The sequence below is a fragment of the Rhodococcus sp. USK10 genome (assembly GCF_019378875.1).
Lineage (GTDB): Bacteria > Actinomycetota > Actinomycetes > Mycobacteriales > Mycobacteriaceae > Rhodococcus_F > Rhodococcus_F pseudokoreensis.
The window spans coordinates 1,976,839-2,201,812 of record NZ_CP076048.1 but is presented as its reverse complement, the minus strand read 5'-3'; the positions used below and the strand labels follow the sequence as shown (position 1 = coordinate 2,201,812).

229 protein-coding genes, 4 tRNA genes and 1 pseudogene (1 of these 234 cut by a window edge) are annotated in these 224,974 nt (G+C 68.3%); 145 read left to right on the top strand and 89 right to left on the bottom strand.

Annotation, left to right across the window (positions count from 1 at the left end; translation table 11 throughout):
* Nucleotides 1-50 precede the first annotated feature (50 nt).
* The 4 genes from I1A62_RS17250 (at nucleotide 51) to I1A62_RS17235 (ending at nucleotide 4,978) form a co-directional block, all read left to right on the top strand.
* Complete coding sequence (locus tag I1A62_RS17250; RefSeq protein WP_124395571.1) at nucleotides 51-1,010, top strand: PDR/VanB family oxidoreductase; 960 nt, start codon at nucleotides 51-53, stop codon at nucleotides 1,008-1,010.
* A 3-nt stretch (nucleotides 1,011-1,013) separates the two neighbouring features.
* The gene (locus tag I1A62_RS17245; RefSeq protein ID WP_124395572.1) at nucleotides 1,014-2,495 is read left to right on the top strand and encodes an MFS transporter; all 1,482 of its coding nucleotides are present in this window, start codon (nucleotides 1,014-1,016) and stop codon (nucleotides 2,493-2,495) included.
* An 82-nt stretch (nucleotides 2,496-2,577) separates the two neighbouring features.
* Nucleotides 2,578-4,095, top strand: coding sequence for a class I adenylate-forming enzyme family protein (locus tag I1A62_RS17240; protein ID WP_124395573.1), 1,518 nt, complete (start codon nucleotides 2,578-2,580; stop codon nucleotides 4,093-4,095).
* Nucleotides 4,096-4,135: 40 nt separating this feature from the next.
* The gene (locus tag I1A62_RS17235; protein WP_124395574.1) at nucleotides 4,136-4,978 is read left to right on the top strand and encodes an enoyl-CoA hydratase-related protein; all 843 of its coding nucleotides are present in this window, start codon (nucleotides 4,136-4,138) and stop codon (nucleotides 4,976-4,978) included.
* 68 nt (nucleotides 4,979-5,046) lie between these two features.
* Here the strand turns inward: I1A62_RS17235 and I1A62_RS17230 are convergent, their stop codons facing one another.
* The 3 genes from I1A62_RS17230 to I1A62_RS17220 are packed head-to-tail and all read right to left on the bottom strand — an operon-like array spanning nucleotide 5,047 to nucleotide 7,635.
* A complete protein-coding gene (locus I1A62_RS17230) occupies nucleotides 5,047-5,847 on the bottom strand; it encodes a carbon-nitrogen hydrolase family protein (protein WP_219459249.1) in 801 nt (266 codons plus the stop codon).
* A 56-nt stretch (nucleotides 5,848-5,903) separates the two neighbouring features.
* Complete coding sequence (purU, locus tag I1A62_RS17225) at nucleotides 5,904-6,788, bottom strand: formyltetrahydrofolate deformylase (RefSeq protein WP_072939778.1); 885 nt, start codon at nucleotides 6,786-6,788, stop codon at nucleotides 5,904-5,906.
* Nucleotides 6,789-6,801: 13 nt separating this feature from the next.
* Nucleotides 6,802-7,635: a class I SAM-dependent methyltransferase gene (locus tag I1A62_RS17220; RefSeq protein ID WP_124395576.1), complete on the bottom strand. Its 834-nt coding sequence runs from the start codon at nucleotides 7,633-7,635 to the stop codon at nucleotides 6,802-6,804.
* Nucleotides 7,636-7,692: 57 nt separating this feature from the next.
* On the opposite strand from I1A62_RS17220, the gene deoC reads away from it, so the two are divergent.
* Nucleotides 7,693-8,358, top strand: a complete 666-nt coding sequence (deoC, locus tag I1A62_RS17215) for a deoxyribose-phosphate aldolase (protein ID WP_124395577.1) — start codon at nucleotides 7,693-7,695, stop codon at nucleotides 8,356-8,358.
* Nucleotides 8,359-8,367: 9 nt separating this feature from the next.
* Here deoC and I1A62_RS17210 read toward each other — a convergent pair whose 3' ends face one another.
* Nucleotides 8,368-9,135, bottom strand: coding sequence for a DUF2993 domain-containing protein (locus I1A62_RS17210; protein ID WP_124395578.1), 768 nt, complete (start codon nucleotides 9,133-9,135; stop codon nucleotides 8,368-8,370).
* A gap of 113 nt (nucleotides 9,136-9,248) precedes the next feature.
* Here I1A62_RS17210 and I1A62_RS17205 point away from each other — a divergent pair, with 113 nt between their 5' ends.
* Nucleotides 9,249-9,866 carry a hypothetical protein gene (locus I1A62_RS17205; RefSeq protein ID WP_124395579.1) on the top strand — a complete coding sequence of 206 codons (618 nt, stop codon included), beginning with the start codon at nucleotides 9,249-9,251 and terminating at the stop codon, nucleotides 9,864-9,866.
* 16 nt (nucleotides 9,867-9,882) lie between these two features.
* On the opposite strand, the gene I1A62_RS17200 is transcribed toward I1A62_RS17205, so the two are convergent.
* The 4 genes from I1A62_RS17200 to I1A62_RS17185 form a co-directional block, all read right to left on the bottom strand.
* A complete protein-coding gene (locus tag I1A62_RS17200; RefSeq protein ID WP_219459248.1) occupies nucleotides 9,883-11,430 on the bottom strand; it encodes a TROVE domain-containing protein in 1,548 nt (515 codons plus the stop codon).
* A gap of 336 nt (nucleotides 11,431-11,766) precedes the next feature.
* Nucleotides 11,767-12,564, bottom strand: coding sequence for a class I SAM-dependent methyltransferase (locus I1A62_RS17195; RefSeq protein ID WP_124395581.1), 798 nt, complete (start codon nucleotides 12,562-12,564; stop codon nucleotides 11,767-11,769).
* Between the two features lie 21 nt (nucleotides 12,565-12,585).
* Nucleotides 12,586-13,086, bottom strand: a complete 501-nt coding sequence (locus I1A62_RS17190; protein WP_005560412.1) for a DUF2505 domain-containing protein — start codon at nucleotides 13,084-13,086, stop codon at nucleotides 12,586-12,588.
* A gap of 51 nt (nucleotides 13,087-13,137) precedes the next feature.
* The gene (locus I1A62_RS17185) at nucleotides 13,138-13,635 is read right to left on the bottom strand and encodes a DUF2505 domain-containing protein (RefSeq protein ID WP_219459247.1); all 498 of its coding nucleotides are present in this window, start codon (nucleotides 13,633-13,635) and stop codon (nucleotides 13,138-13,140) included.
* A gap of 26 nt (nucleotides 13,636-13,661) precedes the next feature.
* On the opposite strand from I1A62_RS17185, the gene I1A62_RS17180 reads away from it, so the two are divergent.
* Nucleotides 13,662-14,753, top strand: coding sequence for a UDP-N-acetylmuramate dehydrogenase (locus I1A62_RS17180; protein WP_257890825.1), 1,092 nt, complete (start codon nucleotides 13,662-13,664; stop codon nucleotides 14,751-14,753).
* Between the two features lie 32 nt (nucleotides 14,754-14,785).
* Nucleotides 14,786-15,967: an Ig-like domain-containing protein gene (locus I1A62_RS17175; RefSeq protein ID WP_219459246.1), complete on the top strand. Its 1,182-nt coding sequence runs from the start codon at nucleotides 14,786-14,788 to the stop codon at nucleotides 15,965-15,967.
* 336 nt (nucleotides 15,968-16,303) lie between these two features.
* On the opposite strand, the gene I1A62_RS17170 is transcribed toward I1A62_RS17175, so the two are convergent.
* The 4 genes from I1A62_RS17170 to I1A62_RS46375 all read right to left on the bottom strand — a co-directional run bounded on the left by I1A62_RS17170 (nucleotide 16,304) and on the right by I1A62_RS46375 (nucleotide 19,741).
* Nucleotides 16,304-17,050, bottom strand: a complete 747-nt coding sequence (locus I1A62_RS17170; RefSeq protein WP_124395585.1) for an SDR family NAD(P)-dependent oxidoreductase — start codon at nucleotides 17,048-17,050, stop codon at nucleotides 16,304-16,306.
* Between the two features lie 9 nt (nucleotides 17,051-17,059).
* Nucleotides 17,060-18,007, bottom strand: coding sequence for a TauD/TfdA family dioxygenase (locus tag I1A62_RS17165; RefSeq protein WP_219459245.1), 948 nt, complete (start codon nucleotides 18,005-18,007; stop codon nucleotides 17,060-17,062).
* A gap of 170 nt (nucleotides 18,008-18,177) precedes the next feature.
* The gene (locus I1A62_RS17160; protein WP_219459244.1) at nucleotides 18,178-19,476 is read right to left on the bottom strand and encodes an MFS transporter; all 1,299 of its coding nucleotides are present in this window, start codon (nucleotides 19,474-19,476) and stop codon (nucleotides 18,178-18,180) included.
* A 133-nt stretch (nucleotides 19,477-19,609) separates the two neighbouring features.
* Nucleotides 19,610-19,741 carry a hypothetical protein gene (locus I1A62_RS46375; RefSeq protein WP_257890824.1) on the bottom strand — a complete coding sequence of 44 codons (132 nt, stop codon included), beginning with the start codon at nucleotides 19,739-19,741 and terminating at the stop codon, nucleotides 19,610-19,612.
* Between the two features lie 439 nt (nucleotides 19,742-20,180).
* Between I1A62_RS46375 and I1A62_RS17155 the strand changes: the two genes are divergently transcribed.
* The gene (locus I1A62_RS17155; RefSeq protein WP_219459243.1) at nucleotides 20,181-21,455 is read left to right on the top strand and encodes an ROK family transcriptional regulator; all 1,275 of its coding nucleotides are present in this window, start codon (nucleotides 20,181-20,183) and stop codon (nucleotides 21,453-21,455) included.
* Nucleotides 21,456-21,536: 81 nt separating this feature from the next.
* Here the strand turns inward: I1A62_RS17155 and I1A62_RS17150 are convergent, their stop codons facing one another.
* Nucleotides 21,537-22,121, bottom strand: a complete 585-nt coding sequence (locus I1A62_RS17150; RefSeq protein WP_219459242.1) for a DUF742 domain-containing protein — start codon at nucleotides 22,119-22,121, stop codon at nucleotides 21,537-21,539.
* Between the two features lie 120 nt (nucleotides 22,122-22,241).
* Here I1A62_RS17150 and I1A62_RS17145 point away from each other — a divergent pair, with 120 nt between their 5' ends.
* Nucleotides 22,242-22,694, top strand: coding sequence for a cysteine hydrolase (locus tag I1A62_RS17145; RefSeq protein WP_257890823.1), 453 nt, complete (start codon nucleotides 22,242-22,244; stop codon nucleotides 22,692-22,694).
* Nucleotides 22,695-23,061: 367 nt separating this feature from the next.
* Here the strand turns inward: I1A62_RS17145 and I1A62_RS17140 are convergent, their stop codons facing one another.
* Nucleotides 23,062-24,072 carry an IS110 family transposase gene (locus I1A62_RS17140; RefSeq protein WP_257890748.1) on the bottom strand — a complete coding sequence of 337 codons (1,011 nt, stop codon included), beginning with the start codon at nucleotides 24,070-24,072 and terminating at the stop codon, nucleotides 23,062-23,064.
* 115 nt (nucleotides 24,073-24,187) lie between these two features.
* Between I1A62_RS17140 and I1A62_RS17135 the strand changes: the two genes are divergently transcribed.
* Nucleotides 24,188-24,472, top strand: a complete 285-nt coding sequence (locus I1A62_RS17135; protein ID WP_374710838.1) for a cysteine hydrolase family protein — start codon at nucleotides 24,188-24,190, stop codon at nucleotides 24,470-24,472.
* On the opposite strand, the gene I1A62_RS17130 is transcribed toward I1A62_RS17135, so the two are convergent.
* Genes I1A62_RS17130 through I1A62_RS17120 form a run of 3 tightly spaced genes read right to left on the bottom strand, consistent with a single transcriptional unit; the run spans nucleotide 24,465 to nucleotide 26,726 of the window.
* Nucleotides 24,465-25,496, bottom strand: a complete 1,032-nt coding sequence (locus I1A62_RS17130) for a tocopherol cyclase family protein (protein ID WP_219459241.1) — start codon at nucleotides 25,494-25,496, stop codon at nucleotides 24,465-24,467. The two genes, I1A62_RS17135 and I1A62_RS17130, sit on opposite strands and share 8 nt — an antisense overlap.
* 4 nt (nucleotides 25,497-25,500) lie before the next feature.
* The gene (locus tag I1A62_RS17125; RefSeq protein ID WP_219459240.1) at nucleotides 25,501-25,905 is read right to left on the bottom strand and encodes a PaaI family thioesterase; all 405 of its coding nucleotides are present in this window, start codon (nucleotides 25,903-25,905) and stop codon (nucleotides 25,501-25,503) included.
* A gap of 47 nt (nucleotides 25,906-25,952) precedes the next feature.
* Nucleotides 25,953-26,726: a PIG-L family deacetylase gene (locus I1A62_RS17120; RefSeq protein WP_219459239.1), complete on the bottom strand. Its 774-nt coding sequence runs from the start codon at nucleotides 26,724-26,726 to the stop codon at nucleotides 25,953-25,955.
* Between the two features lie 56 nt (nucleotides 26,727-26,782).
* On the opposite strand from I1A62_RS17120, the gene I1A62_RS17115 reads away from it, so the two are divergent.
* The 8 genes from I1A62_RS17115 to I1A62_RS17080 all read left to right on the top strand — a co-directional run bounded on the left by I1A62_RS17115 (nucleotide 26,783) and on the right by I1A62_RS17080 (nucleotide 35,159).
* Nucleotides 26,783-27,985 carry an MFS transporter gene (locus I1A62_RS17115; RefSeq protein ID WP_219459238.1) on the top strand — a complete coding sequence of 401 codons (1,203 nt, stop codon included), beginning with the start codon at nucleotides 26,783-26,785 and terminating at the stop codon, nucleotides 27,983-27,985.
* Nucleotides 27,931-28,758, top strand: coding sequence for an alpha/beta fold hydrolase (locus I1A62_RS17110; protein ID WP_219459237.1), 828 nt, complete (start codon nucleotides 27,931-27,933; stop codon nucleotides 28,756-28,758). The genes I1A62_RS17115 and I1A62_RS17110 overlap by 55 nt, the downstream gene beginning before the upstream one ends.
* Nucleotides 28,759-28,770: 12 nt before the next feature.
* Nucleotides 28,771-30,129 (top strand): D-inositol-3-phosphate glycosyltransferase, encoded by a 1,359-nt coding sequence (gene mshA / locus I1A62_RS17105; protein WP_219459236.1) that lies wholly within the window; start codon nucleotides 28,771-28,773, stop codon nucleotides 30,127-30,129.
* Nucleotides 30,126-30,617 carry a YbjN domain-containing protein gene (locus tag I1A62_RS17100; protein ID WP_206010026.1) on the top strand — a complete coding sequence of 164 codons (492 nt, stop codon included), beginning with the start codon at nucleotides 30,126-30,128 and terminating at the stop codon, nucleotides 30,615-30,617. Before mshA ends, I1A62_RS17100 begins: the two co-directional genes overlap by 4 nt.
* A gap of 106 nt (nucleotides 30,618-30,723) precedes the next feature.
* A complete protein-coding gene (locus I1A62_RS17095) occupies nucleotides 30,724-32,316 on the top strand; it encodes an AMP-binding protein (RefSeq protein ID WP_219459235.1) in 1,593 nt (530 codons plus the stop codon).
* Nucleotides 32,317-32,359: 43 nt separating this feature from the next.
* Nucleotides 32,360-33,115, top strand: a complete 756-nt coding sequence (locus tag I1A62_RS17090; RefSeq protein WP_206010028.1) for a phosphoglyceromutase — start codon at nucleotides 32,360-32,362, stop codon at nucleotides 33,113-33,115.
* Nucleotides 33,116-33,264: 149 nt separating this feature from the next.
* On the top strand, nucleotides 33,265-34,473 hold the full coding sequence (locus I1A62_RS17085; RefSeq protein ID WP_124395135.1) for a cell wall metabolism sensor histidine kinase WalK: 1,209 nt from the start codon (nucleotides 33,265-33,267) through the stop codon (nucleotides 34,471-34,473).
* Nucleotides 34,470-35,159: a response regulator transcription factor gene (locus I1A62_RS17080; RefSeq protein WP_005251956.1), complete on the top strand. Its 690-nt coding sequence runs from the start codon at nucleotides 34,470-34,472 to the stop codon at nucleotides 35,157-35,159. Before I1A62_RS17085 ends, I1A62_RS17080 begins: the two co-directional genes overlap by 4 nt.
* Before the next feature lie 86 nt (nucleotides 35,160-35,245).
* Here I1A62_RS17080 and I1A62_RS17075 read toward each other — a convergent pair whose 3' ends face one another.
* The 3 genes from I1A62_RS17075 to I1A62_RS17065 all read right to left on the bottom strand — a co-directional run bounded on the left by I1A62_RS17075 (nucleotide 35,246) and on the right by I1A62_RS17065 (nucleotide 36,759).
* Entirely contained in the window at nucleotides 35,246-35,569 is a 324-nt protein-coding gene (locus I1A62_RS17075; protein ID WP_124395134.1) for a hypothetical protein, read from the bottom strand.
* Nucleotides 35,569-35,904, bottom strand: a complete 336-nt coding sequence (locus tag I1A62_RS17070; protein ID WP_124395133.1) for a hypothetical protein — start codon at nucleotides 35,902-35,904, stop codon at nucleotides 35,569-35,571. The genes I1A62_RS17075 and I1A62_RS17070 overlap by 1 nt, the downstream gene beginning before the upstream one ends.
* Before the next feature lie 69 nt (nucleotides 35,905-35,973).
* Complete coding sequence (locus I1A62_RS17065) at nucleotides 35,974-36,759, bottom strand: hypothetical protein (RefSeq protein WP_124395132.1); 786 nt, start codon at nucleotides 36,757-36,759, stop codon at nucleotides 35,974-35,976.
* 66 nt (nucleotides 36,760-36,825) lie between these two features.
* Here I1A62_RS17065 and I1A62_RS17060 point away from each other — a divergent pair, with 66 nt between their 5' ends.
* The 10 genes from I1A62_RS17060 (at nucleotide 36,826) to I1A62_RS17015 (ending at nucleotide 45,273) form a co-directional block, all read left to right on the top strand.
* A complete protein-coding gene (locus I1A62_RS17060; protein ID WP_124395131.1) occupies nucleotides 36,826-37,779 on the top strand; it encodes a Ppx/GppA phosphatase family protein in 954 nt (317 codons plus the stop codon).
* Nucleotides 37,776-38,990 carry a hypothetical protein gene (locus tag I1A62_RS17055; protein WP_219459234.1) on the top strand — a complete coding sequence of 405 codons (1,215 nt, stop codon included), beginning with the start codon at nucleotides 37,776-37,778 and terminating at the stop codon, nucleotides 38,988-38,990. Before I1A62_RS17060 ends, I1A62_RS17055 begins: the two co-directional genes overlap by 4 nt.
* Before the next feature lie 7 nt (nucleotides 38,991-38,997).
* The gene (locus tag I1A62_RS17050) at nucleotides 38,998-39,939 is read left to right on the top strand and encodes a sugar phosphate isomerase/epimerase (protein WP_124395129.1); all 942 of its coding nucleotides are present in this window, start codon (nucleotides 38,998-39,000) and stop codon (nucleotides 39,937-39,939) included.
* An 84-nt stretch (nucleotides 39,940-40,023) separates the two neighbouring features.
* Nucleotides 40,024-40,656, top strand: coding sequence for a MerR family transcriptional regulator (locus I1A62_RS17045; RefSeq protein ID WP_219459233.1), 633 nt, complete (start codon nucleotides 40,024-40,026; stop codon nucleotides 40,654-40,656).
* The gene (locus tag I1A62_RS17040) at nucleotides 40,656-41,498 is read left to right on the top strand and encodes a thioesterase family protein (RefSeq protein WP_124395127.1); all 843 of its coding nucleotides are present in this window, start codon (nucleotides 40,656-40,658) and stop codon (nucleotides 41,496-41,498) included. The genes I1A62_RS17045 and I1A62_RS17040 overlap by 1 nt, the downstream gene beginning before the upstream one ends.
* Nucleotides 41,499-41,534: 36 nt before the next feature.
* A complete protein-coding gene (proC, locus tag I1A62_RS17035; RefSeq protein WP_124395126.1) occupies nucleotides 41,535-42,350 on the top strand; it encodes a pyrroline-5-carboxylate reductase in 816 nt (271 codons plus the stop codon).
* 125 nt (nucleotides 42,351-42,475) lie between these two features.
* Complete coding sequence (locus I1A62_RS17030) at nucleotides 42,476-42,712, top strand: helix-turn-helix domain-containing protein (RefSeq protein ID WP_005258384.1); 237 nt, start codon at nucleotides 42,476-42,478, stop codon at nucleotides 42,710-42,712.
* A gap of 199 nt (nucleotides 42,713-42,911) precedes the next feature.
* Nucleotides 42,912-43,013: a 30S ribosomal protein bS22 gene (locus I1A62_RS17025; protein WP_003402602.1), complete on the top strand. Its 102-nt coding sequence runs from the start codon at nucleotides 42,912-42,914 to the stop codon at nucleotides 43,011-43,013.
* Between the two features lie 200 nt (nucleotides 43,014-43,213).
* Entirely contained in the window at nucleotides 43,214-44,257 is a 1,044-nt protein-coding gene (locus tag I1A62_RS17020) for an NAD-dependent epimerase/dehydratase family protein (protein WP_124395140.1), read from the top strand.
* Nucleotides 44,254-45,273: a lysophospholipid acyltransferase family protein gene (locus tag I1A62_RS17015; protein WP_124395125.1), complete on the top strand. Its 1,020-nt coding sequence runs from the start codon at nucleotides 44,254-44,256 to the stop codon at nucleotides 45,271-45,273. The genes I1A62_RS17020 and I1A62_RS17015 overlap by 4 nt, the downstream gene beginning before the upstream one ends.
* A 15-nt stretch (nucleotides 45,274-45,288) precedes the next feature.
* Here I1A62_RS17015 and I1A62_RS17010 read toward each other — a convergent pair whose 3' ends face one another.
* Complete coding sequence (locus I1A62_RS17010) at nucleotides 45,289-46,275, bottom strand: HAD family phosphatase (protein ID WP_124395124.1); 987 nt, start codon at nucleotides 46,273-46,275, stop codon at nucleotides 45,289-45,291.
* A 179-nt stretch (nucleotides 46,276-46,454) separates the two neighbouring features.
* Between I1A62_RS17010 and I1A62_RS17005 the strand changes: the two genes are divergently transcribed.
* The 9 genes from I1A62_RS17005 (at nucleotide 46,455) to I1A62_RS16965 (ending at nucleotide 54,505) form a co-directional block, all read left to right on the top strand.
* Nucleotides 46,455-46,715, top strand: a complete 261-nt coding sequence (locus I1A62_RS17005; protein ID WP_012688935.1) for a glutaredoxin family protein — start codon at nucleotides 46,455-46,457, stop codon at nucleotides 46,713-46,715.
* A gap of 140 nt (nucleotides 46,716-46,855) precedes the next feature.
* Entirely contained in the window at nucleotides 46,856-47,710 is an 855-nt protein-coding gene (locus I1A62_RS17000; RefSeq protein ID WP_219459232.1) for a redox-sensing transcriptional repressor Rex, read from the top strand.
* A complete protein-coding gene (locus I1A62_RS16995; protein WP_124395122.1) occupies nucleotides 47,707-49,143 on the top strand; it encodes a glutamyl-tRNA reductase in 1,437 nt (478 codons plus the stop codon). The genes I1A62_RS17000 and I1A62_RS16995 overlap by 4 nt, the downstream gene beginning before the upstream one ends.
* Nucleotides 49,140-50,105: a hydroxymethylbilane synthase gene (gene hemC, locus I1A62_RS16990; RefSeq protein ID WP_219459231.1), complete on the top strand. Its 966-nt coding sequence runs from the start codon at nucleotides 49,140-49,142 to the stop codon at nucleotides 50,103-50,105. Before I1A62_RS16995 ends, hemC begins: the two co-directional genes overlap by 4 nt.
* A gap of 75 nt (nucleotides 50,106-50,180) precedes the next feature.
* A complete protein-coding gene (locus I1A62_RS16985; protein ID WP_005251986.1) occupies nucleotides 50,181-51,746 on the top strand; it encodes a bifunctional uroporphyrinogen-III C-methyltransferase/uroporphyrinogen-III synthase in 1,566 nt (521 codons plus the stop codon).
* Nucleotides 51,747-51,824: 78 nt separating this feature from the next.
* Nucleotides 51,825-52,799 (top strand): porphobilinogen synthase, encoded by a 975-nt coding sequence (hemB, locus tag I1A62_RS16980; RefSeq protein ID WP_124395139.1) that lies wholly within the window; start codon nucleotides 51,825-51,827, stop codon nucleotides 52,797-52,799.
* Between the two features lie 28 nt (nucleotides 52,800-52,827).
* Complete coding sequence (locus I1A62_RS16975; RefSeq protein WP_218272568.1) at nucleotides 52,828-53,433, top strand: hypothetical protein; 606 nt, start codon at nucleotides 52,828-52,830, stop codon at nucleotides 53,431-53,433.
* Between the two features lie 257 nt (nucleotides 53,434-53,690).
* On the top strand, nucleotides 53,691-54,173 hold the full coding sequence (locus I1A62_RS16970) for a hypothetical protein (protein WP_124395119.1): 483 nt from the start codon (nucleotides 53,691-53,693) through the stop codon (nucleotides 54,171-54,173).
* Nucleotides 54,170-54,505, top strand: a complete 336-nt coding sequence (locus tag I1A62_RS16965; RefSeq protein WP_219459230.1) for a hypothetical protein — start codon at nucleotides 54,170-54,172, stop codon at nucleotides 54,503-54,505. Before I1A62_RS16970 ends, I1A62_RS16965 begins: the two co-directional genes overlap by 4 nt.
* Here I1A62_RS16965 and I1A62_RS16960 read toward each other — a convergent pair.
* Nucleotides 54,437-56,383, bottom strand: a complete 1,947-nt coding sequence (locus tag I1A62_RS16960) for an acyl-CoA dehydrogenase (protein ID WP_219459229.1) — start codon at nucleotides 56,381-56,383, stop codon at nucleotides 54,437-54,439. The two genes, I1A62_RS16965 and I1A62_RS16960, sit on opposite strands and share 69 nt — an antisense overlap.
* A gap of 70 nt (nucleotides 56,384-56,453) precedes the next feature.
* Here I1A62_RS16960 and I1A62_RS16955 point away from each other — a divergent pair, with 70 nt between their 5' ends.
* The gene (locus tag I1A62_RS16955; protein WP_225858405.1) at nucleotides 56,454-56,696 is read left to right on the top strand and encodes a DUF3099 domain-containing protein; all 243 of its coding nucleotides are present in this window, start codon (nucleotides 56,454-56,456) and stop codon (nucleotides 56,694-56,696) included.
* A gap of 4 nt (nucleotides 56,697-56,700) precedes the next feature.
* On the opposite strand, the gene I1A62_RS16950 is transcribed toward I1A62_RS16955, so the two are convergent.
* A complete protein-coding gene (locus I1A62_RS16950; protein WP_124395115.1) occupies nucleotides 56,701-57,204 on the bottom strand; it encodes a DUF427 domain-containing protein in 504 nt (167 codons plus the stop codon).
* Complete coding sequence (locus tag I1A62_RS16945; protein WP_219459228.1) at nucleotides 57,201-58,058, bottom strand: alpha/beta fold hydrolase; 858 nt, start codon at nucleotides 58,056-58,058, stop codon at nucleotides 57,201-57,203. The genes I1A62_RS16950 and I1A62_RS16945 overlap by 4 nt, the downstream gene beginning before the upstream one ends.
* Nucleotides 58,059-58,134: 76 nt before the next feature.
* On the opposite strand from I1A62_RS16945, the gene I1A62_RS16940 reads away from it, so the two are divergent.
* Nucleotides 58,135-58,593: a MarR family winged helix-turn-helix transcriptional regulator gene (locus I1A62_RS16940; RefSeq protein ID WP_219459227.1), complete on the top strand. Its 459-nt coding sequence runs from the start codon at nucleotides 58,135-58,137 to the stop codon at nucleotides 58,591-58,593.
* Here the strand turns inward: I1A62_RS16940 and I1A62_RS16935 are convergent.
* The gene (locus tag I1A62_RS16935) at nucleotides 58,590-59,069 is read right to left on the bottom strand and encodes an Lrp/AsnC family transcriptional regulator (protein ID WP_124395112.1); all 480 of its coding nucleotides are present in this window, start codon (nucleotides 59,067-59,069) and stop codon (nucleotides 58,590-58,592) included. The genes I1A62_RS16940 and I1A62_RS16935 overlap by 4 nt on opposite strands.
* A gap of 115 nt (nucleotides 59,070-59,184) precedes the next feature.
* On the opposite strand from I1A62_RS16935, the gene hppD reads away from it, so the two are divergent.
* The 8 genes from hppD (at nucleotide 59,185) to I1A62_RS16895 (ending at nucleotide 68,051) form a co-directional block, all read left to right on the top strand.
* Nucleotides 59,185-60,393 carry a 4-hydroxyphenylpyruvate dioxygenase gene (hppD, locus tag I1A62_RS16930; RefSeq protein ID WP_219459226.1) on the top strand — a complete coding sequence of 403 codons (1,209 nt, stop codon included), beginning with the start codon at nucleotides 59,185-59,187 and terminating at the stop codon, nucleotides 60,391-60,393.
* 91 nt (nucleotides 60,394-60,484) lie between these two features.
* Nucleotides 60,485-61,810: a glutamate-1-semialdehyde 2,1-aminomutase gene (hemL, locus tag I1A62_RS16925; protein ID WP_124395110.1), complete on the top strand. Its 1,326-nt coding sequence runs from the start codon at nucleotides 60,485-60,487 to the stop codon at nucleotides 61,808-61,810.
* Between the two features lie 79 nt (nucleotides 61,811-61,889).
* Complete coding sequence (locus I1A62_RS16920; RefSeq protein ID WP_043826371.1) at nucleotides 61,890-62,549, top strand: histidine phosphatase family protein; 660 nt, start codon at nucleotides 61,890-61,892, stop codon at nucleotides 62,547-62,549.
* On the top strand, nucleotides 62,546-63,145 hold the full coding sequence (locus I1A62_RS16915) for a TlpA disulfide reductase family protein (RefSeq protein ID WP_206010046.1): 600 nt from the start codon (nucleotides 62,546-62,548) through the stop codon (nucleotides 63,143-63,145). Before I1A62_RS16920 ends, I1A62_RS16915 begins: the two co-directional genes overlap by 4 nt.
* Nucleotides 63,142-63,969, top strand: a complete 828-nt coding sequence (locus I1A62_RS16910; RefSeq protein WP_219459225.1) for a cytochrome c biogenesis CcdA family protein — start codon at nucleotides 63,142-63,144, stop codon at nucleotides 63,967-63,969. The genes I1A62_RS16915 and I1A62_RS16910 overlap by 4 nt, the downstream gene beginning before the upstream one ends.
* Entirely contained in the window at nucleotides 63,966-65,630 is a 1,665-nt protein-coding gene (locus I1A62_RS16905) for a cytochrome c biogenesis protein ResB (protein WP_219459224.1), read from the top strand. Before I1A62_RS16910 ends, I1A62_RS16905 begins: the two co-directional genes overlap by 4 nt.
* The gene (ccsB, locus tag I1A62_RS16900; RefSeq protein WP_206010047.1) at nucleotides 65,627-66,604 is read left to right on the top strand and encodes a c-type cytochrome biogenesis protein CcsB; all 978 of its coding nucleotides are present in this window, start codon (nucleotides 65,627-65,629) and stop codon (nucleotides 66,602-66,604) included. The genes I1A62_RS16905 and ccsB overlap by 4 nt, the downstream gene beginning before the upstream one ends.
* 94 nt (nucleotides 66,605-66,698) lie before the next feature.
* A complete protein-coding gene (locus I1A62_RS16895) occupies nucleotides 66,699-68,051 on the top strand; it encodes a MinD/ParA family protein (protein WP_219459223.1) in 1,353 nt (450 codons plus the stop codon).
* A 47-nt stretch (nucleotides 68,052-68,098) separates the two neighbouring features.
* Here the strand turns inward: I1A62_RS16895 and I1A62_RS16890 are convergent, their stop codons facing one another.
* Together I1A62_RS16890 and I1A62_RS16885 are read right to left on the bottom strand one after the other, a co-directional pair.
* A complete protein-coding gene (locus I1A62_RS16890) occupies nucleotides 68,099-68,302 on the bottom strand; it encodes a hypothetical protein (protein ID WP_124395104.1) in 204 nt (67 codons plus the stop codon).
* 118 nt (nucleotides 68,303-68,420) lie between these two features.
* Complete coding sequence (locus tag I1A62_RS16885) at nucleotides 68,421-68,654, bottom strand: BldC family transcriptional regulator (RefSeq protein ID WP_124395103.1); 234 nt, start codon at nucleotides 68,652-68,654, stop codon at nucleotides 68,421-68,423.
* Nucleotides 68,655-68,841: 187 nt separating this feature from the next.
* On the opposite strand from I1A62_RS16885, the gene I1A62_RS16880 reads away from it, so the two are divergent.
* Nucleotides 68,842-69,210, top strand: a complete 369-nt coding sequence (locus I1A62_RS16880) for a DUF4229 domain-containing protein (RefSeq protein ID WP_219459222.1) — start codon at nucleotides 68,842-68,844, stop codon at nucleotides 69,208-69,210.
* Nucleotides 69,207-70,316: a PLP-dependent cysteine synthase family protein gene (locus I1A62_RS16875; protein WP_219459221.1), complete on the top strand. Its 1,110-nt coding sequence runs from the start codon at nucleotides 69,207-69,209 to the stop codon at nucleotides 70,314-70,316. The genes I1A62_RS16880 and I1A62_RS16875 overlap by 4 nt, the downstream gene beginning before the upstream one ends.
* On the opposite strand, the gene I1A62_RS16870 is transcribed toward I1A62_RS16875, so the two are convergent.
* Entirely contained in the window at nucleotides 70,304-70,849 is a 546-nt protein-coding gene (locus tag I1A62_RS16870; protein ID WP_124395100.1) for a GNAT family N-acetyltransferase, read from the bottom strand. The two genes, I1A62_RS16875 and I1A62_RS16870, sit on opposite strands and share 13 nt — an antisense overlap.
* Before the next feature lie 127 nt (nucleotides 70,850-70,976).
* Here I1A62_RS16870 and I1A62_RS16865 point away from each other — a divergent pair, with 127 nt between their 5' ends.
* The 4 genes from I1A62_RS16865 to I1A62_RS16850 all read left to right on the top strand — a co-directional run bounded on the left by I1A62_RS16865 (nucleotide 70,977) and on the right by I1A62_RS16850 (nucleotide 73,011).
* On the top strand, nucleotides 70,977-71,729 hold the full coding sequence (locus I1A62_RS16865) for a 1-acyl-sn-glycerol-3-phosphate acyltransferase (protein WP_218272551.1): 753 nt from the start codon (nucleotides 70,977-70,979) through the stop codon (nucleotides 71,727-71,729).
* Between the two features lie 64 nt (nucleotides 71,730-71,793).
* Nucleotides 71,794-72,009 (top strand): hypothetical protein, encoded by a 216-nt coding sequence (locus tag I1A62_RS16860; RefSeq protein ID WP_005258323.1) that lies wholly within the window; start codon nucleotides 71,794-71,796, stop codon nucleotides 72,007-72,009.
* A 6-nt stretch (nucleotides 72,010-72,015) separates the two neighbouring features.
* Nucleotides 72,016-72,582 (top strand): Clp protease N-terminal domain-containing protein, encoded by a 567-nt coding sequence (locus I1A62_RS16855; protein ID WP_219459220.1) that lies wholly within the window; start codon nucleotides 72,016-72,018, stop codon nucleotides 72,580-72,582.
* 48 nt (nucleotides 72,583-72,630) lie between these two features.
* The gene (locus I1A62_RS16850) at nucleotides 72,631-73,011 is read left to right on the top strand and encodes a phage holin family protein (protein ID WP_072939943.1); all 381 of its coding nucleotides are present in this window, start codon (nucleotides 72,631-72,633) and stop codon (nucleotides 73,009-73,011) included.
* Between the two features lie 10 nt (nucleotides 73,012-73,021).
* Here the strand turns inward: I1A62_RS16850 and I1A62_RS16845 are convergent, their stop codons facing one another.
* The gene (locus tag I1A62_RS16845) at nucleotides 73,022-73,891 is read right to left on the bottom strand and encodes a 1,4-dihydroxy-2-naphthoate polyprenyltransferase (protein ID WP_124395097.1); all 870 of its coding nucleotides are present in this window, start codon (nucleotides 73,889-73,891) and stop codon (nucleotides 73,022-73,024) included.
* 103 nt (nucleotides 73,892-73,994) lie between these two features.
* Between I1A62_RS16845 and I1A62_RS16840 the strand changes: the two genes are divergently transcribed.
* On the top strand, nucleotides 73,995-77,297 hold the full coding sequence (locus tag I1A62_RS16840) for a BTAD domain-containing putative transcriptional regulator (protein WP_219461230.1): 3,303 nt from the start codon (nucleotides 73,995-73,997) through the stop codon (nucleotides 77,295-77,297).
* Here the strand turns inward: I1A62_RS16840 and I1A62_RS16835 are convergent.
* The gene (locus I1A62_RS16835) at nucleotides 77,253-77,996 is read right to left on the bottom strand and encodes an IclR family transcriptional regulator (protein WP_219459219.1); all 744 of its coding nucleotides are present in this window, start codon (nucleotides 77,994-77,996) and stop codon (nucleotides 77,253-77,255) included. The genes I1A62_RS16840 and I1A62_RS16835 overlap by 45 nt on opposite strands.
* Entirely contained in the window at nucleotides 77,996-79,510 is a 1,515-nt protein-coding gene (locus I1A62_RS16830) for an APC family permease (protein ID WP_219459218.1), read from the bottom strand. Before I1A62_RS16830 ends, I1A62_RS16835 begins: the two co-directional genes overlap by 1 nt.
* Nucleotides 79,511-79,736: 226 nt before the next feature.
* Here I1A62_RS16830 and I1A62_RS16825 point away from each other — a divergent pair, with 226 nt between their 5' ends.
* The 3 genes from I1A62_RS16825 to tatA are packed head-to-tail and all read left to right on the top strand — an operon-like array spanning nucleotide 79,737 to nucleotide 82,188.
* Entirely contained in the window at nucleotides 79,737-81,317 is a 1,581-nt protein-coding gene (locus tag I1A62_RS16825) for an FAD-dependent oxidoreductase (RefSeq protein WP_219459217.1), read from the top strand.
* A 29-nt stretch (nucleotides 81,318-81,346) separates the two neighbouring features.
* Nucleotides 81,347-82,021: a Rid family hydrolase gene (locus I1A62_RS16820; RefSeq protein ID WP_219459216.1), complete on the top strand. Its 675-nt coding sequence runs from the start codon at nucleotides 81,347-81,349 to the stop codon at nucleotides 82,019-82,021.
* The gene (gene tatA, locus I1A62_RS16815; protein ID WP_005252050.1) at nucleotides 82,021-82,188 is read left to right on the top strand and encodes a Sec-independent protein translocase subunit TatA; all 168 of its coding nucleotides are present in this window, start codon (nucleotides 82,021-82,023) and stop codon (nucleotides 82,186-82,188) included. Before I1A62_RS16820 ends, tatA begins: the two co-directional genes overlap by 1 nt.
* A gap of 52 nt (nucleotides 82,189-82,240) precedes the next feature.
* Here the strand turns inward: tatA and I1A62_RS16810 are convergent, their stop codons facing one another.
* Both I1A62_RS16810 and I1A62_RS16805 read right to left on the bottom strand, forming a co-directional pair.
* The gene (locus I1A62_RS16810) at nucleotides 82,241-83,071 is read right to left on the bottom strand and encodes an ABC transporter permease (protein ID WP_124395092.1); all 831 of its coding nucleotides are present in this window, start codon (nucleotides 83,069-83,071) and stop codon (nucleotides 82,241-82,243) included.
* Nucleotides 83,068-84,060 (bottom strand): ATP-binding cassette domain-containing protein, encoded by a 993-nt coding sequence (locus I1A62_RS16805; protein ID WP_219459215.1) that lies wholly within the window; start codon nucleotides 84,058-84,060, stop codon nucleotides 83,068-83,070. Before I1A62_RS16805 ends, I1A62_RS16810 begins: the two co-directional genes overlap by 4 nt.
* Nucleotides 84,061-84,297: 237 nt before the next feature.
* Here I1A62_RS16805 and I1A62_RS16800 point away from each other — a divergent pair, with 237 nt between their 5' ends.
* Nucleotides 84,298-85,212 carry a hypothetical protein gene (locus tag I1A62_RS16800; protein ID WP_219459214.1) on the top strand — a complete coding sequence of 305 codons (915 nt, stop codon included), beginning with the start codon at nucleotides 84,298-84,300 and terminating at the stop codon, nucleotides 85,210-85,212.
* A 93-nt stretch (nucleotides 85,213-85,305) separates the two neighbouring features.
* Here the strand turns inward: I1A62_RS16800 and menE are convergent, their stop codons facing one another.
* The 7 genes from menE to I1A62_RS16765 form a co-directional block, all read right to left on the bottom strand.
* Entirely contained in the window at nucleotides 85,306-86,451 is a 1,146-nt protein-coding gene (gene menE, locus I1A62_RS16795) for an o-succinylbenzoate--CoA ligase (RefSeq protein WP_219459213.1), read from the bottom strand.
* Complete coding sequence (locus I1A62_RS16790) at nucleotides 86,448-86,747, bottom strand: DUF3349 domain-containing protein (protein WP_087561625.1); 300 nt, start codon at nucleotides 86,745-86,747, stop codon at nucleotides 86,448-86,450. Before I1A62_RS16790 ends, menE begins: the two co-directional genes overlap by 4 nt.
* 2 nt (nucleotides 86,748-86,749) lie before the next feature.
* Complete coding sequence (locus tag I1A62_RS16785; RefSeq protein ID WP_087561624.1) at nucleotides 86,750-87,103, bottom strand: DUF3349 domain-containing protein; 354 nt, start codon at nucleotides 87,101-87,103, stop codon at nucleotides 86,750-86,752.
* A 46-nt stretch (nucleotides 87,104-87,149) separates the two neighbouring features.
* A complete protein-coding gene (locus I1A62_RS16780) occupies nucleotides 87,150-87,416 on the bottom strand; it encodes a hypothetical protein (RefSeq protein WP_124395088.1) in 267 nt (88 codons plus the stop codon).
* Nucleotides 87,417-87,427: 11 nt separating this feature from the next.
* Entirely contained in the window at nucleotides 87,428-88,645 is a 1,218-nt protein-coding gene (locus I1A62_RS16775) for an inorganic phosphate transporter (RefSeq protein WP_219459212.1), read from the bottom strand.
* A 79-nt stretch (nucleotides 88,646-88,724) separates the two neighbouring features.
* On the bottom strand, nucleotides 88,725-89,120 hold the full coding sequence (locus I1A62_RS16770; RefSeq protein WP_124395086.1) for a VOC family protein: 396 nt from the start codon (nucleotides 89,118-89,120) through the stop codon (nucleotides 88,725-88,727).
* 3 nt (nucleotides 89,121-89,123) lie between these two features.
* Nucleotides 89,124-89,573 (bottom strand): hypothetical protein, encoded by a 450-nt coding sequence (locus tag I1A62_RS16765; protein WP_124395085.1) that lies wholly within the window; start codon nucleotides 89,571-89,573, stop codon nucleotides 89,124-89,126.
* 153 nt (nucleotides 89,574-89,726) lie between these two features.
* Between I1A62_RS16765 and I1A62_RS16760 the strand changes: the two are divergent.
* Nucleotides 89,727-92,055 (top strand): annotated as a pseudogene (locus I1A62_RS16760) (arylsulfatase).
* Between the two features lie 12 nt (nucleotides 92,056-92,067).
* Here I1A62_RS16760 and I1A62_RS16755 read toward each other — a convergent pair.
* Nucleotides 92,068-92,961 carry a 1,4-dihydroxy-2-naphthoyl-CoA synthase gene (locus I1A62_RS16755; protein WP_072939980.1) on the bottom strand — a complete coding sequence of 298 codons (894 nt, stop codon included), beginning with the start codon at nucleotides 92,959-92,961 and terminating at the stop codon, nucleotides 92,068-92,070.
* A 73-nt stretch (nucleotides 92,962-93,034) separates the two neighbouring features.
* Between I1A62_RS16755 and I1A62_RS16750 the strand changes: the two genes are divergently transcribed.
* Genes I1A62_RS16750 through I1A62_RS16740 form a run of 3 tightly spaced genes read left to right on the top strand, consistent with a single transcriptional unit; the run spans nucleotide 93,035 to nucleotide 95,185 of the window.
* Complete coding sequence (locus tag I1A62_RS16750; protein ID WP_124395083.1) at nucleotides 93,035-93,688, top strand: PaaI family thioesterase; 654 nt, start codon at nucleotides 93,035-93,037, stop codon at nucleotides 93,686-93,688.
* A 3-nt stretch (nucleotides 93,689-93,691) separates the two neighbouring features.
* Nucleotides 93,692-94,693 carry an o-succinylbenzoate synthase gene (locus I1A62_RS16745; RefSeq protein ID WP_219459211.1) on the top strand — a complete coding sequence of 334 codons (1,002 nt, stop codon included), beginning with the start codon at nucleotides 93,692-93,694 and terminating at the stop codon, nucleotides 94,691-94,693.
* A gap of 45 nt (nucleotides 94,694-94,738) precedes the next feature.
* Nucleotides 94,739-95,185, top strand: coding sequence for a hypothetical protein (locus I1A62_RS16740; RefSeq protein ID WP_072939989.1), 447 nt, complete (start codon nucleotides 94,739-94,741; stop codon nucleotides 95,183-95,185).
* Nucleotides 95,186-95,239: 54 nt separating this feature from the next.
* Here I1A62_RS16740 and I1A62_RS16735 read toward each other — a convergent pair whose 3' ends face one another.
* Nucleotides 95,240-96,067 carry a siderophore-interacting protein gene (locus I1A62_RS16735; RefSeq protein ID WP_124395080.1) on the bottom strand — a complete coding sequence of 276 codons (828 nt, stop codon included), beginning with the start codon at nucleotides 96,065-96,067 and terminating at the stop codon, nucleotides 95,240-95,242.
* Between the two features lie 60 nt (nucleotides 96,068-96,127).
* On the bottom strand, nucleotides 96,128-96,724 hold the full coding sequence (locus I1A62_RS16730) for a flavin reductase family protein (protein ID WP_124395079.1): 597 nt from the start codon (nucleotides 96,722-96,724) through the stop codon (nucleotides 96,128-96,130).
* A 93-nt stretch (nucleotides 96,725-96,817) separates the two neighbouring features.
* On the opposite strand from I1A62_RS16730, the gene menD reads away from it, so the two are divergent.
* The 5 genes from menD to I1A62_RS16705 all read left to right on the top strand — a co-directional run bounded on the left by menD (nucleotide 96,818) and on the right by I1A62_RS16705 (nucleotide 102,292).
* A complete protein-coding gene (gene menD / locus I1A62_RS16725; protein WP_124395078.1) occupies nucleotides 96,818-98,443 on the top strand; it encodes a 2-succinyl-5-enolpyruvyl-6-hydroxy-3-cyclohexene-1-carboxylic-acid synthase in 1,626 nt (541 codons plus the stop codon).
* Nucleotides 98,440-98,880, top strand: a complete 441-nt coding sequence (locus I1A62_RS16720; RefSeq protein WP_124395077.1) for a DUF3592 domain-containing protein — start codon at nucleotides 98,440-98,442, stop codon at nucleotides 98,878-98,880. Before menD ends, I1A62_RS16720 begins: the two co-directional genes overlap by 4 nt.
* Nucleotides 98,881-98,952: 72 nt before the next feature.
* Nucleotides 98,953-100,098, top strand: coding sequence for a glycosyltransferase family 1 protein (locus I1A62_RS16715; RefSeq protein ID WP_219459210.1), 1,146 nt, complete (start codon nucleotides 98,953-98,955; stop codon nucleotides 100,096-100,098).
* Nucleotides 100,099-100,154: 56 nt separating this feature from the next.
* Nucleotides 100,155-101,531: an NAD-dependent succinate-semialdehyde dehydrogenase gene (locus I1A62_RS16710; RefSeq protein WP_124395076.1), complete on the top strand. Its 1,377-nt coding sequence runs from the start codon at nucleotides 100,155-100,157 to the stop codon at nucleotides 101,529-101,531.
* 62 nt (nucleotides 101,532-101,593) lie between these two features.
* Nucleotides 101,594-102,292 (top strand): demethylmenaquinone methyltransferase, encoded by a 699-nt coding sequence (locus I1A62_RS16705; protein ID WP_219459209.1) that lies wholly within the window; start codon nucleotides 101,594-101,596, stop codon nucleotides 102,290-102,292.
* 3 nt (nucleotides 102,293-102,295) lie between these two features.
* Here I1A62_RS16705 and I1A62_RS16700 read toward each other — a convergent pair whose 3' ends face one another.
* Complete coding sequence (locus I1A62_RS16700; protein ID WP_219459208.1) at nucleotides 102,296-103,558, bottom strand: geranylgeranyl reductase family protein; 1,263 nt, start codon at nucleotides 103,556-103,558, stop codon at nucleotides 102,296-102,298.
* 129 nt (nucleotides 103,559-103,687) lie between these two features.
* Between I1A62_RS16700 and I1A62_RS16695 the strand changes: the two genes are divergently transcribed.
* Nucleotides 103,688-104,743: a polyprenyl synthetase family protein gene (locus tag I1A62_RS16695; RefSeq protein WP_124395073.1), complete on the top strand. Its 1,056-nt coding sequence runs from the start codon at nucleotides 103,688-103,690 to the stop codon at nucleotides 104,741-104,743.
* Nucleotides 104,744-104,886: 143 nt separating this feature from the next.
* The gene (gene htpX, locus I1A62_RS16690) at nucleotides 104,887-105,747 is read left to right on the top strand and encodes a zinc metalloprotease HtpX (RefSeq protein ID WP_072940014.1); all 861 of its coding nucleotides are present in this window, start codon (nucleotides 104,887-104,889) and stop codon (nucleotides 105,745-105,747) included.
* Between the two features lie 67 nt (nucleotides 105,748-105,814).
* Here htpX and I1A62_RS16685 read toward each other — a convergent pair whose 3' ends face one another.
* Nucleotides 105,815-106,306 (bottom strand): YajQ family cyclic di-GMP-binding protein, encoded by a 492-nt coding sequence (locus tag I1A62_RS16685; RefSeq protein ID WP_007298080.1) that lies wholly within the window; start codon nucleotides 106,304-106,306, stop codon nucleotides 105,815-105,817.
* 199 nt (nucleotides 106,307-106,505) lie between these two features.
* Here I1A62_RS16685 and I1A62_RS16680 point away from each other — a divergent pair.
* From I1A62_RS16680 to rplA, 11 genes are all read left to right on the top strand, one after another.
* Nucleotides 106,506-106,588, top strand: a tRNA-Tyr gene (locus tag I1A62_RS16680).
* A 215-nt stretch (nucleotides 106,589-106,803) separates the two neighbouring features.
* Nucleotides 106,804-106,876, top strand: a tRNA-Thr gene (locus I1A62_RS16675).
* A 45-nt stretch (nucleotides 106,877-106,921) separates the two neighbouring features.
* Nucleotides 106,922-106,994: transfer RNA gene (locus I1A62_RS16670), tRNA-Met, on the top strand.
* Between the two features lie 61 nt (nucleotides 106,995-107,055).
* Entirely contained in the window at nucleotides 107,056-107,223 is a 168-nt protein-coding gene (rpmG, locus tag I1A62_RS16665; RefSeq protein ID WP_005252089.1) for a 50S ribosomal protein L33, read from the top strand.
* Nucleotides 107,224-107,311: 88 nt separating this feature from the next.
* Entirely contained in the window at nucleotides 107,312-107,875 is a 564-nt protein-coding gene (gene hadA, locus I1A62_RS16660; RefSeq protein WP_043824409.1) for a (3R)-hydroxyacyl-ACP dehydratase subunit HadA, read from the top strand.
* Nucleotides 107,862-108,287, top strand: a complete 426-nt coding sequence (gene hadB / locus I1A62_RS16655; protein WP_005252091.1) for a (3R)-hydroxyacyl-ACP dehydratase subunit HadB — start codon at nucleotides 107,862-107,864, stop codon at nucleotides 108,285-108,287. Before hadA ends, hadB begins: the two co-directional genes overlap by 14 nt.
* A gap of 184 nt (nucleotides 108,288-108,471) precedes the next feature.
* Nucleotides 108,472-108,544: transfer RNA gene (locus I1A62_RS16650), tRNA-Trp, on the top strand.
* A 31-nt stretch (nucleotides 108,545-108,575) separates the two neighbouring features.
* Nucleotides 108,576-109,028 carry a preprotein translocase subunit SecE gene (gene secE / locus I1A62_RS16645; protein WP_192582063.1) on the top strand — a complete coding sequence of 151 codons (453 nt, stop codon included), beginning with the start codon at nucleotides 108,576-108,578 and terminating at the stop codon, nucleotides 109,026-109,028.
* Nucleotides 109,029-109,086: 58 nt separating this feature from the next.
* A complete protein-coding gene (gene nusG, locus I1A62_RS16640; RefSeq protein ID WP_124395070.1) occupies nucleotides 109,087-109,971 on the top strand; it encodes a transcription termination/antitermination protein NusG in 885 nt (294 codons plus the stop codon).
* A 59-nt stretch (nucleotides 109,972-110,030) separates the two neighbouring features.
* On the top strand, nucleotides 110,031-110,465 hold the full coding sequence (gene rplK / locus I1A62_RS16635; RefSeq protein ID WP_005252095.1) for a 50S ribosomal protein L11: 435 nt from the start codon (nucleotides 110,031-110,033) through the stop codon (nucleotides 110,463-110,465).
* A 155-nt stretch (nucleotides 110,466-110,620) separates the two neighbouring features.
* The gene (gene rplA, locus I1A62_RS16630) at nucleotides 110,621-111,337 is read left to right on the top strand and encodes a 50S ribosomal protein L1 (protein WP_087561603.1); all 717 of its coding nucleotides are present in this window, start codon (nucleotides 110,621-110,623) and stop codon (nucleotides 111,335-111,337) included.
* 66 nt (nucleotides 111,338-111,403) lie between these two features.
* Here the strand turns inward: rplA and I1A62_RS16625 are convergent, their stop codons facing one another.
* Nucleotides 111,404-113,023, bottom strand: a complete 1,620-nt coding sequence (locus tag I1A62_RS16625) for an MFS transporter (protein WP_219459207.1) — start codon at nucleotides 113,021-113,023, stop codon at nucleotides 111,404-111,406.
* 463 nt (nucleotides 113,024-113,486) lie between these two features.
* On the opposite strand from I1A62_RS16625, the gene rplJ reads away from it, so the two are divergent.
* The 13 genes from rplJ (at nucleotide 113,487) to I1A62_RS16560 (ending at nucleotide 126,486) form a co-directional block, all read left to right on the top strand.
* Nucleotides 113,487-114,047 carry a 50S ribosomal protein L10 gene (gene rplJ, locus I1A62_RS16620; protein WP_005252102.1) on the top strand — a complete coding sequence of 187 codons (561 nt, stop codon included), beginning with the start codon at nucleotides 113,487-113,489 and terminating at the stop codon, nucleotides 114,045-114,047.
* 78 nt (nucleotides 114,048-114,125) lie between these two features.
* Nucleotides 114,126-114,512, top strand: a complete 387-nt coding sequence (gene rplL / locus I1A62_RS16615; protein ID WP_005252104.1) for a 50S ribosomal protein L7/L12 — start codon at nucleotides 114,126-114,128, stop codon at nucleotides 114,510-114,512.
* Nucleotides 114,513-114,815: 303 nt separating this feature from the next.
* A complete protein-coding gene (locus I1A62_RS16610; RefSeq protein ID WP_308340765.1) occupies nucleotides 114,816-115,910 on the top strand; it encodes an ABC transporter ATP-binding protein in 1,095 nt (364 codons plus the stop codon).
* Between the two features lie 9 nt (nucleotides 115,911-115,919).
* Nucleotides 115,920-116,714, top strand: a complete 795-nt coding sequence (locus I1A62_RS16605) for an ABC transporter permease (RefSeq protein WP_005252107.1) — start codon at nucleotides 115,920-115,922, stop codon at nucleotides 116,712-116,714.
* A gap of 4 nt (nucleotides 116,715-116,718) precedes the next feature.
* Complete coding sequence (locus I1A62_RS16600; RefSeq protein WP_025433123.1) at nucleotides 116,719-117,579, top strand: ABC transporter permease; 861 nt, start codon at nucleotides 116,719-116,721, stop codon at nucleotides 117,577-117,579.
* Nucleotides 117,576-118,934 (top strand): MCE family protein, encoded by a 1,359-nt coding sequence (locus tag I1A62_RS16595; RefSeq protein ID WP_124389048.1) that lies wholly within the window; start codon nucleotides 117,576-117,578, stop codon nucleotides 118,932-118,934. Before I1A62_RS16600 ends, I1A62_RS16595 begins: the two co-directional genes overlap by 4 nt.
* Nucleotides 118,931-120,010 carry an MCE family protein gene (locus I1A62_RS16590; RefSeq protein WP_124389049.1) on the top strand — a complete coding sequence of 360 codons (1,080 nt, stop codon included), beginning with the start codon at nucleotides 118,931-118,933 and terminating at the stop codon, nucleotides 120,008-120,010. The genes I1A62_RS16595 and I1A62_RS16590 overlap by 4 nt, the downstream gene beginning before the upstream one ends.
* Nucleotides 120,007-121,002 (top strand): MCE family protein, encoded by a 996-nt coding sequence (locus I1A62_RS16585; RefSeq protein WP_124389050.1) that lies wholly within the window; start codon nucleotides 120,007-120,009, stop codon nucleotides 121,000-121,002. Before I1A62_RS16590 ends, I1A62_RS16585 begins: the two co-directional genes overlap by 4 nt.
* Entirely contained in the window at nucleotides 121,002-122,258 is a 1,257-nt protein-coding gene (locus I1A62_RS16580; protein WP_124389051.1) for an MCE family protein, read from the top strand. The genes I1A62_RS16585 and I1A62_RS16580 overlap by 1 nt, the downstream gene beginning before the upstream one ends.
* Nucleotides 122,255-123,538, top strand: coding sequence for an MCE family protein (locus tag I1A62_RS16575; protein ID WP_219459205.1), 1,284 nt, complete (start codon nucleotides 122,255-122,257; stop codon nucleotides 123,536-123,538). Before I1A62_RS16580 ends, I1A62_RS16575 begins: the two co-directional genes overlap by 4 nt.
* Nucleotides 123,535-124,782 (top strand): MCE family protein, encoded by a 1,248-nt coding sequence (locus tag I1A62_RS16570; protein ID WP_219459204.1) that lies wholly within the window; start codon nucleotides 123,535-123,537, stop codon nucleotides 124,780-124,782. The genes I1A62_RS16575 and I1A62_RS16570 overlap by 4 nt, the downstream gene beginning before the upstream one ends.
* A 134-nt stretch (nucleotides 124,783-124,916) precedes the next feature.
* Nucleotides 124,917-125,504 (top strand): hypothetical protein, encoded by a 588-nt coding sequence (locus I1A62_RS16565; protein ID WP_124389109.1) that lies wholly within the window; start codon nucleotides 124,917-124,919, stop codon nucleotides 125,502-125,504.
* Nucleotides 125,505-125,583: 79 nt separating this feature from the next.
* Complete coding sequence (locus I1A62_RS16560) at nucleotides 125,584-126,486, top strand: hypothetical protein (RefSeq protein ID WP_219459203.1); 903 nt, start codon at nucleotides 125,584-125,586, stop codon at nucleotides 126,484-126,486.
* 109 nt (nucleotides 126,487-126,595) lie between these two features.
* Here I1A62_RS16560 and I1A62_RS16555 read toward each other — a convergent pair whose 3' ends face one another.
* Nucleotides 126,596-128,758, bottom strand: coding sequence for an MMPL family transporter (locus I1A62_RS16555; RefSeq protein ID WP_219459202.1), 2,163 nt, complete (start codon nucleotides 128,756-128,758; stop codon nucleotides 126,596-126,598).
* 410 nt (nucleotides 128,759-129,168) lie between these two features.
* On the opposite strand from I1A62_RS16555, the gene I1A62_RS16550 reads away from it, so the two are divergent.
* From I1A62_RS16550 to I1A62_RS16535, 4 genes are all read left to right on the top strand, one after another.
* Nucleotides 129,169-132,675, top strand: coding sequence for a DNA-directed RNA polymerase subunit beta (locus I1A62_RS16550; protein WP_124389110.1), 3,507 nt, complete (start codon nucleotides 129,169-129,171; stop codon nucleotides 132,673-132,675).
* A 118-nt stretch (nucleotides 132,676-132,793) separates the two neighbouring features.
* Nucleotides 132,794-136,750: a DNA-directed RNA polymerase subunit beta' gene (locus I1A62_RS16545; RefSeq protein WP_087557054.1), complete on the top strand. Its 3,957-nt coding sequence runs from the start codon at nucleotides 132,794-132,796 to the stop codon at nucleotides 136,748-136,750.
* A gap of 183 nt (nucleotides 136,751-136,933) precedes the next feature.
* The gene (locus I1A62_RS16540; RefSeq protein WP_219459201.1) at nucleotides 136,934-138,166 is read left to right on the top strand and encodes a M23 family metallopeptidase; all 1,233 of its coding nucleotides are present in this window, start codon (nucleotides 136,934-136,936) and stop codon (nucleotides 138,164-138,166) included.
* A 99-nt stretch (nucleotides 138,167-138,265) separates the two neighbouring features.
* The gene (locus tag I1A62_RS16535; RefSeq protein WP_043826362.1) at nucleotides 138,266-138,466 is read left to right on the top strand and encodes a hypothetical protein; all 201 of its coding nucleotides are present in this window, start codon (nucleotides 138,266-138,268) and stop codon (nucleotides 138,464-138,466) included.
* Between the two features lie 5 nt (nucleotides 138,467-138,471).
* On the opposite strand, the gene I1A62_RS16530 is transcribed toward I1A62_RS16535, so the two are convergent.
* Both I1A62_RS16530 and I1A62_RS16525 read right to left on the bottom strand, forming a co-directional pair.
* Nucleotides 138,472-138,984, bottom strand: a complete 513-nt coding sequence (locus tag I1A62_RS16530; RefSeq protein ID WP_219459200.1) for a histidine phosphatase family protein — start codon at nucleotides 138,982-138,984, stop codon at nucleotides 138,472-138,474.
* Between the two features lie 10 nt (nucleotides 138,985-138,994).
* Nucleotides 138,995-140,008 carry an aldo/keto reductase gene (locus tag I1A62_RS16525; protein ID WP_219459199.1) on the bottom strand — a complete coding sequence of 338 codons (1,014 nt, stop codon included), beginning with the start codon at nucleotides 140,006-140,008 and terminating at the stop codon, nucleotides 138,995-138,997.
* A 134-nt stretch (nucleotides 140,009-140,142) separates the two neighbouring features.
* Here I1A62_RS16525 and I1A62_RS16520 point away from each other — a divergent pair, with 134 nt between their 5' ends.
* On the top strand, nucleotides 140,143-140,979 hold the full coding sequence (locus I1A62_RS16520; RefSeq protein ID WP_219459198.1) for a helix-turn-helix transcriptional regulator: 837 nt from the start codon (nucleotides 140,143-140,145) through the stop codon (nucleotides 140,977-140,979).
* Here I1A62_RS16520 and I1A62_RS16515 read toward each other — a convergent pair whose 3' ends face one another.
* The gene (locus I1A62_RS16515) at nucleotides 140,980-141,759 is read right to left on the bottom strand and encodes an acyl-[acyl-carrier-protein] thioesterase (RefSeq protein WP_124389061.1); all 780 of its coding nucleotides are present in this window, start codon (nucleotides 141,757-141,759) and stop codon (nucleotides 140,980-140,982) included.
* A 152-nt stretch (nucleotides 141,760-141,911) separates the two neighbouring features.
* Here I1A62_RS16515 and I1A62_RS16510 point away from each other — a divergent pair, with 152 nt between their 5' ends.
* From I1A62_RS16510 to I1A62_RS16485, 6 genes are all read left to right on the top strand, one after another.
* The gene (locus I1A62_RS16510; protein WP_219459197.1) at nucleotides 141,912-143,573 is read left to right on the top strand and encodes an FAD-dependent oxidoreductase; all 1,662 of its coding nucleotides are present in this window, start codon (nucleotides 141,912-141,914) and stop codon (nucleotides 143,571-143,573) included.
* A gap of 317 nt (nucleotides 143,574-143,890) precedes the next feature.
* Entirely contained in the window at nucleotides 143,891-144,361 is a 471-nt protein-coding gene (locus tag I1A62_RS16505; protein WP_124389063.1) for a MarR family winged helix-turn-helix transcriptional regulator, read from the top strand.
* A complete protein-coding gene (locus I1A62_RS16500; RefSeq protein ID WP_219459196.1) occupies nucleotides 144,358-145,887 on the top strand; it encodes a DHA2 family efflux MFS transporter permease subunit in 1,530 nt (509 codons plus the stop codon). The genes I1A62_RS16505 and I1A62_RS16500 overlap by 4 nt, the downstream gene beginning before the upstream one ends.
* Nucleotides 145,888-146,032: 145 nt before the next feature.
* On the top strand, nucleotides 146,033-147,130 hold the full coding sequence (locus I1A62_RS16495) for an LLM class flavin-dependent oxidoreductase (RefSeq protein WP_124389065.1): 1,098 nt from the start codon (nucleotides 146,033-146,035) through the stop codon (nucleotides 147,128-147,130).
* Entirely contained in the window at nucleotides 147,114-147,560 is a 447-nt protein-coding gene (locus tag I1A62_RS16490) for a MarR family winged helix-turn-helix transcriptional regulator (RefSeq protein WP_087557063.1), read from the top strand. The genes I1A62_RS16495 and I1A62_RS16490 overlap by 17 nt, the downstream gene beginning before the upstream one ends.
* A 19-nt stretch (nucleotides 147,561-147,579) precedes the next feature.
* A complete protein-coding gene (locus I1A62_RS16485; RefSeq protein WP_087557064.1) occupies nucleotides 147,580-148,557 on the top strand; it encodes a pirin family protein in 978 nt (325 codons plus the stop codon).
* A gap of 12 nt (nucleotides 148,558-148,569) precedes the next feature.
* On the opposite strand, the gene I1A62_RS16480 is transcribed toward I1A62_RS16485, so the two are convergent.
* Genes I1A62_RS16480 through I1A62_RS16470 form a run of 3 tightly spaced genes read right to left on the bottom strand, consistent with a single transcriptional unit; the run spans nucleotide 148,570 to nucleotide 150,542 of the window.
* Complete coding sequence (locus I1A62_RS16480; protein ID WP_219459195.1) at nucleotides 148,570-149,514, bottom strand: serine/threonine dehydratase; 945 nt, start codon at nucleotides 149,512-149,514, stop codon at nucleotides 148,570-148,572.
* A 31-nt stretch (nucleotides 149,515-149,545) separates the two neighbouring features.
* Entirely contained in the window at nucleotides 149,546-149,974 is a 429-nt protein-coding gene (locus tag I1A62_RS16475) for a PaaI family thioesterase (protein WP_072940095.1), read from the bottom strand.
* 4 nt (nucleotides 149,975-149,978) lie between these two features.
* Nucleotides 149,979-150,542: a TetR/AcrR family transcriptional regulator gene (locus I1A62_RS16470; protein WP_087557067.1), complete on the bottom strand. Its 564-nt coding sequence runs from the start codon at nucleotides 150,540-150,542 to the stop codon at nucleotides 149,979-149,981.
* A gap of 89 nt (nucleotides 150,543-150,631) precedes the next feature.
* On the opposite strand from I1A62_RS16470, the gene I1A62_RS16465 reads away from it, so the two are divergent.
* Nucleotides 150,632-151,834 carry an adenylate/guanylate cyclase domain-containing protein gene (locus I1A62_RS16465; protein WP_219459194.1) on the top strand — a complete coding sequence of 401 codons (1,203 nt, stop codon included), beginning with the start codon at nucleotides 150,632-150,634 and terminating at the stop codon, nucleotides 151,832-151,834.
* Between the two features lie 83 nt (nucleotides 151,835-151,917).
* Complete coding sequence (locus I1A62_RS16460; protein WP_124389069.1) at nucleotides 151,918-152,223, top strand: hypothetical protein; 306 nt, start codon at nucleotides 151,918-151,920, stop codon at nucleotides 152,221-152,223.
* A 3-nt stretch (nucleotides 152,224-152,226) separates the two neighbouring features.
* Here I1A62_RS16460 and I1A62_RS16455 read toward each other — a convergent pair whose 3' ends face one another.
* Entirely contained in the window at nucleotides 152,227-152,787 is a 561-nt protein-coding gene (locus tag I1A62_RS16455; RefSeq protein WP_124389070.1) for a TetR family transcriptional regulator, read from the bottom strand.
* Between the two features lie 105 nt (nucleotides 152,788-152,892).
* Here I1A62_RS16455 and I1A62_RS16450 point away from each other — a divergent pair, with 105 nt between their 5' ends.
* Nucleotides 152,893-154,335, top strand: a complete 1,443-nt coding sequence (locus tag I1A62_RS16450) for an FAD-dependent oxidoreductase (RefSeq protein WP_219459193.1) — start codon at nucleotides 152,893-152,895, stop codon at nucleotides 154,333-154,335.
* Here the strand turns inward: I1A62_RS16450 and pepN are convergent.
* From pepN to I1A62_RS16430, 4 genes are read right to left on the bottom strand one after another with little or no spacing between them, the layout of a single operon-like run.
* Nucleotides 154,325-156,832 carry an aminopeptidase N gene (gene pepN, locus I1A62_RS16445; protein WP_219459192.1) on the bottom strand — a complete coding sequence of 836 codons (2,508 nt, stop codon included), beginning with the start codon at nucleotides 156,830-156,832 and terminating at the stop codon, nucleotides 154,325-154,327. The two genes, I1A62_RS16450 and pepN, sit on opposite strands and share 11 nt — an antisense overlap.
* Before the next feature lie 37 nt (nucleotides 156,833-156,869).
* Entirely contained in the window at nucleotides 156,870-157,724 is an 855-nt protein-coding gene (locus I1A62_RS16440; RefSeq protein ID WP_219459191.1) for a DMT family transporter, read from the bottom strand.
* Between the two features lie 19 nt (nucleotides 157,725-157,743).
* Nucleotides 157,744-158,544, bottom strand: a complete 801-nt coding sequence (locus I1A62_RS16435; protein WP_219459190.1) for a crotonase/enoyl-CoA hydratase family protein — start codon at nucleotides 158,542-158,544, stop codon at nucleotides 157,744-157,746.
* A gap of 57 nt (nucleotides 158,545-158,601) precedes the next feature.
* Complete coding sequence (locus I1A62_RS16430; protein WP_219461229.1) at nucleotides 158,602-159,444, bottom strand: SDR family oxidoreductase; 843 nt, start codon at nucleotides 159,442-159,444, stop codon at nucleotides 158,602-158,604.
* 104 nt (nucleotides 159,445-159,548) lie between these two features.
* Here I1A62_RS16430 and I1A62_RS16425 point away from each other — a divergent pair, with 104 nt between their 5' ends.
* From I1A62_RS16425 to tuf, 14 genes are all read left to right on the top strand, one after another.
* Nucleotides 159,549-160,340, top strand: a complete 792-nt coding sequence (locus tag I1A62_RS16425; protein ID WP_219459189.1) for a TIGR03084 family metal-binding protein — start codon at nucleotides 159,549-159,551, stop codon at nucleotides 160,338-160,340.
* On the top strand, nucleotides 160,337-162,043 hold the full coding sequence (locus I1A62_RS16420) for an acyclic terpene utilization AtuA family protein (RefSeq protein WP_219459188.1): 1,707 nt from the start codon (nucleotides 160,337-160,339) through the stop codon (nucleotides 162,041-162,043). Before I1A62_RS16425 ends, I1A62_RS16420 begins: the two co-directional genes overlap by 4 nt.
* The gene (locus tag I1A62_RS16415; RefSeq protein ID WP_219459187.1) at nucleotides 162,040-163,188 is read left to right on the top strand and encodes an acyl-CoA dehydrogenase family protein; all 1,149 of its coding nucleotides are present in this window, start codon (nucleotides 162,040-162,042) and stop codon (nucleotides 163,186-163,188) included. Before I1A62_RS16420 ends, I1A62_RS16415 begins: the two co-directional genes overlap by 4 nt.
* A complete protein-coding gene (locus I1A62_RS16410) occupies nucleotides 163,185-164,783 on the top strand; it encodes an acyl-CoA carboxylase subunit beta (RefSeq protein ID WP_219459186.1) in 1,599 nt (532 codons plus the stop codon). The genes I1A62_RS16415 and I1A62_RS16410 overlap by 4 nt, the downstream gene beginning before the upstream one ends.
* 40 nt (nucleotides 164,784-164,823) lie before the next feature.
* Nucleotides 164,824-166,818 (top strand): biotin carboxylase N-terminal domain-containing protein, encoded by a 1,995-nt coding sequence (locus tag I1A62_RS16405; RefSeq protein WP_219461226.1) that lies wholly within the window; start codon nucleotides 164,824-164,826, stop codon nucleotides 166,816-166,818.
* Nucleotides 166,815-167,975 carry an acyl-CoA dehydrogenase family protein gene (locus tag I1A62_RS16400; RefSeq protein WP_124389079.1) on the top strand — a complete coding sequence of 387 codons (1,161 nt, stop codon included), beginning with the start codon at nucleotides 166,815-166,817 and terminating at the stop codon, nucleotides 167,973-167,975. The genes I1A62_RS16405 and I1A62_RS16400 overlap by 4 nt, the downstream gene beginning before the upstream one ends.
* Entirely contained in the window at nucleotides 167,975-168,775 is an 801-nt protein-coding gene (locus I1A62_RS16395) for an enoyl-CoA hydratase family protein (RefSeq protein ID WP_124389080.1), read from the top strand. The genes I1A62_RS16400 and I1A62_RS16395 overlap by 1 nt, the downstream gene beginning before the upstream one ends.
* A 59-nt stretch (nucleotides 168,776-168,834) precedes the next feature.
* Nucleotides 168,835-169,452 carry a TetR/AcrR family transcriptional regulator gene (locus I1A62_RS16390; RefSeq protein ID WP_219459185.1) on the top strand — a complete coding sequence of 206 codons (618 nt, stop codon included), beginning with the start codon at nucleotides 168,835-168,837 and terminating at the stop codon, nucleotides 169,450-169,452.
* A gap of 38 nt (nucleotides 169,453-169,490) precedes the next feature.
* Nucleotides 169,491-170,015: a DUF3558 domain-containing protein gene (locus I1A62_RS16385; protein ID WP_095862590.1), complete on the top strand. Its 525-nt coding sequence runs from the start codon at nucleotides 169,491-169,493 to the stop codon at nucleotides 170,013-170,015.
* 11 nt (nucleotides 170,016-170,026) lie between these two features.
* Complete coding sequence (locus I1A62_RS16380) at nucleotides 170,027-170,566, top strand: DUF3558 domain-containing protein (RefSeq protein WP_124389113.1); 540 nt, start codon at nucleotides 170,027-170,029, stop codon at nucleotides 170,564-170,566.
* A gap of 362 nt (nucleotides 170,567-170,928) precedes the next feature.
* The gene (rpsL, locus tag I1A62_RS16375; protein ID WP_005252198.1) at nucleotides 170,929-171,303 is read left to right on the top strand and encodes a 30S ribosomal protein S12; all 375 of its coding nucleotides are present in this window, start codon (nucleotides 170,929-170,931) and stop codon (nucleotides 171,301-171,303) included.
* Nucleotides 171,303-171,773, top strand: a complete 471-nt coding sequence (gene rpsG / locus I1A62_RS16370; protein WP_005252199.1) for a 30S ribosomal protein S7 — start codon at nucleotides 171,303-171,305, stop codon at nucleotides 171,771-171,773. Before rpsL ends, rpsG begins: the two co-directional genes overlap by 1 nt.
* Nucleotides 171,774-171,934: 161 nt before the next feature.
* A complete protein-coding gene (gene fusA, locus I1A62_RS16365; RefSeq protein WP_087557086.1) occupies nucleotides 171,935-174,037 on the top strand; it encodes an elongation factor G in 2,103 nt (700 codons plus the stop codon).
* An 89-nt stretch (nucleotides 174,038-174,126) separates the two neighbouring features.
* Nucleotides 174,127-175,317 (top strand): elongation factor Tu, encoded by a 1,191-nt coding sequence (tuf, locus tag I1A62_RS16360; RefSeq protein ID WP_087557087.1) that lies wholly within the window; start codon nucleotides 174,127-174,129, stop codon nucleotides 175,315-175,317.
* A 70-nt stretch (nucleotides 175,318-175,387) separates the two neighbouring features.
* On the opposite strand, the gene I1A62_RS16355 is transcribed toward tuf, so the two are convergent.
* Genes I1A62_RS16355 through I1A62_RS16330 form a run of 6 tightly spaced genes read right to left on the bottom strand, consistent with a single transcriptional unit; the run spans nucleotide 175,388 to nucleotide 178,188 of the window.
* Nucleotides 175,388-175,660, bottom strand: coding sequence for a YciI family protein (locus I1A62_RS16355; RefSeq protein ID WP_219459184.1), 273 nt, complete (start codon nucleotides 175,658-175,660; stop codon nucleotides 175,388-175,390).
* Nucleotides 175,661-175,694: 34 nt separating this feature from the next.
* Entirely contained in the window at nucleotides 175,695-176,270 is a 576-nt protein-coding gene (locus I1A62_RS16350) for a hypothetical protein (RefSeq protein WP_124389083.1), read from the bottom strand.
* Nucleotides 176,267-177,247 carry a DUF6286 domain-containing Asp23/Gls24 family envelope stress response protein gene (locus I1A62_RS16345; protein ID WP_219459183.1) on the bottom strand — a complete coding sequence of 327 codons (981 nt, stop codon included), beginning with the start codon at nucleotides 177,245-177,247 and terminating at the stop codon, nucleotides 176,267-176,269. The genes I1A62_RS16350 and I1A62_RS16345 overlap by 4 nt, the downstream gene beginning before the upstream one ends.
* On the bottom strand, nucleotides 177,240-177,419 hold the full coding sequence (locus tag I1A62_RS16340; RefSeq protein ID WP_005252219.1) for a hypothetical protein: 180 nt from the start codon (nucleotides 177,417-177,419) through the stop codon (nucleotides 177,240-177,242). The genes I1A62_RS16345 and I1A62_RS16340 overlap by 8 nt, the downstream gene beginning before the upstream one ends.
* Entirely contained in the window at nucleotides 177,416-177,730 is a 315-nt protein-coding gene (locus tag I1A62_RS16335) for an Asp23/Gls24 family envelope stress response protein (RefSeq protein WP_124389085.1), read from the bottom strand. The genes I1A62_RS16340 and I1A62_RS16335 overlap by 4 nt, the downstream gene beginning before the upstream one ends.
* Nucleotides 177,727-178,188 carry an Asp23/Gls24 family envelope stress response protein gene (locus I1A62_RS16330; protein ID WP_005252221.1) on the bottom strand — a complete coding sequence of 154 codons (462 nt, stop codon included), beginning with the start codon at nucleotides 178,186-178,188 and terminating at the stop codon, nucleotides 177,727-177,729. Before I1A62_RS16330 ends, I1A62_RS16335 begins: the two co-directional genes overlap by 4 nt.
* 188 nt (nucleotides 178,189-178,376) lie before the next feature.
* Between I1A62_RS16330 and I1A62_RS16325 the strand changes: the two genes are divergently transcribed.
* Genes I1A62_RS16325 through I1A62_RS16315 form a run of 3 tightly spaced genes read left to right on the top strand, consistent with a single transcriptional unit; the run spans nucleotide 178,377 to nucleotide 179,931 of the window.
* A complete protein-coding gene (locus tag I1A62_RS16325) occupies nucleotides 178,377-178,958 on the top strand; it encodes a hypothetical protein (RefSeq protein WP_219459182.1) in 582 nt (193 codons plus the stop codon).
* Nucleotides 178,955-179,470 (top strand): twin-arginine translocation pathway signal, encoded by a 516-nt coding sequence (locus I1A62_RS16320; RefSeq protein ID WP_124389086.1) that lies wholly within the window; start codon nucleotides 178,955-178,957, stop codon nucleotides 179,468-179,470. Before I1A62_RS16325 ends, I1A62_RS16320 begins: the two co-directional genes overlap by 4 nt.
* A gap of 11 nt (nucleotides 179,471-179,481) precedes the next feature.
* Complete coding sequence (locus I1A62_RS16315) at nucleotides 179,482-179,931, top strand: hypothetical protein (RefSeq protein ID WP_192581677.1); 450 nt, start codon at nucleotides 179,482-179,484, stop codon at nucleotides 179,929-179,931.
* Nucleotides 179,932-179,963: 32 nt separating this feature from the next.
* On the opposite strand, the gene I1A62_RS16310 is transcribed toward I1A62_RS16315, so the two are convergent.
* From I1A62_RS16310 to pnuC, 3 genes are read right to left on the bottom strand one after another with little or no spacing between them, the layout of a single operon-like run.
* Nucleotides 179,964-180,659 (bottom strand): NUDIX domain-containing protein, encoded by a 696-nt coding sequence (locus tag I1A62_RS16310; protein ID WP_219459181.1) that lies wholly within the window; start codon nucleotides 180,657-180,659, stop codon nucleotides 179,964-179,966.
* A 2-nt stretch (nucleotides 180,660-180,661) separates the two neighbouring features.
* Nucleotides 180,662-181,747 carry an AAA family ATPase gene (locus I1A62_RS16305; protein WP_219459180.1) on the bottom strand — a complete coding sequence of 362 codons (1,086 nt, stop codon included), beginning with the start codon at nucleotides 181,745-181,747 and terminating at the stop codon, nucleotides 180,662-180,664.
* 5 nt (nucleotides 181,748-181,752) lie between these two features.
* Nucleotides 181,753-182,394: a nicotinamide riboside transporter PnuC gene (gene pnuC / locus I1A62_RS16300; protein ID WP_219459179.1), complete on the bottom strand. Its 642-nt coding sequence runs from the start codon at nucleotides 182,392-182,394 to the stop codon at nucleotides 181,753-181,755.
* Nucleotides 182,395-182,543: 149 nt separating this feature from the next.
* On the opposite strand from pnuC, the gene I1A62_RS16295 reads away from it, so the two are divergent.
* From I1A62_RS16295 to I1A62_RS16285, 3 genes are all read left to right on the top strand, one after another.
* Nucleotides 182,544-183,719: an acyl-CoA dehydrogenase family protein gene (locus I1A62_RS16295; RefSeq protein ID WP_219459178.1), complete on the top strand. Its 1,176-nt coding sequence runs from the start codon at nucleotides 182,544-182,546 to the stop codon at nucleotides 183,717-183,719.
* Nucleotides 183,720-183,728: 9 nt separating this feature from the next.
* Nucleotides 183,729-184,856, top strand: a complete 1,128-nt coding sequence (locus I1A62_RS16290) for an acyl-CoA dehydrogenase family protein (RefSeq protein WP_219459177.1) — start codon at nucleotides 183,729-183,731, stop codon at nucleotides 184,854-184,856.
* A gap of 185 nt (nucleotides 184,857-185,041) precedes the next feature.
* Complete coding sequence (locus tag I1A62_RS16285) at nucleotides 185,042-185,245, top strand: hypothetical protein (RefSeq protein WP_012688808.1); 204 nt, start codon at nucleotides 185,042-185,044, stop codon at nucleotides 185,243-185,245.
* A 7-nt stretch (nucleotides 185,246-185,252) separates the two neighbouring features.
* On the opposite strand, the gene I1A62_RS16280 is transcribed toward I1A62_RS16285, so the two are convergent.
* From I1A62_RS16280 to I1A62_RS16260, 5 genes are read right to left on the bottom strand one after another with little or no spacing between them, the layout of a single operon-like run.
* Nucleotides 185,253-186,413 (bottom strand): VWA domain-containing protein, encoded by a 1,161-nt coding sequence (locus tag I1A62_RS16280; protein ID WP_219459176.1) that lies wholly within the window; start codon nucleotides 186,411-186,413, stop codon nucleotides 185,253-185,255.
* On the bottom strand, nucleotides 186,410-188,605 hold the full coding sequence (locus tag I1A62_RS16275; RefSeq protein WP_219459175.1) for a DUF5682 family protein: 2,196 nt from the start codon (nucleotides 188,603-188,605) through the stop codon (nucleotides 186,410-186,412). The genes I1A62_RS16280 and I1A62_RS16275 overlap by 4 nt, the downstream gene beginning before the upstream one ends.
* Nucleotides 188,584-189,687: an AAA family ATPase gene (locus I1A62_RS16270; RefSeq protein ID WP_124389093.1), complete on the bottom strand. Its 1,104-nt coding sequence runs from the start codon at nucleotides 189,685-189,687 to the stop codon at nucleotides 188,584-188,586. Before I1A62_RS16270 ends, I1A62_RS16275 begins: the two co-directional genes overlap by 22 nt.
* A complete protein-coding gene (locus tag I1A62_RS16265; protein ID WP_219459174.1) occupies nucleotides 189,684-191,159 on the bottom strand; it encodes a DUF5691 domain-containing protein in 1,476 nt (491 codons plus the stop codon). The genes I1A62_RS16270 and I1A62_RS16265 overlap by 4 nt, the downstream gene beginning before the upstream one ends.
* Nucleotides 191,156-192,487: an SWIM zinc finger family protein gene (locus I1A62_RS16260; RefSeq protein ID WP_219459173.1), complete on the bottom strand. Its 1,332-nt coding sequence runs from the start codon at nucleotides 192,485-192,487 to the stop codon at nucleotides 191,156-191,158. The genes I1A62_RS16265 and I1A62_RS16260 overlap by 4 nt, the downstream gene beginning before the upstream one ends.
* Nucleotides 192,488-192,613: 126 nt before the next feature.
* Here I1A62_RS16260 and I1A62_RS16255 point away from each other — a divergent pair, with 126 nt between their 5' ends.
* On the top strand, nucleotides 192,614-193,129 hold the full coding sequence (locus I1A62_RS16255) for an SRPBCC family protein (protein WP_124389096.1): 516 nt from the start codon (nucleotides 192,614-192,616) through the stop codon (nucleotides 193,127-193,129).
* 10 nt (nucleotides 193,130-193,139) lie between these two features.
* Here the strand turns inward: I1A62_RS16255 and I1A62_RS16250 are convergent, their stop codons facing one another.
* The gene (locus tag I1A62_RS16250; RefSeq protein ID WP_072940196.1) at nucleotides 193,140-193,496 is read right to left on the bottom strand and encodes an antibiotic biosynthesis monooxygenase; all 357 of its coding nucleotides are present in this window, start codon (nucleotides 193,494-193,496) and stop codon (nucleotides 193,140-193,142) included.
* A 69-nt stretch (nucleotides 193,497-193,565) separates the two neighbouring features.
* The gene (locus tag I1A62_RS16245; RefSeq protein WP_219459172.1) at nucleotides 193,566-194,069 is read right to left on the bottom strand and encodes a GNAT family N-acetyltransferase; all 504 of its coding nucleotides are present in this window, start codon (nucleotides 194,067-194,069) and stop codon (nucleotides 193,566-193,568) included.
* 194 nt (nucleotides 194,070-194,263) lie between these two features.
* On the opposite strand from I1A62_RS16245, the gene I1A62_RS16240 reads away from it, so the two are divergent.
* The 3 genes from I1A62_RS16240 to I1A62_RS16230 are packed head-to-tail and all read left to right on the top strand — an operon-like array spanning nucleotide 194,264 to nucleotide 197,446.
* The gene (locus I1A62_RS16240; RefSeq protein ID WP_219459171.1) at nucleotides 194,264-194,785 is read left to right on the top strand and encodes a MarR family winged helix-turn-helix transcriptional regulator; all 522 of its coding nucleotides are present in this window, start codon (nucleotides 194,264-194,266) and stop codon (nucleotides 194,783-194,785) included.
* On the top strand, nucleotides 194,778-196,577 hold the full coding sequence (locus I1A62_RS16235; RefSeq protein ID WP_219459170.1) for a long-chain fatty acid--CoA ligase: 1,800 nt from the start codon (nucleotides 194,778-194,780) through the stop codon (nucleotides 196,575-196,577). The genes I1A62_RS16240 and I1A62_RS16235 overlap by 8 nt, the downstream gene beginning before the upstream one ends.
* Before the next feature lie 17 nt (nucleotides 196,578-196,594).
* Nucleotides 196,595-197,446: a patatin-like phospholipase family protein gene (locus I1A62_RS16230; protein ID WP_124389100.1), complete on the top strand. Its 852-nt coding sequence runs from the start codon at nucleotides 196,595-196,597 to the stop codon at nucleotides 197,444-197,446.
* A 3-nt stretch (nucleotides 197,447-197,449) separates the two neighbouring features.
* Here the strand turns inward: I1A62_RS16230 and I1A62_RS16225 are convergent, their stop codons facing one another.
* Nucleotides 197,450-198,697 (bottom strand): lipase family protein, encoded by a 1,248-nt coding sequence (locus I1A62_RS16225; protein WP_124389101.1) that lies wholly within the window; start codon nucleotides 198,695-198,697, stop codon nucleotides 197,450-197,452.
* A gap of 120 nt (nucleotides 198,698-198,817) precedes the next feature.
* Here I1A62_RS16225 and I1A62_RS16220 point away from each other — a divergent pair, with 120 nt between their 5' ends.
* Entirely contained in the window at nucleotides 198,818-199,312 is a 495-nt protein-coding gene (locus I1A62_RS16220) for a GNAT family N-acetyltransferase (protein ID WP_206010132.1), read from the top strand.
* 4 nt (nucleotides 199,313-199,316) lie between these two features.
* Here I1A62_RS16220 and I1A62_RS16215 read toward each other — a convergent pair whose 3' ends face one another.
* The 3 genes from I1A62_RS16215 to I1A62_RS16205 are packed head-to-tail and all read right to left on the bottom strand — an operon-like array spanning nucleotide 199,317 to nucleotide 201,542.
* Nucleotides 199,317-200,078 (bottom strand): amino acid ABC transporter ATP-binding protein, encoded by a 762-nt coding sequence (locus I1A62_RS16215; protein ID WP_219459169.1) that lies wholly within the window; start codon nucleotides 200,076-200,078, stop codon nucleotides 199,317-199,319.
* Nucleotides 200,075-200,743 carry an amino acid ABC transporter permease gene (locus tag I1A62_RS16210; RefSeq protein ID WP_072940214.1) on the bottom strand — a complete coding sequence of 223 codons (669 nt, stop codon included), beginning with the start codon at nucleotides 200,741-200,743 and terminating at the stop codon, nucleotides 200,075-200,077. The genes I1A62_RS16215 and I1A62_RS16210 overlap by 4 nt, the downstream gene beginning before the upstream one ends.
* A 10-nt stretch (nucleotides 200,744-200,753) precedes the next feature.
* On the bottom strand, nucleotides 200,754-201,542 hold the full coding sequence (locus tag I1A62_RS16205; RefSeq protein WP_124389104.1) for an amino acid ABC transporter substrate-binding protein: 789 nt from the start codon (nucleotides 201,540-201,542) through the stop codon (nucleotides 200,754-200,756).
* A 98-nt stretch (nucleotides 201,543-201,640) separates the two neighbouring features.
* On the opposite strand from I1A62_RS16205, the gene I1A62_RS16200 reads away from it, so the two are divergent.
* Nucleotides 201,641-203,104 (top strand): SulP family inorganic anion transporter, encoded by a 1,464-nt coding sequence (locus I1A62_RS16200; RefSeq protein ID WP_219459168.1) that lies wholly within the window; start codon nucleotides 201,641-201,643, stop codon nucleotides 203,102-203,104.
* On the opposite strand, the gene I1A62_RS16195 is transcribed toward I1A62_RS16200, so the two are convergent.
* The gene (locus I1A62_RS16195) at nucleotides 203,101-203,871 is read right to left on the bottom strand and encodes a deoxyribonuclease IV (protein ID WP_219459167.1); all 771 of its coding nucleotides are present in this window, start codon (nucleotides 203,869-203,871) and stop codon (nucleotides 203,101-203,103) included. The two genes, I1A62_RS16200 and I1A62_RS16195, sit on opposite strands and share 4 nt — an antisense overlap.
* Nucleotides 203,872-204,070: 199 nt before the next feature.
* Here I1A62_RS16195 and I1A62_RS16190 point away from each other — a divergent pair, with 199 nt between their 5' ends.
* Both I1A62_RS16190 and I1A62_RS16185 read left to right on the top strand, forming a co-directional pair.
* Nucleotides 204,071-204,319: a helix-turn-helix transcriptional regulator gene (locus tag I1A62_RS16190; RefSeq protein ID WP_087557111.1), complete on the top strand. Its 249-nt coding sequence runs from the start codon at nucleotides 204,071-204,073 to the stop codon at nucleotides 204,317-204,319.
* Complete coding sequence (locus I1A62_RS16185; RefSeq protein WP_219459166.1) at nucleotides 204,319-205,554, top strand: type II toxin-antitoxin system HipA family toxin; 1,236 nt, start codon at nucleotides 204,319-204,321, stop codon at nucleotides 205,552-205,554. The genes I1A62_RS16190 and I1A62_RS16185 overlap by 1 nt, the downstream gene beginning before the upstream one ends.
* A 6-nt stretch (nucleotides 205,555-205,560) precedes the next feature.
* On the opposite strand, the gene I1A62_RS16180 is transcribed toward I1A62_RS16185, so the two are convergent.
* Nucleotides 205,561-206,169, bottom strand: a complete 609-nt coding sequence (locus tag I1A62_RS16180) for a hypothetical protein (protein WP_219459165.1) — start codon at nucleotides 206,167-206,169, stop codon at nucleotides 205,561-205,563.
* Nucleotides 206,170-206,265: 96 nt separating this feature from the next.
* Between I1A62_RS16180 and I1A62_RS16175 the strand changes: the two genes are divergently transcribed.
* Both I1A62_RS16175 and I1A62_RS16170 read left to right on the top strand, forming a co-directional pair.
* Nucleotides 206,266-207,441: a hypothetical protein gene (locus tag I1A62_RS16175; RefSeq protein ID WP_219459164.1), complete on the top strand. Its 1,176-nt coding sequence runs from the start codon at nucleotides 206,266-206,268 to the stop codon at nucleotides 207,439-207,441.
* On the top strand, nucleotides 207,438-207,854 hold the full coding sequence (locus I1A62_RS16170) for a PPOX class F420-dependent oxidoreductase (protein ID WP_219459163.1): 417 nt from the start codon (nucleotides 207,438-207,440) through the stop codon (nucleotides 207,852-207,854). The genes I1A62_RS16175 and I1A62_RS16170 overlap by 4 nt, the downstream gene beginning before the upstream one ends.
* On the opposite strand, the gene I1A62_RS16165 is transcribed toward I1A62_RS16170, so the two are convergent.
* Complete coding sequence (locus tag I1A62_RS16165; RefSeq protein WP_219459162.1) at nucleotides 207,849-209,177, bottom strand: HNH endonuclease signature motif containing protein; 1,329 nt, start codon at nucleotides 209,175-209,177, stop codon at nucleotides 207,849-207,851. The genes I1A62_RS16170 and I1A62_RS16165 overlap by 6 nt on opposite strands.
* Nucleotides 209,178-209,303: 126 nt before the next feature.
* Between I1A62_RS16165 and I1A62_RS16160 the strand changes: the two genes are divergently transcribed.
* Nucleotides 209,304-209,915 (top strand): maleylpyruvate isomerase family mycothiol-dependent enzyme, encoded by a 612-nt coding sequence (locus tag I1A62_RS16160; protein WP_219459161.1) that lies wholly within the window; start codon nucleotides 209,304-209,306, stop codon nucleotides 209,913-209,915.
* 6 nt (nucleotides 209,916-209,921) lie between these two features.
* Here I1A62_RS16160 and I1A62_RS16155 read toward each other — a convergent pair whose 3' ends face one another.
* The 4 genes from I1A62_RS16155 to I1A62_RS16140 are packed head-to-tail and all read right to left on the bottom strand — an operon-like array spanning nucleotide 209,922 to nucleotide 212,827.
* Nucleotides 209,922-210,341: a hypothetical protein gene (locus I1A62_RS16155; RefSeq protein WP_219461223.1), complete on the bottom strand. Its 420-nt coding sequence runs from the start codon at nucleotides 210,339-210,341 to the stop codon at nucleotides 209,922-209,924.
* 25 nt (nucleotides 210,342-210,366) lie between these two features.
* Nucleotides 210,367-211,179 (bottom strand): SDR family oxidoreductase, encoded by an 813-nt coding sequence (locus I1A62_RS16150; RefSeq protein ID WP_219459160.1) that lies wholly within the window; start codon nucleotides 211,177-211,179, stop codon nucleotides 210,367-210,369.
* 45 nt (nucleotides 211,180-211,224) lie between these two features.
* Nucleotides 211,225-212,016: an SDR family NAD(P)-dependent oxidoreductase gene (locus tag I1A62_RS16145; protein WP_124390733.1), complete on the bottom strand. Its 792-nt coding sequence runs from the start codon at nucleotides 212,014-212,016 to the stop codon at nucleotides 211,225-211,227.
* Nucleotides 212,017-212,050: 34 nt separating this feature from the next.
* Entirely contained in the window at nucleotides 212,051-212,827 is a 777-nt protein-coding gene (locus I1A62_RS16140) for an SDR family oxidoreductase (protein ID WP_219459159.1), read from the bottom strand.
* Nucleotides 212,828-213,048: 221 nt separating this feature from the next.
* Between I1A62_RS16140 and I1A62_RS16135 the strand changes: the two genes are divergently transcribed.
* The gene (locus tag I1A62_RS16135; RefSeq protein WP_219459158.1) at nucleotides 213,049-213,966 is read left to right on the top strand and encodes a tyrosine-protein phosphatase; all 918 of its coding nucleotides are present in this window, start codon (nucleotides 213,049-213,051) and stop codon (nucleotides 213,964-213,966) included.
* A gap of 2 nt (nucleotides 213,967-213,968) precedes the next feature.
* On the opposite strand, the gene I1A62_RS16130 is transcribed toward I1A62_RS16135, so the two are convergent.
* On the bottom strand, nucleotides 213,969-214,916 hold the full coding sequence (locus I1A62_RS16130) for an aldo/keto reductase (protein WP_219459157.1): 948 nt from the start codon (nucleotides 214,914-214,916) through the stop codon (nucleotides 213,969-213,971).
* A 224-nt stretch (nucleotides 214,917-215,140) separates the two neighbouring features.
* Here I1A62_RS16130 and I1A62_RS16125 point away from each other — a divergent pair, with 224 nt between their 5' ends.
* The 4 genes from I1A62_RS16125 to I1A62_RS16110 all read left to right on the top strand — a co-directional run bounded on the left by I1A62_RS16125 (nucleotide 215,141) and on the right by I1A62_RS16110 (nucleotide 221,058).
* On the top strand, nucleotides 215,141-216,643 hold the full coding sequence (locus tag I1A62_RS16125) for an aldehyde dehydrogenase family protein (RefSeq protein ID WP_219459156.1): 1,503 nt from the start codon (nucleotides 215,141-215,143) through the stop codon (nucleotides 216,641-216,643).
* Nucleotides 216,644-216,670: 27 nt separating this feature from the next.
* Nucleotides 216,671-218,230 (top strand): APC family permease, encoded by a 1,560-nt coding sequence (locus I1A62_RS16120; RefSeq protein ID WP_219459155.1) that lies wholly within the window; start codon nucleotides 216,671-216,673, stop codon nucleotides 218,228-218,230.
* Nucleotides 218,227-219,783, top strand: coding sequence for a GMC family oxidoreductase (locus I1A62_RS16115; protein WP_219459154.1), 1,557 nt, complete (start codon nucleotides 218,227-218,229; stop codon nucleotides 219,781-219,783). Before I1A62_RS16120 ends, I1A62_RS16115 begins: the two co-directional genes overlap by 4 nt.
* 93 nt (nucleotides 219,784-219,876) lie before the next feature.
* Nucleotides 219,877-221,058, top strand: a complete 1,182-nt coding sequence (locus I1A62_RS16110) for a thiolase family protein (RefSeq protein WP_219459153.1) — start codon at nucleotides 219,877-219,879, stop codon at nucleotides 221,056-221,058.
* A gap of 110 nt (nucleotides 221,059-221,168) precedes the next feature.
* Here the strand turns inward: I1A62_RS16110 and I1A62_RS16105 are convergent, their stop codons facing one another.
* Nucleotides 221,169-222,650 carry an NAD(P)/FAD-dependent oxidoreductase gene (locus I1A62_RS16105; RefSeq protein ID WP_219459152.1) on the bottom strand — a complete coding sequence of 494 codons (1,482 nt, stop codon included), beginning with the start codon at nucleotides 222,648-222,650 and terminating at the stop codon, nucleotides 221,169-221,171.
* Nucleotides 222,647-223,582 (bottom strand): patatin-like phospholipase family protein, encoded by a 936-nt coding sequence (locus I1A62_RS16100; protein ID WP_124389862.1) that lies wholly within the window; start codon nucleotides 223,580-223,582, stop codon nucleotides 222,647-222,649. Before I1A62_RS16100 ends, I1A62_RS16105 begins: the two co-directional genes overlap by 4 nt.
* A gap of 83 nt (nucleotides 223,583-223,665) precedes the next feature.
* Here I1A62_RS16100 and I1A62_RS16095 point away from each other — a divergent pair, with 83 nt between their 5' ends.
* Nucleotides 223,666-224,271: a TetR/AcrR family transcriptional regulator gene (locus I1A62_RS16095; RefSeq protein WP_124389861.1), complete on the top strand. Its 606-nt coding sequence runs from the start codon at nucleotides 223,666-223,668 to the stop codon at nucleotides 224,269-224,271.
* 5 nt (nucleotides 224,272-224,276) lie between these two features.
* Here the strand turns inward: I1A62_RS16095 and I1A62_RS16090 are convergent, their stop codons facing one another.
* Nucleotides 224,277-224,974: the 3' portion of a magnesium transporter CorA family protein gene (locus I1A62_RS16090; RefSeq protein ID WP_219459151.1), read on the bottom strand. The gene runs 325 nt beyond the window's last position; 698 of the gene's 1,023 nt are visible here — the last part of the coding sequence; its start codon lies off the right edge, out of view; the stop codon is at nucleotides 224,277-224,279.

The window sequence follows — 224,974 nt, the reverse complement described above, 5'->3', positions numbered from 1 at the left end:
ATGACATAAGATTTACGAGCAAGTGCAGTCGAGTGGAACGAGACAGGTACATGACCAGCAATGCGAACCAGGAACGGCTGCAGATGCAGGTCGCCGGTAAGGAAACGCTTGCCGACGGCGTCGTGCGACTCACGCTGGTCGACGAGTCCGGTGCCGCGGCCCCGGCCTGGACGCCGGGTTCGCACATCGATCTGGTCCTCGACGACACGATCACCCGCCAGTACTCGCTGTGCGGGGATCCCGGCGACACGACGTCGCTGACCGTGGCCGTGCTCCGTGAGGCCGACGGTCGAGGCGGCTCGATCCGCGTCCACGACAAGCTCGAATCCGGCGACCTCGTCACCGTGGCCGGTCCCCGGAACCATTTCGCACTCGTCGACGCAGACTCGTACCTGTTCGTGGCGGGCGGGATCGGCATCACGCCCCTCCTCCCCATGGCGCGGGAAGTGGATTCGAAGGGCACGCCGTGGCGCCTGCTCTACGGCGGACGGACCCGCGCGAGTATGGCGTTCGCCGACGAACTCGCGGCGGCACACCCGGATCGGGTGCTCCTCCGCCCGCAGGACGAGCACGGACACCTCGATCTCGCCACGGCCCTCGACGAGGCCGAGCCCGGAACCGTCGTGTACTGCTGCGGGCCGGAACCGTTGCTGCAGGCCATCGAATCGGCGTGCCGGGAACGTCCGCACGTCACCCTGCACGTCGAGCGTTTCGCGCCCAAGGCGCTGCCCGAAGGCGACGACGGCGCGTTCGAGGTCGAACTCGGCCGATCCGGGCGCACGGTGCAGGTCTCCGCGGACGAGACGCTTCTCGACGCCGTCCTCCGGGTAGGCGTCGATGCCGACTTCTCCTGCCGGGAGGGTACCTGCGGAACGTGCGAGGTCGCGGTGCTCGGCGGCACTCCCGACCATCGGGACTCCGTTCTCAGCGAGGACGAGCAGGCGGAGAACGACGCCATGATGATCTGCGTGTCCCGGAGTTGCACACCCAAGCTGATCCTGGACCTCTGACGGATGGTGACGACGGGCGCCGGGTCGGACACGGTCACGGTCCCGGCCCGACGGTCCGGAACGCGCGATCGGCTGCTGGTCCCGGCGCTGTGCTTCGTCGTCATGACCACGGCCGTCATACAGACGGCGGTCGTGCCGCTGCTCCCCGCGATGGCGTCGCAACTCGGGATCGATTCGGCCGCCGTGGGCTGGGTGGTCACCGCGAACCTGCTCGCCGCGGCAGTGTGCACTCCGGTTCTCGGCAGACTGGCCGATCGGCACGGTCCGCGCCCGGTGCTGCTGGGGACGCTCGTCCTGGTGCTCCTCGGTTCGGTGCTGTGCACCGTCACCGAGTACCTCCCGTTCCTCGTGCTCGGCCGAATTCTTCAGGGGGTGTCGTTCGCGCTGTTCCCGATCGGCGTCGCCGTGTTGAGAGGACGCCTCGAACCGCGCCGGCTACTGGGCGCCATCGGGCTGATGTCGGGGATCCTGGCCGTGGGCGGGGGACTCGGCATGGTCGCCGCCGGCGTCCTGCACACCGAGGGTGCGGATTTCCGGCGAGTGTTCGCCCTGCTCGTCGGGCTGAATCTCGCCGCCCTCGTCGTCGCCTGGGTGACCGTTCCTCGCGGCGTCGCGGCGCGGACCCGCGACGGCATGGACCCGGTCGGCGTCGGACTCATGGCCGTGGGCCTGTCCGCGATCCTGATCGCCCTCGCCGAAGGCGGCCGGTGGGGCTGGGCCTCACCGCCGACGATCGGCGTGGCGGCACTGGGGATCGCCGTCACCACGGGGTGGTACCTGCACGAGCGACGGACCCGGGCGCCCCTCGTCCCGCCGATGCTGCTGTCCGGGCGGCGAGTTGCGGGCACGCACCTCGCGGCGTTTCTCGTCGGGATGGCCATGTACATCCAGTTTCTCGGTTCGGCGCAGTTCGTGCAGGCCTCGCGCGCCGCCGTCGGATACGGCTTCGACGCCTCTGTGCTGCGCACCAGCCTCCTCGTGCTGCTGCCCGGTTCGGTGGCGGGGGTGGTGGCGGCGTCGGCGAGCGGCCGATTCGTTCACCGCTTCCGCGCCGACCGCGTGCTCGTCGCGGCCTGCGGGATCGGGGTGGCCGGATTCGCGATGCTGGCACTGGCCCACTCCCGGTTGTGGCAGGTGGTCGTCGCACTCGTCGTGATCAACGTCTTCGTGAGCGGGTCCTACGCGGTGCTGCCCGCGTTGCTCGTCGACGCCGTGCCTGCCGAATTCACCGGGGTCACCAACGGCATCAACGCGATTGCGCGAACCTTCGGTAGTTCGCTTGCCAGCGCGCTGGTCGCGACACTGCTCGCGTCCGTGACGGTCGCCGGCACCGATCTGGCATCGGAGCGGGCGTTCGTGATCGCGTTCTGGGTGGGCGGCGCGGCGGCGGGATCGGCCGGGTTGGCAATCGCTCGAGCGGAACACGTTTCGAGAAAACGTGCCGATCGGGGTGTCCGATTCGGTGCAGTATCAGTTAATCTATAGATCATAGGTTTGTAGCGGTGGCGCGAGGCGCCTGCCGTGACATCGATGTCGCCCGGCGGCGACGGCGGAAGGTTGAGTGGAAATGGCTGCGACAATCGGGTCGGCATTGCACTGGTGGGCGGCGACGAAGGGCGACCAGCGGGCGATCGTCGTCGACGACGACGCGCTCACGTACCGGGAACTGCAGGACTGGTCGAGCCGCGTTGCTCGCCGGGTCGTCGAGGCCGGGATCGAGCCGGGTGACCGAGTCGGCGTCCTCGGCCCGAACTCGCTCGAGTGGCCTGCCGTCGCGCTCGGAGTCCTCAAGGCGGGCGCGGTCCTCGTGCCGCTGAACCCCCGGCTCAAGCCCGCGGAACTCCGCAAGGTCGTCGACGACGCGGGAGCCCGGTTGGTGCTGGCGCCCGCCGAATTCGGCGACGCGGTCGAGAAGACCCGCGCCCTGGGAACGACGTTCGATTCGCTGCCCTTCGACGAATTCGCGGCGCTGCGCAGTGGCGGTGCGGACGACTTCCGGATCGACGTCGGTCCCGAAGACCCGACGGCGCTGCTGTTCACCAGCGGGTCGACCGGACTGTCCAAGGGTGTGATCTGCACCAATCGCACCCTGCTCAACATCGTCTTCGAGGCGTCGCTGACGGAAGAGGGGCTGCGGCCCGGGGCGACGACCCTGCTGGTCCTCCCGCTCGTCTTCACCCCGGGCCTCGTGTGGGGTCTGCTCATGACCACCGTGCTCGGCGGCACCATCATCATCGAACGCGAGTTGAAGCCGGGACGCGCGGCCGCACTGCTGAGTGAACACAAGGTCCAGGCCCTCTTCGGTGTCCCGTTGATCTTCGAGGCCATCTCCCGTGCCCCGGAATTCGACAACGCGGATCTCGGTTCCCTGCGCACGGCGATTGTCGGCGGCGCTGCCGTCGCACCCGCCCTGCTGCAGCGGTGGGCGGACAAGGGGGTGGCGCTCCGGCAGATCTACGGAATGACCGAGGCCGGGGGAGTCGCGACCGCCACGCTGGTGAGCGAGGCATTCGACCACCCCGGGACGTGCGGAAACGGCTCCATCTTCACCGAGATGAAAGTCGTCCGCCCGGACGGGACCGAGGCCGACCCCGGCGAGGAAGGCGAAATCCTCCTCAGCGGGCCCGGCGTCACGCCCGGCTACTGGAACGACGAGGAGTCCACCGCGGCCGCACTGCGGGACGGCTGGCTGCACAGCGGTGACCTGGGAACCCGGGACGCCGAAGGGCGCCTGCAGTTCGTCGACCGGCTCAAGGACCTCATCATCACCGGAGGAATCAACATCTCTCCGGTGGAACTCGAACGCGTGATCGGTGAGATCGAGGGAGTGGAGGAAGTAGCGGTGATCGCCGCGAAGGACCCACGCTTCGGTGAGACCCCCGCCGCGATCGTGACGGTGACCGGCGACGTCGACGAGGTCGCCATCGTCGAGCACTGCGACCGCCTCGTCGCCGACTACAAGGTGCCCCGGTACGTCGTGATCCGCAACGAACCCCTGCCGCGTCTCCCCAGCGGAAAGCTGTCGAAGACCGCCATCAGGTCCGAGTATCGGGACGTATCCGAACGGTTCTCGAAGGTGCGCTGACACACCGCGACACGGAACCACGACGAAAAGAGAACAGTTCATGACGAGTATCGCCACCGAGAGCGTCGTCCAACTCGAGCGGGACGGTGAGATCGCGATCGTGCGGCTGAATCGCCCGGATCGACTCAACGCCTTCACTCTCGAGGTGCGGGACCGCATCATCGAGGTCTTCGACGAATGCGATGCCGACGACACCATCCGCGCGATCGTCCTCACGGGAACCGGCCGCGCCTTCTGCGCCGGGGCCGACCTCGCGAAGGGCGGCGACACGTTCGTCACCGAGGACGACCCGGACAGCGGCGAGGCGCCACCCGATTCGGGCGGTCAGGCGTCGCTGCGGATCTACCGGTCGACGAAGCCGGTGATCGCCGCGATCAACGGTCCCGCAGCGGGAGTCGGGGTGACGATGACACTGCCCGCCGACATCCGGATCGCCTCCGACACAGCAAAGTTCGGATTCGTATTCACCCGTCGCGGGCTCGTGCCGGAGGCCTGTTCCACCTGGTTCCTGCCCCGGATCGTCGGGATCTCGACCGCCGTCGAGTGGGCCGTGGGAGGGAAGATGGTGTCGGCGGCGGAGGCGCTCGAACGCGGCCTCGTCCGCGAGGTCGTCCCCGCCGACGAAGTGCTGCCGCGGGCGATCGCGGTGGCGCGCGAACTGGCGACGGGCACCTCGCCGGTCTCCGTCGCGCTGACCCGGCAGCTGATGTGGAGGATGCTCGGCGCCGACAGCCCAGAGGTCGCGCACCGGGCCGAGTCGATCGCCATCCACGTCCGCGGAACGTCGGCGGACGTCCGCGAAGGGGTCGCGGCGTTCCTCGACAAGCGGCAGCCCGACTTCCCCCAGTCGGTGTCCGACGGCCTGCCCGACGTCTTCGGCTGAACACGGTTACCCGGGAATTGGTCAGGCTCACACGCAATAGCGTGTGAGCCTGACCAATTCGCCGGAATCTACGGCTTGGCGACCACGCCGAAGCGGCGCAGCGACAGCGCCGGGTTCTTGGCGCGGACCTCGGCGATGCGCTCGGCGGAGACGGTGCCGATCGCGGTCCCGGTCCGTTCGCCGAGGGACGCGATCACCACGCCCATCGGATCCACGATCATCGACGCACCCGAACCCACCGGAGCGCACTGATCGGCCGCGAGGACGTAGAGGGTGTTCTCGATGGCCCGGGCGCGGACGAGCGTGGTCCAGTGGTCCTCCTTGAGCGGGCCCGGCATCCACGCGGCCGGCAGGACCAGGACGTCGGCGCCCGCGTCGACGATGCGCCGGGTCACCTCCGGGAACCGCAGGTCGTAACACGTCTGAATGCCGAACGTGATGCCGTCGACCGTGAACGTCTCGGGATCGCCGATGGTCCCCGCCTGCACGAACTCCGACTCCCGGTAGCCGAATGCGTCGAACAGGTGCAGCTTCCGGTACGTGGCGGCGATGCCCCCGTCGGGGGCGACCGCGACGAGGGTGTTGAAGATCCTGCGCTCGCCCGGGATCGCCTCGTTGATCCCGGTCACGAGGGTCAGCCCGTGCCGGACGGCGATCTCGCGCAGGCCGGTCACGAATTCACCGCCGAGGGATTCGGCGGTGTCCACGAACCGCTCGTCGATCGCCGGGAGCGCGAACATCGCGTATTCGGTGGTCGTCAGTACCCGGGCGCCGCCCGCGGCCGCCTCCCCGGCGAACGTCGCGATCTGCCCGAGGTTGTCGTGCTTGTTCGAACCCGATGCGAACTGTGCGATGGCGACGTCGATCATGTCGGTACCTCTCCGCGGTGACGGGTCCGGACGGCGTGCCCGCCTCGGCGACGAAACTAGCTGAACACCACCGTCTTACGGCCGTGCACGAGAACGCGGTCCTCGAGGTGCCAGCGCAGCCCGCGGGACAGCACCAGCTTCTCGATGTCGCGACCCTGCCGGACCATGTCGGCGACCTCGTCGGCGTGGTCGACGCGGATCACGTCCTGCTCGATGATGGGGCCCGCGTCGAGTTCGGCCGTCACGTAGTGGCAGGTCGCGCCGATCAGCTTCACACCGCGGGCGAATGCCTGGTGGTACGGGCGGGCGCCGACGAACGACGGCAGGAAGCTGTGGTGGATGTTGATCGCCCGCCCGGCCCAGTGTTCGCACAGTTCCGACGGCAGCACCTGCATGAACCGCGCCAGCACCACGGCATGGGGGTCGTGTGCGTCGACGAGTTCACGCACCTGCTCGAACGCGGGCCCGCGCTCGGCGGGATCCTTCGGGAACGGCACATGGTGGAAGTCGATGCCGTGCTGGCGCGTGACGGCCTCGAGGTCGCGGTGGTTGCCGATCACCGCGCAGATGTCGGCGGGCAATTCGCCGCCTGCCGCGCGGCCCAGCAGGTCGTGGAGGCAGTGCGCCTCCTTGCTCACCAGCAGCACCACCCGCTTGCGCTCGCCCGTGTCGGACACGGTCCACTCGGTCTCGGGGCCGAGTTCGGCGGCGACGGCGGCGAACCGCTCCCGGAGTTCCCCGATCGACATGTCGACCGACGACGCCCGCACCGCCTGACGGGTGAAGAACCAGCCGGTGTCGGCGTCGGCGTGGTACGCCGCCTCGACGATCCAGCCGCCGACCTCGGCGAGGAACGTCGAGATCCGGGCCACGATGCCGGTGCGGTCGGGGCAGCCGAGAGACAGAACGTACCGGTGGTCCTCGGTCGAAGCAGCGCTCATGGGCAACAGTCTTTCAGGTCGTGCTCCGGCCGTTCACCACGGCGGTGCCGACGAGGGTGCCTGCGTCGACGTCGTGGATCGCGCGTTCGGTGAGCACCTGCAGGAAATCGAGTCGGATCTGCTCGACCGTCCGGTCGTCGAACGGGGACAGCGCGCGGCGCAGGTTCCCGCCCATGACGAGGTCCCACGCGAACTCGGGCGTCGCGGGAATGATGTTGGACAGCTCCCGGACCTCGGTCGAGTGCGCGCCCAGCTCGCCCAGCCACTGATGCAGCCCGTCCGGGGTGTCGATGTGTTCGAGCGCGTCGAACGGCGACCCGCCGGAGTCCGCCTCCGGCTCCCGGTGCCGCGCGACGGCGTCGTGGAGCGCCTCCGCGAAATCCCGTAACGCGCCCCGCCGCCACACCGTGATCCCGACCTTCCCGCCCGGCCGGACGAGGCCCGTGAGCCGGGTGAACGCGGCGTCCATGTGGGGCAGGAAGAACACGCCGTACGAACAGGCGAGCGCGTCGTAGCCTGCCGCAGGGACGGTGCTCGGCGGCTCCCAGGTGGTGGCGTCCGCGCGGACGAACTCGATGTTCTGCAGCCCGCGGTCCGACGCCTTCAGCCGCCCCACCTCCAGGAGTTCGTCGGACAGGTCGACACCGTGGACGAGACCCGACGGACCCACCGCGGTGGCCGCGGGAAGCGCCGAAGACCCTGCGCCGCAGCACACGTCGAGGACGGCGTCCCCGGGGCGCAATCCGAGCTGGAAGGTGAGGGACTGCCCGGCCGGTCCCCACACGGCCGTCGTCAGCCGGTCGAATTCGAGCCGTGCCTCGTCGAAGACCGATCCCGGATCACTCATACGGCGATGCTAGGCCGTGCAGCGGGCCGGGGAAGGCGTTGTGCGAAGCTCACAGGTATGTCCGACGTTGCACTGACCCGCTCCCAGGTGGCCGACCTCGTCGACCACACGCTCCTCAAGCCCGAGGCCACCACCGACGACGTGAAGGCGCTGATAACCGAAGCGCGCTCGCTCGGTGTGCTCGCAGTCTGCGTGTCGCCGTCGATGCTGCCGGTCAAGGCGCCCGGACTGGTGACCGCGGCGGTGGTCGGGTTCCCGTCGGGGAAGCACCACTCGCTGGTCAAGGGGGCCGAGGCCAGGCTCGCCGTGGATCAGGGCGCCCAGGAGATCGACATGGTGATCGACATCGGTGCCGCCGTGGCGGGCGACTTCAACGCGGTGCTCGCCGACGTCCTCACCGTCCGCGAGGCCGTCGGCGACCGCACCGTGCTCAAGGTGATCCTCGAGACCGCCGCGCTGAGCGACGAGGCGATCGTGGAAGCGTGCCGGGCCGCCGAGCGGGCAGGCGCGAACTTCGTGAAGACGTCGACCGGGTTCCACCCGGCCGGGGGAGCCACCGTGGAAGCGGTGCGGTTGATGGCGCAGACCGTCGGCGGGCGGATCGGGGTCAAGGCGAGCGGCGGGATCCGCACCGCAGCGGTCGCGCTCGACATGATCGCGGCCGGTGCGACGCGGCTCGGCCTGTCGGGCACCCGTGCCGTCCTCGACGGGCTGCCCGACTGACCCGGCCGATCAGACGAGAAGACCGCAGCTGCTCTGCTGTTCCTGCTGCTGTTGCTGGGTGGGGGCGGCAGGCATCGTGTAGGCGCCGCCTTCGAGGGTGATCTCGATGGCGTCGTCGGTGACCTTCAGCGTCGTCGGCTGCATGCCCAGCGGGTAGGTCTGCAGGCTCGAGGTCAGGATCTGGACCACGCCGTCGACGAGGTCGGTGGGGAGCCCGAAACCGAGGATCTCGGCACCCACCGTGTTCACTTTCACGGTCCCGTTCACGACCTCCGGTTTGACGGTCAGATCCGCGAGCCCGGCCGGGCCGACGGAGAACCTCAGGGTTCCCGCGCTCGAATCGGCGGTGACACCGCTGATCAGCGAGCCGAACGCCTGCTGCTGCAGCGTCGCGAGGATGCCGGCGGTCGACCAGGTGATGTCCGCGTCGGAACTGCCGATGGTGCCGCTGCTGTCCGCGGTGTTCTCGATCCGGATGTCGTTGACCTGGGCGTGCACCTGCATCCCCTGCGCGGGGCCGAACTTGGTGTCGTCGCTGTCGATGGTGATGTAGGGGACGTTCTTGTCGACGGACTGGAGCAGGACCGGCTTCCAGCTCAGTCCGACGTCGACCTGCGAGCCGAGTTGGCTCTCGAACTGGTCGGCCATGCAGGTCTTCACTCTGTGGCGGACGAAGAGCTCGCCGCCGACGAGTACCGCCACGAGCGCGGCGATGACGACCAGAGAGATGACGAGCACACGGTTACTTCGGGGTGCGGAGTTCGTTCGGGCTGCCATTACACGGATTCTTCCCGACAACTCTGAACAAATTCTGTGAATGCGTCGGCGGCGCGTCGCCGAGATCCGCAGAAATTGTGATACGTGCCACAATTGCCTAGTAATGTAGGGGAATGTCCGGATGGTTGGCTCCACGTCCCGGTGACCCGGAGCGCGAAGGTGTCGGTGAAGAGCTGACACGCGTCGCGACGGCTCAGGCGGGTTTCTTCACCACTGCGCAGGTGCTGCGCCTCGGTTTCGCCGCCGACGAGATCGGCGAGCGACTCGCCGACGGCTCGTGGATCAAGATAGAGCGAGACCTGTTCCGCTTGAAGGATTGTCCGCACTCCGATCTCGAGGAGTTCGCGAAGTGGTGCACCTGGTTCGGTGCCGCCGCCGCGGTCTCCCACCAGAGTGCCGCCGAACTTCACGGTCTCGGACACCTGTACCCGAGGTTCATCCACCTCTCGACGGTGCTGTCGCCGCCCTCGCCGACTCAGCAGTTGGCGCTGCACCGGCGGTCACTCCGCCCGGAGGACTGCGAGCAGGTCGGCCCGCTGCGCATCACAACGCCGTTGTGCACGGCACTCGACCTCGCCGCCAGCGGAATCTCGCAGGAACTGCTGGACGAGGTGGTCGCCGACGGCGTCGCGATCGGGCGACTCGACGCGCGCGCACTGCACAGCGAATGCGGATCCCTGCCGGCGCAGGTGGCGCAGCGCGTCGAACACGCACTGGCCACCTGCACCTGACGGGTCGCCGTTCGAGTCAGAACGGCCACTCGCCCTCCCGGGTGCCCTCCAGGAGCGGGATCATCGAGAACCCCGCGTCCGACAGTCCGCCGAACGTGTGACGGTTCGCGGACCCCGCCGGTCCGTGTCCGTGCCGGTAGCCCGCCACGTTCCACGTGTAGACGGGGACATCGGCCGGGACGTGCCGGGTCGGATCGCCCCGCGCCGCCTGCTCGTCGGTGACGACGACGACGCGATCGTGGCCGCGGTAATGCTTCCGCACCGCCGCCGCCGTGTCGGTGCCGCCCAGGTCGCCGAAGCTGTCGACCACCCGCAGCACCGCCCGATGCACGAACGGCACGGTCCGGCTGTCCGTGCCGAACTCGACGAGGTCCGCCCGCTCGGCACGTGCCGCCAGCACGGTGCCGAACACAGCGGCCGCGTCCGCCCTCGTCAGCTCCGACCGCGCCGAGACGCGGCTGTAGAACATCGATCCGGACCGGTCGACGAGAACCAGGGTGCGGCCGGGCAGCGACGGGACCGCGGACAGTGACGCTCCGAGCGCACGCTCGAGCGCCTGTCCCCACCGCAGGCTCGGCGCGTTCCGGTACGCCGCGAGGAATCGCATCGGCAGCTGCCGCGACTGCGCGACCTCGCCCGGATCGGCGATCCTGGCCGCCACCTGCTCCGCGACGTGGTCGGGGATCCCGGCCTCGTCGAAGTTCCGCAGGTTACGGAGAAGCGCCATGAACCCCATGGACGGGATCACCGCCTGCCAGGCCGCGGCATCCATCGGTCCCTGCAGCCAGCCGGCAAGCGACTCCCACGTCATGCCGGCCGCCGAGAGCCGCTCCGGGGTCCGGAGGACGGCACGCCGGTCCTGCGGCGGGAGTGCCGCCAGCGCCGCCCGCTCCGTGAGCATGCGCAGACCGGCAGGCACGGCGTTCTCACGCCCCTGCCGTCGGTCGATCGCGTGCCGGAACAGCTCGCCCTGCCACGCCGCCGACGGCGACGCGTGGGTGAGTTCGAGAACGTCGCCGAAGCGGACGTCCCTGGCCTCGGAATCCCACTTCAGCAGTGAGCGTTCCGTGTACAGCCGGGCGGCGGCGTCGGCGACACCGCGCTTGACCGGCTTCGGGATCGAACGGCCGTGCCGGGACATCCAGTACGCGAGGATCTCGCCCGGCTCGTCGGCCCGCTCCAGCGCGGAGGAGATGACGGCACGGTTGCCGCCGTGCAGACCGGCACCCAGCCGGGCCCGGACGAACTCGGCTGCGGCCACCACCGACGCCGAACGCAGATGCGCATCGCGGCGCAGCCACCCGATCAGGCGGGCGGTCCACTCCGGGTCCGACAGTGCGACCTCGTGGACCAGCGCGACGAACCGCCCGTCGCGGTCCGAAGCCGACTCGTAGAACGTGTGCTCACCGACCATGTTCGTGACCGCGAGGAGGAACAGCTCGCTCTTCGCGTCACGGGCGTAGCCGCTGCCGCCCTCGAAGGTGCGGCCCGACGGTTGCGTCCCCGACGTGATGGGGCTCCGTGCCTTGTTGCGGCGCAGTATCTTCGGGTTGAACTTGCTCATGGTTGTTCCTCCTTCCGGGAGGTGTCGGTGCTCGTGGGTGCGCGCCACCCGAGGTCGAGGCGACGACGGGGTGCGGAGTCGAACCGCGTGCTCACGCACTTCGCCTGAGAAGTATCCGTCGTCTGCGCACCGGGTGGCGCGCACACATGTCGTGCCGAGTTCGGAGTCGGCGGAGGCACGGACGCGCTCTACCACTGAGCTACAGGGACCTGCGTCCCTGACCGGATTCGAACCGGCGACCACGCGATCCAGAGTCGAAGTAGCCCTCGCCTGCGCACCGGCACAACATGTTTCGTGAACCGACTCTACGGGGCGCGTCGGGGGATGTCGCGTGAATTAATTCGTGCCGGAACCGGGCGCGACCAGATTCCACGGAACGGTGAGGATGTTGTCGCGGATCCGCCGGCGCTGCGGCTGCACAGGAAGTCCCTGCGCGCGCAGCAGTTCGAGGGCGGCGCGCCACCGCACCCGCGGTCCGAACGAGCCGTGCGGCGCCGCGGTGGCCCATGCGCGATCCGCCGCAGCGAGCAGCGCGTGGACCGGCTCACCCGGGACGTTGCGATGGATCAGCGCTTTGGGCAGTCGTTCGGCGATGTCCGACGGCCTCTCCACCGCGAACGGATCCCACGCCAGCGTCAGCGACAGCGGGCGGGTGGCGTCGAGCAGCACCCACGCGCAGCGGCGGCCCAGCTCGTCACACGTGCCGTCGAGGATCAACCCGCCCGGGGCGAGCCCGGACTGCATCCGCGCCCAGGCAGGCCCGACCGCATCCTCGGGGTACTGCCGCAGCACGTTGAACGCACGGACGAGGACGGGGCGCAGTCCGGAGAGCTCGAACCCGCCGCGGGCGAAACTCACACCGTTCCTGCTCTCGACCACACGCTCGGGGTCGATCTCGAGCCCGACCACCCGGCGGTCGCCGCGCACGGCGGTCAACCGGTCGGCGAGCTCGAACGTGGTGTGCGGCCGGGCGCCGTACCCGAGGTCGACGACGAGCGGGTCAGCGGACGCGTGCAGTGTCCGGCGCACCAGCGCGTCGTGGACGAGCCAGCGGTCGCTGCGGCGCAGCCGGTTGATGCCTGTCGTACCCCGGGTGATGACACCGTGGGGCCGCCTCAGCGTCGCTGAAGTCATGGGAAATCCGTGCTGTGAGTGCTAGTGCTGCGACAACCACGTTTCGGTGATCTCGGCCTCGGCGCGGAACAGGTCGATCAGGTTGACCAGCATCAGCTGCTCGAGCTTCCCGCCGATGAACGGCAGGTACACCTTCGCCTCGGACGAGGTGCGGAACGTGCACCCCGTCTCGGTGGCGAACAGCTTCATGGTGCCCGTGAGACTGCCGGGACCCGCCGGGATCGACGCCTCGTACGTGCCCGTGGTCGGCTCACCGAAGGGCGTGTACGACTCTTTGCGCGTGATGACCATGTCCTTCTTCATCACGGTCTGCGCGATCTCGGGGAGTTCCGACCGCGGCAGGATGTGGTGCAGGACGATGTCGATCCCGTCGTCGTTCACGTCGAAGTGCTCGATGTGGTTCTCGGAGTACTTCCGCATCTCCTCGATGCGCGCATCCCAGTAGTCACGGTTGGTGAACGCGTTGTACACCTCTTTGGGGGTGTGCTTGTAACGGGCTGAGTAGTCGATGCGGCGAGCCATGATCGCCTAGGTTACCGGCTGGGACCCGACACAATGGACACCCGCCCCAGGTCAGCTCCCGAGCCACTGCTCGGTGAACTCCTGCTCCTTCGCGATCAGGCGGAGGACCTCGTCCGCGATCGCGTTCTCGATCTTGCCGCCGATCAGCGGGATCCTGACCTCGGCCTTGCCTTCGACCTGCACGTTCGCCCGGGAACCGTCGGCTTTCAGCGTCTGGGTTCCGGAGATCGTCGCGGGCGCACCCACGACCTCGGCCGTGAACGTGCCCTCGGCGTGATCGCCGTCGAGCGTGCCCCACGTCTCCGTGCGCTTGATCACGAGGTCGCCCGGACGGACCTTCGAGACGATGCTGGGCAGGTGCTCGGCGGGAATCGACTGCGACATGGCCACCGAGATGGTGCCCGGGCCGGTCGTGACCTGCTCCAGGGTGGCCCCCGGTCCTCCGACCTTGTCCAGACGGTCGCGCCAGTACTGCTCGGTGATCAGGCCCGCATGGACCTGGGTGACGGGAAACGCATAGGACGACGAATGCTCGATGCGGCGGCTCACGATCGGCCACGCTACCGTTTGCGGTTGTGTGGGATGTGAGCATTGTCAGTCAACTCGTCGATTCGGGCGCCTTCGTGTCGGAAAACCTCGAACTGTCGGGGATGACCACGCTGCGGGTCGGCGGGCCGGCGCGGATCGTGGCGGAGTGCCCGACCACGCAGGTCCTCGTCGACGTGGTGCGTCTTCTCGACGCCGCACACATCCCGACGCTGATCCTCGCGGGCGGTTCCAATCTCGTGGTCGGGGACGACGGATTCGACGGTGTGGTGGTGCGTGTGTGCAACACCACTGTCGGTCTGGAGGAGGGATTCGTCACTGCCGAGGCGGGCGCCGAGTGGGATCAGGTGGTCGCGCAGACCGTCGCCGCCGAACTGGGCGGGCTCGAATGCCTGTCGGGGATCCCCGGGTCGACCGGGGCCACCCCGGTGCAGAACGTCGGTGCGTACGGCGTCGAGATCGGGTCGATGCTGCGGCGGGTGCACCTCCTCGATCGGCGGACCGGTGAGGCGCGCTGGGTCGAACCCGGCGCGCTGGGCCTCGGGTACCGCACGAGCGTCCTCAAGCACTCCGACGCGGCACTCGTACTGGCGGTCGAACTGACCGTGCATCCCGACGGACTGTCCGAGCCGCTGCGCTACCGCGAACTCGTCTCGGCGCTCGACGGTTCCGAGGGCGACCGGTTGCCGTCGGCGCAGGTCCGGGGCGCCGTGCTGGATCTCCGCCGGGGCAAGGGCATGGTGCTGGACCCCGACGACCACGACACCTGGAGCGCGGGCTCGTTCTTCACCAACCCCGTCGTCTCCGACGGCGAGCTGGGGGGCGTCCTCGCCGCGATCGAGAACCGGCTCGGCGACGTCTCCGTTCCGCAGTACTCGGCCGACGGCGGAACCAAGTTGTCTGCCGGTTGGCTGATCGAGCGGTCCGGCTTCTCGAAGGGGTATCCCGGCGAGAACGCCGTCGCGCGCCTGTCGACCAAGCACACCCTCGCGTTGACCAACCGGGGCACCGCGAAGACCGAAGACCTGCTGGCACTGGCCCGCGACGTGCGGGACGGCGTCCAGTCGGCATTCGGTGTCCGGCTCGAACCCGAACCCGTGACGGTCGGCTGCGCGATCTGAGACAGGTCCGTAGCGCAGGTAATCTGTTAGCTGTGCATGAACTGGGTTCTCGGACAAGTCGGTCGCGCGTCGCGCTGATCGCGACGGCGCTGATCGCGTTTCTCATTGTGCTGACCGGATGCACGGTCTCCGAGTCGGGAACCGCCACCGCGCCCCCCGAACCGGCGGTCGAGGTCACCCAGAATCCGGCGTCGGGCACCGAGGACGTCAGCCCGGTGGCGCCGATCTCCGCGACCGCGTCACAGGGCACGTTCACCGACATCTCCCTCGTCAACGCCGAGGGGCGGGCCGTGCAGGGTGTGCTCTCACCCGACCGGACCACGTTCACCGTCGGGGAAGCGCTGGGCTACGGCGCCACCTACACGTGGAAGGGCACGGCGCTCGGCACGGACGGCAAGTCCGTCACCGTCGACGGCAGCTTCACCACACTCGATCCCGACGAGACGATCGGCGCCACCCTCAACATCGGCGACGGCCAGGAGGTCGGGATCGCCGCCCCGATCATCGTGCAGTTCCACGAGTCCGTCGAGGACAAGGCGGCGGTCGAGAAGGCGATGACCGTCACGACCGACCCGCCCACCCCCGGCTCCTGGGCGTGGCTGCCCGACGACAACGGGTCGCGGGCGCACTGGCGTCCCCAGAACTACTGGGCGCCCGGCACCACCGTCGCCCTGGACGCGAAGCTGTACGGCGTGGACTTCGGTGGGGGAGCGTACGGCGAGCAGGACCTGTCGCTGAACTTCACCGTCGGGCGCAGTCAGATCGTGATCGCGAACGCCCCCAGCCATCGCATGCAGGTGGTGCGCGGCGGCGAAACCATCATGGACATCCCCGTCAGCTACGGCGAGGGCAACGAGGCGCGCAACGTCACCCGCAGCGGCATCCACATGGTGACCGAGAAGCACGAGGACTTCCTCATGTCCAACCCGCCGTTCTACGAGAACGTCCGCGAACGGTGGGCGGTCCGCATCTCCAACAACGGCGAGTTCATCCACGCCAACCCCGAGACCATCGGCGTCCAGGGTTCGTCGAACGTCACCAACGGCTGCATCAACCTGTCCCTCGGGGACGCTCAGGAGTACTTCGGCACCGCGCTGTACGGCGACCCCGTCGAGGTGACCGGGACGTCCATCGACCTGTCGGCCGCCGACGGCGACATCTATGACTGGGCCGTCAGCTGGCCCGACTGGCAGTCCCTCTCGGCCCTCGCATAGGTGAGCGGCAAAGCGTGCCCGGGCACACTTTGCCGCTCACCTACGGGTCGGCGAACTTTCTCCACATTCGGTGGAACCGAAAGCGGATCCGGTGCGTCTACCTGAATGAGGACGCGTCGACGGCGCCGCGTTCTCGGGTGACACAACTGTGGGGAGTCGTCCGCTGTCGAGGGGTCGACGGACGACCCCGACAGTCCGTTTCGGTCGAAAGTCGTTGATCGGCAGGGGGCTGTGGGATGGGATGGATGTTGCTGGGTTTGGTGACGATCGTGGCGGGACTGTGGGCGGTGGTCCTGTTCCTCGAACACCAGGACAGGCGGATCGCCGCGAAGTTGCCTACGTCGTACGGTGAAAACGCCCGGACGAAGCCTGATCTCGTGGCTTGACGACGATCTGGTCGATGTTCACGTGGGACGGCCGGGAGGCGACGAACCCGATGACGTCCGCGACGTCTGCGGCCACCAGCGGCGTGATGCCCTCGTAGACCTTGTCGGCCCGATCCTGGTCGCCTTCGAATCGCACGAGCGAGAACTCGGTTTCCACTGCGCCCGGAGCGATCTCGGTGAGACGGACCGGCTTGCCGAGCAGTTCGCCGCGCAGCGTGCGGTGCAGGACGCCCTCCGCGTGCTTGGCCGTCGTGTATCCGGCACCGTTGTCGTACGCCTCGAGCGCGGCCACGGACGTGACGGTGACGACCAGACCGTCGCCCGACTCGATCAACTTCGGCAGCAGCGCCTTGGTGATCCGAAGGGTGCCCAGAACATTGGTCTCCCACATCCAGCGCCAGTCGTCGAGGTCGGCCTCGGCGACGGTGGCCAGACCCTTGGCGCCGCCCGCGTTGTTCACGAGCACGTCGACCCTCGGCAGTACCGCGGCGAACGCGTCCACGGAATCCTGGTCCGTGACGTCGAGTTCGAGCGCGGTACCGCCGATGTCTTCGGCGATCTTCTCCAGACGATCCAGTCGCCGAGCCCCGATCACCACGTGAAATCCCTGCTCGGCCAGGGTGCGGGCGGTGGCTTCGCCGATTCCGGAGCTCGCTCCGGTGACGACGGCGATGCGGGTGTCAGGTGAAAAGGTCATGCCGACATGTTAGGGCTCGTCGATGACGGAGTAGTCACTCGCGTCGCCTGCGACGCTGCGGCTGCGTTCGCCCCGGACGTCGACGGGGACGTCGCCGGCCAGGGTGATGCGGTTGAGTCGCCGGTACTGGTCGTCGTAGTCGGCGACGGCGTAGTGCTGAGTGGCACGGTTGTCCCAGATCGCGACGTCGCCCGACTGCCAGTTCCACCGGGTGGTGAACTCGAGCGAGATCGCGTGGTCCTGCAGCACCTTGAAGAGCGCCTGCGACTGCGTGCTGCTCAGGCCGACCAGCTTCTTGACGAAGTGGCCGAGCAGCAGTGTGCGCTCGCCGGTTTCGGGGTGGACCCGCACCACCGGGTGCTCGGTCTCGAAGTAGGTGGACTGGAACTCGGCGCGGTACTCCTGCGACTTCTCGTCCTGCGCGCGTTCGGCGCTGGTCGCCGCGTAGTCGTAGACGTTTGTGTGCGTCGCCCACAGGTTGTCGGCGAGGACCTTCAGCGGCTCGGGCAGCGCGTTGTAGGCTGCGACACCCGACGCCCAGGTGGTGGTTCCGCCGTACGTGGGGAGTTCCACGGCGCGCAGGATCGACGCCTTCGGGATGCGGTCGACGAACGTGACGTCGGTGTGCCAGCTGTTGGCCTTGCCGTAGTCGGAGTCGATGGGCAGCACCTTGGCGCCGCGCGAGGTGACGGTCGGGTGCGCCGTGGTGGGGGAGCCGAGAAGTTCCGCGAACTCGTATTGCGAGTCGTCGGTGAGATGTTCCTGGCCGCGGAAGAAGATCACCTTGTGCTCGAGCAGGGCCTGACGGATGAGGGAGACGGTGGCGGGGTCGAGCTGGCCGCCGAGCCGGACGCCGTCGATCCGGGCGCCGATGTGGGCGCCCAGCTTGACGACGCTCGCCGCGTTCTGGGAACCCTCGGCGTCGGTCACGTGCTCGGGCGCGAAATCGATGGACATGGTGGGCCTTTCGGATACCGGAGACGGTGTGGAGTCCTGTAACCGAACCATCGGGGCTGTGTCGCCGGAAGGATTTGCGTCACCCTGATCGCAACGGGCGGGCGCACGACGACGTCTCCGCCGCACCGGCGGGCGGTGCGGCGGAGACGGGTGGATCCATCGTGTCGGTTCTACGGGGCGGCGCGGACCTTCCGGGTGATCGCGACGACGCACAGCAGGCTGAGCAGCGTGACCGTGGTGAGGTACACGGAGATCGGTGCCGACGAACCCCAGCTCGCGTACAGCGCGGCGGCCACCGTCGGGGCGAGCCCGCCACCGAGAACCGAACCGATCTGGTAGCCGAGCGATGCACCGCTGTACCGGACCTCGGCGCTGAACAATTCGGTGAACAGTGCGGCGATCGGCCCGTAGACGATGCCCATGAACACGGCCGTGCCGAGAAGGGCGATCATCATCACCGCGGGGTTCCCGAGATCGATCAGCGGGAACAGCGCCGCCGCCCAGACCGTCAGCCCGACCGAGCCGGTGACGAGCAGTCGCCGGCGGCCGTACCGGTCCGACAGCATCGAGGCGACGGGGATGACGATCAGCCACACGAACGAGGCGACCAGCGTGAAGACGAGCACCAGCGTCTTGCTCATGCCCAGGACCTTCGTCGAATAGGACAGCAGGTACGCCATGAAGATGTATCCGACGGTGTTGATGCCGATGAACGCGCCCGCGGACAGCAGCACTTCGCGCAGGTTCTCCCGCAGGACAGTGACGATCGGCAGTCGCTGATCGCGGTGCGTGTCCTTGACCTTCTCGAAGTCGGGGCTCTCGGTGATGGTGAATCGGATGACGAGCCCCATCAGCACCATCACCGCGCTGGCCAGGAACGGGATCCGCCAGCCCCAGGCCAGGAACGCTTCCTCGCTGAGGCTCGTCGACACCCCGAGGAACACGAGATTCGCCAGGATCAGACCGCCGGGCACACCCATCTGCGGGAAGCTCCCGTAGAAGCCCTTCCTGTTGGCGGGTGCGTGTTCCACCGCCATCAGCACGGCGCCGCCCCACTCCCCGCCGACGCCGATTCCCTGAACGAAACGCAGGGTGACCAGCAGGATCGGCGCCCAGACGCCGATGGTGGCGTAGGTGGGCAGCAGTCCGATGCCGACGGTCGCGCCGCCCATCAGCATCAGCGACAAGACGAGCATGGACTTGCGTCCGATGCGGTCACCGAAGTGGCCCATCACGACGCCGCCGATCGGCCGCGCGACGAAGCCGACGGAGAACGTCGCGAACGCGGCCAGCGTGCCCGCGATCGAGGAGAAGGACGGGAAGAACAGCGGGCCGAACACGATCGCGGCGGCCATGCCGTAGATGAAGTAGTCGTACCACTCGATGGCGGTCCCGATGAGGCTGGCACCGGCCACCTTCAGCGGCCGGACGGGCGCCTGCGGTGTCACGGAGATCTGCGTGGAGGTCATGTCGATGTCCTTCGAGGGTGCCGGGGCAGCGGATGTGCCGCCCCGGCAGGGGATGAGGAATGCCTACCGAACTGCCGAGCCCGTCAGTTCGACGTCACCTCGCCGGTCGTGTTCGCATCAACCGACTGTTCGGTCAGCGGGTCGGTCTTGCACTGGAAGTTCCGGCCGTCAGCAGCGCGGTGAGTCCCACTCCGAGGGCGAGCGCCGCCCGCGTCGTCTTCATCGACAACTCCGGGCCCGGTGTGCCGACCTGTGACGATCCCATCGATACATCTCGCTCCTATAACCGTACGTTCGGTTGGTATCCCGGCGTATTGTGTCGTGAAACACGGTCGCCCGTCAAGAGTGGTGTCGGTCTTCCGCTGCTGCCGGTGCCGCCGCCCCGCAGCAGCGGAAACTGGGGAAGCGGGGTGACACGCCGATGCACGCCGTCGCGCCTTCGGATTGGTGAAACCGACCGAAGCTGCTACTTTCGTGGCATGTCCTCAGGCCAGTCGACCGCTCCGCGGGTCACCTACGTGACTTCCGCGCTGGGTTCGCGGCTGCCCTTGGCGCGGGAACTGTGTTGTCGCTGTCTCAGCATCTGCAGCTAATTCGCGCAATCTTCTCCTGATCGATCGTCCTCGGTCGCCCCCATCTCCACCCGGGGCCGATGCAACGTTCGGACGAAGGTGCGCACCGCCTCCGCATGCAAGGACTGCCACGTGTCTACCCCCACCCTTTCCAGCCCCACCCGGACCGGATCCGCGTCTCGATTCCAGCGGCCCGTGTCCCGACCCCGTCTCCACATCGTTCCCCCCGAACTGCGGATCAGCGACGGCCCCGCCGCCGGCGTTCTGCGGGTGGCCCGGTCACGCGGGCCGCTGTCCCGGGACGTCGCCGCGAAGGCGACCGGACTGAGCATCGCCACCGTCAACCGTCAGGTATCGGCACTCCTCGACCTCGGGTTGCTGCGCGAGCGTGGCGATCTCACGCCCTCCGGCGCGATCGGCCGTCCGCGTGTTCCGTTCGAGGTCAACCACGAGCCGTACCTGACCGTGGGTATCCACATCGGCGCCGTCGTGACCAGCATCATCGCCAGCGACCTCCGCGGGAAAGTCCTCGGGGCGGTCGAGGTGCCCACCCCGCAGGGCGCATCCGCCGACGCGCTGACCGGCATCGCCCGCAGCGCAAGGGCTTTCGCGTCCCGCTGGCACCGGCGTCGCCCGCTGTGGGCGGGTGTCGCGCTCGGCGGGCGCGTCGATGCGCAGACCGGTGTCGTCGACCACCCCCGGCTGGGGTGGAAGTCCGCTCAGGTCGGCGCCATCATCGCGACCGGACTCGGGTTGCCCGTCTCCGTCGCGGCGCACGTCGAGGCGATGGCCGCCTCCGAGCTGCTGCTGAGCCCGGACAGCGAAGACGGTGTCGCGCAAGGCGAAACGGGCCTCTACTTCTACGCCCGTGAGACGGCCGGAATCGCGATCACCATCGACGGCCGCGTCCACACGCCATCGAGCGGACCCGGTTCCATCGCGCACCTGCCGACCGGTTCGTCGGCGCAGTGCTCGTGCGGTTCACGCGGATGCCTCGAGGCGACGATCAGCGATCGCGCGGTCATCTCCGCCGCGCTCGACGCAGGCATCCTCCCCGAGTCGAATCAGCGTCCGACGATGAGTGCGCTCTACAAGGCGGCGTCCTCGGGTTCCGCTCCCGCGCACGAGATTCTGGTGGAACGCGCGCAGGTGCTCGGCAAGACCGTCGCGATGCTGCGGGACCTGTTCAACCCGGACCGCGTGATCCTCGGTGGCCAGGCGTTCACCGAGTACCCGGCCGGTATCCCGCACGTCGCGGAGGCCTTCGCGCAGGCATCGTCTTTGGAGCGTAGGGACATTCGCATTTCCGGTTTCGGCAACCGGGTGCAGGAGTACGCATCGACGGTGGTGTCGCTGAGCACCATTTACTCCGACCCGGTCGGGGCGATGCGCCGGACGTCGCCGTAGTTTCACGGCAATTCGTCAGCCGCGCAAGCGATTTCCTGTGCGGCTGACGAATTCGTGTGCATCTGCCCGGCGACCGCGCCTTCAGAGTTTGCGCAGCCCGTCGAGGACGCGTTCCATCAGCTTCCGGTCCGGGCCGGTGGATCCGGCCGTCTCGTTCACGGTGACCGCCCCGGCCGCCGCGAGGTCGCCGACGAGCACCCGTGCGACCCCGAGCGGGATCGACGCGAGCGACGCGATCTCGGCCACCGACCGCGGTTCCGAGCACAGCGCGAACACGCGGCGCGGTTCGTCCGGCGCCGGCATCGCGTCCACGACGGCGTCCCCGTCCGCGCGGGCGACGATGACCGCCTCCAACGGCAGATCGACCCCGGATTCAGTACGCCCGCCCGTGAGAATGAACGGCCGGACGATGGAGACCGTTTCCTCGGATTCCGCCCACTCGGAAGACTCTGCAATCTCGGGCGCTCGACCGGCGGGTTCGGACACGGCCTCTGCCTGCTCGGGAACGGCCTCGGCGCGCTCGGGCTCCACCCACTCGACCGACTGCGACGGGCTCGGCTCGGCCGTCGGCGACTGCTCTTTCCTGCCGCTCCGGCGGCGGCCGGCCGATCCGAAGCGCGCCCCTGTCGCGCCGATCATCGGCCAGTTCTCATCGCTCACAGTCATCGGTCGGGACCCTTCTCGAACTACCCCACCCGTTCCATCGTCCCAAACGCGCGTTTCATGCCCATGGTCCGGTCCCTGTGATTCCCGCTACAGGGTCCGCGTGAGCGTTAGATTTGCTGCGTGACGCACTGGCGGCAGAACTCGGATCCGTTCCTCGCTCCCGATCTCGGCCGGTCCGCGCTGCTCGTCCTCGACATGCAGGTCGACTTCGTGGACGGCGGGACGGCCCCGATCCCGGGCACGTCGGCGGTGCTGCCCGCGATCGCCCGTCTCGTGGACGCCTACCGGGAGTCCATGGCCCCGATCGTGCACGTCGTCCGGTTGTACGAGGGCGACGACGTGGACCTGTGCCGGCGCCGCGTGATCGCCGCCGGGTTCGATCTGGCCAGGCCGGGCACCGCCGGATCCCAGGTGGCCCCCGAGTTGGGTGTGCCGGTCCTCGACCCCGGATCGCTCCTGGCCGGTGACCTCCAGGCCGTCTCGCCCACCGAGCACATCCTGTTCATCCCTGAAAAGGGGCGGGTTAGTCAAGTGCTGCCATCTGGGCGTATTCGGTTTCGGGCCTGTGGGTAGACAGCGTCGACCCTGGCCGCGGGGCGGGACGCAGCGCCCGCAGCGTCAGCGAGGACGAACGGTCTCGGCCGTGAGCGGATCCGGGGTCGACGCAGACTGACCGCAGGCCCTCGAATCCGCGGGGCGTATCAAGTTATGGGGGGTAGCACGTCTCCACTGTGATGCAAGTGGTGGGGGTAGGCCGAGCCACCTCGGCTACCGGTCATCCCTTCGCCCAGCCGGGGGGTTCCTCGGAAGAGGGACCCCCGGTGATGGGGCATGGAGTGGTGCGGTGGCAACACACGGGGTCAATCAAGCCGGCGACCACGCCGAGAGTCCTCGAGGGTCAGACAGAAACGCGGCCACGCATGTGTTGCGTCCGGGGTGCTCACGCCGCCGCCTGCTGGGCAAGGGCGCGGATGTGTCCGTCGCGGAGCCCGTAGTAGACGAGGGTGAGCAGTTTTCTCGCCGCGGCGACCTTGGCGATGTTCTTGCCCCTGCGTGCTTGGATCCGGGTGCGATCGGCGACGATCTTCGCGGTGCTCGGGTGCAGTTGGATCGCCTCGACTGCCGCCCACCGCACCAGTCTCGAGCCCTGCTTCGTGATGTGCCCGCGATGGACGGTGGTGTCGGACTCGTGGTGCCGTGGGGTCAGCCCGGCCCACGAACATAGCTGGTCCGGGCCCGAGAACCGGTGCACGTCACCGATCTCCGCAACGAAGATCGCCGCCAGGACGGGACCGACACCCGGTATCTCCTGGATCGCCCGGTACCCGGGATCATCGCCGAGCCGGCGAGCGATCAGGGCGGTGAACCGCGCCTCCTGGGTGTCGAGGGTGTCGATGAGTTGCAGAAGCGACAGCACCCGTTGGGCGTAGGCCTTGCCGAGGGGCACACGAGCAAGTCTCGCTCGGCCGGTGACACCGAACAGGTCCGAGACCGCGATCTGGACTCCGGCCTTCCCGAGCACCGAGTGGACCTGCGCCTTGAGGTTCGACCGAATCGCGACCAGTTTCGCTCGGTAACGCACCAGTTCCCGCAACTCGCGGACCTCGGGTGGGGCGATCCACGCCTCGGGGAGTCTGTTCATGCGCAGCAGATCCGCCAGATCCGAGGCGTCACGGACGTCGTTCTTGACTCGACGGTAACGAAACCCTGTGACGCCCAGGGGGTGCGCGAGGTGAACGGTCGCGCCGGCGGCCTGCAAGGCGTCGACTGCCCAGTACCACCCGTACGTGGCTTCGAGCACCACCTCGGGGTGCGGTCCGGCGTCGTCGAGTTGCCGCCTCAGCGTGTCCGGGTCGTTGGCGATCCGGGCCACCGACAGCTGCTGGCCCTCGCCGTTGTGGCGGACGATCACCGACCGCCGCCGATGCAGATCGACTCCTACGAACTGCATGCCTGGTTCATACTCGTACATGAGGGGCCACCCTTCTCTTGATTGGGGTCTGGACACCCCCAGCGTCCGCTGGGAACCATGAGGAGCGGGAGGCCCCCCGCCCCCTTTTCATCACATCAAGCCGCGGTGGAGTGCGTTCTACCGCACCTGCCTCGACGACCACCTGCGCCGGTGGCGGGTCGACACCGTGGTGATCGCGGGCTGCAACTACCCCAACTGCCCGCGCGCCACGATCGTCGATGCCGGCGAACGGGACTACAAGGTGCTCGCCGCCGCCGATGCGATCTCCGGCGTCGACGATCGTCACCTGGAGGAGGCCGGACGGATCGGGGTTCTGCACGCGGACACCGACGAGATCGTCGAGGCGTTGCAGCCACCCGAACTCGAGGTGATCAGCTGAGGGGCGGCGCCGACGTCGCGTCCGGCGGCGCACCTCGCCTGCGCAGTTCCGCCCGCGCCCGCTCGATCCCGCCGTGCTCCAACGCGGCGAGCGGCGATTCGTCCGCCCAGACGAGCGCGCCACGGCGGCGGACCGTGACACTCATCGAACCCGCCAGGTGCTCGAGGGCGCCGGGAATGTTGCGACGCTCGGCGGGGAGCGGAACCGGCAGCACGTGGGCCGAGCCCAGCGGGGAGGCGCCCTCGATCTCGACGCTCCACGTGCGGCCGCGGCCGCGCAGCGACCACCGCTCGTCCGTCACGTGCGCCCGGACGGGGGAGGTGACCGGGTTGCCGAGGCGGAACACCGTGCCGTCGGGCAGCGCGACGACGACGGCCGTGACCTCGGTGCGCAGCCCGCCCGCGGTGATCTCGCCGCCGGCGAACGCGACGCACGCCTGCCGGTCGGCGAATCCCTGGGCCTGTCCCCACCACCAGGAGTCGGGGAATCCGCCCTTGCCCCAGTTCTTCTCGGCGTAGACCTGGGCGCCGTCGAGGTCGATGTCGGTGCCGCCCAGCACCGCGGTTCCCTCGGCCCGTCCGCCGAGCAACCACGGATGCCAGTACTGGTTCAGTGCGGGCACGGTCTGGAACACGCTCGACCCGCCGAGCCTGCGCCGCGGCCACGGGACCTGGCCGCCGATCCGGACGTCGAGGCGGGCGTCCGGTCCGAGATCCACCCGCACGCGGTCGACGGACCCGCGGAACGCGTCGCCGGCGAACGCGCCGAGTCCGGCCGGGTTGGCGTAGCCCTCCGGATGCGCGGAGGTCCGCAGGAACCGGGTGGGGTGACCGGCCAGACCGAGTGTCGCCCAGTGGCCGTCCGCGGCCCTGTTGATTCCGGCCAGCGCGATGACGACCTGTCCGGTCGCGGGCTGGGTGAACCGCCAGAAATAGCCCTCCATCGCGACGTCGTGCGCGGCGAGGACGTTGCCGAACGGCAGATCCGCACCCGTGGACCGGTACGCCCGCAGCAGTCTCGACACGGGGTCAGCTTCCCGGCCGGGGGTAGAGCACCGCCTGCGACTGCGTCACCTGCGCCACCAGCCGGTCCTCGTCGTCCCGCAGTTCGGTGACGACGGCGACCGTGGTGCGCCCGGCGTGCAGCGGACGCGCCGTCGCGGTGACGGTGCCCTTGCGGACGCCGCGGGTGAACACCGTGCTCGAACTCGTGGTCGACGTGGATGCCCCCGCCGGAAGATTCAGAAACGCGCAGACGGCGCCGACACTGTCGGCGAGTGTCATCAGCGCCCCGCCGTGCATGCCGTTTCCCGCCGTGGTGCGGTGCTGGTCCCACGCGAGGTGCCCGACGACCTCCTCGGGTGCGGCCCTGGTGAGGCGAACCCCGGTGTGCACGGCGAACGGCATGGTCGCGACGAGATCAGCGGGATCCATACCCGTGGATGCTAGGCGCGGACCCGAACCCGCGCAGGCAGTTCCGGTCAGAGCGGCAGCGACGACTCCGCGAGCCCCGCAGGCGCCCCGCGACGGCGGAACCATTCCTGACCGAACGCCGCCTGCAACTGCTCCTCGGGCATCTGCAGGAACGGGCCGAAGTCCCCGATCTGGGTGGCGTGCGCGTGCATCGCGGCGCGTTTGGCGCCCATCGCCGAGGTGACATCCACGACCGTGGTGATCTCGGAGTCCGGCAGACCGAACGTGTCGAGGTCCGGTGGCTGCGCGTTCTCGGACCATTCCGGATTCGCGGCCATCAGTCGCCGGATGTGGTCGCGGCTGACGGCCGCCTCGTAGACGTGCGGCACACCGGCCAGTTCGGCGGCCCGGAGACCCACGTGATGCACCTGGACGTGATCGGGGTGCCCGTAACCCCCGTTGGGGTCGTAGATCGTGACCACGTCGGCGGATTCCTCGACGAGGATCGCGGCCAGCCGGGCGGCTGCCTCCTCGACGTCGACGTTGCAGAACGCCGCCGGATTCTCGTTCTCCGGCGTTCCCGCCATCCCGGAATCCGCATAGTGCAGCAACACCACACGCTGGGCGCCGAGCAGCGACGTCGACTCCTCGAGTTCGCGGCGCCGACGCTCGGCGAGCGACTCGCCGTCGATCAGGATCCCCTCGGGCGCCTCGCCGAGCGCCCCGTCCGTCGCGGTGACCACGACGACGCGGTGACCGGCGTCGGCGGCCTGACGCATCACGCCGCCGGTGGTGAACACTTCGTCGTCGGGATGGGCGTGGAAACACACCAGGACACTCATGAGCGCAATACTTGCACGTGCTGGCAGTCGCGGCCACGATCTGTGAGGCTCGACGCGTGCTCGGTACCTATCGTCAGATCTTCGCCGCCCCCGGCTCCGCAGCGTTCTCGGCAGCAGGATTCGTCGCGCGCGTACCGATCGCCATGGTCGGCATCGGCATCGTCACGATGCTGTCCGAACTGCGCGGAGACTACGCGCTCGCCGGCGCCCTGGCCGCGGTGTTCGCGCTGACCTACGCGTTCATCACGCCGGTCGTGTCCCGGGCGGTCGACCGCTACGGGCAGTCCCGCGTGCTGCCCGTCGCGTCGGGGATCAGCGCGACGTCGCTCGCCGCGATGCTGCTGTGCGTCCGGTTCGGGACCCCCGACTGGGTGCTGTTCGTGTGGGCCGTCCCGGCCGGCTGCATGCCCACGATCGGTGCGATGGTGCGCGCCCGCTGGACCGAGCTGTACCGCGGGACGCCACTGCTGCGGACGGCGTTCGCATTCGAGGCGGTGGTGGACGAACTGTGCTTCATCGCCGGACCGGTGGTCTCCGTCGGGCTCTCCGTCACGGTGTTCCCCGAGGCGGGACCGCTCGCGGGACTCGTGCTGCTGGTGGTCGGCACCCTCGCGCTCGTCGCTCAGCGTGGCACCGAGCCGCCCGTGCACTCGTCGCCGGACGGCGGCCGCCCGTCCGTCGTCCGGACCCCCGCGCTGTGGATCCTGGTGGCCGTCATGGTGTCGATGGGCACGATCTTCGGCGTCATCGACGTCGGGGCCATCGCCTTCACCCGGAGCCACGACGCACCCGCCTCCGCCACCGTGGTGCTGGCCCTGTTCGCGACCGGGTCCGCGGTGGCGGGCCTCGTGTTCGGCGCGGTCCGGGTGTCGGCGTCGCTCCGGAAACAGCTGATGGTCGCGGTCCTCGCAGTGGCGGTGCTGATGGTGCCGCTGCTGCTGGCGGGGAGCATCCCGGCGCTCGCCGTCGCCTACGCGATGGCGGGGATGACGGTCGCGCCGATCATGATCGTCACCACCGGTCTGGTCGAGCAGATCGTGCCCGCGGCCGCGCTCACCGAGGGCATCACCTGGATCGTCACCGGACTCGGTGTCGGCGTCGCCGTCGGGTCGGCGCTCGCAGGCCGGATGATCGACGAATTCGGCACCACCGCCGGGTACGCGGTGGCGGCGGTCGCCGCACTGCTGGCCTCTATGGTGACCCCATGGCTATTCGTGAAGCAGTCGGCGTCGACGGAACGCCCCTCGTCTACTCGGTGACCGGTGACCCCGACGCGCGGGCCCTGGTTCTCCTGCACGGCTGGGCGCAGTCGTCGAAGTGCTGGGGTCCCACGGTGCTCGACGAACTCGCCGCCCGCTACCGCGTCATCGCCGTCGACCTTCGCGGACACGGCTACTCGGGTGCGCCGGCCGCAGGCTACGACGACTCCGCGATTTGGGCCGGGGACGTCGAAGCCGTGCTCACGGCCGAGGGCGTCACGTCCGGTGCGGTGCTCCTCGGCTGGTCCTACGGCGGCCTCGTGATCTGCGACTACCTGGCGTCCCACGGCACGTCCGCCGTCGACGGCGTCGTCCTCGTCGGGGCCATCACCAGCATCGGCCGCGGGGAGGCCGGCGGCAAGGTCGGTGCGGCGATGCGCGCCGCGATCCCCGGCGCGATGTCCGAGGAGCCGCGCGAGGCGATCCGCGCGCTGGGAGCGTTCGGCATCGCGCTCACCGGACCGCCGGAAGGCAAGGGCGCGCAGTCGCAGGCGCTGTTCGGCGCCAGCCTCGCCACCCCGCCGCACGTGCGGGCCGCACTGTTCAACCGCTCCGCGAGCCACGACGATCTGCTCCGGTCGCTCGACGTGCCGGTGCTCGTCCTGCACGGCACCGAGGACTCCGTCGTCGACGTCTCGGCTGGTAGGCACGCCGCAGACCTGATCCCGCAGGCGCGGGCGTCGTTCTGGGAAGGCTGCGACCACGGGCCGTTCGTCGAGGATCCCGGCCGGTTCGTGAAAGAGGTCGGCGCGTTCGTCGACAACCTCGGTTAAAGGCGCCGATCCGTGGGGGAGCACTATGGAGTGGTGACGCCCTTGCACAACTCGCGCCCCCGCAGGGTGGCCGTCCTCTCGGTCCACACCTCACCGCTGGCGCAGCCCGGTACCGGCGACGCGGGCGGCATGAACGTCTACGTGCTGCAGTCCGCCATCCAGATGGCCCGCCGCGGCGTGGAGGTGGAGATCTTCACCCGGGCCACGTCGTCCTCCGACGCCCCCGTCCAGGAAGCGGCGCCGGGCGTCCTCGTCCGCAACGTCGTCGCCGGTCCGTTCGAGGGGCTCGACAAGCAGGACCTGCCCACGCAGCTCTGCGCGTTCGTGGCCGGGGTGCTCCGCGAGGAGGCCCGGCACGAACCGGGCTACTACAACCTGGTGCACTCGCACTACTGGCTGTCGGGGCAGGTAGGCTGGCTCGCCCGCGACCGGTGGGGTGTGCCGCTGGTGCACACCGCGCACACGCTCGCCGCGGTCAAGAATCTGTCGCTCGCCGAGGGGGACACCCCCGAACCGGCCGCCCGTCAGATCGGCGAACAGCAGGTGGTGGCCGAATCCGACCGGCTCGTGGCCAACACCACCGACGAATCCGATCAGCTGGTCCGCCACTACGGCGCCGACCCGAACCGGATCGATGTGGTGGCGCCGGGCGCCGACCTGACGCGCTACCGCCCGGGCGACCGGGACGCCGCCCGGGCGAAGCTGGGACTCGACCCCCGCGAGACCGTCGTGACGTTCGTCGGACGCATCCAGCCGCTCAAGGCTCCCGACGTCCTGCTCCGCGCCGCCGCCGAACTGATCGCCCGGGACCCCGAGTCGACGCTGCGGGTGCTCGTGGTCGGGGGTCCGTCCGGATCCGGACTGGCCCGGCCGGACGCGCTGATCGAACTCGCGTCCTCGCTCGGCATTGCCGCGCGGGTCACGTTCCTCCCGCCGCAGGCGCCCGATCGGCTCGCCGACGTGTACCGGGCATCGGATCTCGTTGCGGTGCCGAGCTATTCGGAATCGTTCGGTCTGGTCGCCATCGAGGCGCAGGCCTGCGGCACACCGGTGATCGCCGCGAACGTCGGCGGACTCGGCGTCGCGGTCCGCAACGGCGAGACCGGGCTCCTCGTGGACGGGCACCGCACCGAGGATTGGGCGACGGCGTTGCAGTCGCTGGTCTCCGAACCGGCCCGCCTCGCCGCGCTGGCCGCCGAGGCTCCGCGGCACGCCGAGAATTTCTCCTGGGAACACACCGCCGACGGACTCCTCGAGAGTTATCGGATGGCGACCGTCAACTACAACTACGGACACGGCCCGAGCGAGTTCTCCCCGCGTCGCGGACGCGGACTGTGGAAGTTGCGCCGGGTCGGGGGAGTGCGCGCATGACCGACCTGACCGACGTGATCGAGTCCGCCCTGACCGACCGGGAGTTGGACTTCACGAAGAAGGACTCGACGCACTTCGTCGTCGAGTTGCCCGGCGAGCGCAAGCTCAAGACCACCACGCTGCTGACCGTCGGCAAGCACGGCCTGCGCGTCGAGGCGTTCGTCTGCCGCAAGCCCGACGAGAACTTCGAAGGCGTCTACAAGTACCTGCTGCGGCGCAACCGCCGGCTCTATTCGGTGGCGTACACGATCGACAAGATCGGCGACATCTACCTGGTCGGTCAGATCGCCGAGCACGCGGTGACCGCGGACGAACTGGACCGCATTCTCGGACAGGTGCTCGAGGCGGCCGACGGCGACTTCAACACCCTTCTCGAACTCGGATTCGCCGGTTCCATCAAGCGGGAGTGGGAATGGCGTGTCTCGCGCGGTGAGTCGCTGGCGAACCTGAAACCGTTCGAACATCTCATCGAGGACTCGCAGCCCTGAGTGTGGGTTGACCTCCCGCGGAAAGGAATTGCGCGCGGGTAGAGTTGCGGCGAACCTGTGACTGGTGTCACAACTGCTGCTGCAACACTTCGAGGGAGTGACCCACGTGAGCTTCAAGAGCCCGTTTCCGGACGTCGAGATCCCGAACCTCAGTGTCTACGATTTCCTGTTCGGTCACCTCGACCCGGCGGCCGGGGAGCGTCCCGCGCTGATCGACGGCGCCTCCGGTGCGGTCACCACCTACCAAACCCTGGTGGCGCAGATCGGCGGGGTCGCCGGGGCGCTGGCGGCCCGCGGTCTCGCGGTCGGTGAGGTGGTGGCCCTGCACTCCCCGAACGTGCCCGCCTTCGCCGCGGTGTTCCACGGCATCCTGCGCGCCGGCGGCGTCGCCACCACCATCAACGCCCTCTACACCGCCGAGGACATCGCCAAACAGCTCACCGACTCGCACGCGAAATTCCTGTTCACCGTCTCCCCCCTGCTGCCGCAGGCCACGGCGGCCGCCGTCACGGTCGGGATCCCCGACGAGAACGTCATCGTCCTCGACGGCGCCGACGGCCACCCGTCCCTGACCGATCTGCTCACCGAGGCCCACCCCGCCCCGGCGGTGTCGTTCGACCCGGCCACCCACCTCGCGGTGCTCCCGTATTCGTCGGGGACCACCGGCCGCCCCAAGGGCGTGATGCTCACCCACCGCAACCTCGTCGCCAACGTCTGCCAGATCAACCCGCGGATGGGCATCGGCGCCGACGACACACTCCTCGCCGTGCTGCCGTTCTTCCACATCTACGGGATGACGGTGCTGCTCAACGCCGCCCTCTACAACCGGGCCGCGCTGGTGACGATGCCGAAGTTCGACCTCGTCGAATTCCTGCGCATCGTCTCCGGACAGAAATGCACGTACGTGTTCATCGCCCCGCCGGTCGCGGTCGCACTGGCCAAGCACCCGCTGGTCGACGACTACGACCTGTCCTCGGTGCATTCGGTCTTCTCCGGCGCCGCCCCGCTCGATCAGGAACTGGGCAGGGCCGTCGCGACCCGGCTCGGCTGCCGGGTCCGGCAGGGGTACGGGATGTCGGAGATGAGCCCGGTCTCGCACGCGATCCCGTTCGACCGCGACGACATCGCCCTCGACTCGGTCGGCCCGACCATCGCGAACATGGAATGCAAACTCGTCGACCCCGCCACCGGGCAGGAGGTCGACTACCCCACCGAGGGCGTCAGCGCCCCGGGCGAGTTGTGGTGCGCGGGCCCGAACATCATGGCCGGGTACCTCGGCAACGAGGCGGCGACCGCGGAAACCCTGGACGCGGACGGGTTCCTGCACACCGGGGACATCGCGACCGTCGACGCCGACGGGGTCGTCACGATCGTGGACCGGATGAAGGAACTCATCAAGTACAAGGGGTATCAGGTGCCGCCCGCCGAACTGGAGGCGCTGCTGCTCACGCACCCGCAGATCGCCGACGCCGCCGTCATCGGTGTCCTCGACGACGAGGGTGAGGAGGTGCCGAAGGCGTTCGTCGTCGCCCAGCCCGGCGCCGACCTGGATGAGGCCGCGGTGATCGCGTTCGTCGCCGAACGGGTCTCCCCGCACAAGAAGGTCCGCAGGGTCGAGTTCATCGACCTCGTCCCCAAGTCCGCCGCAGGCAAAATCCTCCGCAAGGACCTCCGGGCCGGCGAGGCCCGCCGGGGCTGACGGCGGGGGTTCACGGCGCGAGGGTTCCGGCAGGCATGCCAGGATGAACGGCATGAGTACCGGAACCCTTGTGCTGCTCCGCCACGGCGAGAGCGAATGGAATGCGCTCAACTTGTTCACCGGCTGGGTGGACGTCCACCTGACCGATAAGGGCATCGCCGAGGGCAAGCGCGCCGGCGAATTGCTGCTCGAGCACGATCTGCTCCCCGACGTGCTGTACACGTCGCTGCTGCGCCGCGCCATCAGCACCGCCAACATCGCACTCGACACGGCAGACCGGCACTGGATTCCCGTCATCCGCGACTGGCGCCTCAACGAGCGCCACTACGGCGCCCTGCAGGGACGCAACAAGGCGCAGGTCAAGGACAAGTACGGCGACGAGCAGTTCATGCTGTGGCGCCGCAGCTACGACACCCCGCCGCCCACGATCGAGCCGGGCAGCGAGTACAGCCAGGACACCGATCCCCGCTACGCGAATCTCGATGAGGTCCCGCTCACTGAGTGCCTGAAGGACGTCGTCGTCCGCCTGATCCCGTACTGGGAAGAGACCATCTCGGCCGACCTGTTGGCCGGAAAGACCGTCCTGATCACCGCGCACGGCAACTCGCTGCGCGCCCTCGTCAAGCACCTCGACGGAATCTCCGACGAGGACATCGCCGGGCTGAACATCCCCACGGGCATCCCGCTGCGTTACGACCTGGACGAGAACCTGAAGCCGCTCAACCCCGGCGGCACCTACCTCGACCCCGAGGCCGCCGCCGCAGGCGCTGCCGCGGTCGCGAACCAGGGCGGGAAGTAGCCCGTGCAACCGGCCGGACGTCCCGTTCGCGGGACGTCCGGCCAACAGCAGGTTAACTGCGGACGAAGACTCCGGTTGCCGCGTGTGACGTGCGCGGAAATGCCTGGACCCTGCGTAACCGGCCCGCCGCGCGAACGTACGATTCAGGCGTGAGTGTTGTTCAAGCCGTCTTGCTTGCCATCGTGGGCGGCTTCGTCGGTTACCTCGTCGGTGGCGTGCTGATCCCCATGCTGTCCACCCGGCAGGCGCAGCGAATGGAAGAGACGTCGGGGCTCACGATGTCGCAGGTCCTCGACCTGATCGTGCTGGCGTCCGAGAGCGGCATCGCCGTGGTCGACCAGTTCCACGACGTGGTCCTGTTCAACCCCCGCGCCGAAGAGTTGGGCCTGGTGCGGAACCGTCTCGTCGACGACCGTGCGTGGGTGGCGGCGCTCCGCGTCCTCGAAACCGGGGAACCCGTCGAGGTCGACCTGAGCACCAAGACCCCGCAGCGGGGACGTGACCGGATCGCGGTGCGCGGCACCGCACGCCTGCTCAGCAAGGAAGACCACAACTTCGTGGTCCTGTTCGCCGACGACGACTCCGAGCAGGTGCGGATGGAAGCGACCCGCCGCGACTTCGTCGCCAACGTCAGCCACGAACTCAAGACCCCCGTCGGCGCGATGGGACTGCTGGCGGAGGCGCTCCTCGAATCGGCCGACGACCCCGAGTCGGTCCGGCACTTCGGCGAGCGCGTGCTCGGTGAATCCGTCCGGCTCGGCAAGATGGTCACCGAACTGATCGCGCTGTCCCGGCTGCAGGGCGCCGAGAAGCTGCCCGACCTCGAGGCCGTGTCCGTCGACGAGGTGGTCGACGAGGCCCTGCAGCGGTGCAAGATCTCCGCCGAAGCCGCAGGCATCGCCGTCACCTCGGACCACCACAGCGGCTACGAAGTGCTCGGCGACCGCGCGCTGCTCGTCACCGCGCTGTCCAACCTGGTGCAGAACGCCATCGCCTATTCGCCGAAAGGATCCCCGGTCTCGGTGAGCCGGTCGATCCGCGGCGACAACGTGGCGATCTCGGTGACCGACCGCGGCGAAGGCATCGCCAAGGCCGACCAGGAACGCGTCTTCGAACGTTTCTTCCGCGTCGACAAGGCGCGGGCCCGGGCGACCGGCGGAACGGGTCTCGGCCTCGCGATCGTCAAGCACGTGGCCGCCAACCACAACGGATCGATCGACCTGTGGAGCAAGCCCGGAACAGGTTCGACGTTTACCCTGCAGATTCCTGCACACATCGAGACAGTAGAGACGAACGGCGGGGACGCCGACGGCGGCACTGTCGGGAGGAGAGAAACCGGTATGGAGGCCAAGCGATGACAAGTGTGCTGATCGTGGAAGACGAGGAGTCACTGGCCGACCCGTTGGCCTTCCTGCTCCGCAAGGAAGGATTCGAGACGACGATCGTCGGCGACGGACCGTCCGCGCTCGCCGAATTCGACCGGGCCGGTGCCGACATCGTCCTCCTCGACCTCATGCTGCCCGGCATGAGCGGTACGGACGTCTGCAAGCAACTTCGCAGCCGATCCGGTGTCCCCGTCATCATGGTGACGGCACGGGACAGCGAGATCGACAAGGTGGTGGGCCTCGAACTCGGCGCCGACGACTACGTCACCAAGCCGTACTCCGCGCGGGAACTGATCGCCCGCATCCGCGCGGTGCTGCGCCGAGGCGTCGACAGCGAACTCGACGTCGCGCAGGACTCGGCCGTCCTCGAGGCCGGACCCGTCCGGATGGACGTCGAACGGCACGTGGTCCAGGTGAACGGTGAGGCCGTCACGCTGCCGCTCAAGGAGTTCGACCTCCTCGAGTATCTGCTGCGGAACTCGGGTCGGGTGCTCACCCGCGGACAGCTGATCGACCGGGTGTGGGGAGCGGACTACGTCGGCGACACCAAGACCCTCGACGTGCACGTCAAGCGTCTGCGCTCGAAGATCGAGACCGACCCGGCCAAGCCGGAACACCTCGTCACCGTCCGCGGGCTGGGCTACAAACTGGAGGCGTGAGCGGACGCCGATCCGCCACAGTTGCGCACGAATTCGTCAGCCGCACAGGCAATTGCCGGTGCGGCTGACGAATTCGTGGGCGTCTGTCAGGGAACGAACCAGCGCACCGAAGAGTAGTAGTCGGGTCGGAAATTCGGCAGCTCACGCAGTTCGTGCGCGTTACCGGCGAGGTCGTGCTGCTGAAACGTGACCTGATCGCCCTCCCACACGCAGTCGATCGGCTGCCGGGTCCCGAATGGACTGAACAGGAGGTGCATTCCCGGGTTGCCCCAATACGCCTCCAGGTCCAACGGTGTCCTGAAGTACGCCTCGCACCCGCCGACCGTCGAGGCCGGCTCGGCGGCGGCGGTCGGCGCGAACACTGCCAGGGATGCCGCCGCGACTGCGACCGCAAGGACAGCGCGCTTCATCAGAACGGGTTGTACACGTAGACACCGCGGAACGGCGCGGAGATGATCTGCGTGATCGCGTGCTCGCGGCCCTGGTCGTCGAACTGCCTGCAGTAGACCGCGACGTAGTGTCCGTCGCCTTTGCACTCGATGATCCGGCCGGTTCCGTACGGGCTCAGCACGAGCGCGCGGTCGCCCTTGTCGCCGAACGCGCCGGGATCGAACGGCGCGACGAAGTTCGCCGTCTTGTCGTAGAAGGTGTTCCAGTCCGGGGTCGGGTCGGCGGACGCGGTCGGCGCGAGGGCGAGCGTGGCAGCGGCGGTCAGCAGGGCACCGGTCAGAATGCGAGCGAACATGATCTCTCCCGTCGTGGCTGTGCCCGGAATGGGGCCGTGACGGCTAAATCGACCAGTGGGTCCGATCCGTTACCCGGCGGCCTTCTTCTGCGCGGCCACCGTCGCGGGGTGGACGGCGACGAGTCCGAGGCCTGCCCTGCGCTTGCACAGCTTCGCCAATTCCGCGTACGCGGCCTTGCCGAGCAGCTCCGTCAGCTCCGGCGCGTACGACTGCCAGACGGCCTTGGCGCCCACGTGGGCGTCGGGTGAGCCCGAGCAGTACCAGTCCAGGTCCGAGCCGCCCTCACCCCAGCCACGCCGGTCGTACTCGGTGATGGTGGTCTTGAGGATCTGCTCGCCGTCGGGGCGTTCCACCCACTCCTGGGTGCGGCGGATCGGAAGCTGCCAGCACACGTCGGGCTTGACCTCGAGCGGCTCGATCCCGCGCTTGAGCGCCATCGAATGCAGCGCGCAACCGACGCCGCCCTCGAAGCCGGGGCGGTTCAGGAAGATGCAGGCCCCCTGATACCGGCGGGTGCGCAGCGCGGGCTCGTCCTCGAGGTCGTCCTCCTCGATGTACCCCTTCTTGCCGAGCCCCTTCTCCATGAACTGCCAGTCCTCGGGTGTGAGCAGCTTCACTGACTTGTTCAGCTTCTCCAGATCCTCCTCGTCGGAGAGGAACGCGCCGTGCGAACAGCAGCCGTCGTCCGGCCGGTCGCCGATGATGCCCTGGCAGGCCGGAGTGCCGAACACGCAGGTCCAGTGGGATAGCAGCCACGTCATGTCCGCGGCGATGAGGTGCTCGGCGTTGTCGGGATCCGGAAATTCGACCCATTCGCGAGCGAAGTCGAGGGGTACTTCGGGGCTGGGTGTCATCTTGTGTGAACGCCCTGCTTTACGTGCTGTCACAAAGCCCGACGGTAGACCCAGTACCGTGTCAATGTGCGACTAGGGGTACTCGACGTCGGAAGCAACACCGTCCATCTTCTCGTAGTGGACGCCCACAGGGGCGGCCACCCCACACCGATGAGTTCGACCAAGTCGACTCTGAGGCTGGCGGAGAACACCGACGACAGGGGTGACATCACCACTCAGGGTGCAGATCGCCTGGTCACGACGGTGGCAGACTTCTCCAGCATCGCGAGGACATCCGGGTGCGGTGAACTCATGGCGTTCGCGACGTCCGCCGTCCGCGACGCCAACAACTCGGACGACGTGCTGGCGCGCGTCCACGACGAGACCGGCGTGACGCTCGAGGTCCTGTCGGGTGTCGACGAGGCGCGGCTGACGTTCCTCGCCGTGCGCCGCTGGTTCGGCTGGAGCGCGGGCCGCATCCTGAACCTCGACATCGGCGGCGGATCCCTGGAACTGACGACGGGCGGCGACGAGGACCCGGACGTCGCGCTGTCGCTGCAACTCGGCGCGGGACGGCTCACCCGGGACTGGCTCGAGGAGGACCCGCCGGGCAAGCGCCGCGTGGCCGTGCTGAGGGACTGGCTGGACGCCGAACTGACCGTCCCGTCGAAGGAACTGCGCGCGGCGGGGCAGTGGGACCGGGCCGTCGGCACGTCCAAGACGTTCCGCTCGCTGGCCCGGCTGACGGGCGCCGCACCGTCCGGCGCCGGCCCGCGGGTCAAGCGCACGCTCACCGCCAGCGGTCTCAGGCAACTCATAGCTTTCATTTCGCGGATGACGGCCTCGGACCGTGCAGAATTAGAAGGGGTGAGCTCCGACAGGTCGCAGCAGATCGTGGCCGGAGCACTCGTTGCGGAGGCCAGCATGAGAGCACTGGGCGTGGAGGAACTCGAAATCTGCCCCTGGGCTCTGCGCGAGGGTTTGATCCTCCGCAAGCTCGATACGGAAATGGGCGGTGAATTGATGGTGGGTGCTCGATGACCGAGGACAGTCAGCAGATCTCTGTGTCAGAGCTGCTCAAACGCAACGGGCAGCAGGTGGAGTCCCGGGGCGGGCGGCGTCGGCGCGGCGTCGCGGGAGGAATCTCCGTCGCCGAGCTGACCGGTGAAATTCCGGTGGTCCGGGATCCGTCCGATTCGCGGGCACTCGAACCCGAACCGGAGCAGGAACCCGCCACGCCCGAGCCGTCACGCACGCCCGCGCCGGCAACGCCGTCCGCGCGCGCCGACGACCGCACGGCGGCCTTCAAGGCTCCGGTCGACGACAGCGACGAGGACGACGACGAACCCATCGCCAGTCGTCCCGCCGGCCGTGGCCGCGCCGTGGTGCCGGGCGGCACGTCGCGCGATCACCAGGGAACGTGGGTCAGCCGCGCAGTCCGGAAGGAACCGCCCGCGCCGGAGGCCGCCACGCCGGCTCCGACGGTGGCCGCCCCGGCCGTCAAGAAGCCGGAACCGGCCCCGACCGTCGCCGCTCCGCGGGTGACACCGGCGCCGAAGACCGAACTCCCGGCCAAGGCCGAACCGGCCGCGAAGTCCGACGCACCGGCGAAGCCCACCGCGAAGCCCGAGGCCCCGGCGAAGCCCGGGACGTCGGCGAAGGCGGGTACGGCAGCAGCGTCGAACGGCGCGTCGAAGTTCGTGAAGACGCCGAAGCCGGAGGCTCCCGCCAAGGTGAAGCCGGAACCCGCGCTGCTGTCCGGATCGACGCTGGCCGGCGACCTGATGCGCCAGTCCCGGGACTCGGATGCGGCGAACGCGGCCGAGCAGACGGATCTCATCGAGGCCGCCACCGGCGAGGCGGACACCGAGAAGCGCGACGGCGACACGCAGAAGTCCGACACCCCGCGCCGTTCCCGCAAGGAGGCGAAGGCCGAGAAGGCCGAGGCCGCGAAAGCGGAGAAGGCAGGCAAGGACGAGGCCGGCGAGAACTCCACCCGCGAGTGGGTCGTTCTCATCGGTCAGGGTGTCGTGGCCGTGATCGCCGGGGCCCTGCTCTTCAAGGGCTTCGAGAAGCTGTGGGACGTCTTCCCGTGGGTCGCGCTGATTCTGGCGCTGCTCGTCATCGTGGGCCTGGTCGCCATGGTCCGCATCCTGCGCCGCACCGACGACATCACCAGCTTCGTGATCGCCGTCGTCGTCGGGATGATCGTCACTCTGGGGCCGTTAGCCTTCATGCTTGCGTCGGGCTGAGTTGCTCATGGTCGGGGACAATGGGCACGAGCAGGCTCGACGGTCACCGCCTGGGCGGAAGGTACTGGTGGGCCTGTCGACGGCCTCGGTGTACCCGGAGAACACCGAGGCGGCCTTCCGGTACGCGGCCGATCTGGGATACGACGGCGTCGAACTGATGGTGTGGGCCGAATCGGTCAGCCAGGACGCCGCCGCCGTGGCCGCGCTGGTGCGCAGGTACGCGATCCCGGTCCAGGCGATCCACGCGCCGTGCCTGCTCATCTCGCAGCGGGTGTGGGGCGCCGACCCGGTCGCGAAGCTGGAGCGTTCCGTCCGCACCGCAGAATCGCTCGGGGCGACGAGCGTCGTGGTGCACCCCCCGTTCCGCTGGCAGCGCCGGTACGCCGACGGCTTCGCCGATCAGGTGGCCGACCTGGAACAGCGCAGCGACGTGATCGTCGCGGTCGAGAACATGTTCCCCATGCGGGCGGACGGCTTCTTCGGCAGCAAGGAGAGATCCGCCCAGAGGTTGCGGCGGCGCGGCGGACCCGGGGCGGCGCTGTCGGCGTTCAGCCCGTCCTACGACCCCACCGATTCGGGGCACGCCCACTACACGCTCGACCTGTCGCACACGGCCACGGCCGGGATGGATGCGATGAAACTGGCGGAGCGGATGGGGGAGGGCCTCGCGCACCTCCACCTCGCCGACGGCCGGGGTGCGTCGATGGACGAGCACCTCATTCCCGGTCACGGCGCCCAGCCCTGCGCGCAGCTGTGCCGGCACCTCGTCGACACCGGGTTCGACGGGCAGGCGGTGGTCGAGATCAACACGCAGAACGCCCGCACGCAGCGGGAACGGTCGTCGATGCTCGCGCAGGCACTGGCCTTCGCCCGTGAACACCTCGAACCGGGCCGCGCCGCGTCGGGATCGCCGCGCAGCCACTCCGGTGGCGATCACGACGACACCTGAGGCGTCTGCCCGGCTTCTCCTCCGGTAAGCTGGTGGCCACATTGGATAGTTTGAGTATCCAGTCGAGTTGCCGAAGGAGGGGCCGTGCGCGTTTCCGAGTTGGTCGCCCGCACCGGCGTTCCGCTCGCGACGGTGAAGTACTACCTGCGCGAGGGTCTGCTGATGCCCGGCGAGGCGACGAGCGCGACCCAGGCCCGGTACGGCGAGGAGCACGTACAGCGCCTGGGCCTGGTCAGGGCGCTGGCCGGAGCCGGACTGCCGATTCCCCGCATCCGGGAGATTCTCCGCCTCGTCGACCACCCCGACGGCTCGCTGTTCGACGTGCTCGGCCAGGCCATCGCGCAACTCCCGCCCTACCTCGACACCCCCGCCGACGACGCCGACGAGTTCCCGCGGGCCCGCGCCGTCCTCGACAGGCTCGGGCAGGTGTACGACCCCCGGTACGTGGCGGTCGGTCAGCTCGAACGTGCCCTTGCGGCACTCGAGGAAGCCGGCATCCCGATGACCGAGCAGCGACTCGACGCCTACGGGCGCCACGTGCGCGGGATCGCCGAGATCGACATCGGGCTCATGCCCACCGCATCGGCCGAGGACGCGATCCGGTACGCGGTGCTCGGCACGGCCGTCTACGAGCCGGTGATCGCCGCGATGCGCCGGCTCGCACACCAGGACGTCGCGCAGAAGCGTCTCCGGAACCCCGAAGAACAGGACCAGTAGTGAGCTCAACTCCCTTCCACGATCTCAACGTCCTCACCGCTGCCGGTGACGGGACGTACCGGGCGTCGATCGACCCGATCTGGACGATCGGCCCCAAGGTGCACGGCGGCTCGATGATGTCGCTCTGCGCCGCTGCCGCCCGCAGGCGACTGCTCGACGAGACCGGCGACGCCGGGCCGTCCCGGGTGCAGCCCCTCGCGGTCGGGGCCAACTACCTGTCCGCCCCCGATCCGGGTGAGGTGACGCTGTCGACGACGGTGCGCAAGCAGGGCAAGCAGGTGTCGTTCGTCGATGTGGAGCTGACGCAGGGCGACCGCGTCGCCGTCCGCGCGTCGGTCACGCTCGGCGTTCCCGACGTGGGGGAACCGCAGTACAGCGGAGACCACGCCCTGGCGCAGCTCCCGGTGGAACCGCCCGCCGACGCCGTCGTGCTCACGGCCGACCATCCGATGGGGCAGATCGTCCACGTGGCTCAGGGCTGCGACATGCGGGTGGACGGGACGTCGGCGCACTTCCTGACCGGCAACCAGGGCGAACCCGAGGTCCGCATGTGGGTGCGACCGCGCGCCGGCGACGAGAGCGATCCCGACACGGCGGCGCTGTTCGCGATCATGACCGGCGACATCAGCGCCCCCGTGACGATGAACCGCGGCATGTTCGGTTGGGCGCCCACGGTCCAGCTGACCACCTACCTGCGCAGGCAGCCCGCGCCGGGCTGGCTGCGCGTGATGGCCAGCAGCACGGTGCTCGGCGGCGCCTGGTTCGAGGAGGACCACACCGTCCTCGACTCGACCGGGGCGATCGTCGTGCAGAGCCGGCAACTGGCGATGATCCCCCGCTAGGAGGGCGCCGCAGAGCGTCGTGGCAGGCTGTTCGCCATGACGAGAATTGCGGTAATCGGAGGCGGCAAGATCGGCGAGGCCCTCATCTCGGGGCTTCTGCAGGCAGGTCACGCCGTCAAGGATCTGGTGGTGGCCGAGCAGCACCCGGCGCGCGCCGACGAGCTGGCCGCGGCGTACTCGGTGCGGGTCACCACTCCTTCCGACGCCGCCGAAGGCGCCGACGTCATCGTGATGGCCGTCAAGCCGGGAGATGTCGAGTCCGCGCTCACCGAGGTGTCCAAGGTCGAACTCGACGGCGAGCGCGAGCAGTTGCTCGTCTCGCTCGCTGCCGGCATCCCCACCGCCTTCTACGAGACGAGACTGCCCGCCGGGTTCCCCGTGGTCCGGGTCATGCCCAACACGCCCATGCTGGTCGGTGAGGGCGTCAGCGTGCTCGCGCCCGGCAGGCACGTGAAGAAGGAACACCTCGACCTGGTCCGCGGCGTCCTGTCGTCGGTCGGCAAGGTCGTCGTCGTTCCCGAATCGCAGATCGACGCCGTCACCGCCGTCTCCGGCTCCGGTCCGGCCTATTTCTTCCTGGTTGCCGAGGCGATGATCGATGCGGGCGTGGGGCTCGGACTGACCCGGGCGACCGCGACCGAGCTGGTCGTGCAGACCATGGTCGGCTCCGCAGCCATGCTGGACAGGTCGGGGGAGAGCGCGACCGAACTTCGTGCCGCCGTGACTTCGCCCGGCGGAACCACCGCGGCGGCAATCCGCCGTCTGGAGGGAAACGGACTCCGAACAGCATTTTTCGACGCCCTCGAAGCCGCGAAAATTCGTTCTGCCGAACTCGGCACGACGACCGAATGAATATTCGATTGCCCACACCCGTCGCAGTAACCCCATCCGTCCCGCTAAGCTCGAAGTAGCACGTGCGTGTCTGTTCCGCCGGAGGGGAAGCCGGCGGCGCGAGACGTGCCGGAGGTAAGTGGTTGATGACGTCTGCAAAAAAGCCGTCCAAGGGCTCGGCCCCGGACGGACAACCGGCACTGGCCGGAACGCAATTTCTCACCGTCGCCGAGGTAGCGACGCTGATGAGAGTGTCCAAGATGACTGTGTACCGGTTGGTGCACAGCGGCGAACTGCCCGCCGTCCGCGTGGGCCGTTCGTTCCGAGTGCATGCGAAAGCAGTGCACGACTACCTCGAAACCTCGTACTTCGACGCCGGTTGACCGATCGGCACGAAGAGGGTCATCGACCTCGGTTTCCGGGGAGACGACCTACACCGGTACGATTAGCGACTGTCGTACCAGCCAGCTGGTGTCGTAAGGCGCTGAGCTAGTTAAAACGAGGCCCAGGCGCCAGAGTGGCGCGAGCGTACGTGATCGGCGTGCGCAGGAACGCTAGAGAAGAACGTGAGGGACACCCGCTATGGGTTCAGTGATCAAGAAGCGACGCAAGCGCATGTCGAAGAAGAAGCACCGTAAGCTGCTTCGCCGCACCCGAGTGCAGCGCAGGAAACTCGGTAAGTAAAGAGTTGCGTCTGGATGCCCGTCACCTCCGGTGGCGGGCATCCTTCGTTTCACGGCGGGCCCGTCGCGTATTGGGCGACCGACCAATTGTCGTTGTGCGGAGCGCCATCCCCCTCCTGCACGTATCGTTGACGTCACTCGCTACGTGATCGGGGGTCCTTGGTGGTTGTGAGTGACGAAGACAGTACTACGCGGACGGCGGTGCCGCGCGTCGTGCTGGTCACTGGGGCAAGCAGATTTCTGGGTGGATACCTCGTCACCCGGCTCGCTCAGAATCCGGCCATCGAGCGGGTGATCGCGGTGGACGCGGTGTCGCCGAGCAAAGACATGTTGCGCCGCATGGGCCGCGCCGAGTTCGTGCGCGCCGACATCCGGAATCCCTTGATCGGCAAGGTTATTCGCAACGCCGAGGTCGACACCGTCGTGCACGCGTCGACGCTGGCGCGCCCGCCGAAGTCGGGTAGTCGCGCGGCCATGAAAGACATGAACGTCATCGGCGCGATGCAGTTGTTCGCCGTCTGCCAGAAGGCACCGAGCGTCCGTAAGGTCGTGTTGCGTTCGGCCTCCGTGGTCTACGGCTGCAGCGCCAAGGACCCGGCCAAGTTCACCGAGGAGATGAGCGCGCGGCGCCGCCCGGCGGGCGCGTACGCGCGGGACTGCATCGAGATCGAGGGGTATCTGCGCGGAATGGGGCGCAGGCGCCCCGACATCGACGTGTCGATCGTCCGCCTCGCACCGCTGGTCGGGCCGCGACTCAACGCGACGGTCGCGCAGTACCTCACCTCACCGGTCGTGCCGACCATTCTCGGACGGGACGCACGCCTGCAGGTCCTGCACGAGGAGGACGCGCTGGCCGCACTGGAACGGGCCACGGTGTCGGGTCCGGCGGGCACGTTCAACGTCGCGGGCGACGGCGTCGTCATGATGTCGCAGGCCATCCGCCGCGCCGGACGGATCGAGGTCCCGATGCCGTTCGCGTTGTTCCGCAACCTCGGGCGTGCGCTGATGGGTCCGGTGATGCGGTCGTACACCACCGAGCAACTCGAATACTTTCATTTCGGTTGCGGACTGGACACCACGCGCATGCGAACCGAACTATCCTTCGAGCCACGGTGGACCTCGATGCAGGCACTGGACGACTTCGCTCGTGCGGCCGGCGTCAAGGCGATCATCAAGAACGAATGGGTCGACGCAGCAGAGAACGCACTACTCGCTCTTACCGGCACGGCGAAAGGGGAGAGGTGAACGAAGTGGCGAAGGTCATTCCGCTGCACGGTGCGACAGCCGCGCGCGGGACCGCTATCGGACGTTCGAGGCGTGAGCAGAGCGAGAGCAGACATCCATCGGCGATGCCGCCGCCCGCCGTGATCACCCCACCGCAGCCCGTCACCGAGTCTTCTGCCGTCGACGCCGTCCGCCACGCCCTGGCCGAGCAGATCGTCAACACCGCCGAGTTCGTGCGCCGCCGGCTCTCGGGCGACTATCACGTCGACGACTTCGGCTACGACCCCCACTTCGCCGAGAACGTGTGGCTGCCCATCCTGCGTCCGCTGTTCGACAAGTGGTTCCGCGTCGAGGTCAGCGGTCTGGAGAACATCCCGTCGACGGGCGGTGCGCTGGTGGTCGCCAACCATGCCGGTGTGCTGCCCATCGACGGCCTGATGACCTCGGTCGCCGTTCACGACCATCACCCCGCACATCGCCCGCTGCGGATGCTGGCCGCCGATCTCGCGTTCGAGATGCCGCTGGTCGGTGGTGTCGCCCGCAAGGCCGGGCACACACTCGCGTGCCACCCGGACGCCGTGCGCCTGCTGCAGGACGGGGAGGTCGCGGCCGTGTTCCCCGAAGGTTTCAAGGGCATCGGCAAACCGTTCAGCGAACGCTACAAGTTGCAGCGGTTCGGCCGTGGTGGCTTCGTGTCCGCCGCCATGCGGACCGGTGCGCCGATCATTCCGTGCTCGATCGTGGGGTCCGAGGAGATCTACCCGAAGATCGGTGAACTCGGGACGCTCGCCCGGCTGCTGGGGATGCCGTACTTCCCGGTCACCCCGCTCTTCCCGCACTTCGGCCCGCTCGGCCTCGTGCCGCTGCCGTCGAAGTGGTACATCGAGTTCGGTAAGCCGATCGTCACCGACACCTACGACGCGTCGGCGGCCGACGACCCGATGGAGCTGTTCGAGGTCACCGACCACGTCCGGGAGACCATCCAGCAGACGCTGTACCGGCTCCTCGCGAAGCGCCGGAACGTGTTCCTGGGCTGAGCCGCGGCGGGCGGCTCAGGCCGCCTGTTCGCGGCGTCGCGCGACGATGGCCGCGAGTGCGCCGCCTGCCGCGCCCAGGAGCAGCGCGGTGGGGACGCCGATCTTGGCGGCCTTGCGTCCGGTCCGGAAGTCGCGGATCTCCCAGCCCCGGTTCTTGGCCAGCTCACGCAGGTCGGTGTCGGGGTTGATCGCGACCGCGGTCCCGACGAGCGACAGCATCGGCACGTCGTTGTGGCTGTCCGAGTAGGCGGTGCAGCGCTTGAGGTTGAGGCCCTCGCGGACCGCCAGGGCGCGCACGGCGTGCGCCTTGCCGAGGCCGTGCAGAATGTCGCCGACCAGACGTCCGGTGAACATCCCGTCCTCGCTCTCGGCGACCGTGCCGAGGGCGCCGGTGAGACCGAGACGCTTCGCGATGACCTGAGCCAGCTCCACCGGGGTCGCGGTGACCAGCCACACCTGCTGTCCGGCGTCGAGGTGCATCTGTGCCAGCGCCCGGGTGCCGGGCCAGATCTTGTCGGCGATGACCTCGTCGTAGATCTCCTCACCGAGCCGGGCGAGTTCGGCCGTCGACCGGCCGGAGACGAACGACAGGGCCTTCTCCCGGCCGGAGGCGACGTCGTCGCTGCTCTCCTTGCCGGTGACGCGGAACTTGACCTGCTTCCACGCGAAGTCGACGAGGTCGGACGTCTTCAGATACTTGCGGGCGGCGAGTCCGCGCGCGAAGTGGATGATCGAGGCGCCCTGGACCATCGTGTTGTCGACGTCGAAGAACGCGGCAGCCGTCAGGTCGAGGGGAACGTCGTGCTCGACCAGCTCGGTGTCCTCGCCGGACGCGACGTGCAGAGCGAGGGCTGCGTCGGCGCTCGCCTCACCTGCGACGTTGGCACGTACCTCGGCTTCGCTGGGTCCCAGCGGATTCCTGAACTGGCGCCGGCCCGGGAGGATGATCCCCGCCAGACCTGAACCGAAACCCGAGCCGTTCGGTAGTGATCGCGCAGGCACTCGCACCTCCCGTATCGCAGAAGCCTCTGGGAGCAGCCTATCCCCCGAATCGGGGACGGGGCGGATGGATGGCCCCGCAGGGGGAACTGTGTGACGTTCATCTCCGAGCCGATTGGCGTCCGCGGACCCCGAAACGGCACAGTGACTCCACCGGAGGCGTCGAAAGGAAGTGACGGGGCATGAGCACGGGCGGACACGAGGTGACGCTTCTCACGAGGGCGGGGTGCGGTGCGTGCGCGCCGGCCCGCGAGCGGTTGCTGGTTCTGTGCGAGGAGTTCGGGCTGGAACTGACGTGCATAGACGTCGACGAGGCGGCGGCCACGGACCCCGAAATCCGGGCCGAATTCGGCGACCGATTGCCGGTGGTGTTGCTCGACGGACGTGAGCACAGTTACTGGGAGGTCGACGAAGAGCGCCTTCGCTCGGATTTACGCAAGTAAGGGAACCCTAAAAGTGGGATCTTCCGATGCCGTGCAGGTAGGACCGCATGTCGCGCAGTCGCAGCGACTTTGTGCATGGGTTCACAAGCAGTTACCGTGGTGTGAACAATTCCCCGGAGCATCGTGAAGAACGGCATCGAATGCCGGTCGGACGAGGAGCCAACGACGTGACCGAAACGCACCAGACGCATGGGTCTGTGGCCCCTGGCGTCACGGGGGCGGTCGGGCGGTCTGTGGTCGGGTCACCGGCCCCCTCGGTCACCGGCGCGGCCCCGCTCCCCGAATCGCGGGACATCCCCCAGGCTACGGTGACGCGCCTCGCGACGTACCTGCGGGTCCTCGGAGTGCTGACCGAACGCGGCACGATCATCGTCTCGAGCGAGGAACTCGCCGCCGCTTCGGGTGTCGGCTCCGCGAAGCTTCGCAAGGACCTTTCCTTCCTGGGCCCGAACGGTGTGCGCGGCGTCGGCTACGACGTGACGCGCCTGCGGGCCCGCATCGAGCGTGCGCTCGGCCTGGACCGCGGACACAAGGTGGTGCTCGTCGGCGTCGGCAACCTCGGCCAGGCGCTCGCCGGCTACGGCGGTTTCGGTCGCCGCGGGTTCTCCATGGTCGGACTGTTCGACAGCGACCCGGCGCGGGTCGGTGCGCCGGTGGGCGACCTCACCGTGCGGCACGTCGACGAACTCGAGCAGGCCTGCGCCGAACTCGAGGCCACCATCGGCGTCATCTCGACCCCTGACGAGGCGGCGCAGGACGTCGCCGACCGTCTCGTGCGCGCCGGATTGCGCTGCATCCTCAGCTTCTCGCCCACCTCCCTCGACGTCCCCGATCACGTCGAGATGCGCCGCGTCGACCTCGCGGTCGAAATGCAGGTCCTGTCGTTCAACAGCGCACGCAACACGGAATCGGTACCCACCGCTCCGCGCGTGCGCATCGGACATTCGGCTGTCCCGTCCACCGCACCAAGAAACGGATCAGTGATCGCGCCGTGAGTGTTCTGCTTGTCGGGGTCTCGCACAGGACGGCCCCGGTGCCGGTTCTCGAGCGGGTGGCTGTCACCGACACCGATCGCCCGAAGTTGACGGACAAGCTTCTGGCGTCGTCGCACATCTCGGAGGCGATGATCGTCTCCACCTGCAATCGGGTGGAGATCTACGCCGTCGTCGATGCGTTCCACGGTGCGCTCGCCGAGGTCGGCGAACTACTCGCCGACCACTCCGGGCTCGATCTGACCGATCTGCACCGGCACGCGTACGTCCGGTACAGCGAGGCTGCGGCGGAGCACCTGTTCGCCGTGGCCAGTGGCCTGGACTCGATGGTGATCGGCGAGCAGCAGATCCTGGGGCAGATCCGGACCGCGTACGCGTCTTCCGACGCCCAGCAGGCCGCGGGCCGCACGCTGCACGAACTCGCGCAGCAGGCGCTGCGCGTCGGCAAGCGGGTGCACTCGGAGACCGGCATCGACTCCGCGGGCGCGTCCGTCGTGTCCGTGGCCCTCGACCGCGCCGCAGGCATCGTCGGCGCAGGCGGACTGACCGGACGCACCGCAGTCGTGGTCGGCGCCGGATCGATGGGGGGCCTGTCCGTCGCACACCTCACGCGCGCCGGGATCGGCCGCATCGTCGTCGTGAACCGCACCAAGGAGCGCGCCGAACACCTCGCCGACACGGCCCGGTCCAACGGTGTCGCAGCGGAGGCCCTCGAACTGGCCGAACTCCCGGACGCGATGGCCCAGGCAGACGTCCTCGTGACCTGTACAGGCGCGGTCGGCGCCGTCGTCACGCTCGCGGACACCCACCGCGCGCTGGCACAGCCCGGCCGCGACTCCGAACGCCCCCTCGTCATCTGCGACCTCGGACTGCCCCGCGACGTGGAACCCGCCGTGTCGGGTCTGCCCGGGGTCACCGTCCTCGACATGGAATCGCTGCAGCGCGATCCCGCCGCGGGCGCGGCCGCATCCGACGCGGACGCCGCGCGGACGATCGTCGCCGCCGAACTCGCCAACTACCTCGCGGGCCAGCGGCTGGCGGAGGTCACGCCGACCGTCACGGCCCTGCGCCAGCGCGCGGCGGACGTGGTCGAGGCGGAGCTGATGCGACTGGATTCGCGTCTGCCCGGACTCGACGATCCCGAGCGCGACGAGGTCGCGCGCACGGTGCGGCGAGTGGTCGACAAGCTCCTGCACGCGCCCACCGTCCGGGTGAAGCAGCTCGCCTCCGCGCCCGGGGGCGACTCCTACGCCGCCGCCCTGCGCGAACTGTTCGAACTCAGCCCCGGATCCGTCGAGGCCGTCGCGAAGCCCACCGAACTCGGTGGCGCCGACCTGAGCACTATCGACATCACGGACGGCTTCTTCGCAGGCCAGGACCCGCTCCTGCGCCGCTTCGTCACTGACGACAACCATGGGAAGGAATCGCAGGCATGAGCGCCGTCGGCACCCGTACGCTGCGGATCGGAACCCGTGGCAGTGAGCTCGCGACCACCCAGGCCGGAACCGTGCGCGACGCACTGATCTCGGCCGGGCACGACGCCGAACTCGTCATCATCAAGACCAAGGGCGACCAGTCCATGGAATCGGTGGAGAAGATCGGTGTCGGCGTCTTCACCGCCGAACTCCGGGAAGCGCTCGCCGACGGCCGGGTCGACGTGGCCGTCCACTCCTACAAGGACCTGCCGACCGCCCGCGACGAGCGGTTCACGATCGCGGCCATCCCGCCGCGCGAGGATCCCCGCGACGCACTCGTGGCGCGCGACGGACTGGTCCTCGGTGAGCTGCCCGCCGGTTCGAAGGTCGGCACGTCCGCACCCCGGCGCACGTCGCAGTTGCGGGCTCTGGGCCTCGGCCTCGACATCCAGCCGCTGCGCGGCAACCTGCAGCGTCGCCTCGGCAAGGTCGAATCCGGCGAACTCGACGCCGTCGTCCTGGCCCGGGCCGGCCTGGCGCGGATCGGTCGACTGGACCTGATCACCGAGTCCCTCGAACCGGTCCAGATGCTGCCCGCGCCCGCGCAGGGCGCGCTCGCCGTCGAATGCCTCTCGGTCGACACGGCACTTGTCGCGATCCTGTCCGAGCTCGACGACCCGAACAGCCGCGCCGCCGTCACGGCGGAACGCGCCTTGCTCGCGGAACTCGAGGCAGGCTGCACCGCGCCCGTCGGCGCCATCGCCGAGGTCGTCGAATCCCTCGACGACGACGGCCGCATCTTCGACGAATTGTCCGTCCGGGGCTGCGCCGCGGCCATCGACGGTTCCGACGTCATACGCACGGGGGCCGTGGGCTCCCCGGAGAACGCCGAAGAACTCGGCCGCTCCGTCGCGCGGGAGCTTCTCGAGCTCGGTGCGCGGGAGCTGATGAATGTCACCGAGGCCGGTGATGCCGATGTTTGATGTGCGAAGGCCGACTGATCGGCCGATCCGCTTCCTGTACCCATCTCGACACATGATCGCACTGGAGAATTACCGATGAGCCGAGTCCGTAAGAACACCCCCGGACGAATCCTGTTCGTGGGATCCGGACCGGGCGATCCGGCACTGCTCACCGTGCACGCACGGGACGTCCTTGCCGCAGCCACCCTCGCCTTCACCGACCCCGACGTCGACAAGGGCGTCACCGTCCTCGTGGGCACCGACCTCGGCGTCGACGCCGAGACCGGCGAGCCGCTCGCCGAGGTCCGTCCCGCGCTGGGTGAGCCGGCGGAGGTCGCGAAGACCCTCGTCCACGAGGCGCGGAACGGCCACGACGTCGTGCGTCTGGTGTCCGGCGACCCGCTGACCACCGACTCCGTGATCGCCGAGGTCACCGCCGTCGCCCGCACCCAGGTGCAGTTCGAGGTCCTGCCGGGCCTGCCGTCCGCGTCCGCCGTCCCGTCCTACGCCGGTATGGCACTGGGATCGGGACACACGGAGGCCGACGTCCGCGGCGAGGTCGACTGGGCCGCCCTGGCCGCCGCACCCGGACCGCTGGTCCTGCATGCCACGTCGGGTCACCTTGCCGAGACGGCGAGCGCGCTCGTCGAGCACGGCCTGGCCCCGCAGACCCCGGCCGCCATCACCGTCCGCGGCACCACCCGGCAGCAGCGCACCGTGGAGGCCACCCTCGCGACGCTGAACGAGGCCGGTTCCGAACTGGTCGGTTCGCTGGTCGTGACGGTGGGCAAGGTCGTCGCCCAGCGCAACAAGATGTCCTGGTGGGAGTCGCGCGCGCTGTACGGCTGGAAGGTCTTGGTGCCGCGCACCAAGGACCAGGCAGGCGAAATGAGCGACCGCCTCGTCACCCACGGCGCCATCCCGATCGAGGTGCCCACCATCGCCGTCGAGCCGCCCCGCAGCCCGGCGCAGATGGAACGGTCCGTGAAGGGCCTCGTCGACGGCCGCTACCAGTGGGTGGTCTTCACGTCCACCAACGCGGTGCGCGCCGTGTGGGAGAAGTTCGAGGAGTTCGGGCTCGACGCCCGCGCGTTCTCCGGCGTCAAGATCGCCTGCATCGGTGAGGCCACCGCCGCCAAGGTGCGCTCGTTCGGAATCAACCCCGAACTCGTGCCGTCCGGTGAGCAGTCGAGCGAGGGCCTGCTGGCCGAATTCGCCCCGTACGACGACGTTTTCGACCCGGTCAACCGGGTTCTGCTGCCCCGCGCCGACATCGCCACCGAGACGCTCGCCGAGGGCCTGCGCGAACGCGGCTGGGAAATCGACGACGTCACCGCGTACCGCACCGTCCGGGCCGCGCCGCCGCCGGCCGAGACCCGCGAGATGATCAAGACCGGTGGGTTCGACGCCGTCTGCTTCACCTCGTCCTCGACTGTCCGCAACCTCGTCGGAATCGCAGGAAAGCCGCACGCGCGCACCCTCGTCGCCTGCATCGGTCCGAAGACCGCCGAGACGGCCATCGAGTTCGGCCTGCGCGTGGACGTGCAGCCGGAGACCGCTCAGGTCGGCCCGCTGGTGGAGGCTCTCGCAGAGCACGCCGCGCGCCTGCGCGCCGAGGGCGCACTGCCCCCGCCGCGCAAGAAGTCCCGCGCACGGCGATAGGCGCTACGCGCCTGTGAGTGGTTGAGGAGTCCAGGCACTCCTCAACCACTCACAGGCCCGACGAAGGAGGGCATGTCCTTGTTCCCGACCCACCGGCCGCGCCGGCTCCGCAGGACGCCGGCGCTGCGCCGGCTCGTGGCCGAGACTTCGCTCGAGCCACGGCATCTCGTGCTGCCGATGTTCGTGGCGGACGGGATCGACGAGCCTCGTGAGATCTCGTCGATGCCCGGCGTGTTCCAGCACACCCCCGACTCGCTGCGGCGGGCGGCGACGGAAGCGGCCGAGGCGGGGCTCGGTGGGCTCATGCTCTTCGGCGTCCCGCGTCCCGACGACAAGGACGCCGAGGGTTCGGGCGCGTCCGATCCGGACGGCATCCTGAACCGCGGATTGCGCTGGCTTGCAGACGAAGTCGGCGACGCTACGGTGATCATGGCGGACACCTGCCTGGACGAGTTCACCGACCACGGCCACTGCGGTGTCCTCGACGCGAACGGTGCGGTGGACAACGACCTCACGTTGCAGCGGTACGTCGACATGGCGGTCGCGCAGGCCGAGGCCGGTGCGCATCTGCTCGGGCCGAGCGGAATGATGGACGGCCAGGTCGGCGCCATCCGGAAGGCGCTCGACGGCGCGGGCTACACCGACGTCGGTCAGCTCGCGTACTCGGCGAAGTACGCCTCCGCGTTCTACGGGCCGTTCCGTGAAGCGGTGGGCTCGTCGTTGCAGGGCGATCGCCGTACGTATCAACAGGATTCGGCGAACCGTCGCGAATCGTTGCGTGAGGTGGAACTCGACATCGACGAGGGTGCCGACATGGTGATGGTGAAGCCGGCGATGTCCTACCTGGACATCCTGCGCGAGACGGCGGACCGCTCTCCGGTGCCCGTTGCGGCGTATCAGATCTCTGGTGAGTACTCGATGATCACGGCTGCCGCGCAGAACGGCTGGATCGACCGGGACGCCGCGATCCTCGAATCGCTCACCAGCATCCGCCGCGCGGGCGCCGACGTCGTGCTGACGTACTGGGCGACCGAAGCGGCGGGCTGGTTGTGATCGCCGCGCAGGCGGATACGGTGGTGCCATGACCCAGCAGTGGCCACCGACACCGCCGCACCAGGCCCCGCATCAGCAGGGCCCGTCGCAGCACAATTTCCCGTACCCCCCGCCGGTGCCGCAGCCGGAGCCCGAACGTCCGGCACCGGTCGACGTGGGCACCGCGGCCCAGTTGCTGTGGGCGGTGGCCGTGCTCGGTCTGATCCAGGCGCTGGGCGCGATGGTTCTGGTGGTGGGGGAGAAGTCGACGTTCGTCGACGAACTGATGAAGAACCCCAGCTTCACGTCCGGCGAGGTCGACATGACCCGCGACAGCGTGGAGAAGCTATTCTACGTGGGTATCGGGTTCACGGTCGTCCTCATCCTGATCCTCACCGGGCTTTTCCTCCTGTTCGTGCACTTCATGCGGAAGGGCCGGAACTGGGCCAGGATGCTGATCACCATCGCGTGCGTGATGATGGTGGTGTGGACGATCCCGGTGCTCTTCGGCATCGGATCGGACGGAAGCGGTTCCGCGCTCGCACTCGGCGGCGTGCAGATCCTGCAGGCCGTGGTGGCCGTCGGCGCCGTCGTGCTGATGCACCGGAAGGATTCCAACAGCTACTTCCTGAGGTTGCCCCCCTCCGCCGAGTAGCTTCGATTTGCTCGTGAAATATAAAGATGTACCGTGAAGTACGTCACAAGAGGTAGAACGGCAGACTTCATTTCGACCGAAGGACTTTTCTCCATGCGCGCTGACGATCGAGCACACGGGTCTCGCAAAGAAGCAATGATGTTCGCGATCATCGTGGCCTTCGTGCTGCTGACTCTGTTGCTCGTCGTGATCCCCGGCGTCCTCTCCTGACGAGCCCCACGTTTTCCTCGCGGACCGCGATGTCGCAGGATGAGCGTGTGAGCGAACCAGCCGTCCTGTTCACTGAGCCGGGCGCCCGCTGGCGGATGGTGGCGTTCGGTCCGGTGTTCTGCCTGATCGCCTTGATCATCGAACTCCTGACCGGCCCAGTGGTGCACTGGTTCGCGCTGTCGCTGTTCGCGGTGCTGCTCAGCGGGTTCGTCTACGTGCAGGTGGTGGCCGCCCGCAGGCATGCGAGCGTCGAACTCACGACGTCGTCGTTGCGGCAGGGCACCGAAGACCTGCCGATCGCCGAGATTCTGAAGATCATGCCCCCCGCCGACCCCGAGTCGTACGAGCAGCAGCCGTGGGAGACCGCCCGGAGTCTCGGCGAACTGTCCGCGGTTCCGCGGCGCCGGAAGGGCATCGGACTGCGACTGCGGGGAGGCGCCCTGGTGCAGGCGTGGGCGAAGGACGATGTGGCACTGCGCGCGCAACTCGAATCGCTGCTCGCGAAATCGGCGGGAGGATCCGCCGAATGAACCGCCGGACCGTGACGGCGGCAGCGGAGTGGCTCGGCGCGGTGGCCGCCCTCGCCGTCGCAGTGTGGTGCTGGAACCACGCCCGGTTCACATCGGAATTCGGTCCCGTCGCGCCGGGTGCGCCCTCGTTCGAGGGCACTGCGTATTCCGGGTCGTGGATCGCCGTCGCCGCGGGGCTGGTGGCGGTCGCCGGACTGCTGGTGATCGATTCGGTGCGCCGGTTGCGGCCCGGCCCGGCGGGCGAACCCGCCGAGCCGGCCTCGTCAGCGGAAGATCTGGGTCTTGCGGATGGCGTCGGTCCCGGGACCGTCGAGCATCGCGGAGCCGAGTAGCGCCTCGGGAACCCCGAGCCCCTCGATCAGCGTCTGCGCGTGCGGCCGCAACGACCGGCACCGCTCGTTGATTCCCCGCTGCACCGCCTTCGACCGCTCCACCGACAGCTGACGGTGTTCCATGAACCACGCCTTGTCCTCTTCGATCACGCTCAGCGCGTAGAGGTCGCAGACATCGCTCAGCAGGTCGCGGGCCTCGTCGTCCTCGCACTCGTCGATGCCCGCGACGAACGCTTCGAGCACGACCCGGTCGATGTGGGCCTGCGCGGCGTGCAGCACATGGTCCTGCACGAAATTGAAGGCATCGAACGGGTTCTCCTCGCGCTTCTGCGCACCCTGCAGGCGGCGGGCGGCGGTCGAGAGCAGGTACTGCTCCCGATCCTCGAACATCGTGAGCTGGGTGCCGCGGTTGAAGAGGCTGCCGTCCTCCTCGTTGTCCTGACGGGTGTCGAGGATCGTCTGGATGATCTGCTGTGCGGCGGTGCGCTTCTTGACGACGTCGGAGACCGTCGTGGCCGCGAACCGCATCCATTCGACGGGGCTCATGCCGCGCACCTCGTCCGCGTACGACGTGAGCAGTTCCTTGGCCACCAGCTGGGTCAGGACGTGGTTGTCGCCCTCGAACGTGGTGAACACGTCCGTGTCCGCCTTCAGTGCCGTGAGCCGGTTCTCGGCCATGTACCCGGCGCCGCCGCACGCTTCCCGCGCCTCCTGGATCGCGCGGGTGGCGTGCCAGGTGTTCGCCACCTTGAGCCCGGCGGCGCGGCCCTCGAGTTCGCGCTGTTCCTGAGGGTCGGCGTCGTCCCGGCTCTGGATCTCGTGCATCTTCGTGACGAGCTCGTTCTGGGCGAATTGCAGTGCGTAGGAGCGTGCGATCAGGGGGAACAGCCTGCGCTGATGGACGAGGTAATCCATGAGCAGCACTTCGTCTTCGGCCTGCGGTGCGTTGAACTGCCTGCGCTGCAAGGCATATCGCGTGGCGATCGCCAGCGCGACACGGGCGGCGGCGCCCGCGGACCCGCCGACGGTGACGCGTCCGCGCACGAGAGTGCCCACCATCGTGAAGAAGCGGCGGTTCGCGTTGTCGATCGGCGACGTGTACGTGCCGTCCGGCTCGACGTCGGCGTACTTGTTGAGCAGGTTCTCCCGCGGAATTCGCACCTGGTCGAACGTGATTCGGCCGTTGTCGACGCCGGGGAGGCCGCCCTTGTATCCGCAGTCCGAGGTGTGGACGCCGGGGAGGTCGTTGCCGTCCTCGTCCCGGATCGGCACCACGAAGCAGTGCACGCCCCGGGACTCGCCGCCCGTGATCAACTGCGCGAACACCGCGGCCGTCGTCGCGTGCTGTGCCGCGCCGCCGATGTAGTCCTTGCGGGAGGACGGTGTGGGGGAATGGACGACGAATTCGGCCGTGTCGGGGTCGTACGTGGCGGTGGTCTCGAGCGCCTGCACGTCGCTGCCGTGACCCGTCTCGGTCATCGCGAAACAACCCAGCAGATCCAGGTCGACGAGACGCTTCACGTACGCCTCGTGATGACGCGCCGTGCCGAGGTTCTCGATCGCGCCGCCGAACAGTCCCCACTGCACGCCGGCCTTGACCATCAGCGACAGGTCGGACATCGCCAGCATCTCGATGCTCGTGACGGCGGCGCCGGCGTCACCGGTGCCGCCGTGGTCCTTCGCGAATCCGGCGGCCGCGTAGCCGTTGCTTGCGAGCAGGCGCAACTGTGCCAGCGTCTTGGCGCGGGCCTCGTCGAGGTCGGGGGTGTAGTGCGGGGCGAAGTCGGGGGTGCCGGACAATTCCGCCCTGACGCGCTCGCGTACCTCCCGCCAGCGTCCGTCGAGTGTGCTTCTCAGGTGGTCAGCTGTGGTGGCCATGACTCGACACTAGACGGCCCCCGCGAGGGGTTGTGCGGTTCGGTTCGCCGGTACCGGGTACTCCTGCCTGGTGAGTGCTCACCGCCATCCGATCAGCATCACCAGCGCGTCGGTGTCACTGGACGAACGTCATCGGCTGCGGGTGCGCCGGTACGTGATCGTGACGGCAGGCAGGCTTCTCGCATTCGTGCTGTCGGCGGTGGTCTACGGACTCACCGGCAACCCATGGCTGGCGGTGGGGGTCATCGGGATGTCGATTCCCCTGCCGTGGTTCGTCGCCCTCGTCGTCGACGACCTTCCGCCGTGGGGGTAAGGGTTCACCAGAAACGACTGCCGGGTCCGCCCTTGAACGGGCCGGCCACCCGATCGGTGATCCAGCCGCCGTAGAAGCCCCCTGTCTGGGGTCGCGCCCGCTCGCCATCGACGAAACAGCCGTCCATCGAAACCGGCGTGACCGCCACATGGCCGAGGAGGAGGTCGTAGCGGGCAACCGGCCGCGGATAGTGCCACGCCGCACGCTCGGCGACGTGCTCGCCCGCGACGACGTCGAAATAATCCGCCCGCCCCTTCCACTCGCACACCGTGCTGCCGGCGACCGGACGCAGGACGCCGTCGGCGAAGCACGACCGCGGCAGGTAGTACGTCGGCGGGTGGCTCGTCTCGAGCACTCGCAACGAGGTGCGGGTGCGTGCGACGAGTTGTCCGCCGAACCACACCTCCACCAACTCGTCGCTCCGCCGGACCGCGGGCGGACGCGGGTAGTCCCACACCGACTCCTGCCCCGGACCTACGGGGTCCGGCACCGGACGGCCGCTCGTCACGGCAGATCCGCCGACGCGGTGATCACGGTGCGGCCCGGGTCACGCCAGAACTCGGTGATCACGTCGGCGAGCGTGCCCGGATCCGCGATCAGCGGTGTGACGTGGCCGGCGCCGTCCACCGTGGTGGCCGCGGCGTGCGGCATCGTCGCCGCGGCGGCCCGTGCCTGCTCGAGGGAGATCATCGTGTCTGCGCGGGGGACGATCATCAGCGTCGGTGCACCGATCCGGGGGAGCAGGGGGTCCAGCCCCTCGCGGTGCAGCATGACCGACTGCATCGCCTCGTGCATGCCACGCTGCGGCGACTGCCGGAAAGTCCGGGAGACGGCCTGGAACTGTTGCGGGTGCGTCCGTGAAAGATCCTTGCCGAGAAGGACGTTCATCACCGCGGTCGTGAGCGGCGGAACCGGCCCGGCGAGGCGGTAGGCCCACACCATCGGCACGATCCGGGCGCGTTCCCGGCGGGTGAGGGCTTGGGTCGGTGTCCCGATCGTGATGACGGTGCGGCACCGGTCGGGACTGTGGGCGGCCGCGACGAGTCCGACGTGTCCACCCCAGGCGTTGCCCACCCAGTCGACGGGTTCGGTGACGTCGAGCACGTCGAGGACGGCGACGGCTGCCGCGGCGCACTCCTGCAGCGTGAACCGTCGCTGCACGGCGGTGCTTGCCCCGTGGCCGGGTCCGTCGATCGAGATCAGCAGCCGGTGCGCGACCAGGTGGCTGCGCAGGGGAGCCCACGTCGTCGAGTCGACGAACAGGCTGTGCCACAGGACAGTGGGCGGTCCGCTGCCGGTGACGTGGACGGTGAGGTTCCCGACGCTCGTCGGGATCGTGCGGGTGATCGTTCGTGTGTCCATGGGATGCCCCAGGTGAGTGTCTTCGAGAATTGCTTCGGAAACCGAAACTTCGGTAACCGTAGTATTCTCCTGTGTCATGGAACGGTCAAGGGGTCTGCCGACCGATCGGCCGGCTGTAGGACAGTTGCTCGTCCGTCTGCTGCACGAGTTTCGCCGGGAGCTGAGCGAGCCCATGGCCGAGCGGGGGTACGGCGACATCCGGCCACCGCATCTGCAGATCTTCGGCAACATCGTCTGGGACGGGCGGCGGCTGACCGAAATCGCCGCCCTGGCCGAATTGAGTCTGTCCGCCACGTCCGAACTGATCAACGATCTCGCGGAACTCGGGTACGTCGAGCGGGTGCCGGACACGCGGGACCGGCGGGCCAAACTCGTCGTACCGACCGCGCGCGGGCGGCAGGCGCTGCAGGACGCCGCCGTCCGGGTCGCCGAGATCGAGCACCACTGGGGCAGCCTCGTCGGCCACGACCGTTTCGACGACGCCTGTCACCTGCTCAGTTCGCTGCTCGACGAGCTGAGTCCCGAGGACCGCTAGGCGGGCGGCGGAGGGACCGCTGCGCGGACGAGTTGGTCGTGCCGCAGCGCGATCTGGGTCTGCGTCGCGATGACCGTCGACGAACGAAGGACGTTGTGCCCGTCGACGATCGAGTTGATCACCCGCTGCAGGTCGGCGTGGGTGCGGGCCACCACCCGGACGAGGACGTCGCCGGCGCCGGTGATCGTGTGCGCCTCGAGCACTTCGGGGATGGCGCTCAGGTGCTCGACGACCGCGGCGTGCCCGTTGCCCTGGGCGATCTCGAGGGTGGCGAACGCGACCACCGGAAACCCGAGTGCCTCCGGGTCGAGGGTCGGTGCCGAACTGGTGATCACGCCGGTGCGTTCGAGCCGGTCGAGTCGCGCCTGGACGGTGCCGCGGGCCACTCCCAGGCGTCGCGAGGCCTCGAGCACCCCGACCTTGGGTTCGGCGTGGAGCAGGTCCAGCAGTGCGGCGTCGAGTTGATCGATGTTCATGGCATCCCTGGTCAATATGTAGGGTCGATCCGTATTCTCATCCAGCATTGTGTACAGAATGAGCAGCGTCAAGAAGCACCGTTGCGCAGCGGTGTGTGTTGGATCACAGTGAGGTATGACTACCACCGACATTCGCCTGACGCCCCGTGAGGTGGCCGCACGACTGGAGTCCGACGAGCTCCGGCAGCTGGTCGGTCTCGTCGAACACGACGACGCATCGGATCCGTTTCCCGTGGTCGCGATGGACGCCGTCGTGTTCGTGTGCGGCAACGCGACGCAGAGCATGCAGTACTTCGTCTCCACATGGGGCATGACCCTCGTCGCCTATGCCGGGCCGGAGACCGGTCAGCGCTCGCACAAGTCGTTCGTCCTCGAATCCGGAACGGCGCGGTTCGTGCTGCACGGCGCCGTGGACCCGAAGAGCCCGCTCGCCGACCATCACCGGGCCCACGGCGACGGCGTGGTGGACCTCGCCATGGAGGTGCTCGACGTCGACCGCTGCATCGCACACGCACGCTCCCAGGGGGCCACCATCCTGGAGGAACCGCGCGACGTCACGGATCGGCACGGCACCGTGCGGCTCGCGGCGATCGCCACCTACGGCAGCACCCGGCACACCCTCGTCGACCGCAGCCGGTACGACGGCCCCTACCTACCCGGATTCGTTCCGCGCTCCAGCGGTTACGCGGCGCGGCCGGGGAAACCGGCACGACTGTTCCAGGCGCTCGACCACGCCGTCGGCAACGTCGAGATGGGCCGCATGGATCACTGGGTGCGGTTCTACAACCGGGTCATGGGATTCACGAACATGGCCGAATTCGTCGGCGACGACATCGCCACCGAGTACTCGGCGCTCATGTCGAAGGTCGTCGCGAACGGCAACCACCGGGTGAAGTTCCCGCTCAACGAACCGGCGGTGGGAAAGAAGAAGTCGCAGATCGACGAATATCTCGAGTTCTACGGTGAGCCGGGCTGCCAGCATCTGGCCCTCGCGACCGGCGACATCCTCGCGACCGTGGACGCGCTGCGCGCGGAGGGCGTCGAGTTCCTGGCCACCCCCGACGCCTATTACGAGGATCCGCAACTGCGTGCCCGCATCGGCACGGTGCGGGTGCCGGTGGAGGAACTGCAGAAACGCGGAATCCTCGTCGACCGCGACGAGGACGGGTATCTCCTGCAGGTCTTCACCAAACCGCTCGGTGACCGGCCGACCGTGTTCTTCGAGGTGATCGAACGGCACGGATCGCTGGGGTTCGGGGCAGGCAACTTCCGGGCCCTGTTCGAATCCATCGAGCGCGAACAGGCGGCCCGCGGCAATCTGTGAACCTCCGAACGGCACGCGGTGGCAGAGTGATCCTGGCCACCCACTACACCCTGTCGTTGGCAAATTCGACAGAACTGGGACACTGGAGGCCGTGACTGTTTCCTCCGGTGACCCCGACGTGCACGCTTCCCGCTCCGCCCAGCTCTTCGAGAGGGCTGATCTGGTCATTCCCGGCGGCGTCAACTCCCCGGTGCGGGCCTTCCACTCGGTCGGCGGCACCCCGCGGTTCATCAGGGAAGCGTCCGGCTACACGCTCACCGACGTCGACGGCAACGACTACGTCGACCTCATCTGCTCCTGGGGGCCGATGATCCTCGGGCACGCGCACCCCGCCGTCGTCGAGGCCGTGCAGAAGGCGGCCACCACGGGCCTGTCGTTCGGCGCGCCCACCGAGGGTGAGATCGAACTGGCCGAGGAGATCGTCCGCCGCGTCGCGCCGGTGGAGAAGGTGCGGCTGGTCAACTCCGGCACCGAAGCCACCATGAGCGCCGTCCGCCTCGCCCGCGGATTCACCGGCCGGACCAAGGTCCTCAAGTTCTCCGGCTGCTACCACGGACACGTCGACGCACTGCTGGCCGACGCCGGTTCGGGACTCGCCACGTTCGGCCTCCCCACGTCGCCCGGCGTGACCGGCGCGCAGGCCGAGGACACCATCGTCGTGCCCTACAACGATCTCGACGCCGTCGCTCAGGCGTTCGCCGCGAACGACGGCAAGATCGCGTGCGTCATCACCGAGGCCGCCGCCGGTAACATGGGCGCGGTCGCGCCACAGCCCGGATTCAACGAGGGCCTGCGCACGCTGACCCGCGACAACGGCGCGCTGCTCATCATGGACGAGGTGATGACCGGATTCCGAGTCAGCTCCGCCGGCTGGTACGGACTCGACGGCGTCGCCGGTGACCTCTACACGTTCGGCAAGGTGATGAGCGGCGGTCTGCCCGCCGCGGCGTTCGGCGGCCGCGCCGACGTCATGGCCCACCTCGCCCCCGCCGGACCCGTCTACCAGGCAGGCACCCTGTCCGGGAACCCCGTCGCCGTCGCCGCCGGGCTCGCCAGCCTGCGCGCCGCGGACCAGGGCGTGTACGACGCCCTCGAGCGCAACAGTGCCACCCTGCGGACGCTGCTGTCCGACGCACTGACCGCGGCGAGCGTGCCGCACCGCGTGCAGACCGCGGGCACCATGCTCAGCGTGTTCTTCAGCGAAGACCCGGTCACCAACTACGCCGAGGCCAAGGCCGCGCAGACCTGGCGCTTCCCGGCCTTCTTCCACGGACTGCTCTCGCGCGGGGTGTACCCGCCGCCGAGCGCGTTCGAGGCGTGGTTCGTCTCCGCCGCCATGGACGACACCGCATTCTCGATCATCGCCGACGCCCTGCCGCACGCCGCGAAGGCCGCCGCCGCGGCCGTGCAGCCCTGACGAGTCTTCCCCTCCGGGGGCCGGCGGCCCCGCCGCCGACACCCACCTGACCTCCCGCCCCGACCCGAGGAACCGCAACGTGACCGAAGCCGATCATCCCGACCACACACAGACCCGCACCATCGTGCACGTGCTCCGGCACGGCGAGGTGCACAACCCGCGAGGGATCCTCTACGGCAGGCTCCCCGGGTTCCGGCTGTCGGTGACGGGTGAGGCGCAGGCCCGCGCGGTGGCGTCGGTGCTGGCCAAGCACGACATCACGCACGTAGTGTCGTCGCCGCTGCAGCGGGCACAGGAGACGGCCGCCCCGATCGCCGACGCGCACGGCGTCGACATCGCGACCGACGAGAACCTCATCGAGGCCGGCAACGAATTCGAGGGACTCAAGGTCTCCGTCGGCGACGGCGCGCTGTCGCGTCCCCGGCACTGGTGGAAACTGCGCGACCCGTTCACACCGTCCTGGGGCGAGCCGTACCTGCAGATCGCGCACCGCATGCTGGCCGCCGTCAACACCGCCCGAGTGTCGGCGGTCGGCCACGAGGCCGTCGTCGTCAGCCACCAACTCCCCGTCTGGACCCTCCGCCGGTTCCTGCAGGGCGAGCGGCTGTGGCACGATCCGCGCCACCGGCAGTGCGGTCTCGCGTCCCTGACGTCGCTCGTCTACGAGGGCGACACCCTCATCGACATCGTGTACTCGGAGCCCGCGGGCGCGTCGGATCCGAGGGTGACCGGGGCATGAATCGGGGGCGCTTCGCCGGGCTTCTCGCGGTGATCTGTACGGCCGCGGTGTCGCTGTCGGCGTGTGCGTCCGGCGACGACGCCGTGGCCCAGGGCGGCACGTTCGACTTCGTGTCGCCGGGCGGTCAGACGGAGATCTTCTACGACCCGCCTGCCGACCGCGGCACCATCGGCACGGTGTCCGGACCCGACCTGATGACCGAGGGCAAGACCACCTCGCTCGACGATTTCGAGGGTCAGGTGGTGGTCCTCAACGTGTGGGGCCAGTGGTGCGGGCCGTGCCGCGGTGAGGCGAACGACCTCGAGCAGGTGTACGAGGAGACCAAGGATCAGGGCGTGTCGTTCCTCGGGATCAACGTGCGGGACAACCAGCAGGACAAGGCGCAGGACTTCGTGATCGACAACAAGGTGTCGTACCCGTCGATCTACGACCCCGCCATGCGGACGATGATCGCGCTGGGCCAGAACTACCCCACGAGCGTCATCCCCACCACGATCGTGCTCGACCGGGAACACCGCGTGGCCGCCGTGTTCCTGAAGGAACTACTCACCGAGGACCTGAAGCCGGTGGTCGAACGGGTGGCGCAGGAATCGTGAACACCAGCACTGCCCTTCTCGCCGGCGTCGGCGACGCCTTCCAGTCCACCGCGGCAACCGGACCGCTGCTGCTCGCGCTCGGCGCGTGCGTCCTCGCCGGTCTGGTGTCGTTCGCGTCGCCGTGCGTCGTGCCGCTCGTCCCCGGCTACCTCTCCTACCTCGCGGGTGTCGTCGGTGCGGACGCCCCGGCCGTCACCGCGGAGGAAGCAGCCACCCGGACGAAGACCGTGTCGGACGGACGGTTGCGGGTCGCGGGCGCCGCGGCCCTGTTCGTCGCCGGATTCACCGTGGTGTTCGTGCTGGCCACCGCGTCAGTGTTCGGCGCCATCTCGGCCCTCGCGATCAACCGTGACATCCTGATGCGGGTCGGCGGGGTGGTCACCATCGCCATGGGCCTGGTGTTCATCGGTCTGATCCCGGCCCTGCAGCGGGACACCCGGCTCGAGCCGCGGCGCATCTCCAGCCTGGCCGGGGCGCCTCTGCTCGGTGCCGTGTTCGCGCTGGGCTGGACCCCGTGCCTCGGCCCGACCCTCGCGGGCGTCATCTCCCTCGCCGCAGGCACCGACGGTGCCACCGCGGCCCGCGGAGTGGCCCTGATCGTCGCGTACTGCCTCGGCCTCGGGTTGCCGTTCGTGATCCTGGCGCTCGGCTCGTCCCGCGCGCTGCGCGGCGTCGGCTGGCTGCGCCGCAACGCGCGCACGATTCAAATCTTCGGCGGAATCATGCTGGTGGCCGTGGGCTTCGCCCTCGTCACCGGCGCGTGGGACCAGTTCGTCGGCTGGGTTCGCGACGCCTTCATCTCGGAAGTGACCTTGCCAATATGAGCGACATCCAGACCCCCGAGGCCCCGGAAGCCGCACCGGTGCCCCGTCAATCGTTGCCGGGCCGCGCGTTCGCGGTGGTCCGCAATACCTGGCGCGGCCTCACGTCAATGCGCACGGCGCTGGTGCTGCTGTTCCTGCTCGCCCTCGCCGCGATCCCGGGCGCTCTGCTGCCGCAGCGCAGCCTCAACGCCGGCAAGGTCGACGAATACATCGCGAACCGGCCGACCCTCGGTCCGTGGATGGACAAGCTCGAACTGTTCGACGTGTTCGGCAGTTTCTGGTTCACCGCGATCTACGTCCTGCTCTTCATCTCCCTCGTCGGCTGCATCCTGCCGCGCTGCGTCGACCACGCCAAGGCGCTGCGCACCCGCCCGGTGCCCGCCCCGCGGAACCTCGCGCGACTTCCGCACCACCACGAGGACCGGGTCGACGAGACGTCGGAGGAACTCGCCGCGCGCATCCGCACCCACCTGAAGGGGTGGCGGGTCGAGACCCGCGTGGGCGGCGAACGGGCCGCCCACGACGGCGAGATCACCATCTCCGCGGAGAAGGGGTACTTCCGCGAACTCGGCAACCTCGTCTTCCACCTGTCGCTCGTCGCGCTGCTCGTCGCGATCGCCGTCGGCAAGCTGTTCGGCTACGAGGGCAACGTGATCGTCGTCGCCAACAACGGTCCGGGGTTCTGCACCACGTCGCCGGCGGTGTTCGACTCGTTCAAGGCGGGCAACACCCAGGACGGCACCGGCATGACGCCGCTGTGCATCAAGGTGAAGGACTTCGCCGCCGACTACCTCGACAGCGGTCAGGCCGAGATGTTCACGTCCAACATCGCCTACCAGGCGGGCGACGACCTCGAGACGAACACCTGGCGGGACGGGCAGTTGCAGGTCAACCACCCGCTGCGTGTCGAAGGTGACCGCGTCTACCTGCAGGGGCACGGGTACGCGCCGACGTTCACCGTCACGTTCCCGAACGGCGAAACCCGCACCGAGACGCTGCAGTGGCGTCCCGACGACGCGACGACGTTCTTGAGCAGCGGCGCGATGCGGTTCGACCCGCCCGGCGGCATGTACCCCGACACCGACGAGCGCCGGAAGAACCAGATCGCGATCGAGGGGCTGTTCGCCCCGACCGCGCTGCTCCACGGCAACCTGTTGGCGTCGAGCTACCCGGCGATGACCGACCCGGCCGTCGCCATCGACATCTACAAGGGCGACACCGGCCTCGACACGGGCAATCCGCAGTCGCTGTTCTCGCTCAACACGGAACTGATCAACCAGGGCCGGCTCGTGAAGCAGGACCGGGTGAACCTGAAGCCGGGGGAGAGTTCGACCCTGTCCGACGGCACCCAGGTGCGGTTCGACGGCGCCGTGGACTTCGTGAACCTGCAGGTGTCGCACGACCCGGCGCAGCAGTGGGTGCTGGTGTCGGCCCTGACGATGATGGCGGGACTGCTCGTTTCCCTGCTGGTCAAGCGCCGCCGGATCTGGGCCCGCATCTACCCCGCGGACGCCGCCGACCCGGGGCCACGACGTACTGTAGTAGAGCTTGGTGGACTCGCCCGGACCGATCAGGCCGGCTGGGGCGACGAGTTCGGCCGACTCTGCACCCGTCTGCTCACGGACGACACGAAGCCTGACGCGCAGGAGAGCCAACGATGACGACCAACGAGACACTGGCGCAATACAGCGACTGGGCCTTCCGATCAGCCTTCACCGTGCTGGTGCTGGCGCTCGTGCTGCTCATCGTGCAGTACGCGTCCACCCGGGCGCAGGCTGTGCAGGACCGGGAACTCGTGTCGGCCGGATCGGGCGCGCGCCCGTCCGAAGCGCCCGGCGTCCCCGGCCGAGTGGTCGAGCAGCCGAAGAAGCCGCTGTCCGATCGCTTCGGCGGTATGGGCGCCGCCGTGCTCGTCGTCGGCACCGTACTGATCTTCGCGTCGATCGTGCTGCGCGGATTCGCGACGGAGCGGTTCCCGCTCGGCAACATGTACGAGTTCGTCACCATGGCCTGCGCGGCCGCGCTCGTCGTCGGACTGGCGCTGCTGTCGAAGCCCGCGTACCGGTCGATGTGGGTGTTCCTGCTCGTTCCCGTCCTGATCCTGATGTTCCTCGCCGCCACCGTGCTGTACGCGGACGCGGCGCCCGTCGTGCCCGCGCTGAGGTCGTACTGGTTGCCCATCCACGTCACCATCGTGAGCGTCGGTTCCGGTGTGTTCCTCGTGTCGGGCATCTCGAGCCTGCTGTTCCTGCTGCGCATGCGATACCCGCGCGGCGAGGAGGGGACCGGCGTGTTCGCGCGGATCGCGGAGCGGTTGCCCGACGCGCAGACCCTGGACCGATTGGCATACAAGACCACCATCATCGGATTCCCGCTGTTCGGCGCCGGAGTCATCCTCGGCGCCATCTGGGCCGAGGCTGCCTGGGGCCGATTCTGGGGCTGGGACCCCAAGGAGACGATGTCGTTCATCGCCTGGGTGATCTACGCCGCCTACCTGCACGCCCGCGCGACGTCCGGATGGCGCGACACCAAGGCCGCCTGGATCAACGTCGCGGGCTTCGTCGCAATGCTGTTCAACCTGTTCATCATCAACATGGTGGTGTCGGGATTGCACTCGTACGCGGGCCTGAACTGACGGTCGTCACCGACTGATATCCTTCCGCCGCGACGTCTCCGACCGGTGAGAACCGGTGGGGACGATGGAGACTTCACAAGGGGGACGTTCAGCCATGTCCGAAAACAACTCCGGCATGTGGGAGCCGGTACGGCCTGCATCGAATCCGCCCGCGGACGACACCGGATCGACCGTCGCCTGGAACGCCGCGCGGCAGGCCCCGTACGTTCAGCCGCAGGGTCCCAATCCGTTCGCGCAGGCCCCCGCCGCCGCACCCGCGCGGCCGCAGACCCAGACCCCCACCCCTCAGCAGGCGCCGGCTCCTCAGCAGGCTCCGGCCGCACAACAGGCCCCCGCCGCGCAGCAGGCTCCGGCACCTCAGCCGGCGGCGTTCACGCCCCCTCAGCAGCCGGTCCGGCAGACACCCCAGCGCCCCGTTCAGCAGACACCTCAGCCGGGTGCGTTCGCGCCCCAGCAACCCGCGAATCGTCCGAACAACACGAACGCCGATCAGCAGTACGCGGTCTCGGCCCGTGACCTGTCGACGTCGCTACTCCTCAAGCAGGTCAAGCCGGCCCCGACCACGGGGTGGCGCAAGGCGCTGTACCGAGTGTCCGGCCGCTACGTCAACGTCGGGAACAGCGCGAAGGAACAGCGCCGGATCGAGCTGACCAAGCAGGTCAACCAACCGCTGCAGGGGTGCTACAAGATCGCGCTGCTCAGCCTCAAGGGCGGGGTCGGCAAGACCACGACCACCGCGACCCTCGGCTCCACGTTCGCGTCACTGCGCGGCGACCGCGTCATCGCCGTCGACGCCAACCCCGACCGCGGCACGTTGAGTCAGAAAATTCCCCTCGAGACGCCCGCGACGGTGCGGAACCTGCTGCGCGACGAGCAGAGCATCGAAAAATACAGCGACGTCCGCAGTTACACGTCGCAGAGCAGGCACCGCCTCGAGGTGCTCGCGTCCGACAGCGACCCGGCCGTCTCGGAGGCGTTCAGCGCCGACGACTACGCCCGGACCGTCACGATGCTCGAGAAGTTCTACAGCATCGTCCTCACCGACTGCGGCACCGGACTGATGCACTCCGCGATGCAGACCATCCTCGAAGAGGCCGACGCGCTCGTGGTTGTCAGTTCGGGATCCGTCGACGGCGCCCGAAGCGCCTCGGCGACACTCGACTGGCTCGACGCCCACGGATACCGCGAACTCGTGGCCCGGTCGGTGGCCGTCGTCAATGCGGTGCGCCCGAGGTCGGGCAAGGTGGATCTGCCGAAGGTCGTCGAGCACTTCGAGCAGCGATGCCGCCTGGTGCGGCTGATTCCGTTCGACCCGCACCTCGAAGAGGGCGCCGAGATCGAACTCGAGCGGCTGCGCCCGAAGACGCGCAACGCACTCCTCGAACTGGCCGCCGCGGTGGCCTCCGACTTCCCGGCGTCGAGTTTCGCGCTACAGGACCGTCGCTGAGGCAGTGACACCGATGGTGCCGGCTCGACCGGCACCACGGCTGTTGCTCATCCGGCCGGGTCCGCCGGACCGGCATCGGGTTCGTCGGACTTCTTCCGACGCGTCTCCCGATCCACCTTCCACAGGAAATCCGGATCGTCGTCCGGTCCCTGCACCCGCGTGCTCAGCATGGGCCGCGTGTTCGGGCCGAACGCCTTCCACATCAGGACCGCCACTGTCACGAGCCCGATGAGTGCCAACAGATAGATCACCGCGCACCTCCTTACACCGCACGAGGGTAGCCGGTACTCCTCGAGCGTAGCCGCGTCGGCGGCAGAGGGCACCTACCCGGGTCGCGGGGCGTCCGGGCAGTGCGGTCGCGGTCGGGCCCTACGGTCGGCCTGCACCCGCCTCCGTGGTCAGGGAGCGGAGCAACTGCATGACCTCGGCCTCCCGGAAGCGGCGGTGCCCACCGGGGGTGCGCAGTGATCCGAGCCGGCCCGCGTGCGCCCAACGCGTCACGGTCTTCGGGTCGACATGGAACAGGGCAGCCACCTGGCCCGGGGTCATGAGGGCTTCGTTGGATCCGCTGAATCCGGGTCCGTTGTAGGTGGGTGCGCTCATCGACGATCCTCCACTGCTTTCGACTGATCTGTGCTGAAGCCGGCCGCTGTTGCGACTGATCTCGGTCATCGTGACATCCGGGACCCCGGGTACTCGAACGATCTAATGTTGGTAAAGGGGAGGTAATAGACAAATCGGATAAGTCGGACGTGTGGGGAGCCCCCTCTGCGATGGGTAACCTGGGGGCGTGAGCGAGTCATCCGAGAAGCCAGAAGACCAGGTCGAGCCCGTAGATTCGAACCCGACAGCGAAGCAGGGCGGGCGGGTGACCAAGGGGCAGCTGGCGCGCGACGTCGCGATCTATTCGATCGCCCGGCTGCTGCTGGTCGTCGTCATCGGCGCCGTCATCCTCGGGGTGGCCGCACTCGTCGGAGTCGCCGTGCCCCTGCTCGTCGCCGCGATCTTCGCGGTCCTCATCGCGCTCCCGCTGTCGCTGCTGCTGTTCGCGAAACTCCGCAAGCGCGTCAACGAGGGAATCGCCACGTTCGACGCGCAGCGCCGCGCCGATCAGGCCGACCTGCGTGCCCGGCTCCGCGGTGAGGGCACGTCCCGGTGACGGTCGACGACTGCGTCGTCATCGACCGGAGCTTGCCGCGGGACTGGGTCGACAACGCCGTCCGCCTCATCGACGCCGACGCGCAGCGCAGCGCCGACACGCACCTGCTGCGGTACCCGCTGCCCGTCGACTGGGGTGTGCAGCTCTACCTGAAGGACGAGTCGACCCACATCACGGGCAGCCTCAAGCACCGGCTGGCCCGGTCGCTGTTCCTGTACGCGATCTGCAACGGCTGGATCACCGAGGGAACCACGGTCATCGAGGCGTCGTCGGGATCGACGGCCGTCAGTGAGGCGTACTTCGCGAAGATGCTCGGCCTCGACTTCGTGGCCGTCATGCCGCGCAGCACGAGCGGCGCGAAGATCGCCCTCATCGAGGCGCAGGGCGGTCGCTGCCACTTCATCGACCACCCGCCGGAGATCTACAGCGAGGCCCGTCGGCTCGCCGCGGAGACGAACGGTCACTTCATGGACCAGTTCACGCACGCGGAACGGGCCACCGACTGGCGGGGCAACAACAACATCGCCGAGTCGATCTTCCAGCAGATGATTCAGGAAGAGCACCCGGTGCCGGAGTGGCTCGTCATGAGCGCCGGGACCGGCGGCACGAGCGCGACGCTGGGCCGGTACATCCGCTACCGCAGGCACGCGACCCGCCTCCTCGTCGTGGACCCCGAGAACTCCGCGTTCTTCGGCGGCTACGAGAACAACTCCTGCGAGTTCGCCACGGGAATGCCGTCGCGGATCGAGGGCATCGGCCGGCCGCGGGTGGAGCCGTCCTTCGTCGGGCAGGTCATCGACCGCATGATGCGGGTGCCCGACGCTGCGTCCATCGCGACGGCCCGGCACGCCAGTGCGGTGCTGGGCCGCCGGGTCGGCGGGTCGACGGGCACGAACCTGTGGGGTGCATTCACCGTCGTCGCGCAGATGCTCGCGGCCGGTCGGTCCGGCAGTGTCGTCACCGTTCTGTGCGACGGCGGCGAACGGTACGCCGACACCTACTTCGACGACGACTGGGTGGCCGGGGAGGGCATCGACCTCTCGGGTCCGACCGCGGTGCTCGACCGATTCGCGGCGACCGGGGAGTGGCCCGGTCAGCCCGGCTGAGGCGCGGGTGCGGCGGTGCGCACCGCCGCGGTCACCGCGCGGGACATCGTGACCCGCGGCCACGCGGCGAGACCGTGCCGGGCCTCGTCGTCGCGGATGCGTGACAGGCCCGGTGTGAGGTCGGTCTCCGGCAGGGGGCGGAAACCCAGCCGCTCGTAATAGGGGGCGTTCCACGGGACGTCGACGAACGTGGTGAGGGTGAGGGCGGGCAGTCCGCGGACGGCCGCCCACGACGAGATCTCGTCGAGCAGCAGCGCGCCGAGGCCCTGACGGGCGTGGCCGGGGTGGACCGACACCTGCTCGATGTGGGCGCCGCCGTCGACGACGGCGACGAGTGCGTAGGCCACCGGGGCGTCGTCTGCGTCGACCGCGACCCAAATGCATTCCAGCTGGAGGTATTCGGTCAGCTCGTCGAGTGAGAACGGAGGATCGTCGGCGACGGCGTCCATTCCGATGTCACGAAACGGCGCACCCGCCGCGATTTCGATCTCTTGCAGAGCGGGAAGGTCGGTGGAAATGGCCGTGCGGATCACAGGTCTTTTGTACCCGAAATCGTGCTGTTCGCACAGTTTCCCTGCACTTTCCCAAAACCTACTCCTCCGTAGGCTACGCAACCGTAGGTTGATAGCCTGGCATTAGGACGACGGAGTGGGGACGCGCATGGACAAGCCCGAGGTGACTCTCGAGAACTACGAAGCGGTGTACGCGTACTACCGCGACCACCGGCAGAATCGGGTGCTCGCCAAGCTGGCGTACGCGTCGCTGTATGCGAAGTACCGGCCGCGGATCGTGTACGCGGACGACGCGAAGGCGCAGTTGGCCGGGCTGGTGAAGTCGGGCAGGGTGCTGATCGTCGCGGCCAATCACGTGACCCACAGTGATCAGTACACGCTGGCGGCGACGGCCTGGAACACGCCGTTGCGCCGCGCGATCGGACGCACCCGGGTGCTCGCGAAAGACGAATTGTTCGTCGACCCCGACCTGCACAAGAAGGTCGACATGATGGGCGGGATCCCGGTGTTCCGCAGCAAGAACTACGGGCTCCGGGCGGTCGCCGACGCGGGCAGGCTCATGATGGACATCTCCGCCGACCGGCTCTGTCGCGGCGACAACCTCGCGATTTTTCCCGAGGGGACGTGCAACGAGGACGACCCGACCCGGCTGCAGCACATCAACAGCGGCATCGGGCACATCGCGAAACGTGCGGCGGATCGCGGAGTCTCGCCCGTGCTGCTGTCCATCGGCATCAGTTACGGGCCGGACGCTCACGGGCCCGACCCTGAGAACGTGAAGTCGGCGAGCGTGTTCGTGTCGGAGCCGGTATTCGACCTCCCGGCGAAACCGATGGACATCGCGCACGTCGTGCAGAAGGACCTGCAGATCGCGGTCGACGGGGCGGTCGCCGCGTACTGACGGCCTTCCCGAGATCTGTCAAGCAGGGTTGACACCTGGTGGGTGTCAACCTAAATTGACATGCATGACCGAAGCAACCACGCTCGCCGCAGCGGCGGGCAGCCCCGACCCCGCCGAGGGGTTGCGGGCCGTGCGTGCGCTGCGGCGACTCCTCGAACGGCTCGAGGCCATCCAGGTCGCCAACGCCCGCGCCCAGGGCTGGTCCTGGCAGGCGATCGCCGACTCCCTCGAGGTGAGCAGGCAGGCCGTCCACCAGAAACACAACCGGAGAGGGAGGTAACGGCGCATGTTCGAACGATTCTCGATGGACGCCCGGGCCGTGGTGATCGGCGCGCAGCAGGAAGCGCGCGACGTGAAGTCACCGCAGATCGGGCCCGAACATCTCGTGCTCGCGCTGCTGTCCGTGAAAACCGAACCCGTCCACGGCATCCTCGCCGACGCCGGCATCGAGGAGGACAAGGCGCGATCGACCGTAGCGGCGCACGGCACCGCCCTGAGCGACGCCGACGCGGAAGCGCTCGAATCGATCGGGATCGACCTCGACGCCGTGCGGCAGAGTCTCGAGCAGAACTTCGGCAAGGGAGTGCTCGATCCGGAACAGCCCTCGGAGAAGCGCGGCTGGTTCGGCCGGAAGTCCGGGCACATCGGGTTCACCCGCGGCGCGAAGAAGGCGATCGAACTGTCGCTGCGGGAGGCGCTGGCGCGCAAGGACGATCACATCGGCGCAGAGCACATCTTCCTCGGGGTGCTGCGCGTCGCCGAGGGCACGACGAAGGAGATCCTCGAGGTGCGGGTCGGAGTCGGCGAACTCCGCCGGCGCGTGCACGCGGCCCTCGACGACCGCGCGGCCTGACCGGTCGCCCGGTTCCCGTTTGTCCGATCGGTGTGCCAGCATGCACGCATGACCTTCTTGGTACGCCTCGTCATCAACGCGTTCGCGATCTGGCTGGCGGCAGCCTGGGTGTCGGGTATCGACATCTCCAGTTCGGGCAACGGAACCGGCTGGGACATCGTGGTGCTGCTCGGCATCGCGCTGGTGTTCACCGTCGTCAACATCTTCGTCAAGCCGCTGGTGAAGTTGCTGTCGCTGCCGCTGCTGATCCTGACGCTCGGCCTGTTCACCCTGGTGATCAACGCCCTGATGCTGTTGCTCACCGCGTGGCTGAGCTCACAGACCGAGTACGGCCTGACAGTCGACGGCTTCTGGACGGCCGTGTGGGGCGGCCTGATCATCTCGATCGTCAACTTCGTTCTCGGCATTCTGCTGCCGGACGGCGACTGACCCGGGACGCTCAGGCGGCCGACAGGGCCACGGCCGTGGCGGCGCCCCAGACCAGCATCGCCAGCCCCGAATCCCGAAGCGCGGGAATCAGTGCGAGACCCAGGCCGCCCGAGCGGACGGGAGCGTTCGCCCGGACGGCGAGGGGCAGCGCGAGCAGTCCGACGAGCGCCCACGGGGTACGCAGCACCAGGACCAGGGTCACGACGAACGGGACCGTCAGCGTGACCAGGTGCAGGATGCGGGTACGCGAGTCGCCTAGCCGGACGGCGAGCGTGCGTTTGCCGGATTCGGTGTCGGTGGGGATGTCCCGCAGATTGTTGGCGACGAGGACTGCGCTCGAGAACGACCCGACGGCGACCGCGGACACGATTCCGGCCCAGTCGATCGTCTCGGCCTGCACGTACTGGGTGCCCAGGACGGCGACGAGACCGAAGAACACGAAGACGGCGATCTCGCCGAAGCCGCTGTACCCGTACGGCTTCTTGCCGCCCGTGTAGAACCAGGCGCCCACGATGCACAGGGCGCCGATCAGCACGAGCCACCACGCGGTGGTGACGGCGAGGACTAGGCCGGCCACCGCGGCGACCGCGAAGCAGGCGATGGCCGCCGCCTTCACCGCCGACGGTTTCACCAGCTTGGAGCCGACGAGCCGCAGCGGTCCGACCCGCTCGTCGTCGGTGCCGCGAATCCCGTCCGAGTAGTCGTTGGCGAAATTGACTCCCACGATCAACGCGAGAGAGACCACCAGTGCCAATACCGCCTTCCACCACACCGCGCCGCCGAGCGATGCCGCGGCGCCGGTGCCCACGAGCACCGGTGCGATCGCGTTCGGGAGGGTGCGCGGGCGAGCGCCTTCGATCCATTGAGCAGCCGTTGCCATGCACCGATCTTTGCACCGAGAGCGAAAGCGCCCGCACCCACACCGAACTTCGAGAAGTTCGCGTCCGCCCGGTGCAATACCATCGAACGCGGTGGACCAGCAGATGAGCGTGGACGAGACGGTGGCACCGGCAAGCGCACCGATCCAGGTCGCCTTGTTGGGTGAGGTATCGACGCGGCGGTCCGGCGCGCTCGCACCGCTGCCCGGCACCCGCGCGCGCAGCCTGCTCGTCGCCCTCGCCCGCGATCCCGGCCGGAGCCGGTCCGCGCAGGCCCTCATCGACGAGGTGTGGGGCGAGGATCCGCCGCGGTCCCCGATGAACGCGCTGCACACACAGGTCTCCCGGCTGCGGGCCGCGTTGCCGGATGGGGCCCTGGAGATCGGCCCGGCCGGATACCGGCTGGCCGTGTCCCGGGACGCCGTCGACCTGACCCGTGCGGAGGACGTGGCACGCCGACTGCAGGGCCGGGGACACGGCGGCGGCGCCGGGCCGGACGAGATCCGCGACGCACTCGCGCTGTGGCGGGGCGACCCGGGCGCCGACCTTCCCGCGGGCGCCGCCGCAACGGAACTTGCAGCGGACGCCGCGGTGATCCGGGGCCGGCTGGAGGCCGCGGACCGGGCGGCGCTGGTGGAAGCCGGAGACTGGACGACCGCTCTGCCGAAGGCGCAGGCCCACGTGCTCGCCGAACCCCTCGACGAGCGGGCGCACGCCGACCTCATGCGCGTGCTCGCCGGGCTCGGCCGCGACAACGAGGCGCTGGACGTGTTCGCGACCTTCCGCAGGCGCCTGGTCGATCGGCTGGGGGCAGACCCGTCGCCTGCCCTCGTCGCGCTGCACACCGAGATCCTGCGCGGCGACGGCGCACCCGAGTCGGACGACCGGCGCCCCGCGGCGCCGGACCGCACGGCGATCGGCCTCCGGGCGGCACCGAACGCTCTGCTGGGGCGAGACACCGACGTGGCGGAGATCGAGGGACTGCTCACGTCCTCGCGGGTCGTGACCATCCTCGGACCCGGCGGTGCGGGCAAGACCCGGCTCGCGCACGAACTGGGTGCGCGGGCCGCCGCGCGGACGTCCGTGGCCCTGGTGGAACTCGCGTCGCTGCGAAGCAGTGAGGACGTCGTGGCGGCGATCAGCAGCACTCTCGGTCTCAGCGAGATCGACATCGCGCCGGGACGGCTCACCCTCAGCCGCATCCATTCGGCGCGGGAAAAGCTCCGGGAAGCGCTGTCGGCGGGGCCGATGCTCCTGATTCTCGACAACTGCGAGCACGTCGTCGGTGCCTGCTCCGAGATCGTGGCCGACCTGGTGGCCGCGGGCGCTCAGCTGACCGTCCTCGCGACCAGCCGATCACCGCTCATGCTCGCGTCCGAGGCGGTGTACCCGCTGCCGCCGCTGGCGATCGACGACGACGATGCGCCCGCCGTGCAACTGTTCACCGCCCGGGCCCGCGCCGTACGGCCCACGGCGCGGCTCGACCCGGAGACGGTGCGCAGTGTCTGCCGCACCCTCGACGGGCTGCCGCTCGCGATCGAACTGGCCGCCGCGCGGGTACGCAGCATGAGCGTCGAGGACATCGGCCGCAGGCTCGAGCACCGGTTCGCGCTGCTGCGTTCGCACGACCCGACGTCGCCCGAACGGCACCGCACCCTGCACGCCGTCATCGACTGGAGCTGGCAGCTTCTGGGCGAGCAACAGCAGATCGCGCTGCGCAGACTGTGCCGGTTCCCGGCGGGGTTCACCCTCGACGCCGCCCGGACGATCGCGGAATGGGACGGCGTCGACGATGTCGTGGAGGCCGTCGAGGGCCTCGTCAACCAATCGCTGCTGTCCGTGTCGGAGACGTCGGACACGCTGCGCTACTACATGCTCGAGACCGTGCGGGAATACGGCGAGGAGCGACTCGCCGAGGCCGCCGAGGAGCCGGAAGTGTTTGCCCGCCAGCGAGTGTGGGCACACGCGTTCGCGTCGGAGGCGCTGGTGCGGTGCCGTGCCGACCAGGTCGCGCTCGCCGACGACATCGACGCCGACCACGACAACTTCCTCGCCGTGCTCCGGTGGGCGGTCGAGCGCGGCGACGCCCAGACCGTCGCGATCGTGTTCCCGGTGCTCGGTGGCCTGTGGGCCATCCGGGGCGCGCACTCGGAGGTGATGAACTGGACGCCGCGGATCCTCGCGGCAACGGAAGACGCGGATCTGAGCGACGTCGACTCGGAATTGGTGGCGTACACGTTCCTGCTCGCGGCGATGCATCTGGTGTTCGGCGGTCAGGCCCGCACCCTCGCCCGCACCCGGACGCGATTGCGGCACCTCCTCCGCGAGCGCGCCGATCTGCCGCCGGTCTCCGCGTTCGCCGTGAATGTCATCCTGTCCCTGGGTTCGGGGCGGCGGCACGCCAGGGCGGTCGCGGAAGGGGTGCGCTCGCACGATCGGGAAACCCATGCGGCGGCGCTGGCGGCGCGAGCCAGCATGCGGGAGAACCTCGGCGACTTCCGCGGTGCCGTGCGCGATGCGCGGGCCGTCTCCGAACTGTGCGCCGCGATCGGTGACGTGTGGGGCACGGCGATGGCGGCACAGTTCCTCGGCTCGCTGTACAGCCAGTCCGGACGCTACCGGGACGCGGTGGGGCTGTATCAGGTCGCGGTCGAGCAGCTGCGGAAACTGGGCGCGCAGGAGGAGGCGAATCAGCTCTGGGGTTTCCAGGCCTCCGCGCTGATCGCGGACGGTGACGTGGAGGCGGGCCGGAAGGTGCTGGCCGAGACGCTGCTCGAGCATCGCGGTCCCGGCGCGGGGACCGACGACCAGCAGGACGAGTGGCGGATAGCCGCCATCGGCAGTCTCGCGGAAGCCGATCTGGAGGACGGCGACGTCGAACGGGGGCTCGCCCGGTACCGGGAGGCGCTGGACCTGATGTACCCCCGGATCACGGCCGCGCCCTACGCCGATCCGTACGGACTCGTGCTGGCGGCCTCGGTGGTGTCCGCCCACGTGCTGCACGGCCGGTCCGAGATGGTGGTGGACACCGTTCCGCAGCTCGCGGAGTGGGCACGGTCCCGGCTGGGTGTGGGCGCATATCCGGATCTGCCGGTCACCGGCGCCGTCGCGGCGGGCATCGGATGTTTCGAGATCGCGCGCGGTGATGCCGACCGCGGTCTCGCGCTGCTGGCACTGTCCGTCCCGGCGCGCGCCCGGCAGGACAGCGTCTCGCTGCAACACCACCGGCACGTCGCGTTCGCACTCGAGAACGTCGCGGCGGACCGCTGGACGTCGGCGCAGGCGAGGTTCGGCGCGTGGTCACGTCGCGCGGTGCACACCGAGATTCTGGATGTGCTCGCCGCCGTGAGTCGCGACCTCGCGTCAGGCGGGCACCCGGCCGCCGACCCGCGTCGCGCAGGAGCGTAAAAGGTCGGTCAGCTCCGGGTCGTCGACCGCCAGCCGTCCCGTCTTCCCGATCGCCGCGAGGCACCCGGTCACCGCGTTCTGCGCGTCGTGCACCGGGACGGCGACCGCGCTGCGGCCGACGCGCACCTCGTCGACCTCGCGGGCCGAACCGGTGTGCCGGACGGCGTCGAGTTCGGTCCGCAGCGCGCCGAAGTCGGTGATGGTCGACGACGTCACCCTGCGCAGGCTCGGCGGGATCAGGTCGGGACGGGACACGAGGAGGACCTTGCCGATGGCGGACGCGTGCAGGTGCGCGGCGATCGTGTTCTCGCCGCTGAGTTCGTGGTCGGGATCGCGGTCGACGAGTCGCACCCGGCTGCCCGCGAACGACGCCAGATGGATCCCGAAGCGCACCTGTTCCCGCAGTTCTTCGAGCACGGCGTGATGGTCGACCGGGTCCGGTGCCGCGTCGGCCCCCGCGAGCTGCCGGGTCCGGCGGCCCAGCGCGAAACCGGACAGATCCGCGATCCGCACCAGATAGCCGTCGGCGGTCAAGAGATTGAGCAGCCGGTACGCCGTGGCCTGGGGGATCCCCGCGTGCGCGGCGATGTCTCTCGCCGTCGCCCCGGACCCGAGTTGCGCGACCGCCTCGAGCAGGGCGAGCGCTTTCTGCACGGCGCGTGGTTCGTGGCCCGCGATCTCCCCGGCTCGGGCGCCCATCACCGGGACCCGGGCGTGCGTCCAGCCGCGGTCAACGCGAGGTTCCCGGCGGCATCCGTCGCGAACACCCCGGCCCCCGGCAGCACGTCGTCCGTCTCCGCGGTGTCGAACACACCCACCGACCGCAGACTCGCCGGGTGGCGCCACCGCAGATACAACTGCCACGCCGAACCCGACAGCAACAGGGCCAGCACCACGGCGGGGACCATGGTGAAACCGTGGGCCACGTTCACGAACAGCATGTAGGCCAGCACGATTCCGCCGGCGGCGCTGCCTGCGACTCCGGCCGAAAGGACGAGGGGTGTGTGCTCCCCGATCCGGCTGAGGAACCGCACCGACGCCACCGCCACCAGCACGTACGCCGCGACCACCGCCGTCCTGGCGATCAACTGCACGTGACCGAACGCGGCCGATTTGCCGACGAGTCCGAACGTCGCGGCACCCGCGCACACGACGCACACGATGACGGCGAGGGCCGCGTACGGGGTGCGGTAGCCGCGGTGCACCCGGGCGAACAGGCGCGGGACGACGGTTTCGATCCCCATCGAGTACAGCAGGCGCGAAGCGGCATTCGACGACGCCATCGCCGACGCCAGCCACGACGTGCCCAACCCGAGGTTCAGGGCGATCACCACGGCCGGGTCGACCCCGGTAGCGGTGCCGTGGAGGTACGCGTTCACCAGGGTGTCGGTGCGACCGGACCAGGCGGCCCAGGCCGAGAAGATGAACAGGCCGCCGCAGATCATCGGCGTGAGCATCACGGTGCGGGTGACGGTGGCGAGCGGCCGCTTGGCCTCGGGGCCGAAGAACGTGGCGCTCTCGAATCCGGCCAGCGCGAACACCGCGGCCAGCGTCATGAGCAGCGGCCCGTAGGCGGAATCGGACGGCGGCACCGCGGCGTGCTGGCCGCCCGCGCCGGTCACGATCATCAGGCCGGCGATGAACAGCAACGAGCACGATTCGACGGCGAGGATGGCGAGCGCCGCGAACCGGACCCCACGGACCAGGCAGCCGAGGATCACGAGCGCGATCCCGGCATACACGAGGAGACGTTCGGCGGGCCCGCGCAACTCCACTCCGAAGAAGCCGAGCGTCGCGATCACGGCCTGGCCGCCGTGATACAGCGTCATCACCGCACTGCCCACGTACTTGGTCAGCATCGCGACACCCGCCGTCAGCGCGGCCCGGGTGCCGAGACCCTGGAACACGAAACTGTAGAGGCCCCCTGCGGCCGCCATGCGCCGCGTGAACTGCGAGACGCACACCGCGATCAGGGACACCACCACCGTCGCGACGACGATCGTGATCAGACCGCTGAGCAGCATCTGGTGGGTGAACATGGTGACGGGCAGCACAACCATCGACACCGCAGGCGCCGTCGTCGCCGCCGACTGGGCGAGAACCTCGACACCTGACAGTTGCCGCCTGCCGAGCGCACGTAACGGCGACAAGGCCGCACGTGCGGGCTCGCCGGTGGCGAACGAACGCGCGATGGCGTCGGAAAGTGCTGACATGCGCGTGAAACTAGCGGCGTCGTGTTGCGGCAAAGTTTCGGTTTCGGGTCGAATGCCGACCCGGGAGTGAGAACGGACCGCGGCCGTTCCCGCTCGGTGGCCTCAGACTGTTTCGCCGCCGACAACTTCCCGACTCGCGCCCCTCCCAGGATGAATCCGGACAACCTACCCGGGTCGCCGGGCGCAAGAATGGGAGCGCGAATTGGCATTCACACGAAGATCTTTCATGAAGGGCCTCGGAGCCACCGGGGGCGCAGGACTCGCGTACGGGGCGATGTCGACGCTCGGGCTCGCGCCGTCGACCGCGGCGCCCGCCCGCGCCTTCCAGCCGCTCGCGGCCGGCGACCTCATCGGCAAGGTGAAAGGCAGCCACTCCGTGGTCGTGCTCGGCGGCGGCCCCGCAGGACTGTGTTCGGCGTTCGAACTGCAGAAGGCCGGCTACACGGTGACGATCCTCGAAGCCCGCACCCGGCCCGGCGGCCGCGTCTGGACCGCCCGCGGCGGCACCGAGGAGACCGACCTGAACGGCGAGACGCAGAAGTGCACGTTCTCGGACGGCCACTTCTACAACGTCGGCGCCACCCGCATCCCGCAGAGCCACATCACGCTCGACTACTGCCGCGAACTCGGCGTCGAGATCCAGGGCTTCGGAAACCAGAACGCCAACACGTTCGTGAACTACGCGAGCGACACGTCGCTGTCGGGCCAGTCCGTCACCTACCGGGCGGCGAAGGCCGACACGTTCGGCTACATGTCCGAACTGCTGAAGAAGGCCACCGATCAGGGCGCCCTGGACCAGGTGCTGTCCCGGGAGGACAAGGACGCGCTGTCGGAATTCCTCAGCGACTTCGGCGACCTGTCCGACGACGGCCGCTACCTCGGATCCTCCCGCCGCGGTTACGATTCGGAACCGGGAGCCGGACTGAACTTCGGCACCGAGAAGAAGCCGTTCGCGATGCAGGAAGTGATCCGCAGCGGCATCGGCCGCAACTTCAGCTTCGACTTCGGCTACGACCAGGCGATGATGATGTTCACCCCGGTCGGCGGCATGGACCGGATCTACTACGCATTCCAGGACCGGATCGGCACCGACAACATCGTCTTCGGCGCCGAGGTGACGTCGATGAAGAACGTGTCCGGCGGTGTCACCGTCGACTACACCGCAGGCGGCGCGCGGAAGTCGATCACCGCCGATTACGCGATCTGCACGATCCCGCCGCACCTCGTCGGCCGACTGCAGAACAATCTGCCCGCCGACGTGCTCACCGCGCTGAAGGCGGCCAAGCCGTCGTCGTCCGGAAAGCTCGGTATCGAGTACTCGCGCCGGTGGTGGGAGACGGAGGACCGCATCTACGGCGGCGCGTCCAACACCGACAAGGACATCTCGCAGATCATGTTCCCGTACGACCACTACAACTCCGACCGGGGCGTGGTCGTCGCCTACTACAGCAGCGGCAAGCGGCAGGAGGCGTTCGAGTCGCTCACCCACCGCCAGCGGCTCGCCAAGGCGATCGCGGAGGGCTCGGAGATCCACGGCGAGAAGTACACCCGCGACATCTCCTCGTCGTTCTCGGGCAGCTGGCGGCGCACCAAGTACTCCGAGAGTGCGTGGGCGAACTGGGCGGGCAGCGGCGGCTCGCACGGCGGCGCGGCCACCCCCGAGTACGAGAAACTGCTCGAACCGGTCGACAAGATCTACTTCGCCGGCGACCACCTGTCCAACGCCATCGCCTGGCAGCACGGCGCGCTGACGTCCGCCCGCGACGTCGTCACCCACATCCACGAGCGCGTCGCCCAGGAAGCCTGACCCATTCCCTGAACCAGGAGTTGTGCACTGTGAAGTCTTTTCGTACCAAGGCCGTGACCGCTGCGCTCGCCGCTTCCGCTCTGATCGCCGGGGCGACGTCGTGCTCCTCCGACGAGGCGGCGGCGGAAGCGCCCGGCAGCACGTTCGTATCCAAGTCCGTTCTCGAAGCCGGAGAAGCGAATCCGATGATCGCGCAGGGGGTCGCGATCGGCGGCGGCACCGCCGTCTACAAGTCGAGTGGGATCGGCCCGGGCGCATCCAACAAGGCTGCACCCGAGGGCACCCCCGAGTCGTACATCGACACCGACGTCTTCTCCGGTGGCGCACTCCCGGCCGGCGTCACGATCACCGAGGCGCAGGGCATCAACGCGCTGAAGCGGATTCGCGACAACCTGGAGGCGCAGGGGCTGACACTCGAGGACGTCGTGACCATGCGCGTGTTCCTCGACAACGCCCCCGGCACCGACCGCGCCGACTACGCCGGCTGGAACCGCGCCTACCGGCAGTTCTTCGCGAACACCAACCTCGACACCGGCGACACCGAACTGATCCCGCTCGGCACGGCGGAACCGGCCGCCCCGATGGAACGGAACTCCGCGCGGCCCAGCCGGTTCGCGCTCGAGGTCGCGAGCCTGCCCGCCGCGGGATGGCTCGTCGAGGTCGAGGTGGACGCCGTCTACCCCGACGGTGAGGAGCCGCAGTAGTGGGGGCGCTGAGCCCGAGTCACTGGGCGATCATCGCGGTGGTGCTCGTGGTGCTGTTCGGGTCGAAGAAGCTCCCGGACGCCGCCCGCGGCCTGGGACGGTCGATGCGGATCCTCAAGACCGAGGTGGGGGAGTTGCAGGCGGACGCTCCCGAACTGGAGAAATAGGCGAAGCGAGCCGGTGGACCCCGCGTCCACCGGCTCGCTCGTTCCTGTCGTGTCAGGCCTTACGCATGTAGGTCCGGACCGTCAGCGGCGCCATGATCGCGACGATCACGGCGGCGCCGAGCAGCGACCACACGACGTGGACACCGAAGTGGCCGTCGTTGACGAGTTCACGCACCGCGGTCACGACGTGCGACACGGGGTTGACGTTCACGAACGCCTGCATCCAGCCCGGCATCGTGTCGGCAGGCACGAACGCGTTGGACATGAACGTCAACGGGAACAGGATCAGCATCGAAATGCCCTGCACCGAAGACGCTTTGCTCATCAGGACGCCCATCAGCGCGAAGATCCAGCTGATCGAGAAGGCGCAGACGACGACGAGCACACCGGCCGACACCACCCCGACGACTCCGCCGCCCGGCCGGTACCCCATCGCGATACCGACGGTGAACGTGATGGTCGTGGCGATGCCGTACCGCACGACGTCGGCGAGGAGGGCGCCGGACAGCGGCGCGATGCGGGCGATCGGCAACGACTTGAATCGGTCGAAGACGCCCTTGTCCATGTCTTCCCGCAACTGGGTGCCGGTCACGATCGACGTGGTGATCACCGTCTGGACCAGGATGCCGGGGATGATGATCGGCAGATACGACGCCACGTCGCCGGAGATGGCGCCACCGAAGATGTACGTGAACATCAGCGTGAAGATGATCGGCTGGACGACGACGTCGAACAGTTGCTCCGGGTTGTGCTTGATCTTGAGCAGTCCCCGGTACGCCATCGTGAGTGTGTTGGCGACGGACTGCTCCAGGCTGATCCGGTTCCGGGCCTCCGGAATCGGTTGCGGGCCCGCATGTGCGCGGGATTCGAGGGTGGTGGTCATGCGACGCTCCGTTCGGTATCGGCGTCGGCGGCAGTGTCTTCTGCGCCGTGGCCGGTGATGGTGAGGAAGACCTCGTCGAGACTCGGCTTCTGGACGGTGATCTCGTCGACGGCGATCCCGTGGTCGCGCAGCCGGATCAGGAGTTCCACGGTCAGCGACGGGTCGGTCATCGGTGCGGTGAGGCGGCCGATCTCCGGCGTGATCGCCACCTCCACGCCGAGGGTGTGTGCGATCACCGAACGCGCGTCGTCGATCTGGCCGCGATCGGCGAGGGTCAGCTGCAGCGACGAGACGCCGACGGACGCCTTCAGTTCGTCGGCCGTGCCGTCCGCGATCACCTTCCCGCGGTCGATGACGGCGATCCGATCGGCCAGTTGGTCCGCCTCGTCGAGGTATTGCGTGGTGAGCAGCACCGTCGACCCGTCCGCGACCAGCCGCCGGATGGTGTCCCACATCTGGGCACGCGTCCGAGGGTCCAGGCCCGTCGTCGGCTCGTCGAGGAACAACAGCGGCGGATGGGCGATCAGGCTGGCCGCCAGGTCCAGACGACGTCGCATGCCGCCGGAGAAATTCTTCAGCGGCTTCGTCGCCGCCTCGGTGAGGTCGAACTCCTCGAGCAGTTCCGTGCACTTGCGGCGGGCGTCGCCCCGGCTCAGCCCGAGCAACCGGGCGAAGATCACCAGATTCTCGACCGCCGACAGGTCCTCGTCGACCGACGCGTACTGGCCCGTGACACCGACCAGCGAGCGCACCGCATTCGGTTCGCGCACCACGTCGTGGCCGAAGATCCGGGCCTCGCCGCCGTCCGGGCGCAACAGCGTCGCAAGCATCCGCACCGTGGTGGTCTTGCCGGCGCCGTTCGGCCCGAGCACTCCGTACACCGACCCGGTCGGCACGGACAGGCTCACGCCGTCGGCGGCGCGCTGGCGGCCGAAGAGCTTCACGAGCCCGTCGGCCTCGATGGCAGGGGGAGTTGCAGTGAGGTTCATGCCGTAGACGATGCAGCCACCCACTTGCAGCGGGCTTGCACGACTCTTGCACGGGCTCACGAACACCCTCACGCTGCGGATTCACACGCATTCGCCGGAATCAGCGGCAATTGCGTCGGCATCTGACGAATCGGTGTGGGGATGGGGAATTCCACAGCCCTTCGGTTATCCACAGGTCTGCTGTTTGCCCTGGTCGGCGGCCGCGGCCGCCACCGAGCGAGGGGCACGATGCTCGATATGAGAGCACAGGACCTGATCTTTCGCCGTCATGCACTGGCCGACGGAATGACCGACCCGGAACTGCGCCGCGCGCGGGCGACGGGACAACTGGTCGCCGTGGCTGCGGGCGCCTACCTCGACGGCGACCACTCGGCAGCACTGGACCCGGTCGGGATGCATCGCGCACGGGTCGCGGCTGCCGTGGTGGCACACGATGGTGGGATCGTGGTGAGCCATGCGTCCGCCGCCGTCCTCCACGGACTCGACGTCGGCGCGGTGAACCTCGACCGGGTGCATCTGAGCCGGGAGCGACGGTCGGGCGGGCGACGGACGGCGACGCTGCACATGCACATCGCCCCGCTCGGTCCTGACGACGTCACCGAGATCGACGGCGTGGCGGTGACAGCGCTCGCCCGGACGGTGGCGGACGTCGCGCGTTCGGAATCGCTGGACGAGGCCGTCGTGATCGGCGACTCCGCCCTGCATCGCGGCGTCGTGTCGATCGCCGACGTCGGGGCGGTGCTGGAGCGTCACGGCCGGCGGAAAGGCATCGGGGCGGCTCGGCGCGCGGTGGCCATGTTCGACGGCCGCAGCGAGAGTCCCGGCGAGTCGCTCAGCCGAATCAGGATGCGCGCATGCGGGATGCCCGCGCCCGATCTGCAGCACGAAGTACGTACCGACGGCGGTGCGTTCGTCGGCCGCGTCGACTTCTTCTGGGAGCGCTGGGGAGTTGTCGGCGAGTTCGACGGCATGGGCAAGTACCGACTCGGTTCCGGGCAGGCGGGCGACATCGTGGCGAGAGAGAAGCTGCGGGAGGACGCGATACGGGACACGGGCCTCGAGGTGATCAGGTGGGTGTGGACCGACCTCGGCCGGTTCGACGTCGTGAAGGCGCGATTCGAGCGCGCGTGTGCCCGCTCCCGGCGTCGGTAAGCCGTCGTTTCCCACCGAATTGCCGCAAGCACATGCAATTGCGCGGGAATCTGACGAATCGGTGTGCATCTTCGCGCGAACGGGCGCGAACCGCTAGCCGAACCGCGCTTCCAGCGCGCGCCGGTCGACCTTGCCGGGACCGCGGAGGGGGAGGGCGTCGACGAGGTGGAGTTCGCGGGGTGCGGCGGTGGTGTCGAGGGTGCGTTCGACGAACGTACGGAGTTCGGCGAGTGTCGGTGCGGTGCCGGGTTCGGCGACGACGACGGCGGCGACGCGGCGGCCCAGCCGCTCGTCGGGGAGGCCGATGACCGCGCATTCGCGGACCGCGGGGTGGGCGATAAGGGCCGCCTCGACCACTTGCGGGACGACGGTGAGTCCGCCGGTGGAGATGGCTTCGTCGAGTCTGCCGGAGATGGCGAGGACGCCGTCGGTGACGGTGCCGGCGTCGTCGGTGCGGAACCAGCCGGGTTCGGCGAACGCCGGATGGTCGGGAAGGCCGCGGTACCCGGACGCCAGCATGGGGCCGCCGAGGAGGACGCGGCTGTCGTCGTCGATTCGCACGTGGGCGCCGTCCAGGGGCACCCCGTCGTACACGCATCCGCCGCACGTCTCGCTCATTCCGTACGTACGGACGACGGTGATCCCCGCGTCGACGGCGCGACGCAGGACCGGGGCGGGGGTGGCGGCGCCACCGAGGAGGACGGCGTCGAGCGCGGCCAGCGACGCCACGGCTTCGGGGTGGTCGAGGGCCTTGACCAGCTGGGTCGGGACGAGCGAAGTGTAGCGGCGGGGTCCGGACATCGACTCGACAGCGGCGGGCAGCGCGCCGGGGTCGAAGCCGTCGGACACGTCGATCACCACCGGGTCGGAGCCCGCGAGGACGCTGCGCAGCAACACCTGCATGCCCGCGATGTGGTGGGCGGGAAGGGTCAGCAGCCACGCGCCCGGGCCGCCGAGCCGCGCGTGCGTCGCCTCACCGCTGGCACGGAGGGCGGCCGCGGACAGCATCGCCCCCTTCGGCACGCCCGTCGTCCCGGACGTCGCGACCACGAGTGCGACACCGTCGTCGATCGGGTCCCCGGGCCGCAGTGCGTCCGTCAGCCGCCGGGTCTCCCGCTCGTCCGCGGCGGGCACGGGAAGCGCGGCGGGCGCGGTCCCGTCGAGGACCGCCGACAGTTGCGGCAGGATGCCGAGAACCGCGGCACCGGATGGGACGGGCAGGACCCGCAATTCGCTCACTGGGCAGGCCCGGCGAGCGGCCAGCCGCCTGCGGTGAGGTTGCTGCGCACCCGGTCGACGTCCGATTCCAGCGGCAACTCGTCGGTGACCTTGGTGATGAGCACCTGGATGTCGGTCTTTTCGATGGGCAGGTCGCCCTCCTCGACGAGGGCGTCGGCGACGGCGTCCACCTCGTCTTCCGACAGGCGGCGGGTGAGCAGCGCGAACAACGGAATGTAGTCCTGCTCGGGTACGCCGTTCGGGTAGCCGGCGCGCAGCCAGCCGATGATGGAGGAGAGAAAGGGTGGAAGGCTCATGGCTAGCCTGCGTCGCGGGTTTCTTCCGCGTCGTCGGAACCTTCGCCGTTCTCGGCATCGGTACCGACCGGCCAGCCCCCGGCCTCGAGATTCTCCGTCACCCGCGCAACGTCCTCCTCGGACGGTTCCTCGTGGGTGATCTCGCTGATGAGGCGCCGGATGTTGTCGTAGTCGACGTGGCGTTGCGGCGTCTCGTGAGCGGTTTCGATCGACAGCGCGACGACCTGTTCGATCTCCTCGTCGGTGAGACGGCGACGCAGCACGGCCAGCAACGCGAAATGGTCCTTCGCCGGGACTCCCTCGGGGTACCCGGCGCGTAGCCAGTCGAGCACGGAGCTAAGTGAGTTCTTGGGCACGCGTTCGGCCTCTTTCGTCGATGGAACGGGGACTCGGGGTCGCCGCTCAGAAGATGTGGATACCGAAGCTGCTGGCCAGGAAGTCCTTCATCAACAGAAGTATCCCAGTGATGATCGCGATCAGCACCACGGCGAAGCAGGCATAGGCGCCGATCCGGGCTGCGACGGTCGGCTGCGAGGTGCCCTCGGCGGTGTCCGCGCCGCCGAGCGACCTCAGTCCGAGCGCGAAGATCGCGGGCAGGCCGGCGCCGAACAGCAGACCGACGAGGACGACCTGCCAGAGCGACTGAACGGTGGTGGTCAGCAGTGTCATGGGAGCCCCCTTCAGCGGTTCGCGGCGGGACCGGTGGAGTCCGCGGTCTCGGCTACTTCCGGTTCGGGACGGTCGGTGGGTTCGGCGGGAGCGGCGGCATCGCCGGACTCCCATTCGGCGTTCACGTTGCCGGACGTCACCGGTTGCAGGCGGGAGCGCAGGTACATGAATCCGGCGAGCAGGATCAGGGCGGCGAACACGACGAGAACGCCTGGCAGGCCGCCGATCAGGTGGGCGATGACCCAGCACACCGCGCCGACGATCGCCGCCGACGGCAGCGTGACCAGCCACGCGACGGCCATGCGTCCGGCGATGCCCCAGCGGACCTCGGCGCCCTTGCGTCCGAGCCCGGTGCCGAGGATGGATCCGGTCGCGACATGGGTGGTGGACAGCGGCAGTCCGAGGTGGCTGGACGTGAGGATGATGGCGGCGGACGAAGACTCCGCGGCCATGCCCTGGGGAGCGGAGATCTCCACGAGTCCCTTGCCGAGGGTGCGGATGATGCGCCAGCCGCCGAGGTACGTGCCGAGGGCGATGGCGATTGCGCAACTGAGCTTCACCCAGAACGGCATCTCGTCGTCGGCGGACAGGCTTCCGTGCGCGACCAGTGCGAGGAAGATCACGCCCATCGTCTTCTGGGCGTCGTTGGTTCCGTGGGCCAGCGACACGAGGGAAGCGGAACCGATCTGGCCGATCCGGAACCCGTGTTCCTTGGTGTCCTCCGGTACGCCCGAGGTGATCCGGTAGACCAGCTTGGTGCCCGCGGTGGCGACCAGAGCCGCGACCACGGGGGCGAGGACGGCGGGAACGACGACCTTGCTGAGCACCCCGCCCCACTCGACACCGCTCATGCCGATGGACGCGATGGCCGCACCGATCAGACCGCCGAACAGTGCGTGCGAAGAGCTGGACGGCAGGCCGAGCAGCCACGTCGCCAGATTCCAGATGATGCCGCCGACCAGGCCCGCGAACACGATGAGCAGCAGATCCTCGCCGCCCACTTCTCCCAGGTTTACCACGCCCTTGGCGACCGTCGCCGCAACCTCCACGGACAGGAACGCGCCGACGAGATTCAACGACGCGGAGAGCGCGACAGCGACCTTGGGTCGCAGAGCTCCCGTCGCGATCGAGGTGGCCATTGCATTGCCGGTGTCGTGAAAGCCGTTCGTGAAATCGAAAGCGAGGGCGGTGACTACTACCACCAGGAGAACTACGAGCTCTGCGGTCACACCCAGATTGTGCGGATTTCAACTGAAAAAGTACAGCTGACGTTAGGGGTACAGGATCACTCCTGCGTATGGCCTTCCGTCAGTTCTCACCCTTCGGACGGGAGTCGCGGCGGATGGGGTGATCCTCCGGGATCTGCACCAGCACGATCGGGATGCCGTCGGGGTCCGCGATCCACATCTCGTACAGCCCCCACGGTTCCTGCCGGGCCTCGCGGTCGATCTTCACCCCGGCGAGGACCAGCTCGGTCTGGACCGCGGTGAGGTCGCGAACCTGCAGCCAGAGGGCGCCGTCGAAGGACGTCGACTCGCCGGTGCCGCCGTGCGCGGCGACCTCGATGAGGCCCTGACCGGCGAAGAACACGGTGCCCCCGGGGTATTCGCGGGCGATGGCCAGCCCGAGGATGTCGCGGTAGAAGCTCAGCGTCGTCGTGTAGTCGCGCGGCCGCAGAATCGTCCTGCTGCTGAGGATTTCCACCCGTCATTCTCCTTCGCCGGGCCGGGCTTCGTGTCCCGTCCGGCCGTGTGTGCGTCGATCTTCCTTCATCTCGGCCTCGTACAGGTGCCGCCGTCCGTCCGCGAGTTCGTGACGTGCGCCACGTTCGTGCTCGCGCAGCGGCGACCAGTACTGGTCGTCGAACTCCTCGACGATCTGGAACGTCCACCGGCCCTCGACGACGTTGCGGCCGACGAGTTCGGACTGCACCCGGTCCGCGATGTCGGGGTGACCCGCGTCGCGCAGTGCGTCGACGGCCTCACCGAGCTGGAAGTCGGCGTGGCCGATCAGCTGATGGAACGAGTAGAGGTGGCCGCGGGCCCGTTCGACCGTTTCGAGGGCCTCGGACAACTTCCCGAGCGCGGCGACGGTGTCGTCACTCACTCCGGGCGGACGGCGATGTTCCGGCGCGGGGAGCTCGCGGTCGATGCTCATGTGGGTCAGTGTGCCCGAATCGGGCACGCCGCGCGCCCTCTCCTGCCGTGGCGGCGAATCCGGGCGCGTAATTCACCCTCCGAGGGTCTACTCCCGCGTGTTCTCCCGGTGCTGGACTGGATTGGCAACTGTGGACGACGAGGGGATTGGGCCATGAGTTCGAGCGTGACAGGGAAGCCGATACGGGGTGGCGAAGCGTTGCCGTTCCCGCCGACGCCGTCGGGAAGCATCGCGGGCCGGACCATGCAGGAGTCGGTGTACAGCCCGAGTCCGAAGGAGCGGCGGCTTCCCGACGACGCCCCGAACATTCTGATCGTCCTCATCGACGACGCCGGACCGGGTCTGCCCAGCGGCCTCGGAGGTGAGGTGAACACCCCGACACTCGACGCGATGCTGCAGGACGGCGTCGGCTACAACCGATTCCATACGACCGCAATGTGTTCACCGACCCGCGCGTCGCTGCTGACCGGCCGCAACCACCACCGGGTCGGGAACGGGCAGATCGCGGAGCTGGCCAACGACTGGGACGGTTACTCCGGTCACATCCCGCGGTCGAGCGCGACGGGGGCCGAGGTGCTTCGTCAGTACGGGTACAGCACCGCCGCATTCGGGAAGTGGCACAACACTCCCGCCGAGGAGACCACCGCCGCAGGTCCGTTCGACAACTGGCCGACCGGTCTCGGGTTCGAGTACTTCTACGGCTTCCTCGCCGGCGAGGCGTCGCAGTACGAGCCGAACCTGGTGCGGAACACGACAGTGGTGCTGCCCCCGAAGACGCCGGAGGAGGGCTACCACCTCAGCGAGGATCTCGCGGACGACGCGATCGGCTGGCTGCGCAGGCACAAGGCGTTCGAGGCGGACAAGCCGTTCTTCATGTACTGGGCCAGCGGCTGCCTGCACGGACCGCACCACATCATGAAGCCGTGGGCCGACAAGTACGCCGGGAAATTCGACGACGGCTGGGACGCCTACCGGGAGCGGGTCTTCACGCGGGCGAAGGAGAAGGGCTGGATTCCCCCGGAGGCGGAGCTGACCGACCGCGACCCCACCATGGCGGCGTGGGACGACATTCCCGAGGACGAGAAACCGTTCCAGCGCAGGCTGATGGAGGTGGCCGCCGGGTACGCCGAGCACTGTGACGTCCAGGTGGGCAGGCTGTTCGACGAACTGGACCGCCTGGGGTACCGGGACGACACCCTGGTTCTGTACATCTGGGGCGACAACGGGTCGTCCGGTGAGGGCCAGAACGGCACGATCAGCGAACTGTTGGCGCAGAACGGCATTCCGACCACGCCCGCGCAGCACATCGCGGCGCTCGAGGAACTCGGTGGCCTCGACGTCCTGGGGTCGCCGAAGACCGACAACATGTATCACGCGGGCTGGGCGTGGGCGGGTAGCGCACCGTACAAGGGGATGAAGCTGCTGGCCTCCCATCTCGGTGGCACCCGCAACCCGATGGTCGCCCGGTGGCCTGCGAAGGTGACCCCGGACCCGGTACCCCGCACGCATTTCCTGCACTGCAACGACGTGATGCCGACGCTGTTCGACATCGTCGGGATCACTCCGCCGCGGACGGTGAACGGTGTTCCGCAGGACCCGATCGACGGCGCCGGTTTCGCGCAGACGCTCGTCGACCGCGATGCCACGGGCGGGAAGCTCACCCAGTACTTCGAGATCATGGGCAGCCGGGCGATCTACCACGACGGCTGGATGGCGTCCGCGTTCGGACCGCGCGCACCGTGGGCGGTGGGTATGCCGGGCGGCATCCGGGACTGGAGCCCGGACGACGACGTGTGGGAGCTCTACAACCTGGACGAGGACTGGACCCAGAACCGGGATCTCGCCGAGCAGCATCCGGAGAAGCTGGCGCAACTCCGGGAACTGTTCGTGATCGAGGCGGCGAAGAACAACGTGCTCCCCATCGGTGGCGCGCTGTGGGTGGTCGCGCTGCATCCCGAGCAGCGGATCTCGACGCCGTACACGAGCTGGGAGTTCTGCGGCGACACGGTCCGCATGCCCGAGTTCTGCGCGCCCGCGCTGGGCAAACAGGAACAACCGGGTCACCCTCGACCTCTCCGCTCCGGAGAATCCGAGCGGAGTGCTGTACGCACTGGGGAGCAACGCGGGCGGGCTCACGTGCTTCGTCGACGACGGCCATCTGTGTTACGAGTACAACCTGTTCATCCTGATGCGCACGAAGATTCGTTCGACCGTTCCGCTTCCGCCGGGCACCCGGAAGGTGGAGGTGGTCACGGAGTTCGTGGAGGCGCGGCCCGGTGGCCCGCTGAACGTGAAGCTCTTCGTCGACGGCAGTGTCGTCGGGGAGGGGCAGGTGCCGGTGAGTGCGCCGTTGCTGTTCACAGCCAACGACTGCCTCGACGTCGGCACCTGCCTCGGTTCCCCGGTGTCGCTGGACTACTACGACAGGAAACCGTTCCCGTTCAACGGCACGATCGACCGCATGTCGGTCGAGTACACGTAGAGAGATGGGCTCTCAGAAGTACCAGGGGTAGGGCTTCCAGTCGGGTTCGCGCTTTTCGAGGAAGGAGTCGCGGCCCTCGACCGCCTCGTCGGTCATGTACGCCATGCGGGTTGCCTCGCCGGCGAACAGTTGCTGACCGACGAGGCCGTCGTCCTGCAGGTTGAACGCGTACTTGAGCATGCGCTGCGCCTGCGGGGACTTGCCGTTGATCTTGGTGGCCCAGTCGATTGCGACGTCCTCGAGTTCGGCGTGGTCGACGACCTTGTTGACGGCGCCCATCTGATGCATTTCCTCGGCGGTGTACGTCTCGCCGAGGAAGAAGATCTCGCGGGCGAACTTCTGGCCGACCATCTTGGCGAGGTAGGCGCTGCCGTACCCGCCGTCGAAGCTGCCGACGTCGGCGTCGGTCTGCTTGAACCGGGCGTGTTCGCGGCTGGCGAGCGTCAGGTCGCACACGACGTGCAGGCTGTGACCGCCGCCCGCGGCCCAGCCGTTGACGAGGCAGATGACGACCTTCGGCATGAACCGGATCAGCCGCTGGACCTCGAGGATGTGGAGGCGTCCGGCGCGCGCCTTGTCGACGGTGTCCGCGGTTTCGCCTTCCGCATACTGGTATCCGCTGCGGCCGCGGATGCGCTGGTCGCCGCCGGAGCAGAACGCCCAGCCCTCGTCCTTGGGGCTCGGGCCGTTGCCGGTGAGCAGCACGGCACCCACGTCGGATGTCATCCGGGCGTGGTCGAGCGCCCGGTACAACTCGTCGACGGTGTGCGGGCGAAAGGCGTTGCGTACTTCGGGACGGTCGAACGCCACCCGGACGATTCCCTGGGTGACATGCCGGTGGTAGGTGATGTCGGTCAGGTTCTCGAAACCGGGAACCGGTCGCCAGTGCTGCGGGTTGAAAGTCACGGCTCCGAGGTTATCGGGTGCCGTTGGCGGGTGTCCGCGCGCGCAGCAGTTTGCCCGGGTTTACCGTGCAGGTATGAGCGAACAGGCTGCGGACGTCACCCGTCTCGACCGCGACGGCGACGACGAGTACGAGCACCATGGCGGGTTCCCCAAGTACGAGCCGGTGACGCCCGGTCCGGACTGGGCCCGGTTCGTCGACGGAATGCGCACGTTGCAGGACCTCGCGGTGTCCGTGAACGCCCCGGACGGCGTGCTCGCCGCAGCTGCGGACCAGGTGGAGAAGCTGGCCGAACTGCTCGGGCCGCACGTCGCGCCCGAGGGGCGGTCGCCTGCGGGCCGCACGATCGAATTGCCGGGCCGGGGAAGTCTCCTCCTGCCGCCGTGGAACATCGAGAAGTTCGGGCCGGACGGGGTGCGGAGTACCGGCATGTTCCGCCGCTACCACCTCGGTGGGAACGGCGCCGCGCACGGCGGCACGCTGCCGCTGCTGTTCGACGACCTGATGGGCATGATCGTCCACGCGTACGGCCGGCCCATCAGCCGCACCGCGTACCTGCACGTCGACTACCGCGCGATCACACCGCTGAACACCACGCTCGCCATCGAAGGGAAGGTGGACCGCGTCGACGGGCGCAAGACGTACATCACCGCCCGGATGACACACGGTGAGACGCTCCTCGCCGAATGCGAGGCGCTCATGCTGGTGCTCCTGCCCGGGCAGCCCTGACCCGTGACGTCCCTGCCCTCCCTCGGGGAGGTTCTGGCCGACGCGGTCGTGGTGAGTCTGCCCATGCGCGTGCGGTTCCGCGGCATCACGACGCGAGAAGTGTTGCTGCTGCGCGGTCCCGCGGGATGGGGCGAGTTCGCACCGTTTCCCGAATACGCGGACGACGAGGCAGCGCACTGGTTGCAGTCGGCGATCGAGGACGCCTGGCTCGGACCACCGCCCGCGGTGCGGACGCGGGTGCCGATCAACGCGACCGTCCCCGCCGTCGACGCAGACCGGGTGCCCGACGTGCTCGCGCGGTACCCCGGCGCACGGACCGCGAAAGTGAAAGTGGCCGAGGGCGGTCAGACCCTCGACGACGACGTCGCGCGGGTGCGGGCGGTCCGCGCGCTCGTCCCGAACGTGCGCGTCGACGCCAACGGCGGCTGGTCGGTCGACGAGGCCGAGGCCGCGCTGCGGGCACTGACCGCCGACGGTCCGCTCGAATACGCCGAGCAACCGTGCGCGAGCGTGCCCGAGCTGGTGGAGGTCCGCAGGCGGATGCCCGGCGTGCGGGTGGCCGCCGACGAGAGCATCCGGCGGGCCGAGGATCCGCTGAAGGTCGTGCGGGCAGGCGGCGCGGACGTGGCCGTCGTGAAGGTCGCCCCGCTCGGCGGGATGCGGCGACTGCTGTCGCTGGCCGACGAGTTGTCCTCGCACGGTGTGCCGGTGGTCGTGTCGAGCGCCCTGGACACCGCCGTCGGCATCGCTGCTGGTGTCGCCGCCGCCGCGGCCCTGCCTGAATTGCAGTTCGCGTGCGGTCTGGGGACCGGGGGACTGTTCGAGGCGGACGTGGTCCGCTCCCGCGAACCGGTCGACGGCGAACTCGCCGTCGAAGCGGTGGCACCCGACGCCGACCGTGTCACGGCTCTCGCGGCGTCGGAGGAGCGTTCGCGCTGGTGGATCGAGCGGGCACGCCGGTGCCATGGCCTGCTCGAACAACGCGGCGGTCGGTTTTTCGTATAGTGTCTGGCCGGACCTGATCGCTCAGTCAATACGGAGGCATTGAAAGTGGTTGCAGCTCTGAACGAAACCCTGCTCGACGAGTCGCGCGTTCCTGCGGTCGTCGCAGACGTCCAGGCTCTCATCGACGCGGAGGTTTCGGACAAGTCGGGGGCCTCGGGACTGGCACTCAAGGGTGGATACGGCGCCGTCAAGAAGGTGGGACCGTCGATCGTGCCGGACGCCATCGAGGGTCTGCTGCCGGCGTTCGTCACCAAGCTCGAGCCGTACTGGCAGTCGTTCACCGCCAGCGGTGAGGCCGGATTCTCCGAGTACCTGGTCGCGCGCAGCGACGAGGTCGCGGACTCGCTGCTCGGTGTGACCGACGAGCGCATCGAGGGCAGCGACCGCGGCGCTGTCAAGAAGGTGTACTCGTCGCTGCGCCCGTCGGCGAAGAAGAATGTGATCGAGGCACTTCCGCGTCTGGGCGCCCTCGTCCAGAAGCACGCCAACTGAGAACCCAGGTGAGTGGCAAAGCGTGCCCCGGCACACTTCGCCACTCACCTGTGGTCAGTTGGCCGCGTGACCGTGGCGCCAGTACCCGGTGAACGAGATGTTCGACTTCGGGATGTGGCGCTCGTTCACGAGGTGGCGCCGCAGCGCCGTCGTCAGCTCGCTCTCGCCTGCGACGAACGTGTAGGAGGGCCCGGCGGGCAATTCCGCCTGCTTCACCGTGTTCAGTGCGAGCACCCCCGGGCGGGCGTCGGCGTCCTCGCGGACGAGCCAGTGCACGTTCACGCCGTCACCCACCGAAACGTCCTGAGCGTCTTCGGCATCGGGGATCTCGACGAACACCTCGGCCCGCAGGTCCTGCGGCGCCGAGCGCAGGATCCCGACGATCGCGGGAAGCGCGCTCTCGTCACCGACGAGCAGTTGCCACTCGGCGTCCGGAGTCGGGTTGTAGATCAGGCCCTCGTCGAGGATCGCCACCTCGTCACCGGCTGCGGCCGCGTTCGCCCACGCCGACGCGGGACCGAGGTCGCCGTGCGAGGCGAAGTCGATGTCGATCTCGGTGGTGTCGCCGAACGTTCCCGACCCTGCGACGCGGAGTTCGCGGACCGTGTAGTTGCGCACCACCGGCCGGGTGTCCTTGGACATCAGCTTGTACTGGGCGTACCAGAGGTTGCTCGCACTGGTCGGAAGCCGCAGCGTGCTCTGTCCCTGCTGGGGGATGAACATCCGGAACCACTGGTCGAAGCCCATGGGGCTGACGGAGTCGAGTTCCTCACCCGCGATGGTGACGCGGACGAAGTTCGGGCTGATCTGCTTGCCTGCGACCACTCGTGCGGACGCGATCCGGCGACTCCGAGGTTTGACGAACTTGCTGCGCTGGGCCATGTCGGTGGTAGCTCCCCCGGTTGCGGTCTGGTTATCAGGTAAGCCTAACCAATTGAGTGGTTATTCGGGGCGGTGCGGGCGGTCCAGCATCACGACCTTCGGCGGCAGACCCCACTCGTTACGGCCGAGGCGGCTGAGCGGAGCGAGTTCGGCGAAGTCCGGCAGCCCGTCGTCGGCGAGCGCCTCGGAACGCACCGCGATCGTGACGACGTCGCCCATCACCACGAACGAGTCACCGACCGGGGTCACCCCGTGCAGGGTGCATTCGATGGCGACCGGCGAACCCGCGACCCGGACCGGCCGGACCCGCTCGCTGGGCTCGGTCTCGATGCCGAGCGCGGCGAACTCGTCGACGTCGCTGTCGTAGGTGGCGGAGCTGGCGTTGACGGCCGCCACCAGGAGCTCCGTCGCCAGGTTGATCACGAACTCACCCGTCGCCTCGATGTTCCGGAGGCTGTCCTTGCGGGTGACGGACGTGAACTGCACCACCGGCGGCTGCGTGCTGGACACCGAGAAGAAGCTGTACGGGGCCAGGTTGGCCACCCCGTCCGCGGAGACCGTGGACACCCACGCGATCGGTCGCGGCACCACCGAGGCGGTCAGCACCTGGTAGATGCGGCGTGGAGGAAGCTCGGCGGGATCGAAGACAGTGCGCATGTCCACATGGTGTCAGCGCCCGGGATGTGGCCGTGAACTCACCCGGCCAGGTCGCCGGACGGGGGTGCCGGAGGATCTGACACTCTTGATGGCGTGAACCCGTCCACTGCTCAAGCCACCGCGGTCGTCGACGAACTGGTCCGCGGGGGAGTACGCGAGGTCGTGCTCTGCCCGGGTTCGCGGAATGCGCCGCTGGCATTCGCCCTGCAGGCCGCCGACCTCGAGGGCCGACTGCGGCTGCACATGCGCATCGACGAGCGCACCGCGGGATTCCTCGCACTCGGCCTGGCCGTGGCAGGCAAGCGTCCCGTCCCGATCGTCATGACGTCCGGCACAGCGGTCGCCAATCTCGGTCCCGCCGTCCTCGAGGCGAACTACGCCCGGGTGCCGCTCGTGGTGCTCAGCGCCAACCGCCCGTACGAGATGCTCGGCACCGGCGCCAACCAGACCATCGAACAACTCGGCCTGTTCGGCAGCCAGGTGCGCGCGACCATCAGCCTCGGCCTGGCCGAGGACGACGCAGCGCAGAACAGTCAGTGGCGGTCGGCGGTCTGCCGGGTCCTCGCCGCCGCGCGCGGCACGAGGTCGGGCAACGCCGGACCCGTGCACTTCGACATCCCGCTCCGGGAACCGCTCGTCCCCGACGTGCACGCGCAGGGCCCGGTCCCGCAGGGACGTCCGGGTGGGGCGGCGTGGACCACCACCCAGCACGCGACGCTGGACGTGGCGATGGACCTCGACATCACCGCTGACACCATCGTGATCTCCGGGCACGGATCGGCGCTGCGACCGGAACTCGCCGGACTTCCGACGGTCGCCGAGCCGACCGCGCCCCTGCACGGCATCCCGGTGCATCCGATGGCGCTGCCGCAGCTCAAGCCGCGGCAGGCCGTCATCACCGGACGCCCCACCCTCCACCGGTCCGTGTCGAAGGTCCTCGCCGATCCGGCGGTGGCCGTCTACGCGCTCACCACCGGCCCCCGCTGGCCCGACGTGTCCGGGAACGTGCTGGCCACCGGAACCCGCGCCGTGGTGACCGGTGAACCCGACCGGGTCTGGATCAACCGGTGCCGCACGCTGTCCGAACACACCGATAAGGCGGTGCGCGAGCAACTCGCCGCACACCCGAAGGCGACGGGCCTCCACGTGGCGGCCGCCGTCATGGACGCCCTGATCGACGGCGACCAGTTGCTGCTCGGCGCGTCCAACCCCGTCCGGGACGCGGCACTGGTCAGCTATCCGGCGCCGAAGGTCCGGGTGCTGTCCAACCGGGGCGTCGCCGGCATCGACGGCACCGTGTCCGCCGCCGTCGGGGCGGCGCTCGCCTACGAGGAGGGGCGCACGGTGGCCCTGCTCGGCGACCTCACGTTCCTGCACGACGCGTCCGGGCTGCTCATCGGCTCGGGCGAACCGCGGCCCCGGGACCTGACGATCGTCGTCGCCAACGACGACGGGGGCGGCATCTTCGAATTGCTCGAACAGGGCGATCCCCAGTACGCCGGGGTGTTCGAGCGGGTCTTCGGCACCCCGCACGGGATGGATCTCGCCGCACTCTGCGCCGCCTACCGGGTGGAGCATCACCTGGTGGGTCTGGGTGAACTCTCGACGCGGCTGAGCGCGCCCGACGCGCCCGGCGACCGCGGAATCCGGGTGCTCGAGGTGACCACCGAACGTTCCGGGCTGCGCGAGTTGCACGCCGCGGTGCGGGCACAATTGTGAATGCGCGGGTGACACGGCGGGTCCGGCGCGGGGTGCTGGTGGCGGCGATCGGCATCTCGATCCTGGCCGTCCTCCTCGTCCTCGCAGCCTGGCGCAACGACCACACGATCGAATCCGACCGCGGCGCGGCCACGGCGGAGGTGCTGTCGGCCGGGTCGCTGCGGTCGGCCATCAGCTTCGTCACCCCCGACGGCGTGACGCACAACCCCGAACTCGGTGTGCTGTATCCGACCAACCTCACGGTGGGTCAGCGGATCGACGTCGAGTACGCGCGCAGCGACCCCGATCTGGTGCGGGTGTCCGGGCGTGACGCCAGCGTGGCCGTGATCCCCGCCGGCTCGCTGATCGTGGTGACGTGGCTGATCGCGGGACCGGTGCTCTGGTATCTCCGGCGACGGGAGATCTCGGCGGAATCCGCGCCGGCAGTGTCATCCTGAATTTCCCGGAACTTCGCGCGACAGTCACGTCGATCTCGCTGCTGTGACCACGAGCACTGCCACGCTGAGTGCGTGAGAGTAGCCATCGTCGCGGAATCGTTTCTTCCCAACATGAACGGTGTGACCAACTCGGTGCTGCGGGTTCTCGACCATCTGCAGCACACCGGACACCAGGCGATGGTCGTCGCCCCGGACACGGTCGGTTCGCAGGCGCCCGCGCCGGCCGAACACGACGGTGTGCCCGTCCACCGGGTGCCCGCGGTGATGGTTCCGAAGGTCAGTTCGCTCCCGGTGGGTCTGCCGCAACCCGGACTCACCGCCGCCCTGCGGGCGTTCGACCCCGACGTCGTGCATCTGGCGTCGCCGTTCCTCCTCGGGGCGGGCGGTCTCGGTGCCGCGCACCGGCTCGACGTCCCCACGGTCGCGGTGTACCAGACCGACGTGGCGGGGTTCGCCGAAAGCTACGGTCTCGGCATCACCAGCCGGGCAGCGTGGGCATGGACGCGTCGCATCCACCGGAGTTGCACGCGCACCCTCGCCCCGTCCACGTCGGCGGTCGAGGCCCTCGCCGAGCAGCGGATTCCGAGGGTCCACCGCTGGGCGCGCGGGGTGGAGACCACTCGATTCGCGCCGTCCCGCCGCAGCACCGGCCTGCGCGACTCCTGGCTGGGCGGCTCCGACCGGCTGGTCATCGGTTTCGTGGGCAGGCTCGCGCCCGAGAAGCACGTCGAGCGGCTCGCCGCGCTGGCGGGCGATCAGCGGGTGCGGCTGGTGATCGTCGGCGACGGTCCCGAGCGGAGCCGGTTGCAGCGGTTGATGCCCGACGCCGTATTCACCGGCCAACTCGGCGGTGTGGAACTCGCCGAGGCGTACGCGAGCCTGGACGTCTTCGTCCACCCGGGCGAGCACGAGACGTTCTGCCAGGCGGTGCAGGAGGCGCTGTCCAGCGGGGTGCCGGTCATCGGACCGGACGCCGGCGGACCCCGCGATCTGGTCGCGCACTGCCGCAACGGCTACCTGCTTCCGGTCGACCGGTTCGGCGAACTGCTGCCGAGCGCCGTCGACGCGCTGCGGGACCGTCGCATGCGGGCCCGCTTCGGGGAGGCCGCCCGGCAGTCGGTGCTGCACCGCACGTGGCCCGCGATCTGCGACGAGTTGCTGGGCCACTACGCGGCGGTCGCCGGCGGTCAGGGCTTTCGCGAAACCAAGGCCGCCTGACCGGCGGATCGACTTCGGCGGGGAATTCGAGGGACCGGCTCGTCGTTGCCCGGGGTATGGCGAAGTACAAGACTGTCAATCCCGCGACCGGTGAAACCGTCCGGGAATTCGAGACCTTGGACGATGCAGGAGTGGAGTCGGCGCTCGCACGCGCCCACAGCGGATACCTGAGCTGGCGGACGACCCCCGCCGAGGAACGAGCCCGGATTCTGGGCCGCACCGCGGACCTCTACGCCGAGCGCGAGGACGAACTGGCGCGGATGATCGCCCTCGAGATGGGCAAGCCCGTGCGGGAGGCCAAAGGCGAGGTCAAGCTGTCCTCGGCGATCTACCGCTACTACGCCGACAACGGCCCCGCACTGCTGGAGGCGGAACGACTCGACGTGCCCGGCGCCGACGAATCCGTCGTCTACCGCAGGCCGATCGGTGCGCTCGTCGGCGTGATGCCGTGGAACTACCCGTACTACCAGGTCGCCCGCTTCGCGGCACCGAACCTCGTGCTCGGCAACACCGTGCTGCTCAAGCACGCCCCGAACTGTCCGCAGTCGGCGCTGCTCATGGAGGAGATCTTCCGGCAGGCCGGCCTCCCGGAGGACGCGTACGTCAACGTGTTCGCCACCAACGAGCAGATCGCCGACATGATCGCGGATCCCCGCGTCCAGGGCGTCTCCCTCACCGGCAGTGAACGGGCCGGGATCAGCGTCGCCGAGACGGCGGGCCGCAACCTCAAGAAGGTCGTCCTCGAACTCGGTGGCTCCGACGTATTCGTCGTCCTCGACACCGAGGACATGGACGCCACCGTCAAGACGGCGACCCGGGCCCGCCTGTCCAATGCCGGCCAGGCCTGCAACTCGCCGAAGCGCTTCATCGTGACGGAACCGAACTACGACGAGTTCGTCGCGAAGCTCGCCGAGTCGTTCAAGGCCACACCGACGGGCGATCCGCTCGACGCCAAGACCGTTCTCGGGCCGCTGTCCTCGCAGACCGCCGCGGATTCCCTGATCGAGCAGATCGAGGACGCCGTCGCCAAGGGCGCGACGCTCCTCGCGGGCGGCAAGAAGATCGACGGCCCCGGCTCCTACGTCGAACCGACGCTGCTCGTCGACGTGACTCCCGAGATGCGCGCGTACAGCGAGGAACTGTTCGGGCCGGTCGGCGTCGTCTACAAGGTCGCGACCGCCGACGAGGCCGTCGAACTCGCCAACTCTTCCGCCTACGGTCTCAGCGGTTCGGTGTGGAGCACCGACCTCGACGGGGCCCGCGAGGTCGCCGACCGACTCGACGTCGGGATGGCGTACGTCAACGAACACGGGACGACGCTCCCCGGGTTGCCGTTCGGCGGCGTCAAACGCTCCGGCGTCGGCCGTGAACTCGGTCCGTGGGGGATGGACGAGTTCGTCAACAAGAAGCTGGTCCGCGTCTCGAAGAAGTGACCGCCTCGCCACCGTGCCCGGCGCCGACGCCGGCGCCGGGCACGGTTGGTAGCGTTTCGGGCGTGGCAACTACACACGGTTCGCGGGCGTCGCTCGAAAAGGATCCGCACGAGGTCGCGTCGATGTTCGACGGCGTCGCGAAGCGCTACGACCTCACCAACACGATCCTGTCGTTCGGCCAGGATCGCAGTTGGCGCAAGGCGACGCGGTCGGCTCTCGCCCTGAAGCCGGGGGAGCGGGTCCTCGACCTCGCCGCCGGGACCGGCGTGTCGACCGTCGAACTCGGACGGTCGGGCGCCTGGTGTGTGGCCACCGATTTCTCCAAGGGGATGCTGCAGGCAGGCAGCGGCCGCCGGGTGCCGATGGTCGCGGGCGACGCGATGCACCTGCCCTACGCCGACGCCGTGTTCGACGCCGCCACCATCTCCTTCGGGCTGCGCAACGTCTCCGACTTCGACGCCGGTCTCCGCGAGATCGCACGGGTCACCAAGCCCGGTGGGCGCCTCGTCGTGAGCGAGTTCTCGACGCCGGTGTTCGGGCCGTTCCGCACGGTCTACATGGAGTACCTGATGAAGGCGCTGCCGCGGGTCGCGCGCGCCGTCAGCAGTAACCCCGACGCCTACGTGTACCTCGCCGAGTCCATCCGCGCCTGGCCCACCCAGCAGGAACTCGCGCTGCGCATCGAGGCGGCCGGGTGGCGAAACGTGCAGTGGCGCAACCTCACCGGCGGTGTGGTCGCCCTGCACCGCGCCATCCGCTGACCGTCAGCCGAACAGCGGTCGCGAGTCGACCTTCTGCGACACCAGGCCGGACGCCCGCCACGCGCGGGCGGTGAGGTCGCTGTCCTCCTCGGTGACGAGGTTGCCCATGACACGCACTGCGACGGTCATCAGCGCGCGGGAGCGCATCGCCACCGGGCCCGACGCGGGCAGGACCCGCGGCACGGTCAGCAGACCGGCGAGGCGCCGTGCCACGGAGAACGCCCGGCCGTACCGCTCCCGCAGGATCGACGGCCACAGCTGCGTCAGGTCGTCGGCGTCGAGGATCTCCGCGACGAGGCGCCCGCCTTCGAGCCCGTAGTCGATGCCCTCGCCGTTCAGCGGATTCACACACGCCGCCGCGTCGCCGATGATCGCCCAGTTCCGGCCCGCGATGTGCGACACCGCACCGCCCATCGGCAGCAACGCCGACGCGACGGCCCGCAGTTCCCCGTCCCAGTTCCACTCGTCGCGGCGCTGCGCCGTGTACAGGTCCAGGAGGGGGCGCAGCGCGCCGGGGGCCGGACGTTTGGCGGTGGCCAGGGTGCCGACGCCGATGTTCACCTCGCCGGTGCCGAGGGGGAACACCCAGCCGTAGCCCGACTGCAGCGTCCCGGCGGCGTCTCGCAGTTCGAGGTGGGACGTGATCCACGGGTCGGCGCTGCGGTCGGTGGCGATGTAGGCGCGGGCGGCCACACCGTATGCCGTGTCCCGGTGCCATTCGCGCCCCAGCTGCTTGCCGAGCGTGGAGCGGACGCCGTCGGCGACGATCAGCGTCCGGCAGCCGACGGTGTGGGTGCCGTCGGACGTCTTCAGGGTCACCGCCGTCACCCGGTCGCCGCTGCGTTCGACGCCGGTCGCCTTGGCGCCCTGCACCATGACGGCGCCGGCATCGACGGCGGTCGCGCGGATCCGGTCGTCCAGCTCTGTGCGGGCCACGGCGCTGCCGACGGCCGGGAACGACCTGCCGGGCCACTCGAGTTCGAGTTCCTGCCCGAACCCGCTGAGCCTGAGCCCGCGATTGGTGCCCTTCGATCGCACCCAGTCGCCGAGGCCGAGATGATCGAGCTCGGCGACGGCTCGGGGGGTGAGTCCGTCGCCACACGTCTTGTCGCGGGGAAACACCGCCGCGTCGGCGAGGACCACGTCACGCCCCGCACGCGCCGCCCAGGCGGCGGCCGAGGACCCGGCCGGACCAGCACCGATGACGAGGACGTCGGTGGCGGTGGGAAGCGGGGATCCCGCGGGCGACTGTTCTGCTGCGACCACGCCTACATCCTGTCAGGCTTCGCTACACGACCGCGGCGAGGCCGACGGGCGGCGGAACCGCTAGGTTCACTACCGTGGTAGCCGAGCCGCCACCGACGGCGCGGAGCCGAGCCGTCACTGACGACAGGAATGGGTACTGAGAACGTGAGCACCGAGGGCGCAGCACACACCGCTGCCGACGCTGTAGTGGGCACTACGGTCGCCGGGATCGATCTCGGCGACCCGCAGCTCGCCGCCACGGTCCGTGAAGGACTGAAGCAAGTCGAGGAACTGCTGGTCAGTGAACTCTCCGACGGGGAGGATTTCCTGACGGAGGCGGCGTTGCATCTCGCGAAGGCGGGCGGCAAGCGTTTCCGCCCCCTCTTCACGGTGCTCACCGCCCAGCTCGGACCGAAGGCCTCCGACCCGTCGGTGGTCACGGCGGCCACCGTCGTCGAACTGGTCCACCTCGCCACGCTTTACCACGACGACGTGATGGACGAGGCCTCGATGCGCCGCGGTGCGCCCAGCGCGAACTCGCGGTGGGGCAACAGCGTCGCCATCCTCGCCGGCGACTACCTGTTCGCCCACGCGTCGCGTCTCGTGTCGACCCTCGGCCCCGAGGCGGTGCGCATCATCGCCGAGACATTCGCCGAACTCGTGACCGGCCAGATGCGCGAGACGATCGGGCTCCGCAACGAGCAGGATCCGGTCGAGCACTATCTCAAGGTGGTCTGGGAGAAGACCGGTTCGCTGATTGCGGCGTGCGGGCGCTTCGGCGGCACGTTCTCCGGTGCGGACGCCGATCACGTGAAGCGGCTCGAACGGCTCGGTGACGCCGTGGGCACCGCCTTCCAGATCTCCGACGACATCATCGACATCTCCTCGGTCTCCGCGCAGTCCGGCAAGACCCCCGGAACCGACCTGCGTGAGGGCGTGCACACGCTGCCCGTCCTGTACGCGCTGCGCGACGAGGGTCCCGAGGCCGACCGCCTGCGCGTGCTCCTCGACGGTCCGGTCACGGACGACGACGACGTCGCGGAGGCGCTCGCGCTCCTCGAACGCTCACCCGGCATGGCCGCCGCCAAGGCGAAGCTCGAGGAGTTCGCGGTGCAGGCCCGTGCCCAGCTCGCGGAATTGCCGCAGGGCCCCGCCAACGACGCCCTCGTGAAGCTCGTCGATTACACGATCGAGCGCGTCGGCTGAGCCGTATCGTCAGTATCCGGACTCGTCTTCACCCGATCTCGTTCGCCGAACGGGAACCGTCCCGCCACCGTGTTTCGTTGAATGATCAAGATCTCGAAACTCGGACGACCGTGATCGGGTGACAACGACAAGGAAGGCGTGACGTGCGCTACGCAAACGGGGCGAAGACTCTGGTTCTGTTGGTCGGCATGTCGGCGCTGATCGTGTTCATCGGTGCCCTGTTCCGCAACCCGACCATCCTGCTGCTGGCCATCGTGTTCGCAGTCGGCATGAATGCGTACGTGTTCTTCAACAGCGACAAGATGGCGCTCAAGGCCATGCACGCCCAGCCGATCACCGAGGTGCAGGCGCCGGTCATCTACCGCATCGTCCGGGAACTGGCGACCACCGCGCACCAGCCGATGCCGCGGCTCTACATCAGCCCCACCAGCGCGCCCAACGCGTTCGCCACCGGGCGCAGCCCCCGCCACGCGGCGGTCTGCTGCACCAGCGGCATCCTGCAGATCCTCGACGAGCGGGAGCTCCGGGCCGTGCTCGGGCACGAGCTGTCGCACGTCTACAACCGCGACATCCTGATCTCGTCGGTCGCGGGCGCGATGGCGGCCGTCGTGTCGGGACTCGCGAACTTCGCCATGTTCGCCAACATGTTCGGCGGACGCGGCGGGGGACAGGGCGCGAACCCGATCGCGCTGCTCCTGGTGTCGTTGCTGGGGCCCATCGCCGCGACCGTCGTCAAGCTCGCGGTGTCGCGGTCCCGGGAGTTCCAGGCAGACCAGTCGGGCGCCGAACTCACCGGCGACCCCCTGGCGCTCGCGTCGGCGCTACGAAAACTGGAACGTGGCACTCAGGCCGCGCCGTTGCCGCCCGAGCCTCAGCTCGCCGCGCAGTCGCACCTGATGATCGCCAACCCGTTCCGCACCGGCGAGAAGATGAGCCGGATGTTCTCCACCCACCCGCCGATGGCCGAGCGGATCGAGCGCCTCGAGCGCATGGCAGGCAGATAGGCGGCTTCGCCGCCCGTGAGTGGTTGACGAGTCCCTGCACTCGTCAACCACTCACGGGCGCGCAGCGCTACCGGTAGTTCACGAACTGCAGCGCGATCCCGAAGTCCTCACCCTTCAGCAGGGAGATGACGGCTTGCAGGTCGTCGCGCTTCTTGCTGCTCACGCGCAGCTCGTCACCCTGGATCTGCGCCTTGACGCCCTTGGGGCCCTCGTCGCGGATCTTCTTGGTGATCTTCTTGGCGTTCTCCGTGGTGATGCCCTGGACGAGGCTGCCGGACAGCTTGTAGATCTTTCCGGACTGCGCCGGCTCGCCCGCGTCGAACGCCTTCAGGGAGATGTCACGACGGATCAGCTTCTCCTTGAAGACGTCCAGAGCGGCGAGCAGTCGCTCCTCCGTGTCGGCCGTCAGGGTGATGGTTTCCTCGCCGGACCATTCGATCGATGCTCCCGTGTTCCGGAAGTCGAACCGGGTCGACAGTTCTTTGCCGGCCTGATGCAGGGCGTTGTCCACCTCTTGACGCTCGACCTTGCTCACCACATCGAAGGACGAATCAGCCACTTCACACTCCCGGTTTCGTCTGGTTCTCCCCGCCGCGACCCGGTCGGGGGCCCGCCGAATACCGGCGAGCAGATTCGACGCTATCGGTTCGCAACCGCCCGTATCCACCCGGTTTGCAAAACGGGGGGCCGTTCGTTGTATTCTTCTTTCCGCAGCGGAGAGCGATTTCCCACAGATTTCGCGCTCCTCGTGCAACCCCGGCAGATTGCCCGAGCGGCCAATGGGAGCGGACTGTAAATCCGTCGGCTTATGCCTACGTAGGTTCGAATCCTACATCTGCCACACACAGAACCCCGGTGAGCGACAGCTCACCGGGGTTCTGTCGTTCGTGGGAGAGGCCGGGCCGGGTCTGCCGACCGGGCCCGGAGCGGGCCGGAGACGCGTAGTGTCGGGTGCAGCGGCGCACGAAAGCCGCTGACCAGCCAATTTGTTTCTGGTCGGGACTTCTGTGTAATCTCGTCAAGGCTTCAGCGCGCAGCGATGTGCGAGCGAAGCACGCCCCCTTAGCTCAGTCGGCAGAGCGTTTCCATGGTAAGGAAAAGGTCAACGGTTCGATTCCGTTAGGGGGCTCGCTGGATTGAAGTGGAGCGCCTGGTGCGCGACACTCGACACCGAGGCGGTGTAGCTCAGTTGGTAGAGCAAACGACTCATAATCGTTGCGTCGCCGGTTCAAGTCCGGTCACCGCTACACAATATGCATGATCCACCCTGATTGTTCGTAATCAGATTCACCCGAAAGAAGGCATCCCGTGGCCTCCTCGACTGACGTTCGGCCCAAGATCACTTTGGCCTGCGAGGTATGCAAGCACCGCAACTACATCACCAAGAAGAATCGGCGTAACGACCCCGATCGCCTGGAGATCAAGAAGTTCTGCCCGAACTGCGGAACTCACCAGTCGCATCGCGAGTCCAAGTAACACGGTCCGGACAAGGACTGCGTTCGCGAAGGGAGTCCTCTAGGCTGCCCTCACGCGCTGACGTCAAGGGTAGAAGAGGTTCTTTCGCGTGACTGACACTGTGACAGAGACAGAGGCATACGTGCCCGCGGCTGTTCCTGCTGATCCTGCCGCGCACGCACTGGCGATGGTCGGGCACCACTACCGCGTCGACGACTTCTACGAGGTCGGACGCGAGAAGGTGCGCGAGTACGCGCGTGCCGTGCAGGACTGGCACCCCGCTCACCACGACGAGGAAGCCGCCAAGGGCCTCGGCTACGACGGTCTCCTCGCCCCTCTGACGTTCATCTCGCTCGTCGGCATCATCGCCCAGGGACGCCTCTTCAAGGAGATCGTCACCGGCTACGACCCGAGTCAGATCCTCCAGACCGACCAGCGGCTCGAGTTCCACAAGCCGATCAAGGTCGGCGACCGGCTGGTCTGCGACGTCTACCTGGAGTCGTTCCGTCAGATGGGTGGCAGCGACATCATCGTCACCAAGAACATCGTCACCGATCAGTACGACGAACTCGTCCAGACCACGTGGACGACGCTCGTCGCGCGTACCGGTGGCGAGGTCGACGAGAACATCGCTCACGCAGTCAAGGACGTGATCATGCATGGCGCTTCGTAAGTTCGAGGACGTCTCGGTGGGTGAGGAACTCCCCGAGCGCATCGTGAAGCTCACGCGTGGCGACCTGGTCAACTACGCGGGCGTGTCCGGCGATCCGAACCCGATCCACTGGAGCGACGAGGTCGTCAAGCTCGCCGGTCTGGACAACGTGATCGCGCACGGAATGCTCACCATGGGTCTCGGCGGCGGTTTCGTCACGTCGTGGCTCGGCGATCCGGGTGCGGTCAAGGAATACAACGTTCGTTTCACGAGCTCGGTCTACGTCCGTGAGGACGAGGCCGCGCAGGTCGAGTACACCGGTAAGGTGAAGTCGCTAGACGAGGAAAGCAAGACAGCAGTAGTCGCGATCGTGGCGCGCTCCGAGGGAAAGAAGATCTTCGGTCGCGCCACCGCAACGGTCCGTCTGGCCTGACAGCCGGGTGGATTGGGTTTGTTCCGGGGCTTTGAAGTACACTGAGATTTCTGGGATTACTCAGCGCTGCGCGCTGCCCTACGGTGCTGTACGGCCGGCAAGGGTGGCGCGCGTGTCATGTAATCACAGAGAGGTCGGTCAAGAATTGGTCCGAGGCTAGATTCGGACCAGGTCTCCCGACCAAAGGGGCGTAGCTCAACTGGCAGAGCAGCGGTCTCCAAAACCGCAGGTTGCAGGTTCAAGTCCTGTCGCCCCTGCCCCCGGATGCCAGCGACTGAGAGGAACGACGTGAGCGAGGAGCGCGCCAAGCGCGACGGCGACACTTCAGGGTCCACGCGCCCGGACGGTGCCGACGACACCGCGGCCGACGCCACCACCACGCGTTCCGCCACTCCCTCGGGAAAGCCCAGCGGTAAGCGCCAGGGCCGTCGCTCTCCGGCAGGCACCGAGATCGCCGCGAGTTCCGTGAAGGCACCGGAACAGTCGAAGCCGGACACGACCACCAAGGTCAAGCCGGCGAAGAAGGATCGCGCCGACAAGCCGCGCAAGGAAAACATCTTCAAGCGCCTGCGCCGGTTCTTCCGCGAGGTCATCGCCGAGCTGCGCAAGGTCATCTGGCCCAATCGCAAGCAGATGATCACCTACACCAGCGTCGTCCTGGCATTCGTGGTCTTCATGGTGACGTTCATCGGCGTGTTGGATCTGGCGGTCATCAAAGGCGTCACCTGGTTGTTCGGTTGACGGAATCCGCCCCGGTGGATCCGAAGTATGTGAGTGACGAGAGGAAGCGAGTGCCCCAGTGAGCACCCCCGAGAACGACACGAATGAGGCCTTGGCCGAAGAGCGTGTTTCTGCCGAGGCGGCAGCCGAAGTGGATGTCGAGGCTGCCGACGAGGGCACCGAAGCCGCGGGAATCTTCGGTGACGATGTCGCCGACGACGCCCCGGCCGACGAGATCATCGAGGACGAGGCGCCTGCCGAAGAGGCTGATGCTGCCGAAGAGGCTGTCGACGACGAAGAGGCCGTGACCGCCGAAGAGGCTGTTGCCGCTGAAGAGCCCGAGGATCCCGTTGCGGAACTCAAGGCCGCTCTGCGTCGCGCGCCCGGTGACTGGTACGTCATCCACTCCTACGCGGGCTACGAGAACAAGGTCAAGGCCAACCTCGAGACCCGTGTCCAGAACCTCGACGTCGGCGACTACATCTTCCAGGTGGAAGTTCCCACCGAAGAGGTCACCGAGATCAAGAACGGACAGCGCAAGCAGGTCAACCGCAAGGTTCTGCCCGGCTACATCCTGGTCCGCATGGAACTCAACGACGAGTCCTGGGGAGCCGTGCGCAACACGCCCGGCGTCACCGGGTTCGTCGGTGCGACGTCGCGTCCGTCCCCGCTGACCCTCAACGAGGTGATCAAGTTCCTGCTCCCGCAGCAGGAGCAGAAGAAGCAGGCTGCCGCGGCAACCGTTGCGGCCGGCGAGACCGGCGGAGAAAGCTTCGCGAAGCCGCTCATCGAGGTCGACTTCGAGGTCGGCGAGTCGGTCACCGTCATGGACGGCCCGTTCGCCACGCTGCCCGCCAGCATCAGCGAGGTCAACGCCGAACAGCAAAAGCTCAAGGTCCTGGTCTCGATCTTCGGTCGCGAGACCCCGGTCGAGTTGTCCTTCACGCAGGTCGCGAAGATCTAGCGCCACATACTTGCACTGCAGTAGCAAGAAACACACCGAGCAAGAATTAGGAAATCGAGATGCCCCCCAAGAAGAAGAAGCTCGCAGGGCTCATCAAGCTTCAGATCCAGGCCGGTCAGGCTAACCCTGCACCGCCCGTGGGTCCCGCGCTTGGTCAGCACGGCGTGAACATCATGGAGTTCTGCAAGGCCTACAATGCGGCGACTGAGTCCCAGCGCGGCAACGTGGTGCCGGTCGAGATCTCGGTCTACGAAGACCGGACCTTCGATTTCAAGCTGAAGACCCCTCCGGCTGCCAAGCTGCTGCTCAAGGCTGCAGGCGTGCAGAAGGGCTCCGGCGAGCCGCACAAGACCAAGGTCGCTTCCGTGACCATGGATCAGGTGCGCGAAATCGCGAAGACCAAGCAGGAAGACCTCAACGCGAACGACATCGAGCAGGCCGCGAAGATCATCGCCGGCACCGCACGCTCGATGGGTATCACGGTCGACGGCTGAGTCAGAAAGATCGATTGACGGCACCGCCGTCGTGATCGATTGACGGCACCGCCGTCGAAGAAAGCGTGGGAGGGCCGGCCAGGCCCAGACCACTACTGAACCATTCACCACCGCAGACGAGACACACACTGCGGTGAGAAGTTAGGACAGAAGAAATGGCAAAGCGCAGCAAGGCGTATCTCGCCGCCGCTGAGAAGATCGACTTCGACAAGCTGTACAGCCCGCTGCAGGCTGCGAAGCTGGCGAAGGAGACGTCGTCGAGCAAGATGGACGCGACCGTCGAGGTTGCAGTTCGTCTGGGCGTCGACCCCCGCAAGGCGGACCAGATGGTCCGTGGCACGGTCAACCTGCCGCACGGCACCGGTAAGACCGCCCGCGTCATCGTGTTCGCAGTCGGAGAGAAGGCCGCCGAGGCCGAGGCAGCTGGAGCCGACGCCGTCGGCGCCGAGGACCTCATCGAGCGGATCCAGGGTGGATGGCTCGATTTCGACGCCGCCATCGCGACTCCCGATCAGATGGCCAAGGTCGGCCGCATCGCCCGCGTCCTCGGACCGCGTGGCCTGATGCCGAACCCGAAGACCGGCACCGTGACGGCTGACGTCACGAAGGCCGTCGCGGACATCAAGGGCGGAAAGATCAACTTCCGCGTCGACAAGCAGGCCAACCTGCACTTCGTGATCGGCAAGGCGTCGTTCGACGACGCCAAGCTGGTGGAGAACTACGGCGCCGCGCTGGACGAGATCCTGCGTGCGAAGCCGTCCTCCGCGAAGGGCCGCTACGTCAAGAAGGTCACCGTTTCGACCACCACCGGCCCGGGCATCCCGGTGGACCCGAACCGCACCCGCAACCTTCTCGAGGAAGCCGACGCGTAAGTCTCGCTACACACAGTTCGGCCGGTACGGAAATCTTCCGTACCGGCCGAACTGCTTTTTCCGGGTTCAGTCCTCGTCGACGGTGCCCGGTTCGGTCTTCTTGCGCCACGCCAGCATCACGGAATCCGTGTGGGCCGGCGCCCAGGGCATGAAGATCGCGACGACGACCGCGCAGACCACCACGGCGCCTGCCGCGACGAGCGACGCGGTGTGCGAACCCTGCAGGACCGTCGTCTTCATGGTGAGGATGAGATTCTCACGCTGCTGCTCGAGGAACGGCGGGATCTCCCGCTTGCGGATCTCGAGCACACTCAGGACTGTGGCGCGGGCGAAGCCCTTCTCGTCGTCGTTCATCAATGCCGCCGGAATGCGGTCGAGCAGCGGACTCATCGTCGTCGCGTAGTACGACGCGACGATCGAGCCGAGCACGGCGACCCCGAGCGTTCCGCCGATTTCCCTGGTCGTGTCGTTCACTGCCGACCCCGCTCCGGCCTCGTCGAGGGGGAGTGACGCCATGATCGACTCGGTCGCCGGCCCCTGCACGATGGCCAGGCCCAGCGCCATCGACACCATCGACGGGAGTACATCCGTCAGGTAACTGCTGTCGACGGCGACCTGACCACCGAGATACAGGCCGACCCCGGTGAGGAGGAGACCGAACACGATCACCGGGGTCGTCCCGACCCGCTGCGCCAGCAGTGTGGCGACAGGGGCGCCGACCGCCACCGACACCGCGAACGGCAGCGACGCGACACCGAACTCGAACGGCGTGTACTCGCGGACACCCTGGAAGTACTGCGTGATGAGGAACAGGAAGCCGAACATCGAGAAGTACCCGATGGCGATCGCGAGGGCGGGCAGGGAGAATCGTCGGTTGCGGAACAGCCGTAGGTCGAGGATGGGGTAGTCGGTGCGCAACTCCCAGAAGACGAATCCGGTCAGTACCACGATCGAGAGTGCGACGGCGCCGACGGTGACGGTCGACGTCCACCCGTGGTGTGGGGCTTCGATGATGGCCCACACGAGGAGGGTGATGCCGGTGATCGAGGCGGCGATGCCGAGGAGGTCCATGCGCCCGATGACGGAGGCACGCGATTCAGGCACCAGCACGAGCGTTGCAATCGCCGCGGCTACGGCGATCGGCACATTGATCCAGAAGACGGAGTGCCAGCTGAAGTGCTCGAGCAGCCACCCCCCGGCCATCGGGCCGATGGCGATCGCGAAGCCGGCCATCGCGGTCCAGGCGGCGATGGCCAGCGCTCGTTCCCGCACGTCGGTGAAGATGTTGATGACGAGGGCGAGGGTCGCGGGGAAGACGGCGGCGGCGAAGACACCCATCGCGGCGCGGGCCGCGATGACCTGGCCCAGGCTCTCGGCGTTGGCGCCGGCGATCGACATGACGGCGACGCCGATCAGGCCGATGACCATGACGCGTCGACGCCCGTAGCGGTCGCCGAGGTTGCCGAACGCCAGGAGCAGCCCGGCGAACGTCAGTGTGTAGGCGTCGACGACCCATTGCAGGCCGCTGACGCTGGTGCGGAGTTCGACGCCGATCGAGGGGAGAGCGACGTTGACGATGGTGTTGTCGAGCACGACCAGCAGTTCGGCCAGGCAGATCACGGCGAGCGCGAGGAAGCGGCGCGTCCGGGACCCGGGCACGACGGCCCGGGCTTCGAGGATTGTCATGAGAAAACGCTAGCGCATACCTGTTACGTGACGTAACAGATAATTGGCCGCAACTTCGGTCGGATGGGCCACACCGCCATCCTCGAAGTGATGCAGGTCATGTCGCCCGGTGCGGGTTGGGCTACGATTTGGCGGTTGAGCAGGACATGCCGTAATCTGTCCTGCGGAGTTCGATGCACTATTCGAGCTTCACCCCAAATCATGTTCTACCCAAGACCGTTGGTGATCGCTCCCGCGAGGGTGTGATTGAAAGTCCGGGAATGTCCGGCGGCCCACGCAGGAGGACGAGGTAGGGGGATGCGTTTCGGTCGTGGGCTCGCGCCCTGGCCGAATGGCTTCCTTTCACGCCCCGTGTGCCCTGCACCGGGGCGTTTTGCATGTCGTGGATTGTGTGCTCCGGGATACCCGGCGGTGCGCAGCGGTTCCGAAGTGGGATAACGACTGTCATGAGAGGAGGCGAAGTATGGCAAAGCCTGAGAAGGTTTCCGCAGTTGCGGAGATCACCGAGCAGTTCAAGGGTTCGACCGCTGCTGTGATCACGGAATACCGTGGTCTGACGGTGGGCAACATCACGACACTGCGACGCGCTCTCGGAGAAGGTGCCACCTACTCCGTCGCCAAGAACACCCTGGTCAAGCGTGCCGCTGCTGAGGCGGGCGTCGAGGGCCTTGATGACCTTTTCGTCGGTCCGACCGCCATTGCATTCATCAAGGGCGAGCCCGTCGATGCTGCGAAGGCTCTGAAGAACTTCGCTAAGGACAACAAGGCGCTCATCATCAAGGGCGGCTACATGGACGGCGCTGCGCTGTCCGTGGACGAGGTCAACAAGATCGCGGACCTCGAGTCCCGCGAGATCCTGTTGGCCAAGCTTGCCGGCGCGATGAAGGGCAACTTGGCAAAGGCCGCAGGCCTGTTCAACGCTCCTGCTTCGCAGGTGGCCCGTCTGGCCGCTGCTCTGCAGGAAAAGAAGGCCGCAGAAGGCGGAGCTGCCGAAGCTCCCGCCGAGGCTGCAGCCGAAAGCTGATCCGCACCCGCGCATCACTGCTATAACCCAGCCCGGTCGCGGATCAGCGACATGGGACTTACAGGAAGGACCGCCACAATGGCGAAGCTCAGCACCGAAGAGTTGTTGGACCAGTTCAAGGAGCTCACCCTCCTCGAGCTCTCGGAGTTCGTGAAGGCATTCGAGGAGACCTTCGAGGTCACCGCCGCTGCCCCGGTCGCCGTTGCCGCTGCAGGCGGAGCACCGGCTGCCGCCGAGGCTGCTGAGGAGCAGGACGAGTTCGACGTCGTTCTCGAGTCGGCCGGCGACAAGAAGATCCAGGTCATCAAGGTCGTCCGTGAGGTCGTTTCCGGCCTCGGCCTGAAGGAAGCCAAGGACCTCGTCGAGGGTGCTCCGAAGGCCATCCTGGAGAAGGTTGCCAAGGACGCGGCCGACGCCGCCAAGGAGAAGCTCGAGGCTGCCGGCGCGAAGATCACCGTCAAGTAAGACGGTCTCACCCGCGCTGCTCACTGAGCAGACGAAGAGGGCCACTCCCCATCCGTGGGGAGTGGCCCTCTTTTTGCGTCCGCGGGCGGCTTCGGAGTGTCGAGATTCCTGGCCGAAAGCTGGACGCGCGACCAGAAATTTCGCTACCGTTATCCCAGTTCAGGCACGTTGTTTTGCATAGTGGGACCCGCTGTTGGCATGCTTCCTTACTCATGAGTAGCATCCCTTGTCACAGGTAACACGTCGATGCGATAGAGTGACGCAACCCACACGGGGTGAGTGCATCGAACGGTCGCGGAGGTAATGGTGGGAGTCGAGGTAGCCGTCGAGGGACTGACCAAGTCGTTCGGCTCGCAGAGGATCTGGCAGGACGTCACGTTGACCCTTCCGGCCGGTGAGGTCAGTGCGTTGCTGGGCCCGTCGGGCACGGGTAAGTCTGTTTTCTTGAAGTCGCTGATCGGTCTGCTCCGTCCGGAGCAGGGGTCGATCGTGATCGACGGCACCAACATTCTGGAGTGCTCGTCGAAGGAGCTGTACGAGATCCGGAAGTTGTTCGGGGTGCTGTTCCAGGACGGTGCGTTGTTCGGGTCGATGAACCTGTTCGACAACGTGGCGTTCCCGTTGCGCGAGCACACCAAGAAGTCCGAGTCCGAGATCCGCAAGATCGTGATGGAGAAGATGGAACTGGTCGGTCTGCTCGGGGCCGAGGACAAGCTGCCCGGGGAGATCTCCGGTGGTATGCGTAAGCGTGCGGGGCTGGCGCGGGCGTTGGTGCTGGATCCGCAGATCATTCTGGTCGACGAGCCGGACTCGGGTCTGGATCCGGTGCGCACCACTTACATTTCGCAGACGTTGATCGACATCAATGCGGAGATCGATGCGACGATTCTGATCGTGTCGCACAACATCAATCTGGCGCGGACGGTGCCGGACAACATCGGGATGTTGTTCCGCCGGCATCTGGTGATGTTCGGTCCGCGGGAAGTGTTGCTGACCAGCGAGGAGCCGGTGGTCAAGCAGTTCCTGAACGGCACGATGATCGGTCCGATCGGGATGTCGGAGGAGAAGGACGAGGCGCAGATGGCGCAGGAGCAGGCGATGGTCGATGCGGGGCATCATGCCGGTGGTGTCGACGATGTCGAGGGGATTGTTCCGCAGATGAAGGCGACGCCGGGGATGCCGTTCCGGCAGGCCGTGGCCCGCCGGCAGGAACGGGTCCGGCACATCATGCACACGTTGCCGGAGAACGCCCAGATCGCGATCCAGGAAAGCCTCGACGAGACCTCCGGCGGAAACGGCGGCGGCGGTTACGACTACGCATACAGCCAGGAAGACACACAGGTCATCCCCGCATACCGGGGCGAAGGATACGAAAACACCACTCACGGGCAAGGGTAGGCATATCGGATGGGGGTTACCCGCAGCTCGGTCTTGCGGCCGGTCAACGGTGCGCTGACGCAGGCCGGAAACATCGTCGAGCTCTTCGTCGACGTCGCACGAAACACGTTCAAACGGCCGTTCCAGTTCCGCGAGTTCATCGAACAGGCCTGGTTCATCGCCAGCGTCACGATCCTGCCCACGGCCATGGTCGCGATTCCGTTCGGCGCAGTGGTGTCACTGCAGACCGGATCGCTCATCAAACAGCTCGGTGCAGAGTCGTTCACGGGAGCGGCCAGCGTGCTCGCCGTCATCCAGCAGGGTTCCCCGCTGGTGACGGCACTACTGGTGGCCGGAGCTGCGGGCTCGGCTGTAACGGCGGATCTCGGTGCGCGGACGATCCGCGAAGAGATCGACGCCATGGAAGTGCTCGGCATCAACCCGATTCAGCGACTCGTCGTGCCCCGGGTGCTCGCCATGGTGCTCGTCGCGATCCTGCTCAACGGCCTGGTGTCCGTCGTCGGCATCGCGGGTGGCTACTTCTTCAACGTCATTCTCCAAGGGGGTAATCCCGGTGCGTACCTGGCATCGTTCTCGGCCTTCGCGCAGCTTCCCGACATCTGGGTCGGCGAGCTCAAGGCGGCCGTCTTCGGTGTCATCGCCGGTGTCATCGCCGCGTACAAGGGGCTCCATCCGAAGGGTGGACCCAAGGGCGTCGGTGACGCGGTGAACCAATCGGTGGTGATCACGTTCCTGCTGTTGTTCTTCGCGAACCTGATCCTGACCATGGTGTACCTCCAGATCGTTCCGGCGAAGGGATCGTGACCCGATGACAATCGCCAAGGGACGCGGTGACCGGACCCTGATGGCGGCGCGCCGAGTCGGTCGTGCGCCGCTCAACGTGCTCGACCGGGCCGGCGAGCAGATGTCGTTCTACGCCAGGGCCATCGCCTGGTCACCCCACACTCTCGTGCACTACCGCAAGGAGGTGCTGCGGCTACTCGCCGAGGTCACCTTCGGCAGTGGCGCGCTCGCCGTCATCGGCGGCACCATCGGCGTCATCGCGATGATGTCCGGCTTCACCGGCGTCGTCGTCGGACTGCAGGGTTTCGCCGCGCTCGAACAGCTGGGCAGCTCGGTCCTCACCGGCTTCCTGTCCGCCTACGTCAACACCCGTGAGATCGCGCCGATCGTTGCGGCACTCGCGCTCTCGGCCACCGTCGGCTGTGGTTTCACCGCGCAGCTCGGCGCCATGCGGATCTCGGAGGAGATCGACGCACTGGAGGTCATGGCGGTGCCGAGTGTGCCGTTCCTCGTCACCACCCGCATGATCGCGGGATTCGTCGCCGTCATCCCGCTGTACATCGTCGGTCTGCTCGCGGCCTATCTCGCTTCCCGCATCATCAGTACCGTGTTCAACGGACAGTCGACCGGCTCGTACGACCACTACTTCAACTTGTTCCTGCCACCGCAGGACGTCCTGTACTCGTTCGCGAAAGTGCTGATCTTCGCGTTCGTGCTGATCCTGATCCATTGCTACTACGGCTATCACGCGTCGGGTGGTCCCGCCGGTGTGGGTGTGGCCGTGGGCCGGGCGGTCCGCACCGCGATCGTCACCATCGCCGTGCTCGACTTCTTCCTCAGCCTCGCCATCTGGGGCACGACGACCACAGTGAGGGTGGCCGGATGACCAACACGACATCTGTTGTGGGACGACGGGTGCTGGGGCTGGTGTTCTTCCTCGTCCTCGCGTTGTTCCTGGCCTTCACCATCGGCATGTTCAACAAGACCTTCACCAAGGTCGTCAAGATCGACCTCCTCACCGACAGTGCCGGAAATGCCCTGCCCCCCAACGCGGACGTGAAGGTCCGTGGTCTCATCGTCGGAGAAGTGCGTTCGGCGACCCCCCAGGAGGGCGAGGTCACTCTCGCTCTCGCGATCCAGCCGGACAAGGCACCGCTGATCCCGTCCAATGCGACGGCGCGACTGCTGCCCAAGACGCTGTTCGGTGAACGCTACGTGTCGCTGATCGTTCCGGAGGGCGACACGGCTCCGCCGATCCAGGCCGGTGACACGCTGCGTCAGGACAAGAGCGGCAACGCCGTCGAGGTCGGCGAGGTGCTGGACGGTCTGCTACCGCTCCTGCAGGCGATTCCGCCGCAGGACCTGGCGAACACGCTCGGCGCGCTGTCGCAGGGGCTGAGCGGCCGCGGTGCCGAACTCGGGCTGACGCTCGACCGGCTCGAGGAGATCTTCGGCGGGCTGAACACCGAACTTCCCGCCATCCAGGAGGATCTGCGGGGCCTTGCGGACTTCTCGCAGACGTATTCCGAGGCGGCGCCCGATCTGGTCAACGCCCTCGACAGCCTGCGGACCACCGGAAACACCGTGGTGGAGAAGCAGAATGAGATCTCCACGCTGCTCGTGTCGCTGACCGCAACCGCGTCGAGCACCGCGGATCTCCTGCAGACCAACGCCGAATCGATCGTCAGTATCGCCGCCGATTCGCGTGAGGCGCTGCAGATTCTCGGCCGCTACTCACCGAGCTTCGAGTGCACGTTCGCGGGCTTCGCGAAGTCCGCTCCCGTTGCCCGTGAACTACTGGCACCGGACGATCCGCACCCGGGTGTGCGGGCCAGCGTGCAGTTCGTCAACCCGAAGGGTCGCTACGTGCCCAACCAGGACGAGCCGCGCCTGCTCGACAACCGCGGACCGGCTTGCTACGACAACGTCACCGCACCCGGTGGGAAGTTCCCGCAGTACCCGGGCGGCTCGTCCTACAACGACGGCGCCTACCAGGTGCCTTCGAGGAATCCCGGCCCGTCGACCATCGACTTCTTCCCGGCGCCCGCCGGCGTCCCCGATCAGGTCCCCGGATACGGAGCCCAGGTCACGCCCGCAAGCTACGCGGGTTCGAAGATGGAACAGGACACGTTGGACGTCGTCTACGGCGAGGCCGGGGGAATGGCACCGGAGGACGTGCCGAGCTGGACGACACTCGTCGGCGCGCCGACCATGAGGGGGACTGAGGTGAGCTTCAAGTGAGGGGACTGACCGCACCATTGGTCAAGCTGATCGTGTTCGCCGTGGTCACCATCCTGGCGACCGGTCTGCTGGCCGCCACCATCGCCAACCTCGGCGGCGGCGGTGGCACCAAGTTCAACGCGATCTTCTCGGACGTCACCTCGCTCAACGAGGGCGACGAGGTCCGCATCGCCGGTGTGCGCGTGGGGCAGGTCGAGAAGATCGCTATCCACGACGACCGTGAGGCGGAGGTCCAGTTCACCGTGGCGGAACGGGACTGGCTGCCCGCCAGCACCACCGCGACCATCCGCTTCCGGAACCTCGTGGGGCAGCGCTACATCGCGCTCGAACAGGGGGAGGGCCAGCAGGGCATGAAGATGAGCGGCGGCGACACCATTCCGATGGAACGGACGAAGCCTGCCGTCAACCTCACCACCCTGTTCGATGGCTTCCGCCCGCTGTTCCAGACCCTCAGCGCCGAAGACGTCAACAAGCTGTCGTACCAGATCATCCAGGTGTTCCAGGGCGAGTCGGGAACCATCACGGAACTCGTCAAGAACACGGCAAGCCTCACCAACACCGTCGCCGACAAGGATCGCGTGATCGGTGCGGTGATCAACAACCTCAACGACGTGCTCGCCACGGTGAATCAGCGTGACGATCAACTCGATTCGCTGATCGTCAACACCCAGCAACTCGTCACGGGCCTGGCGAACGAGCGGGGAACCGTCGGTTCGGCGGTGACGTCCCTCGCGGGACTCACCGACGCGACGGCCGATCTGCTCGAACCCACCCGACCGTCCATCCAGGAATCCATCACGTCGCTGAACACGCTGGCGACCACGTTGAACCGTAACTCCGACACGGTCAACAGCGTTCTCCAGACGCTCCCGGTGAAGCTCGAGAAGCTCGGCCGGGCAGCCAGTTACGGATCCTGGTTCCAGTTCTACCTCTGTGGAGTCGACATCGTCGCAGGACCAGGTACCGCGCCCCAACTGAACCTGCCCACGGGCCTGCCCACCGTCAACCAGCCGATCTATACGAACTCGGCGAAACGGTGCACGCAGGACGGCCTACAGGAGTTGCAGACACGATGAGCAGACGTCGCAGCCCGGCAGTGGCCGGCGCCCTCGGCATCCTCGTGGTGCTGCTGGCCACCCTGTCGGCCTTCTTCCTCGATTCGCTGCCGTTCATCGGCGCCGGGTCCACCTATCACGCGCAGTTCACCGAGGCGGCCGGTCTCAAGCCCTCCAACGAGGTGCGGATCGCGGGCGTGAAGGTCGGCAAGGTCACGTCCGTCGAACTCGACGGCGACCACGTGGACGTCGCCTTCAAGGTGTCGGATGCGTGGGTCGGCAACGAGACGTCCGCGTCCATCCAGATCAAGACGATCCTGGGCCAGAAGTATCTGGCCCTCGACCCCCGCGGCTCGGACACGTTGAACCCGAGCGACGAGATCCCGTTGGACCGCACCACGTCTCCGTACGACGTGATCGAGGCGTTCTCGGCTGCCGCGCAGACGGTGGGTGACATCGACTCCGATCAGCTCGCACAGAGCATGGTGACGTTGTCGCAGGCGTTCGAGGGGACACCCACGGAGATCCGCGCGTCCCTGGACGGTGTCAGCAGGCTGTCGCAGACCATCGCGAGCCGCGATCAGGAACTGCAGAAACTGTTCGACGCGACCGGCAAGACCACCAAGGTCCTCGCCGACCGCAACGCCGAATTCAACCGGTTGATCAGCGACGCCGGTCTGCTGCTCGGCGAGCTCAACAGCCGTCAGCAGTCGATTTCCCAGCTGCTCACCGGAACTCAGAGGCTGTCGCAGCAATTGACCGGGCTCGTGCACGACAACGAGGCCGCCATCGGTCCCGCGCTCGAACAGCTCAACGGTGTCGTCGAGATCCTGAAGGCCAACAACGAGAACCTGGACAAGGCGATGAAACTGTACGAGCCGTTCGTTCGCCTCTACACGAACGTGGTCGGCAACGGTCGCTGGTTCGACCAGGTCGTGGTGAACCTTCTACCGCCGGGGCTGCCCGACATTCCCGGTCCGCGCGATCCCGTCCGAACGTTGGGGGGTAACTGATGGCAGACGTCGACAACGGAGCCGACCGCGGAGGACGCGGCGGGGTCGCCCTCATCGCGGGAATCGTCATCGTCGCGCTGGTGATCGCCGGCGCCCTGTGGTGGGTGTTCACCCGGGCGGGCACCACGAAGATCACCGCGTACTTCGACAAATCGGTGGGCATCTACGAAGGCTCGGATGTGCGGGTCCTCGGTGTGAAGGTCGGATCGGTCGATGGCGTGGAGCCGCTGGGCGATCAGGTGAAGGTCGACATGCGCGTCGATCGCGGCGTCGACATTCCCGCCGACGCGAAGGCCGCGCAGGTCACGCCGTCGGTGGTGTCCGACCGCTACATCCAGCTCGCGCCGGCCTTCACGGGCGGCGAGAAGATGGAGAGCGGCGCGGTGATCTCACGGGACCGCACCGCGACCCCCGTGGAGGTCGACCAGTTGTACGCGAGCATCGAGGAGCTCTCCACCGCACTCGGCCCGAACGGGGCGAACAAGGACGGCGCGCTGTCGCAGTTCGTCGAGACCGGCGCCGCCAACCTCGACGGCAACGGTGAGGCGCTGGGGCAGAGCATCACCCAGCTGTCCGACGCTGCCCGCACGCTCAACGAGAGTCGCGGCGACCTCTTCGACACCGTCAAGAACCTGCAGGTCTTCGTGGGTGCGCTCGCGGCCAACGATCAGCAGGTCCGCGACTTCAACTCGCAGCTCTCCGACCTGTCCGGATTCCTGGCGGGGGAGCGGGAGAACCTCGGCGCCGCCCTGAACCAGCTGGCGATCGCCCTCGGCGACGTCTCGAAGTTCGTGGCCGACAACCGGGAGATCCTTGCCGAGAACGTGGACGATCTGGTGCCGGTGACGCAGACCCTCGCGGACAACCGGGAGTCGCTCGTCAACTCGCTGACGCTGCTGCCGCTGGCTATCAGCAACCTGGCCAACTCCTACGACGCGGAATCCGGAAACCTGGCCTCGCGCCTGACATTCACGGATCTGCAGGATCCGGCCGGAGTCGCCTGCAAGTTGATCGACCTCGGCAAGCTGGTTCCCGGCGATCCCCGATTCGAGCAGCTCGGACGTCAGATGCAGCCGCTGATCGACAACTGCACCAACATCACGTCGCAGATCACGCAGTCGGCGAAGACTCCGTCGCTCGTGCTTCCGTTCGGGATCATGAGTGCGGACAACATTCAGCGGACGGTCACTCCCGGCACGGTGCCGGGTGTCGTGTCGCCGCGATTCGAAGGCGCAACGGGTGGTGAGGGCGAATGAAGCGGTCGGTAATCCTCGGCGCCGGTGCGTGCGCCGTCGCCATCGCAGTGACGTCCTGCTCGTCGGAGGGAATCTACGGGGTCCCGCTGCCGGGCGGTCCCGATGTCGGTGACAACCCCATGCATCTGACGATCCAGTTCGACGACGTCCTCGACCTCGTCCCGCAATCCGCGGTCAAGGTCGACGGCGTCCCGGTGGGGCGGGTCGAAACGATCAAGGTGGCACCGGACGGCTGGACGGCGGACGTGGAGGTCGTCCTCGACTCGTCCGTCGATCTCGCCGCCAACGCGGTCGCCGCCATCGAGCAGACGAACCTGCTCGGTGAGAAGTTCGTGCAGCTGTCCGAGCCGCCGGAGGACAAGGATCCCGCGCGGCTCGAGGACGGCGACACGATCCCCCTGGATCGCACCCGCCACGCCACGGAGATCGAGCAGGTTCTCGGCGCGCTGTCGCTGCTGCTCAACGGCGGCGGCGTCGGCCAGTTGCAGCCGATCGTGCACGAACTCACCACCGCCCTCGACGGGCGTGAGGATCGGGTCCGGAGTCTTCTGGAGCAGACGAACACACTCATCGACGGTCTCAACCAGCAGCGCGACGACATCACCCGCGCCCTGGACGGTCTCGACGCGCTGACCACGCGGGTGGACGAACAGAACGAGAAGATCGGACTGATCCTCGACGAATTGCCGATCGCGGCGGAGGTGCTCAACGAGCAGCGCCCGCAGCTCACCCAGATGCTCACGCAACTGGACCGGCTCGGCACCGTCGGCACCGATGTGATCAACAGGTCGAAGGACAACCTGATCGCGGATCTCCTCGCGCTGCGGCCGACCCTGAAGGCACTCGCCGATTCGGGCGACAACCTGCCCAATTCGCTCGCGTTCATCCCGACCGTCCCGTTCCCGGACGGCGTCGAGAAGATCGCACTCGGCGGGTCGGTCAACCTGTTCCTCTCGGTCGACCTGCAGATCGGCGATGCGCTGAGCGCACTCGGCGTCGGACAGGGCAACCCGGTGTACGTGCCGCCGAAGTTCGGTGAGCCCAAGCCGATCGTCGACCCGTCCAACCCGTACTACAACGGCAACGGCCCGAAGCCGGGGTGGCCGACGGTGTCCTTGCTGCCGATTCCGCCGATCGTCCCCGCCCCGACAGGCCTGCGGATTCCGGGTCTCCCCGGCGCCGCGCCCGCCGGTAACGGCACATCGGACGGGGCGGCGCCGCCGCCGCAGAACCCGCTCGGGGGACTGCTGGAGCAGTTCGGAATCGGGGGTGGACAGTGAGGTCACGACTGGTCAGGATCCAGCTCGTCGCATTCGCCATCGTGGCGATGCTCGGGCTGGTCTATGTCGGCGCCAAGTACGTCCGCCTCGACAACCTGCTCGGGTTCGGTGAGTTCGACGTGAACGCGCAGTTCAAGGACTCCGGCGGCATCTTCACCAACGCCGAGGTCACGTACCGCGGAGTTCCCGTCGGCCGCGTCGGCGACCTGTCGCTGACCGCGGACGGCATCAACGTCCAGTTGAAGATCTCCTCGGGCGGGCCGGACATCCCGGCGTCGGCCAAGGCCGTCGTCGCCAACCGGTCCGCGATCGGTGAGCAGTACGTGGACCTTCAGCCCGACAGCGACCAGGGACCGTACCTCGAAAACGGCTCGGTGATCGTCGAGGCCGACACGTCGACACCCGTCCCGGTCGAGCAGGTGCTGATGGCCACCGACGGTCTGGTCCGGTCGGTTCCGGTCGATTCGCTGCGCACCGTCGTCACCCAGCTGGGAACGGCGTTCAACGGCAAGGGTGAGGATCTGCAGACGCTCGCGGATTCGCTCTCGACGCTGACGAAGGACGGACTCGACGTTCTGCCTCAGACACTGGCACTCGTCCGGGACAGCCAGACGGTGCTCGCGACGCAGTCCGATCAGTCGTCCGCGATCGTCCAGTTCAGCTCCGACCTCGACGCGGTCGCGGCGCAGCTGCGGACCAGCGACCCCGATCTCCGGGCGATCATCGACAAGGGAATTCCGGCGAGCGACGAGGTCGGTCTGCTGGTGAACCAGATCGGTCCGAGTCTCACCACCGACCTGACGAATCTCGCCGCGGTCGGTGGCAAGCTGGCTCCGCAGGCGATCGCGCTGCGGCCGATCCTGATGTTCCTGCCCGCCATCGCGGCGTCCGCGTCGACCGTGGCCCCCGGCGACGGCACGGTGCATCAGGGCATCGTCCTGGAAACCAACAATCCGCCGTCGTGCACACTCGGTTACGAAGGGACGCAGGAGATCCTGGCCGAGATGAAGCGGCAGGACCCGAACTTCGACGACACCCAGCAGGACTTCCCGTTCAACACGAAGGCCAACTGCGACGCTCCCCAGGGAAGCGTGACGGGTGTGCGAAGTGCAGACCGCATCGTGTTCGCCGATCCGGACACGATCCAGCCGTGGGATTTCAAGCCGAAGGTCATGCCTGACACTCTCAACTTGAATCCCATCGCAACGCAGCTCGCGCCGCTCCTCGGGGTTACTCCCAAGTAGCATTCGGTTCCGGCCGAGGGCGAGTTGAAGAAAACAATCAGTAGGGTATTGGTGTGACGCGAATTACCACGCCCCCGGAGTCGGGACAACCGGCTCAGGGGAAGGACAGAACTCTGAAGGCCTCGTTTGCTGCGGTGACCGCACTGGTGGTGATCGCGGTTGTCGCAGCCGGATGGTTCGGCTTCGGGTGGGCGCGAGCGCTCTTCGTGGACAAGCCGATCGCCGACGCACGCGATTCCGCGTTGACGGGCGCCCAGCAGGCCGCGATCAACCTCAACTCGGTCGATTCCGCGGACCTCGACGGATCGTTCGAGAACATGAAGTCGTCGATCACGGGCGACAAGATGAACCAGGACCTCCAGGCGACGATGGACGGGTTCACCGACCAGATGCGTCAATCGGGTGCGGCGAGCAAGGCCGAACTGATCCAGGGCACCCTCACGGAACTGAACACGGACGACGGCACCGCGAAGGCGCTGGTCGTCGTGGCCGTCACCACCACGTGGCCGGACCGCTTCGACAAGGCCAAGGTGACGATGCGGATGGACGTCCAGGACGTCGACGGGGTCTGGAAGGCCTCGTCGGTCGAACCGGTGGGCGGTCGTATCCCGCTCGAGAGTGGTCCGGTGCCCGCTGCCGGCGCGGCCCCCGCCCCGGCGCCCGCCGAGCAGGCCCCGGCCGAGCAGGCACCCGCCCCCGAGGGCGACAGCGGCGGACAGTAGTCCTGATGCGCCGCGGCGGCATGCTGCCGCGGTGTCCACGTCGACGACAGTTCGTCGTGCAATGAGAAAGTGGTGAACTATGCCCCCCAAGCGCCGAAACAACGTGCCGGACAGCGCTGCAAAGGGCAGGCGTCCGCGCGTGGCGGGGACCCGTCAGGCAACGCCGAAGCCTCCCCGATCGGACACCCCCGTCGACAAGCCGGAACCGGTGAAGAAGACGGACCTGGCGAAAAGGCCGGACCTGGCGAAGAAGGTGGAACCGGTCGATAAGGCCGAGACGACCGCGGTGGCGACCGCGGCCGCCGCGGTGTCCACCGAAGCGGACAAGCCCGACACGGACACGACGGTGTCCACGGCCAAGACCGTGTCGACGGCGAAGGCTGCGTCGGCGGGGAAGGCGAAGGTCCCGAACCTTCAACCGCGCATCAGCAAGCAGCCGGCTCCCACTGCCGCCGAGGCTGCGCCCGCCGCCGGCAGCGGGACCGGTCGCATCACGTGGCAGCTCGTCGGGATCCTCGGAGCCGTCGCGGTGGTGCTCGGTGTGTTCGCGGTGGTCGCGGCGTTCAAACCCGGGGCGGACATCACGAACGCCGCGTGGGTCGACGCGGGAGCGACCGCCGAGGTGACCAAGGCGGGCACCGAGGCGATCGAGACGCTGTATACCTACAGCTACGAGACGATCGATCAGGACTTCGACAAGGCGCGCGGCTATCTCAACGATGCCAAGCGGGAAGAGTTCGACTCGACCGCCGACACCACCAAGCAGGCTGCCATCCAGACCAAGACGGCCACCGAGGCGTCCGTCACCGACATCGGCGTCACGGTGCTCGACGGCGACCGCGCCGAACTCCTCGCGCACATGAACGTCAGCGCCACGGGTGACGCCGTCGCTCAGGGCAGCGCCGCCACGCCGCTGTCGATCAAGATGGAGAAGATCGACGGCAAATGGGTGCTGTCCGACATCTCCGACAGTGAAGGCTGATCGGAACCCGGAAAAGAGTGAAGCGGAACGAGATTCGAGCGGCCGGCCAGCGGGACGCTTGAATTGAGTTTTCCGGCAGAGTGAATCGATCCCTGGAATGGGATCGTTTTCACGTTTGAATGGGAATCTCTTGCTGTGGTGACGGTTTCGGACGGTCGGATGGTCCGGGGCCGGCCGGCTTCCGTGCCAGGAATCCCGGCGCCCACCAGTTGGCCTCGCCCATCAACTTCACGAGTGCGGGTACCAGCATCATGCGGATGACGGTGGCATCGATGATCAGCGCGACGATCATGCCGAGACCGATGAACCGCATCATCGTCAATTCCGAGAGTGTGAACGCTCCGGTGACGACGATCAGCAGCGCGGCGGCGGCCGTCACGATGCGTCCCGTGTGCGCCGTGCCGATCCGCACGGCCTCCTCGGTCGACGCGCCCGCGTCGTGGGCCTCGACCATCCGCGACATCAGGAAGATCTCGTAGTCGGTGGAGAGCCCGAACACCACCGCGATGATGAGGACCACCATCGTCGCCGGCAGGGGCCCCGGCGTCACGCCGAGAAAATCTGCGCCGTGACCGTCCTCGAAGATCCACGTGAGCACGCCGAACGAGGCGGCGAGGCTGAGGGTGGCCATGGCGATCGCCTTCAGGGGAAGCACCACGGACCGGAACGCGAGCAGCATCAGCACGAAGGTGACAGCCACCATGATGCCGATCATCCACGGCAACCGGGCGCCCATCGCGTCCAGTCCGTCGGCGGTCAGGGCGTTCAACCCGCCCCGCATCTTCTCGGTGCCTTCCGGGGTGGGGAGGTCGCGCAGGGCAGCGGTCGTCGCCATGGCCCCCGCGGTCCGGTCCGCGTCGTCGAAGACGGCCCGGATGGCGACGAACGTGTCGGTGGCGCCGACCGGCACCACCCGCTGGACGCCGTCGACCGCAGCCGTCGCGGCGAAGAACTCTGCCGTGGCGGCCGGTGGCGGCGCCTTGCCGTCGCTGCCCTGCAGCACGAGCGTCGCCCCGTTGTTGGCGAGCGGAAAATCTGCGGCGAGATCATCGACGGCGACCCGGAGTGGGTGTCCCACCGGCAGGCCCGTGTGATCGAGGTCACCCAGTGACGCGCCTGCCAGGGGTGCGGCGAGCACGAGCAACCCCGCGACGATCCCGGTCGCGATCGGGACGGGCCGCCGCATGACCCGTTCGGCGACACCGCCCCAGAACCGGTGCGCCCGGTCCTCGCCGCGTTCGACCACTCCCCGTCGCCAGGTCAGCGCGTTGATGCGAGGCCCGAGCAGGGCGAGGGCAGCGGGCAGTGCCGACAGCGTCAGCACCGCTGCGATCGCGATGGCCGCCATCCCGCCGTACGCGAAGGACCGGACGATGGCCTGGGGAAACACGAGCATGCCCACGAAACCGCACACCAGGAGGAGCGCGGAGAACCCCACGGTCCGGCCCGCGGTGGCGAGCGTCCGGCGGACGGCGTCGTCGGTGGCGGCGCCGGACCGCAGCTCCTCGCGGAACCGGGTCACCACGAACAGTCCGTAGTCGATCGACATGCCCAGCCCGACGAGACTCGCGATGTTCACCGAGAATGCGCTGACCTCGGTGAAGTACGAGATCACCCGCAGGGCGCCGAGTGCGCCGAGGATTGCGAGACCGCCGACGCACAGCGGTACGGCCGCGCCGACGAGGCCGCCGAAGATGACGAGGAGCAGGAGCAGCAGGATCGGGAACGACACCGCCTCGGCTCGCAGCAGGTCGCTCTCGGACACCTCGTTGTAGGCGTTGGCGGCGGCGCTGAAACCGCTGAACTCCGCGTCCGTGCCGTCGATGACCAGCAGCGGCCGGAGGTCGTGGTACGCGGAGATCCGAGCGTTCTCGTCGCCGCTCAGCGACATCACCACCAGCCCCTCGGTGCCGTCGGTGGACCGCAGGAACTCCTTCGCCAGGGGCGGGGCGGACCAGTACGACAGGGGAGTGTCGGCGAGCACGCCGGGGTCGATCCGCGCGAGCTGGGCGCCCACTTCGGGGCCGAGGTCGTCGATCGTCGAACCCGGGCGTGCGTGGTAGGTCACCGCCAGATCGGGGGTCTGCCTGCCGAACGCCCCCTCGATCAGGCGCTCGACGCGCGCGGACTCGCTGCCCGGGTCGGTGTACCCGCCGAGGCTGAGCCGGTCGAACACCCCCGAACCCCACGCCCCGCCGAGCAGCACCAGCAGCACCGTTGCGGCGAGGACCAGCTTCGGTCGGGCGACGACGAACGAACTCCAGCGCGTCACGGCTCTGCTTCCCTCGAGAAATCGACGGCGATCGCGTGGGCATATTGTTCACCGCCCGTCGACAGCTGTGAAGGGGCGCCGGGAACGGGCCGCGGGCCTCGCGAAACGACACGACACGCCCTCAGACTCTTGACGCCGCGATGATCACGCGTCACTCTGATGCGTGAACATGCGCAGTGACGCGTGGCCGAGCGCCCGGCTGGGTGCTGTTTCGGGTGCCCGACTCGACATCTACTGAGTTTGGGTGTACTTTTGGACGTTGCGCTGGCTGCCTCCTGTCCACCTCTCGTCCGTACCGCTGCGAAGTGATTCACTCTTCAGCAACTGTGACGAGTTTCGTTCGGGTTGTGACCAGCGAAATTCGAAGCAGATACAGCGGCGGTCGCAACAGCAAGAGCGGCCCGCGTGAGGTGCTGGAAGGACGCATCTTGGCAGTCTCTAGCCAGACCAAGGCAGTTTCCGGAATCCCCGGAGCCCCGAAGAGGGTTTCGTTCGCAAAGATTCGCGAACCCCTCGAAGTTCCCGGGCTTCTTGATCTACAAACCGATTCGTTCGAGTGGTTGATCGGTGCGCAGAGCTGGCGCGAACGCGCCGCCGCTCGTGGCGACAGCGCAATCTCCGGCGGTCTCGAGGACATTCTCGCGGAGCTTTCCCCGATCGAGGATTTCTCGGGCTCGATGTCTCTGTCCTTCTCGGACCCGCGCTTCGACGAGGTGAAGGCCTCGACGGACGAGTGCAAAGACAAGGACATGACCTACGCGGCGCCTTTGTTCGTCACCGCGGAGTTCATCAACAACAACACCGGTGAGATCAAGAGCCAGACGGTCTTCATGGGCGACTTCCCGATGATGACCGACAAGGGCACGTTCATCATCAACGGCACCGAGCGTGTCGTGGTCTCGCAGCTGGTGCGTTCCCCCGGTGTCTACTTCGACCACTCCGTCGACAAGGGCACCGAGAAGGACCTGCACAGCGTCAAGGTCATCCCGGGCCGTGGTGCATGGCTCGAGTTCGACGTGGACAAGCGCGACACGGTCGGCGTCCGCATCGACCGCAAGCGCCGCCAGCCCGTCACCGTGCTGCTGAAGGCCCTCGGCTGGACCACCGAGCAGATCGCCGAGCGCTTCGGCTTCTCGGAGATCCTCATGGCGACCCTCGAGAAGGACAACACCGCAGGCACCGACGAGGCGCTGCTCGACATCTACCGCAAGCTGCGTCCGGGCGAGCCGCCGACCAAGGAGAGCGCCCAGACGCTCCTGGAGAACCTGTTCTTCAAGGACAAGCGCTACGACCTGGCTCGCGTGGGCCGCTACAAGATCAACAAGAAGCTGGGCCTGAACACCGGGCAGCCGATCGTCGCGTCGACCCTCACCGAGGAAGACATCGTCGCCACCATCGAGTACCTGGTGCGCCTGCACGCCGGTGACACCGAGATGACCGCCCCCGGCGGCGTCGCGGTGCCCGTCGAGGTCGACGACATCGACCACTTCGGCAACCGTCGCCTGCGCACGGTCGGTGAGCTCATCCAGAACCAGATCCGCGTGGGCCTGTCCCGCATGGAGCGCGTGGTTCGTGAGCGCATGACCACCCAGGACGTCGAGGCGATCACGCCGCAGACGCTGATCAACATCCGGCCCGTCGTGGCTGCGATCAAGGAGTTCTTCGGAACGTCCCAGCTGTCGCAGTTCATGGACCAGAACAACCCGCTGTCGGGGCTGACGCACAAGCGTCGTCTGTCCGCCCTCGGCCCGGGTGGTCTGTCCCGTGAGCGTGCCGGCCTCGAGGTGCGAGACGTTCACCCGTCGCACTACGGCCGCATGTGCCCGATCGAGACCCCCGAAGGCCCGAACATCGGTCTGATCGGTTCGCTGTCGGTGTACGCACGGGTCAACCCGTTCGGATTCATCGAGACGCCGTACCGCAAGGTCGAGGGCGGCCAGGTCACCGACCAGGTCGACTACCTCACCGCGGACGAAGAGGACCGCCACGTCGTCGCACAGGCCAACTCGGCCGTCGACGCCAACGGTCACTTCACCGACGATCGCATTCTGGTCCGTCGTAAGGGCGGCGAGGTCGAGTTCGTCTCGTCCGCCGAGATCGACTACATGGACGTCTCGCCGCGGCAGATGGTGTCCGTCGCGACCGCGATGATCCCGTTCCTCGAGCACGACGACGCCAACCGTGCCCTGATGGGCGCGAACATGCAGCGTCAGGCGGTGCCGCTCGTTCGCAGCGAGGCCCCGCTCGTCGGTACCGGCATGGAGTTGCGTGCCGCCGTCGACGCGGGCGATGTCATCGTCACCGAGAAGACCGGTGTCGTCGAAGAGGTCTCCGCCGACTACGTCACGGTCATGGCCGACGACGGCAGCCGCAAGACCTACCGGATGCGCAAGTTCGCGCGTTCCAACCAGGGCACCTGCGCCAACCAGCGTCCGATCGTGGACGAGGGACAGCGTGTCGAGTCCGGACAGGTCCTCGCCGACGGTCCCTGCACCGAGAACGGTGAGATGGCGCTCGGCAAGAACCTGCTCGTCGCGATCATGCCGTGGGAAGGCCACAACTACGAGGACGCGATCATCCTGTCGCAGCGCCTCGTGGAAGAGGACGTCCTCACCTCGATCCACATCGAGGAGCACGAGATCGATGCCCGCGACACCAAGCTCGGTGCCGAGGAGATCACTCGCGACATCCCGAACGTCTCCGACGAGGTCCTCGCCGACCTCGACGAGCGCGGCATCATCCGTATCGGTGCCGAGGTTCGTGACGGCGACGTGCTGGTCGGAAAGGTCACGCCGAAGGGCGAGACCGAGCTGACCCCCGAGGAGCGCCTGCTGCGCGCCATCTTCGGTGAGAAGGCGCGCGAGGTTCGCGACACGTCGCTGAAGGTTCCCCACGGTGAGACCGGCAAGGTCATCGGCATCCGCGTGTTCTCGCGTGATGACGACGACGATCTGCCCCCCGGTGTCAACGAGCTGGTCCGCGTGTACGTGGCACAGAAGCGCAAGATCCAGGACGGCGACAAGCTCGCCGGCCGCCACGGCAACAAGGGTGTCATCGGCAAGATCCTCCCGCAGGAGGACATGCCGTTCCTGCCCGACGGCACCCCGGTCGACATCATCCTGAACACCCACGGTGTTCCGCGTCGTATGAACATCGGTCAGATCTTGGAGACCCACCTCGGGTGGATCGGCAAGACCGGCTGGAACGTTCAGGTCGCCGGCGACGGCTCCCGTCCCGATTGGGCGGAGCAGCTGCCGGAGGAGATGCTGTCGGCGCCTGCCGACTCCAACATCGCCACCCCCGTGTTCGACGGCGCCAAGGAAGACGAGCTCACCGGTCTCCTCGGTTCGACGCTGCCGAACCGCGACGGCGAGGTCATGGTCGCGTCCGACGGAAAGGCCACGTTGTTCGACGGCCGTTCCGGCGAGCCGTTCCCGTACCCGGTCTCGGTCGGCTACATGTACATCATCAAGCTGCACCACCTGGTCGACGACAAGATCCACGCTCGTTCGACCGGTCCGTACTCGATGATCACCCAGCAGCCGCTCGGCGGTAAGGCCCAGTTCGGTGGCCAGCGCTTCGGTGAGATGGAGTGCTGGGCGATGCAGGCCTACGGCGCGGCATACACGCTGCAGGAACTGCTCACCATCAAGTCGGACGACGTGGTGGGTCGAGTCAAGGTGTACGAGGCCATCGTCAAGGGCGAGAACATCCCCGAGCCGGGTATCCCCGAGTCGTTCAAGGTGCTCCTGAAGGAGCTCCAGTCGCTCTGCCTCAACGTGGAGGTGCTGTCCTCGGACGGCGCGGCCATCGCGATGGCGGACGGCGACGACGAGGACCTGGAGCGGGCCGCAGCGAACCTGGGCATCAACTTGTCCCGGAACGAGGCGGCGACGGTCGACGACCTCGCGAACTAGTTTTCGGTCCCCGGGTCACGGAAATCCGTGACCCGGGGGCGTAGTTCACATTTGAATTGGCAGTCAGGAATCGGCGGGTGACCGTTGATCCACAATCCCTCTGGGGAAAGGAAGTTACGTGCTCGACGTCAACTTCTTCGATGAACTCCGCATTGGCCTCGCCAGTGCAGAGGACATCCGCAATTGGTCCTACGGCGAGGTCAAGAAGCCGGAGACCATCAACTACCGCACGCTCAAGCCCGAGAAGGACGGCCTCTTCTGCGAGAAGATCTTCGGCCCCACCCGGGACTGGGAGTGCTACTGCGGCAAGTACAAGCGTGTCCGCTTCAAGGGCATCATCTGTGAACGCTGCGGCGTCGAGGTGACTCGCGCCAAGGTTCGTCGTGAGCGCATGGGCCACATCGAACTGGCTGCCCCGGTCACCCACATCTGGTACTTCAAGGGCGTGCCCAGCCGTCTCGGCTACCTGCTCGACCTGGCGCCGAAGGATCTCGAGAAGATCATCTACTTCGCCGCGTACGTCATCGTCGGTGTCGACGAGGAACTGCGTCACAACGAGCTGTCCACGCTCGAAGCCGAGATGCAGGTCGAGAAGAAGACCGTCGCCGATCAGCGCGACGCCGACCTCGAGGCCCGCGCTCAGAAGCTCGAAGCCGACATCGCCGAGCTGGAGGCGGAGGGCGCCAAGTCCGACGTCCGCCGCAAGGTCAAGGACGGCGGCGAGCGCGAGATGCGTCAGCTCCGTGACCGCGCGCAGCGTGAGCTGGATCGTCTCGACGAGATCTGGACCACGTTCACCAAGCTCAGCGTCAAGCAGCTCATCGTCGACGAACTGCTGTACCGCGAGCTCGTCGACCGCTACGGCGAGTACTTCACGGGCGCGATGGGTGCCGAGTCGATCCAGAAGCTCATGGAGAGCTTCGACATCGACGCCGAGGCAGAGAACCTCCGCGAGACCATCCGCAGCGGCAAGGGGCAGAAGAAGCTCCGCGCGCTGAAGCGTCTCAAGGTCGTCGCCGCCTTCCAGGTCAACCAGAACTCGCCCATGGGCATGGTTCTGAACGCCGTCCCGGTGATCCCGCCGGAGCTGCGTCCGATGGTTCAGCTCGACGGTGGCCGCTTCGCCACCTCCGACCTGAACGACCTGTACCGCCGCGTCATCAACCGCAACAACCGCCTCAAGCGACTGATCGACCTCGGTGCCCCCGAGATCATCGTCAACAACGAGAAGCGGATGCTGCAGGAGTCCGTGGACGCGCTGTTCGACAACGGCCGCCGCGGCCGTCCCGTCACGGGTCCCGGTAACCGCCCGTTGAAGTCCCTGAGCGACCTGCTCAAGGGCAAGCAGGGTCGTTTCCGTCAGAACCTGCTCGGTAAGCGCGTCGACTACTCGGGTCGTTCCGTCATCGTCGTCGGCCCGCAGCTCAAGCTGCACCAGTGCGGTCTGCCGAAGCTGATGGCTCTCGAGCTGTTCAAGCCGTTCGTGATGAAGCGTCTGGTCGACCTGAACCACGCGCAGAACATCAAGTCCGCCAAGCGGATGGTGGAACGTCAGCGCGCACAGGTGTGGGACGTCCTCGAAGAGGTCATCGCCGAGCACCCCGTGCTGCTGAACCGTGCACCGACGCTGCACCGCCTGGGCATCCAGGCCTTCGAGCCGCAGCTGGTCGAGGGCAAGGCCATTCAGCTCCACCCGCTGGTGTGTGAGGCCTTCAACGCCGACTTCGACGGTGACCAGATGGCCGTGCACCTTCCGCTGTCCGCGGAGGCGCAGGCCGAGGCACGCATCCTGATGCTGTCGTCGAACAACATCCTGTCGCCCGCGTCGGGTCGACCGCTCGCCATGCCCCGTCTGGACATGGTCACCGGTCTGTACCACCTGACCCGGTTGGACGCGGGTGCCACCGGTGAGCTCGCAGCGTCGACGAACGACGAGGCGGAGCAGGGCGTGTACTCCTCGCCTGCCGAGGCTCAGATGGCCGTCGATCGTGGTGCGCTTGTCGTGCAGGCGAAGATCAAGGTGCGGCTCACGCAGCAGCGCCCGCCCCGTGACATCGAGGCGGACCTGTTCCCCGAGGGCTGGAACTACGGTGACGGCTGGACGGCGGAGACGACGCTGGGCCGCGTGCTCTTCAACGAGTTGCTTCCCGCGGACTACCCGTTCGTCAACGAGCAGATGCCGAAGAAGCGTCAGGCGACGATCATCAACGATCTCGCCGAGCGTTACCCCATGATCGTGGTCGCGCAGACCGTCGACAAGCTGAAGGACGCCGGCTTCTACTGGGCCACGCGTTCGGGTGTCACGGTCTCGATCTCCGACGTCCTCGTGCCGCCGGAGAAGGCTCAGATCATGGAGTCCTTCGAGGCTCAGGCCGATCAGATCGAGAAGAAGTACCAGCGTGGTGCTCTGAACAAGACCGAGCGCAACAGCGCCCTGGTCAAGATCTGGTCCGAGGCCACCGACGAGGTCGGTAAGGCCATGGAGGCCCACTTCCCCGACGACAACCCGATCCCGATGATCGTGAAGTCCGGCGCCGCCGGCAACATGACTCAGGTTCGCTCGCTCGCCGGCATGAAGGGTCTGGTGACCAACCCGAAGGGTGAGTTCATCCCGCGTCCGATCAAGTCTTCCTTCAAGGAAGGCCTGACCGTTCTCGAGTACTTCATCAACACGCACGGTGCCCGTAAGGGTCTGGCCGACACCGCGCTCCGCACCGCCGACTCGGGTTACCTGACCCGTCGTCTGGTGGACGTCTCGCAGGACGTCATCGTCCGCGAGGTCGACTGTGGAACCGAGCGCGGCATCGTCACCACGATCGCCGAGAAGCAGGCCGACGGATCGATGATCCGCGACGCCCACGTGGAGACGAGCACGTACGCCCGCACCCTGGCCGCCGACGCGGTCGACGAGAACGGCAACGTCATCGTCGAGCGTGGACACGACCTGGGCGACCCGGCCATCGACGCGCTGCTCGAAGCAGGCATCACGCAGGTCAAGGTCCGTTCGGTGCTCACCTGCACCACCGGCACCGGCGTCTGCGCCACCTGCTACGGCCGTTCCATGGCCACCGGCAAGCTCGTCGACATCGGTGAGGCCGTCGGTATCGTCGCCGCGCAGTCCATCGGTGAGCCCGGTACCCAGCTGACCATGCGTACGTTCCACCAGGGTGGTGTCGCCGGAGACGACATCACCGGTGGTCTGCCGCGTGTTCAGGAGCTGTTCGAGGCCCGCGTCCCCAAGGGCAAGGCCCCGATCGCCGACGTCAGCGGCCGTGTGCAGCTCGAGGACGGCGACCGCTTCTACAAGATCACCATCGTCCCGGACGACGGTGGCGAAGAAGTTGTCTACGACAAGCTCTCGAAGCGTCAGCGTCTGCGTGTCTTCAAGCACGACGACGGCTCCGAACGCCTTCTGGCCGACGGTGACCACGTCGAGGTCGGTCAGCAGCTCATGGAAGGTGCTGCCGATCCGCACGAGGTGCTGCGTGTCATGGGCCCCCGCCAGGTGCAGATCCACCTCGTCAACGAGGTCCAGGAGGTGTACCGGAGCCAGGGTGTGTCGATCCACGACAAGCACATCGAGGTCATCGTGCGCCAGATGCTGCGTCGCGTCACGATCATCGACTCGGGTGCGACGGAGTTCCTGCCCGGTTCGCTGACCGAGCGTGCCGACTTCGAGGCGGCCAACCGCCGAGTCGTCGCCGAGGGTCGCGAGCCGGCAGCCGGACGTCCGGTGCTGATGGGTATCACCAAGGCATCGCTGGCGACCGACTCGTGGCTGTCCGCGGCGTCGTTCCAGGAGACCACTCGCGTGCTGACCGATGCGGCGATCAACTGCCGCAGCGACAAGCTGATCGGTCTGAAGGAAAACGTGATCATCGGAAAGCTGATCCCTGCCGGTACCGGTATCAACCGTTACCGCAACATCCAGGTTCAGCCGACCGAAGAGGCCCGCGCTGCTGCGTACGCGGTTCCGTCGTACGACGACCAGTACTACAGCCCGGACGGCTTCGGCCAGAACACCGGTGCTGCGGTGCCGCTGGACGATTACGGTTTCAGCAACGATTACCGGTAGGCGCTCCGCGCCTGTGAGTGGTTGACGAGTCCCCGGACTCGCTGAGTACTCACCAACGGACGAAGGCCCCACCCCTCTCTCTTCGGGGGTGGGGCCTTCATCCGTTCTCGGGGCCTTCATCTGTTTCGGCGCCGCCATCCGTGTCGAGTCTTGTCGCCGGATGTTCGCCGTTGCTAGCGTCGAATGATGGCCCGGTCGAGGTTCGCCGTCGCGCTCGCACTCGCCGCCGTCGTGGGAATCGCGACGTCCTGCACGGCCTCGGACACCCAGCAGAGCGAGGCGACGTCGTCTGCGGCGCCGGCCTCGTCCAGTACCCCCACGGTGCTCACCCCGGTGGTCGCGGACGTGGTGGCCGCTCCGATCCCGGTGACGGGCAGCGACGGCCGCGTGCACCTGGCCTACGAACTGCGGTTGACGAACACCGGTTCGCAGCCGGCGACGATCACGTCGCTGCAGGTGAAGGGTAACGGCCGCACACTGGTGGATCTGAGTGGCGATGCGCTGACACCGTGGTTCCAGGCCCTCGGCGGCGGTCCGAAGGCCGGCAACGTTCTCGCCCCCGGACAGCAGGGGCTGGTGTGGATCGACGCGACCCTCGACAGTCCCGACGACGTTCCGCGCAGCCTCGACCACGTCGTGAACGTCGACTTCCCGCAGGCGACGTCGCTCGTGCCGAAGCAACTCGCCGAGAACGTGGCGGACACGAACGTCGACACCCGCGAGGCCGTCCGGATCCGCTCACCCCTCGACGGTCCGCGTTGGCTCGACGGCACCGGCTGCTGCACGGTCACCTCCCACCGCGCCGCCGTGCTGCCGATCAACGGCCGGATGCTGGCGGCCGAGCGATTCGCGATCGATTTCGTGCAGCTCGACGAGCAGGGTCGCATCTACACCGGCGACCAGAAGCAGCTGTCGAGTTACGAGTACTACGGCGCACCGGTGCGCGCCGTGTCGGACGGCGAGATCATCGCCGTCGTCGGCAATCTGTCGGAACAGGTTCCGGGGGCCAGCCCGCAGGGACTGCCGCTCGACCAGTACGGCGGAAACCACGTCGTCCAGGCGATCGGGGACGGTCGGTTCGCGTTCTACGCGCACCTGCAGCCCGGCAGCGTGGACAACATCAGCGTCGGCCAGAACCTGCGGGCGGGCGAGCAGATCGGGTTGCTCGGCAACAGCGGAAACACCGACGCGCCGCACCTGCACTTCCATGTGATGGACGGGCCGGACTATCTGGCGTCGAACGGCATTCCGTTCGAGTTCGAGAACTTCGACCTCGACGGTCGGGTGACGGGGGAGAGTCTCGAGGCCGCAGCGACCGCCGGCGCCCCGGTCGTCGACGAGGCGGGGACGCAGCCCGGATCTCGTTCCGACGAGATGCCGCTGTACCTCGACGTCGTGACGTTCCCGGGCAGCTAGCCGAGGAGTCCGCGCTCGAGCACGACCCGGCACTCGTTCCGTGACGACTATCCTCGACAGCACCTGTCCGATATGCGTGGTTCGCTGAACGGAGACGAGATGTCCGAGAAGAAGATCGATCGCGTGAAGGCCGAGTCGGCACTCGAAGTCGTGCGGGAGAGCCCGACGATCGCACTCATTACCGTCGCGCCGGCGCTGGTCGTCTTCGGCGTGGTCTGGTGGCTGTTCGGATTCTGGTCCGCGCTGGTGCTGGTCCTGATCCTCGGTGTCGTCGCCGTCGTCGGCCGCAAGCTGTTCTGAGGCGGCTACCGCGGAACGTGGAACGTGGCGAGTGACGCCGCGCTCGACGTGAGTTCGTCCCACTCACACGGCACCGTGAGGATGGCGAGCGCCGACGTCGGGAACTTCTCCCGCATCCGGTTGGCGTCCCCGGTGTCGGGGTTGCCCGCCAGATCGAGCGCCGTGGACGGCATGCCGGGGGCGTGCCCGACCACCAGTAGGGTGCGCACCGACGGCTCGATCCGCGCGATCTCCATCAGCACCTCCGACGGGTACGCGCCGTAGAGTTCCTCGGTGAACCGGGTGGGAGCACCGACCCGGGTCGCCTCCAGCGTTTGCCGGGTCCGCCGCGACGTCGAGCACAGCACCGCGTCGATCGGCGGCTGAGTGGACCGCAGCCACTCGCCGGCCAGGCCCGCCTGCGTGCGCCCCCGCGGCGCCAGCGGCCGCTCGTGATCCGCGACTCCCTCCGGGTACGCCGACTTGCCGTGGCGCATGAGGATCAGCGTGCGAGTCCGCGACGGGCTGTGCGAGGCCATGGCGTAGACGTTAGCGCCCCACGACGGCGCGTTCACTGTCGAGCTGGGCCATCTGCGCGGGCGCGTAGCGCTCCCCGGCGACAGCGGTGTCGGGGACCGCCGCGGCGATCGCGGCGAGGTCTTCGGCGCCGAGACGGAGGTCGAGCGCGCCGAGTGTCTCGCCGAGTCGGGCGACGGTGCGCGCTCCGATCACGGGCACGATATCGTCGCCCTGGGCGAGAACCCACGCGATCGCCAGCTGCGCGGCGCTCACCCCGTGCTGTGCGGCGACGTCGGCGAGCGCGTCGACGAGGGTGAGGTTCTGCCGGAGATTCTCACCCTGGAACCGGGGGCTGTGCGCCCGGAAGTCGTCGGCCGCGAGGGCCTGACCGGTGCGCAGCGATTCGCTGAGCAGACCGCGGGAGAGCACGCCGTAAGCCGTGACGCCGATGCCGAGTTCCCGGCAGAGCGGCAGGATCTCGGCCTCGATGCCCCGGGAGACGAGCGAGTACTCGATCTGCAGGTCCGTGATCGGGTGCACCGCCGCCGCTCGGCGCAGGGTCTCGGGACCCACCTCGGACAGGCCGATGTGGCGCACGTAGCCGGCGTCGACGAGTTCGCCGATCGTGCCGACGGTGTCCTCGATCGGGACTTCGGGGTCGAGGCGGGCGGGGCGGTAGATGTCGATGTAGTCGACGCCGAGCCGCTGCAGCGAGTACGCGAGGAAGTTCCGGATCGACTCGGGTCGCGTGTCGACACCGGCCCACGTGCCGTCGGGCCCGCGCAGCCCGCCGAACTTGACGCTGAGGATCACGTCCTCGCGCCGACGGCCGTGCAGGGCCCTGCCGATCAGGGACTCGTTGTGGCCCGACCCGTAGAAGTCGCCGGTGTCGACGAGGTCGATCCCGGCGTCGAGGGCCGCGTGGATCGTGGCGACGGACTCCACGTCGTCCGACCTGCCGTACGTCCCGGACATCCCCATGGCGCCGAGGCCGAGCCGGCCGACGGCCGGACCGGTGGTTCCGAGTGCGGTGGTGCTGATCATGTTCTGCTCCAATGATCGCCGTGTGTTCCTGACCGGCACCAGCGTCGCCGTCGGCGGGCCCGGCAACCAGAGACCGTTCATCGGGGGACCGGCGATCCCTGGCAGCGCCCCGGACGGTCCGGCACAGTTGAGTCATGGACCGCTCCGAGCTGGCCGACTTCCTCCGCCGTCGCAGGGAACAGCTGGTGCCTGCGGACGTCGGCCTGGCGCCGGGGGTGCGGCGGCGGACGCCGGGACTGCGGCGCGACGAGGTGGCGCTGCTCGCGGGAATGTCCACCGACTACTACACGCGGCTCGAGCAGGCTCGCGGTCCGCACCCGTCGACGCAGGTCCTGGCGTCGATGGCGCGGGCTCTGCGGCTCACCGACGATCAGCGCGATCACCTGTATCTGCTGTCCGGGCAGGTGCCGCCGATGCGGGCTGCGGGCAACAAGCACGTCGGGCCGGGGCTGCTGCACCTGCTCGACAAACTCGACGACACCCCCGGCTGCGTCATCTCGGACCTCGGGGAAGTGCTGATCCAGAACCGGATGCACGTGATCCTGTTCGGCGACGCGACCCGGTATGCGGGCCTCGACCGGTACATCACGTGGCGGTGGTTCGCGCACCCCGCCGAGCGCGGCCAGTTCCCGGCGGACGATCACGATCGCCTCGCCGGACAGCACGTCGCCGATCTGCGGGCGACCGCCGCCCGGCGCGCGGGCGACGCCGACGTCACCGAACTCGTCGCCCGGCTGTACGAGACGAGCACCGAGTTCGCGGCGCTCTGGGACCGGCACGACGTGGCCGTCCGCCGATCCGACACCAAGAGCGTGCTCCACGGCGAGGTCGGGCGCATCGACCTCGTGTGCGAGACGTTGCTGACGCAGGGCGCCTATCAGCACCTGCTCGTGTACATGCCGCAGCCGGGCTCCGATGCGCGCGCCAAGCTCGACCTGCTGCGGGTGATCGGCACCCAGCAGATGGTGTGATCAGGTGGTGAGCGGCCCGACGTGGGCCACCGCCCGGAGCGCGTCGTCGACCAGGAACCAGACGGTCAGCGACGTGTCGTCCCGGCGCCTGCGCAGGGTGATCTTGTCGGTCGACACGATGGGTGCGAGGTATTCGAGGACCGCGCGGTGCGGGTTGTCGACGAGGCGGCCGCCGCCGGGATGCTCGTGGTCGGCGAGCAGTTCCTCGACCGCCTGCCAGTAGACGGCGTTGTTGACGTGGTCGAAGGGGTCGATGTCGGTGCGGCGCAGAACGAACTCGCTGTCCTCGATCCCGTCGTCGTCGGCGGCAGGCGCGTTCTCGACGAGCCACCGTTTCCACTTCAACCGGTGTTCCTCCGCGGATTCCCCGAGGCGTTCGATGAACCCGTCGTCGATGCGGGTGGGCATGCCCGTTTCGCCGCTGATGTGGATCCAGAACCCCTCGGTCTCGATCAGCGCGCCCGCCTCACCCTGGATCTGCACGCGCATGTTCGTCCAGCGGGTCGACAGTGCCGAACACCAGCGTCGGAGGTGGACGCGTTCGGGCCACACGGCGGGCCGCAGGACGTCGATGACGGTGCGCCGGACGATCCACAGGGGGTGGCTGTCGGCGGCGTCGACGGCGTCGAGGTTGTCCAGACCGGCGTCCTGCAGGTAGCGCGCGATGCCGTCGAGGCGGAGTCGTTTGCCGGCGTCGATGTCGCCGGTGCGTACCGGCCAGGACGTCTCGAAGAAGCGGCCGCGTGCGGGCGGAGCGGCGAGGGGTCGGTCGAGTGCCAAGATGCGGTTCCTTCGCTCGTGGACGGGGCCCTGATTCTTCCATCCGGCGCCGGTGCTTGTTTGCGGACGCGATTCTCAGTACAGTTCATATAACTGTTACTACGTGTAACACAAACGAGTTCGATGGTCCGGACAGGTGTGAGGAAACCGCAATGGCATATGTCATCACCCAGGCGTGCTGCAACGACGCGAGCTGCGTCTCCGCATGCCCCGTGAACTGCATCCATCCGACGCCGGAGGAGCGGGAATTCGCGCAGACCGAGATGCTGCACATCGACCCGGAAACCTGCATCGACTGCGGGGCCTGTGTCGATGCCTGTCCGGTCGACGCGATCTTCCCCGAAGACAAGCTCCTCGGCTCACTCACCCGCTACAAGGACATCAACGCCGAGTACTACACGACCAACCCCATGCCGACCGGGTGGATCCCGCTCACACCCGCGACCCCGCCGCGGCGCGACCTGGGCACGCTCCGGGTCGCCGTCGTCGGCGCCGGCCCGGCCGCCTGCTACGCCGCCGGTGAACTGCTCGAGCGTTCGGACGTCGAGGTCGAGATGTTCGAGAAACTGCCGACCCCGTGGGGACTCGTCCGCGCCGGTGTCGCGCCCGACCATCCCGGCACCAAGGAGGTGACCCGGATGTTCGAATGGAGTCTCGACCGGCCGAACTTCGAGTTCCACCTCAACGTCGAGGTCGGCAAGCACGTCACCCACGACGAACTGCTGGAGAATCACCACGCCGTCATCTACGCCGTCGGGGCGTCGAGCGACCGGCGGCTGGGAATCCCGGGTGAGGACCTCCCCGGCGTGCACGCCGCCACCGAGTTCGTGGCCTGGTACAACGGCCACCCGGACTACGCGGGGCGCACGTTCGACCTGTCCGCGAAGCGCGCGGTGATCGTCGGCAACGGCAACGTCGCGCTCGACGTGGCCCGCATCCTCACGATGAACGTCGAGGAGCTGGAGCGGACGGACATCGCCGATCACGCCCTCGCCGCGCTGCGGCGCAGCAACATCGAGGAGGTCGTGCTCCTCGGCCGTCGCGGGCCGGCGCAGGCCGCGTACAGCAACCCGGAATTCCTGGCGCTCGGCGACCTCGAGAACGTGGACCTCGTCATCGACGACGCCGACCTGGAGCTCGACCCGGCCAGCGCGGCGCTGCTGGACGATCCGGCGACCGCGATGAAGGTCCGGCTGGCGCGGGAGTTCGCGCAGCGCGCGCCCCGCCCCGGGCACAAGCGCATCGTGTTCCGCTACCTGACGTCGCCGATCGAGGTCACCGGCACCGGCAAGGTCGAGGCCCTGCGCTATGGGCGCAACGAACTGGTCGTCGACGAATCCGGTTCGCTGTCCGCCCGGGCCCGCGGCGACGAGGGTTCGCTGGACACCTCGCTCGTGCTGCGCTCCATCGGGTACCGCGGCAATCCCGTCGGCGGCGTCGCCTTCGACGACGAGCGCGGCGTGATCCCCAACGAGCACGGACGGGTCACCGACCGGGTCTACGTCACCGGGTGGATCAAGCGCGGTCCCAGCGGGGTCATCGGCACCAACAAGGCGTGCGCCAAGGAGACCGTGTCCGCGCTGCTCGCGGATTTCGAGGCAGGCAAACTCCTCGGCACGGTCGGCACCCGCAAGGACGTGAAGAAGCTCGTCGAGCGGCGCCAGCCGGAACGGATCGGCTTCTCCGGCTGGCGCGCCATCGACAAGGCGGAGACGTCTCGAGCGGCGGGATCGGCCCGCCCGCGCGTGAAGATGACCGACAGGGTCGAGATGGTGACCGTCGCCCGCAGACGGAAGCGGCTGTTCGCTCGTTGACGCCTCCCGCCACCCCTGCGCGTCCAATGTTTCGAGCATGCGCGCACTGGTGGTGTCGGAGCTGTCGGGGCCGAAGTCCCTGGTGTCGTGGTGTCGGCGGAAGTGGATTCGATCCGGGACCCGGTCGGCGGCGACGCATTCGACGAGGCCGTCCGGGTGCTGGCCCAGGCCGGCCTCGTGCTGGGCAAGGCGGTGCTCGTCCAGGACTGAACCCGCAGGTCGTGGGCGCTGCCGGGGATTGTGATACCTGACACCATTTATTCGGTTGCGCCTTAGTTGCTCTTGGGCAATAGTTGCATGAGCGCTAGCATTCGAGGGTGCCCGACAATTCTCCTGATCTTCTCTTCGAACTGCTCAACGATTTCTTCACCCAACTGTTGAGTGCGGGGGAGTCGGAGTCGATGGACAACCTCATCGAGCTGGACCTCACGTTTTCGCAGGTGCGCATGCTCTTCGCGCTGGCTCAGCACGGTGAGCCGCTTCCGATCAACGAAGTGGCCGAGCGGTTGCGGCTCTCGGTTGCCGCGGCGGGTCGAAACGTCGATCAGCTCGTGAAGCTGGGTCTGGTCGTCCGCCGGGAGGACGAGCGTGACCGGCGGGTCAAACGGGTCTCCTTGTCGGAGGCCGGGCATAAGGTCGCCAACCAGCACATCGAATGCAAGCGTGATCAGTTGCGACGGTTCGCATGGCGGGTTCCGGAGAGCGAGCGGACTCGGCTGATCGAGGCACTACAACCGATCCTCGCGGGGGAGTCCCTGCGAGAACTCAACCAGGAGATATTCGGATGACATCGCCGACCGCCGCGAACGCGGCGCCCGACAAGCTCGACGGCACGGTCCTCAAGATCGCGTCCGTGGTGGTGCTCGGTGCCATCATGTCGATCCTCGACGTGACCGTCGTCAGCGTCGCGCTGCCGACGTTCGCCACCGAGTTCGACACCACGTACGCCACCGTCGCGTGGACGATGACCGCGTACACCCTCGCCCTGGCGACCGTCATCCCCGTCACCGGGTGGGCCGCCGACCGTTTCGGCACCAAACGCCTCTACATGACGGCCCTCGTGCTGTTCGTGCTCGGCTCGGTGTTGTGTAGTTTCGCGTGGGACATCACGTCGCTGATCGGCTTCCGCGTCCTGCAGGGGCTCGGCGGCGGCATGTTGATGCCGCTCGGCATGACGATCATGACGAAGGCGGCGGGCCCCGACCGCGTCGGCCGGGTCATGGCGGTTCTCGGTATCCCCATGCTGCTCGGCCCCATCGGTGGCCCGATCCTCGGCGGCTGGCTGATCGAGGCGGCGAGCTGGCACTGGATCTTCCTGATCAACCTGCCCATCGGCATCATCGCCCTGGCCGCCGCGTTCATCATCCTGCCGTCCGACCAGGCCTCGCCGTCCGAGTCCTTCGACTTCCTCGGCATGCTGCTGCTCTCGCCGGGCCTGGCGCTGTTCCTGTTCGGTGTGTCGTCCATCCCGGAGGTGGGCACCGTCGCCTCGGCCCGCGTGCTCGTGCCCGGTGTGGTCGGCCTGGTCCTGATCGTCGCGTTCATCTTCCACGCGCTGCGCAAGGACCACCCGCTGATCGACCTGCACCTGTTCAAGAACCGGCAGTTGTCGGTCGCGGTCATCACCACTTCGCTGTTCATCGTCGCGTTCATGGGTGCCGGTCTGCTGTTCCCGAGCTACTTTATCCAGGTCGGCGGGCACACCACGCTCGCGGCCGGTCTGCTGATGGCTCCGCAGGGAATCGGCGCGATGCTGACGATGCCGGTGGCCGGACGTCTCGTCGACAAGATGGGCCCCGGCAAGATCGTGCTCACGGGTCTGCCGCTGATCCTCATCGGCCTGGGCGTCTTCACGCAGGTGGCGGCGGATTCGCCGACATGGCTGCTGATGGGCGCGCTGTTCGTGATGGGCATGGGCATGGGCTGCACGATGATGCCGCTGATGACCGCGGCGATCGTCACGCTGTCCAACGATCAGGTCGCGCGTGGTTCCACGCTGATGAACATCGTCCAGCAGACCGCGGGTTCGATCGGTACCGCCGTCATGTCGGTGGTCCTCACCAACCAGTTGCTCGATCGCGGTCTCGACAGCCAGACGGTCGCGATGCAGCACGTGCCCGAGGTCGCCGCACAGGAGCCTCCCGGAATGGTGGATCAGGTCCTGAGCCAGGCTGCCGACGCGTTCGGCAACACGTTCCTGGTCGCCACCGTGCTGATCGCGTTGACGCTCATCCCGGCGTTCATGCTGCCGCGGAAGAAGTCGGTCAACCCGCATCTCGAGGCCGAGGGTGCCCCGACGGTCATGATGCACTGATCGGGCTCGTCCGGTCCGAACGTCGCCGAGGGCGGCAAGCGCACTGCGCTTGCCGCCCTCGGCCGTTTCCGGAATAGGCCGAAGTGATTGAATGTTGCAATAGGTTCATGCAAATGCATGGAGTTCTGACGCGAGAGGAACAGCTATGCAGTTCGGAATCTTCACCGTCGGCGACGTCACGGCCGATCCCACCACCGGCCGCACCCCCACCGAGCACGAGCGCATCAAGGCGATGACGACCATCGCCAAGCACGCCGAGGACGTCGGGCTCGACGTGTTCGCCACCGGCGAGCACCACAACCCGCCGTTCGTCCCGTCGTCACCCACCACCATGCTGGGCTACCTCGCCGCGCAGACCGAGAAGATCATCCTGTCCACGTCCACGACGCTGATCACCACCAACGACCCGGTGAAGATCGCCGAGGACTACGCGATGCTGCAGCACCTCGCGGCCGGCCGGGTGGATCTGATGATGGGCCGCGGCAACACGGCGCCCGTCTACCCGTGGTTCGGCCAGGACATCCGGCAGGGCATCCCGCTGGCGCTCGAGCACTACCGGCTGCTCCGCAGGCTGTGGGACGAGGACGTCGTGGACTGGGAGGGGCAGTTCCGCACCCCGCTGCAGGGATTCACGTCCACACCGCGCCCGCTCGACGGCATCCCGCCGTTCGTCTGGCACGGGTCGATTCGCAGCCCCGAGATCGCCGAGATCGCGGCCTTCCACGGCGACGGCTTCTTCGCCAACAACATCTTCTGGCCCAAGGAGCACTACATCGCCCTGATCAACCTCTACCGCGAGCGGTACGAGCACTACGGTCACGGCCGCGCGGACCAGGCGATCGTCGGGCTGGGCGGGCAGGTGTTCATGCGCCGCAACGCCAAGGACGCCGTCGACGAGTTCCGGCCCTACTTCGACAACGCCCCGGTCTACGGCCACGGGCCGAGCCTCGAGGATTTCACCGACCAGACCCCGTTGACCGTCGGCACCCCGGAGCAGGTGATCGAGAAGACTCTGACGTTCGCCGACTTCTTCGGCGACTACCAGCGGCAGCTGTTCCTCGTCGACCACGCGGGACTTCCGCTGAAGACGGTGCTCGAGCAACTGGATCTGCTCGGCGGCGAGGTCGTGCCCGTGCTGCGCAAGGAGTTCGCCGCCCGCAGGCCTGCCGGGGTGCCGGACAACCCGCCGACCCACGCGTCGTTGAAGTCCGATCGGGAGCCGGTCGATGCCGCCCGTCAGTAGGACCGAGCGGGCGGCCGAGGCGTGGGAGGCGCTGTTCCGCGCGCAGGTCGCGGTGATGCGGAACCTCGCCGCCGACGACGTGTGGGACGAGCTGAGCATGCGCGAGTACGACGTGCTGTTCACGCTCGGCCGGGCACCCGGGCGCAGGCTGCGCCTGCACGATCTCAACCGGGAGATCCTGCTCAGCCAGCCGTCGCTGAGCAGGCTCGTCGAGCGGCTGGCCGGCTCCGGGTACGTCACCAGGGAGGGCGATCCCGGCGACCGCCGCGGGACCGTCGTCGCTCTGACCGCGGAGGGTGCGCGGGTGCAGAAGTCCGTCGGACGGAGGCACGCGGCGAGCATCCGGCGGCACGTCGGCCCGGCACTGTCCGAGGACGAACTCGACACGCTCACCGAACTCTGCGCGAAACTGCGCGGCGCACAGGACTGACGAAAGGCACGATGGAGCAGTGAGCAATCTGGAGACGAACACGGTGGAAGAGCGGTGCGAGTCGCACCCCGACGGCGGCGGCATCCAGGTGCTCGGCGCGCGCGAGGTCCCGCTCGGCGGCCCCCGCGCGATGCCGGTCCGGCGCACCCTCCCGCAGCGCGACCGTTCGCTGATCGGAGCCTGGTGCTTCGCCGACCACTACGGTCCGGACGACGTCGCGAAGACGGGCGGGATGAACGTCCCGCCGCACCCGCACACGGGATTGCAGACGGTGAGCTGGCTGTTCACCGGCGAGATCGAACACCGTGACAGCATCGGCTCGCACGCGATGGTGCGCCCTGGTGAGGTCAACCTGATGACCGCGGGCCGGGGGATCGCGCACTCCGAGGTCTCGACCCCACAGACGCGGATCCTGCACGGCGCGCAACTGTGGGTGGCGTTGCCGGCGTCGGCGCAGGACGCGGAGCCGGCGTTCGAGACGTACGCGCCCGACCCGGTCGTCCGGGGCGGGGCGACCGTGCGAGTGTTCCTCGGGAGCACGGTGGGCTCCACGTCGCCGGTGCGGACGTTCACGCCGCTGCTCGGTGCGGAAATCCTGCTGGAGCCGGGTGCCGACATCACCCTCGACATCGAGCGCGGCTTCGAGGTCGGGGTGCTCGTGGACGAGGGCGAGGTGCAGCTGCGCGGGACCACGCTGAAGTGGGCGGAACTCGGCTATCAGCCGCCCGGCGAGGCGCTGGTGGTGCTGCGCAACACGGGCGGAACCCGGGCTCGGCTGCTGGTGCTCGGCGGCGAGCCGCTCGGCGAGCAGGTGATCATGTGGTGGAACTTCCTCGGCCGCAGCCACGAGGACATCGTCGGCTACCGCCGCGAGTGGCAGTCCGAACTCCGGGGCGCGGCACCCGCCGACCCCCGGTTCGGCACGGTCGAGGGCTACGACGGCGATCCGTTGCCCGCCCCCGAACTGCCGAACAGTCGCCTGAAACCGCGCGGCTGACGGGCGGCCGGATCAGTAACTGGTGAGCGACGTGTTGGCGCCGCACAGCACCACGCAGAGCGGTGTGTCGCCGGTGGGGCGGAGCTGTCCGGTGACGATCGCGGCGAGCGCCGCTGCGGTGCCGTGTTCGACGACGATCCGGAACTCCTCCCACAGCAGCGTTCGCGCGTCGATCAGGGCGTCGTCGTCGACGATCAGACTGGAGACGGGCCGCGAGCGGACCGTCTCCCAGGCGATGGAGCCGATCCGGGTGGCGCCGAGGGAATCGCCGGCGATGCTGTCGATGTCGATGTCCGCGGGTTGCCGGGCGGCGACCGCGGAGTGCAGCGTCGCCGCTCCGCTCGGTTCCACGCCGAAGATGCTGTCGTCCTCGCCGCTGCCGGCGATGACGCCGGACAGCAGTCCGCCGCCGCCGACGGCGATCACATAGGACAGCGGCTCGGCGACGTCGTCCTGGATCTCGAGCGCGATGGTGCCCGCCCCGGCGACGATGTCGGGGAGATCGTAGGCGTGCAGGGCGAGGGCGTTCGACGACGCCGCGAGTTCTTTCGCGTACTCGGCCGCCTCGGCGTACCGGTCGCCGACCTTGCGCACGTCCGCGCCGAGTGCGATCAACTTGTCGATCTTGACGTCGGGTGCCGTGACGGGGACGACCACGGTGCATTTCACACCCCGGAGCCGCGACGCCCAGGCCGCTCCGATGGCGGCGTTCCCGCCGGACGCGATGACGACGCCTGCGTCGTCGAGGCGTCCGGCCTCCTCGGCGTGCAGCAGCGCGTTGAGACTGCCCCGCACCTTGAACGAGCCGCCGTACTGCAGGAATTCGAGTTTGAAGATCACCGGCACGGCGCCGTGGACGGTGGGCACGGTGGTGCGGAACGTCGGTGTCCTGCGGATCAGGCCGGTGATACGCTCACGCGCCCTGTCCACGGATGCGCGATCGATGGTGTCAGCCATGGTCTCATCGTTCCATCCCGTGCGGCCGCGGCTACCGCGGCTGCTTGACGGTCGCCGTGCCCTGGGCGGCGGCGCACAGCACCTCCGAGCCGTCCTCCTGCACCGCGTAGATGTCGCACCGGCACAGCGCCTGACGGCGAGTGGACGCGTCGGCCCGGGCGTCTGCCCGCAGCAGCACGCCCTGGGCGGGCCGGAGGTAGGTGATCGTGAAGCCCGCGGTCATGATGTTCGCGCCGAGGACCGTGCCCGCGGCGAAGGTCAGGGCATTGTCGGCGGCGTACGACAGGACACCGCCGTGCACGAAGCCGTTCTGTTGCCGCAGTTCGTCCCGGACGGGGATCTCGAGGGTGGTGCCGCCCTCGCCGAACTGCGTCATCCGTGCGCCGACGAGCACGCTGAACGGCTGGGCCTCCAGCACGGCCTGTGCGGTGTCGGCGGTGAGTGCGACGTCGACTGTCATCCCTCTACTCCTGGTTTCGTAACGAGTCCCACGCGGCGCGTGCCAGTTCGGGCGCGACCGCGGTGGGATCGGTGGTCATGGCACCCGCGAGCCATTGGCGTGAGTACTCCTGAGCCGGGCCTAGCCACAATGCGTAGAGCACGTCGAAGTCGAACCGGCGGACCGTTCCGTAGTGTTCGTGGACCCGCCACCAGTGGGTGACGTCGCGGAAGAACGCCGCATTGGTGGTGTCGGCCCGCTCGTCGAGGCCCGGGGGGCGGGGCGCGGCGAGGATGGTGGCCCGCTGTGGGTTGCCGGACACCCAGTGCAGGTGGCGGACGACGGCACCTTCCACCCCGGACCGGGCATCGGCGCATTCCGCGAGTGCGGCCCGGAACCCGCCCTGGTAGTCGGCGAGCGCCCGCAACCAGACCTGCAGGTACAGCTCTTCCTTGTTCGGGAAGTGGTGGTAGACGGCTCCCACGCTGACTCCGGCCTCCTGCCGAATGTCCGCCAACCGGGTGCCCAGGACGCCACGGCGGGCGAAATGGCCCTCCGCCACGTCGAGCAACAGACTTTGAATCGGCACATACCGAATATAGTTCGGTCCGGGTCGCGGGGACAGTGAGTTCGGAGGATTACGGCGAAGGGCGACCCTGTTCCTGGGACGATGGGGACGTGCGCACTCCGCGACAGTCCCGACGGATCACGCCCCGGACGGGACGCCTGGTGTCCCCGCCGACCCGCCCGCTGCGACGCCCCGGTCCGCCGCCGTCGCTACTCCACGAGTTCGAGCGCGCCGGCCTCCTCGACGGGCTCAGCGGGCCGGACCGGTCCGCGCGCGTGGGGGTGCTGAACACCCTGATCGAGGACGGGGCGTCGATCGACGATCTCCGCGGCGCCGCGCGGGGCGATCGCCTCGCACACCTGCTGCTCGACCACGCGCTGTCGCCGAAAGGCCGGTACAGCATCGACGACATCGCCCGGAAGGTGGGCGTGACCGTCGACGACGCCCGGCGTTGGTTCCGGGCCATCGGCCGGGGTGCATCGGCGGACGGCACGTTCTACGACGACGGCGACCTCGACCTCGCGCGCGGACTCGAACAGTACCGTGACCTGGGGCTCGACGAGAGCGCCATCTTCGCGGCCGCCCGGGTCCTCGGCCGCAACCTCTGGACGGTCGCCGGCGCCGCGGACTCGCTCCTGCAGGAGCGGCTCGAGGCGACGCGCGAGCACCCCGAGGTGGCGCTGCGGTACGCGGTGGAGATGCGTCGCATCGTGGATTTCGAGGCGCAGATACTCGCCCACCTCATCGCCACCGCCCTGCGCCATCAACTGCGGTCCGATGCGGTGGGCATCGCGGGCGACTCGAACCTCCAGGTGCGGGGAGCGCAGGAGGTCGGGGTCTGTTTCGCGGACCTCGTCGGATTCACGCTGCTCGGGGAGCAGGCGGAGCCCGCCGATCTGGGCCGGGTGGCCGAGCGCCTCGACCGGGTGGCCACCGATCTGGTGTCGCCGCCGGTGCGTCTGGTGAAGACGATCGGCGACGCCGTCATGATGGTCTCGCCCGATCCCAACGCGCTGGCGCACGTCGCGCTCGACCTCGTGCAGGCCGCGCGCGCCGAGGGGCTTCCGCAGTTGCGGGCCGGGATCGCCTGGGGCACGGCGGTACCGAGCGCAGGCGACTGGTTCGGCAGGCCGGTCGCCATGGCCGGTCGCGTCGTCACGGTCGCGCCGTCCCAGGAGGTGGTCGTGACGGGGGAGTTCTACGACGAACTGGACAGCGACGAGTTCTGGGGCGAACCGGCGGGCAGTCACCGGCTCGAGGGAATCGACGCCCCCCAGAAGCTTTTCGGGATCGGCCGCCGCTCGGTGGCCTGACCGGCGCGCCGCCGGAAAACGTGTCGTACCCTCGCGATACGGTCATGGCACAGCTCACAGAAGCACATCGAGCGAGGCGCAACATGACTGGCGATTCGGGCGCAGACTGGCATTTCTACGCGGTGGTGGAGACCGCGATGGACGGCGGTCACACGCTCGCCGCGTTCGGGCCGAGACCGACGGCGCTCGACGCCCTCCGGCTGGCCGTGCATTCGGTGAACCACACCGCGTATTCGGTTCTCGAACAGGGGATCGCGGGCGATCCGCGGGCCGACGCGAGCGTGGTCGAGCGGTTGCCGATCACGTCGTTCACCATCCGGCGACACCGCCGCAGCACGAGTGAACTCGACGACCGTTGGATGCTGAACGGCGGCAGGCATCACCGGTAGCGGCTACCGCGGTTCCGTGGTGAGGTAGTACTCGAGCACGGGCCCGACCCACCGCATCAGCTGTTCGTGCGTCATGTCCGCGAGGGGCGGCACCCGAAGTACGTAGCGGGAGAAGGCGAGTCCGAGGACCTGCGACCCGACGAGGGCCGCGCGCTCGTCGGGGTGATCGGCCGCGACCGCTGCGAGTGCGGGCGCCACCTGGCGGGCGAAGACCTGCAACATCGCCTCGGCGGCCCGCGGGCTGCTGGCCGCGGCGCGGAGCAGGGGGAGGAACGCGCCGTCGTTCTCCCATACCGCGAAGAAGCGCGGCATCAGCACGGCCGCGAGTTCCTGTGCGGGAACGTCGTGGAGGTCGGGGAGGTGCAGTTCGAATTCGGCGGCCTCGGCGAACAGTGATTCCTTGTTGGTGAAGTACCGGACCACGAGTGCGGGGTCGACGCCGACGTCCGATGCGACGGCGCGCATCGTCGTGCGTTCGTAGCCGTTCGTGCCGAACCGGGCGCGGGCCGCGTCGAGGATTGCGGCGCGGGTGGCGACGGCGGAGCGGGCGCGGCGTTCGGGCATTCCCGAAGTGTAGTCAACAACTGTTGACCTGGCGCCGGGATGCGTCTACCGTCGAAGTCAACAGTTGTTGACTTGCTGGGAATCTCTCGATCGGAGGCGGGCGTCATGAAGCACATCGACGTGGTGGTGATCGGCGCGGGACCCACCGGATGCATGCTCGCGGCCGAGTTGGCGACGGCGGGCCGATCCGTGACGGTGCTCGACAAACGCGCCGCGCCGTCGACCCTCAGCCGCGCATTCGGCGTCCACGCCCGCACTCTCGAACTGCTCGACGCCCGCGGACTCGCCGACCGTCTCGTGGCCACCGGCGCCCCCTCGCCGGGCCTGAAACTGTGGCGCGGCGCGGCGCTGAACCTCGGGCGCCTGCGGTCCCGCTTCCCGTACGTCCTCGTCACACCGCAGCAGAACGTCGACGCCCTCCTCGAGGCGCACGCCCGGGAGCGCGGCGCCGACTTCGTCCGGGGTTTCACCGTCACCGGGGTGGAGCAGGACGGGGACGGCGTCCGCGTTCACGGCCACGACGGATCGGGACGCGCCGGCACGTTCCACGCGGCGTACGCGGTCGGTGCGGACGGCGCGCACAGCGTGGTGCGGACGTTGATCGGGCAGCCGTTCCCGGGCAAGGCCGTATTACGGTCGATCATGCTCGCTGACGTCGAACTCGAGAACCCGCCGGACAACCTCGTGACCGTCAACGCCGTCCGCGACGGATTCGCCTTCATCGCGCCGTACGGCGACAACCTGTTTCGCGTGATCGCCTGGAACCGCAGCCACCAGGTGGACGACAGCGCCCCCGTGGACCGGGAGGAACTGCGCAGCACCATCCGACTGGCGATGGGCACGGACTACGGACTCGGCGACGTGCGGTGGCAGTCGCGATTCCACAGCGACGAACGGCAGGTCCCGCAGTATCGGACGGGCCGGGTGTTCCTCGCAGGCGATGCCGCCCACGTGCATTCACCGGCGGGCGGCCAGGGGATGAACACCGGCATTCAGGACGCGATGAATCTCGGCTGGAAACTCGCGGCCGTCCTCGGCGGCGCGGACGACGCGGTGCTCGGCACCTATCACTCCGAGCGGCACCCGGTGGGGCGGCTGGTGCTGCGGTCGAGCGGAGCCACGATGCGCATGATGACCGTGCGGCCGTGGATTTTGCGGAAGCTCCGGAACGGTGCGGTGGCAGCGCTTCTCGGATTCCCGCCGATCGGCGACGCGGTGGCGCGGATGTTCTCGGGCATCGGAATCGGCTACGGCCACGACGCCGGCGAGAGCGCCCTGGTGGGCCGGCGCGCCGAAGACCTCCCCACCGACGCCGGCCGACTCTACGAGGTGCTGCGCTCGGGCGGGTTCGTCCTGGTCACCGAGCCGGGGGCGCCCGTTCCCGGCGGCATTCACGCGGTGGCCCGGACCGCGGACGGACCCGCACTGCTCGTCCGTCCCGACGGGTACGTCGCGTGGGCGGGCGACAGTAGGTCGGGACTGTGGCGCGGCGCCCTGGACCGCTGGACCGCCCGCACCGCGATCGGGGCCGGGCCGGTCAGCCGGTGACCTCCGAGCTGTTGAAGGCCTGCGCCCGCAGGTCCCGGGCGAGGTGATCCCGCTGCTCGAGCACCAGCCGGCGTAGCGCGGCGGGCGCGTCGGTGTTGCTCGCGAGCCATTCGTCCGCCGCGTCGAGGTTCGTCTCGGACGGGAAGAGCCCGACCACGATCCGCCGGGCGATCTCGATGCTGCGCGTCTCCCACACCGAGCGGATCGCGGCGAAGTAGTCGGCGGCGTAGCCGGCGACGAGGTCCCGCCGGGCGCCTGCGCGGAATCCGGCGATGATCGCGCCGAGGTGGTCGTTGGACAGTGTGCGGTCGTGGAAGATCGCGTCCCAGGCCTTCGCCTTCACGTCCGGGTCCGGTCGCGAGAACGTCGCCCGCAGGTACGCGGTGCGGCCGGAACCGGTGTCGTCGCGGCGCAGTTCACCGTCGAGGTCCGCCATGTCGGCGTGCCCGGTGGCGGCGAGCGCGCCCCTCAGCGCCCACCGCAGGTCCGGGTCGAGCGACAACCCGGCCGGCGCCTTCCCGTCGGTGTCGAGCAGCGACCGGATGTCCTCCGCGCGACTGTCGTCCACCTCGGCGGCGGCGGCCACCGCGCGTGCCCAGGCGAGTTGTCTCCCCGACGCAGGCGGGGCGTCCCACAATGCACGCCACGTGTGGTCGAGCCACTCGCGGCGAGCGGAGCCGCGCGCGGTCTCGGGCAGATAGTGCTCGATCGCGTACGGGGCGTTGGCCAGCACGGAGGTGAGCAGGGTCAGGTGCGATTCCGCCGGGGAGAACCGCTGGGCCATGGACAGATACCGCTTCGCGCCCAGTTCGCTGTCGCGGGTCGTGTTCCACAGCGACGACCAGATCAGGCCACGCGCCAGTGGGTCCCGTACCCGGTCGAGGGACTGCTCGACGGTGCTCAGCGATCGATCGTCCAGCCGCACCTTCGCGTACGTCAGGTCGGCGTCGTTGAGCACCACGAGCGGCGCGTCGTCGAGGTCGATCGGGGTGTGGGCGTCCGCGAGGTCGACCTCGACGCGCGCCGCGCACACGAGATCGCCGGCCGCGTCGAAGTCGTAGCGCCCCACTCCGAGCCGATGTGGGCGCGGATCGGTCTGCACGATCGCGGCGCGCCCGTCGGCGTCCCGTTCCAGACTCAGCGCGGACACCCCGGTGGTCTGCAACCAGGCGCGTGCCCAGCTCGTCAGGTCCCGGCCCGACGTCGCCGACAGCTCCGTCAGCAGATCCGTGAGGGTGGTGTTCCCGAACGCGTGGGCGCGGAAGTAGCGGCGCGCCCCCTCGAAGAACGCCTCCCGCCCGGCGTACGCGACGAGTTGCTTGAGGACGCTGGCGCCCTTCGCGTACGTGATGCCGTCGAAGTTCAGTTTCGCGGCCTCGAGGTCCACGATGTCCGCGACGATCGGATGCGTCGTCGGCAACTGGTCCTGCAGGTACGCCCACGCCTTGCGGCGGTTGGCGAAGGCCACCCACGCGTCGGTCCACCGGGTGGCTTCCGCGTTCGCCAGTGCGCCCATGTAGTCGGCGAACGATTCCTTGAGCCACAGGTCGTCCCACCACACCATCGTCACGAGGTCGCCGAACCACATGTGGGCCATCTCGTGCAGGATCGTGTTCGCGCGGCCCTCGTACTGGGAATCCGTCGCGGCGCCGCGGAACACATACGCCTCGGTGAACGTCACGCAGCCCGGATTCTCCATGGCCCCGAGGTTGTATTCGGGGACGAACACCTGGTCGTACTTGCCGAACGGGTACGGGTAATCGAAGCCGTCCGCGAAGAAGCTCAGCCCCTGCCGGGTGATCTCGAAGATCGTGTCGGCGTCCAGGTACTGCGCGAGCGACGCCCGGCAGAGGACGCCCAGCGGGATCGTGAGGTCGCCGCCGCTCCACTCCGAGTCCACCCGGTGGTAGGGCCCGGCCACGATCGCAGTGATGTACGTGGAGATCGGCAGGGTCGGCGCGAACGTGACGACCTGCCCGTCGGTCGTGTCCACCCGTTCGGCGATCTCCCGGTTGGAGACCACCTCCCACCCGTGCGGTGCGGTGACGACGAACGTGAACGGCGCCTTCAGGTCCGGCTGCTCGAAGCAGGCGAACACCCGCCGCGCGTCCGCCGGTTCGTACTGCGTGTAGAGGTACGTCCGGTCGTCGGCCGGGTCGAGGAAGCGGTGCAGTCCCTCACCGGAGCGGCTGTATTCGCCCCGGGCGGCCACGGTCACGACGTTCGATTCCCGCAGCCCGCTCACCGCGATGCGGGCGCCGTCGTAGTCGACGGGGACGCTCGCGCCGTTGACGGTCACCGATTCCACGCCGGCCCCGAGGAAGTCGAGCCAGGTCGTGGATGTGCTCGCGGTGAACTCGACGGTGGTCGTGGTCGCGAACGTCGCGACCTCCGGGTCGACGGCGCCGAGGACGTCCAGTTCCACTCGATAGCCGAGAACGTCGATCGCGCGGGAACGTTCGGCGGTTTCGGCTCGGGTCAGGTTCGCGGTGCTCACGGGTCGATCCTGCCAGCCGGGCCCGTCGTCCGTGCCGCTACCGGTTGCTCAGCACGGATCCGACGCCCGCCGCGACGACGAGCGCGATCGCGGCCAGCGACTGCAGCCCGAGGACCTGCCCGAGCACGATCACCCCGGCGAGAGTCGCGGCCGCCGGTTCGAGGGCGATGAGCACGGCGAACACCTTCTTGCTCATCACCTGCAGCGCCCGCAGTTCGAGCGAGTACGGAATCACCGAGGACAGCAGGGCCACCGCCGCGCCGACGGCCAGGATCCGGGGGTCGAACAGCGCGGTGCCGCCCGATACCGCGCCGAGCGGAATCGTCAGCGCCGCGGCGACGATGCTCGCCCCGGCCAGGCCGTCCGCGCTGGGTACCCTCGTGGCGAGGTGGGAGCCGGCGACGATGTAGCCGGCCCAGGCCGTACCGGCGACGAGCGCGAACCCCACCCCCACGAGGTCGAGGGACTCGGCGCCCGAGTTCTCGCGCAGGCCGAGCAGGACCACCCCGGTCAGCGCCGCGAGCACCCACACGCCGTCCTGCAGTCGCCGCGACAGCACGGCGGCGAGGGTGAGCGGACCCAGGAATTCGATGGTGACCGCGGTGCCGAGCGGGAGCCGCGCGAGGGCCTCGTAGAACGCCGAGTTCATCACGGCGAGTGCCACTCCGAGTGCGAGAACACCCTGCCGCTGTGTGCGTGCCCACCGTCGCCACCGCGGCCGCACGATCACCCCGAGGACGATCGCCGCGATCGTGAGGCGCAGGGACACGGCGCCGCCCGCGCCCACCGCGTCGAACAGGGTGCTCGCGAACGCGGCACCGAACTGGACGGACAGCACCGATGCGAGGACCGAGACGACGGGGAGGAGTTGACTGCGCGGCTCGGCTGTCACGGGTGTGCGCTGCCCTCGGTCACCGGCCGGTGAAGTCCGGAGTGCGGCGGTCGAGCATCGCGCCGACCGCCTCGTGATGGTCCGCGGTGTGATGGGCGAGCGACTGCATGGCCGCCGACAGTTCGAGGAGGCTCTCGAGGCTCTGGTGACGGCCCTCGCGCAGCAGCTTCTTGGTCATCCGCAGCACCTGCGGCGGGTTGACCGCCACCCGGTCGGCGAGCGCCCGCGCCGCGTCGAGGAGTTCCCCCGGTTCGACGACCTGCGAGACCAGTCCCCATTCGAGGGCCTTCGCCGCGTCGATCGCGTCGCCGGTGAACGCCATCTCGCTGGCCCGCGCCATCCCGACGGCCTGCGGAAGGAACCAGGCGCCGCCGTCGCCGGGAACGAGTCCGACCTTGACGAAGCTCTCGGCGAACACGGCGGCCGTGGAGGCGATCCGCATGTCGCACATCAGCGACAGGTCGCAGCCGGCGCCGATCGCGGGCCCGTTGACGGCGGCGATGGTCGGCACCTCGCAGTGGTAGAGGGCGAGCGGGATGCGCTGGATGCCGTGCCGGTAACCCTGACGCAGGTCGGCGGGGGAGCCGCCGAACATTCCCGCGCGGTCGCGCATGTGCTTGACGTTGCCGCCGGAGGAGAACGCCGAGCCGGCACCGGTGACGATCGCGGCGCGCACACTGGGATCACCATTGACGTCGGCCACCGCATTCTCCAGCGCCTCGATCACGTCCGGCTCGGAGATGGGATTACGGGCCTCCGGGCGGTTGAGCGTCCAGGTGACGATGTCGCCTTCGCGGGTGGTGAGCACGGCGTCGGTCATGGACGACTCCCTCGGGTGTGAGCGCGGATTCGAGACCGTCCCAGTCTGTCATTGCGCTCAGATGCCGGTGCGCCGCACCAGTGCGTCGGTGGCGGACGGCGCGAACGTGCCGAGCAGCCGGAACAATTCGGCGTAACTGGGGAGCAGTTCGATCGGCCGGGTGCGCACGGCGGTGACGAACCATTCCGCCGCCTGCTCGGGAGTCAGCGCCGCCATCGCGTCGTAGTCCGTGGTGGGTGCGATCATCGGCGTCCGGACCAACGGGAAGTCGAGGGTGGTCACCGAGATCCCGCGGTCGCGCAGTTCGGCGCCGAGGCTGCGGCCGAACGCGCCGACGGCCGCCTTGGACGCGTGGTAGGCGGAAAACTTGGGCATGACCCCAGCCGGCACACCCCACGTCGCGACGTTGATGACGTGCCCCTCGCCGCGCTCGAGCATCGACGGGAGCAACTTCAGGGTCAGCCGCGTCGAGCCGAAGTAGTTGACGGCCATGGTGCGTTCGAAGTCGTGGAAACGGTCCAGCGAGTCCTCCACGGTCCGCCGGATCGACCGTCCCGCGTTGTTGACGAGAACGTCGACGGGTCCGATCTCCCCGAGCACCCGCGCGACGAGGGCGTCGACGGACTCCGGGTCCGTGAGGTCGCACGGGACGGCGTGGGCGTCGCAACCCGATCGCAGGATGTCGTCGCGCACCGACTCGAGGGCGTCGGAGCCGCGGGCGACGAGGACGACCTCCGCGCCGAGGGTCGCGAGCCGGCGTGCCGCCGCTTCGCCGACGCCCGAGGAACCGCCGGTGACGAGGATTCGCTTGCCGGCGACGGTGTGGCCGGTTCCCGGGACCAGTCGGGCTGCCAGGGTACGCGGGGTGGGGAGTGGGTTGAGCGCGGCCTGGGTGAGCATCTGTCGGATCACGTGACCAAGGATGTCAGCTCGCCGAGCGGACCGCAGCCAAATAACAATCAATCGTGCTTGCTTTTTTATCGGGTCGGTGTGATGCTGGTCGCATGGCTGAACTGCAGAGGTTCATCGATGATCTGTGCGCCGAGAGTGACTCGCTGGATGCGCTCGTCGCCGACCTCCCCGACACCCGCTGGGCCGATCCGACACCGGCCGAGGGCTGGACCATCGCCCACCAGATCGGGCATCTGCTGTGGACCGACGAGGCCGCGCTGCTGGCGATCACCGACCCCGACGGCTTCACCGAGCAGCTGACGGTGGCCGCCGCGAACCCCGGTGGATTCGTCGACGCCGGCGCCGCCGAACACGCCCGGCGCGCACCCGCCGAACTCCTGGCGGCGTGGCGTTCGGCGCGGACCCGACTCGCGGAGGCGCTCCTAGCCGTGCCGCCCGGGCAGAAGATCCTCTGGTACGGCCCGCCGATGAAGGCAGCGTCGATGGCCACGGCCCGGCTGATGGAAACCTGGGCGCACGGCCAGGACGTCGCCGACGCACTCGCGGTGCCCCGCAAGCCCACCGAGCGGTTGAAGAGCATCGCGCACCTGGGCGTCCGCACCCGCGACTTCGCCTACGCCGTCAACGAACTCGCCCCGCCCGCGGAGGAGTTCCGCGTGGAACTCACCGCCCCCGACGGGGTGTCCGTCTGGACGTGGGGTCCCGAGGACGCCGCGCAGAAGGTCACCGGGCCCGCCGAGGACTTCTGCCTCCTCGTCACCCAGCGCGCGAACCGTGCCGACCTCGACCTCGAGGCCACCGGCGCGGACGCCGACGCGTGGCTGAACATAGCTCAGGCCTTCGCGGGCCCGGCGGGCGGCGGCCGTGAGGCGGGAACCCGATGACCGTGCGGATCGGCAACTGCTCCGGCTTCTACGGCGACCGCCTGTCGGCGATGCGCGAGATGCTCGAGGGCGGCGAACTCGACTACCTGACCGGCGACTACCTCGCCGAACTGACCATGCTGATCCTCGGCCGTGATCGCATGAAGGACCCGAACCGCGGCTACGCCAAGACATTCCTCCGTCAGGCGGAGGACTGCCTCGGACTCGCGCTGGACCGCGGTGTCCGCATCGTCGCCAACGCGGGCGGGCTAAACCCGACCGGCCTCGCGGACGCGTTGCGGGAGGTGAACGACAAGCTGGGGCTGCAGGCGAAGATCGCCCACGTCGAAGGCGACGACCTGATCGCCAGGGCAGCCGAACTGGGGCTGGGCAGCCCGCTCACCGCCAACGCCTACCTCGGCGCGTGGGGCATCGTCGAATGCCTGAATGCCGGCGCCGACGTGGTCGTCACCGGACGTGTCACCGACGCGTCCGTGATCGTGGGCCCGGCGGCCGCGCACTTCGGCTGGCAGCGAGACGATGTCGATCAGCTCGCCGGCGCTGTGGTGGCCGGGCACGTCATCGAGTGCGGCACCCAGGCGACGGGCGGCAACTACGCGTTCTTCACCGAGATCGACGACCTCGACCGCCCCGGGTTCCCGATCGCGGAGATCGAGTCGGACGGATCGTCCGTCATCACCAAGCATCCCGGCACGGGCGGCGCCGTCACCGTCGGCACCGTCACCGCGCAGTTGCTGTACGAGATCACCGGTGGCCGGTACGCCGGACCCGACGTGACCGCGCGGATCGACACCGCCGCGTTGTCGCAGGACGGCCCGGACCGGGTCCGGATCAGCGGCGTCACCGGGGAGGCGCCGCCGCCGCAGCTCAAGGTGTCGCTGAACACTCTCGCCGGCTTCCGCAACGAAGCCGTGTTCGTGCTCACCGGCCTCGACATCGAGGCCAAGGCGGCACTGGTGCAGCGGCAACTCGAGGGGTGGCTGCCCACCCGGCCCGCCGAGCTCGACTGGTCGCTGGCCCGCACCGACCACCCGGACGCCGACACCGAGGAGGCGGCCAGTGCGCTGCTGCGCTGCGTGGTCCGGGACCCCGACGCCAATGCGGTCGGTCGCGGATTCTCCTCGGTCGCAGTCGAAATGGCGCTCGCCAGCTACCCCGGATTCACGCTGACGGCGCCGCCCGGTCAGGGGCAGCCCTACGGCGTGTTCACCCCCGGCTACGTGTACGCCAAGGAGGTGCCGCACGTCGCGGTGCTGCCGGACGGCACCCGCGTCGACATCGAACCCGCCACCGACGTCCGGGACCTCGCGGACGTCGACGAGCCCGCGCTCCCCGAGCCGCGGGCCGCGGAACCCACGGTCCGGGTCGCGCTCGGCACCATCGCCGGGGCACGCAGCGGTGACAAGGGCGGCAACGCGAACGTCGGGGTGTGGGTGCGCACCGACGAGCAGTGGCGATGGCTGGTCCACGCGCTGACCGTCGACGAAGTGAAGCGCCTGCTCCCGGAGGCCGCCGATCTCGTCGTCACGAGGTACGTGCTGCCGGAACTGCGCGCCGTCAACTTCGTCATCGAGGGAATCCTCGGGCAGGGCGTCGCGTCCCAGGCCCGGTTCGACCCGCAGGCCAAGGGGCTCGGCGAATGGCTCAGATCCCGGCACCTCGACATTCCGAAAGCACTCCTCCCCGAAGGGACAACGTTGTGAGCGTGTGGGACACACCGGAGCGGCAGGAGCTGCGCAAGACGGTGCGCAGCTTCGTCGAACGACAGATACTGCCCAACCTGGACGAGTGGGAGCGCGACGGCGAACTGCCCCGCACCCTCCACCGTGAGGCCGCCGAACTGGGACTGCTCGGCGCGGGCTTCCCCGAATCCGTCGGCGGCGAGGGCGGCGACCTCGTCGACGCGGTTCTGATCTGCGAGGAATTCCACCAGGCGGGTGCGTCGGGTGGCGTGTTCGCTTCGCTGTTCACGTCGGGAATCGCGCTGCCGCACCTCGCCGCCGCGGGCGACCCCGAGCAGATCGAGAAGTGGGTCCGCCCCACCCTGCGCGGCGAACTCATCGGCTCGCTCGCCATCACCGAACCCGGCGGCGGTTCCGACGTCGGGCACCTGCGGACCACCGCGGTCCGCGACGGCGACCACTTCGTCGTCAACGGGTCCAAGACGTTCATCACGTCCGCCGTCCGCGCCGACTTCGTGGTCACCGCCGTGCGCACCGGCGGCCCCGGCGCGTCCGGGGTCTTCCTCCTCGTGATCGAGAAGGGCACACCGGGATTCGAGGTGGCGCGCAAACTCGACAAGATGGGCTGGCGTGCGTCGGACACGGCCGAACTGTCGTTCGTCGACGCGCGGGTGCCCGCCGCAAACCTCGTCGGCGAGGAGAACAGCGGGTTCGCGCAGATCGCGCAGGCCTTCCTCACCGAACGCATCGCCCTCGCCGCGCAGGCCTACGCGAGCGCGCAGCGGTGCCTCGACCTCACGCTGGCGTGGGTGCGCGACCGGGAGACGTTCGGCCGCCCGCTGATCAGCAGGCAGTCGGTGCAGAACACGGTCACCGAGATGGCCCGCAAAACGGACGTGGCCCGCGTCTACACGAGGGCACTGGTGGAGCGTTCGCTCGTGTCGAACGAGGACTTCATCGCCGAGGTCTGTTTCGCGAAGAACACTGCCGTCGAGGCAGGTGAGTGGGTGGCCAACCAGGCCGTCCAGCTGTTCGGCGGACTCGGCTACATGCGCGAGAGCGAAGTGGAACGGCAGTACCGCGACATGCGCATCCTCGGGATCGGCGGCGGCACCACCGAGATCCTGACGGGGCTCGCGGCCAAGCGATTGGGGTATCAATCATGACCACGTTGAAATCCGCCCTGGACACCGGTTCGGAGGAGTATGCCGCGGCGGCCCGGACCATGACGGAGAAACTCGCCGAGATCGAGACCGAGCACGCCAAGGCGCTCGCGGGCGGCGGCGAGAAGTACACCGAGCGGCACAAGAAGCGCGGCAAACTCCTCGCCAGGGAGCGCATCGAACTGCTCCTCGACCCGGATTCACCGTTCCTCGAACTGTGCCCGCTCGCGGCGTGGGGCAGCGACTTCCCGGTCGGCGCCAGCACCGTGGTGGGCATCGGGGTCGTGGAAGGCGTCGAATGCCTGATCGTCGCGAACGACCCGACGGTCCGCGGCGGAACCAGCAACCCGTGGACGCTGCGGAAGGGATTCCGCGCCAACGACATCGCCCGGCAGAACCGGCTTCCCGTCATCTCCCTCGTGGAATCCGGCGGCGCCGACCTTCCCACGCAGAAGGAAGTGTTCATTCCCGGTGGGCGCATGTTCCGCGACCTCACCCAGCTGTCCGCGGCGGGCATCCCGACCATCGCCCTCGTCTTCGGCAATTCGACGGCCGGCGGCGCGTACATCCCGGGCATGTCCGATCACGTTGTCATGATCAAGGAACGGTCCAAGGTGTTCCTCGCCGGACCGCCCCTGGTCAAGATGGCCACCGGTGAGGAATCCGACGACGAAACCCTGGGCGGCGCCGAGATGCACGCCCGCAAGTCCGGTCTCGCCGACTACTTCGCCGTCGACGAGCAGGACGCCATCCGGATCGGGCGCAGCATCGTCAAACGCCTGAACTGGAAGAAACAGGGCCCGGCGCCGCGCGCGGAGGTCATCGAACCGCTCGAGGATCCCGAGGAACTCCTGGGCATCGTCCCCGCCGACCTCAAGATCCCGTTCGACCCCCGCGAGGTCATCGCCCGCATCGTCGACGGCTCCGACTTCGACGAGTTCAAGCCGATGTACGGATCGTCCCTCGTCACCGGCTGGGCCGAGTTGCACGGGTATCCGGTGGGCATCCTCGCCAACGCGCGGGGTGTGCTGTTCAGCGAGGAATCGCAGAAGGCCACCCAGTTCATCCAGCTGGCCAACCGCTCGAACACCCCGCTGCTGTTCCTGCACAACACGACCGGCTACATGGTCGGCAAGGAGTACGAGGAAGGCGGGATGATCAAGCACGGGTCGATGATGATCAACGCCGTCTCCAACTCCACCGTCCCGCACATCTCGATCCTGCTCGGTGCGTCGTACGGCGCCGGCCACTACGGGATGTGCGGGCGCGCGTTCGACCCCCGATTCCTGTTCGCCTGGCCGAGTTCCAAATCCGCCGTGATGGGCGGCGCGCAACTGGCCGGTGTCATCTCCATCGTCAGCCGGGCCTCCGCCGAGGCGCGGGGGCAGGCGTTCGACGAGGAAGCCGACGCCGGGATGCGCGCGATGATCGAAAACCAGATCGAGGCCGAATCGGTGCCGATGTTCCTGTCCGGTCGCCTCTACGACGACGGCGTCATCGACCCGCGCGACACCCGCACCGTGGTGGGAATGTGCCTGTCGGCCATTGCCAACGCCCCGATCGAAGGCGCCGAGAACTTCGGCGTCTTCCGAATGTGAGGCACTGATGACCGACCCCGTCTCTCCGCTCGCCCCTGCAATGATCCAGTCCGTACTGGTTGCCAACCGCGGCGAGATCGCCCGCCGCATCTTCGCCACCTGCCGCCGCTCAGGCATCGGGACCGTCGCCGTGTTCTCGGACGCCGACGCGCTCAGCCCGCACGTCACCGAGGCCGACGCCGCGGTCCGGTTGCCGGGCAACAGTCCCGCCGACACCTACCTGCGCGGTGACCTCGTCATCGAGGCGGCGCTGCTCGCCGGTGCAGACGCCATCCACCCCGGCTACGGGTTCCTGTCCGAGAACGCGGAGTTCGCGCGCGCCGTCCACGATGCGGGGCTGACGTGGATCGGACCGCCCGCGCCCGCCATCGAGATGATGGGTTCCAAGGTCGAGTCCAAGAAGTTGATGGCCGCCGCCGGGGTCCCGGTGCTGGCCGAACTCGATCCGGACGCCGTCACCGAAGCCGATCTGCCGGTGCTCGTCAAGGCGTCCGCGGGCGGCGGCGGACGCGGCATGCGCGTCGTGCGTGAACTCGCGGACCTTCCGGAACAGCTGGAGGGCGCGCGGCGCGAAGCGCAATCGGCGTTCGGCGACCCGACCGTGTTCTGCGAGCGCTACCTCGAGACGGGCAGGCACATCGAGGTCCAGGTGATGGCCGACCGGCACGGAACCGTGTGGGCGGTGGGGGAGCGCGAGTGCTCCATCCAGCGCCGGCACCAGAAAGTGGTGGAGGAGGCGCCGTCGCCGCTGGTCGAGGCCGTCCCGGGAATGCGTGAGCGGCTGTTCGAGGCCGCCCGGCTCGCGGCGAAGGCCATCGACTACGAGGGGGCGGGGACGGTCGAGTTCCTGGCGACCGGACGAGCGGACACCGACGGTGGGGACTTCTTCTTTCTGGAGATGAACACCCGCCTTCAGGTGGAGCACCCGGTCACCGAATGCACCACCGGTCTCGACCTGGTGGACCTGCAACTGCAGGTGGCGTCAGGTTTGGCACTCGACGCCGATTCGCCCGCCGTGTCCGGCCATTCCATCGAGGTCCGGCTGTACGCCGAGGACCCCGCGCAGAACTGGCAGCCGCAGAGCGGACCGGTCCACCGCCTGGCGCTACCCGGCAGCGTGGTCGAATTCGACGTTCTCCGCACGCCGGGCATCCGCCTCGACTCCGGGGTGGTCGAGGGGTCCACCGTCGGCGTGCACTACGACCCGATGCTCGCGAAGGTCATCTCGTTCGCACCCACCCGGACGCAGGCAGCGACCCGGCTGGCGACGGCACTGGGCCGCGCGCAGATCCACGGACTCCGCACCAACCGCGACCTCCTGGTCAACGTGCTCCGCCACCCGGCGTTCCTCGCGGGCGACACGGACACCGCCTTCTTCGACACCCACGGACTGGACGTGCTGGCGCAGCCGCTGGCGTCGGTGGAGACCGAGCGACTGTCGGCGCTGGCCGCCGCCCTTGCCGACGCCGCGCACAACCGTGACGTCGCGACGGTCGACTCGACGCTCCCCAGCGGGTGGCGGAACCTGGCGTCCGCGCCGCAGTGCAAGACGTTCACCGGTACCGGCGGCGACGTCGAGGTCCGGTACCTGCTCACCCGGTACGGGCTGAAGGCGGAGGGGTTCGGCGACGTCTCACTCGTGTCGGCGACGGCACGGCACGTCGCACTGGATGTCGCGGGCCTGCGCCGCTCGTTCGAGGTGTCCCGGTACGGCGACGACGTCTTCGTCGATTCCGCCCTGGGGCCTGTGAGCCTGCACGCCGCACCGCGATTCACCGACCCGAGTGCCGTCGTCGCCGAGGGGTCGCTGCTCGCTCCGATGCCGGGTTCCGTCATCCGCGTCGGCGCCGTGGTCGGCGATGCGGTGACGGCCGGTCAGCCGATCGTGTGGCTCGAGGCGATGAAGATGGAACACACGATCAAGGCGCCGGCGTCCGGTGTCCTCACCGAACTTTCCGTGACCGTCGGCACGCAGGTCGACATGGGAACGGTCCTGGCAGTAGTCGAAGCAGCGCAGGCAGAGGGAGAATCATGAGCTTCATCGAAACAGAAGAACAGAAGGAACTCCGCGCCTCCGTGTCGAGGCTCGGGGAGCGCTTCAACTACGTCGACTACGTGCTGCCGCGGGCGCGGCGCGGCGAACCGCTCACCGAATTGTGGAACGAGGCGGGCAAACTCGGCTTCCTCGGCGTCAACCTCCCCGAGGAATACGGGGGCGGCGGCGCGGGCATCTACGAACTGGCGCTCGTCCAGGAAGAACTCGCCGCCCACGGCGCCGGACTCCTGCTGGTTGTCGTCTCGCCCGCCATCTGCGGCACGATCATCGGCAAGTACGGCACGGCGGACCAGAAGCAGAAGTGGCTCCCCGGTCTCGCCGACGGCTCGAAGATCATGGCGTTCGGCATCACGGAGGCCGACGCGGGGTCCAACTCGCATCAGATCTCGACCACCGCGAGGCGAGACGGTGACGACTGGCTGCTGTCGGGGAACAAGATTTACATCTCCGGTGTCGACCAGGCGGACGCCGTGCTGATCGTCGCGCGGACCGAGGACTCGAAGACCGGCAAGCTGAAGCCCGCGCTGTTCATCGTCCCCACCGACGCCGAGAATTTCGTGAAGACGCCGATGGAGATGGACATCGTCGAGCCCGACCACCAGTTCATGCTGTTCCTCGACGACGTCCGGTTGCCCGCCGACGCGCTCGTCGGGGAGGCCGACGCGGCCTTGATGCAGCTGTTCGCCGGTCTCAACCCCGAACGGATCCTCGGCGCGGCGATGGCGATCGGCATGGGCCGCTACGCGCTGGACGCCGCGGTCCGGTTCGCGAAGGAGCGCACGGTGTGGAAGGAGCCGATCGGCGCGCATCAGGGCATCTCGCATCCGCTGGCGCAGATCAAGATCGAACTCGAACTGGCCAAGCTGATGATGCAGAAGGCCGCGGTCCTCTACGACAGCGGCGACGACTTCGGCGCGGCGGAGGCCGCGAACATGGCCAAGTACGCCGCCGCCGAGGCCAGCATCAAGGCGCTCGACCAGGCCGTCCAGACGCACGGCGGCGCCGGCCTGACCAAGGAATACGGTCTCGCGGCGATGCTCGGTGCGGCGCGTATCGCCCGTGTCGCCCCGGTGAGCCGGGAAATGATCCTGAACTTCGTCTCCCAGCACTCGCTGGGGTTGCCGAAGTCGTACTGATGTCGAACGGACAGCACATGACCGACGTGGAAGCCGACCGGTACGTCCGGTACGAGGTGGATCGAGGGTTCGCCACCCTCACCCTCGATTCGCCCCACAACAGGAACGCGATCTCCGGCAGGCTCGTGGACGAACTGCTGCAGGGATTGCGGGACGCCGCCGCGGACAACGACGTCCGCGGCGTCGTCCTCACCCACACCGGCGGCACGTTCTGCGCCGGGGCGGATCTGAGCGAGGCGTCCGGCGACGTCGGCTCGCGCACTCGGCAGATGGCCGAACTGCTGCGCGCCATCGTCGAGTTGCCGAAACCGGTGATCGCCCGGATCGACGGTCACGTCCGGGCCGGGGGCATGGGACTGGTCGGGGCGTGCGACCTCGCCGTCGCCGGGCCGCGCAGCACGTTCGCGCTCACCGAGGTCCGGCTCGGGCTCGCCGCGTCGATCATCTCGCTGACCGTGCTGCCCCGCATCGATTCGCGCGCCGCGAGCCGCTACCTGCTCACCGGCGAGAAGTTCGGCGCCCACGAGGCGGAGGCGATCGGGCTGATCAGTGAGTCCGCCGAGGATCCCGCCGATACCGTCGAGGAATTGCTGGACCAGTTGCGGCAGGCGTCGCCGCAGGGTCTGGCCGAGTCGAAGACGTTGACCACCCGCGGTGTGCTCGCCGACTTCGACCGCTACACCGACGAGCTGACCGCCCAGTCGGCGAGGCTGTTCGAATCCGAGGAGGCGCGGGAAGGCATGATGGCGTTTCTGCAGAAGCGGCCGCCGAGATGGGCCTCCGGCCCTGTGCGTGGTTGACGAGTCTCTGGACTCGTCAACCACTCACAGGCGCGCAGCGCGACGAGAGGAAGTGACACATGACCCGCGAACCGAAGCAGGACCGTAGCCGGGTCACGCGCGGACATCTCCTCGAGGTCACCATCGACTGCCTCGCGGAACTGGGCTGGGGCGCGACGACGGTGAGCCTCGTCGCCCAGCGTGCCGGCGTGTCCCGCGGCGCGACCCAGCACCATTTCCCCACCCGAGAAGACCTCATCACCGCGGCGCTCGAGGTCATGTTCGACGCCCGGATGGAGCAGGCCCGGCGCGAGGCCACCGACCTGCCGACCGGGGAGGGGCGCACCGAGGCGGTGGTGTCGCGGCTCGTCGACTACTACACCGGCACCCTGTTCAAGGCGGCGCTGCAGGTGTGGACGGCGGCCGCCGCCGACCCCGAACTGCGAGCCCGGATCGTGCCGCTCGAGGAACGGTTCGGTCGGGTCGCGCACCGCACCGCCGTCGAACACTTCGGGTTCGACGACGCCGATCCCGTCGCGCACCGGCTCGTCCAGGCCACCCTCGATCTCGCCCGCGGACTCGGCCTGGCCGACGTGCTCACGGACGACTCCAAGCGGCGCGCGGAGATCGTGCGGCAGTGGGCTGCGCAGCTGGACGCAGCCCTACCGAGGCGCCTCGACGTGGCCGTTCTCGACTGACCGGGCAAAGATTGCGGGGATCGGTAGAGTCACCGACCATGGGCCGGAAATGGGGAGCGCTCGTCCTGATCACCGTCGCGGCCGGTCTGGCCGGCTGTGGGGGAGACGGCGACGATTCCGGTACCGCACCCGCCGCACAGAGTCTTCCGCAGGTGACCGATCCGGGCCCGTTCTTCGGTCAGTGCGGTTCGGTCACCGACGACGAGGTGGCGAAGGCGTTCGGGATGCCGCCCTTCACCGGGGTGACGCGCAATTCCGTCGGCTGCGAGTGGGAAACCGCGGGAATAGGCGGTCCCAGCGTGACGTTTTCGTGGTACCGCGGCAGTCCGATCGGCCGCGAGCGGGCGGGTTCGGAGCTGATCGGCAGGCCGGCCACCGACATCGACGTCCAGGGACATCCCGGCTTCATCGCGTCGTCCGAAGGAATTCTGTGTGAACTCGGTGTGGAGTTCGGCGGTGACTTCGTGCACTGGTCGGTGATGTACGCGGACGCGCAACCCGCGGCGGATCCGTGCAAGGTGGCGCGCGACCTCGCCGAACTCAGCGTGTCGAGGGCCAAGTGAGCGGGAGAGTGATGGGCAGGCGGACGTGGCGCGCCGTGCGGGTGCTGACCGCGGTCACCGCGGTCGGGCTGATCGCGGGGTGCGGGTCGACGATCGAGGGCTCACCGACAGTGGAGGGCGCTTCCTCCTCGGGGGACACCGAACAGTTCACGGCCCTGCTCGAGGAGTGCAACGCGGTCGCCGACGAACAGATCGCGCAGACCGTCGGCGCCGACGCCATCCAACGGGGCTTCTTCGGCGCGATCTGCCGCTGGGACGCTGTCGGCGCCAATGGTCCCGTGAAGGTGACGTTCAACTGGTTCGAGACCGGCTCCCTCGACACGGAGAAGTCGACCGCGGAGAAGCTCGGCTACACGGTGGAAGCCTCCACCATCCAGGGACGCAGGGCCGTCGTGATGCGTCCGCCCGGCGACCCGGGGGCGTGCGGAGTGACGGTCGGGTCGCCCTCTTCGGGGGTCGTCGGCTGGTGGGTACAGTTCCAGACGGGGGCGGCAGACCCGTGCCAGGCGGCATCGACGCTTGCGGATCTGACGCTCAATCTGAGTAGTTGATGTGCCCGTGTCCGTACCGACAGCTCCGAGCAGTACCGCCCATCGCAGGTCAGCCCTTACCATTGCCCGCCCACTTTGACCTTCCGGCGCGCCGCCGGGTATCGTTGTGGGTCGTGTCCGGCATGCCCGGGCCGATCTGTGTGCCTAGCGAGGTATTGCCGTGCGCGCGTTCGTGCAGATTTCTGCATGGAACGAGCATCCGGCTGCCTGTGTGGGGGTATGCGACACACCCGACCTCGGGTGCAGCTCGAGGTGCGGGTGAGGGGCAGCAGCTCTCTTGCCCCAACTGCTAGATCCCTAATTTCAGAACAGCCAAGGTTGCTTGTCCAGAGCAGTCTGTTCAACACGAAGAAAGCCGGTAAATGCCAACCATCAACCAGCTGGTCCGCAAGGGCCGCCGCGACAAGACCGCGAAGGTCAAGACGGCAGCCCTCAAGGGCAGCCCGCAGCGTCGTGGCGTGTGCACCCGCGTGTACACCACCACCCCGAAGAAGCCGAACTCGGCGCTCCGTAAGGTCGCGCGTGTGCGCTTGACCAGCTCCGTCGAGGTCACCGCTTACATCCCGGGCGAGGGCCACAACCTGCAGGAGCACTCGATGGTGCTCGTCCGCGGTGGTCGTGTGAAGGACCTCCCCGGTGTGCGCTACAAGATCATCCGCGGCTCCCTCGACACCCAGGGTGTCAAGGGCCGCAAGCAGGCCCGCAGCCGCTACGGCGCCAAGAAGGAGAAGAGCTAATGCCACGTAAGGGCCCCGCTCCGAAGCGTCCGCTCATCAACGACCCGGTCTACGGTTCGCCCCTGGTGACGCAGCTCGTCAACAAGATTCTCCTGGACGGCAAGAAGTCCACCGCCGAGCGCATCGTGTACGAAGCGCTCGAGCAGGCGCGTGAGAAGACCGGCACCGACCCGGTCGTCACCCTCAAGCGCGCACTGGACAACGTCAAGCCCGCCCTCGAGGTTCGCAGCCGCCGTGTCGGTGGCGCCACCTACCAGGTGCCGGTCGAGGTCCGTCCGGGTCGCTCCACCACCCTCGCGCTCCGCTGGCTGGTGACCTTCTCCCGGCAGCGTCGTGAGAAGACGATGGTCGAGCGTCTCGCCAACGAGCTCCTCGATGCCAGCAACGGCCTGGGTGCCGCTGTGAAGCGTCGCGAGGACACTCACAAGATGGCCGAAGCCAACAAGGCATTCGCCCACTACCGCTGGTGACGTCACGTCGGAGCAGTCACCTACCGTGACTGCTCCGGCGTCGTCGCACGTCGGGCCCCTACCGGGGACCGGCTGATCTACAACTCGAGACAATGGCCCCGCTGGTGGAACACCGGGGAGGCCGTCACCCGATACACGAGCTACGAGCGGGGAAGAATCCTGTGGCACAGGAAGTGCTGACCGACCTGAACAAGGTCCGCAACATCGGCATCATGGCGCACATCGATGCCGGCAAGACCACGACCACCGAGCGCATCCTGTTCTACACCGGTGTCAACTACAAGATCGGTGAGACGCACGACGGTGCCTCGACCACGGACTGGATGGAACAGGAGAAGGAACGCGGCATCACGATCACCTCTGCCGCGGTGACCTGCTTCTGGAACAACAACCAGATCAACATCATCGACACGCCGGGCCACGTCGACTTCACCGTCGAGGTGGAGCGTTCGCTCCGCGTGCTCGACGGCGCCGTCGCAGTGTTCGACGGCAAAGAGGGCGTCGAGCCCCAGTCGGAGCAGGTGTGGCGTCAGGCCGCCAAGTACGACGTTCCGCGCATCTGTTTCGTCAACAAGATGGACAAGATGGGCGCGGACTTCTACTTCACGGTCCAGACCATCATCGACCGCCTCGGCGCGAAGCCGCTCGTCCTGCAGCTGCCGATCGGCGCGGAGGACGACTTCGACGGTGTCGTCGACCTGGTCGAGATGAAGGCTGTCACCTGGCGTGGCACGGTCGCCATCGGCGCCGAGCCCACCATCGAGGAGATCCCGGCCGATCTTGCCGACAAGGCTGCCGAGTACCGCGAGAAGCTGCTCGAGACGGTTGCCGAGTCCGACGAAAAGCTCATGGAGAAGTACTTCGCCGGCGAGGAACTCAGCGTCGAGGAGATCAAGGGCGCCATCCGCAAGATGACGGTCAACTCCGAGCTGTACCCGGTGCTGTGTGGTTCCGCGTTCAAGAACAAGGGTGTTCAGCCCATGCTCGACGCGGTCATCGACTACCTGCCGAACCCGCTGGACATCGGCGAGGTCCAGGGTCACGCCCTCGGCAACGAGGAAGAGATCCTCACGCGTAAGCCGAGCAAGGAAGAGCCGTTCTCGGCTCTGGCCTTCAAGATCGCTTCGCACCCGTTCTTCGGCAAGCTGACGTTCGTCCGCGTGTACTCCGGCCGGATCGATCCGGGTGCCCAGGTCATGAACGCGACCAAGGGCAAGAAGGAGCGCATCGGAAAGCTCTTCCAGATGCACGCCAACAAGGAGAACCCGGTCGACGAGGCCGTGGCCGGCCACATCTACGCGATGATCGGCCTGAAGGACACCACGACCGGTGACACCCTGTGTGCACAGGACGCCCCGATCGTGCTCGAGTCCATGAGCTTCCCGGACCCGGTCATCCAGGTCTCGATCGAGCCCAAGACGAAGTCCGACCAGGAGAAGCTGGGCACCGCGATCCAGAAGCTCGCCGAAGAGGACCCGACGTTCTCCGTCGAACTCGACGAAGAGACCGGCCAGACCGTCATCGGCGGCATGGGCGAGCTCCACCTCGACATCCTCGTCGACCGTATGCGTCGCGAGTTCAAGGTGGAGGCCAACGTCGGCAAGCCGCAGGTCGCCTACCGCGAGACCATCACCAAGAAGGTCGAGAAGCACGACTACACCCACAAGAAGCAGACGGGTGGATCGGGCCAGTTCGCCAAGGTGATCATCGCGCTGGAGCCGTTCGTCGGCGAAGACGGTGCCTCCTACGAGTTCGAGAACAAGGTCTCCGGTGGCCGCATCCCTCGCGAGTACATCCCCTCCGTGGATGCAGGCGCGCAGGACGCGATGCAGTACGGCGTTCTCGCCGGCTACCCGCTGGTGAACCTGAAGCTGTCGCTGCTCGACGGTGCGTACCACGACGTCGACTCGTCGGAAATGGCCTTCAAGGTCGCCGGTTCGCAGGCGCTGAAGGAAGCCGCCCGCAAGGCCGGCCCGGTCATTCTCGAGCCGCTCATGGCTGTCGAGGTCACCACACCCGAGGAGTACATGGGTGACGTGATCGGCGACCTGAACTCCCGCCGTGGCCAGATCCAGGCCATGGAGGAACGCAGTGGTGCCCGTGTCGTGAAGGCGCTGGTTCCGCTCTCGGAGATGTTTGGTTACATCGGTGATCTGCGGTCGAAGACCCAGGGCCGGGCGAACTTCTCCATGGTGTTCGATTCCTACGCAGAGGTTCCCGCGAACGTCTCGAAGGAAATCATCGCCAAGGCGACCGGCGAGTAACCTCGGTTCCAGCCGGCCGAAGCACGACCCAGTAATAACAACCGCACTGCTGCATACCGCAAGCATCAATCAGTCCAGGAGGACACACAGTGGCGAAGGCGAAGTTCGAGCGGACGAAGCCGCACGTGAACATCGGCACCATCGGTCACGTCGACCACGGCAAGACCACGCTGACCGCGGCCATCACCAAGGTTCTGCATGACGCGTACCCGGATCTCAACGAGGCCTCGGCCTTCGACGAGATCGACAAGGCTCCTGAGGAGAAGGCTCGCGGTATCACGATCAACATCTCGCATGTTGAGTACCAGACCGAGAAGCGCCACTACGCGCACGTCGATGCTCCCGGTCACGCCGACTACATCAAGAACATGATCACCGGTGCGGCGCAGATGGACGGCGCCATCCTCGTGGTCGCGGCCACCGACGGCCCGATGCCCCAGACGCGTGAGCACGTGCTGCTCGCCCGCCAGGTCGGCGTGCCGTACATCCTCGTCGCCCTGAACAAGGCCGACATGGTGGACGACGACGAGATCATCGAGCTCGTCGAGATGGAGGTCCGTGAGCTCCTCGCTGCGCAGGAGTTCGACGAGGACGCTCCGGTCGTCAAGGTCTCCGCACTCAAGGCGCTCGAGGGCGACCCGGAGTGGACCAAGAACATCCTCGAGCTCATGGCTGCGGTCGACGAGTCCATCCCGGACCCGGTTCGCGAGACCGAGAAGCCCTTCCTCATGCCCGTCGAGGACGTCTTCACGATCACGGGTCGTGGCACCGTCGTCACCGGTCGTATCGAGCGTGGCGTCATCAACGTGAACGAGGAGGTGGAGATCGTCGGCATCAAGGAGACCTCCACCAAGACCACGGTCACGGGTATCGAGATGTTCCGCAAGCTCCTCGACTCGGGCCAGGCCGGTGACAACGTCGGTCTGCTCGTGCGTGGTATCAAGCGCGAAGATGTCGAGCGTGGACAGGTTGTCGTCAAGCCCGGCACCACCACCCCGCACACCGAGTTCGAGGGCCAGGCGTACATCCTGTCCAAGGACGAGGGCGGCCGCCACACGCCGTTCTTCAACAACTACCGTCCGCAGTTCTACTTCCGTACCACGGACGTGACGGGCGTTGTGACGCTGCCCGAGGGCACCGAGATGGTCATGCCCGGTGACAACACCGAGATGTCCGTCAAGCTGATCCAGCCCGTCGCCATGGACGAGGGCCTGCGCTTCGCGATCCGCGAAGGCGGCCGTACGGTCGGCGCCGGCAAGGTCACGAAGATCAACAAGTGATCTAGCTACACCAACGCCGATGGCGCTCACCCTCCGGGGTGGGCGCCATCGGCGTTTCCGGGGTTCTGCCTCAGCGGTAGTTCAGCGCGTCCCATTCCCGGATGTCGCTGGGATGGGCGATCCCTTCGAGGACGAACGGGTCCCGTGCGATGAACTGCTCCGCCCGCTCGCGGCTGGTGAACACCGCCATCGACCCGTTTCTCGCCGGGTCGTCGAACGGTCCGATGCCGAGGATCCCGCCCTCCGCGGCGAACGCGTCCAGGTACTCCCGGTGCCGTGGATAGACCTCCGGGATCCGGGCGGCGGCGGACGGATCGGTTGTGTAGAACACCACGTACTCCATGGCGGAGAACCTACCGAGACCGGGACGTCCCGTGTCAGTTTTCGGCGTGTACCGGGTGGTCGGCGCGGTCGAGGTGGAGCAACACCTGGGTGGCGACCTGCTCACCGCCGAGTGTCGACGCGACCCACGAAGCGACGTCCTCGGACTTGCGGGTGAAGTCGTGGATGTCGAGGGTGGGGTCGGCGGTCACGACGATCGACAGGGTGGGGAGTCCACGTTCGACGACGGCGCGGGCCCGCGTCTGCCTGACACCGGGGTATTCGGCGAGTTCGCTGGCGACCCCATTGGCGAGGGAGCCCAGGTCGACGGTGACGTAGGTGCCCGACTCGTGGTCCGGTACGGCGACGGCGGACGTGCGTCGCCGGGTGAGGTCGAGGGCGAGGAGCACGATCCCGAAGACGAGTCCTACGACGACCGTCGCGGCGAGAGCCCAGCCCCACCAGTCCTGGTCGGGCAGCGCGGTGACGCGTGCGCGGTCGTACCGCGACACCCATTCCCGGACGATCGGAACCCGCAGGTCCCAGGCCACGGCGTAGGCGCCGAATCCGAGGAGCAGAAGCCCGACGATCAGGACGATCAGCCGGTTGACGGCGGCGGTCCGATGGGTCACGGCTTCACCTGCACTCGGAGTTCGGGGGATGTGCCGAGCAGCGACAGCGTCGGTTCCACGGCCTCGCGGACGGAGATGGCCACGTCCGCGGTGGGTGTCGACTCGGTGCGCACCACGCGGACGGTGACGTGCTTGCGGTCGACTGTCGTGTGCGCCGACACCACCCCGGGGACGGTATTGGCGTGACTACTGGAATTGCGGGCCAGATCGGTGGGACGCAGCCAGACGATCGGGGTGTCACCCACCGCGAGGGGCAGATGGGTGCGCGGCCGCGGTTTCAGGGCGGCGACGATGAACACGATTCCCAGCACGATCGCGCCGACGGCGACGGGGACGATCCAGTCGGACCAGTGCAGCCTGCCCAGCCATTGCGCGGTGTTGCGGATCCAGGGCGCGTTGGCGAACGTGCCGCGCATGATGAGCAGTTCACGCGCGGCGACGACTGCGAGGCCGAGGGCGGCGACGGCGACGATGATCGCGGCGGGCACGGCGGCGGGTGTCGCGCGCGGGGTGCGGGGCCGGATCGGCGCCACCGGGTGGGGCGGCACCGCCGGATCGCCCTGTTCGGAGTAGAGGCTGTCGGCGCCGCTGTCTTCGGGTGCCGCGGATTCCGTTCCGACGACCACGATGTTGAGTTCGATGACCGGCATGCCGGTCATCTGCTCGACCTGGCGGTGCACCTGTGCGCGGAGCCTGCGGTTGAGGAGATCGAGGTGGCACGGCCACTGCACCGCGATGTACAGGTTGATTGCGACGGCGTCCGCACCCGTCGAGACGTCGGCGCGGGGGAGTTCTCTGCCCGTCAGCCGGGACAGTCCGCCGGACTGTTTGACGACGCCGGGTACCTGGAGCGCCGCGGCGACGGCGATCTTCACGACGGCGCGTTCCTTGATGACCAACTCGCCGCGCTGGGCGGTGTCGTCGAGCGCAGCGTCGTCCCGGGGTCCGACGGGGGGTGCGGTGGACGGTTCAGCCACGGCCGCGGCTTCGGAGGATGGCGCCGAGATCGAGGTGCCCGTCGCGGTGCGCGCCGACGGCCATGCCCAGCGCGCCGAGCAGGACGGCGAAGACGAATCCGCTGAAACCGCCGAGTATGCCGGCGATGGCGAGGAGTAATCCGACGATCAGGCCTGTGATGGTGCTGTTCATTGAGCTTGTCCTGTCTCTGTCAGGAGATCTTCGATGATCACGTCGACGGGGACGTCCACCAGCGATTCCACTGCGGCCCGCACTCTTTCGGCGGTGTCGACGACGTTGGCGGGGTAGCGGGCCGCGAGATGGACGGCACAGGACGTGGGGCCCACGGTCACCCCGGTCACCCGGCGTCCGGGTAGGTAGGTCGCGACTTCGCCGAACGCGCCGCCGTGCATCGCTGCCACTCCGGGGGTCGCGAGGACGGCTGCGACGATGCGTTCGGAGATGTCCTCCGCATGGGTGTCCGGTGGGAGCGGTCCGGTCACTGCACCCTCGGTTTGCCGTCGAGCTCGGACGCGGCCTCGGATTCGTCGAACAGCATGACGTCGAAGACGGTGATGTTCACTTCGGTCACTTCGAGTCCGGTCATGCGTTCGACGGCCGCGATGACGTTGCGCCGGATGCCGACCGCGAGTTCGTGCAGTGCGACGCCGTATTCGGCGACGATGCCGATGTCGATGGCGGCCTGTTTCTCCCCGACTTCGACGGCGACGCCCTGGGCGTGGTTGACGCGGGCGCCGGGGATCCGGTCCCGGAGGGCGCCGACGGCGCGCGCGGTGCCGCCGCCCACGTCGTAGACGCCGTTGATCTCACGAGTGGCGATGCCGGCGATCTTGGCGACGACGGCGTCCGCGATGATGGTCCGTCCCTCGGAACTGACGAGTTCCGGTGTCGCCCCGGCACCGAACTGCACGCGGCTGCGTGCGCCTGAATCGCTGGTCATCGTGGATCCCCTTCGAGTCGCCTGCCTTCTCCTCAACAGTAATGATCACCGACGGTACGCGGGGTCTCCCACGCGCCTTTCCGCCCGCGGATCTGTCCGGATACCGATGCGAAAAATATTTGATATGACTACCCGGTACCATGACGTGATCCAGGTAACAGAAGGTGCGGCACGACGAAAGGAACCCCATGGTGGAAGTGGCCCCCGACCAGGACGCTGCCCCCAGTGAGGAGGCTGCGTCCAGCGCGGACGCTGCTTCTGCTGACGGCGCTGCCTCCATGTCCCGGACGCCGGCCGTCACCGCGGGTGTGGCGGTGCTGTCCGTTCTCGCGCTCGCGTTTCTTGCGGTCAGCGGCTATTTCGGCTACATGCACTGGCAGGCGGAGCGGGCGGCGCAGCAGCGGTCCCAGATTCTGGAGGCGGCGAGCCAGGGCGTCGTGAATCTGACGACGATGGACTTCGAGCGGGCCGACGACGATGTGCAGAAGGTGCTCGACGGGTCGGCCGGAGAATTCCGCGACGACTTCGAAGCCCGATCAAAGGATCTCATCGCGGTCATGCAGGAGGCCCAGGTCAAATCGGTCGGGGAGGTGCGTCAGGCCGCGATCGAGAGGCAGGACGGCGACTCCGCCGACGTGCTCGTCGCGGTCACGCAGAGGGTGTCGAATGCGGGTGGGGCCGCCGACGAGCCCCGCGGTCAGAGGATGCGGGTCACGATGCAACTCGAGGACGGCACGTACAAGATCGTGAAGGCGGGGTTCGTGCAGTGAGTACCGACGCATCGCCGAAGTCGCGCAGACTCCTCGTGGTCCTGGGTGCGCTCACCGTGGTCACGGCCGTGCTGGCCGGGGTTCTGTACTTCACGCTGTACCGGCCCGACCAGCGCGTCGACGACACCGTCCGCGCTGCCGTCACCGACACCGCTTCGCAGGGCGCGATCGCCCTGCTGTCGTACGGGCCGGACACCGTGGAGAACGACGTCGGCGCCGCGAAGGAACGCCTGACGGGGGAGTTCCTCGACTATTACACCCAGTTCACGACGGACGTCGTCGTCCCCGCGGCGAAGGAGAGCCAGGTTGCCACGCAGGCGACGGTGGCCGCGTCCGGTCCGGTCGAGGTGGCGGCCGACACGGCGACGGTGCTGCTGTTCGTCAACCAGAGCACCACCAGCGCCGCGAAACCGGAACCGGCGGTGACGGCGACGAGCATTTCCGTCGAGCTGACCAAATCCGGCGACGACTGGCTGATCTCCGGCTTCGATCCCGTCCAGGCCCACGGGTAGCGTTGGCGCCCATGAGCACTCTTCGAGAGGTCGGCGACCGCGAGTCGTGGCGCTGTTGGTTGTGTGACGAACCGGTGGATCCCGACATGTCGGTCAACGACCCGCGCGGCCCCAGCATCGACAGTGTCGTCACCGCGAAGAAGGCCAAGGCGAAGGGCGGCGTCGAACGCCTCGCCCACCGCGCGTGCAACACCAAGAAGGGCGCCGTCAAACCGGTCGTGCCGTGGCCGGACCGGTTGTTCGTCGTCGATCCCGCCCCGATCATCGGTGTCGTCGAACAACTCGGCCGCAAGGGCGGACGGGTCGCGGTGGCGCGGTGCCCGGGAAAATCGGACGCCGAGGACGCGTCGGAGTGGTTGCTCGACCGGTTGTCCCGTCTCGCACCGGAACTGAACGTCGAAACGCAGATCGACGCGGCCGGGGGCGCGTTCCTGCTCGTTGTGCGGCTCCGCCACCCGTGAGTACTTCTTAACCGCCGGCGGTTAACAAGTACTCACGGGCGGGGGATCGGCGGGTGCAGGGTGGTGGCGTCGCCCGGCCGGTACAGCTGGGCGCGCCTGCCGCCCGTGGATGCGGCGTCGGCGACGCCTTCGACGGGTTCGACGAATCCCCGCGTTCCCAGGACCTTGCGGCGGAAGTTCGCCCGGTCCCACGTCACGTCCCACACGGCCTCGTACACCGTCTGCAGGTCCCGGATCGAGAACGGGGACTCCACGAAATGGGTTGCCAACGTGGTGTATTCGAGTTTCGCCCGCACCCGCTCGAGGGCGTCGGCGAGGATCTGCGCGTGGTCGAACGCCAGCGACTCGCGGGACGCGTCCTCGACCGGCGTCCAGTAGGCGTCGGCGGCGTCGGAACCGGCGGACGGCTCCGGCAGGTTCGGCGCGAACGCCACGAACACCACCGACACGACCCGCATGCGCGGGTCGCGGCCCGGCTCGCTGTACGTCGCCAACTGCTCGAGGTGACCGGGAAAGCTGTCTAGTCCGGTCTCCTCCGCCAGTTCGCGTCGCGCCGCGACGTCCGCCGATTCGTCGGCGTGAACGAAACCGCCGGGCAGCGCGGGCATCCCCTGGAACGGTTCCTCTCCCCGCCGCACCAGCAGGACCGACAGCGCGGGGCCGCGCAGCGTGAACATCGCGAGATCGACGGTCACGGCGAACGGTGGGTAGTCGGTTGCGTCGTACACTGTCAGCCTCCCAGTGGTGCGGCGAACGTCGATCGGTGGGCGAGTGCCTGTTCAGTGACCTGGGTCGCGAGGTCGAGGCGCTCTGCCCGGCTCCCGGTCAGCATCACCCACGACCGCCCGGCGGCGGTGAGTGCGTCGACGAACCACTCCGTCATCTCCTCCCGGATCGACTCTCCGTCACGCAACCCATCCTGCACGAAGGGGACACCGACATGGTCGGTAATGAGGTACAGGGCGTGGCGGCCCGGCCGGTGGTCGTGCGCCCGGGTGCTGTCGGGGCCGAGGTAGCGCCGCTCCCACACGGTGGTCGCTTCTGCGTCGGTGTCGCAGATCGTCAGGGGCGACCCCGACCGCGCCGCCGCCTCTTCCCACTCGTTCTGGATGCGGGCGATGTCGGCGAAATCCTGCCCGGTCCAGACGAGGTCGTCGACGCCGGCGGACGCGTCGGCGACGCGGGCTCTCGCCAGCTTGTCTGCGGTTGCCGTGCGACCGTATTCGGGAACCCAGTGCGTGCGCCGCCAGATCCCGCCGCGGGCGCGGAAGCGCTGCGCCAGTGCATGACTGACGGTGGTGGTCCCGGTGGATTCTGCACCGAGCACCACGATCCGGGTGGTGAGCAGTGCCTGCGCGGGCGCGTCGAGGTGTTCCCAATTGCCGGCGAGGTCGGCTCGACAGTCGGTCCCCGAAATCGGGAACTGGACCCGCTCGGGGTCGACGGGGACGTGGACGGCGCCGAACCAGCGGGCGAGTTCGTCGCCGTACTTCTCACTCGACACGACCACGTCGACGGCGATGCCGGTGACCTGTCGCACCGCGGCGCGCATGCACGCCACCTGGGCGGCCCACACCGGTCGCGACGCCAGGTCCATCGGGGCGTCGCACGCGATGCCGGTCACGGTCACCGTGCGGTCCAGTGCATGCGACTCGGCGAGGCAGGACACTCTGTCCGCCAAGGGAATCGACTCGACCCGGGACGCCATCACCACCACCGTCACCCGGGTGGCGACCTTCGCCGCCTCCCGGATCAGCAGGTGATGCCCGGCGTGCGGGGGATAGAACTTTCCGATCACGAGCGCGTGGTCGCGCATTGCGGTCACCTGCCTGCGGTCGTCGCGAGGGCGGGGAGTCCCGAAGACCTGCGCCACTCGACGAGACCGCGGACGCAGAGCGCGAGGAATCCGACGTACAGCAGGGCCGTCAGCGTCAGACCCTTGTGCAGGTAGAGCGGGACGTAGACCAGATCGGCCGCAATCCACAGCAGCCACGATTCCCAGCGCTTGTTCACCTGCCCCCAGGTGGCCAGCAGCGAGAGGGCTGTGGTGACGGCGTCCCAGAACGGGACCGTGGACGACGTCGCCGTGTGCAGGAGCACGGTCAAGGCGGCGGTGCCGACGATCCCGGTGCCGGCGAGCCACCTCCATTCTTCCGGCGACGTTCCGGTGACGGGCAGCGGGTTGCCGGCGCGACCGCGGATCCACCGGATCCACCCGGCCACGGCGAGCGCGATGTAGACCAGTTGGAGGGCTGAGTCGGCGAAGAGTCCGGCTGCGTAGAACAGCAGGATCCAGACCAGGTTGTTCGCGATTCCGATCGGCCAGTTCCAGGCGGACTGCCGGGCGACGAGCCAGACGCACACCGCGCCCGACGCGAAACCGAGCACTTCGGCCCAGCTCGTCGTCGTCCCGAACGACGTCACCGCGGCCGAATTGAGCCAGTCGACGAGTAGGGCGATCACGGGAACTCCTTGTAGTCGTAGTGACTACGAAACGATATCACCGACGTGGTCATACTGACTACAACTGGGGATGTCGTGGTGTCCCGCGGGAGGTGGGGGTACCGTCGGGACCAGAACATGAATCCGACCTCGAGTGCGAAGGAATTCCGATGAATCTGGCCTTGACCGACGAGGAGCTGGCGTTCCGCGACGAGATGCGAACGTTCTTCACCACGCAGATTCCGGCGGAGATCCGCGAGCGGTATGCGCGGGGCGAAGAAGTGGGGAAAGAAGGCTTCGTCGAGTCTCAGCGGATTCTGAACGCCAACGGGCTCGCGACGCCGCACTGGCCGGTCGAGTGGGGCGGCCGCGACTGGACGCCGGTGCAGAAGCATATCTGGCTCGACGAGCTGCAGCTCGCGTCGGTGCCCGAGCCGCTCGCGTTCAACACCAGCATGGTCGGCCCCGTCATCGCGGCGTTCGGTTCGCAGGAGCAGAAGGAGAAGTTCCTTCCCGCGACCGCCAACCTCGACATCTGGTGGTGCCAGGGATTTTCCGAACCCGAGGCCGGTTCCGACCTCGCGTCGCTGAAGACCCGCGCCGTCCGCGACGGCGACGACTACGTGATCAACGGCCAGAAGACGTGGACCACCCTCGCGCAGCACGCCGACTGGATCTTCGTCCTCGCCCGCACCAACCCGGACGCCCCCAAGAAGCAGGCCGGCATCTCGTTCATCCTCGTCGACCTGAAGACGCCCGGCGTCACGGTGCGCCCGATCAAGCTGATCGACGGAGGCCACGAGGTCAACGAGGTCTTCTTCGAGGACGTGCGCGTGCCCGCCGAGAATCTCGTGGGTGAGGAGAATCAAGGCTGGAGCTACGCCAAGTTCCTGCTCGGCAACGAGCGCGCCGGCGTCACCCGCCTGGGATTCTCCAAGGTCCGGCTCGCGCAGGCGAAGAAGCGCGCCGCGGAGATCTCGGTCGGCGAGGGGACGCTGCTCGACGACCCGCTGTTCGCCGCCCGCATCGCGGAACTCGAGAACGAGATCATCGCGCTCGAGCTCACCCAGCTGCGGGTCGTCGCGAGTTCGGCCGACGGCAAGCCGAACCCGGCGTCGTCGCTGCTGAAGCTGCGCGGGTCCGAACTGCAGCAGGCGACACTCGAACTGCTGACCGACGTCGCGGGCCCCGACTCCCTACCCTTCGCCGCCGGTGACGGCATCTCCTCACCGCTCTGGGCGCAGCGGACGGCACCGACCTATCTGAACTACCGCAAGGTTTCCATCTACAGCGGATCGAGCGAAGTGCAGCGCAGCATCATCGCCTCCTCGATCGTCGGATTGTGAGGGCGTGACATGGACTTCGAACTGACCGACGAACAGAAACTGCTGCGCGACACCACCCGCGAACTGCTGGGGCGTAGCTACGACGCGGAGAAGCGCAACGCCGTCACCGACACCGAGCAGGGGTGGAGCCCGCAGGTCTGGAAGCAACTCGCCGAGGTGGGGCTGCTCGGCCTGAGCTTCGACGAGGAAGACGGGGGAATGGGCGCCGGACCCGTCGAGGTGGCGTCGGTGATGACCGAGATCGGCCGCCGCCTCGCCCCCGAACCAGTCCTCGACGCCGTGCTCGTGCCCGGCGGCCTGATCGCTGCGGCCGGCAGCACGGAGCAGCGTCGCCGGATTCTTCAGGACGTGTCCGAGGGCACCCTCCTGCTGGCCTTCGCCGATCGGGAACCGGGCGTGCGCTGGCCGTCGGCCCGGGTGTCCACGACGGCGACGAAGGACGGCGACGCGTGGACCCTGACGGGTACGAAGAATCCGGTTCCCCACGGCGGCAGTGCGAACACGCTGGTCGTCAGCGCGGCACTCCCGGACGGCGGGGTCGGGCTGTTCCTCGTCGACGGCGACGCCACCGGTCTGACTCGCACCCCCTATGCGACCCACGACGGACTGCGGGCCGCGCAGGTGGAACTGTCCGGCACCCCGGCCGAGCCGCTCGGTGAGGGCGGCGACGCGTCTGCGGCGATCGAGGGCGCACACATCCGGGCGCAGGCGGCGCTGTGCGCGGAGGCCGTCGGCGCGATGGAGGAGGCGTTGCGGCTGACCACCGAGTACCTGAAGACCCGCAAGCAGTTCGGCGTCCCGATCGCGAAGTTCCAGACGCTCACCCACCGCGCGGCCGACATGTACGTGCTGCTGGAACTGGCTCGCAGCATGAGTCTCTACGCGACGATGTCGCTGGCCGACGGAACCGTCGACCCGGTGGTCGCGTCCCGTGCCAAGCTGCAGATCGGCCGGTCGGCCCGCACGATCGGGCAGGAAGCGATCCAGATGCACGGCGGCATCGGCATGACCGCCGAGTACCCGGTCGGGCATTACGTGAGTCGGCTGACCGCAATCGAGCACACCCTCGGCGGCTCCGACGACCACCTGCGGGTGCTCGCGGCGGCGACGACCCAGGGCACCGTCAGCATCATCTAGCTGCGCCCGTGAGTACTTGTTAACCGCGGGCGGTTAACAAGTACTCACGGGTCCAGGTCTCGGATTGGTATCGGAAAGAGCGTTTTCGACGTGTCGCACGAGGACCCCCGTGTGACGCAGCTAACGTTCTGCGCGCACATCAGAACTCACGGGGGATGTACGTATCTCGGTGAAGGAGCGTTGTCATGGGGTCCGGTCCAGTCAAAGCGATCATGTGGAGCCTGCTCGTCGTGGGACTCGTCGGTGCGGGAGTCGGGATCTCCGAACTGCACGTCCCGTGGACGGTCGCGTCGTTGATCGTCGCGTCGGTGTCCGGCCTGGTCCTGCTCAGGATCCGCGCCGACGCACACCCCGAATTGCACAGCGAGCGCCGGATGGCTGCCGGCTGACCCGCCGTCACCCCTGCTGGAGACCGTCCGCCCACCTGGCGATGTCGCCGCGTTCCAGCGCGAGCGCCAGCAGTTCCGGGAACTTGTCCGGCGTGCAGGCGAACGCGGGAATGCCGAGCGCGCCGAGGGCCGCCGCGTTGTCGTGATCGAACGACGGCGCGCCGTCGTCGGACAGCGCCAACAGCACCACCACCTGCACACCGGCGTTCTTCATCGCCGCCATCCGGCGCAGCATCTCCGCGCGGATCCCGCCCTCGTACAGGTCCGAGATCAGCACGAACAACGATTCCGCCGGCCTGTCGATCAGTGACTGGCTGTACGCGATGGCCCGGTTGATGTCGGTGCCGCCGCCGAGTTGCGTGCCGAACAGCACGTCGACCGGATCGGACAGCTTGTCGGTGAGATCGACGACCGCCGTGTCGAACACGACCAGCGACGTCTTCAGCGCGCGCATCGACGCGAGCACCGCGCCGAACACGGACGCGTACACGACGCTCGAGGCCATCGAGCCGGACTGGTCGATGGCGAGGACGACGTCACGGTGCACGGCCTGCGATCGGCGGCCGTAGCCGAGCAACCGCTCCGGCACCACCGTCTTGTGCTCGGGCAGGTAGTGCGCGAGGTTGGCGCGAATGGTGCGATTCCAGTCGATGTCGCGGTACCGGGGATTGGTGGTGCGGGCCGAGCGGTTCAGGGCACCCGTGACGGCGGTTCGGGTCTTCTGCGCGATCCGGTCCTCCACCTCCCGGACCACCTTCTCGACGACCATCCGGGCGGTGCCCTTGCTGGTCTCGGGCATCACCCGGTTCAGGCTGAGCAGGGTGCCGACGAGGTGGACGTCCGGTTCGACGGCGTCCAGCAGTTCGGGTTCGAGGAGCAGTTGGGTGAGGCCGAGACGGTCGATGGCGTCCCTCTGCATCACCTGCACGACGCTGCTCGGGAAGTAGGTGCGGATGTCGCCGAGCCAGCGCGCGACCTTCGGCGCCGATCCGCCGAGACCCGCAGTGCGCCGGCGACTCTTCGACCCGTCGCTGCTGGTGTCGTACAGCGCGGCCAGTGCGCCGTCCATCGCCGCGTCCGTCTTCGACGCCAGTCCGCCGGTGGATTCCTCGGCGGCGTTGCCGAGCAGCAGCCGCCACCGCCGTAGCCGATCCGCGTCTTCGGTCACGACGTCACCCCCAGGATGTCGGCGACGGTGCGGATCGAGACGGTGCCGCGCCGGGCATCGACCTCGGCCGGAGCATCAGCCGTGGAGCCGCCCTCCACGGACTGTCCGATGGCCCTGCGTTCCCCGGTCTCGAAGCTGCCGAACGTGCGCCGCAGCAGTGGCAGCACGTCGACGAAATCCTGCTCGCGCAACCCCGACACCCACCCGTCGAGCAGCCGCAGCAACTGCCGGTCGTGGACCAGCAGCAGGCCTCCGCCACCGAGGAAACCGTCGACCCACCCTGCCTTGGCGGACGGTTCGGCGCCGACGGACAGCGCCCGCGACAGCCGGGTGGCGGCCTCGGTTTCGCTGACGGTGCCCGCGTCGCGGAGTAGTCGGACCATGCGCCCGATCACGAGGCCGTTCACGTCGCTGCGGTCGACGAGGCCGGTGAGCGTGCCGAGCCATCGCGCCGACGCGCGGTCGTCGTCGCGCAGCATCACCGCCGCGTGGACGTCGTCGACGGCGCGGCGCAGGTCGAGGGCGCTGTCGTCGTCCAGACCGGACATCGCCGCCGGCAGTCCCGCGCAGATGCGGACGAGCAGGCTGTCGGTGACGCGGGTGAGGGACGAGATGTCGGTGCCGCGGACGTCGCCGTACCGCAGGGTGCGGGTCAGTGCGGGCAGCGCGTCCATCAGGTGCATGACGTCGTGGTCGAGCGTGGCCGCCGTCTCCAGCGCGCGCAACAGTTCGGCCAGGGCGTCGCGGAGATCCGACAGCAGCGCCTGCTCGAGCAGCCCGGTGAGCCGGACGAGGGAGACGTCGCCGCCCGCCGCCTCCTCGCACACCTTCGCCGTGGCCGCGGCCTCGACGGTGGTGCCCCACAGCGACGCCTCGATGATCGACACCGCCAGTTCGGGTTGCCAGGTGAGCGACCACGTCTCACGGAATGTGCCGGTGCCGCGGACGTCGCTGTCGGCCGGGGTGCCCCAGTCGACGCCGAGGATCTGCAGGCGGTGCAGCAACCGGGACCGCGCGACGTCGTTGTCCCGGCGGAGGTCGAGGTCGATGGTCTTCTCGGTGGCCTGCTGCTTCAGGCGCAGGGTCTTCGCCCGGGCGCGCAGGTCGGCGTCGAGCGGAACGGTCGGGGTGTCGTCCGGGACGGCGCCGAGGGCCTCGCCGACGACGAGGCGACGCGTGATCAGGTCGAGCAGGACGTCGTCCCCGTCGCACATCACGGCGCGGGTGGCCTCGGTGACCTCGGAGAGACCGGCCAGCGGCCGCGCACGTAACGCGGCCAACGTGTCTGCGAGACGGACGGATTCGATGACGTGCGCACTCGACACCGGAAGATCCTCGTCCCGCAGTACCCGCGCTACTTTCGTGAGCCACCGGGTGATCGTGCGGTCCGGGGCGGTGAACAGGTGGTGATACCAGCCGGGTGAGGTGATGCCTGCGCCGTATCCGGACGCCGTGGACAGCCGCGAATGCGTCCACGGCACCCACGTCAGCGACGTCTTGATCTTGGGGATTCCCTTGAGGATTCGCGCGTCCGCGGTGGCCGGTCCGAGGGGTGCGGCGAGTGCCGGGGCGTGCCAGGCGCCGCACACCACCGCGATCCGCGCGGCGCCGCCCTTGATCACCTTCCGCAGGGTCTGGCGCATGTACGCCTCGCGCCTACGGGTGGGTTCGTCGAGTTCGACGGTGTCCCGCAGCGCGCTCATGGCGTCGGTGATCGCGTCGAACGAGTCGGTCCCCGAACCGGATTCGATGACGGCGTCCCACCAGCGTTCGGTGTCGTCGTAGCCGGCCGCCGCGGCCAGTGCCGCCAGCGGATCCTCGGATTGGGACTCGGCCCGGTCGGCGGCGAGGGTGTTGGCGGCCGGAAGGTCGCAGAAGCGCACGTCGACGCCGCGTCCGGCCGCCCACGACAGCGCCTGCCACTCCGGGGAGAACACGGCGAACGGCCAGAACGCCGCCGTCCGGGGTTCGCCGGTGGCATATGCGAGCAGCGCGACCGGGGGTTCCATGGTGTCGGACGCGGTCAGCGCGACCAGCGGATCGGCGTCCGCGGGCCCTTCGATCAGGACGGCGTCGGGAACGAAGTCGTCGAGCGCGCGACGCACCGATCGTGCGGAACCCGGCCCGTGGTGGCGGATGCCGAAGACACGGACGTCGCCCGCCGGCGGGCTCACCCGGTGACCTCGCGGCACGCCCGGTAGAAGTCGGCCCAGCCCTCCCGTTCGCGGACTACGGCCTCGAGGTATTCGGTCCACACCACCCTGTCGGCCACCGGGTCCTTCAGCACGGATCCGAGGATGCCGGCGGCGACGTCGGAGGGTCGGAGCACCCCGTCGCCGAAGTGCGCGGCGAGCGCGAGTCCGTTGGTGACCACGGAGATCGCCTCCGCCGTCGACAGCGTTCCGGACGGCGATTTCAGCTTGGTGCGGCCGTCGCCGGTGGCGCCGGATCGCAGTTCCCGGAACACCGTGACCACGCGCCGGATCTCGTCGTCCGTCGCCGGGACCGCCGGTAGTTCCAGCGACGACCCGAGTTGCTCGACCCGCCGCGCGACGATGGCGACCTCGTCCTCCTCGCTGGCGGGCAGGGGCAGGACGACCGTGTTGAAACGCCTGCGCAGCGCGGACGACAGGTCGTTGACGCCGCGGTCGCGGTCGTTGGCGGTGGCGATCACATTGAAACCCCGAGTGGCCTGCACCTCGGTGCCCAGTTCGGGGATCGGCAGCGTCTTCTCCGAGAGCACGGTGATGAGCGCGTCCTGCACGTCGGCGGGAATGCGGGTCAGTTCCTCGACCCGCGCGATCCGCCCGCCCTGCATCGCCGTCATCACCGGGGACGGAACGAGTGCGCCGGCGGTGGGACCCTCGGCGAGGAGCCTCGCGTAGTTCCAGCCGTACCGGATGGCCTCCTCCGGGGTACCCGACGTTCCCTGGACGAGCAGGGTCGACTCGCCGGACACCGCCGCCGACAGGTGTTCGGACACCCACGTCTTGGCGGTTCCGGGCACGCCGAGCAGGAGCAGTGCGCGGTCGGTGGCGAGCGTCGCGACCGCCACCTCGATCAGCCGCCGGGGACCGACGTACTTGGGCGTGATGACGGTGCCGTCGTCGAGTTCGCCGCCGAGCAGGTACGTCACGACCGCCCACGGCGACAACTTCCACGACGGTGGCCGGTGCCGGGTGTCCTGCGCGGCGAGGGCGGCGAGTTCGTCGGCGTAGGCCTGCTCGGCGTGGGGTCGTAGCAGGTCGGCCGGGACGGCCGCGATCTCGGTCACTCGAGCTCCTTCAGGACTGTTCTGCGATGGTCGATGTTGGCGGCGACAGTGGCGAACGCCTGCTGCCAGCCCGGGTCACGGGTGCGTTCGGCGGCCGCCCGGAGCAGCGGCGCCGCGGTGAACGGGAAGTGTGTCTCCGCGCTGCGGAGGGTCGAGTAGTGGCTGTGCCGGGAGAACTGCCCGAGGTCCTTGCCGGTCTCGGCGTGCCGCCCGGCCACGTCCTCGAGGCGGGCGATCACCCGCTCGGCGAGGTCCAGCGGCCACGGGTGGGGAAGCCCCTCGAGCAGTGCGGCGCCGTCGACGCCCAGCAGGTAGCTGTCGGCGTGGCCCGACAGAATGTAGGCGAGCCGTTCGCCGGCGGGGACGATCGGCACTACGCGACGTTCGGTCTTCCGTCCCTCGCGGTGCAGCAGAGCGGACGCCCAGCGCGGATTGCGCTGGATCACGGTGGCGTTGGTCCACGCCTCCATCATCACCTCCCGCCACTGGTCTTCGATCCGGATCTCCAACGCGCCGGCGGCCGAGCCGATCATGCCTTCCCACACCGACAGGGGGGCGGCGGTGACCACCATCCGCAACCACCAGCTGCGGATTCCCTTGTTCTTGAAGTGGACGTCCTCGATTCCGTCGCGACGGGCCGAATCGTCCAGGGAACCGGGCATGTTCACCACGAGGCGGGTGCGCAGCGGCTTCTTCTCCACCCGCACCCACGCACGGGCGCGGGCGGCCATCCGCTCGGCGTACGCGGAGTTCGGCAGCTGGCGCAGCAACTGGACCGCCTGCTGACGCACCTCTTTCCGCCGGTCGTCGAGTGCGTGCTCGAGCAGGTCGGAGTCGGCGTCGCCGAGCCCCGTGCCCAGGACCGCGATGAACGCCGCCCGGTGCTCGCCCCGTTCGGAATCCCAGGTGCGGCGCAGTTCGGCCATCGCGATCGCCGGGTTCACCGCCCGCATCGTCGTGAGCCACAGCAATCGTTCCTGATGGGCGCCGTGCGTCCACACGTCGGTGCGATCGGACCGCCGGACCAGCATCGACCAGTCCGGGTTCTGCGCGGCGAGCCACTGGCCGCGGGGGCCTGCCAATCGCAGGATGCTCTCGCGGTGGGTGTCGTTCGTACGTGCCACCGCCATCAGGTCGGCGACGAGATGATCGGGCGCGCGGTATCCCCGCTCGGCGACCACCGCGAACCACTCGGTGAGCGTCCACGACTTGGCGGCGAGCAACTGCATCAGGTGCGCGGCGGACGCGGACGGCAACTGCAGCCGCGGATCGCTCTCGGCGGGCGCGGGCAGCACGCGGGTGGAGGCGGCGACTCCGCCGTCGCGGTACGCGTTTTCGAGCGCAGCAGCGCCCAGCAGGGTCTCCGCCGGGTCGCCGCCGACCGACTGCGCCAGTTCGCCGGTGGCCAGACCCTCGAACGAGGGGGCGGATCGTGCCGTGCCGAGCAGGGCGGCGGACAGGAGTTCGCTCATCGCCGACTCCCCGCGGTCGACGGCGTGCCGGACACGAGCGGGTACACGTCGCCGCGATCGAACACCGACACGGGAACGAGGGAGTCGCTGGTCCACTCCCCGAACACGGTGACGGGACTGCCGCCGGACATCCCGAGCAGTCGCCACAGGACCGGATCCTCGCCGGACAGCGGCAGCGCGCGGCCCTGCCCGTCGACGACGAACCAGCTTCCGTCGTCGTATGCCGGGGTGACACCGGTGAGCAGGGCGGGCCACGAGCGGATCCACGGGTCGGCGCCGACCGCGGCGGCGAAGTCGTCCAGGGCGGTGTCGATGTCGCTCGGTGCGACCGTGGTGAACGGTTCGGGCGTCTCGTGGGTGTCGCCGAACTGGGCGCGCAGCGGCGCGGCGCCGGGGTAGAAGTGCAGGGTGGCGTCGACGAGCGATCCGAGCGGCGGGATCACCGTCGAGAAGTGGGCGGAGCCGTGCGTGAAGTCCAGGAGGATCGCGCGGCGACCGTGGTCGCGGCCGAGCAACCACACCTTGCGGGTGAAGAGGCGCTTCTCCTCGGTGGTCTGCATGCCCAGCACCATCCACCGGTCGCGGACTCCCGGTTCGCCGCGCACGCTGTCGGTGGCCACCGGGTAGCCGACGTGCGAACGCACCGACGCCTGCAACGGTTCCGGCAGTTCGCTCAGTCGGCGATGGGCGACGACGAGGAGGTGCAGCCTGGCGTATTCGCGGAGCAACCGGTCCGGCCAGTCGGCCCGGGTGGCCACGACGATCGGAAGGCGCCGCAGGGTGGACGCGACGCCCGGCGCTTGCGCGTCGACCATGCGGGCTGCAATGGCGTCGAACGCGGACGCCGAGATGTCGGCCGCGCCGAGGCCGCTCCGGATCTGGTCGGTGAGCCACAGGTCGAGTTCGTCGAGTCCCGCCGCCACCCGCTCGGCCCGGCGCTCCGCGGTCTTGGCACCCGACGCCGTGGTGACCGGTGCCGCCGCCGTGCGCACCGCGGTCGCCCGCCCGGCCCGTCGGCTCAGCCAGTCGTTCGCGAACTCGGGCGGTTCGGACTGCTCCGGAACCCTGCCCTGCGACCAGATCAGCAGCAGTCCGAGCGCGTGCTTGCACGGAAACTTCCGGCTCGGACACGAGCAGTGGTACTCCGGACCGGTGAGGTCGACCACCGATCGGTAGGGGCTCTTGCCGCTGCCCTGGCACTGTCCCCACAGTGCGTCGCCGTTGCCGCCCGTCTGCGACCACGCGCCCGACAGCTTTGCGGCGGCAGCGAGCGAGCCGGCATCGGGGGCCACCGATGCGACCTGTCCCTCCGACCAAGGCGACGTCACTCCGTCACCGTAGGGGAGTTGTCCGACAGGAAGGGCGGAGGGGCGCGGAATTGTCCGCCAACTTCGGTGTGGACGCCGGCCTCCCGTGTCAAGCTGTCGTCAGGTGCGACAGCGAGGAGTGGGCCGGTGATTCACGGAAGGTATTTCGAGTTCAAGGGTCGTCCCGCCGTGCGGTTCCGGTGCACGTACCCGTTCGACGTTCAGAGGCTGTGGGAGGCCGTGTCGGAGCCGGACGAACTCGCGCACTGGTTTCCGTCTCGGGTCCGGCTCGACACCTACGCCGGCGGCGACATCGAATTCTTCCCGGACCCGCACAGCGACCCCGAGACGGGGACGGTTCTGGTGTACGGCGCGCCGTACACCCTGGCGTTCACCTGGGGCGGGGACGAGATCCACTTCGAGGTCGAGCCGACCGCGGACGGGTGCGCACTGACGCTCGTGAATGTTCTCGAGGTCCGCAACACGGCGGCCAGGAACGCCGCCGGGTGGAGTGTCTGTCTCGCCGACCTCGACCGGCACCTCGACGGGGCGGACACGTCAGGTCACGGCCGCGATGCGTCCGCGGACTGGCGGCCGTTCTATCAGACCTATCTGGGGGAGGGGATGCCGGCGGGGGCCCCGATCCCGGGGGAGTCCGCCTGACGGCGGTTCGTCAGAGCCGGGGACGCTCGAACAGGCTCTCGACGTTCGACGCCGGCTCGTTCGGCGCCTCGACCGCGATGTTGCCACCGGTCCTGAGCCACCCGTTCCGCAGTGAGGACGTCAACCAGTTGTCGAGTGCGGCTTGGGTTTCGAACTTCAGCACGATCACGCAGACATCGGAGGTGCTGCTCTCCTTGAGCCACCCGCCACCGAGGAACCCGGGGAACAGCCGGGCGAGTCCGAGCCCGGTCTGGATCCAGTCGGCGAACTCCTCGTCGCAGCCGCGGAGGACCCGGCGGACGATGGTCGTCGTGACGGACGCATCCACAGGCTCGCCTGCCCTGGCGCCGTCGGCCGCGTTCTCCATCGTTTCCCTACCTCGGTTCCAGCTCACCCCCGTGACACGTTCCACCTCAAACTACCAGCGCATTCGACGTCACAGGTCGTAGAACGGCGCAGCGTACCGGAACGTGCCGGTGATGGACGGATCCCAGCATGCGAGCCGGCGTACCTGGAAGTGGGACGACCACGAGGGCTGGTCCGGCTCGATCCCGACCGACGTTCCCGAGACGAAGCCGAACCGCGGGTAGTAGTCGAGGTGACCGAGCATTGCGACGAGCGGTTCGTCCCTGGCGTCGGCCCCGCAGAGCACGGCGTGCATCAGCGCCGAACCCACCCCGTCGCGCTGGAGGTCGGGGAGGACGCCGATCGGGCCGAGCGCGAGTACGTCCGTGGCGCCGACGGTCGCGCGGGTCAGGCAGACGTGGCCGACGACGGCTCCGTCGATTTCGGCGACGAGGGACAGTTGCGGAATCCACGCGTCGCTCGACCGCAACAGGGTGACGAGGCCGACCTCGACGGGAGCGTCGCCGTCGAAGGCCTGCCGGTGCACCTCGGCCACCGCGTCGACGTCGCCTGCATCCTCGCGTCTGATCAGCATGCGCACACAGTGCATCGGCCGGGCCGCGGGCCGCAACGGATTTTCCGGCGCCGGCCCGTTGTCCGGCCGGTAGCGGTGCGCGAAAAGCGTTCTCCAATTGTGACCGTGTGACGTTTGCGGCCGAATGAATTTCCGGCGCATCGGTAGCAGTATGGGCAGAACGTGAGTCGAGCGAAGGACAACGGGAATCGGGGGTGCGGGTGGTCGACGCCAGGGTGGTCGGATACAGTTGCGGTGTGCAACACAACGAGGTCGAGCCGGAGGAAACGCCCGCGTCGGGCGTGGTGGCCGTCCATGACGAACTCGTCCGCCTCGTCCGTCAACTGGTCGCAGGTGACCGCCCTCCCGTCGGATCCCCGACGTTCGCTCAACATTCGCTGCTCTCCTTCGTCGCCCGCAATCCGGGTTGCCGGGCCACCCAGATCTCGGAAGCGTTCGGCGTGCACCGCTCCACCGTGTCGCGTCAACTCCGGGGCTGCATCGACGAGGGCTGGGTGCACGCCGAACCGGGACCGCTGCGCAGCGGTCACCCGTTGAGCCTCACCGACGGCGGCGTCGCGGTGCTGGCCGGCGCCGACGCCCGCCGGGTGGAGGAAGTCCGCGACCGGGTGGCCTCGTGGTCGGACGGCGAGATCGCCGCGTTCGCCCGGCACCTCCGGAGGTTCCGCCAGGGCGGCGACACCGACGACAGCATCGGAGACGGCAGCCGTGCGTGAGTACACCAGCGCCCCGACGTTCAGCGTGTCGGACCACGAGAACGCCGTGCTCCGGGTGTTCGCGCACGCCGAGAGCAACCCGGATCGGGTGATGTACACGCGTCCGGAGTCCGGCGGGTGGGTCGACGTGACGGCCAAGGACTTCGGTGCGCTCGTCACCGGGGTCGCGAAGGGTCTGATCGCCAACGGGGTCCGGCCCGGCGACCGGGTGGCACTGCTGTCGTCGACCAGATTCGAATGGTCGCTGCTCGACTACGCGATCTGGGCGGCGGGCGCGGCGTCCGTCCCCATCTACGACTCCTCCTCCCACGACCAGATCCGGTGGATCATCGAGGATTCGGGGGCCGTGGCCGCGCTCGTGGAGACCCCGGCCCACGCGTCGAGTTTCGAGGGTGACGGCATCCCCTACACGCTGAAGCGCATCCTCACCATCGACGAGGACGCGGTGGGCACGCTCATCAAGGACGGGTTGTCGATCGACGATTCCGAGGTGTTCAAGCGGGTGGTGGCGCTGACCGCCAACGATCTCGCCTCACTCGTGTACACGTCCGGCACCACGGGTCGTCCCAAGGGCTGCATCCTCACCCACCGGAACTTCCTGTCGGAGGTGCGGTCGCTGCTCGCGGCGCCGATCGGCGACGTCGCCCGGCCGGGCAACCGCGTGCTGACGTTCCTTCCGCTGGCGCACGTGCTGGCGCGGGCGGTGTCGCTGGCGATGTTCGAAGGCGGGGCGACGCAGGCGCACTGGTCCGACTTCGGCACGGTCACGGGTGAATTCGAACGTTTCCGGCCCAACACCATCCTCGGTGTTCCCCGCGTGTTCGAGAAGGTGCGGGACGGCGCGGCGCGCACGGCGGCGTCGGGTGGAGGGCTGCAGAAGCGGATCTTCGACTTCGCCGAGGCCACGGCGGTGGCGTACAGCGAGGCCCAGGACACCGGCGGTGCGCCACTGCGGCTCCGGCTCGAGCACGCGGTCGCCGACAAACTCGTCTACGCGAAACTCCGTGCCGCCCTGGGCGGCGACTGCTGGTGGGCGATCTCGGGTGGCGGGGCGCTCATGCCCAGGCTCGGTCATTTCTTCCGCGGCATCGGGGTTCCGGTCTACGAGGGCTACGGTCTCACCGAATCGACGGCCGCGCACTGCGTCAACGTCCCCGGCGCGCAGCGGATCGGGACGGTCGGTCAGCCGCTGGGCGGCAACAGCGTGCGCATCGCCGAGGACGGCGAGATCGAACTGCGCGGCGGCGTCGTGTTCGGCGGCTACTGGCGCAACGAACACGCCACCCGGGAAGTGCTGGACGACGGCTGGTTTCGCACCGGCGATCTCGGCGACCTGGACGAAAGCGGCTATCTCACCATCACCGGCCGGAAGAAGGATCTGCTGATCACCGCCGGCGGCAAGAACGTGTCGCCGGGTCCGCTCGAAGACCGGCTGCGCTCACACCCCCTCGTCTCACAGGCGGTGGTGGTCGGCGACGGCCGCCCGTTCATCGGTGCCCTGCTGACCGTGGATCCGCAGGAATTCCGCAAGTGGAAGTCCGCGCACGGCAAGTCGTCCGATGCCACGGTCGCGGACCTGCGCGACGACGAGGAACTGCGCGGAGACCTGCAGGACGCCGTGGACGACGCGAACACCACCGTCTCGCACGCGGAGTCGATCAAACGGTTCGTCGTGCTGGACCGCGACCTCACGGAGGCCGGCGGGGAGCTGACCGCCACCCTGAAGATCAAGCGTCGCGTGGTGACCGAGCGCTTCGCGGACGACATCGCGAGCCTGTACCGCCGGGGCTGACCGGTTACGGTGGCGGCATGACAACAGCTTTCGTTCTGTCGGGTGGGGCGAGCCTCGGGGCAATCGAGGTCGGAATGTTGCAGACCCTGATCGGCAGGGGTATTCGGCCGGACCTCATCGTCGGCACGTCCGTCGGTGCGCTCAACGGCGCCTGGCTCGCCGGAGGTTCCTCCGACGCGGACCTGCGCGAACTGGCCGACCTGTGGCGCGGTCTCACCCGCAGCGCCGTGTTTCCCGCCGGATTGCTCACCGGGTTCACCGGTTTCGTCGGGCTCCGCAACCATCTGGTCTCCAACCGCGCCATCAAGAAGTTGCTGGCGCAGCATCTCCGGTTCGAACGGATGGAGGATGCGCCGATCCCGTTGCACGTCATCGCCGTCGACGTGCTCACCGGCAAGGACGTCCGGCTGTCGACGGGGCCTGCCGTCGACGCCGTCACCGCCAGCGCGTCGCTGCCCGGCATCCTCCCGCCCGTGGTGATCGACGGCCGGGCGCTGATGGACGGCGGGGTCGTCAACAACACGCCCATCTCGCACGCGATCGAACTGGGGGCGACGACCGTGTGGGTACTTCCCACCGGATATGCCTGCACCCTGTCGAAGGTCCCCGGAAGTGCGCTGGGCATGGGGTTGCTCGGCGTGACGCTCGCGATCAATCAGCGGCTCGCCCTCGACATCGAGCGGTACGAGAGCGTCGCGGACATCCGGGTGGTGCCCCCGCTGTGCCCGCTGGACACGAGTCCCGCCGATTTCGGTGACGCCGACGAACTGATCACGCGGGCGCGGGAGCAGACCGCGACGTGGCTCGACGAGGCACGCGTCGCCGGGGTCGGGCAGGCCGATCTGCTGCTGCCGCACACGCACGGGTAGCCGTCAGCGGCACCCCGCGGGCGCGGGTACTCCGGACAGCCGGTCGTCGATCCAGTGCACCACCTCGGGCAGCGCGAACACGGCGGCGGTGAGGTGCTCGCCGAACTGCGGGGCGTAGGTGACGTCGGCACCGCCGCGGCACCACTCCTGCTGCAGGGTGATCACCCCGTCCTCCGGAATCCACTCGTCGCCGAGAAACACTCGCGACGACCCGTGATACAGCAGCACCGGCGCGGTCGGGGTCAGCGCGCCCATCCGGTTCTCGGCGACCACCGTTCGGGCCGTGGGAGTGCCGAACGGGTCGGGGACGGCCGCGAACAGTTCGGCGGGCAGCGAGGCGACCCCGGCCGGTGCGAGGGCCAGGATGCACTGGTCCTTCAGCGGCGACGTCGCCAGCGCCACACCGAGAGGATTCGCCAGCATCAGCATCTCCGGGTATTCGCGGGCGAGCCCGAGGACGGCGGACAGGTACACACCCGAACCGAGTTGGCCGTTCATCGTCCTGCGGAGCAACCCGAAATCGGCGGGGGTCCCGCCCGCGGCGGCGCCGGCGAGTGCGACGTCCGGCGCGTACGTCGGCTGCAGTTGCGCCGCCCAGCCGGTGGCGATGGCACCGCCGCTGTATCCCGTCGCGAGAACCGGGCTGTCCGAAAGCCCGAGGCCGGGAAGCTGCCGCATGCCCCGGATGCTGTCGAGCACGGCATGACCCGCCATCCGTCCCGCGCTGTACGCCATCCGCGGTCCCTGATGGTCGGGGACGAGTACCGCGTAGTTCTTCGCGAGGAACAGCGACAGCACCGGGGGGATGTCCAGGTCGAGGGTCTGCCAGTCGTGCACCATCTTGTAGGACGGGGTGCACCGGGCGCCCAGCGAGTCGATGGGCATGTTGTAGTCGACCACGGGTCTCGGACCCGGCGCGGTCCACTCCGCCGTCGGGACAAGCACCGTCGCGGTCACCGGCACGGGACGGTCCTTGGAATCGTTGGACCGCACCATGATCTGGTGGGCCCGGTGCGGGACGAGCGGGTTCGGCACCGCGCGGAGCGTCACTTCCCGGGAGCGGATGATCTCGCCGGCCGCGAACTCCGCGACGTTCGGCGGCCACACGAAGAAGTCGTCGTCCAGGATGGGGGACGGGAGAATGGATTCGGGCCCGAGCGGCTGGGCGGCCGCCCGCGGAGGGTGGGCGCACACATACGCGGCCGCACAGGTGGACAGTGTCATCAGGACCACCGCACGAAACAGGTTCATCGCTACCACCGCCCTGAGGTAACTGTCCCAGGATGTAACTGTAACTCCAGTCACATCGTCGCAGATAGACACGGCTGCAGCGGTGGTTTGTTTTCGAAGCGGGATGGTTACTGTGTGAGCATGGCGGTCACGGTGGAGCGGGCAGAACTCGAGCAGGCTGAAGACATCGTTCAGATGCACTGGGACGCTGAGGATTGGCTCCTGGCCAGGGAAATCGATCCGCCCGCCCGGGGTGAAGTGTCGCTCGCCGACGTGCGCGAGCAGATCGAATTCGGGGAATGGCGGGTCGCGCTGTTCGCGGGGATCGTGGTGGGGGCGCTCCGGGTACTGCGATCCGATCCGGACGTGTGGCTCGAGGACGACATCCCGGCCGCATACGTGGCCCGGGTCATGACCGACCGCAGGCACGCCAGCGCCGGACTGGGCGCCCAGTTGCTGCGGTGGGTCGACGAGCACGCCCGCTCCGAGGACGCGTCCGTCGTGAGGCTCGAATGCGTGGAAACCAACTCCCGGCTCCGCGACTACTACGAGGAGCAGGGATTCTTCCTGGTGGGTCGCCGGGACTTCGACGTGGAGTGGCCGAGCGTCGTGCTCATGGAGAAGGCGTTGCGCTGACGGTTCACAGTGGATCGAGAATCAGGTGCAGGAACTGTCGTAGTCGCGGGCTGGTCGGATTGACGAGTACGTCTTTCGGGGTGCCGCGTTCGAGCACGACACCGTTGTCGATGAAGAGCACCTGGTCGGCCACCTGCTGCGCGAACCGGATCTCGTGGGTCACGATCACCATCGTCCAGCCCTCGGTCGCGAGATCCCGGATCACCCGCAACACCTCGCCGACCAGTTCGGGGTCGAGCGCGGACGTGGGCTCGTCGAACAGCATCAGTTTCGGCTTCAGGGCGAGCGCCCGGGCGATACCGACCCGCTGCTGCTGACCGCCCGACAATTCGTACGGGTACTGGTCCGCCTTCTCCGCGAGGCCGACCTGTGTCAGCAACCGCATCGCGTCCGCGCGCGCCTCGGCCTTGGGCCGTTTCTGCACCACGATCGGGCCCTCGGTGACGTTCTGGATCGCCGTCTTGTGCGGAAACAGGTTGTGGGCCTGGAACACCATGCCGCTCTGCGCGCGGAACCTAGCCAGCGCCGACCGGCCCACCTCGGCGCCGAAATCCACCGACTCGTCGCCGATCGAGATCACCCCGCGGTCCGCCATATCCAGGGCGTTGAGGGTGCGCAACACCGTCGTCTTGCCGGAGCCCGACGGTCCGATGACGACGGTCACCGTGCCCGCCCCGACGTCGAAGCTGATGTCGCGCAGAACGTGATGGTCGCCGAACGACTTCTCGACGCCGGATACCTGAAGGAGGGGAGGGGTGTCGGTCATCGGGCCACATACCTGTCGAGTCGGGCTTCGAGCCGGACCTGGACGGCCGACAGGAAGATACAGATCACCCAGTAGTACAGCGCGGCGATGCCGTAGAGGGCGAAGAAGTCGAATGTCGGTGCGGCCGCGAGTTGGGCGACGCGCAGCAGTTCGGTCACCAGGATCGTCGACGCCAGCGACGTGTCCTTCACCAGTGAGATCAGCGTGTTGGACAGCGGCGGAACCGCCACCCGCGTGGCCTGCGGCAGCACGATCCGCTGCAGCGTGGTGGTGTAGCCCATGCCGATGGTCTGCGCGGCTTCCCACTGCCCCTTGGGGATCGACAGGATCGCCGCCCGGATCACCTCGGCCGCGTAGCCGCCGACGTTGAGGCTGAACGCGATCACCGCGGCCGGGAACGGTTCGAGCGTCACACCGAACTGCGGCAGCGCGTAGAACACGATGAACAACTGCACCAGCAGCGGGGTGCCGCGGATGATGGAGACGTAGAAGCGGGCCAGCATCGACAGCGGTCTGATCGACGAGATCCGGGCGAGCGCCACCAGCAACGCGATCACCAGACCGATGGTGAAGCTGATGATCGTCAGCGGAATCGTCATGGTGATCGTGGCCTTCAGCATCGGCCACAGGTTGTCCAGGATCAGCTGGACCGTTGCGTCGTCCACGGGCAGGCTCTCAGTTGGTCGGTGCCGACACGTCGGTGCCGAAGTACTTCTGCGAGATCTGTGCGAGCGTTCCGTCGGCGCGCAGTTCGTCCAGGGCCTTGTCGATGTCGGGTATCAGGCCGCTGTCCTTGCGGGCCGCGAACGCCTGCTCGCTCGTGTCCCCGGTCTCCGCGGCCACCTTCACCCCGGTGTCGTTCGTCTGCTTCTGGTATTCGGCGACGGCCAGATTGTCGTTGACGGTGGCGTCGACGCGCCCGTCCTTCAGCAGCGTGATGGCCTGCACGAAGCCCTCGACGGATTCGACGTTCGCGCCCGCGTCCCGGGCCACCTGCGCCCAGTTGCTCGTCGCGGACTGCGCCGTCGTCTTGCCGTTCAGGTCGGCGAGCGAGGTGATGGCGTTGTCGTCGGCGCGGGTGACGATCACACCCTCGGAGTAGGTGTAGGGCGTCGACAGGTCGTACTTCTGGGTGCGCTCGTCGTTGACGGTCACCTGGTTGGCGACGAGGTCGTAGCGTTTCGCCTCGAGCCCGGCGAAGATGGAGTCCCACGGGGTCTGCGTGAACTCGACAGACACGCCGAGTTTGTCGCCGACCGCGCGGATGACGTCGACGTCGTACCCGGTGAGCTGACCGTCGGGACCCTGGTAGCTGAACGGTGTGTACGTGCCCTCGGTGCCGACTTTCAGGACGCCCGATTCGCGTACCTGGTCGATCACCGGACCCGAATCGGAGCTTCCGCACCCGGCCAGCGACAGTGCGGTCAGGACGGCGATCAGGGCGGCCGGAAGTGTGCGTCGCACGGTGTTCCTCCTCTGTCGGCGGATCAGCTAACCGTACTGGTCGAACGCTTCCCGGATAGGATCTTCGGGTCCCCATCAGGAAGAAGGATTGTCTCGCCGTGTCCTCTCTCGCTCTCCGACGGCCGGTGTGGCTGCATCCGACAGTGTTTCGCATCGAGTCGTTGTCCGCGCTCGTCGTGGCGATGGCCCTCATCCCGGAGGCGTTGTCGTTCTCCATCATCGTGGGTGTCGATCCGCGGGTGGGCTTGTTCACTGCCGCGATCATGGCGATGACCATCGCGTTCACCGGCGGCCGTCCCGCGATGATCTCCGCGGCCACCGGTTCGGTGTCGCTGGTGCTGGCCCCGCTCATGGCGTCGCACGGATTGCAGTACCTCATTGCGGCGGTCTTCCTCGGCGGTGCGATGCAGATCGCCCTCGCCGTCCTCGGGGTGGCGCGGCTCATGCGGTTCCTGCCCCGCAGTGTGATGGTCGGCTTCTGCAACGCACTGGGAATCCTCATCTTCGTGCACCAGTTCCCGTATCTGACGAACGTGCCGTGGGCGGTGTACGCGCTCCTCGCCGCCGGTCTCGCGCTGCTCGTGTGGATTCCCCGGCTGACCACGGCGGTGCCCGCGCCGCTGCTCGTGATCGTCGGGCTCACCGCGTTCACCGTCCTCGCCGGTGTCGCCGTGCCCACCGTCGGGGATCAGGGCGAACTGCCCGACGGCCTGCCGACTCTCATCGGGCTGCCGGACGTACCGCTCACGGTCGACACCCTGCGCATCATCGCGCCGTTCGCGCTGGCGATGGCCGTCGTCGGACTCCTCGAATCGTTGATGAGCGCCAAACTCGTGGACTCGGTCACCGACACGCATTCGGACAAGACGCGTGAGTCGTGGGGGCAAGGGGTCGCGAACATCGTGACCGGACTCTTCGGCGGCATGGGCGGGTGCGCCCTGATCGGGCAGACCATCATCAACGTCAAGACCGGCAGGGCGCGAACCCGGTTGTCGACGTTCCTGTCGGGTGCGTTTCTGCTGATTCTCGTGGTCGGTCTCGGCGACGTGGTGGGGACGATTCCGATGGCGGCGCTCGTTGCCGTGATGGTGCTCGTGGCCGCCACGACCTTCGACTGGCACAGCGTCCGCACGCTCCGGCGTATGCCGCTGAGCGAGACGCTGGTGATGCTCTGCACCGTCGCGGGCACGCTCGCCACCGACAATCTCGCGATCGGTGTGGGTGTCGGTGTGCTCGTCGCGATGGTGCTGTTCGCGCGCCGGGTGGCGCACATGGTGGACGTGCGCGGCGAACTCGACGGCGACGTGAAGACGTACCGGGTGAGCGGTCAGCTCTTCTTCGCCTCGTCCAACGACCTCGTGTTCTCGTTCGACTACGCGGACGACCCCAGCCGCGTGGTCATCGATCTGTCGGGCGCCACCATCTGGGACGCCTCCACCGTGGCCGCGCTCGACGGCATCACCACGAAGTACGCGAGCCGCGGCACCGACGTCACCGTGGAGGGCCTGAATCCGGTCAGCGAAGAGCGGTACCGCAGGCTGACCGGCCGGCTGGGCGGCTAACCGACGGTCTCCCGCAGGTACGCGAGGTCGTCGGCCAGCCCCTCCTCCGGCGTCTCGAGGACGACGGGTGCGCCGGCGGTCCGCACGACCTCGGCGAGCAGTTCGGGGTCGATGGTTCCGTCGGCGAGGTTCGCGTGCCGGTCGCGGGCCGAGTCGAACTCGTCGCGGGAGTTGTTGAGGTGCACCAGGTCGATGCGTCCCGTGATGGCCTTGATGCGTTCGACGACCCCCACCAGATCCTCGCCGCCCGCCCAGGCGTGACAGGTGTCGAGGCAGAAGCCGGCGCCGAAATCGCCGACCTCCTGCCACAGCCGGTCGATGGCGTCGAAGTGCCGTGCCATCGCGAAGTCGCCGCCGGCCGTGTTCTCGATGAGGATGGGGACGGGGAATCCGCCCCTGTCGGCCTGGCGTTCGAACAGTTTGCGCCAGTTGATGATCCCCGCGTTCACGTCCTCGCCGTCGCGGACGTGCCCGCCGTGGACCACCAGCCCGAACGCGCCGATGTCGGCAGCGGCCTGCGCCTGCTGCGCGACGGCGTTGCGGGACGGCATCCGGAGCCGGTTGTTGAGGCTGGCCACGTTGATCACGTACGACGAGTGCACGACGACGTCGATGGAACTGTCGCGGATCTCGTCGGTCCGCGGATGTGCCGGGGGCTTCTCCCATTTCTGCGGGTCCGTGAGGAACATCTGAATGACGTCGGCGCCGAGCCGTTCGCCGTATCCGATCGGATCTTCGTCCTGGCGGACGTGTGCTCCTATGCGCATGTAACCAGGGTAGGGGGTGGGTGCCGCGACCATGCCTGTGCTTGCGATCGCAGGCGTAAGGAGGAATGCTCCCTCGTTTTCACCAACTTCGTGGTTTAAGCCTGCGTTCGCAGTCATAGGCATGGACTTCGGCGGAGAATCGGCGCACACTGGCGTTAAGCATCCGTCGACAAGCTTTGATTTGATCCAGGAGGCTGCCATGGCTACCCCACGCCGCCGCGAGCGAACCGACACCGGCGGGATCTCCGACGGATTCGTGGCACGGCGACACCAACTCGGGCTGACCCAGGCGGAGCTCGCCGACCTGGCCGGAGTGTCGAGGTCGAGTGTGCAGTCGATCGAATCGGGCCGGGGCACCGTCCAACTGGATCTCGTCGACGCCGTCGCGGACGCCATGGGATGCCGTCTGGCACTGCTCACCCGTTCGGGAGTCGAGGTGGAGGCCTGATGGTCGAGAACCTCAGCGGCGTCGACCGGGCCGACGTCTACAAGGGTGACCGCCGCGCAGGCAGTCTCGTGCGGGAGGGCGGGGACGTCGTCTTCCGCTACGACCCCGCGTACCTGCAGGACCCCGGCGCCCCGCAGGTCGCGTGGACGATCCCCACCTCGTCGACAGACGTGCGCGCCAGCGGGGGCAGCGTCCCGCCGTTCTTCGCGGGTCTCCTCCCCGAGGGGATCCGGCTGCGGGGCGCGGTCGCGGCCACCAAGACGTCCGAGGACGATCACCTCACGATCCTGATGGCGGTCGGAGCCGACACGATCGGCGACGTGCGCGTCCTGCCCGCCGGGGTGCCGCCGCCCGAGACCGCACCCGTGTTCGACCCCGACGCGATCGAGCGCCAGGACCTGCGGGCGCTGTTCGAGCACATGTCGGGGCACGAGGCCGTGAAGCTGGACCCCACGTCGCTGCCCGGGGTTCAGGCGAAGGTGTCGGCCCAGATGTACTCGACACCGATCGCGACCGAGAAGGGTCCCGCCATTCTCAAACTCTCACCCCCGCAGGGGTACCCGCAGTTGGTCGAGAACGAGCACTACTTCATGGGACTCGCCGCACAGTGCGGGTTGCCCGTCGCCGACCACCAGCTGGTGCACGACGGCAAAGGCAATGCCGGCCTGCTCGTCGCGCGTTTCGACCGGCGAGTCGATGCGTCCGGCCGTGTCGTCCGCACACCCCAGGAGGATGCGTGCCAGGTGATGGGGATGTTCCCCGCTGCCAAGTACCGGCTGAAAACCGAGAGTGTGATCACCGCACTCGCCGGGGTGTGTGAACGCGGCGGTGGTTCGGCGCGGGTCGCCACCCTGGAACTGCTTCGGCTGGTGGCCTATTCGTACGCGATCGGCAACGGCGACCTGCACGGCAAGAACTTCTCGGTGCAACTCGCCCAATCGGGGTTGTGGAGCGTCACACCCGCCTACGACCTGCTCTGCACCCAGCCGTACCTCGGGTGGCGCGACCCGATGGCCCTCGACTTCTACGGCAAAGCGAACAAACTCAACCGCAGGCACTTCGTCGAATGCGGGGGCCGGCTCGGTGTTCCCGAACGCGCCGTCACCAGAATGCTCGACGGCGTCCGCAAGGGCATCGGGCGTGGCATCGGGGAGATCGAGTCGATCGGCTTCACCGCGAAGGAGAACACGCTGCTGCGCACGCTGATGGAACGGCGCTCGGACGAACTGGGCTGAGCCGGCTCACCACACCCGGAACGCGCTGTCCGAGAGCGTGAATCCGTGACCGGCCTCGCTGCGGCACGTCACCCCGGCGGCCTCGTCGACGACGCACGTCAGGTCGTTCACCTGCAACGCCCGTCCATACGACAGCGCGGGGGCGGCCGATCCGTCGAGGGGGTAGAACCGAGGGTCGCCGGCACTGGCGAAATGGCCCGGGCGGCCCCCGGTGACCTCGATCGCGTTGGGCGTGACCGGGGTCCCGGACGCACCCGCACCCGGGACCTTCGGCGCCGACGCCGGCATCGGGCCGTGACAGCCGGCGGTCGGGAGGTCGCCGCCCGTCAGGATCGCGCAGTGGAACTTTGTGCTCGGCGTCGTGAAGTAGTAACTCCCCGCCGCGGTGCCGGCGAACGCCTGCGGGTCGGCCGGGGCCGGGGCGCTCGTCGTGGACCTCGGGGCGGTCGTGGTGGTGGTCTTCGGCGCGGTTGTCACAGCGGGTGTGGTCGCGGAGGTGGTCGCCGGCCCCGCGACGGCGCCGGTCTCGGGGGAGCCGTCGACGGAGCGGGCGCAACCGGCCACCACCACTGCTGCCGCCGCGAAGAGAAGGACGGCGCGCACCGTGTAGGTCATGGTGGAGAGCGTAAGACCGCGCCAGCCCCGAGCGGTCGCGGCGCGTCCGACGAAATTCTGGGACAGTGGGTGGTCAGTGAACTGCCAGGAGGTCCGATGTCGGAAAGCGCCCAGTACGAGGAGCGTCGTGCCCGCATCTCCTTCCAGGTCCGCGACTGGTGTGAACGGTCCACGATCGCGGGCACCCACGCCCCGCTGTCGGACGCCGCCGCCGTCCTGATCGCCGCCGGGCATCTCGATCCGCCCACCCGGCAGGTGCTCACCAACCGGCGTCGCGCGGGCCGCACCATTCCGTCGATCGGGGGCTTCGGAGCGCTGCGTCTGCTCACGGACGAGTACCACCAGGTCGCCCGGCGCATCGGCAGCCTGCGTCCCGGTCCGGCGCAGCTGCTGTTCAAGTACCGTGCCACCGAGCTCGGCCGCAAACTGCAGTCGTATCGGTCCGCGGTGGTGATGTCGCCTGCGCACTACGGCAACGGTGTCCGGGCCATGCGGCGGGATCGGCGCGAGGGTGTCCACCTGGATCTCGAACAACGTGAGGCTCTGTTCCGGGCGCTGCAGCGCACACCGGCGCCGACTGCGGGCACCGTTCTCGAACGTGCAGGCAACTATGCCCGCGGCACCGCAGCGGAACGCATCGGCCAGGCCGCCGGGAACACCCCGATGGCCGCGGTCGGAAAACGCGTCGCCGACGCCATCGGCAAGGGCGCCGATCTCGACAACGACAGATTCACCGACTCATACGACACCCTCCTCTACCTCGCGGGGATGCTCTTCGACAGGATCGACGGTTCCGAGGTGTGGCACTCGGAACATTTCGCAATCCAGCGTTACCAACTCGACCTTGCCGAGGAACTGACGCAGATCGCCGTCGACACCGTCGCACTGCGCGGAATCGGAATCGAACTCGACGAAGCGCTGCGCGCCACCCACTCCGACGGCGCCCGTAGGCAGATCGAGGCCCGGCAGAACGCACTGAAACCGGTGTGGGATCAACTGGTCGACCGCGTCGCCGCACTCGCGCGTATCGGCGACCTGCTGTCCCGGGCCGAGGTGCAACTGCGGTCCGTGCTGGCAGTCAACCGGGCGATGAGCCTCGACAGCCGCATCGACGAACTCATCGCACGCTCCGGCGACCGCGAACTGTCGGCGGAGAACACCCACAACGTCGGCGACCAGTTCGGCGGCGTGGAGGAGTTGATGCTCACGTACCAGTCGGCCCTGCACGGAGACATCGCCGAACTCACTTCCTGGTCCGGGGGACGGGCATGACCGAATTCGAGAGGTTGGGGGACGAATCATTCGTCTCCCTGACCACTTTCCGCAGGTCCGGGGAACCCGTTTCGACGCCGGTCTGGATTGCGCGCGACGGCGACGCTCTCATCGTCACCACTCCGGAGGAAAGCGGAAAGGTGAAGCGGCTACGCAACAACGAGAGCGTCGAACTTCGCCCGTGTTCTCGGCGCGGCAAGGTGGACGCGAGGGTCGACCCGGTTGCCGCCGTGGCCGAGATCGTCACCGACGAGTCCGCCAGCCGAAGGATGGCCGACACGATCCGAGACGAGTACGGCTTCGAGTACCGGATCGTGATGTTCATCGAACGGGTCCTCGCGCGTCGGCAGAAGCCGCGGGTCCTGCTGCGGATCACCCCGGCAAACGAGCGGGTCACCCCCACCACCTCATGACGCTCGGAGGTGCGCGATGAGGATCGCCTCGATCTCCGACCGTCGTGCCGCGGACGGGAGCCGCGGGGCCGCGGACCGGTAGCGATGCCCCGTCGGGGTGCCGAGGTCGAAAAGGTGAGTACGGCCAGGTCTGCGCACCGGGCGGGCGGTCCACCCGTCGCCTTCCTTCGCGTAGTTGCAGGCCGCGCACAAACCCGCCCCGTTCTGGGCCGTGGTGGCACCCTTGTTGCGGCGGGACAGGATGTGATCGTGATGGCGGATCGGCGCATCACACCACGGCGTCCGGCACGTCCGGTCCCGCAGATCGATCAACTTCCGCAAGCCTTTCGGGAACGTCCGCGACTGCGACTCCATCGCCGTCAACGCCCCCGACAACGGACACGAGTACACGTTTCGTAAGGTCACCGCGGTATCACCATCCAGGGCAGCCGCCACCAGCTGCCGGGCGATCCCCGCCGGCACCGGACCGAACCCCGCCACATCCGCCGCCTCGTTCTCACCCGCCAGCAACGCCTCGTCGGAGATCACCAAGTTCACCGCCACCGGAACCCCATCGGCCACCGAGGCCCCGGTGCCGCGGTCGAACAACAAATCCGCCATCAACTGATTCCGGGTGCGGCCGCCGCTGTCCCCGGTGGCGATGAGACTGTCCGCGTCCCGACCCAACGTCGCCTGCAGGCACACCGCCTGTTCCATCGGCAGCAGGACACTGAGGTACGCCATCGAATCCGGCGCCGGCCGCGTCGTCACCCGCCGCTCCGACACCGCCTTGCGGTACCGGGCCACCACCGCGGCGGCGTCGAGTTCCACCGCGAGGGCCTTCGCCTTCGCGACCAGGCCGCGGTCACCGACGCCGTCGAGAACGTCCGGGTCCGAACACAACCGGCGATCCACCACCGCACGATCCGCCGCCGACAGGCATGCCGTTTCCCGCACAAGCAGGGTGGCGCGCCATTCGTTCAACCGACCCGACCGCAGCAACGCCAACGTGTGCGGCATCTCGTGCACCACCGCCTGAGCGAACCCCAGATGCCGGCCACCGCGATTCGGGGACTCCCTGCGCGCCAACGCGATCTGCGAGGCGATACCACGGCCCCACTCCGCCCGCGGCAACCCCCGCGCCTTGCGGTCCTCCCGCATGCAGGTGGCGACATCATCGGTGACGACCGCCTGCACCGCGCACCCCACCGACTTCAAGGACTCCACCGCGTCGAGCCACTCGATCCCCAACCCGGCATCACCACACGGCCCGACGCACCGCAACCGCGTCGTGAACGCCCGCAGCTCGTCCAGGTCCGGTGCCACGACTTCTACTTCCCCCATGACCAACCTCCCCCAAGGTCATTCGAATATATGTTCGACTCTACCAATCATGTTCGACTGGCGCAATACTCGGCGGTTTCGGTCTACGGTGATCGTGGGGAACACATCTGATGGGAGCTGACTGCGATGACCGATGATGCCGTCCTGCAGCGTGCGGTTGCGAACGAGTTCTCGGACCTGGCCGATCTCCTCGACGGGATCTCGGATGCGGAATGGGACACGCCTTCGCTGTGTGAGGGCTGGCGGATTCGTGAGGTGGTCGCACATGTCACGATGGCGGCGCGCTATTCCGAGGAGCGGTTCATGACGCGTCTGCGCGAGTGCGAGTTCGATTTCACCCGGCTGTCCAACGAGATCGCCCGTAGTGATGGCGAATTGGCAACGTCGGATCTCGTTGCCGACCTGCGCTCGGACACCATGCGCGGGTGGACTCCGCCGGGCGGCGGCTATCACGGCGCGCTCAACCATGTGGTGATCCACGGCCTCGACGTCACGGTGCCGCTGGGGGTGCCGCGTCGCGTACCCGAGGCGACGATCCGCATCGTCCTCAACGACCTCACGGCGGGCGGTGGGCACTCGAATTTCGGTGTAAACATCGAGGGTCGCCGACTGCGGGCCACGGACCTCGGCTGGTCGTACGGGTCGGGTGCCGAATTGCGCGGAGCGGGAGAGGATCTCGCTCTCACGATCTGTGGCCGGACGCTTCCGGCCGGACGGATCGCGGGCGACCCGTTGTAATCGGTCTCAGCTACCCGGAATGAAACCGGGGTAGACGAAGTGCCCGGGACCTCCGCCGGGGAGCGAGGCGCCGAGCGACCCTGGGAAGTCCAGGGACAGTTTCACGAGCTTGTGGGGTTGCCCGTTCTGGTCGGCCTGCCAGCAATCGAGCAGCACGCCGTGGAATCCGGTGCAGACGATGCGGTTGGCGGTCCCGAACGGCGAGGTGAGTCGGTTGGCGCTGACGAACGGATTCCAGTAGTCGAGATCGGTCGGGGTGAGGAAATTCTGGTTGTCGAACGGCGCGAGCGGACTTGGCTCGGTGGGTATCGGCGGCCATTCGTCGGCGGCGGCCACGCCGGCGCTTCCGAGAACGGCGGCGGCAGCGACAGCCACGGTCGCGGTGATCTGGGCGAGTCGGCGCGCAGCGGTAGTCGTTTCCACCAGCCCACAGTAAACCGGCGGGCGGCGCCTACGTCCGCAAACCGGGATGACGGCTGGCCAGGACGGGGACGAGGAACTTGTTCGGCGCGAGGCGCGCGAAGACGGACGCCGCCCGGTTCGCGAAACCGGGGATGGCGATCATGTGGCCCTTGTCGAGGCCGTCGATACCGGTCCTGGCCACGGATTCGGGGCTCTCCCACATGAAGCTGGGCAGCGCGGCCTCGGCGTCCTCCTTCGCGAAGCCGGCGGTTTCACCGAAACCGGTGTCGACGGGCCCGGGGCAGAGGGCGGTCGCGGTGACGCCGGTGCCTTTCAGTTCGCCGGTCAGACTTTCGGTGTAGGAGAGGACGAATGCCTTGCAGGCGCCGTACCCGGCCTGCCCGGGCAGCGGTTGGAATGCCCCGGTGGACGCGACGTTGAGGATCGCACCCCGGCGCCGCTGCACCATGCCCGGCAAGGCGCGGCTGCACAGGTCGGCGACGGCCGTCACGTCGACCTCGATCATGTTCATCTCGGCGTCCGGATCGGACGCGGCCACCGGGCCGAGCGTGGACAGGCCGGCGTTGTTCACGAGGATGTCCAGGGTCAGTCCGAGTTCGCCGACCCGGTCGAGCAGGGTCGCCCGGGCCGAGCGGTCGGAGAGATCGGCGCCCAGCACGTGCGCCCGGCCGCCCGCGGCCCGCAGTTCGGTGGCCAGTTCCTCCAACTTCTCGGCCCGGCGGGCGACGAGCACCACCTGGTGGCCGCGGCGGCTGAGTTCACGGCTGAGGGCCCTGCCGATCCCGGACGACGCTCCGGTGACGAGCGCGGTGCGATCGGCGGCAGGAGTGGGGAGACTCATGCGTCCAACCTACGTGCCGCCGTCGCCGGCGCAAGGGTTCTCCGTTCAGGCGTGGGTGCCGCCGTCGATGCGGATCTCGGTTCCGGTGACGAACGCGCCGTCGTCGGAGGCGAGCATGGCGACGACTCCGGCGACCTGCTCGGGTCCGCCCATGGCCGCGCCACCCGATTCCAGGGTGGTGGGGAGGATCGGTGACAGCTTGGAGAACAGGCCCCAATCGGCGTCGGACGGAACGTATCCGGACGTGGCGTCGGTGATTCCGGTCTTGATGCTGCCGGGGGCGACACCGACGGCACGCAGACCCTGCTTGCCGTATTCGAGTGCCAGCGCGTGGGTGAACGACTGGATGCCGCCCTTGCTCGCGGCGTACGCGGCCATGTAGGGGTGCGCGAAGGCGGCGGAGGTCGAACTGAAGTTCACGACCACGCTGCGCTCGTTGCGCAGCAGCGCGGGCAGGCATTCGCGAACCATGAGGAAGGTGCCGGTGAGGTTGATCCCGATCACCTGATTCCACAGGTCCACGGGCGTCTCGTGGGTGTGTGAGGCGCGGAGGATGCCCGCGGCATTCACGAGCACGTCCAGTCCGCCCAGGTTCTCGACGCTGCTGCTCACGCCGTCGACGACGGACGCCTCGTCGCCGATGTCGATGGAGGCCACGCTGAGGCGCCCCGCCGTGCCTGCCGCTTCGGCGAGTTCCGCCGTCCGCGCGAGGCCGTCCTCGGAGACGTCGGCAGCCACGACGGTGCCGCCTTCCTCGAGCAGGCGGAGGGCGGTGGCCTGGCCGATACCCGACGCGGCGCCGGTCACCAGGATTCGCCGGTTGTCGAATCGATTCATCGTCTGTGCTCCTCGTGTCGTTCCGAATTCGATGTCATTGGCCCATGACGTATTTCACGGTCGGTCCGGCGGTCCAGCCGCCGTCGACGGCCAGTTCCGCTCCGGTGACGTACGTGGAGGCGTCGGACAGCAGGAATCCGACGGCGCCCGCGATCTCCTCGGGTACCCCGACCCTTGCCATGGGGGTGTTCGGGTAGTTGCCCTCGCCCTGCTGGATTCCGAGACCCGCGGTCATCGGGGTGTACGTCATGCCGGGGTGGACGGAGTTGACGCGGATCCGGTCGGTGCCCAGTTCCACGGCGGCGATCTTCGTGAGCCCGCGCACGCCCCACTTGGACGCGCCGTAGCCGGCGGTCAAGGCGAGTCCCATCAGCCCGGCGGCCGAGGAGATGTTGACGATCGATCCGCCGCCGGCGGCGCGCATCGGACCGATGACGGCCTGCAGGCCGTTGAACACGCCGGTCAGGTTGATGTCGAGGACGGTCCGGAAGTGTTCGAGCGGTTCGTGCTCGATGTACTGGCCGGTGGAGATGCCCGCATTGTTGACGAGGCCGTCGACGCGTCCGAAGTCGTTCGTCGCCACGTCGACGGCGACCTGCCACTGCTGCGGGTCGGTGACGTCGAGGTGGCAGTACCGCGCCCGGTCACCCAGTTGCTCGACCGTCGCGCGGCCGTCGTCGTCGAGAACATCACCGACGACGACGCTGCCGCCCTCGTCGACGATGCGCTGGGCGAAGGCTGCGCCCAGCCCCCGCGCCGCCCCGGTCACGATCACCACCTTCCCCGCCAGTTGCTGTGCGGTCTCGGTCATCTCAGCTCACATCCTCGTCGTCGAAAAGTCACGTTCGTCGGGCGTCTCCGCTGCCGACGGCCCGAGTCTGCTGTGGGCGGCCTCCGCGGGAAACGGGTTCTCCCGGTGATCGGAACAACTCGTAGCCACGGGAAACGCCGGACCACTGTGATGTGGATTACCCGCTGATGTTCCGGACATGCCGGATGAGCGGATCTCCTCAGACCATCGAAAGGGTTCCCATGTCTCGACGTGTCACTTCCACCGCCGCGGTGCTGATCACCGGCAGCGTGTTGTTCTCGGGTCTCGGCGCGCCGGCGCTCGCGTCGGCGGACCCGTTCTCGCTGCCCGGAATCAGCCTCCCGGACTTCGGCTCGTCCGATTTCGGGAGCGCGGGCCCGGTCGTCGAGACGCCGCGACTGGCGTCGGTCGACAACTTCCGCGACGTCGGAGGAACGGGCCGGGGGTACGCGACCGCCCGCGGGGGACACGTCACACGGGGGCTGTTCTACCGTTCGAACGCGCTGGTTCCGAACGACCAGGATCTCGCCGTCCTCACCGGGCTCGGGCTGACCGCGGTGTACGACGTGCGGACCGTCGAAGAGGTGGCGGCGAAGCCCGACCGGCTCCCGGCCGGACCGCGGTATCAGGGCATCCCGATCCTGTCGGGTGACCTGGGTGCCGCTGTCGCGCAGTTGAAGTCGCCCGCCGACGCCGTCGCGTTCATGCAGCAGATGAACCGCAGCTTCGTCGACGACGCGGCGACCCGGGCCGGGTTCGCGCAACTCCTGACGTCATTGGCCGACACCGACGGACCGCAGGTCTTCCACTGCACGGCGGGCAAGGACCGCACCGGCTGGGCGTCCGCGCTGTTGCTGTCCATCGCCGGGGTTTCGCAGGACACCATCTTCGACGACTATCTGCTCACCAACGAATACACCGCCGCGTCGATGAAGGTCACGTACGACCAGATCGCCGCCAGCCGCGGCGAGGCGGTGGCGAAGATCTACCAGCCGCTGCTGGGCGTGGACCGCAGCTATCTGGAGGCGGGGCTCGGCCGGCTCGCCGAGCAGTACGGCACGGTCGACCGTTACCTCACCGACGGGCTGGGTCTGAGTTCGGCGACGGTCGACCGGCTGCGGAGCAAGCTGCTGGGCTGAGGTCAGGCCCCGATCGCGTCCGAGAGGGTCGTGAGCCGGCTGATCTCGGACGCGGTCAGCGTCACGGTCGGGGCGTCGAGCAGGGCGGGAAGCTGTTCGAGGCGGCTCGCGCTCGCGATCGGTGCGGTAACACCGGGCCGGGTCAGGAGCCACGCGAGGGCGATGGTGGAGATCTCCGCGGAGTGCGCGTCGGCGATCTCGGCCAGGGCGTCGACGACGGCGAGACCGGACTCGGAGAAGTAGCGGGCCGCCATCCGCTGGCGGGCCCGGCCTTCGAGGTCGGCCTGGGTGCGGTACTTGCCCGCGAGGAAACCCGCCGCGAGCGAGTAGTACGGGAAGACGCCCAGGTCGTTCTCGGTCGCGAGCGCGGCCACCTCGGGCTCGTAGTCGTGGCGGTGCACCAGGTTGTAGTGCGGCTGCAGCGCGATCGGCGCGGCGAAACCGTGCTCGGCAGTCAGCGACAGGAACTCGCGGATGCGCTCGGGTGAGTAGTTGGAGATGGCGACATGCCGGACGAGTCCGTCGCGGACCAGTTTGTCGAATGCGCCGAGCGTGTCCACGAGGGGAGTGTCGGCGTCGTCGAAGTGTGCGTAGTACACGTCGATGTAGTCGGTTTGCAGCCGCTTCAGGGACGCCTCCGCCGCTGCCCGGACGTTGGCGGGCGCCAGTCCCTTGAACTCCGGGTGCTGGCTGACCTTGGTGGCGATCACGATGTGGTCCCGGTTGTGGCGGGTCGCCATCCAGTTGCCGAGGACGGTCTCGGACTCGCCGCCGGAGTTGCCGTCGGCGAACGCCGAGTACGAGTCCGCCGTGTCGACGAAGTTGCCGCCGCCCGCGGCGAACGCGTCGAGGATGTCGAACGACGTCGGTTCGTCACTGGTCCAACCGAAGGTGTTGCCACCGAGGGCCAGGGGAAAGATGTCCAGATCCGAGTTGCCGATCGCGACCACGGGTGCTCCGTTTCTAGGTGTGTCCTGTCCGGGAATGTGCGAAGAGTTCGCCTGACGACGCTATCGCAGCCGCTAGGCGCACGCGCGTCCGGCTACCGGACACACCCTTCCCGGTCCGATTCCCAGGCGAATCGGACATGTGTCGCGCTAACCCCGCCCACCGCGACTCCGACGGCATACCGTGGAGGGGGTGCGTTCGTTCCGGCGAGACACGGAGTTGAGTGATGCGGGACCAGTCGATCGATGACGTTCTGAACACGGGCCTGTTCGTCGACGGGCGGTGGATCCGCTCCAGCTCCGGCGAGACCCGGGACTGCATCAATCCGGCCGACGGGTCGGTGGTCGCCACCGTCGACGAGGCCTCCCCGGACGACGCCGCCCGCGCTGTCGCCGCCGCCCGCGCCGCGTTCGACGAGGGCACCTGGCCGCACACGCCCGTCGCCGAGCGCACCGCGATCGTCGCGCGGATCGCCGATCTCCTCGAACGCGACAAGGAGACGCTGGCGCGCATCGAGACGCTCGACACCGGAAAGACTCTGGAGGAGAGCAGGATCGACATCGACGACGTGGTGTCGGTGTTCCGGTACTACGCGCAACTCGCCGCGGTCGAGGCGGACCGTCTGGTGGATGTCGGCCGTCCCGACGTGATCAGCCGGGTGGTGCGCGAGCCGATCGGTGTGTGCGTGCTCATCGCACCGTGGAACTACCCGCTGCTGCAGATCTCGTGGAAGGTGGCGCCCGCACTGGCGGCCGGGTGCACGATGGTCCTCAAACCGAGCGAGGTGACCCCGCTCAGCACCATCGCGTTCACCGCGCTGATTGCCGAAGCCGGTGTTCCGGCCGGGGTGGTGAACCTCGTGCAGGGCAGCGGCGCCGTCCTGGGCGCCGCCCTCACGGGAACCCCCGACGTCGACTTCGTCTCTTTCACCGGCGGGCTGGCCACCGGACGCGTCATCCTCGAGACCGCGGCGAAGAACGTCACCAAGGTGGCGGTGGAACTCGGTGGCAAGAATCCGCACATCGTTTTCGCCGACGCGGACGGCGACGACTCCGTCGACCAGGTGCTCACGGGAGTGTTCCTGCACTCCGGTCAGGTGTGCTCGGCGGGAACCCGCCTGATCATCGAGGAATCCATCGCCGACCGGTTCGTCGCCGCGCTCGCCGCCCGGGCGGAGAAGATCCGGATGGGCAACGGTCTCGATCCGGCGAGCCGAACGGGCCCGCTGGTATCCGAGGCCCACCGGGAGAAGGTCGAAAAGTACGTGGAACTCGGACGCTCCGAGGGCGCCCGACTGGTGACCGGGGGAGCCCGGCCGTCGGATCCCGCGTTGGCGAACGGGAGTTTCTACCTGCCCACCATCTTCGACCACTGCGACCGCACCATGCGCCTCGTGCAGGAGGAGACGTTCGGGCCGATCCTCACCGTCGAGCGTTTCACCACGGAAGAGGAAGCGCTGCGACTGGGCAACGACACCGAGTACGGCCTCGCCGCCGGTGTCCGGACCGCCGACAGCGCCCGGGGCGAGCGCATGGTGCGGGGTCTGCGCCACGGAACGGTGTGGCTCAACGACTTCGGTTACTACACCGCGGCCGCCGAGTGGGGCGGATTCAAGATGTCGGGGAACGGGCGCGAACTCGGCCCCGCCGGTCTGGCGGAATACCAGGAGACCAAGCACATCTGGCACAACACCTCGCCCACGGCGGCGGGGTGGTTCGACAACGGCTAGTCCGGCGCACGGAGAGGCGAGAGAACCATGGCTACTCGGCACGGTGCAGTGGGTGACGGAGATGAGCCGGGGGACAGTGGACTCGGCGAACTGGGGTACAAACAGGAATTGGACCGCAGTCTGGGCAAGTTCGCCAGTTTCGCGGCGGGAGTCAGCTACATCTCGATTCTCACCGGCACGTTCCAGTTGTTCTATTTCGGGTTCGGCACGGCGGGGCCTGCGTATCTGTGGTCCTGGCCGATGGTGTTCGTCGGGCAGATGGCCGTCGCGCTGTGCTTCATGGAACTCGCAGCTAAATACCCCGTCGCCGGCTCGGTCTACAACTGGGCCAAGCTGCTCGGCAGCAGGATCGTGGGCTGGTCGTCGGGCTGGCTGATGCTCACCGCGTCTATCGTGACGCTCTCCGCGGTCGTGCTCGCGCTGCAACTCAACCTGCCGCGCCTGTGGAGCGGTTTCCAGATCGTCGGTGACGGCAGCGGTGAATACGACTTCGCGACCAACGCCGTCATTCTCGGCACCATCATGATCGCGTTCACCACGGCGGTCAACGCGTTCGGCGTCAAGCTGATGGCCCTTATCAACAGCACCGGCGTGTTCGTCGAACTGATCGCCGCGGTCCTCATCGCGATCATCCTCGCCGCCAACATCACCCGCGGCCCGGAGGTGTTCTTCTCCACCCACGGGTACGGTGCCGGAGAGGCCGGCGGGTATCTGAGCGTCTTCCTCGTGGCGTCCCTCGCGTCCGGGTACGTGATGTACGGCTTCGACACCGCGAGTTCGCTCGGCGAGGAAACCGTCGACCCGCGGCGGACGGCACCCAAGGCGATCCTGCGGGCGATCCTCGCGTCCTTCGTGATCGGCGGGGCGATCCTGGTGTTCGCCGTCATGGCGGCCCCCGACCTGGACGATCCGCTGATCGGCAGCAGCGAGGGCGGCCTGCAGTACATCGTCGAGCAGGTGATGTGGGGACCGCTCGGCAAGATCTTCCTCGTCTGCATCGTCGTCGCGGTGACCGTCTGTTCGCTCGCCGTGCACGCCGCAGCCATCCGGCTCACGTTCGCGATGGCCCGCGACAACGCCCTGCCCTTCGGGGAGCGGCTGGCGCACGTCAACCCGAAGCATCAGACACCGGTGGTCCCCGCCATCGTGATCGGTCTGCTCGCGGCGTTCATCCTCGTCATCAACATCGGGCAGCCGCAGATCTTCACGGTGCTGACGTCGATCGCGATCATCATGATCTACCTGGCCTACCTCATGGTCACCGGTCCGCTGCTGAAGAAACGACTGCAGGGGCAGTGGCCGCCGAAGGAACTCGCCGAGAGCGGCTACTTCACGATGGGCCGGTGGGGGCTGGCGGTGAACATCTTCGCCGTGCTGTGGGGTGTGGGAATGGCGCTCAACCTCGCGTGGCCGCGCCCGGAGGTCTACGGAACCCCCTGGTACAACACGTGGGGCGCGTTCGTCTACATCGGCATCATCCTCGGGCTCGGACTCCTCTGGTACGCGGTGAAGGGCCGCAACCACATCGGCTGCCTCGCCTCGCACGCGGCGTCGACGAAGGACGAGGCGGAGAGTGAACTGCCATGACGGACACCGTGTTCGACTACGTGATCGCCGGCGGAGGAACCGCCGGATGCGTGCTCGCCGCCCGGCTCAGCGAGGACCCGTCCGTGACCGTGTGCCTCGTGGAGGCGGGCCCGTCGGACGTCGGTGACCGCAACGTCCTCGAGCTGTCGCAGTGGATGCACCTGCTGGACTCCGGGTACGACTGGGACTACCCGGTCGAGCCGCAGGAGCGGGGCAACAGCTTCATGCGGCACGCCAGGGCCAAGGTCCTCGGCGGCTGCTCGTCGCACAACTCGTGCATCGCGTTCTGGCCACCCGCCGAGACACTCGACGACTGGGCGGCGGCCGGTGCGACGGGCTGGGGTGCGAAGGACGTGTTGCCGCTCGTCGCGCGGGTGGAGAACAACGACGCCCCCGGCGAGCAGCACGGTCGCAGCGGTCCCGTGCGGTTGCGCGACGTCCCCCCGAACGACCCCTGCGGCGTCGCCCTGCTCGAGGCCGCGGCGAAGGTCGGGTTGCCGACCGTGCAGTTCAACCGAGGCAAGAGCGTCCTCGACGGCGCGGGGTGGTTCCAGATCAACGCGTCCGAGGACGGCACCCGCATGTCGACGTCGCACGCCTACCTGCACCCGATTCTCGGATCCCGCCCCAACCTCGACGTGCGCACCGACTGCTGGGTCGCCGAGATCGTCATCGACGACGAGATGTCCGCGACCGGGGTGCGCTACCAGCGTCCCGACCTCACCGGATACGACACGGTCTCGGCGCGACGCGAGGTGATCGTCACCGCCGGTGCCATCGACACCCCGAAACTGCTGATGCTCTCGGGTATCGGGCCCACGGTGCACCTGCGTGAGATGGGCGTGCAGGTCCGAGTCGACGCCCCCGGTGTCGGGCAGAACCTCGACGATCACGTCGAGGGGCTGGTGTTCTGGGAGGCGTCCCGGCCGATGGTCACGGAGTCGACGCAGTGGTGGGAGATCGGCCTGTTCGCCACCACCGAGACGGGGCTGAACCATCCGGACCTGATGATGCATTACGGCAGTGTGCCGTTCGACATGAACACCCTCCGGTGGGGCTACCCCACCACCGACAACGGTTTCTGCCTCACCCCGAACGTCACGCAGGGACTCTCCCGCGGAACGGTCCGGCTCCGCTCCCGCGACTTCCGGGACCGTCCGCGAGTGGACCCCCGGTATTTCACCGACCCCGACGGCCACGACGAGGCCGTGATGCTCGCCGGGTTCCGGCTGGCGCGCCGAATCGCCGAGCAGGAACCACTCCGGGGCTGGATCACGAGGGAATTGGCTCCCGGTCCGGAGGCGGAGACCGACGACGAACTGATCGACTACGCGCACCGCACCCACAACACCGTGTATCACCCAGCCGGGACCGCCCGGATGGGGGCCGCCACCGACCCGGCGGCCGTCCTCGACCCGGAGTTGCGGGTGAAAGGGGTGCGCAATCTGCGGGTGGTGGACGCGTCCGCGATGCCGAAACTGCCGTACGTCAACCCCAACATTACTACCATGACGATGGCCGAGAAGTGCGCCGATCTGATTCGCGGACGCTGACCCGATGACGTGCCGGAGGCCCTGCGTGAACCGCCAGGTACTTTGAAGTCCTACTATCTCCCCGTACTGGCAAGAGAGACGGAAGGGCACGTCATGAATACTCCTGAACCGATCGTCGTAGTCGACGGCGCGAGGACCCCGATCGGCAGCTTCGGGGGCGCGTTCAAGGACGTGCCCGCCCACGAACTGGGTGCGACCGCCGCGAAGGCCGCGCTGGACCGTGCCGGGGTGCCGGGTTCGGACATCGACGAGGTGGTGATGGGCTGCATCGGTCAGGTCGGGCCGGACGCCTACAACGCCCGCCGCGTCGCCCTGGCCGCGGGACTTCCCGAGAAGACCCCGGCGTACACCGTCAACCGGCTGTGCGGGTCGGGTCTGCAGGCGGTGTGGTCGGCGGCGCAGCAGATGCGGTGGGGTGGGGTGAACTTCGCCCTCGCCGGCGGCGACGAGAGCATGTCGCGGATGCCGTTCTACGACTTCTCGGCCCGCTCCGGGTACAAGCTCGGTGACCGTAAGCTGGTGGACGGCACGGTCGCGATCCTGACCGACCCGTTCGGTGGCGTGCACATGGGCCGCACCGCCGAGGCCGTCGCCCGCAAGTACGACGTGAGCCGGGAGCAGCAGGACGAGTTCGCCGTCGAATCCCAGCGCCGCGCCGCCTCGGATGCGGCGCGGGCCGCGTTCGCGGAGGAGATCACCCCCGTCGAGATCGGGGGCCGGCGTCCCAAGACGGTCGAGGTCGACGAGCATCCCAAGCCCGACACCACCCTCGAGACCCTGGCGAAGTTGCGGCCGGCGTTCGAGGAGGGCGGGTCGGTGACCGCGGGCAACGCGTCGGGGATCAACGACGGCGCCGCGGCGCTGGTGCTGGCCACCGAGTCCGCCGCCCGGGACAAGGGCCTGACCGGGCTGGTGACCCTCGAAGCGGTCGCGACGGCGGCGATGGACCCCGCGCTGATGGGATACGCCCCCGTGCTGGCGTTGCAGAACCTGTTCGAGCAGACCGGGACCACCCCGGGAGACATCGACGTGATCGAGCTGAACGAGGCGTTCGCGTCGCAGGCGGTCGCGGTGATCCGGGACGCGAAGCTCAGCCCGGACAAGACCAACCCGTACGGTGGGGCGATCGCGTTGGGTCACCCGGTCGGAGCGACGGGGGCGATCCTGAGCCTGCGGATCGCGAAGGACATGGTGCGCCGCGACCTCGAACTCGGAATCGTCACCATGTGCATCGGCGGCGGCCAGGCCCTCGCCGCCCTCTTCAAGCGCATCTGACCCCGCATGTGAGTGGCACAGTGTGCCCGCACACGCTGTGCCACTCACGTCAGGTGACGACGCCCGCGTCCAGAAGATTGACGCGGGCGCCAACGAGGTGATGAAGGGAATCATCGCGAAGTCGCTGTAGCCGTCGCCGGCTCACGCGACACGTCGTACGCCGCCTCGTCGAACCGGCCGAGTCGCTGCCGCATGCGGTCGGTCGACCACGGCCAGTTGAAGCTGTTGCGGCCGTTGACGTCGAGGAAGTAGCTCTGGCAGCCGCCGGCGTTGTAGACGGTGGTGGCCAGGGCTTCCTGGACCTGGGCGTTGAACGCGTCCTGCACGTCCCGGCGCGGTTCCATCCGCGTCCATCCGTTGCTCCGGGCAGCGGTGACAGCCTGGATCAGGTATTCGAGTTGAGCCTCGAGGATCATGAACGCCGACGTGTGGCCGGTCCCCAGGGCCGGCCCGAGGAGGACGAACGCGTTGGGGAAGCCCGCGACGGTCGTCCCGAGGTACGCCTGCGGGCTGCCCTTCCAGTGGTCGGCGAGGCTGCGGCCCTCGCCGTCGAACACCGTGGATCCGATCGGCATGTCGAGGATGTGGAAGCCGGTACCGAAGATGATGGCGTCCACCTCCCGTTCGGCGCCGTCGCTGCCGACGACGACGTTGCCGCGCACCGCTTGCACGGCGGTGGCGTGCACCTCGACGTTCGGACGGGTGAGCGCGGGGTAGTACGCGTTGGACAGCAGCAGACGCTTGCAGCCGAGCGTGTAGTCGGGCGTCAACGCCTTGCGCAGCTTCGGATCCCGCACCTGGGCACGCAGTTGCGCCTTGCCGACCTGCTGGATCACCCGCAGGATCCACGGATGCCGGAAGCCGAGCCCGAGAGATTCCATGATCGCGTACTCGAGGCGTCGCAACGCGCGGATCGCGCCCGGTACGCGGCGCAGGATCGTGCGCTCGACGCCGGGCAGCGTGTGGTCCGGCTTGGGCAGCACCCATTGCGCGGTCCGCTGATACAGATGGAGTTCCCCGACCTTCGGCTGGATGGCCGGGACGAATTGCACCGCGGACGCACCGGTTCCGACGACCGCCACGCGTTTGCCTGCGAGATCGTAGTCGTGGTTCCAGCGGGAGGAATGGAAGACCTCGCCGGTGAACGTGTCGAGACCGGGAATCGCGGGAACGAGCGGTTCGTTCCAGGGCCCGGCGGCGGCGATGACGGCGTTCGCGGTGAACGTGCCCGCGGACGTGTCCACCGTCCAGCGCCTCGTCTGCTCGCTCCACTCGGCGCGCTGCATCTCGGTTCCGAACTTCACGTGGGCGGGCACCCCGTGATCGGTGGCGGTGCGCTCGATGTACCGGCGGATCTCCTCCTGCCCGGCGAACAACCGCGACCACTCCCGGTTCGGCGCGAACGAATAGGAGTACAGGGCCGAGGGGACGTCGCACGCGCAGCCCGGGTAGGTGTTGTCGCGCCACGTCCCGCCCAGCGCGTCCCCCTTCTCGAGAACGGCGAAGTTGTCGATCCCGCTCTGCTTCAGGCGGATCGCGGCCCCGATACCGGAGATCCCGGCACCGACGATGAGGATGTCGAAGTGGTTCATGCGCGGACTCCGTTCGCGAGCTGTGCTCGGGTGGTGACGAGGGAATGTTCGAGGGTGGCGAGCCGGCGCCGGCCGTCCATGAAGTTCGGGCCCATGACGGCGAGGTCCTCGGCGGTCGCGTCGAGCCGGATCACCCGCGTTCCGGCCGCCTCCAGCCTCGCGACTTCGGCGTCGAGGCCCGCACTCATCCAGTTCCGCAGCATCCGGCGTTCGACGCGGGCAGCGCCGCGGCCGGGGATGCGGCCGGTCGACGCCATCGGTGCCAGCACGATCACTTCGTCGAGTTGGAGGGGCAGGACGAGGTCGGCGGACGCGGTGGACGCCGCTCCGCCGTCGACGAACCGCCGGCCGCCGAGGGGGACCGGGGGAAACCAGCCGGGAATCGCCCACGACGCCCGCAGCGCTTCGGACAGGGTCGCGGCCGGTGCGCCGGGTGAGCCGAATGCGATGCGTTCGCCCGTGTCGTAGTCCATGCTCACCAGCCACGTCGCCGGGTGGCGAACCCAGCCGGACTTGCCCGTGAACCGCTGCGCCAGCCGGTCGAGCCAGGCGGTGTCCCCGCGACCGCGGGGAAGGAGTCCGCTGGCGGCGGTGACGGGCGGAAGTCCGCGGCGCAGCAGGCCGGGCGAGCCGAGGCCCGGCGCCGGGAGCGGCGGGAACCGTCCCGGTGCGGCGGCGAGATGTCCGTCGAGCGCCGGATGGGTGGCGCCACCGAGTTGCATCGCGAGCAGTTCGTCGACGCCTGCCCCGCCGCCCAGCATGGTGACGAGTTCGGCGCCCGCGGACGTGCCGACCAGTACGTCGGCCTCGCGCGGGTCCCATCCCAGGGCGTCGCTCACGGCGACCAGGGCGGCCACCGTCCACGCTGAGCCGAGCGTGCCGCCGCAACCGATCACCAGCCCGCGACTGAGTTGTGTGTCACTTGAAGTCATACCTAGGAAGCTATCAGAAACCAGATACCGCCGGTATATGAAAAGTAGAATATTCTCGCAGGGGCTTCGGAGAAAGGGTGAGCATGGCGCGATTGACCAGGTCGGAGAGTCAGGCGCGGACGCGGGCGCATCTCGTCGCGACCGCGCGCGACCTCTTCCTCGCCGACGGGTACGCGGCCACCTCACTCGAGAAAGTCGCCGACGAGGCCGGCTACTCCAAGGGTGCGGTGTACTCCAACTTCAAGAACAAGAAGGAACTGTGCCTCGAGGTGCTCGGGCTCATTCACTCCACCAAGGGGCAGGAGATCGCGGAGGCGCTCGGCGGCGGCGAGACGATGGAGGAGCGACTCGAGGCGTTCCAGGCCTGGGCGGAGAAGACGCTCGGCGACGTCGGGTGGACCATGCTGGAATTCGAGCTGATCGTGCTGTCCCGTCACGACCCCGAACTGCGCGACGCGCTCACCGCCACCCTCGGTGTCGCGCGGGAGATCACGGTCACGCTGCTGAAATCGTTCACCGACTCACTCGGGGTCGTCCTGCCCGTGCCCACGCAGGACGCGGCCAGCAGCATCCTCAGTCTCGGTGTCGGACTGGGCATTCAGCGCGCCATCGATCCCACCATCTCGGCCAGGGTGGTCACCGACAACCTCCGGGTGCTGCTGGCCGTGTCGCAGCCGAGCGAACTCTAGATCCGTCAGAGCCAGTCGCGCCGTCGGAACAAGACATACAGCAGGCTCGCGGACGTCACGATCACGACGGTGCTGACGATCGTCCCCGACACCTGTCCGACCCCGGGGAACAGGACGTTCTGACCGAACCACCCCGTCACCGCGGTGGGGACCGCGATGATGGCCGCCCAGCCGGTGAGCTTCTTCATGACGGTGTTGAGCCGGGCGTCCTGCAGCGACAGATTCGTCTCGAACACGGTCACCACCATGTCGCGCAACGACTCCGTCCACTCGGCGGCACGCGTCACGTGGTCGTAGAGATCGGTGTACAGGCTGTCGAGAACCGGCGACCGATCGCGTTCGGACTCGGCCCGCCCACGGATGACGGCGCCCACCACCTCCCGCATCGGCAGCACGACGCGACGCAGTTGCACCAGTTCCTTCCGCAACCGGTACGTGCGCTGCTGAATCTCCTTGGTCCGCGCGGACTCGTCGAACAGTCCCTCCTCGAGCGCTTCGATCGCGTCGTCGATCGTCTCGATCGTCTCGAACTGGCCGTCCACGACGGCGTCGAGCAGGCCGTGCAGGAGCGCGAGTGCGCCCGAACCCGGTGTGAGCAGCGCGGGGTCCTCCTCCCAGCGCTCCACGACCTGCGACATGTCGAACCGGTCGTCCCGCCGCACCGTGATGATCCCGTTCGACAGCACGAACGCCGAGACGCGGC

Coding starts and splice junctions, on each gene's coding strand:
- I1A62_RS17250 (WP_124395571.1), top strand. CDS start 51: ATGACCAGCAATGCGAACCAGGAACGGCTGCAGATGCAGGTCGCCGGT.
- I1A62_RS17245 (WP_124395572.1), top strand. CDS start 1,014: ATGGTGACGACGGGCGCCGGGTCGGACACGGTCACGGTCCCGGCCCGA.
- I1A62_RS17240 (WP_124395573.1), top strand. CDS start 2,578: ATGGCTGCGACAATCGGGTCGGCATTGCACTGGTGGGCGGCGACGAAG.
- I1A62_RS17235 (WP_124395574.1), top strand. CDS start 4,136: ATGACGAGTATCGCCACCGAGAGCGTCGTCCAACTCGAGCGGGACGGT.
- I1A62_RS17230 (WP_219459249.1), bottom strand. CDS start 5,847: ATGATCGACGTCGCCATCGCACAGTTCGCATCGGGTTCGAACAAGCAC.
- purU (WP_072939778.1), bottom strand. CDS start 6,788: ATGAGCGCTGCTTCGACCGAGGACCACCGGTACGTTCTGTCTCTCGGC.
- I1A62_RS17220 (WP_124395576.1), bottom strand. CDS start 7,635: ATGAGTGATCCGGGATCGGTCTTCGACGAGGCACGGCTCGAATTCGAC.
- deoC (WP_124395577.1), top strand. CDS start 7,693: ATGTCCGACGTTGCACTGACCCGCTCCCAGGTGGCCGACCTCGTCGAC.
- I1A62_RS17210 (WP_124395578.1), bottom strand. CDS start 9,135: ATGGCAGCCCGAACGAACTCCGCACCCCGAAGTAACCGTGTGCTCGTC.
- I1A62_RS17205 (WP_124395579.1), top strand. CDS start 9,249: ATGTCCGGATGGTTGGCTCCACGTCCCGGTGACCCGGAGCGCGAAGGT.
- I1A62_RS17200 (WP_219459248.1), bottom strand. CDS start 11,430: ATGAGCAAGTTCAACCCGAAGATACTGCGCCGCAACAAGGCACGGAGC.
- I1A62_RS17195 (WP_124395581.1), bottom strand. CDS start 12,564: ATGACTTCAGCGACGCTGAGGCGGCCCCACGGTGTCATCACCCGGGGT.
- I1A62_RS17190 (WP_005560412.1), bottom strand. CDS start 13,086: ATGGCTCGCCGCATCGACTACTCAGCCCGTTACAAGCACACCCCCAAA.
- I1A62_RS17170 (WP_124395585.1), bottom strand. CDS start 17,050: ATGACCTTTTCACCTGACACCCGCATCGCCGTCGTCACCGGAGCGAGC.
- I1A62_RS17165 (WP_219459245.1), bottom strand. CDS start 18,007: ATGTCCATCGATTTCGCGCCCGAGCACGTGACCGACGCCGAGGGTTCC.
- I1A62_RS17160 (WP_219459244.1), bottom strand. CDS start 19,476: ATGACCTCCACGCAGATCTCCGTGACACCGCAGGCGCCCGTCCGGCCG.
- I1A62_RS46375 (WP_257890824.1), bottom strand. CDS start 19,741: ATGGGATCGTCACAGGTCGGCACACCGGGCCCGGAGTTGTCGATGAAG.
- I1A62_RS17150 (WP_219459242.1), bottom strand. CDS start 22,121: ATGACTGTGAGCGATGAGAACTGGCCGATGATCGGCGCGACAGGGGCG.
- I1A62_RS17140 (WP_257890748.1), bottom strand. CDS start 24,072: ATGCAGTTCGTAGGAGTCGATCTGCATCGGCGGCGGTCGGTGATCGTC.
- I1A62_RS17125 (WP_219459240.1), bottom strand. CDS start 25,905: ATGGATCCCGCTGATCTCGTCGCGACCATGCCGTTCGCCGTGCACACC.
- I1A62_RS17120 (WP_219459239.1), bottom strand. CDS start 26,726: ATGAGTGTCCTGGTGTGTTTCCACGCCCATCCCGACGACGAAGTGTTC.
- I1A62_RS17110 (WP_219459237.1), top strand. CDS start 27,931: ATGGCTATTCGTGAAGCAGTCGGCGTCGACGGAACGCCCCTCGTCTAC.
- I1A62_RS17100 (WP_206010026.1), top strand. CDS start 30,126: ATGACCGACCTGACCGACGTGATCGAGTCCGCCCTGACCGACCGGGAG.
- I1A62_RS17090 (WP_206010028.1), top strand. CDS start 32,360: ATGAACGGCATGAGTACCGGAACCCTTGTGCTGCTCCGCCACGGCGAG.
- I1A62_RS17080 (WP_005251956.1), top strand. CDS start 34,470: ATGACAAGTGTGCTGATCGTGGAAGACGAGGAGTCACTGGCCGACCCG.
- I1A62_RS17075 (WP_124395134.1), bottom strand. CDS start 35,569: ATGAAGCGCGCTGTCCTTGCGGTCGCAGTCGCGGCGGCATCCCTGGCA.
- I1A62_RS17070 (WP_124395133.1), bottom strand. CDS start 35,904: ATGTTCGCTCGCATTCTGACCGGTGCCCTGCTGACCGCCGCTGCCACG.
- I1A62_RS17065 (WP_124395132.1), bottom strand. CDS start 36,759: ATGACACCCAGCCCCGAAGTACCCCTCGACTTCGCTCGCGAATGGGTC.
- I1A62_RS17055 (WP_219459234.1), top strand. CDS start 37,776: ATGACCGAGGACAGTCAGCAGATCTCTGTGTCAGAGCTGCTCAAACGC.
- I1A62_RS17050 (WP_124395129.1), top strand. CDS start 38,998: ATGGTCGGGGACAATGGGCACGAGCAGGCTCGACGGTCACCGCCTGGG.
- proC (WP_124395126.1), top strand. CDS start 41,535: ATGACGAGAATTGCGGTAATCGGAGGCGGCAAGATCGGCGAGGCCCTC.
- I1A62_RS17030 (WP_005258384.1), top strand. CDS start 42,476: ATGACGTCTGCAAAAAAGCCGTCCAAGGGCTCGGCCCCGGACGGACAA.
- I1A62_RS17025 (WP_003402602.1), top strand. CDS start 42,912: ATGGGTTCAGTGATCAAGAAGCGACGCAAGCGCATGTCGAAGAAGAAG.
- I1A62_RS17005 (WP_012688935.1), top strand. CDS start 46,455: ATGAGCACGGGCGGACACGAGGTGACGCTTCTCACGAGGGCGGGGTGC.
- I1A62_RS17000 (WP_219459232.1), top strand. CDS start 46,856: ATGCCGGTCGGACGAGGAGCCAACGACGTGACCGAAACGCACCAGACG.
- hemC (WP_219459231.1), top strand. CDS start 49,140: ATGAGCGCCGTCGGCACCCGTACGCTGCGGATCGGAACCCGTGGCAGT.
- I1A62_RS16985 (WP_005251986.1), top strand. CDS start 50,181: ATGAGCCGAGTCCGTAAGAACACCCCCGGACGAATCCTGTTCGTGGGA.
- I1A62_RS16975 (WP_218272568.1), top strand. CDS start 52,828: ATGACCCAGCAGTGGCCACCGACACCGCCGCACCAGGCCCCGCATCAG.
- I1A62_RS16965 (WP_219459230.1), top strand. CDS start 54,170: ATGAACCGCCGGACCGTGACGGCGGCAGCGGAGTGGCTCGGCGCGGTG.
- I1A62_RS16960 (WP_219459229.1), bottom strand. CDS start 56,383: ATGGCCACCACAGCTGACCACCTGAGAAGCACACTCGACGGACGCTGG.
- I1A62_RS16945 (WP_219459228.1), bottom strand. CDS start 58,058: ATGGACACACGAACGATCACCCGCACGATCCCGACGAGCGTCGGGAAC.
- I1A62_RS16940 (WP_219459227.1), top strand. CDS start 58,135: ATGGAACGGTCAAGGGGTCTGCCGACCGATCGGCCGGCTGTAGGACAG.
- I1A62_RS16935 (WP_124395112.1), bottom strand. CDS start 59,069: ATGAACATCGATCAACTCGACGCCGCACTGCTGGACCTGCTCCACGCC.
- hppD (WP_219459226.1), top strand. CDS start 59,185: ATGACTACCACCGACATTCGCCTGACGCCCCGTGAGGTGGCCGCACGA.
- I1A62_RS16915 (WP_206010046.1), top strand. CDS start 62,546: ATGAATCGGGGGCGCTTCGCCGGGCTTCTCGCGGTGATCTGTACGGCC.
- I1A62_RS16905 (WP_219459224.1), top strand. CDS start 63,966: ATGAGCGACATCCAGACCCCCGAGGCCCCGGAAGCCGCACCGGTGCCC.
- ccsB (WP_206010047.1), top strand. CDS start 65,627: ATGACGACCAACGAGACACTGGCGCAATACAGCGACTGGGCCTTCCGA.
- I1A62_RS16895 (WP_219459223.1), top strand. CDS start 66,699: ATGTCCGAAAACAACTCCGGCATGTGGGAGCCGGTACGGCCTGCATCG.
- I1A62_RS16885 (WP_124395103.1), bottom strand. CDS start 68,654: ATGAGCGCACCCACCTACAACGGACCCGGATTCAGCGGATCCAACGAA.
- I1A62_RS16865 (WP_218272551.1), top strand. CDS start 70,977: ATGGACAAGCCCGAGGTGACTCTCGAGAACTACGAAGCGGTGTACGCG.
- I1A62_RS16860 (WP_005258323.1), top strand. CDS start 71,794: ATGACCGAAGCAACCACGCTCGCCGCAGCGGCGGGCAGCCCCGACCCC.
- I1A62_RS16855 (WP_219459220.1), top strand. CDS start 72,016: ATGTTCGAACGATTCTCGATGGACGCCCGGGCCGTGGTGATCGGCGCG.
- I1A62_RS16850 (WP_072939943.1), top strand. CDS start 72,631: ATGACCTTCTTGGTACGCCTCGTCATCAACGCGTTCGCGATCTGGCTG.
- I1A62_RS16845 (WP_124395097.1), bottom strand. CDS start 73,891: ATGGCAACGGCTGCTCAATGGATCGAAGGCGCTCGCCCGCGCACCCTC.
- I1A62_RS16840 (WP_219461230.1), top strand. CDS start 73,995: ATGAGCGTGGACGAGACGGTGGCACCGGCAAGCGCACCGATCCAGGTC.
- I1A62_RS16835 (WP_219459219.1), bottom strand. CDS start 77,996: ATGGGCGCCCGAGCCGGGGAGATCGCGGGCCACGAACCACGCGCCGTG.
- I1A62_RS16830 (WP_219459218.1), bottom strand. CDS start 79,510: ATGTCAGCACTTTCCGACGCCATCGCGCGTTCGTTCGCCACCGGCGAG.
- I1A62_RS16825 (WP_219459217.1), top strand. CDS start 79,737: ATGAAGGGCCTCGGAGCCACCGGGGGCGCAGGACTCGCGTACGGGGCG.
- I1A62_RS16810 (WP_124395092.1), bottom strand. CDS start 83,071: ATGACCACCACCCTCGAATCCCGCGCACATGCGGGCCCGCAACCGATT.
- I1A62_RS16805 (WP_219459215.1), bottom strand. CDS start 84,060: ATGAACCTCACTGCAACTCCCCCTGCCATCGAGGCCGACGGGCTCGTG.
- I1A62_RS16800 (WP_219459214.1), top strand. CDS start 84,298: ATGAGAGCACAGGACCTGATCTTTCGCCGTCATGCACTGGCCGACGGA.
- I1A62_RS16790 (WP_087561625.1), bottom strand. CDS start 86,747: ATGAGCCTTCCACCCTTTCTCTCCTCCATCATCGGCTGGCTGCGCGCC.
- I1A62_RS16780 (WP_124395088.1), bottom strand. CDS start 87,416: ATGACACTGCTGACCACCACCGTTCAGTCGCTCTGGCAGGTCGTCCTC.
- I1A62_RS16765 (WP_124395085.1), bottom strand. CDS start 89,573: ATGAGCATCGACCGCGAGCTCCCCGCGCCGGAACATCGCCGTCCGCCC.
- I1A62_RS16750 (WP_124395083.1), top strand. CDS start 93,035: ATGAGCGAACAGGCTGCGGACGTCACCCGTCTCGACCGCGACGGCGAC.
- I1A62_RS16735 (WP_124395080.1), bottom strand. CDS start 96,067: ATGGCCCAGCGCAGCAAGTTCGTCAAACCTCGGAGTCGCCGGATCGCG.
- I1A62_RS16730 (WP_124395079.1), bottom strand. CDS start 96,724: ATGCGCACTGTCTTCGATCCCGCCGAGCTTCCTCCACGCCGCATCTAC.
- I1A62_RS16710 (WP_124395076.1), top strand. CDS start 100,155: ATGGCGAAGTACAAGACTGTCAATCCCGCGACCGGTGAAACCGTCCGG.
- I1A62_RS16695 (WP_124395073.1), top strand. CDS start 103,688: ATGGGTACTGAGAACGTGAGCACCGAGGGCGCAGCACACACCGCTGCC.
- hadB (WP_005252091.1), top strand. CDS start 107,862: ATGGCGCTTCGTAAGTTCGAGGACGTCTCGGTGGGTGAGGAACTCCCC.
- rplK (WP_005252095.1), top strand. CDS start 110,031: ATGCCCCCCAAGAAGAAGAAGCTCGCAGGGCTCATCAAGCTTCAGATC.
- rplA (WP_087561603.1), top strand. CDS start 110,621: ATGGCAAAGCGCAGCAAGGCGTATCTCGCCGCCGCTGAGAAGATCGAC.
- I1A62_RS16625 (WP_219459207.1), bottom strand. CDS start 113,023: ATGACAATCCTCGAAGCCCGGGCCGTCGTGCCCGGGTCCCGGACGCGC.
- rplJ (WP_005252102.1), top strand. CDS start 113,487: ATGGCAAAGCCTGAGAAGGTTTCCGCAGTTGCGGAGATCACCGAGCAG.
- rplL (WP_005252104.1), top strand. CDS start 114,126: ATGGCGAAGCTCAGCACCGAAGAGTTGTTGGACCAGTTCAAGGAGCTC.
- I1A62_RS16610 (WP_308340765.1), top strand. CDS start 114,816: ATGGTGGGAGTCGAGGTAGCCGTCGAGGGACTGACCAAGTCGTTCGGC.
- I1A62_RS16605 (WP_005252107.1), top strand. CDS start 115,920: ATGGGGGTTACCCGCAGCTCGGTCTTGCGGCCGGTCAACGGTGCGCTG.
- I1A62_RS16600 (WP_025433123.1), top strand. CDS start 116,719: ATGACAATCGCCAAGGGACGCGGTGACCGGACCCTGATGGCGGCGCGC.
- I1A62_RS16595 (WP_124389048.1), top strand. CDS start 117,576: ATGACCAACACGACATCTGTTGTGGGACGACGGGTGCTGGGGCTGGTG.
- I1A62_RS16585 (WP_124389050.1), top strand. CDS start 120,007: ATGAGCAGACGTCGCAGCCCGGCAGTGGCCGGCGCCCTCGGCATCCTC.
- I1A62_RS16580 (WP_124389051.1), top strand. CDS start 121,002: ATGGCAGACGTCGACAACGGAGCCGACCGCGGAGGACGCGGCGGGGTC.
- I1A62_RS16575 (WP_219459205.1), top strand. CDS start 122,255: ATGAAGCGGTCGGTAATCCTCGGCGCCGGTGCGTGCGCCGTCGCCATC.
- I1A62_RS16560 (WP_219459203.1), top strand. CDS start 125,584: ATGCCCCCCAAGCGCCGAAACAACGTGCCGGACAGCGCTGCAAAGGGC.
- I1A62_RS16540 (WP_219459201.1), top strand. CDS start 136,934: ATGATGGCCCGGTCGAGGTTCGCCGTCGCGCTCGCACTCGCCGCCGTC.
- I1A62_RS16535 (WP_043826362.1), top strand. CDS start 138,266: ATGTCCGAGAAGAAGATCGATCGCGTGAAGGCCGAGTCGGCACTCGAA.
- I1A62_RS16530 (WP_219459200.1), bottom strand. CDS start 138,984: ATGGCCTCGCACAGCCCGTCGCGGACTCGCACGCTGATCCTCATGCGC.
- I1A62_RS16525 (WP_219459199.1), bottom strand. CDS start 140,008: ATGATCAGCACCACCGCACTCGGAACCACCGGTCCGGCCGTCGGCCGG.
- I1A62_RS16520 (WP_219459198.1), top strand. CDS start 140,143: ATGGACCGCTCCGAGCTGGCCGACTTCCTCCGCCGTCGCAGGGAACAG.
- I1A62_RS16510 (WP_219459197.1), top strand. CDS start 141,912: ATGGCATATGTCATCACCCAGGCGTGCTGCAACGACGCGAGCTGCGTC.
- I1A62_RS16500 (WP_219459196.1), top strand. CDS start 144,358: ATGACATCGCCGACCGCCGCGAACGCGGCGCCCGACAAGCTCGACGGC.
- I1A62_RS16495 (WP_124389065.1), top strand. CDS start 146,033: ATGCAGTTCGGAATCTTCACCGTCGGCGACGTCACGGCCGATCCCACC.
- I1A62_RS16490 (WP_087557063.1), top strand. CDS start 147,114: ATGCCGCCCGTCAGTAGGACCGAGCGGGCGGCCGAGGCGTGGGAGGCG.
- I1A62_RS16480 (WP_219459195.1), bottom strand. CDS start 149,514: ATGGCTGACACCATCGATCGCGCATCCGTGGACAGGGCGCGTGAGCGT.
- I1A62_RS16475 (WP_072940095.1), bottom strand. CDS start 149,974: ATGACAGTCGACGTCGCACTCACCGCCGACACCGCACAGGCCGTGCTG.
- I1A62_RS16460 (WP_124389069.1), top strand. CDS start 151,918: ATGACTGGCGATTCGGGCGCAGACTGGCATTTCTACGCGGTGGTGGAG.
- I1A62_RS16455 (WP_124389070.1), bottom strand. CDS start 152,787: ATGCCCGAACGCCGCGCCCGCTCCGCCGTCGCCACCCGCGCCGCAATC.
- I1A62_RS16450 (WP_219459193.1), top strand. CDS start 152,893: ATGAAGCACATCGACGTGGTGGTGATCGGCGCGGGACCCACCGGATGC.
- I1A62_RS16435 (WP_219459190.1), bottom strand. CDS start 158,544: ATGACCGACGCCGTGCTCACCACCCGCGAAGGCGACATCGTCACCTGG.
- I1A62_RS16430 (WP_219461229.1), bottom strand. CDS start 159,444: ATGCTCACCCAGGCCGCGCTCAACCCACTCCCCACCCCGCGTACCCTG.
- I1A62_RS16425 (WP_219459189.1), top strand. CDS start 159,549: ATGGCTGAACTGCAGAGGTTCATCGATGATCTGTGCGCCGAGAGTGAC.
- I1A62_RS16420 (WP_219459188.1), top strand. CDS start 160,337: ATGACCGTGCGGATCGGCAACTGCTCCGGCTTCTACGGCGACCGCCTG.
- I1A62_RS16410 (WP_219459186.1), top strand. CDS start 163,185: ATGACCACGTTGAAATCCGCCCTGGACACCGGTTCGGAGGAGTATGCC.
- I1A62_RS16405 (WP_219461226.1), top strand. CDS start 164,824: ATGATCCAGTCCGTACTGGTTGCCAACCGCGGCGAGATCGCCCGCCGC.
- I1A62_RS16400 (WP_124389079.1), top strand. CDS start 166,815: ATGAGCTTCATCGAAACAGAAGAACAGAAGGAACTCCGCGCCTCCGTG.
- I1A62_RS16395 (WP_124389080.1), top strand. CDS start 167,975: ATGTCGAACGGACAGCACATGACCGACGTGGAAGCCGACCGGTACGTC.
- I1A62_RS16390 (WP_219459185.1), top strand. CDS start 168,835: ATGACCCGCGAACCGAAGCAGGACCGTAGCCGGGTCACGCGCGGACAT.
- I1A62_RS16385 (WP_095862590.1), top strand. CDS start 169,491: ATGGGCCGGAAATGGGGAGCGCTCGTCCTGATCACCGTCGCGGCCGGT.
- I1A62_RS16380 (WP_124389113.1), top strand. CDS start 170,027: ATGGGCAGGCGGACGTGGCGCGCCGTGCGGGTGCTGACCGCGGTCACC.
- rpsL (WP_005252198.1), top strand. CDS start 170,929: ATGCCAACCATCAACCAGCTGGTCCGCAAGGGCCGCCGCGACAAGACC.
- rpsG (WP_005252199.1), top strand. CDS start 171,303: ATGCCACGTAAGGGCCCCGCTCCGAAGCGTCCGCTCATCAACGACCCG.
- I1A62_RS16355 (WP_219459184.1), bottom strand. CDS start 175,660: ATGGAGTACGTGGTGTTCTACACAACCGATCCGTCCGCCGCCGCCCGG.
- I1A62_RS16340 (WP_005252219.1), bottom strand. CDS start 177,419: ATGAACAGCACCATCACAGGCCTGATCGTCGGATTACTCCTCGCCATC.
- I1A62_RS16330 (WP_005252221.1), bottom strand. CDS start 178,188: ATGACCAGCGATTCAGGCGCACGCAGCCGCGTGCAGTTCGGTGCCGGG.
- I1A62_RS16325 (WP_219459182.1), top strand. CDS start 178,377: ATGGTGGAAGTGGCCCCCGACCAGGACGCTGCCCCCAGTGAGGAGGCT.
- I1A62_RS16315 (WP_192581677.1), top strand. CDS start 179,482: ATGAGCACTCTTCGAGAGGTCGGCGACCGCGAGTCGTGGCGCTGTTGG.
- I1A62_RS16305 (WP_219459180.1), bottom strand. CDS start 181,747: ATGCGCGACCACGCGCTCGTGATCGGAAAGTTCTATCCCCCGCACGCC.
- I1A62_RS16295 (WP_219459178.1), top strand. CDS start 182,544: ATGAATCTGGCCTTGACCGACGAGGAGCTGGCGTTCCGCGACGAGATG.
- I1A62_RS16290 (WP_219459177.1), top strand. CDS start 183,729: ATGGACTTCGAACTGACCGACGAACAGAAACTGCTGCGCGACACCACC.
- I1A62_RS16285 (WP_012688808.1), top strand. CDS start 185,042: ATGGGGTCCGGTCCAGTCAAAGCGATCATGTGGAGCCTGCTCGTCGTG.
- I1A62_RS16265 (WP_219459174.1), bottom strand. CDS start 191,159: ATGAGCGAACTCCTGTCCGCCGCCCTGCTCGGCACGGCACGATCCGCC.
- I1A62_RS16250 (WP_072940196.1), bottom strand. CDS start 193,496: ATGGAGAACGCGGCCGACGGCGCCAGGGCAGGCGAGCCTGTGGATGCG.
- I1A62_RS16245 (WP_219459172.1), bottom strand. CDS start 194,069: ATGCTGATCAGACGCGAGGATGCAGGCGACGTCGACGCGGTGGCCGAG.
- I1A62_RS16230 (WP_124389100.1), top strand. CDS start 196,595: ATGACAACAGCTTTCGTTCTGTCGGGTGGGGCGAGCCTCGGGGCAATC.
- I1A62_RS16225 (WP_124389101.1), bottom strand. CDS start 198,697: ATGAACCTGTTTCGTGCGGTGGTCCTGATGACACTGTCCACCTGTGCG.
- I1A62_RS16220 (WP_206010132.1), top strand. CDS start 198,818: ATGGCGGTCACGGTGGAGCGGGCAGAACTCGAGCAGGCTGAAGACATC.
- I1A62_RS16215 (WP_219459169.1), bottom strand. CDS start 200,078: ATGACCGACACCCCTCCCCTCCTTCAGGTATCCGGCGTCGAGAAGTCG.
- I1A62_RS16195 (WP_219459167.1), bottom strand. CDS start 203,871: ATGCGCATAGGAGCACACGTCCGCCAGGACGAAGATCCGATCGGATAC.
- I1A62_RS16190 (WP_087557111.1), top strand. CDS start 204,071: ATGGCTACCCCACGCCGCCGCGAGCGAACCGACACCGGCGGGATCTCC.
- I1A62_RS16185 (WP_219459166.1), top strand. CDS start 204,319: ATGGTCGAGAACCTCAGCGGCGTCGACCGGGCCGACGTCTACAAGGGT.
- I1A62_RS16180 (WP_219459165.1), bottom strand. CDS start 206,169: ATGACCTACACGGTGCGCGCCGTCCTTCTCTTCGCGGCGGCAGCAGTG.
- I1A62_RS16175 (WP_219459164.1), top strand. CDS start 206,266: ATGTCGGAAAGCGCCCAGTACGAGGAGCGTCGTGCCCGCATCTCCTTC.
- I1A62_RS16170 (WP_219459163.1), top strand. CDS start 207,438: ATGACCGAATTCGAGAGGTTGGGGGACGAATCATTCGTCTCCCTGACC.
- I1A62_RS16165 (WP_219459162.1), bottom strand. CDS start 209,177: ATGGGGGAAGTAGAAGTCGTGGCACCGGACCTGGACGAGCTGCGGGCG.
- I1A62_RS16160 (WP_219459161.1), top strand. CDS start 209,304: ATGACCGATGATGCCGTCCTGCAGCGTGCGGTTGCGAACGAGTTCTCG.
- I1A62_RS16150 (WP_219459160.1), bottom strand. CDS start 211,179: ATGAGTCTCCCCACTCCTGCCGCCGATCGCACCGCGCTCGTCACCGGA.
- I1A62_RS16145 (WP_124390733.1), bottom strand. CDS start 212,016: ATGAATCGATTCGACAACCGGCGAATCCTGGTGACCGGCGCCGCGTCG.
- I1A62_RS16140 (WP_219459159.1), bottom strand. CDS start 212,827: ATGACCGAGACCGCACAGCAACTGGCGGGGAAGGTGGTGATCGTGACC.
- I1A62_RS16135 (WP_219459158.1), top strand. CDS start 213,049: ATGTCTCGACGTGTCACTTCCACCGCCGCGGTGCTGATCACCGGCAGC.
- I1A62_RS16125 (WP_219459156.1), top strand. CDS start 215,141: ATGCGGGACCAGTCGATCGATGACGTTCTGAACACGGGCCTGTTCGTC.
- I1A62_RS16120 (WP_219459155.1), top strand. CDS start 216,671: ATGGCTACTCGGCACGGTGCAGTGGGTGACGGAGATGAGCCGGGGGAC.
- I1A62_RS16115 (WP_219459154.1), top strand. CDS start 218,227: ATGACGGACACCGTGTTCGACTACGTGATCGCCGGCGGAGGAACCGCC.
- I1A62_RS16110 (WP_219459153.1), top strand. CDS start 219,877: ATGAATACTCCTGAACCGATCGTCGTAGTCGACGGCGCGAGGACCCCG.
- I1A62_RS16105 (WP_219459152.1), bottom strand. CDS start 222,650: ATGAACCACTTCGACATCCTCATCGTCGGTGCCGGGATCTCCGGTATC.
- I1A62_RS16100 (WP_124389862.1), bottom strand. CDS start 223,582: ATGACTTCAAGTGACACACAACTCAGTCGCGGGCTGGTGATCGGTTGC.
- I1A62_RS16095 (WP_124389861.1), top strand. CDS start 223,666: ATGGCGCGATTGACCAGGTCGGAGAGTCAGGCGCGGACGCGGGCGCAT.